This is a genomic window from Vreelandella nigrificans (assembly GCF_002374315.1).
Lineage (GTDB): Bacteria > Pseudomonadota > Gammaproteobacteria > Pseudomonadales > Halomonadaceae > Vreelandella > Vreelandella nigrificans.
On sequence record NZ_NWUX01000002.1, the window covers coordinates 301,730 to 487,344 of the forward strand.

Below are 185,615 nucleotides of genomic sequence, written 5' to 3' on the forward strand. Positions count from 1 at the left end.
TCGGCCTCCGTATTGCCCTGGCGCATTTGAGCTAGCCACTGTTTGACGAGCGACACTACAACACGATCGGGGAGGTGCTGGCGCTGCAGAGTGGCGTACTGCATAAGTACGCTCACACGCATCTCCCAGGTGGTCTCAGGAAGGCGCTCCCCAGTGCGCTGCCAGTGACGAATGCGTGGCGCAAGCCAAGGGTCTGCCAAGGCGCTACGTCCCAGCATGACATCACGGCAGCCAGATAGAGTACGGGCTTTCCAGTAATCCTCAAGCGTCCAGATATCGCCATTTGCCACCACGGGTATAGAGATGTGGTGGCGCACTTTTCCAATCCACTCCCAATGCGCTGGTGGGCGATAGCCTTCATCTCGAGTGCGTCCATGCACCACTAAGCGCGCAGCGCCACCAGCTTCGCAGGCTTGGGCACACGCTACCGCCAAGCGGCGATTGGCAAAACCCAGGCGAATCTTCGCTGTTACGGGTATTTCACCGTCTAGCGCTTCGGCAACCGCTCTAACGGCACGATAAACGCGTTCAGGCTGGCGTAACAGAGACGCACCACCATCATGGCGGTTTACCAGTTTCGCAGGACAGCCAAAATTCAAATCAATGCTGAGCGCCCCGAGTGCAAGTGCTTGGCGGGCATTCTCCGCCAGTGCTATCGGGTCTGAGCCTAGCAGTTGCAGGTGTACAGGCACGCCGCTAGGCGTGGCGACGGGACGTTTGGTGAGTTCCGGGCAGTGCTTATAAAACACGCGCGGGGGGAGGCGTGTATCAACTACCCGTACAAATTCAGTCACCGTCCAGTCAAATCCGACCTGTTGGGTAAGTAAATCTCGGGTAAGGGCGTCGATCACGCCCTCCATCGGCGCAAGGCCGATTTCACCGTTTTGTAGTAAATTAACAACCATGACTTCCACTATGGCGCCATTGCAATCTATTCTGGATGTGGCAGGTTAGTGCATTGCCCTCACTGCGCCAAGCGCCTTTATAGGCTGTTGAGGCACCGATAAGCATTTGAAATAAGGAGAATGCGGTATGCAGGATACAGAGCTGCTCCATGAGGGGCTTGCCCTTATGGGGCTTGGTATGGGGTTTGTCTTTGTTTTTCTTACAGTTTTGGTGATTAGTGTAACGCTAATGTCAAAATTGATTGGCCGCTTCCAGCCCGCGCCCGTTGCGTCACCCGCTCGTGGGAAAAGCGTAAAATCCTCTGCTTCAAAAGAGGCTGATGATGAAGTGTTGGCGGTGATTAGTGCGGCAGTGCACCGTTACCGCTCTTCGCGCCGTCGCTAGGTCGTCCTTTTTGTAGCTGCATTACCCCACTTTTGATAATTTTTTTGTTATTTTTACTACAAATTCATAACATATAGACTTGTGAGCCACGACCATGAAAGAAATAACTCGTCCTCTGGGAATCACTGATGTTGTCCTCCGCGATGCCCACCAGTCGCTATTTGCCACTCGGCTTCGTCTTGAAGATATGCTGCCGATTGCCGAAAAGCTAGATAAAGTCGGCTACTGGTCACTGGAAACCTGGGGAGGCGCTACCTTTGATGCGTGCATTCGTTATCTGGGTGAAGACCCCTGGGAGCGCATTCGTGCGCTGAAAGAGGCCATGCCTAACACGCCTCAGGCGATGCTGCTGCGCGGCCAGAACCTGCTGGGTTACCGCCACTACGCCGATGATGTAGTCGATAAATTTGTTGAGCGTGCCAAAACTAACGGTGTCGATGTATTCCGTGTCTTCGATGCTATGAACGACCCGCGAAATCTAGAGCGCGCCATTAAGGCTGTGCGCCAAGTAGGTGGCCATGCCCAGGGTACTATTTCCTACACGGTGAGTCCGGTACATACCCTGGATAGCTGGGTAGATCTGGCCAAAACCATTGCAGCAATGGGGGCGGATTCTCTGGCTATCAAGGATATGGCGGGGCTACTAACGCCATACGTAGCATATGATCTAGTGACGCGGTTGAAAAAAGAGCTGTCTATTCCCGTTCATTTGCACTGTCACGCCACAACCGGCCTATCAACCTCGACGATTCTTAAGGCAGTCGAGGCGGGCATCGACAATGTCGACACCGCCATTTCCTCTATGTCGATGACTTATGGTCACAGCCCCACTGAGTCTGTCGTCGCGATGCTCAAAGATACCGGTCGCGATACCGGTCTGGACTTGGAGCTGCTAGAAGATATTGCCAGCTACTTCCGCGAGGTGCGTAAAAAGTATGCCGCTTTTGAGGGTTCGCTCAAAGGTATCGACTCGCGCATTCTGATTGCTCAGGTGCCTGGCGGTATGCTGACCAATATGGAAGGCCAGCTAAAAGAACAGGGCGCTGGTGACAAGTTGGATGACGTGCTTAATGAAATCCCCCGAGTGCGTGAAGACCTAGGTTTTATCCCGCTGGTGACGCCTACTTCACAAATTGTCGGCACTCAAGCCGTGATGAACGTGATGATGGGAGAGCGTTACAAATCAATTTCTAAAGAAGTCCAGGCGCTGCTTAAGGGGGAGTATGGGTATGCTCCAGCGCCGTTTAACGCCGAACTGCAAAAGCGCGTGCTGGAAGGTGGTGAGCCGATTACCTGTCGTCCAGCAGATAACCTTGCCCCAGAAATGGACAGACTTGCCGCTGAGCTGAAGCAGAAAGCCGGTGCAGAGAGTATTCGTCTTGCTGATGGCGAACGGCTGGTGGATGACGTGCTTACCTACGCACTGTTTCCGCAAATTGGCCTGAAGTTCTTGAAAAATCGTGATAACCCAGCAGCTTTTGAGCCAGTACCCCAGGCGCCTCAAGCTGCGGCCAAAATGCCTGTAAAAGCTGAGGCGAAGGCTCCAGTGGTTGCTAGCGGCCCAGAAACCTACACCGTCAAGCTCAACGGTAAAGCGTTTGTAGTGGAAGTTTCAGAGGGTGGTGAGATTAGTGAGGTGCAAGAGCAAGCGGCCTCCCAGTCACAACCAGCAGCTGAGCCGGTGTCTAGTGGTGAGAGTATTGATGCGCCGCTGGCAGGTAATATCTTCAAGGTGAATGTACGCCCTGGAGATCAAGTGGCAGCAGGTGATGTCGTGATTATTTTGGAAGCCATGAAAATGGAAACTGAAGTTCGCGCCAGTAGTTCTGGCACGGTTTCTAAAGTCAACGTCAGCGAAGGCGACAGCGTAGCCGTAGGCGATGCGCTGATCGAGCTTTAAGGGCTTCGGTAATGGAAAAATTAATCACCCTATGGGAAGGCTCGGGGCTGTATAACCTCGAGCTTGGCCAAGCGGTCATGATCCTTGTGGGGCTAGGGTTACTCTACTTAGCCATTTACAAGAAGTTTGAGCCTCTGTTGCTGGTACCTATCGGTTTTGGCGGAATTTTAGCCAACATACCTGAGGCTGGTTTGGCAATTTCAGCGTTGGATCAAGCCATTCATGTGGCTAATCCTGCCGTGTTGCAACAGATGGCATCCACATTGGGTGCCACGCTTGATCCGTTGGCCAGTGTTGAAGCATGGCGCGAAACGCTGGTGTATCTAGTCAACGACGGCGCAAGCCCTGACCAACTGCGTGCTGCGCGAGATGTTGCAACTAACGTTGGCTACAGTGATGGCTTGCTCTACGTATTTTATAGCCTTGCGATTACTACCGGAATTGCCCCGCTGATTATCTTTATGGGTGTGGGGGCGATGACGGATTTTGGTCCGCTGTTGGCGAATCCCCGGACGCTATTTCTAGGTGCGGCGGCGCAGTTTGGTATTTTTGCAACGGTCTTTGGGGCGGTGGGCATGTCCGCCATGGGCTGGATGGACTTCTCCATCAATCAGGCAGCGGCGATTGGTATTATCGGCGGTGCAGATGGCCCCACGTCTATCTACGTTTCCAGTATGTTGGCGCCGGAACTGTTGGGTGCTATCGCCGTGGCAGCTTATGCCTATATGGCGCTGGTACCGCTTATACAGCCACCGATTATGCGGCTGCTAACCACTAAGAAAGAGCGTGAAATCGCAATGACGCAGTTGCGTCCGGTGTCTAAGCTCGAAAAAATCGTCTTTCCACTGCTTCTATTGGTATTGGTGGCGCTGTTTTTACCCGATGCCGCGCCACTGTTGGGGATGTTCTGCTTTGGCAACCTGATGCGTGAGTGTGGTGTGGTTGAGCGGTTAACCGACACAGCACAAAATGCCCTTATCAATATCGTTACTATTGTGCTTGGCCTTGCTGTTGGTTCTAAGCTAATGGCGGAGAGCTTTCTGGCTCTTGAAACACTAGGCATTATGGGGCTAGGTATCGTTGCTTTTGGTATCGGTACTTCTGCAGGTGTATTGATGGCGAAGCTGATGAATCTGGTGAGCCGCATGCCGATTAACCCGTTGATTGGGGCAGCAGGGGTGTCGGCAGTACCCATGGCTGCTCGGGTTGCCAATAAGGTAGGGCTTGAGTCAAACCCCCACAACTTCCTGCTAATGCATGCCATGGGCCCCAACGTAGCGGGCGTGATTGGTTCTGCAGTCGCAGCGGGTGTGATGATCAAGTATCTGGGCTAGGGCGCCAGGAAAGTTAGCGAGCGCAGCCTGCCAAGCAATTGCTTGTGTAGGCTGCGCTTTTTACTGGTGACTTGTTTATTGGCTTAGGTATTTATTGGCTTAGGTATTTATTGGCTTAGGCATTTATTGGCTCAAGTATTTATAGACCTAGGTAACAAGAAAACTAAGATGCTTTATGGATACTAAGCGGCATTTTTAGGCGGTTTTCTAGTGTTTCAAGGGCGAGGGGGGTGTCCCGTGGCCAACCAATAGTTAGGCGTACGCCGTCACTATCATAGTCTGCTTGCTGAACCGGAATCTGCTGCTCATCGCACCAAGTGCGTACTATGGCTTCATGGGCAAAGCTGACATTTAGTTGGTAGTACTCCCGCTCAATCACTTCTCGTGTAGGCAGTGCTTCAAGGCCTGCGTTTACGGCTTGTGCATACGCGCGTGCTAAGCCGCCAGTGCCTAGCTTTGTGCCGCCAAAATAGCGGATAACAACACAGCCTACTTCGCCTAACCCGCTACCGTGTAAAGCTTGATACATAGGTCTTCCGGCTGTTCCGCCAGGTTCCCCATCATCTGAAAAACCAATATGCGTTTGTTCCCCAGGAGGTCCCGCTATAAAGGCAGTGCAGTGGTGGCTTGCATTGGGGTGAGCTGCTTTTGCTGCATCGAGCAGTGTATCAAAAGCAACTTTATCCGGTGCATGGCACACCCAAGTGAGGAACTGGCTTTTTTCAACTTCTATTACCGCAGTGTGCCATTGAACAGGAGCTAAATGAGGTACTCGATAGCGCAATATAGAGTGCTCCTTAGGTGGTGCGGGAGGTCGTGGTTAGGTCTAATGGTGTTGTGATGCTGAGTTATGCTGCTCAACACCCATTACCATACCTAATACCTGAATATCACAATTATGCAGAAATAGAGCAGGTGTTGCTGAATCTTCAGGCAATAAATGAACGCCTAGTCGGCTAATTGAAAGGCGTTTTAAAGCAACTTCACGTTGATTGATAGTGACAATTGCTGTTTCTTGCTGCGTGTCATGTTGATAACGACGAATAATTATAACATCACCATCAAAAAGATTGCTGTCTCGCATGCGGTCGCCGCGCACTTTAAGCGCGTAGGTATTACGCCGCGTAACATGCATCGCAGAGCGCTGCCGAGTTACGGGGGCCGTGCCCATGGAAGGAGCAGCATGTATTGCATTGCTATGGTGGTGCTTTGGTGCAGGCATTGACATCGTCATTGTGGTTTCTCCAATGCAGCGCCCGCTCCCTAGGCGTGAGTTTGAGTGCAGTGCTGTGTTTATGTTCTGTGGTGTTTTTACATACAGTGTTTGTAGTATAAGCCTGTTTTTGCATACAGTGCTAGTGGCGAGTGTACAGTTGTTTCGTGGACTCATGTTTAAGCAAATTTTGAGATGTCGCATGCTGCGACCCCAGGCCGCATAGCCTGACTGGCGACAAAGGGCCTTTCCGTGTAGAGTTCGACCCGAAATCAATGTGGCTGGAGAGAACTTTGAGCCTGTGCCTACAAGCCCGACAACTGGCATGTGAACGTGATGACCGCTGGTTATTTGAAGGGCTCGATCTTGATATTCAGAGCGGTGAGATCGTGCGCATAGAAGGCCCCAATGGCAGTGGCAAAACAACGTTACTAAAAATACTCTCGGGCCAGCTAAGCGATTATCATGGCGAGCTTTATTGGAACGGTTCGTTAATGCATGAAGTTCGTGAACATTTTCTCGCCAATTTACTCTATTTAGGCCACGCCCCTGGTGTTAAAGCAGGGCTTTCTCCGTTGGAAAACCTTGCTTGGTATCAAGCGCTAAGTGGTGAGCAGGGCACTGAGACCCAGCGGGAAGACGCGCTGAGCAGAGTAGGGCTGCGAGGGTTTGAGGATGTCCCGGCGGGTCAGCTTTCTGCTGGCCAACAACGACGTATAGCGCTGGCAAGGTTAACGCTTACTCCTCGAGCACTTTGGGTACTGGATGAGCCTTTTACAGCGATTGATCGTCACGGTGTTGCGGCGCTTGAAGCGCAGCTTGTCGCACATGCCAGTGCAGGCGGATGTGTACTGGTTACTACACACCACGAGCTAACTGCGTCACCGGTACTTAGAAGAGTACAGCTGGGGTAGAAGGAGACAGCGTTGTCTAGCACAAATGCCACCATCAGTTCCCCGGTAATGCCTGTGCATGATCCTAAGGGGGGGCTGTTAATTGCCCTTAATGCCACGTTAAAACGTGACATGATGCTGATGCTTCGTCGCCGCGGTGAGGTATTAAACCCGCTGGTGTTTTTTGCGCTGGTAATTACCCTGTTTCCGATTGGTATTTCACCAGACCCTGAGCTGCTGGCGGTTATTGCGCCGGGCCTCTTATGGGTAGCGGCGCTGCTGGCGGCATTGCTCTCTTTGGATAGCCTATTTCGCAGTGATTATGAGGATGGCAGCTTAGAACAACTACTCTTAGCGCCGCAGCCTTTAGCAGCACTAGGGTTGGCAAAGGTGGCTGTTCACTGGTTGCTGACCGGCCTACCACTAGCGCTTATGGCACCGCTGCTGGGTATTATGTTGGCCCTACCCACGGGTAGTTACGCTGTATTAGCGCTTTCACTGGCGCTTGGCACGGCCAGCCTGAGTTTAATTGGTGCGATTGGCGCAGCGCTAACTGTTGGGTTAGCACGTGGTGGCGTACTGCTCTCTTTGCTGGTACTGCCTCTTTATATTCCGGTGCTTATTTTTGGTGCAGGCGCCGTACAGGCGGCCATCATGGGGGATGGGGTAACAGCGCACTTGGCAATTCTAGGCGCGTTGTTGGCTGTGGCTTTAATGCTAGCGCCCTGGGCTATCGCCGCTTCACTACGTATCAGCATCAACGGTTAAAGGACGGGAACCATGTGGGCCTTTATTAATAAACTGAGATCACCCAAGTGGTTTTATGGGATTAGTGCCAAGCTACAGCCTTGGTTTTGGGCATTAGCGGCACTTCTTTTGCTAACGGGCACACTTTGGGGGCTAGCATTTGCACCTGCGGACTACCAGCAGGGCAATAGCTTCAGAATTATTTATGTCCATGTGCCGGCTGCCTTTTTGGCGCAGTCGATTTTCGTTTCCATGGCCATTGCTGGGCTAGTGTTTATGGTGTGGAAAATTAAAATCGCTGATATGGCTGCCACCGTCATGGCCCCGCTAGGCGCAGCAATGACATTTGTTGCGCTATTTTCTGGCGCTGTATGGGGCGTGCCCACGTGGGGCACATGGTGGATGTGGGATGCCCGCCTTACCTCCATGCTGATTTTACTGTTTTTGTACTTGGGGGTTATCGCTCTGCGCGGGGCATTTAATAGTCGTGATAGTGGCTCCCGAGCGGCCTCAGTACTTACAATGGTAGGCGTCATTAATATTCCGATTATTAAGTACTCTGTTGACTGGTGGTACACACTCCACCAGCCCGCCACTTTCACCATTACCGGCCGTGCAGCCATGCCCATGGAGATGTGGGCACCGTTGTTAATCATGGTGCTGGGGTTTTATAGCTTTTTTGTTGGGTTAACCCTGATGCGTACTCGAAGCGAAATTTTACGCCGCGAAGCTAATAAGCGCTGGGTACGTGATCTAATAGAGGAGTTACGTTAATGGCCTTCTCCTCACTTAATGAATTTCTCGCTATGGGTGGCCATGGGCCGTACGTGTGGTCTGCCTGGGGCGTTACTGCGTTGTTATTTATGGTAATTGTGTGGCATGCGCGGTTAGAGCACCGCCAGTTGCTTCGGGGCTTGAAGCGTCGTGCGCGACGTGAAAGTCAGTCTGGAAGCTATCCACACGGGTCAGCGCAGGCACCGGTTAAACCTGCTCAAGGGGACGTTCACCATGACGCCTAAACGTAAACAAAAGCTGTTTGTTATTTTGGGGTTAGTATCGCTAACGGCGATTGCCGTTGGGCTAACGCTCTATGCGCTGCGCGCTAATATCAATTTATTTTTTAGTCCGGTTCAAATCGCTCAAGGCAATGCACCTATCGAGCGTCAGATTCGGGCGGGTGGGATGGTGAAAGAGGGGTCGGTTTATCGCGACCGGGAAAGCCTCGATGTTGAGTTTACGGTAACCGACTACGTCGATGACCTTAATGTTTACTACAGCGGTATTTTGCCGGACCTGTTTCGTGAAGGGCAGGGTGTCGTCGTGGTTGGTGAGTTGCAGGCTGACGGGCGCTTCCGTGCTGACAAGGTGTTAGCACGCCACGACGAAAATTACATGCCTCCTGAAGTTGCCCAAGCGTTGGAGGAGGCTGGCTATTCTCCTGCCGACTTTCAAGCGAAAGCAGCTAAGGTCGGTGAGCGATTGGAGCAGCAAGGCGTTCCACACGCTAGCGAATACTAACGCTCAGGCTGTTCTGCTGCTAAGCAGGCTGTTATTGCCCAGTGCTATCTCGGAGCGCTCATGTTCATTAAAATGATTCCAGAAATTGGTCACTTTGCCCTGGTTATTGCCCTGCTAATGGCGATAGTGCAGGCGATTATGCCCCTGGTTGGGGCGGCTACGCGTCGGCCGTTATGGATGGCCTATGGTCGACCAATGGCGACAGGTCAGTTTTTCTTTGTCGCGATTGCCTATATCTGCCTAACGACAAGCTATATGTTAGATGACTTTAGCGTTGCTAACGTTGCCAATAACTCTAACTCACTACTGCCCTGGTACTATAAATTTAGTGCGGTGTGGGGTAACCATGAAGGCTCGGTGCTGCTTTGGAGCTTGATGCTAGCGGGGTGGGGGTATGCGGCATCAGTCTTCTCCGGTGACCTGCCACGAGACATGGTCGCACGTGTCCAAGGCGTTATGGGGATGGTGTGCGTTGGCTTCCTGCTGTTTATTTTAATGACCTCAAATCCCTTCGAGCGCCTGCTACCAAACATGCCGCAGGATGGTGCTGATCTTAACCCGCTACTTCAGGACTTTGGCCTGATCGTACACCCGCCGATGCTCTATATGGGCTATGTGGGCTTCTCTGTCGTCTTTGCTTTTGCTATTGCTGCGCTTTTGGGTGGTCGTTTGGACGCTGCATGGACCCGCTGGGCACGCCCTTGGACGAATCTTGCTTGGGCATTTCTTACCGTGGGTATCGCCTTGGGTAGTTGGTGGGCTTACTACGAGCTTGGCTGGGGCGGCTGGTGGTTCTGGGACCCGGTCGAAAACGCATCGCTGCTGCCTTGGCTTACGGGTACTGCGCTAATGCACTCTTTGGCAGTAACAGAAAAGCGCGGCTCATTTAAAAGCTGGTCGGTACTGTTGGCGATTTCGACCTTCTCGCTGTCACTGCTGGGCACTTTCTTGGTACGTTCCGGTGTTCTGACATCGGTACACGCTTTTGCCAACGACCCATCCCGTGGTTTCTTTATACTGATGCTGCTGACGATTACGGTGACCCTCTCACTGCTGGTATTTGCACTGCGTGCGCCACGGGTAAGTCACAAAGTTGGTTTTAACTGGCTTTCCCGCGACTCTCTGCTGCTAATCAACAATATTCTGCTGGTCATTATGACGGTCACTGTATTGTTGGGAACGGTGTATCCGTTAATCCTCGATTCCATGGGGTTGGGTAAAATCAGCGTTGGGCCTCCTTACTTTAACGCACTATTTGTACCACTAACGGTCGTGATGTGTATCTTCATGGGTCTTGGCCCCATGGCCCGTTGGAAAGGAATGGCTGCTGGTGAGCTAGTCCGCAAGCTATGGCTTGCGGGAGCGGCATCATTGGTTCTAGGCGCTGCAGCACCGCTGCTGTATAGCGGAGAGTGGGACCTTTGGGTGGCTTTAGGGATTATTTCGGCGCTTTGGATTGTTCTGCCCATGGCACGTGATCTATTTGATAAGACCCGCCATGCAAGCTCGTTTGTGGCTGGCCTTCGCAAGCTCTCACTTGCCTATTGGGGCATGGTGTTAGGGCATGTTGGTATTGCGGTCACCATCGTGGGAGTGGCCATTGTTTCCAACTACAATATCGAGCGCAACGTCCGCATGTCGCCAGGAACCATGGTAGAAGTCGCTGGCTACCAGTTCACCATGACCGAGCTTACTAGCCGTCGTGGGCCTAATTTCTTGGCAGACACTTCGATTATCCAGGTGCAGCGTGGCGAATCGGGGCGTAGCTTTGTGATGCGCCCAGAGAAACGCCTTTATCTGGCTACCGGTATGCCAATGACCCAGGTAGCCCTGCGACCAGGCTTGTTCCGTGACCTCTATGTTGCCATGGGAGAGGACCTGGAAGACGGTAGCTACGCCATGCGCATTCAATATAAACCGTTTGTGCGCTGGCTATGGTTGGGTGGTTTGCTAATGGCATTTGGCGGCATCCTGGCCGTTATCGATAAGCGCTATCGTCGTGTAACTGCGCGCAGTACAGCGCCCGCAACTGCTGGCCAAGTGTCGTCGAAGGAGGCTACAGCATGACCCGGCGGTTGCTGCTCCTACTGCTACCAATAGGCTTTATTGGTATTGCGCTGTTTCTTTATCAAGGATTGGGGATTAATCCCTCCGACCGGGATTCGGCGCTCATGGCGCGTGAATTTCCTGCTTTTGAAGCCAGCACACTGCGCGATGAGCATCGTCGGGTAGATCAAACGTTGCTGACAGGCGAGGTTACCCTGGTCAATGTCTGGGGCGAATGGTGCCCTGCCTGTAAGCAAGAAATGCCTCAACTGTTGGAGTTGGCAGACAATAATATTCGTATGGTAGGTATCAACTATCGCGATACCCGTGAAAAAGGGTTGGAGTTCTTAAGCGAGTTTGGTGACCCCTTTGAGGTCAATATTTTTGACCCCGATGGCAGCCTTGGCTTTGACCTTGGTGTCTATGGTGCGCCGGAGACCTTTTTAGTCGATGCCGACGGTGTTATTCGCTATCACCATAAAGGCTATGTATCGCCTGAAGATGTTCGCGAACGCATTTTGCCGGAGGTGGAAAAATGGCGTTAATTCGTACGTTCTCAGCAGCTTTTATGTTGCTTTTTGCAGTAAGCGCGATTGCCGGTGGCATTGAGGTTAGAGAGTTTGATGACCCAGTGATGGAGAAGCGCTACCGTGACTTAACCGCTTCTATGCGTTGCCCGCTATGTGAAAATCAAGCAATCGATGATTCTGATGCGCCCATTTCAGGTGATATGCGTGAACGGGTTTACCTGCTGCTCCAAGATGGTCAATCAGACATAGAAATTATCGACCATATGGTACAGCGTTTTGGCGATTATATTCTGTACAACCCTCGGTTGGAAAATCGCACCTATTTGCTATGGGGGCTTCCTATAGGGCTGATATTTGTCGGGGTCCTGGTGGTCATATTAATGGTTCGTGCCCGCCGCAATGCCTCTGCAAAAGCTCTCAGCGCTGAAGAGCGCGCCCGTCTGGATGCCCTGATTAACCGCGAGAGGTCTTCATGACACCGCTTTGGATTGCAATTGCTCTACTATTACTGCCCGCCTTGTGGCTACTGATAGCGCCAATGCGCAGTGCTCGTACGCTGAGTGACCAGCTACACCACTTTGAAGCCAACGACACCTCCGCCGAACAGAACGTGGCGATCTTTAAACGCCGCTTGGCCTCCTTGGAAGCCGCCTATGAACGAGGCGATATCGATGAAGCTCGCTTTGCAGAAGACCGCCTAGAACTTGAGCGCAGTCTGCTGGAAGATACGGTTATCCAAACCAAGCGGCCATTAAAAGCTGCCACTTCCGGTAAGCTGGTAGTCCCCCTTGTAATGGTAAGTGTTGTTGTCGCGAGTGTGTTTTGGTATCAGCAGCACGGTGCTGAGGGCGACCTCACGCTTTATGCTATTCAGCAGGAAGTGAGAAACGACCCGGATGGCTCCTTAGCGATGTACCTTGAGCGTATGGAGGCCGAAACCGAGCGGCAGCCCAATAACCCCAACGTATGGAGCTTACTCTTTCCGCTATACCGCGATTCAGGCCAGCCAGAGAAAGCTGCCGCTGCATTAGAGCGGTTAATGGAAATCGATGGCCGTACTCCACCGCTACTTGCCCAGTTAACCCAATTGCGTTTCTTTATGGCTGAGCGCGAGCTAACTCCAGAGGTTCAGGCGCTGGTAGATGAAACGTTAGAGCAAGATCCACGCCAGCCCACGGTGCTTGGTGTGTTGGGTATTTATGCTTTTGACAATGGTGACTATGAAGTAGCTATTGATCGCTGGCGCCGTGCCTCAGCTAATATTGAAGACTCGAATACTGCTGCTTCACTGCGTGATGGCATTCGTGTTGCCCAGCAGCGTTTAGGCATTGAGCCAGAAACAGCCGATGTGGCGGCGGCACAAAGTCCAGGGGTTCGGGTTAAAGTGTCTCTGGATGACGCCTTAGTTGGCAGCGTCGATGATGATGCGACAGTGTTTATTACTGCGCGAGATAGAGAGGGTGAGTTGCCACCGTTAGCGGTCGTGCGCGCTCAGGTATCGGAGCTACCTATCACCGTGGTGCTAGATGACGCTGCCGCTATGTCGCCCCAGGCACAAATCTCCCAGGTGCGCGACGTGCGTCTGATGGTGCGTGTTTCACCTTCTGGTCAGGCAACGCCTCAACCAGGAGATTTATTTGGCGACTTAGAAAACGTCAGCGTAGGTCCTATTAGTGAAGATGAAGCGGCAAATGTTGTTATTGACCGCATTTTTGAATAACCACTGCGGTAGTAACCACTACTGTAGTAACCGCTACAAAGGGCCGCAATGCGCTTAACCTCTATTCGTCTAGTTGGGTTTAAGTCCTTTGTTGACCCCGTTACGGTGCCCTTCGATGGCAATATGACCGCTATCGTTGGGCCAAACGGCTGTGGCAAATCCAATATCATCGATGCCGTGCGTTGGGTAATGGGAGAGTCCTCCGCGAAAACCCTGCGTGGCGAGTCCATGGCAGACGTTATCTTTAATGGCTCGACGGGGCGTAAGCCCATTGGTCAAGCCTCCATTGAGCTTAAATTTGATAACCGCGATGGTGGCATGGGCGGCGTGTATGCCCAGTATGCAGAAATTGCTGTTAAACGCTTAGTAACCCGCGATGGTCAATCTAACTACTTCTTTAATGGTCAGAAGTGTCGCCGACGGGATATTGCGGATCTTTTTATGGGCACCGGGCTTGGCCCGCGCTCCTACGCCATTATTGGTCAGGGGATGATTTCGCGGCTTATTGAAGCCCGCCCCGATGATTTACGCGCCACGCTGGAGGAAGCCGCTGGCATCTCCAAGTATAAAGAGCGTCGTCGTGAAACCGAAAACCGCATGCGGCGTACTCAGGAGAACTTAGAGCGGTTAGACGATATTCGTGAAGAGCTCGACAAGCAGTTGGAGCGCCTTAAACGTCAAGCCGAAGCGGCAAAACGCTACCAGGATTTAAAGCAGCAGGAATATCGCTTAAAGGGCGAGCTGGCTTTGCTACGTGGTCGTACGTTGCGTGTTGAACAGTCTCATCAGGAGAGTCGAGTTCGCGAGCTGGAAATCGCTGTCGAGAAAGATGTATTCGGCGTCCGTCAATGTGAAACTCGACTGGAGCAGGCTCGGGAACAGCACGATGAGCTAGCTGAGGTGCTGGATCGCCACCAGCAGCAGTTTTATGAAACTACCACTCGCATTGCCCGTCTAGAACAGGATCAAGCCCACCGCCGTAGTCGTGAAGCACAGCTAGCAAACGATATTGCCACGGCCCGCCGTGACCTTGATGATCAGCGTCAGGTAAGCGAAGGCGATCAGGAGCGGCTTGCGACGATAGATGAGCGGCTTGAGGAGCTGCTTCCCGAACACGCAGCACTTGAAGAGCAGTTAGAAGCACTTGAGCAAGCCCTTGCCGATGCCAGCCCAGCTCTGGAAGCTGCTGAACAGCAGTGGTCCGATGCTGAGAATCACTGGCGGGATGCCAGTCGTGCAGCGGATCGTAGCCAGGATCAATTGCGTGATTTAGAGCAGCGCATTGCACGCTTGCAGACCGAGAAGCAGCGTCGTCGCCAACAGCGAGGCGAGCTTGCTGATGTCGCGGCACTGCGTAATGAATATCTTGAATGCCAAGCACAACGGCAAGAAGCCGACCAACGGGCTAACGAATTTAAAGTCGAACGCGAGCAGTGGCAGCAGCGTTATAGTGACGCCAAAGCCGCCTATCAACAGGCTGTTCAGTCCCGCGATCAGCAGCGTGCTGAGCTTAGCCAGTATCAAGGCGAGCTGGCATCACTGCAGGCTTTAATAGATGCCGCCTTAGCTGACCATGATCCCCATCTTAGCGAAACATTAGCCGCCCATGGCCTCGCTGATGCACCACAGTTAGGTGAAGCCATTAGTGTGGTGCCAGGTTGGGAGCGAGTGATTTCCTCGCTGCTTGCCCCATGGTTAAACGCTCGACTAGTCGATGCAGAGCAATTAAAGGCCTTACCTGAAGCGCTTGCCACTGAGTGGGTCTTAATCGACCAAGCAACACACTCTACCCCTTCTCATGATCGCCTCGATGCATTAGTTACTGGTGCCGGAGCATTGGGAGAGTGGTTGGCGAGTATTTATTACGTAGATACCAATGAAGAGGCCAGTGCACTACTGCCTGCTTTGGCTCCAGGGGAAAGTGTTGTTAGCCGTGAGGGCGTATGGCGTGGGCGCGGTTGGCTGCACCAGCAGGCCAATGGCGAAGGCGTTGATGCGCTTCTCATCACTCGTCGCCGGTTTGACGAACTTGCCGCCCAGCGCGAGCAGGTAGAAGAGGCCCTGGCGCTGTTAGACGAACAGTGCAATGCTGCAAGCGAAGCCATTGAAACCTTAGAGCTTACGCGTGAGCAACAGGTCGAGCAGGAGCGAGCCCATGCTGCAACCCTCCAACAGTTTGCAGTAAAAGAGCAGCGCCTCGCCCAGCACCTGGAGCATTTAGAGGGTCGTGCGACGGAGCTGGATGACGAGCTTGCCCAGTTGCAAGAGAGTGAGGCAGAACTAACACTTACCTTAGAAGAGCAGCGTGCCCGTTGGCATGGTGCTATGGAGCAGTTGGAAGTAGCTGCTGAATCCCGCGAAACCAGCGCTGCACAGCGTAGCCATAAGCGTGAACAGCGCGAACAGCTAAACTTACAGCATTCGCCGCTTAAAGCGCGCCAGCAAGCATTAGCGCTTGAGCGTGAGCGACTGAACGCCGAGCGTGAAAGTTTACGTGCCCAGCAAGCCCGTAGTAGTGATAGCGAAGAGCGAATATTGTTACGTATTGCCGAGTTAGAAGAGTCTCGGGAGATGCTAATAGAGCCGGATGAACTGGCCGGTGAAGAGCTGGAAGAATTACTGCATCAGCGTGAACAGCAGGAGCGCCGTTTAAACGACACCCGCCAGCAGGCTCAAGCACTTGCTGAGCAGTTGCGTAATGACGAGTTGGCTCGCCAGCAGCATGAGCGTAACTTAGAGCAGAGCCGTGAACAGCTTCAACAGCGACGAATGGATGTGCAGGCGCTGGCATTGAAGGCTGCTACCCAAGATGAGCAGTTGGCAGAACTAGGTCACGATGCAGAAGCACTTGCTGAACACTTGCCTAATGACGCTAGTGAAACAGCTTGGCAGGAGCGTTTAGAGAATACATCGGATAAAATTCGTCGCCTGGGCGCTATTAACCTTGCGGCGATTGAAGAGTATGACCAGCAGGCTGAGCGGCGGAACTACCTGGAAGCCCAGCACGCCGAGCTAACCGAAGCGCTGGAAACCTTAGAGCGGGCAATTAAACGCATTGACCAGGAAACCCGTATACGCTTTCGGGAGACCTTCGAGCAGGTTAATACAGGGCTGCAAACATTGTTTCCTCGCGTGTTTGGCGGCGGTGCTGCCTGGTTAACGCTAACGGGGGATGATCTGCTGGAAACTGGCGTGGCGATTATGGCCCGCCCACCTGGTAAGAAAAACAGCACGATTCATCTATTATCAGGCGGCGAAAAGGCGTTAACCGCACTTTCTTTAGTGTTTGCCATTTTCCAGCTGAATCCTGCGCCTTTTTGTATGCTGGATGAAGTCGATGCGCCTTTAGATGATGCCAACGTAGGTCGTTATGCAAAGTTGGTAAAAGAAATGTCCGAAAGCGTGCAGTTTATCTACATTACTCACAATAAAATTGCCATGGAGGCCGCTGAGCGTCTGATGGGGGTTACCATGCAGGAGCCTGGCGTATCGCGCCTAGTATCGGTAGGTATTGATGAAGCTGCAGCGTTAGTGGATGAGTAATGTTGTAAATAATTATCGTGAAAATGGCACTTTTAAGTCGTTCCATAGTCAGAAAAACGGCGTTTAGTATCGCTTAATGTGGCTTTAATGCGTGAAAATTGGTAAAAATTGGCACTTTTCGTAGTATCCGCGCTATGCTTGGTGATAAATGCTTATTCATAAGAAGGTTCTATATTCGGGTATGGCATTTAAGTGCTGTGCTCAAGCAACCGGTTAAACGACCCATGGAATGCTCGACATGGAATTAAGAGAGTGGTTAATCATTCTAGGACTGGCGCTGGTATCGCTTATCGTAGTTGATGGCGTACGCAGACTTCAACGCCAGCGTCGCGTGCCTCGCTTAGACCAAGCAGTCAAAGACCTGCCGGCCGCTAAACCGGAAGAGTTTGATGACGCAGCAAAAGAGGCGGAAATCAACTGGGAGTTGCCCAATGGTGGCGCCAGGGTTGTTAAGCCTGCTGACTATAGCGGTCTTGGCCGAAAACCTAAATTAGAGCGCCAAGAGCACCCAGGGCCTTCTAAAGTGCTTGCCGATTTTAGGCGCTCTTTTTCGAGGGCAATGCCTAAACACAAATCTGTGGCCAAGCAAAAATCTGCAGTAAGGCAGGATGCCTCAATTGCTCCTCTAGCTCAAGCTTCAGTAATGTACTCCGATGCGGATATGTTGGCTACGACTCCAGCTGCGCAATCCGAGCAGAACTCGCCTAAGGCTTTTGAGCAAGAGCGCCAAGATCCAAGTGTATCAGTCGCCAGTGTATCAACATCCGATACTCCGACAGCCACCAGCAACTCTAATGATATTGCTAACGATGAGGTGGCTAGCACAGAGCCCAAGCAGGAAGCTCTACAACAGGAAGCTCTACAGCAGGAGAAGGTTAGCACACCCATCGCTGAGCAAGTTACCGCTGTGGAAGAACCGATCGCTGCGGAACAGCCGATAGCGGCTGAATCATCTGCTCCTGAAACTGCGCAAAGTCCTGTTGGTAAACCTACCCCCACAGTTAGCGACCATCAGGAGGACGAACGAGCAGAGGAAGAATCAGCTTCAGCGGCGGCTGCTTCGCAGCAGAAGAAGGCGCTTGATGAAACCCAAACCGAATCTGCATCAACTCCGCTCTCTGCAGTAGATGAAACGTCTTTAGATGTACCCACAACTCAGCAGAGCGCGGCTGACCAAGACGAACCTGTGTTGCGCGCAGAGCCAGAAGATGCCGCTTTTGCCAAGCACTCTTCTGATGCTCCCAAGCGTCGCCAACTACGTCTAGGTACTGCGGGCGAGTACAGTGAGTTAGGTGATGATGAAATCGATGAGTACCGCTTAGTTGATTTTGAAGGCATTGCTCGCTCCTTCAAGCGCCGCTTGATTGAGCGCCGTAAACAGAAAGCCATCAAAAAAGCTGAAAAAGCCAAACGGGCTGAAGCCTTGGCTAAACAGAAAGCAGAGCGCAAAGCACTTGAGGCTGAGCAGCGCCGCGAAGCGAAAGAAGCTGCTGCAGCGGAGAAAGCGCGTCTTGCCCAGGAGCGTGCAGAGGCTCGTGAAGCAGCCGCTAAAGCAGCGGAGGCACAGCGTATTGCTCAGGAAGAGGCTCGGGCAGCAGCTGCAGCTGAGGCTATGTCTCAAAGTGCTATGTCTCAAAGTGCTATGTCTCAAAGTGACCGATCTCACAGTGTCATGGCTACTGATGGCTACAAGGAGCCTTCGCTTGGGGCTGCAGGCTACGCTGACGACTACTCTCAGGGCTATGACAGTCAGGGCTATGACAGCGTTGACGAATATGATGAGTACGTAACGGAAGCTTACGCCTCTCAAGACAGTGTGGTGCGTAATCATCCAACGCTAGAAAAAGCTTTACGCCACGATGTGAACGGAGAACATGCCAAAGAAACGCTAACTAACGCCGATGAAATGGTAGTTATTAGTGTGCTTTCCCGCGATCCTGAGGGCTTTGACGGAGGCAAGCTTCTTGAGCTGATGATGGTTTGTGGCCTGCGTTATAGCCGTACCATGGGTATTTTTCATCGCTTCGAAACGGAAAGCTCTGATAGCGAGTTGCAGTTCTCAATGGTCAACGTGCTTAAACCCGGCACCTTCCCCATTGAAGAGATGGACGACTTCGTCACGCCAGGTATCACACTGCTGATGCCGCTACCTGGTGCTGCAGATAGTTCGGCCGCCTTTGAAGCCATGGTAGAAACTGCCATGGTATTGGTGCGCCATATGGGAGGCGAGCTGAAAGATGAAAACCACAGCGTGATGACTGCACAAACCATCGAATTTTCCCGTCAACGGGTTCATGAATTCGAGCGTCGTAACCGCTTGCATCGCCATATGCAGGCACGCTAGACGCCACGTTGCCTAAGCACCCGCCTTCCTAAAGAAGGCGGGTGTTTTTGTTACTAACTAGCTGTTTTTTGTACCCGGAATTTTTTAATGAGTCAGCCTGAGTCAACACTGCTGGAAGAGATTAGCCAACTGCGCGCTGATCTGGATGATGCTAACTACCGCTACTATGTATTAGATGAACCAACGCTGACTGACGCGGATTATGATCGCAAACTGCGGCGCTTACAGCAGTTGGAGGCCGAATACCCCTCCCAGATATCGCCAGATTCACCGACCCAAAGAGTAGGGGCTGCACCGGCGGAAGGTTTTCCGGAAGTTGCCCATGCGATCCCGATGCTTTCGCTGGATAACGCCTTTAGTCGCGAAGAGATTCTAGCGTTTGCTGAGCGAGTAGCCGAGCGCTTGGAGTGCCAGGCAGCAGAGATAGAGTTTAGCTGCGAGCCGAAGCTCGACGGTGCGGCGGTATCGTTGGTATATGAGCAGGGCGTACTGGTCAGCGGCGCTACCCGTGGCGATGGCCGTACAGGGGAAGGCATTACCTCAAACTTGCGCACCCTACGTTCGGTGCCGCTAAAGTTAGTAGGCAAGAATGCTCCTGGCCTATTGGAAGTCCGTGGTGAAGTGATTATGCGCCACTCAGGCTTTGAAGCACTTAACGAGCGTGCCAGGAGTGAAGGCAGCAAGGTATTTGCTAACCCACGTAATGCTGCCGCTGGCAGCTTGCGCCAGCTCGACCCACGTATTACTGCTACCCGCCCACTGGAGTTCCATGCCTACCAAGCCGCGCGGCTTGAGCCTGACTTAGGTGATGTAACTCATAGTGCGCTAATGGCACGGTTATCCACACTGGGGTTTCGAACCAGCGCTGAGCTTTGTACTGTGCGTGGTCCTGAGGCTGTAGCGGACTTCTGCGAGCAGTTAGGCGAAAAGCGTGATCAGTTAGGCTACGACATCGATGGCGTGGTGATTAAGGTGAACGATCTTCGCCACCAACGTGAGCTGGGCTTCGTGGCCCGAGCGCCGCGCTGGGCTGTGGCGTTTAAGTTTCCCGCCCAGGAAGAGGTCACCACGCTTAACGATGTGGAGTTCCAGGTGGGGCGTACGGGGGCTATTACGCCAGTCGCGCGGCTAGAGCCGGTGACCGTGGCAGGTGTGACGGTGTCCAATGCGACGCTACATAACGCCGATGAGATTACCCGGCTAGGCGTTATGATTGGCGATACGGTAGCCATTCGCCGCGCTGGCGATGTCATACCTCAAGTAGTGCGAGTGGATACCGATAAACGCCCAGCAGATGCACGAGCTATTAATTTCCCCGATCACTGCCCTGTATGCGGTTCGGACATTGAGCGTCTGGAAGGTGAAGCTGTAGCTCGCTGTTCTGGTGGGCTTTACTGCGCTGCGCAGCGTAAAGAGGCACTAAAGCACTTTGCCAGCCGTAAGGCACTTGATATTGACGGACTGGGTGAAAAGTTAATTGAACAGTTGGTGGATCAAGACTGGGTAAAAACGCCAGCGGATCTCTTTCACCTAAGTGTTGAGCAACTGCAAAGCCTGCCGCGAATGGGCGTGAAGTCAGCCACTAATCTAGTCAATGCATTGGAAAAAGCCAAACAAACGACTCTGGCGCGGTTTATTTATGCACTGGGTATTCGTGAGGTAGGTGAGGCTACGGCAGCTAATGTCGCCAGCCACTTTGGTACTTTGCAAGCGTTACAAAGCGCTGAGCAAGTGGCGTTAGAAGCGGTGAACGATGTGGGGCCTATTGTCGCGACACATATCCATACCTTTTTCCGTCAGCCCCATAACCTCGAAACTCTGCAAGCACTGCTGGAAGTTGGCATTACTTGGCAAGAGAGTGAGGTCACCCAGGGACCGACACCCCTTGAAGGGCAAACATGGGTGCTAACAGGCTCGCTGGACACCATGACCCGCGATGAAGGCAAAGCGAGACTACAGGCGTTAGGGGCCAAAGTGGCGGGCAGCGTTTCAAAGAAGACAACCTGCTTGGTGGCTGGGGAGGCCGCGGGAAGCAAGTTAGCCAAAGCAGAGCAGTTGGGTGTGGAAGTTATCGACGAAGTGACTTTTATTGAGCGTTTAGCTGCCTGGGAGCAGAGTTAATGGCAGAGTTAAGGGGCCGTTTTATCGAAGTACCGGCGCGTATGTTGCCGCCGGAAACACTAAATGCCCTGCTGGAAGCGTTTGTTACCCGCCAGGGGTACGACACCACTGATACGGGTGCGGGTATGAGCGGCTGGGTAGCCGAGCTTAAGCAGCAGCTTGAGCGCCACGAGCTGATTATTGCCCATGATCTTGAGCTTGAAATGACCGAGGTGATGACTCTCGCCCAATGGCGTGCCTTTGGACGAGATCTGGCGGACGACGAGGAGGAGGGGGACTACTGATCGCGCACCAATGTACTGATAATACGTCGTCCAGGGTGTAGGTGATCCACCAGCGGTTGCTCCAGGGGGAGTGGCTCATCGCAGATTCTAGACGCAATTACCTCGGCGCATAGCGGGGCGCTGGCAAGCCCCCGCGAGCCGTGGGCAGTAGTGATCCATAGTCCTGAATAGTGCTCGCCCTGGGTACTTGGTACCTTGGATGCATCCTTACGTAGTACCGCGTAAACGTGCTGCCAGATATCGGCTTTCGGCACTGGCCCTGCGTAAGGGCTTTTATCCGGGCTTGCTGCCCGTACGGCGGCACGGCCTTTCAGGTCCTCAGCACTCAGCGCCAGGCCGGAAGCTTCTAACTGCGCAACCCAATCTGGTAGCGCTTGGCGCAGTTCATCAATGTTGCGCTGGTGGTCGTCAGCGGTCACATTGCTGGTGGTGTTATTGGGGATAAAACTGGCACCAAAGGTTAGTATGCCTTCCACTGGGGGCGATACATAGCCACCGGCGCATACTACTCGCTGTGGGGCTTGTAACCCCTCTGGGAGTGCCATCTCGCTGACTTGGCCACGTACCTGCTGCAACGGCAGCTCAGCGGTTTGCGCAAATTGATTGGCAAGCGTTGCGTTAGCCACTACTACTTGGTCTGCGTTGATAGACTCTCCACTGACCAGCTCAATCTGCCATGCGTTGCCTTGCTGGTGTAGTGCGGTTACTTCCCCTTGATACAGAGTGATATTAGGGTGCTTAACCAACTGTTCACATAGCAACTTAGGCCGCACCCAGCCAGCCTGGGGATAAAACAGCCCATGGTTAGCATTAATCGGAACGCCCACAAGCTTACTAAGGCCTTCCGATTGAGCCGTAACCACCGTCTCTGGCAGCGAGTGGCGGTCCATAAAGCGCTGTTGACGGGTAATTTCTTTGTCGCTTAAGGCAAGTTGTACCACGCCACTGGGTTGCCATAGCGGTGTATTCAGCGGCACATCGGTAGCCAACTGGTTAAGCCAGCGTTGGCTGTAGAGCATACCCGCAAAATAGAACCGGCTTTGGTGATTGGTCTCCGCTGCCAGCTTCACGTACAACGCTCCCTGGCGGTTACCGGAGCCTCCTGCACCGGGGGCATCCCGTTCTACCACTGTCACGCGTAAGCCACGTTTTGCTAGCGCGGCCGCGACGCTGCAGCCCGCTATGCCTGCTCCTATGACCACCACATGATTCGCGGTATGCGCGGTAGGCGGGGTAAACCAAGGGGTTGCTTGGCGGCGCATGTCGGCGGGAGGAGTATCAATATGGCCCGCGAGCATTTCCCGCTTACGCCCAAACCCCGGTACTTTTTGCCAGCTAAATCCCGCTGCTTTTAGACCACGTTTCACAATACCTGCGCAGGTAAAAGTGGCAAAGGTGGCACCTGGGCGGGAGCGGGCAGCCATGGCCTCAAACAGCTCAGGTTGCCACATTTCAGCGTTTTTAGACGGTGCAAAACCGTCCAAAAACCAAGCGTCCACTTGGCCATCTAATAAGCTCAACCGCTCGGTGGTATCACCAAAATGCAGGTCAAGAGTTACTCGCTCGCTAAGATGTAAACGGTGGATACCACTAACAGCCTCGGGCCACAGGGCGCACAGTTTTTGTGAATAACCCGCGAGTGAAGGCCAAGCGCTTAATGCACGTATCAGAGAGTTCTGATCAAGGGGAAACTTTTCTGTGGATAACAGGTGTAGCCGTGCGCTTGCTGGCGCGTGTTGTTCAAAGCAGGCCCAGGCGCACAGCATATTTAGCCCGGTGCCAAAGCCCGTTTCACCAATCACAAAAGCGCGGGCATGCTGCCACGCCGCAAAACGCTCGGGAAGGTGGTTAGCTCCCAAGAAAACGTGTTCTGTTTCGGCGCGCCCATCGCCACGGGTGAAATAGACGTCATCGAAGGCTGTTGAGTGGGGGGCCCCCTCGTTCCAAGTAAGCGCTGGTATGGTTAACGCCGCGAGTGGAGGTAAAGCGTTTGGACGTTGGGTCACGCGGGTATCCCCGTACTAATAAAGTGAGCGATAAGAGTTGGTTAAAAAATGATCAATTTGCTAATCGGGGCGTTATCACTGGCCTGTAGAAAAGCGTCCGCTGGGTTTGCACAGAGTTTTCCACAGGCTCTGTGAAAAACCAGGCGGACCCTCCATATTCGCCCAAAAGGGTCAAGGCAAAACTTTTTTGAACGGCTTAACAATTACCTTGGCATAGACCCCTGCAATGATGTATGGGTCTGCGTCTGCCCATGCTTGTGCGGCTTCTAGGCTGTCGAATTCCGCTACGACTAAGCTGCCGCTGAAGCCCGCTTCGCCCGGGTTGTCAGCATCAATGGCGGGGTGTGGGCCAGCTAGCACCAGGCGGCCTTCATCGCGCAGGGCCTCTAGGCGAGCCAAGTGATCTGGGCGTGCCGATAACCGACGCTCCAAGCTGTTAGCTACATCTTCACTGATAATGGCGTAATGCATGGAAATAACTCCTTGAATGCAGGGGGCGATTGTCCAGAGTAACATTGACCGCACCCGCGTAAGCGCGCACCATGGCGAGCGCCTGTGAACCATTAAAGGGAAACAGGAAGCCTGTTCGTGTCTGACACGCCTATTCTGACAAACTCGCCACACGGCGTCATGCTTATGCCCCTACTTCCTGCAAACTCTCTCCCCCATGCCTTTGATGCCGACCAGCGATACCCGGTGGATTTACACATGCATTCCACGGCATCCGACGGTGCGCTGACGCCCAGCGAACTGGTTACGCTCTGTGCTGAGCGTGGGCTTCGCTATATGGCGCTGACCGATCACGACACCATGGATGGCATAGCCGAGGCAGCCGAAGCTGCTCAGCATGCTGGGCTTTGCTTAGTGCCAGGCTGTGAGTTATCCACGCGTTGGCAGGGGATTAATATTCATGTGGTAGCGCTAATGCCAGGCGGGCTGCAAGGCCCTATGGTGGAGGGGCTTGAGCAGCAGCGGATAGCACGGATACAGCGAGCAGAGCTCATTGCTGAGCGGCTAGAGAAGGCTGGGCTTTCCAACGCGCTGGAAAAGGCCCGGCTACAGGCTGGCAGCGAGCGTCCGCTGGGGCGTCCGGATTTTGCCCGTGCCTTGGTAGCCGATGGCATGGTGGCTGATTGGGCTAGCGCGTTTAAGCGTTACCTGGGCAGTGGTAAAAAAGGTGATGTAAAAGCCCTCTGGCCAGAAATTAGTGAAGCAGTGAAGTGGGTAGTGGCTTCAGGTGGTGTGGCGGTGCTGGCACACCCACTGCGACATGGGTTAACCAGGCGCAAGCGTGGCCTGCTAATGGATACCTTCCAGGCTGCAGGCGGGCAAGGCGTTGAGCTGGTTAGTGGCCAGCAAAACCCTGACAGCACCCGTGATTTAGCTCGTCAGCTGGTTGAGCGTGATTTATACGCCTCTATGGGCAGTGATTTTCACTTTCCTGGTAGCCATGCTGCCCCAGGAAGCATGAGCTTGATACCACGCACCGCTGCGCTGCCGATTTGGCAGCACCCACGCCTTGCTCACCTGAGGGATGCCCCTAGTGGCATGCTAGCACTAGGGTGTTAAGCCAGCGAATCAGCTAAGCTGATACTGGTATAGTTAAAGATACCGATACAGTTAAAGATACCGATACAGTTAAAAAGTACCGAGCGAACATATGCCTACAGGCAGGAGTAAGCGATGAGCCAATATTTTCAGATTCATCCGGAAAACCCGCAAAAGCGCTTAATTGATCAAGCTATCGAGATTATTCGTAAAGGCGGGGTGGTGGCGTACCCAACTGATTCTGGTTATGCATTGGGTTGCCATTTGGGCGAGAAAAAGGCCATTGAGAAAATCAAATGGCTGCGCTCGCTGGATGATAAGCACAACTTTACTTTGGTGTGTTCCGATCTCTCTGAAATTGGCACCTACGCTAAAGTAGATAATGATGTGTTTCGGCTGCTGAAAGCCCACACCCCTGGGCCTTATACCTATATTTTGGATGCAACGTCTGAGGTGCCACGCCTTTTACTGCACCCCAAGCGCCGCTCAATAGGCGTGCGTGTACCAGATCACCGGATTACGCATGCGCTATTGGCAGCCCTGGGTGAGCCGTTAATGAGCGTGACGCTGATCCCTGTAGGCGATGATCTACCCATGAACGACCCGGAGGAGATTCGCGAACGCTTTGGTGCTCATTTAGATGCCATTATTGATGGTGGTGCCTGCCATTTAGACCCCACCAGCGTTATTGATTTGCGTGACTTGCCGCCGAAAATCATTCGTGAAGGGCGGGGGGATATTACGCCGTTCAGTAGCTAGTTTTCAGGTGTGGCCTAAATTTTCCTAGCTCTGGCTTTTATCTTTTTTGTGCTGGCGCGGGTCCTCACTCTCTTCATCCAGCCAAGTGCCGCAGCGCAGGCAGTAGCGGGCACGTTTTTCGTGGCGGTCATGACCACAGCCTGGGCATGCTTCTTCAGAGTAGCGATCCTCACGAATCGAGCGGATCACCTGGGCGGAAAATACCCCAGTAGGCACCGCAATAATGGAGTAACCCAGCAGCATTAGCACCATGGTGATAGCCTTACCGAGCGAGGTGGCGGGTACAATATCGCCATAGCCCACTGTCGTCATGCTCACAATCGCCCAGTACATCGACATAGGAATGCTGGTAAAGCCTGACTCTGGTGATTCAATGGTGTACATCAGCGCCGCAAACAGCATTACTACCATTAAGACGCTACTGAAAAATAATAAGATTTGGCGGAGGCTGCGCTTAAGTGCGTCGAGCAGTAGGCGCCCTTCACCAATGAACTCCATTAACCTTAGAATACGAAAGATGCGTAGCACGCGAAGAATGCGAACCATCACTAGCCCGTGAGCCCCTGGTACTAGCAGCACTAGCCAAGTCGGAATAATCGCGATCAAATCGACAATGCCGTAGAAGCTTTTAAGGTAAATGGTGGGGCGCTCTAAGCAATAAATACGCACCGCTAGCTCAACGCTGAACAGCAGCGTAAATGCCCACTCGACATAGAAGAAATACTGCCCGTAACGTTCGGAGTAAGCTTCCACACTATCTAGCAAAATCACCGCTACGCTCATCAGAATGGCGATAATCAAAGCGATATCAAACGCCTTGGCACCTGGGGTGTCAGATTCAAAAATAATATGAAATAGTCGTGTGCGAATTCCTTCCGCACCTGGCGCTAAATGAAAGCTCATCGTGTCATCCTGGGTGGGCTTAACGCTTATTAGCGTAGCGGGGTTTGAGCAGCCAAGCGATTCGCTAGCGTTAACGCAGTATGACCGTAGGCGGTACTTGGCTGCCCATCAGCATTAAGCGCTTTGTTCAACTGCTGCGCCAAGCTGTTGAGGCCAACGTCAAGGCTGGGATGGGTTGCTAGGTTGTTCAAGGCATGCTGAGCCGCTCGCAAGTGCTCGTTTTGACCGCTGTCGTGATGGGCATCTAGTGCCACGGTAGCCCGGTGTAGCCATTGGGCGGGTGTGCTGGCCTCGGGAAGTGCCCACTGTTTTATGGCTAAAGCATTACCGCGGGCTGCTTTGCTGCTGTCAGAAGGGCGTAGCGGAACACTTTCTGCCAGTGTTAACGCCAGTGCCCATAGCGCTTCTGGCTCGCCTGCTTTTAGCTCAAGCTCTATTTCACAAATTGGTGCTCGGGCGCTGCCGCTGGTTATTTCTCCTTCGTCCAGTACTAGCTCAATGTGGCTCCCTTGCCACGTAAGCTGCCAGCTATGCCGAGTAAAATCAGTACGCAGGGTAGGGGCGAGCTGGCCCAGATAGACTGCTAGCTTGCCTTGGAAGGGGGGAAGCTGTTGAAGGGCTTTTTGATCCAGCTGTTGGCTGGTAAGTTGCCACTCCCACTCCTGTCGGCTGGATAAACCACCCCCGCCATGGCCTGCAGTTTTAACGGTCTGAAGTATCCGGTCATCAATTTGACGCAGGCGGACGGCGATCTTTGATTTAGCCAAATCGCCGGAGGGTGTGTCGAAGTAGGTATTGACTAAATACTGCTTCAGCGGCGCAGTGCCTGCTAGCATTGGGTGGGTAAGTAGTGTTTTGGTGTGTGCGGAAGGTAGCGCTAGCTTAAGCTCAACCTCGTTGACTGCTAAATTAATGTTTGAGTTTTTCATGACATTAGCCACCTTGGTAGTGTGACGTTTTAGTGAATTTTTGATGACATTGTGAACTTTTCATGACGGCGGCGGGCGCACTCTTTATACTGGCGCCGCCATTTCCAGGCTCCCCGAAAACAGGCTAAAGGCTATATGGTTACCTCCAACCCTTTTTCCGCGATGTTTGGCCGCTCGCCATTCCAGCCGCTGCTGGCCCACATCGTCAAGGCCAATGAATGTGCCGATCAACTGTTGCCGTTCTTTGAAGCAACGCTTGTTGGTGATTGGGACACCGCCGCTACGATACGCGAGAACGTGACGCGGTTAGAGCACGACGCCGACATGCTTAAAACTGAGCTGCGGCTAAACTTGCCCAATACGATGTTCCTACCTGTATCGCGCTCTGACCTGCTCGATTTGATCAGTGTGCAGGATAAGATCGCTAATAAGGTGCGTGACATTACCGGTATTATGCTGGGCCGTAAAATGTGTGTGCCTGATGAGCTAGCAGTGCCAATGCGTGAGTACATGGTCACTAGCGTGGCCTGTGTGGCTCAAGCACGCCAAGCACTCGAAGAGCTTAAAGATCTACTTGAGTCAGGGTTTGGGCGCAATGTTTCTGATGTGATGCAGAATATGATTCGTGAGTTGCACACTCTTGAGCACCAAGCGGATGATCAGCAAATCGCTATTCGGCGTCGGCTGTTTGAGCTGGAAAGTCAGTTACCGCCGGTGGATGTGATCTTTCTCTACAAGATCATTGACTGGGTTGGCGAGTTGTCCGATCGCGCCGAACGTGTGGGCAGCCGCCTACAGATTTTGACCGCACGCTAAGGGGATCTCATGCTGATTATTGCCCAGCACGGTGAAATTTTTATCATCCTGGCCTGCTTGTTTGGCTTCTTTATGGCTTGGGGCGTGGGTGCCAACGATGTAGCCAACGCCATGGGGACTTCGGTGGGGTCGAAAGCGATCACCATCAAACAGGCCATCATTATTGCGGTTATTTTTGAGTTTTTAGGTGCCTGGTTAGCAGGTGGGGAAGTAACCGCCACTATTCGTGGCGGCATGCTCGACCCAGTCCTGCTTGAAGCAAATCCACAGCTACTGGTTTACGGCATGCTCTCTGCGTTGCTGGCAGCAGCTATCTGGCTGATGATTGCTTCTGCTCGCGGTTGGCCGGTGTCTACCACACACTCTATTGTGGGCGCTATTGTGGGCTTTGGCGCGGTAGGGTTAGGTGTTGAGGCGGTGGCTTGGAGCCGAGTGGGTACGATTGCTTCCAGTTGGGTTATTTCGCCTCTGTTGGCCGGTACCATCGGTTTTGTGTTGTTTAAGTCGGTACACCACCTTATTTTTGAAAACAAGGACCCATTCGCAGCGGCTAAGCGTTACGTGCCTGGCTATATATTCCTGGTCGGGTTTATCGTTTCCATGGTCACGCTAACCAAAGGTTTGACTCACGTCGGGCTAGATCTCACCTTCGGCCAAAGCTTCTTACTGTCGATTTTGCTGGGTGCCGCCATTATGGGGCTGGGCCTTATACTGCAACGTCGTATTAAGTATGAGAAAAACACCAGCGATCACTTTGGCTACGCCAACGTAGAGCGTGTATTTGGCGTGCTGATGATCTTTACTGCCTGTGCAATGGCGTTTGCTCATGGTTCCAACGATGTCGCTAATGCCGTCGGTCCGTTGGCAGCGGTTATCAGCGTGGTGCGTAGCGATGGTGTCATTGATAGTGCTGCCTTAGTACCCTGGTGGGTACTAGTGCTAGGTGGTGCTGGCATCGTAGTGGGGCTTGTTACTTACGGCCATAAGGTGATTGCAACGGTGGGTACTGGCATTACCGAATTAACCCCCAGCCGTGGCTTTGCGGCAACGTTAGCAGCGGCTACCACTGTTGTACTGGCTTCCGGTACCGGCTTGCCTATTTCCACCACCCATACGCTAGTAGGCGCCATTCTCGGAGTAGGGCTGGCGCGTGGCATGGCAGCACTTAACCTGCGTGTTATCGGCACCATTGTAATGTCGTGGTTGATTACGCTACCTGCTGGTGCGGGCTTGGCCATCCTGTTTTTCTTTATGTTCAAAGGCATGTTTGGCTAACAAGCTGGGCTAATCCCACGGCTACACGTCTTGGTGTTATGCCATTGCTGGCTATGAACGCAGCGGCACCTTCTGTGTATAAGATCTTTGCATACATTCTGTGCTCAAGATCTTTGCAATAGAAGGTGCCGCTGTTTTTTGTGCTCTGTTAATATAAATATGGTTATTTTCTTTCACCTGCTGCCGGAGAGCGGCCCTTGGACACACGTTTCCCCTTTGTTGATTGGTTTCGCAATGCCTCCCCCTATATTAATGCGCACCGGGGGCGAACCTTTGTCATCTTAATTGAAGGCGAAGCCATGGCGTCTGGGCGAGGGGAGCAACTGATTCAGGATCTTGCGCTACTGCATACTTTGGGTGTGCGGCTGGTGGTGGTGTTTGGTATTCGCCCCCAAGTGCACGCAGCACTTACTGCAGCTGGTGTCGAGCCAACACGAGTAGATGGCCGCTGGGTGGCCGACCGTGCGGTGATGGCCCATGTAGAGCAGGTGGCAGCTCACCAGCGGCTCTGGCTGGAAGCACGGCTCTCTTTGGGTTTGCCCAGTACACCGCTACATGGCGTAGAGCTAAGTGTTATTTCTGGCAATTTGGTGACCGCCAAGCCGTTAGGTGTGCGCGAAGGGGTCGATTTTGACCATAGTGGCGAGGTGCGCAGGGTACGAGCCAGCGCTATTGAAGGGTTGCTGGAAAAAGGCTCGTTAGTGCTGTTGCCGCCACTGGGCTTTTCCAGTACCGGCGAGGTGTTCGATTTGGACGCTTCAGAGGTTGCTCAGCATGCTGCTGTAGCGCTGAAAGCCGATAAGCTGATTCTACTGGGTGAGTCTGAAGGTCTCGAAGATGAGCAGGGGCTGCTGCGCCAGCTTTCGCCTGCTGAGGCCGAACCACGCTTGCAGCATGCGGTGCCGGGTAGTGAGCTGGCTCGCCACTTAAATGCCGCTTGTACCGCTGCCCGGGAAGGCGTAGCACGCACGCACCTGCTCTCCTGGCGTAATCACGATGCGCTACTGGGCGAGCTGTTTACCCGGGACGGCGTGGGTACCATGATCACCCAGCACCGCTATGAGCAACTTCGTCCTGCTACGCTTAATGACGTAGCGGGCCTGCTGGAGTTGCTGGAGCCGTTAGAGCGTCGCGGTATGCTGGTGGCTCGCTCCAGGGAGCGGCTTGAACATGAAATTGATGATTATATGGTGATTGAGCGTGACGGTATGGTGATCGGCTGTGCCGCGCTGCATGTTTTCCCTAGTACCACCGTGGGCGAGCTGGCCTGTGTGGCGGTACATGATAACTACCGGGGCGGTGAACGGGGAGAGCGCTTAGTCGAGGCATTAGAGCGCCGTGCCCGCCAGCGTGGCTTAGCGGAAATGTTTGTTCTTACTACTCATACCGCCCACTGGTTTGTGGAGCGGGGCTTTCGCACTGCGAGCCTGGACGATCTGCCGCCGTTAAAACGCGAGGCCTATAACCATGCCCGTAAATCTAAAGTGCTGGTGAAATTGTTAAACGGTTAACACTGACCAAGACGAAGAGGGTGAAAAACTGGATAATGGGCGGCAATTCGCCGATGGCCTGTCTGTTTAAACAGCTCGATTGTTAAAAGACCAAGCATTTCAACAGACCAGGATTTGTAAAAGCCAAGGCAAACTCATTGCTCCGGATGCCCTCTTATGGAAATTAAAGTTAACTATCTCGACAATCTCCGTTTGGAGGCTAAGTTCGATGATTTCACGGTTATCTCCGATCAGCCTATTCGCTACAAAGGCGATGGCTCAGCGCCTGGCCCGTTTGACTACTTTTTGGCCTCGTCGGCCATGTGTGCCGCTTACTTTGTGAAGGTGTACTGTAACGCACGGGATATTCCTACCGATAATATTCGCCTTTCCCAAAACAACATTGTTGACCCGGAAAACCGCTACAAGCAGATTTTCAAAATTCAGGTAGAGTTGCCGGAAGATATCTCCGCGAAAGATCGCGAAGGTATTCTGCGCTCCATTGACCGCTGTACGGTGAAGAAGGTCGTACAAACCGGCCCCGAGTTCCAGATAGAGACAGTCGAGAACATCGATGAAGACGCTCAGGCACTGTTAATGGGCGCGCCAGAAGGCAGTACAACCTATATCCCGGGTAAAGACCTGCCGCTGGAGCAGACCATTGCGAATATGAGTGCAATGCTTGCTGACCTGGGCATGAAAATTGAGATCGCTTCCTGGCGGAATATCGTCCCCCATGTGTGGTCATTGCATATTCGCGACGCTGCCTCACCCATGTGCTTTACCAACGGCAAAGGCGCGACCAAAGAGAGCGCGCTATGTTCTGCGCTGGGCGAGTTTATCGAGCGCTTAAGCTGTAACTTCTTCTATAACGACCAGTTCTTTGGCGAAGAGATTGCGGCGAGCGACTTTGTCCACTACCCCAATGAAAAGTGGTTCCAGCCAGGACCGGGCGATGAGCTACCAGAGGAAATTCTCGACGAGCACTGTCTGGCGATCTACAACCCTGAAGGCGAGCTGTGTGGTTCGCATCTGATTGACACTAACTCCGGCCGCGAAGATAGGGGGATTGTGTCGCTGCCGTTTGTGCGCCAATCCGATGGCGAAACGGTCTACTTCCCATCGAATCTGATCGAAAATCTATTCCTGAGTAACGGCATGAGCGCCGGTAATACCCTGGTAGAAGCTCAGGTGCAGTGCCTTTCGGAAATTTTCGAGCGGGCGGTGAAGCGTGAGATCCTCGAGCAGGAGCTAACCTTGCCAGATGTCCCGCAGGAGGTGTTGGCAAAATACCCGAATATTCTCGAAGGTATTAACGCCTTGGAAGCTCAGGGCTTTCCGGTACTGGTGAAAGATGCCTCCATGGGGGGGCAGTTCCCGGTAATGTGCGTCACGCTGATGAACCCGCGGACAGGCGGTGTGTTTGCCTCTTTTGGCGCCCACCCAAGCTTTGAAATAGCCCTGGAGCGCAGTCTCACCGAACTGCTGCAAGGCCGTAGTTTCGAGGGCTTGAACGACCTGCCACTGCCAACCTTTAACTCGCAAACCGTGTCCGAGCCCAACAACTTTGTTGAGCACTTTATCGACTCCTTTGGTGTGGTGTCCTGGCGATTCTTTAGCGCGAAACCCGATTTTGAGTTCTGCGAATGGGACTTCTCGGGCTCTAATCAGGAAGAGGCTGACACGCTGTTTGGTATTTTCGAAGAGCTGGGAGCTGAAGTGTATATGGCGGTACACGAGGACCTGGGCGCACCCGTCTGCCGTATTTTGGTGCCGGGTTACTCCGAGGTGTATCCGATTGAAGATTTGATCTGGGATAACACCAATAAAGCATTGGATTACCGCGAAGATATACTCAATCTGCATCGTCTTGATGACGCTCAGCTAACTGACTTAGTGGAGCGGTTGGAAGAGAGTCAGATGGACGACCACGCCGATATCATCACGCTGATTGGTATCGAGTTTGATGAGAATACCGTGTGGGGCCAGTTGACTATTCTGGAGCTAAAGCTGCTGGTTTATCTTGCCCTGCAACGCCACGAGGAAGCGTTGGACTGTGTGCAGATGTTCCTGCAGTACAACGACAATACGGTTGAACGTGGCTTGTTCTATCAAGCGGTGAACGCAGTACTGGAAATCGCGCTGGACGACGAATTGGAGCTGGACGATTACCTCCCTAACTTCCAGCGGATGTTCGGCATAGACACCATGACCGCCGTAGTAGGTTCGGTAAAAGGCGAGGTGCGCTTTCACGGCCTAACACCCACCAGTATGCAGCTGGAAGGTCTAGACCGTCACCTACGCCTTATTGATAGCTATAAAAAGCTCCACGCTGCTCGGGCAGCCAAGACGGGCTAATTAAGTGGGTTAACAAAGAATTAGCCAGCCGCTAAACAAAGGGTGCGTAACCTTAGCAAGTACGCACCCTTTTTTATGGAGTGTGCTTACATCATTTTGTTAAGCGGAGGTTAGTGCTGTTTTACCTTCCAAATCCGCCAAGTCAGGACGGCGATAATAAGTGCACCCAGCGGTGCTATTACGGTTGCGGCAACGCTAGGCTCGATATCGAAGCCAAGCGCTTTTAAGCTTTCCAGACCTAGCTTCATCAGGCTGAAAATGTAGTAGCTGATGACAATGATCGAGAGTCCTTCAACGGCCTTCTGAATTTTTAGCTGACTACTGGCTCGGGCGTCTAGACTCTGTAGGATTTTGTAGTTTTGGCCCTCGATTTCGACTTGGGTGCGGGTGCGTAACAAGTCGTTTAACCTTGTGGCGCTGGTGGCCAGGGTTTCCACCCGGCGGTTCATCGCATCGCAGTAACGCACTGCAGGCTCAAAACGACGCAAAATAAACATACCAAGCCGAGGGTAATTACCTAATCGCTCTTCGCGTAGCTCATTAATACGCGCTAATACAATGTTGGCATAGGCGTCGGTAGCGCTAAAGCGTTGACGGGTCTGCACACCACAACGCTCAAGCTTTGCAGACAGCAGTGTCAGGGCGCTGAGCATGGGTTCGGCCGGGGCAGTATGCTGCTCGGCGTGCTGGTGGGAGAGAGCGGACAGTTCGGCTTCATAGTGTTGCAGTTCGCTGCTCAATGCTTTTGCTTCAGGCAGCGCCAGCATAGCCATCATACGATAGGTTTCAATATCGAATAAGCGTCTGACCATCCTACCTAGGCGATAGCTGTCCAAATGCTCATTGACCAGTAACAAGCGGTTTATGTGCTGTTCATCCAGGTTGAAGTCGCTCCATACGGTGGCATCCCCACCACCAACTTTCGAACCTGCAGGCTGGTCTAAGCCGTAGGCCTCAACACTGCCAGCCCAGCGGTTGGCGGTTTCAACGCGTAACACGCTGGCGTTGACTATATGTTCAGCGTAGTCGGCTAATACGGTGTTTAAAAAAGCGGGAGGCGCTGGCCATACTTGCGGGCTTTCACTATTTGCTTGCTTAATCGTCAGCGTAAAAAACTCGGTGTGCCGTTCCCATTTAACAGAACAGTCTTGGCAGCTGACGATCTGTTGTACTTGATCAAGGGTAGCGGTGGTTCCTGTCGCATCGGCGAGACGGATAAGCAGGGCATCAATGTCATCGCCGTTAACCATAAATGCGTAGTGATGAAGACAGGCCGGGCCTTCAAAATAGATAGGGGGTCTTGCATGAAGCTCGTTATGAAGCGCTGCATGTTGGTGATGCATCAGTAGTTACCCAGTATATTGTTATAAAAAAATTTGCTCCGCGACTGATTCGGCCGTTAAAACACTCAGCCAAAAAACCAGTAGCACACCGCTATGGCGGTAATGATACCTGTGGCATCGGCAACCAGGGCGCAGCCCAGGCCGTGGCGAAGTCGGCGAATACCAACCGCACCGAAGTAGACGGCGATAACGTAAAAAGTGGTTTCAGTACTGCCTTGTAAAGTAGCAGCCAGTAGCCCAGCGAAGCTGTCTACCCCGAAGGTATTCATGGTTTCGATCATCATGGCCCGTGCGCCGCTACCGGAAAGCGGTTTTACAAAGGCGGTAGGTAAAGCATCTACAAAGCGGGTATCCCAACCGATGCTTTCTACTAGCCAGCGCACGCCGCTTAAGCCTGCATCCAGCACACCGCTGGCGCGCAGCACCCCAACTGCCACCAGCATTGCAACTAAGTAAGGCAGTAGAGTGACCGTAAAGCTAACACCCTCTTTTGCACCTTCGATAAAGGCGTCATAGACCCTGACGCCGCGCAGCGCACCAACAACTAAAAACATAATCACGATGCTAAAAAGCGTCAGATTGCCCACGAGTGTTGAAGCAGCTGCCAACGCTTGGGCTGACATGCCCGCCAGGGTAGTGATGAGCAGCCCTAAGACCAACGCAGCCGCGACTAAATAGGCGAGTACTACGGGTTGCCAAAGCTTTAAGCGTTGCATTATTGCCACGGCGAGAAGCCCTGCCAAACTGGATGCGCTGGTGGCCAGCAAAATCGGTAAAAACACTAGCGTAGGCTCTACAGCGCCTTGCTGAGCGCGATACATGAAGATCGTGACGGGTAGCAGAGTAAGCGATGAGGTGTTCAGCACCAAAAATAGAATTTGCGCGTTACTGGCAGTTTCCTGGCTGGGGTTCAGGCTTTGCAGTGAGTGCATGGCTTTGATGCCAATGGGCGTGGCCGCGTTATCCAATCCCAGGATATTGGCTGCAAAGTTCATGCTGATCAGGCCCATGGCCGGATGGCCACGGGGCACCTCAGGCATGAGGCGGCAGAATAGCGGGTCAAGTACGCGGCCAAGCAAGCGAATTAGGCCAGCCTTTTCGGCAATGGAAAGAAAGCCTAGCCATAGCGTCATGGTCCCTAATAGCACCAGAATGATATCGACGCTTACCCGCGCCATATCAAACAGCGACTGCACCAGACGAGCAAAAACCTCGCTATCACCACCGACTAACCACTGCCACAGGGACGCCGCAAACGCAGCAATGAAAAAGCTTAACCAAATTCCGTTGAGCATAAAGGGTGAGTATCCTGGGCGGTGAAGCGAGCGATGACGCTAATCCTACCGAATTCAGGACGCTACGACACTAGTCTGGTTAATAAGCAGCCTCGGTGGTACCGTCGCGAATAGCCGTAAAGTAGCTTTCACTGCCGATCTGCCCGCCTTTTAAGGCGACTTCCAAGCCATTAAATGCCGTCTGCTATGGGCGAAGCAGAGCGTGCACGTCTGCTCTATTGCCTGAACGGCTAGCCCGACAGCGAAAGAAAAAACAGAATCAGCGGCGGGGAGAGCAGCGAAAGAATAAACCCACTAACCACGGCGATGGGGACGCAGGCTACGCCGCCATGCTGTTGAATAACGGGCAGGGTGAAGTCCATGGACGTGGCGCCGCCGTAGCCAATCGCAAGTGCGGTGTGGCGATGGATAACTAGCGGTATCAGAACAAACGCCAAAAGCTCGCGGGTTAGGTCATTAAAAAATGCCACGCCGCCCATCAGTGGGCCTAACTGGTCGCCAATCAGAATTGCCGAAAGCGAGTACCAGCCAAAGCCTGAGGCCATGGCTAGGCCTTCGTTCCAGCTAAGTGAGAGCAGCGGGGCGGCCACTAATCCTGCCAATAACGAACTGACGGCTAGGGTTATGGCAATTGCTAACCCCATGCGATTGAGTAAGATCTGCTTTAATGGCATGCCGGAGTTACGCAGTTGGCAGCCAATCAACACTAGCAGTAGATAGAGCACCCACTCTGCTAGCCAGTCAGCCGTGGCGAAGAGGGGTTCCCCCAACGCTGGGCCTAATAGCAAACCGACAATAACGCCGCCTGCCACTACCGCAACGAGCAGTAATGAGCCTTGCATAGCCGCTAGCTTGCTGGTGGGCGCATCTTTTACGATCGGCGAATTACCTGCTTTTAACGGCAAGCGTTGAGACAGCCACCACAGCGCTGCCAAATTAAACAGTGTGGTAATGCTAAACAGCAGCAGGGCGTTGCCGCCCAAGCGTGAAAGTTGGCTGGAAAGGTTTTCAAGCCCCGCCAAGCTAATGCCCATAAACAGTAGGATCAAATAAACCGAGCCGCTAACGGCTCGGTTTATCAGCTGTTGTATCTGTTTGGAGCGTACCGGAACCAAGTAGCCGAGTACTAGCGGTAATAAAACAATTAATAAGCCAGAAAGCATTTAGGGCGTCGTGCCCCCGTCTGGGTTGAAGCTGGTCAATGTCAGCTGTGTTTCACGGCGGCCTTCTTTTTGATATTCCGCAGAAAGGATTAGCCCAGGCCAGTCTGGGTGGAAGTTAATCTGTAAATGGCGATCAGGTTTTTCGGTATCAATTAGCGTCACTCGGTGCGCCTCAAACTGACCTGCAGGTACTCTTATGGTGCCTGGCTCGGTCATATAATATTGAAAATGCTCATCTCGGCCCTTGTGATCGACAAATTCAATCTCACAAGGAGCGCTTGCTGTACAGTTTTCATGCCCTGCCCGGCGTGATAGGTCAAACAGTGCGGTTTGCCGATCAGGCGAACTAAGGTCGGCTTCACTTAGATGATAACTATCACCTATCCCAAACAGCGAGTAGCTGCTGTTGTAAAATAGCGGACGAGTTTCGTTATCATCTAATATAAAGCGGCTGCGCTCCTGGCCTCGTGCCACAGCAACGGAGAAACGCATATCACTTCGCCAATGAAAACCTTCGTTACTGAGTGTATGGGTAATGGTCGCGCTGGGCCAGCCACGAATTTCCAGCCGATATTGAGCTTCGAAAGGCTGAGGAGTTGGCAGGGGGAGGGAAGCGGCCCTGGGCTCGCTATCGGCGGCGACTGAACCGTAAAAGGCCAAGCCGCAAACTATCAAGGCGGTAGTGCCTGTTAGCTTACTTTTGACTGAACGTGACGAAACGTTATGCAAAGGCCCAGCCTCCGTTATCTGTGTTGCCTTAAGAGCCCATGGTGGGCACTTTGTTCCCAATAATTATTAGCATATTGAAGGTGGTGGTAAGCATCAATAGCCAGCGTCTGGGTTTACGGTAGCAAGCTGCTCACCCGTTTCGAAGGCGTGAAGATACGCAATCACTTGGTCAATAGCATCGTTTAATGGCGTAGGGGCCGCCATGTGGGGAGTGATAATCACCCGGGGATGTTGCCACAGAGGATTGTTGCCAGGTAGTGGCTCTTCACTAAATACGTCTAACAATGCACCGCGTAGATGCCCCTGTTGGTCGCCATGGCCCAGTGCATTAAGTAGTGCCTGCTCATCGATGAGACTGCCACGGCCTGGGTTGATCACGCTGGCGCCTTTTGGCAGTTGAGCCAGCCGCTCAGCGTTGAGAATATGTTTAGTCGCAGCTGTGTCAGGGAGAATAGTGACCAGGCTCTGTGTTTGACTGAGTAGCTCGTTAAGTCCGTCATCGCCATGAAAGCAGTGCACGCCGCTAATCTGTTTAGGAGAACGGCTCCAGCCCAGTACCGGGAAGCCAGCCTGCTGCAGTGCGCTGGCCACAAAGCGACCAATTGCCCCCAGACCTAGCACGCCTACCGGCCACTGAGATTTCTCCGGTACTGCATGAGGTTGCCAATGAGCGCTTGGCTGTTGCTCGGCGTAATGATCCATACTGCGGTAGAAGTGCATCACACCATAGAGGGCATAGTCGGCCATTAGCTCGCCCATACCCGCGTCACGCAGCTTTACGATGGGTACATCACGGGGCAGACCGGGTGTTTTCAGCAGGTAATCCACGCCTGCACCCAGGTTAATAATGCCCTTTAGTTGAGTTTGCTCCTGAATCAGGTGCGCGGGGGCTTTCCAGATGGCGAGATAGTCAGCCTCTTTACGCTCATCCGCAGGAGCCTCGCTTGTAACGACCGTGGCTGTTGGTAGTGCTTCAGAAAGAGCTTCCTGCCACTGTGCGGCCTCGTCAATATGCACAACAATTTTCATCGCGTTACCCTCTGGATAAAAGTGTTATCACTGTAGGCCATGATGGTGAGCACTAAAGGTCGTTGCAAGCTTGCTTAGTGCAAATAACGATGCCGTATGTACTTTTTGTCATAAAGCCTTTGACCACCAACCAAGGGTGAGTGCTAGTATCGGCCTAAGACGACATTGGCGGGCCTACTGCGGGGGTGGCCAGGTCGATCCTGCGGCCCAGTGTCTAGCTTACAATAAGCTGCGGTGCTGGTTCTTAGTGATCTTTGATGGCGAGTTGCCCGATGACTGAGGTTTCCCTGCCCTTTACGCGCGAAGAGTATGCTACCCGCCTGTGGAAGGTGCGTGCAGAAATGGCTGGCCGCGGCATTGATGTGCTGATCGTCAGCGACCCTTCCAATATGGCGTGGCTGACCGGCTATGATGGCTGGTCGTTTTATGTTCATCAGTGTGTGCTCGTAGGCCTTGAAGGCGAGCCAGTGTGGTTTGGCCGCCGAATGGATGCCAACGGCGCACTGCGTACCTGTTGGATTCATCCTGATAACATCACTTACTATCCGGATTACTACGTCCAAAACCCTGATATGCATCCCATGGAGTATCTAGCTCAGTCGATTATGCCTGATCGTGGCTGGCATACCGGCGTGGTAGGGATGGAGATGGATAACTACTACTTTTCCGCCAAGGCATATCAAAGCTTGCTACGTGAACTGCCCCACGCGCGTTTTATGGATGCTAATGCCTTGGTGAACTGGTGTCGGGCGATTAAGTCTCCCCAGGAAATCGCCTATATGCGCATTGCTGCCAAAATAGTCGAAGGCATGCATACACGCATTCTGGAAGTGATTGAGCCGGGCTTACCAAAGAGTAAACTGGTATCCGAGATTTATCGTGTCGGGATTGAAGGCTTTGTGGATGAAAACGGCAAAGTATTTGGTGGTGATTACCCCGCCATCGTACCGATGTTGCCGACTGGTAAAGATGCCGCAGCACCGCACCTGACCTGGGACGATACGCCGTTTCGTAAAGGCGAAGGTACCTTTTTTGAAATTGCCGGGGTGTTTAAGCGTTATCACGCGCCGATGTCGCGTACTGTCTTTCTAGGAACGCCGCCGACTGACTTTATTCGTGCTGAGTCGGCCCTGCTGGAAGGCATCGAAAATGGGCTGGCGGTGGCAAAACCTGGTAACCGCACAGCGGATATTGCCATGGCGCTAGGGGCGGCTATGGATAAATACGGCTTTGACCGAGGCGGTGCCCGCTGCGGCTACCCTATTGGTATTTCCTACCCACCCGATTGGGGCGAGCGCACGATGAGCCTTCGCCCCTCGGATGAGACCATCCTAAAGCCCGGTATGACATTCCACTTTATGCCGGGCCTATGGGTAGAGGATTGGGGGCTGGAAATCACCGAAAGTATTCTAATTACTGAAGATGGCTGCGAAACTCTGGCTAATTTTCCGCGTCAGCTGTTTGTTAAGTAGTTGCTTGAAAAACATACAAGGAATACGCAATGACCTCTCACGCGAACCAACTGCGGCCCAGCCCAATCTCTGCCACCGTTGATTTCGATGCTGACGGTGTACAGCACGGCTTCTTAAAGCTGCCAATCTCAACCGATGAGTCGGCCTGGGGAGCGGTGATGATCCCCGTCACTGTGGTCAAAAATGGTGAAGGCCCCACGGCGCTGCTTACCGGCGGTAACCATGGCGATGAGTACGAAGGGATTACCTCACTGCTGAAGCTCTCTTCGATGTTGAAGGCAGAAGAGGTTACCGGGCGTGTGATTATCGTGCCGTGCATGAACACCCCAGCAGTGATGGCGGGTAAGCGCACCTCGCCAATGGATAAAGGCAACCTGAACCGCAGCTTTCCAGGCGATCCCAATGGCAGCGTTACGCCGCAAATTGCCGACTACTTCACCCGCGTGCTGGTACCGATGAGCGATGTAGTACTCGACCTGCACTCTGGTGGTCGAACGTTGGATATCCTGCCCTTTGGCGCGTCCCATATCCTGGATGATAAAAACCAACAGCAAGCCGCTCTGGAAGGAGCCAAAGCATTCGGTGCTCCCTATGCCATGGTGATGTTTGAGCTGGATGCGGAAAAACTGTTTGATACCGCCTGCGAGCGCCAGGGCAAAGTGTTTGTAGCCACCGAGCTTGGTGGCGGCGGTACCTCTACCCCTCAAAGCATTGCTATTGCCGAGCGCGGCGTGCGCAACTTCTTAATCCACTATGGCTTGATAAAAGGTGAAGTGGAAATGCCTGAAGGCGGGCAGATGTATCTCGATATGCCTGATGCCAGTTGCTACGTGCAAAGCCAACATTCAGGCGTGCTTGAACTGCTGGTGGCGCTGGGTGACGAAGTTAAAAAAGGCCAAACCATCGCTTATGTATATGACATGACCCGCAGCGGTACGTCACCAGTGGCTTATACCGCGGAGCGTGATGGAATTTTAATGGCTCGTCGGGCACCATCGCTGATCAATATGGGGGATACCCTTGCGGTGATTGCCGATGTTGTTGAACGCCTGGAGGCGTGACGCCTGGGATGATGAAACTTGATCGCTATGATTTAAAAATCCTCGACATCCTTTCCCGTGATGGGCGAATTACCAAGTCAAAGCTGGCCGAAGCTATTAACCTTTCGGTCAGCCCCTGTTGGGAGCGGGTAAAACGGCTGGAAAAGGCGGGGGTTATCGAAGGGTACACTGCGAGCATCAACGCCGACGTGCTAGTTCCGCGGAACCCTGTATGGGTACAAATCGAACTCAAGCAGCACAATGCCGAAAGCTTTGCCCGCTTTGAATCACTGGTAATGCAAACCCCTGAAGTTACTGAGTGCGTGGCGGTTGGGGGCGGAGTGGATTATCTGGTGAAGTTTGAGGCCCGCACCATTGATAGTTATCAGCGCCTGATGGATAAGTGGCTGGTATCTGACGCTGGTATTGAGCGCTACTTCACCTATATTGTGACGAAAATCGTTAAGCGTGTGCCAATCGGCATTGATACTGACGACGTTCTTTAATGAAATACTTACCTGTTGTTGCAAGCCCACTAAAAGCGATTGTAAGTTCCGCAAAAAAAAAGCACTGCTAAACGCCCTCTGACAAAAAAAGTCGTGTGTTAAGACCCAGTTTTCAAAAACACTTCGTGGCGACTCTCCCTTACCCTAGATGCATCGAATCAGCTCGGCTTTAGGCCGAGCTATTCACTCTTTTTTTATGCAACGGTTTGTTGCCTACGTTTGGCAGCAACCAGGGGAGGTGCCCATGACCACACTATCGACCACGCTCGCGAAACGCTTAACAGATCCGCGCTTGTTTCGGCAGTATGCTTATGTAAATGGCAAGTGGACTCACGGCGAAGGCGGTCGCGAAGAAGCGGTGTACGACCCCGCCACCAATGAAGCCATTGGGCATATCCCGTTGCTGGAAGCCAAACAAATTACCGCTGCCGTGGATGCTGCTGAAGCGGCTTTTGTTCACTGGCGTGCCCTACGTGCTGACGAGCGCTGCGAGCGCTTGTTGGCTTGGTATGACTTAATTCAAGCTAACCGTGAAGACCTCGCCACTATTATGACGCTTGAACAGGGCAAGCCACTGCCTGATGCTCGTGGTGAGGTAGAGTACGGTGCAAGTTTTGTACGCTGGTTCGCGGAAGAGGGTAAACGCACTTACGGAGAGACTATTCCTAGCCATATTCCTAACGCTTCGCTCGGTACCATTAAAGAACCCGTGGGTATTGCGACGATGATTACGCCCTGGAACTTTCCACTGGCAATGATTACCCGCAAAGCAGCGGCCGCGCTTGCTGCGGGCTGCCCAGTAATTGTAAAACCTGCTAATGAGACACCGTTTTCTGCGCTGGCGCTGGCTGAGTTAGCGGAACGCGCAGGTATTCCGGCGGGCATTTTCAATGTGGTGCTGGGTGACCCCGCAGAAGTCTCAAAAATCCTTTGCGGCGAGCCACGTATTCGGGCGCTCTCGTTCACCGGTTCCACCCGGGTGGGGCGCTTGTTAATCGAGCAAAGCGCTAACACCGTTAAACGGCTTTCCTTGGAACTAGGCGGCAACGCGCCGTTTATTGTGGGACCAGATATGGATCCCAAGCAAGCTGCCTACGCGGCAATCGACGCTAAGTTCCAAACCGCAGGGCAGGACTGCTTGGCAGCGAATCGAATACTGGTACATGAGTCTATTCACGATGCGTTCGTTGAGCATTTCAGTGAACGTATGCTGGCTCTTACTGTGGGCAATGGCTTACAGGGCGAGATTGACCTTGGTCCGCTGATTCATCGCCAAGCGGTGGAGAAAGCTGCGGCGATTGTTGACGATGCCATCTCAAAAGGAGCCACTGTGATCGGCGGGGACCAAAGCCAGGCGCCTGGCGAGAACTTCTTTATGCCAGTAATGCTGACAGGCGTAACGCCGCGCATGAAAGTCTGGCGGGAAGAGAACTTTGCACCTGTAGCCGGAATTACCGCTTATAGTAGCGATGACGAGGTCATTGAGATGGCCAACGATACCGAGTACGGCCTGGCTGCGTATATCTACACCCACGATATTCGCCGAATCTGGAAGCTGATGCGCGCGCTGGAGTATGGCATGGTCAGCGTCAATTCGGTAAAGATGACCGGTCCGCCAGTACCTTTTGGTGGCGTTAAGCAGTCTGGCCTTGGCCGTGAAGGCGGCGCCACTGGTATCGATGAGTATCTCGAAACCAAGTATTACTGCCTTGGAGCCTTGGGCTCAGTCTCGGGCAGCTAGCTAGCAGCCGAAAAAATAATTTAAAACACCCTCCTCGCTAGGCGGGGAGGTTTATTGTAAAGAGAGAACGCTATGAGCTTGCATCAGGATTTGATCGAACGCGACCGTAAAGTCACCTTTCACGCCTCTACCCACCTGCGTGATTTCGCCCACGGCGATGCGCCGGGCCGTGTGATTACCGGCGGTAAAGGAATCAATATTGTCGATAAAGATGGCCGTGAATTTATCGACGGTTTCGCAGGGCTTTACTGTGTCAATATTGGTTATGGTCGCACCGAAGTTGCTGAGGCGATCTACAAGCAAGCGCTGGAGCTCTCTTACTACCACACCTACGTAGGCCACTCTAACGAGCCGCAGATTGAGCTCTCCGAGCGTATTCTGAAAATCGCTGGCATGAATATGTCCAAGGTGTACTACGGTATGTCCGGCTCGGATGCCAACGAAACCCAGCTCAAGATCGTACGCTACTACAACAATGTTCTGGGCCGCCCGCAGAAGAAAAAAGTCATCTCGCGCATGCGCGGCTACCACGGTTCTGGTATCGCCTCAGGCTCGCTAACGGGTCTGAAAGCGTTCCATGACCACTTCGATCTACCGATTGACACTATTCGCCATACCGAAGCACCGCACTACTACCTGCGCGCCGCCGAACAGCACGGTATGACCGAGCTTGAGTTCTCCGCTTACTGCGCCGATAAGCTGGAAGCAATGATTCTGGAAGAGGGGCCAGATACTGTGGCCGCCTTTATCGGCGAGCCAGTGTTAGGTACGGGTGGTATTGTGCCGCCGCCAGAAGGTTACTGGGACGCTATTCAAGCGGTATTGGAAAAGTACGATGTACTGCTAATTGCCGATGAAGTGGTATGTGGCTTTGGCCGTACCGGCTCTGATTTTGGTAGCCACCACTACAATATGAAACCTGACTTGGTCACCATTGCTAAAGGTTTAACCAGCGCTTACCAGCCGCTTTCCGGCGTGATTGTCGGTGAAAAAGTCTGGCAAGTGCTTGAGCAGGGCACCGGTGAGTTTGGTCCCATCGGCCACGGTTGGACCTACTCTGGCCACGCCCTTGGGTGTGCCGCAGGCCTGGCTAACCTGGATATCATTGAGCGCGAAAACCTGGTAAGTAACGCTGCTGAGACCGGCGGCTACTTCCAGCAACAGCTAAAAGCTACCTTTGAAGGCCATCCGCTACTGGGTGATGTACGTGGTGTTGGTTTGATGGCGGCGCTGGAGTTCTCACCAGATGCCAAGCAGCGCCTACACTTCGAGCCTGCACTCAAAGTTGGCCCCCGTGTGGCGGCAGCTGCTCTGGAAGAGAATCTGATTGCCCGCGCCATGCCGCAGGGAGATATCCTCGGCTTTGCACCACCACTGACCATTAATCGCGATGAAGTGGACGAGATGATTGGCCGCGCCAAGCGTGCGATAGACCGTATCACCGATGAGTTAGTGCGCTCTGGCGATTTGCAAACTGGCCAGCAAGAAGCTGCTTTTACGGTTTAAATGCGTTGATGTAACCCAGGCGCCGCTGCGTAGTTTCGCAGTGGCGTTTTTTTGAAGAAGACGCTGTTTTGAAGAGGGCGTTGTTTTAAAGAGGGCAGTAATGCTGCATGCAGAAGATCGCTTTCATCACTACTTTCTTCTTCGTCAGTGTAGGAGCTATCAATAACGGTGCCTGATTTCGAAACGCTGGCTGAATGGGTGCTGCGTTAGGTTGTGAACCCGATTGCTGAAGCCGCATAATAGCGTACGCTCAATATTTAAGGATTCGCTCGTGTCGGAAAAAATCTATTGCATCGCAAGCTTCAAACCCAAAGCCGGTAAAGAGGAAGAGGTGTTTAAAGCACTGCAAAGCCTAGAGCCAAACACCCATCGTGAAGATGCTTGCATTCACTACACCGTAACTCGGCAAATTGATAACCCATTTGCCACAGGCACCAGTTACCCAATTGTGTTTCATGAAATTTGGGCGAGCCGCGAAGAGTTCGAGGCACACTGCCAGCGCAAAGAAATTCAGGACTTCTTCGCCAAGCACGTCGAGTCTCCTGATGGTGATATCGAAGATGCCAACGTGTGCGTTTACACCGATGAGCCGTGGAACTACGACGCACCCAAGGTGTAAAAAATGGCAAGCGTGTAGAATACGTGCACGACACACGATGAAGGCGGAGCCAACATGACCGAAAAGAAAATGAACGTCGAAAGCTTTAATTTGGACCATACCAAGGTAAAAGCACCGTATGTGCGTTTGGCCGATATTAAAGAAGGCCAAAATGGCGACCGTATCCATAAGTACGATCTGCGCATTTGCCAGCCGAATAAAGAGCACATGGAGATGCCATCGCTGCACTCTCTTGAGCACTTAATGGCTGAGCTTTCCCGCAACCATACCGATAAAGTGGTCGATATCAGCCCTATGGGTTGTCAAACCGGCTTTTACATTGCGCTGATCAACCACGATGACTACAACGGCGTGCTAAGCATTATTGAGCAAACGCTCAATGATGTGCTTACCGCTACCGAAGTGCCTGCTTGTAACGAAATGCAATGTGGTTGGGCCGCTAGCCATAGCCTGGAAGGTGCTCAGGAGCTTGCCCGCAATTTGTTAGCTAAGCGTAGTGAATGGACGGAAGTGTTCGCGTAAGCGGTTAATGCAAGTGTGAACGATCTACTAAACGCCTCCTCTTGGAGGCGTTTTTGGAAGAGCAGAGTAGGCTATAACATCAAACTCACCTGTAAAATCAGATTCGTAGTTACAGTAAATACCAAGGATTCTGGCTTCTCTCGCTAGCTTTGGAGCTATATAGCCAGCCATAACGATGTCAGAGTCCTGCTATGTTTATAAAGGTAAGTTAGTAGCCCGTTTGCTGAGGGCATAGCAATGCCAGCGTGTTACTCAACCAGGATCAATTGTCAGCAGCAGGCGTTTTTGTCCTTGCTCCAGAGAGGGGCTTCGATGTACCAAACCACGCTCTTCGCAACCTTCCCAGCCACTGCCTTTTATTAACGCGATGTCTCCAGCCTGCAGACGTTGAATGGCATTTGGGTCACGTACGATCTCTGGGCGGTCAGGCGTTGGCGCACCTAGCCCGGTGCGGTCGATGGCATATTCTGGTAACCACTCGCTGCCTGGCCCTGTATAGGTAGTTACTAAACGCACCGGTAAGTTATCGCAGTGAAAACGCGGGCACATAGCGGCTGTTAATAAGCGCAGCCTAACCCCCACGGTGTCGGTATCGAATAGGTAGGCAATGGCTTCTGCAATAGTGACAACATCATCAATCAGAGCTTCACCAGCGGAAGGCTCTGGCAATTTGCGATATAAATCTTCTTTTAGCGCGTCTGTAGGGCTGCCAAGCCAAGCGTACTGCCAATCTCGGGTTGTGCGACATTGAGCATTAGCGCTCATCGCAATTTCTGCGGGCAGTGCACGGTGGAAAATAGCGATATTGACGGAGTCTTCAAAAATCCGCGGTAGTACGCTGATGTCAGTATCAAAGGCGGCGTGTTGAGGTGCCTCAAGCGGCGTCTCTTGGAGTGAAAGAGGTGTTGGCATTTAGGTCTCCTGTTTCCTGGGCTAAGCTGCGCCTATATGAGGGGGGATTAAGAGAGATAGGTCGCAGGGCTTTATTTGTTATGTTATAACGTTTTTACCAAGAGGAGGCTAGACATTGCAACCTGATACCACTCAGCAAACCAGCAACGCAGCAGTCACCACTGCTAAATCCGTAGCCAAGCAAAAAGCTGAGGAGGTCGCGCTATTGGCCTCGTCAGATGACGAGTATATGAATGCCGCCCAGCTGGCTTTTTTTCGTGAGCGACTGCTAAACGAGCGCAAGGAGCTTGAAGAGCATTTAAAAGAGGTTAAGGCTGCTATTTCATCCCATGAACGAGATAGTGACGAAGCGGATCAAGCCTCATTTGAAGAGGAGCTTAGCTTGGCACTGCGTCAAGCTGACCGCGAAAGCCGTTTAATCAATAATATCGATGCAGCGCTAAAACGCATTGAAAACGGTGAATATGGTTACTGTGAAGAGACCGGGGACCCCATCGGTATTGCGCGGCTACTCTTTCGGCCCACAGCGAAACTTTGTATAGAGGCGAAAGAGCGTCAAGAGCAAAAAGAGCATCATTACCGCAAAACGCGGGGGGAGTAATGCAGTTCACTACGCTAACGCCTGTTAACGTACTCACTGGCTTTTTAGGTAGTGGTAAAACGACCTTACTGAATCGCTGGGTGCGTCAGGCGTCCATGCGCAACACCTTAGTAGTGATTAACGAGTTTGGGGATATTGGTCTTGACCATCAGCTTATTACCCACAGCGATGAGCAAGCAGTAGTAGAGATGAGTAGCGGCTGTTTATGCTGCACCTTGCGGGGCGACTTAAGCCGCACACTACAGCAGGCAATTAATGAACTGCTAGCTAAAGGCAAGCCCGCGCCTGCCCGTGTGGTGATTGAAACCACGGGGCTTGCAGACCCTGCGCCTATTCTACAACTGTTGATGACGGACCATTGGCTGGCCCATCGTTTTCAGCTTGATAGTGTGGTGTGCTGTGTGGATGCCGCAAACGGGGAAGCAACGCTTCAGGCACACCGGGAATCCCAGCGCCAAGTGGCAGTGGCTGATCGGCTTCTGATTACTAAAACTGACTTGGTTAATCAGGAGTGTTTAACACCGCTGGCCAACCAGCTCGCGTCACTCAATCCGGCCGCAGAACAGTGGCAGGTGGTGAATGGCAACCTTTCCCCCGATTTATTAGTGGGGGCAGGGCTTTATCGAGGTGCATCCCAAGGGTATCAAGTTGAGCAGTGGTTAAAATCATCAAGCTATCAGCTTCATCATGCCACGGATCATGGGCGCGATGAGATACAGCAACCAGGTGTTGCCTCTACGCTTGAGCCGCCAAGCAGTCAGCCATCCCTCACTCGCCATGGAGAGAATATTAATGCGTTTTGCTTTTGCATTGAGGAGCCGATTACCCCTGACGCCCTGGAGAATTGGTTAGATTTATTAATGTCTTTTATGGGGGAAAAAATGCTGCGCATTAAAGCGGTGGTACATCTGACTGACCGTGAAGAGCCATTAGCGCTGCACGGCGTTCAGCATATTTTTCACCCACCGGCGCCACTGCCTATTAATAGCGTCACTGACCGTATCTCACGTTTTGTTTTTATCACCCAAAACGTCGCACCTGACACCGTGGCCCAGCTTTATAGCTTTTTTGCACCAGCTGGCTCATCAACGACCACATCCACATCCACGAACGAGGCCAACCCATGACGGCGCTTACCTTACCCGATATTGCTCAACAGCCCACTTGTTTACCGGGTACGCTTTCCTGGGTAGGGATGGAAGGTATTGCATTACCTGTGGCGTTGGCAGGCAGCTTGGTAAATGCCAAGGTCTCAGCTGGGGTAAGCCTGGAGGCCGCTGAGGTCCGTGGCATTCATATGTCGCGGCTTTATATGGCGCTCGAGTCTTTAGAGCATCAATCACTGACACAAACTTCGATTCAGCGCGTTCTTGGGGCTTTTTTGGATAGCCATCAAGGGTTGTCTGAACATGCTTACCTGACCTTCAGTGGTGAGGTCCTACTTAAGCGAGACGCGCTGATTAGCCCTCTATCTGGGTGGAAAAGTTACCCCTTTACGCTGCGTGGTCAGCTTACACCATCCGGATTTCAGCTTGAGCTAGACGTCTCTGTGGGGTACTCCTCCACGTGCCCCTGCTCCGCTGCGTTGGCTAGACAGTTAATTCAGCAAGCCTTTGCGGAGGATTTTGACGATATACCGCTAACCAAACAGTCAGTGCTTGCTTGGTTAGGCAGCGAAGAGGGCATTCTCGCCACTCCCCACAGCCAGCGCAGTTACGCCCATTGCTCTGTACGGCTAAAGGAGAGTGACGATATACCGCTAGCAGCGTTGATTGAACGTATTGAGAAAGCCTTAGGGACCGCACTGCAAACAGCGGTTAAGCGCATCGATGAACAGGCCTTTGCGCTGGCTAATGGTCAGAACCTGATGTTTTGCGAAGATGCGGCAAAACGTTTGGAGCGCATGCTTAGAAGTATGGACGCTATCTCAGGGTTTCAGCTTAAAGTCGTTCATGCGGAAAGCTTGCATGCCCACGATGCGGTTGCGCGCTGTGAGTGGCAGTGGTGAATGGTTTGGGCTATTCAGACAGGCCAAAATTAATCACTTTGCACGGATGCTGAGCGGGTGTTGTCTTAGCACAAAACGTTCTATAGTGAAGGCGTTGCAAGTCATATAAGGTATTAAGGTCACTTGACCCTAATGAGGAGGAACGATGTCATTACGTATCAATGCGGTAGTGCCAGATTTCGAAGCAGAAACTAGCCAAGGCCCGATTCGTTTTCATGACTGGATTGGCGATAGTTGGGCGATCCTGTTTTCTCACCCGAAAGATTTTACTCCTGTCTGCACCACTGAGTTCGGCGCAGTAGCGACGTTAAGCGCTGAGTGGGAAAAGCGCGACACCAAAGTGATTGGTGTTTCTGTTGATGGTGTTGAAGACCATAAACGCTGGGCAGGGGATATTGAAAAGTTCAGCGGTAGTAGAGTGGGTTTTCCGATTATTGCCGATGAAGGGCTACACGTTTCTAAACTTTTCGACATGTTGCCGGAAGATGCCTATTTACCCGATGGTCGCACCCCTGCTGATAGTGCCACCGTGCGCTCGGTGTTTATCATTGGCCCAGATAAGCAGCTAAAGCTTTCCATGACTTATCCAATGACCGTAGGGCGTAATTTCGCCGAAATATTGCGTGCTTTGGATGCGCTGCAAACCACGGTTAAACATGGTATTGCCACACCTGCTGATTGGACGTTAGGTCAAGACGTTATCATCCCCCCGAGCGTATCCGATGAGGAAGCCAAGCAGAAATTTGGCGAGTTCAATGCTGTACTGCCTTACCTGCGTAAAACGAAACTGAGCTAGTTGGTTTGTTTGAGCAGTATGGTTATATCACCGCCCGCCAGCCCCCTATACTGGCGGGTTTATTTTGTTAAGCAGTATCTAAAGTTTGATGCCCAATTGAGTGAAAGACCTGCTGCGCGACTTTCAGGATCTCAGTCACAATTGCCTCAATCTCTTTAACGCTGATAGCCATCATCGCGGCTGTTGTGTGCCGCGATGATGTGAGAACAGAACAGAACAGGGGAGACGCTCCCTGTTATGGGGTATGCAGAAAGGTGACTGCCCCCTCCCGCGAGAGGGGGTACGCGCCCTTTTGCTAAGTGGTTACCTGCTCCACTAGTGCTTGAGCAAAGGTATCTGTGGTGCCGGTGCCGCCCATATCGGGAGTGACCATATCGCGGCGATTTTCCAGTACTGCGCGAATACCGTGGCGAATAGCGTCGCCTTTTTCATTCATGCCCAAGTGATCAAGCATCTGTGCTGCTGCCAGCAGTAGCGCACAAGGGTTGGCTATTTTTTGCCCTGCAATATCCGGTGCCGAGCCGTGCACCGCTTCAAAAATAGCTGCCTTTTCACCAATGTTAGCGCCGGGGGCTAAGCCCAAACCGCCCACTAACCCTGCACACAAGTCAGAGAGGATATCGCCAAACAGGTTAGTAGTAACGACCACATCGAACTGATGCGGGTTCATTACCAACTGCATGCAAGCGTTATCCACGATCATTTCCTGAAACTCGATCTCTGGATACTCTTTAGCAATTTCCCGAGCTACGTCCAAAAATAGCCCTGAGCTGGTTTTGATAATGTTGGCCTTATGAACAGCAGTGACTTTTTTGCGGCCATTGTTTTTAGCTAGCTCAAACGCGTAACGGACGATGCGCTCGGAACCATGGCGGGTTACTTTTATTACCGAGATCCCGGTGTTGCCATCGTCAATCATCTCCTGACCATCGGAGAGGTAGGCGCCTTCGGTATTTTCCCGTACGGTAATCATGTCGATATCTTCGTAGCGAGAGCGTGTGCCAGGGAAGCTGATGGCTGGGCGCACGTTCGCATACAGGTCGAAATGACGGCGCAATTGAACATTGATAGAGGAGAAGCCTTTACCAATAGGGGTGGTCAGCGGGCCCTTTAGAGCGATGCCGTATTTCTCAATCGCATCAAGCGATTCTTGAGGAATTAGCGTGCCGTGCTTTTCCAGAGCTGCGAGTCCTGCATCAACAAAATCGTAATGTAGACCACACTCCAAAGCATCCAGTACACGCAGGGTAGCATCCATGATTTCGGGGCCAATACCGTCGCCCTTAATTACTGCAATTGATTGACTCATGTGCTGCTCCTTTGAAGTGAACGTTGTTAGCCAAGTGAATATTATGCAAGAAAAATGGCTCCAATGGGGCTTATGGTAAGCCAATGCAAGGTAAGAGGTCATCCCGAAGTCGTCGTCTAAACGTCTAGGATGTAAGATGCATGATGGCAATTTTATTGGTAGAATCTTGCGCCTTGTTGCATTGCAGCTTTCCGAAAGCTGGTTTAGATGGCCGCTTTATCGATTTTTCGTAAAAATTTAATAAGGCAATATTGAAATGAAACGCCTACTGGTAGCCTCTTTGCTGCCCACCTCAGGGCTGATGACTCCACCCTAGGTAATCCCCCTCCTAAAACGCTATGGCGCTTATTGCGTTACAACAGCGTTCGGCTTGTCTTGGCCAATTTTTGCTACTGGCGCGAAAAATGTCGCTGTAACGTAGCGTACTCCATACCTATTGATAATTAGCCCGCACGATATTGCTGCTTTAAACGCGGCGTTGGTGCGTTGTGATTCATCCTCAACCATGGACTCCCTGAATGACACTTTTCAGTAAGCAAGAGTGGTTCTCTAATATTAAGGGCGACACGCTCTCAGGTATTGTCGTCGCGCTGGCGCTAATTCCTGAGGCGATTGCGTTCTCAATTATTGCGGGCGTTGACCCTAAAGTAGGACTTTATGCCTCGTTTTGTATCGCGGTAATTATTGCCTTTACGGGTGGCCGTCCAGGTATGATTTCTGCGGCTACCGGCGCCATGGCGCTGCTGATGGTTACTCTGGTGCGTGAGCACGGCCTTGAATACCTGCTGGCCGCAACGCTGTTGACGGGGGTATTACAGATTATTGCGGGTTACCTGAAGCTTGCTGAATTGATGAGATTTGTATCTCGTTCGGTAGTTACCGGTTTTGTGAATGCGCTGGCGATATTGATATTTATGGCGCAACTGCCTGAGCTAACCAATGTGACGTGGCACGTATACGTGATGACCATGGCGGGTTTAGGCATTATTTATCTTTTCCCATACCTTCCGGTGATCGGTAAATCGATCCCCTCTCCTCTGGTGTGTATCGTGGTGCTTACCGTGGTGTATATGGTGAGCGGTATGGATATTCGTAGCGTTGGTGATATGGGGGAGTTGCCCGATACACTACCCGTGTTCTTGTGGCCTAACGTACCGCTGAACCTGGAAACACTGATGATTATTTTCCCAACAGCGCTAATGTTGACTGTGGTAGGCCTTCTGGAATCGATGATGACTGCCACCATTGTGGATGATCTGACCGATACGCCCAGTGATAAAAATCGTGAGTGTAAAGGCCAAGGTATTGCCAATATTGGTGCCGGCCTAATGGGAGGGATGGCAGGTTGCGCGATGATTGGTCAGTCGGTGATTAACATTAAATCAGGTGGTCGCACGCGGCTCTCAGCATTAATTGCCGGTGTAGTACTGCTGATGATGGTGGTATTTCTTTCTGATTGGGTATCTCAGATCCCCATGGCAGCACTGGTTGCCGTGATGATTATGGTCTCGATTGGCACCTTTAGCTGGGAGTCGATCCGTGATTTGAAAAAGCACCCAATGAGCACCAACGTTGTAATGGCTGCTACAGTTATTGTAACCGTTGTGACGCATAACTTAGCGATTGGTGTCTTTGTGGGCGTGCTGTTGGCAGCCATGTTCTTTGCTAACAAAGTTGGCAACATCCTGTACATCGGTTCTAAAGACGTGGCTGCCGGCAAAGAGCGTGAGTATCAGGTGGTTGGCCAAGTGTTTTTTGCCTCCTCTGAGCGCTTTATTGCTGCCTTTGATTTCAAAGAGAGCATTGATAAGGTCACTATCAACTTATCAAAAGCCCACTTTTGGGATATTACCGCTGTTCAGGCGCTTGACCGCGTGGTGATTAAATTCCGCCGTGAAGGTACCGAGGTAGAGCTGGTGGGTTTGAGCGAAGCCAGTGCGACAGTGGTAGATCGTTATGCGGTTCATAATGATCCAGCCGCAGTTGAAAAGCTGATGGGTGGCCACTAATTACCGCAAGGAGAGCGAGATGACTGAACACGTATTAGCTGCAATTGACGGTTCCCGGTTTTCAGAAGGTGTATGCGACTACGCCGCGTGGGCAAGTTTGGCACTCAGTGCACCACTAAGCTTTGTGCATGTGGTGGATAATCACTCCCAAGTGCCTGATGAGCACAACTTGTCGGGCAACCTGCGCTTTGGTGCTCGCGAGCGCCTGATGAAAGAGCTTTCTGAGCTTGATGAACAGCGCGCCAAGGTGAATCGCGAGCAGGGCAAGTTGATGCTGGAAGCCGCCAAAGCACGAGCCGTGGAAGGAGGGGTTAACGACCCTGTTACCCGTCAGCTTAACGGCACGCTGGTTGAAACCCTGGTAGAGCTAGAAAAAGATATACGCCTGCTGGTGGTTGGTAAGCGTGGCGAAACTGCACACCAAGCCAGTGGCCACTTAGGCTCTAACCTTGAACGTGCGGTGCGTGAAATGCATCGCCCGATACTCATGGTGCCGAAAACCTTTAAGCAGCCTGAAAAGGTACTTATCGCGTTTGACGGTAGCAAAACCGCTCGCAAAGGCGTGGAAATGCTGGCCCGTTCACCACTGTTTGCGGGTGCAGAGTGCCATGTGCTGATTGTGGGTGCCGACACCGTTGAGCCACGCTTACAGCTGGGGTGGGCGCTAAGCACGTTGCACGATGCTGGACACAAGGCAGAGGGCGCTATTCGCGCTGGCGATGTGGACGACGCCCTGCAAACCTATGAAGGCGAGCATGGGATCGATTTATTGGTAATGGGGGCTTACGGTCATTCGCGTATTCGCCATTTGCTAGTAGGTAGCACCACCACTGCCATGCTACGCAGTAGTCGGATACCGGTGCTGATTTTGCGCTAACTCCCTGCTCGTAAACACTTACCGATTAGCTCGCTTTTGCGTACTCTTCCGCAGCCGGCCCTCATTTTCTTGAGTGAGCCGGCTTTTTAGTGGCTAATCAGGCAGTAGTTTACTGGGGAGCCAACGTAAATACGCCACCATGCCAAATAGTTCTACTAGGGACTGAAATACAATCACTACCACCACAGTCTGCCAACCGTTGGGCAGGGCAAGCGCGATGGGGAGCATAACGAAAGAGTTGCGCGTACCAAAGCTAAAGGCGAGGGTTCGGGCACTTCTTGCAGGAAGTCTAAATAGCCTTCCAAGCATTTTTCCCAGTATCGCTGCCACCACCAAGTAACCCGTAAAAATAAATACCACCTGCACGAATACATGGGAAAGTGCCTGCGCGCTATTGACCTGTGTTGCTGCAATTACCAACACCACCAAAGCAAGCAGTGGTACCGGTAGGTAGCCAAGATGCCCGATGGCGAGTCTCATGGTGTGATAACGCTGGGCGGCAAATTCCGTCAGCCATGCCAATCCTAAGGGCAGCAAAATTAGCCCAGTGAATGCACTGAGCAGATGTGTAGAAAAGATTAGCTGGAACCATTCGCCGCCTAAGAATAGCCATAGATAGACTGGCAACATGACCATTTGTACCAGTAGCAGTAGTGGTGTGGCTGCAATGGCGAGGGCGGCATCGCCTTTGCCTAAGTGCGTAAAGGTAATAAACCAATCGGTGCAAGGCACTAGAAGCACTAGCAGCATCCCGGCGATTACCGGAGGGGAAAGCGGTAGCCATAGCACTAAAAGCCCTAATAAAGCTGGAATAACAATAAAATTGCCTGTTAGCAGCGCCGCCATAAAGCGGATATCGGTAAGGCTTTGCCTGATATGTAACAGCGGAATTTGCGTGAAGGTGGCGTACAGCAGTACGCCCAATAGAGGCCATAGAAAATGTTCAAACGATGACGTCAGCGTAGGAGCCAATATGCCGACGCTCAACCCTAAACAGATAAACCCCAAGTAAAGCCAGGACTGCTGCTGTTCTAACTGTTCGCGCATAGAAATACCCGAGAGTCACTGGGTGAGGGCTTCTTCCTGGAACCGAATGGCGGGCTATTGAGTAGTGGGTCGAGAAAGTGCCATGCGTTCTCCTAACCAGGCAGCCAGTAACCATAACGGTAGGCTGATCATTACATAAAGTAGTGCTAATGCTGGATGTCCTTGCTGAATCAGATACAGAGTCTCCAGGCTAAATAGCGAGAACGTGGTAAAACCACCGCAGAAACCAGCCACGAGTAGCGGTTGCCAGCGTGCGAGGCTGGTATGAGGAAAGCGTGAGGCAGTTGCAGCTAGCCAGCCAATTAACCCTGAGCCTAGTACGTTAACTAGCAGAGTGCCCCAGGGAAAGTAACCTCCAAGAGCTGCAAAAGATGCAAGTGACACAGCATAGCGCAGTACGCTGCCAATACCACTGCCAACGCCGACGGCTAAATAGGCTTTCCAGCTCATCGTACCCCCATACCCAGCAGCCAGCCCAACGTGCCCATTGCAAGACCTAATATGAGCGTCGCGGCAATGTTAATGGCAGCGCGCAGCGAATGACCACTTTGCCAAAGCTCAAGGGTTTGTAAGCTAAACGATGAAACAGTGGTGTAGCCACCCAGTAGCCCTGCTACGGCGAATAACCATAGCGGCTGCGCGGCTGGCATCCCGTAGTAACCCAGCAGCCAGCCTGCTATCAAGGCTCCGCTGGCATTCACGATGAGAGTGCCCCAAGGAAAAGCTTTACCCAGTAGATGGGCTATGAGATTAGAAACTGCGAAGCGCCCCATGCCGCCCAGCGCTCCACCCAGCGCCACTAACAGTAAGCTTGCGAAGCCATGCCCCATGCTTACTCCTTTTTTGCTGGCTGCATGATGAGTCGCTAATTGTATCACCTGAGTAGAGAGCTAAAAGTATATGTAGTAAAAACGTGTAAAAGTGTCGTTGAGCAATAAGTTCGTGTAAAAAAGGGTGAGAATAACAACAGCGTTTATGCACCCGCTCCAGGAGAAGCCTTCATGTCTGATCGCGTGCTAGCAGCAATTGATGGGTCTCAGTATTCAGAGAGCGTCTGTGACTATGCAGCCTGGGCCGCTAAAGCCCTGGGTGCACCATTAAGCTTTATTCATGTCTTGGACAACCATCCCCAGGTGGCAGAGCCTGATCTAACCGGAAATTTAGGCCTAGGCACCCGAGAACATCTACTGGAAAAATTATCGGATATCGAAGAACAGCGTGCAAAAGTTGCTCGTGAACGGGGGCGGTTAATACTTGATGAGGCAAAAGTTCGTGCAAAGGAAGCCGGTATACCTGATCCACTGTGCCTTCAGCGCAACGGACCGCTGGTGGAAACGCTGGTTGAGAACGAAAAAGAGGTGCGTTTGCTGGTGTTAGGCAAGCGCGGTGAAACGGCGCTCCAAGCCAGCGGGCATATAGGTTCCAACCTGGAGCGCGTGGTGCGCGAAATGCATCGCCCGGTGTTGATGGTTTCCAAGCAATTCACCCCGCCCAGCAATGTGATGATGGCGTTTGATGGAAGTAAAACAGCTCGCAAAGGTGTTGAGATGCTAGCCAAAAGCCCGCTATTTGCAGGGGCGACTTGTCATGTGGTCATTGTGGGTGCTGAAACTGCCGAAAATCGTTCACAGCTACATTGGGCACTCGAAATATTACAGGTTGCTGGCCATGAGGCTAAGGGGGCAATCCGCGCGGGTGAAGTTGAGGAAACACTACGAGCCTATAAGCAGGAACAGGGGATCAATTTGCTAGTGATGGGGGCGTATGGCCACTCACGCATTCGCCACCTGCTATTGGGTAGTACGACCACCGCCATGTTGCGCAATGCCCACTTGCCGGTGCTGATTCTGCGCTGAAGCCGCTATCTGTACTTAATCACTCTCTGTACTTAATCACTCTCTGTACTTAATCACTCTCTGTACTTAATTACTCTCTGTACTTAATCACTCTCTGTACTTAAGCCACTATCTGCTCTAGAGCCACTAGCTGTTTTGGAGCTATATAGGAGACGCAGATGAATCACCCTGAGGTAGACATTGCTGCGTTACGCCAAAAGCTACTGGCACTGGATGTTTCAGTGAGAGAAGAAAGCCTTGAAAGTGCGTCTTCCCGAGAGACGGTGGTGCTTGACCAGACTTCAGTGGGGCGGCTGTCACGCATGGATGCGCTGCAGGGTCAGGCAATGGCAAAGGCAGAAGAGCAGCGCCGCCAAATGACGCTTAAGCGTATTAGCGGCGCGTTACAGCGCATCGATCAAGAGCGCTTCGGAGAGTGTATTGAGTGTGGCGAATGGATAGGGGCCAAACGCCTCACCTGGGACCCGTTAGTACTGAAATGTATTGAGTGTGCTGAATAATCGTTGCAGTTATGCCTCCAACGCAGTGCCTTCAAGCTGGCGCTGGGCGGTTGCCTGGGCAACGTTGATGCCTGACAACACTGCCTTCAATGACGCGCTAACGGTATCGCTATCTTCCGCGACGGCACAGATGCGTTGCCCATCAATATTGAGCTGCACAAAGGCAATCGCATTCGCCTCGCTGCTGCCGCCAAGGGAATGTTCGCTGTAGTCAATAATAGCCACATGGCTGCCTGAGTGTTTTTTCCACGCATCGGTAAATGACGACATTGCGCCATTGCCCGTGCCTGCAAGCCGCAGTGTTTCTTTACCTTGCCACAAGGTAACGTCGATACCCTCATACTGTCCTTTGGACAGCTGGTAGTCAGCTAGTGAAAGGGGCGCATCGTAAGCAAAGTTATCGAACATTACTTGGCGAATGATTTCACTAGAAAGCTCGCTGTTGCGACGCTCACTCTCCTGTTGAACGCAAGGGGCAAGTGCCAGCATCATCCAGCGAGGCAGGTTAATACCGTAGTCCCGCTCCAGCAGAAAGGCCATGCCGCCCTTGCCCGACTGACTGTTCACCCGAATAACGGCTTGGTAGTCGCGGCCAATATCGTGGGGATCAATAGGTAAGTAAGCCACTTGCCACGGCTCGTCGGGCTTTTGATGCTTGAGTGATTTGCGAATAGCATCCTGGTGACTGCCAGAAAACGCGGTGTAGACCATCTCACCAACCCACGGGTGGCGAGGGTGTACGGTGATGCCAGTACACTCATGCACCACCTGGACAATTTCATCAGGGTTAGAGAGATCAAGCTCAGGATCGATGCCTTGGCTGTAGAGGTTCATCGCCAAGGTAACAATATCCATATTGCCTGTGCGTTCGCCGTTACCCAGCAAAGTGCCTTCGACACGGTCAGCGCCCGCTAATAATGCCAGCTCTGCTGAGGCTACTGCGCCGCCTCGGTCATTATGTGTGTGCACAGAAATAATCACACTGTCTCGGCGGCTGATATGCTGGCAGAAATATTCGATCTGATCTGCGTGATGGTGTGGTCCTGCGACTTCCACAGTGGTGGGTAGATTAAGAATGCACTTGTTTTCAGGTGTGGGTTGCCACACATCCATAACGGCTTCACAAATCGCCAGGGAGAAGTCGATCTCGGTACTTGAAAAGCTCTCTGGTGAGTATTGGAAGCACCAGTTAACACCGGGGTGCTGAGCTGCATAGGTTTTCACCCAGGTTGCGCCCTGCACGGCAATGTCGGTAATGCCATCGCGGTCCATTTCGAATACCCGTTCGCGCTGAATAGTCGAGGTGGAGTTATAGAGGTGGATAATGGCGCGTTTAACGCCTACCAGTGACTCAAAGGTTTTTTCGATCAGGTGTTCACGACACTGCACCAGCACCGCAATTGTCACGTCTTCTGGAATCTGATCCTCTTCAATTAACCAGCGCACAAAATCGTAGTCGGGCTGGCTGGCCGAGGGGAAGCCTACCATCACCTCTTTAATGCCGACTTTGATGATCTGCTGCCAAAAACGTTGCTTTTGCGCAACGGTCATCGGCTCAAGTAGCGCTTGATTGCCATCGCGTAGGTCTTCACTGACCCAAATCGGCGCCTTGGTAAGGTCGCGGTCGGGCCATTGGCGATTAAACGCGGGGACGCGTGGAGCTGGGCGATACTTGCGATGATCAAAAGCAGACATGGCGAACTTCCTGATAATTAAGCATTGTAGAGTGCGGCCGCTTGTGGCGTAAGCCGCTTAGCGGAGGTTGCTGGATAAGGCTCCAAATGGGCTGCTTGTGGCAGTCAATACAGTTTAATTGAATCGTTACGAAAAGTTATTGCTAAAATGTGGCTTTCTGGGTTTTATTTGGCAGATAATGCTGGGTATATTATTTTTTTTGGCAGGAGTTGTCTGTTATGCCAGTAACCCCCCTTGAGCTTGATCGCTTTGATCGCCGTATACTGGATGTGCTTCAGCAGGAGGGGCGTATCAGCAATCAGGAGCTTGCTGAGCGTATTGGCCTATCACCATCGCCATGCCTACGCCGGGTGCGGGCGCTGGAAGAGAATGGGCTAATTACTCAGTATCGGGCTGAGATTGATGCGCGGCAGCTGGGTTATCAGCTAATGGCACTGCTGCACATTTCCATGGATAAGCACACTCCAGAGCGTTTTGATAATTTCGAGCGCCATATTCGAGACATCCCCAATGTGATCGAGTGCTTGATTATTACCGGCCAGGACGCTGATTTTCAGCTTAAAATTTTGGTGCGGGATATGGACGATTATCAGCACTTACTGCTACATGTAATTAACCGCATTGAGGGTGTCACCGGCGCCCATACCAGTTTTGTATTACGTCGCGTATTTGAGCACCGGCCGGTGCCCACCGCGTGTCCCTAAGTACGCAACTGTAGGCAGCAAAGTGCAGGCGGTTTACACTGCTTTTTTTGGCATTACCCAGGAGTTTTACCTATGACAATTCAACGCCATGATACAAAAGCCCGTATGAGCCGTGCTGTTATCCATCAAGGTGTGGCCTACCTATGCGGTCAGGTATCAGGCCCTGAAGCCCGTCACGAAGGCATCAAAGAGCAAACTGAAAGCATGCTGGCGCGGGTTGATGAGCTACTAAAAGAGATTGGCTCAAGCCGTGAGCAGCTCTTAAGCGCCACTATCTATCTTAAAGAGGGGGGCGACTTTGCCGCCATGAACGAAGTATGGGATGCGTGGGTACCGGAAGGCTATGCACCGGCGCGTACCTGTGTATGCGCGCCGCTGCCGGCCGATGAGCTAAAAGTAGAAATTACTGTAACCGCCGCTGTTAGCAACTAATTGTGGCTAGCTGTTCGTTACTAACTGTTCGTTACTAACTGGTCGTTACTAGCATTGTTACTAGCAGGCTGTTGTTAACTGACGGTTGTTAACTAACTATTATTAACTAATGGCCATTAACAATAGTGCGGCCACTGATCCTGGGCAGCTTGCCGATTACTTGCCGGTTTTCTCCACTGGGAATCGGGTATCGCGCAAGCTGTCCTTGATTTTCTTCAGGTGCGGCAGAAAGTCTTCGCCGCGTCGTAGCGTAACTCCGGTTGCCAGCGTATCAATCAGGGTTAGCTGAATGACCCGTGAGGTCATCGGCATATAGTGGTCGGTGTCTTCCGGTGTGGAGACTTCGAGTGTAGCGGTACACTCTTGAGAAAGCGGAGAGTCCGGGGCGGTAATGCCAAGCACCACGGCGCCAGCTTCTCGTGCTACACGAGCGATATCGACTAATTCCCTCGTGCGACCTGTATAAGAAATAATCACGACCACATCCCCGGTATGGCAAGCTGCGGCTACCATGCGCTGCATAAGCACATCCACATAGGCCATGACGGGTAAGTTAAAGCGGAAAAACTTGTGTTGGGCGTCTTGAGCAACAGCGCCGGATGCCCCAAGCCCGAAAAAGTGCACCTGTTTCGCCTGAGTAAGATAGTCGACCATACGCTCTACAGCCGCCATATCGACTTCACGCTGGGCTTCATCTAAGGCGGCGATAGTGGCACCAAAGATTTTATGGGTATATTGGGTAGCGGAGTCGCCAGGCTCAACCGCTCGAGTAACGTAGGGGGTTCCCCCTGCGAGGCTTTGAGCAAGCTTGATCTTAAAATCCGGGAAGCCTTTGGCGCCAAAGTTACGGCAGAAGCGATTGACCGTAGGCTCGCTGACGCTGGCCGCTTGGGCAAGGCTTGCGATGCTCAGGCTAGTTGCAGCCGCCGGGTCTTCAAGAATAACGTTGGCGACTTTGCGTTCTGAGCGATTTAGCTCTTCCAAGCGTTCGCGTAAGCGGTCAAGCAGGTCATGCGCCATTAAATAGACTCCATGTCAGTGGTCAGGGGTTGGTTGGGTGCCCACTCTTCGCACCACGTAAAGAACTCAGATGATTCTTCTGTGCTATCTTTTTGATTCATCATAAATTTCTAGTTCATTACAACTTTCTGGTTCATTACAAAGGTACGGCCAATTTAATGTTTTAAAAGACAATGCTTTGACATGGGCAAGGGACGGATAGGCGGTCCCAACATCATCAATCGTGACGGTAATCTTAACGTTAGCAAATTGCACGTGTGTTGTGCATGCCACTCATTATGCCCGACTCAGTGGTCTCTAGGGCAAAAAACGAAGCCTTGGCTCTGGTTTTACGCGCTTCTAACGCATTATGAGGCACTGAACCACAGTGGCGCTTTGCCAATACCTGGCATTTGGCGGTTAGCTTTAATCATTATCGTTAACCAAGCCCAAGTAGCTTCAATAACCAACGGCGGTAAGGAGGCCTGAGTAAGCGGCTAGTTGGTTTTTTGGCTTGATAGAAGATACCGCGCAGATGGCTGAAACGCTCAAATCCATGGCGCCCGTGGTAGGTACCCATGCCACTTTCCCCAACGCCGCCAAAAGGGAGTGATGGCACTGCGTGATGAAGCAGTGTTTCATTAAAGACGAGTGCTCCTGAGCGGGTCCGTTGGAGTAATGTAGATTGAAGTGTTTTGTCATTCGTGAATGCATAAAGCGCGAGTGGATGCGCGCGAGCATTTACATAGCCAATGGCATCGTCGAAGCTTTTAACGGCTATTACCGGTAGGCAGCGGCCAAAAATTTCTTCGCGCATGACCGCTAGGTCTTGAGTAGGGTCAATAATTAAGACAGGAGCGTGGGGGCCTGCGTCAATGATGCGGCAGCCATGATCACGCGCTTCATTGAGTAGGCTATCGATACGCTGTTGATGACGCTCGCTAATAGCTGACGTTGCTTCTTTATCGTTAGGTCGCTGATGGGCTATGGCCTGGGTTAGTGCCTTTATCATCGCTTCTAAAGAGCGGCTTTCCACCAATACATAATCGGGTGCGATACAAGTTTGCCCAGCATTCATTCCTTTGCCAAATACAATGGCCGCGGCGGCGTGCTCTAAATCAGCATCTGCAGCCACAATAGCAGGTGATTTGCCACCCAGCTCTAGGGTGACAGGCGTTAAATTAGCTGCCGCTGCCAGTGCAACTTTGCGGCCCACCTGGGTTGAACCCGTAAACAGCAGATGATCAAAAGGCAGGGCGCTAAATACTTCAGCCACATCTACGCCACCCTCTATAACGCTAAACTCCTCTTCAGTGAAGTATTGCGGAATGAGTTTGGCGAGCAGTGCGCTGGTGTGAGAGGCATACTCACTGGGTTTGAGCATCACCACATTACCGGCTGCAAAGGCATCTATCACAGGCATTAATGCTAGGCTCCAGGGGTAGTTCCAAGGAGCCATTACACCGACAACGCCAAGTGGCTGAGGCGCAATACGCGCTTTGGCAGGTAACAAGCGCCAGGGCATGCCTGCTCGTTGAGGGCGCATCCAGTGCCATAAGCGGCGCCGGGTATAAGTAATGGCTTGCAGCACAGCGCTAATTTCAGCCAGCCGTATCTCTGTTTCACTACGCTGGCCAAAGTCTGTTTGAATAGCTCGCACTATGTCGTGTTGATGGCGTTTGGTCATGCGGGCTAAGCGGCCTAGTCGCTCGCGTCGGATCGTCAGTGAGGGAAAAGGTGCCTGGGTAAAGGCATCCTGTTGAGCGTGAAAAATGCCGGTTAGATCGCGTTGCATGGTTTCTCCTTGATAAACGCATGATGAATGGTACGCCGCGAGAAATACCTAACTAATAGCGTAGTTACCATCGTTGAGCGTTAGTGGTAATGGTAGAGTGGTGCGCTATTAATTACCGGTTGTTTTAGCTGACGCCCTTGAGAGACGCCATGCCTTCACGCTCGCTATCACACGCTATTCTACCTGCCATTGAGGCAGTCGCGGCAAGCCAATGGGACGCGTTGGTAAGTAAAGAGCATCCATTTTTGCGTCACGCCTTTTTACAGGCGCTGGAGAGCAGCGGCTCAGTGAGTAGCAAGAGCGGCTGGGAACCATGTCACCTGAGCGTTTGGCAGGCAGGGCGATTAGTGGGGGCGCTGCCCATGTACCGCAAACACCACTCTTACGGTGAATATGTGTTTGACTGGGGCTGGGCAGAGGCATTGGAGCGTGTAGGTGGGGACTATTACCCCAAGGCGCTAAGTGCAATCCCATTCACACCGGTTCCTGGGCCGCGTAGTCTGATAGCCGCGGATGTAGATGCTGACGAGGTGCGCGCGCAACTTGCTTCAGCTTGGCAAGTGCAGTGTGCTGAGCGCTCGCTATCCAGCTGGCATCTGCTATTTGCTGAAGAGCAGGAAGTAGCTGCATGGCGGCACCAGTTTCCTGGCCTGATTGCCCGAGAGGGGGTGCAGTTCCAGTGGCGTGATCGTGGTTTTAAAGACTTTGATGGTTTCTTGGCAAGCCTTACCTCTAAGCGCCGCAAAATGATCAAACGGGAGCGCCGCTTGGTTGCTGAGCAAGGGATCATCATGCGTCTTTTAGAGGGTGGCGAGATAACACAAGCGGCAATGGCGCATTTTTATCGCTGCTATACCATTACCTATCATGAGCGAGGCAGGTCCCCGTACCTAAACCGAGAATTTTTTGAGCGCTTGCGCCAGACCATGCCTGAAGCACTGGTATTGGTGCAGGCCCTCCTGGATGATCAGCCAGTAGCGGCAGCGCTCTACTTTCGGAGTGAGACCGCGCTCTATGGCCGTTATTGGGGCAGTGAGGTGGTGGCTGATTGCCTGCATTTTGAGGCCTGTTACTACCAAGGTATTGAGTACTGCTTAGCCCGGGGATTAACGCTGTTTGACCCTGGTACACAGGGGGAACATAAACTGGTTCGTGGGTTTGCACCTCAGCGCGTGTGCTCGTTGCATTACGTAGCCCACCCAGGTTTGGCGGCAGCTGTTACACAATTCTGTGAGCAAGAAGCGGTACACGTCAATGCGTACCGCCTGGGGGCCAAAAAGGCGTTGCCCTTTAAGTAATTTACGTGGCGATGAATGCAGGTTTAAGGTTACTTATCTGTTATTAAAGTTAAAGTAGCGGAGTGGCTCGCTGGGCATGCCTCCTTAATGGCATAATGCGCGCCGTTTACGCTGTCAACAAGGAACTCGGTGATGCATAAATGGCTAGTGGTTGCGCTGCTTGCCGTGTTGGGGCTTCTTCAGTACCAACTATGGTTAGGCAATGGTGGGTGGCAGGATCTTCAATTGGTAGAAGAGCGTGTTGCCGTGCAAGAGGCTGCCAATGTGCCACTGCGTGATCGAAATGCACGCCTAGCGGCAGAAGTCACCGATCTTAAAACCGGCCTAGATGCTATCGAAGAGCGCGCCCGCAGTGATATGGGTATGGTGCGTAGCGATGAGCAATTTTTCTGGGTGCCAGGTGTTGCAATTGAAACAGAACTCATTGGTCTTAATGCGGGGTTAGTGGTGCAGTCAGGCCGAACTAATGAAAGGGCGGAACAATGAGCGACTCACTGTGGCTGATTGTTCCGGCTGCGGGCCAAGGTAAACGCATGGGGGCTGATAAACCCAAGCAGTACCTCGAAATTGCTGAGCAATCGATTCTTACGCATACTCTCCAGCGCCTATACGCGGCTTTTCCACAAGCACAGCTAGTCCTCTGCCTAGACAACGACGACCAGTGGTTTAATCCAGCCTGGGTGCCTTTCCCCCACTGGCAGCGCGTTACCGGGGGCGTCGAGCGTATGGGTAGTGTATTAAATGCCTTGCAGGCAATGCCAGCGCAAGCCGCAGATGTCGTGATGGTGCACGACGTGGCGAGGCCTTGTGTTACCCCAGAAGATTTACGAGCCCTTTATCAGGCGGCCAGTGAGCATCCTGATGGCGCGCTACTGGCCATGCCGGTGGCTGATACCATGAAACGCGCTTCCGTCGACCAGCTGAGTGTGGCAACCGTGCCTCGGGATGGCTTATGGCACGCTTTAACGCCTCAGGGATTTCGTTATGCACTTTTGCGCGAAGCCCTCGAATACGCTGTTGATAATGGCTGTATCGTCACCGATGAGGCGTCCGCTGTTGAAGCATTGGGTAGAACCCCGCTCTTAGTGAGTGGGCGTAGAGATAATGTAAAAGTCACCCACCCCGGCGATCTCGCCCTTGCCAGCGCGATTATGGCATCACAAGTGGCCTGTGTATCTGAAAGGATATGTACCTGAAAGGAGTTGCTAATGCGAATAGGGCATGGATTTGATGTACACCGTTTTGGGCCTGGTGACCATTTAATGATTGGCGGTGTAAAGCTGCCGTTTGAGCACGGTTTTGTGGCCCACTCCGATGGTGATGTGTTGTTGCATACAGTCAGTGATGCACTGCTCGGCGCCTGTGCGCTAGGCGATATTGGACACCACTTTCCTGATACTGATGCTGCATGGAAAGGCGCTGATAGTCGGGACCTGCTACGTCGCGTGGTAAAGCTTGTGCGTGATGCAGGCTATGGGGTGGTTAACCTGGATGCCACTATTATGGCCCAGGCGCCTAAAATGGCGCCACATACTGACGCTATGCGAGCGGTGATTGCCGAAGACATGGGCGTAAGCATTGGGCAGGTGAATGTGAAAGCCACCACTACCGAGCGGCTTGGGTTTACCGGGCGTGGTGAGGGGATTGCTGCTGAAGCTGTCGTACTAGTTGATCGGCTAGAGGTTTTGAATGCTTAATTTACCATCGTGGCAGCGCTTGCTGGATGGTCAGCTAGGGGCACCTAAACCTGGCAGCTACCGCGCTCAGCCAGAAGATTTCATTGTTGACGAACAGTTGGATTTTACCCCTGAAGCCCATGGGGAGCACTTATGGCTACGGCTTGAAAAGCGAGATCAAACCACGTTAGATGTGGTGAAAAGCGTAAGCCGGATATGTGGCGTGACACCTAGGGATATTGGCTATTCAGGAATGAAAGATCGCGTAGCGGTTACTCGTCAATGGCTAAGCGTTCACCTACCGGGGCGTGATGCGCCAGCAGAGTTAGCGGCCTCGTTAGCGATCCTTGGTATCACCGTTTTAGAGCAGGCCCGCCATCCTAGGAAGCTGAAAAGAGGTGTGCATCGTACTAACCACTTCACGTTAAAGTTGAGCGGCGAAGCCGTGCAATCCGATGACTTTGAGCAGCGTTGGCAAGCGCTGTGTAGCTCTGGTGTGGCAAACTACTTTGGTCCCCAGCGGTTTGGCCCTGGTGGGCGCAACTTGCAGCGTGCGGAAGCGCTGCTCGCTAAGGGATGGCGCAAGCGTGATGATCGTCAGGGGATGATGTTATCGACCGCGCGAAGCTTCTTGTTTAACGAATTATTGAGTGCTCGTCTTAAGGATGGCACATGGTGCCAGCCCTTGGCGGGTGACACATTAATGCTCGACGGCACCCAAAGTGTGTTTAGCATTGATGAGGTTGATGATAACTTAGTTACCCGTGCTGGTGAGTTAGACCTTCACCCCACGGGCGTGCTTTGGGGCGTTGGCCACAGAGCAGAAAAGCAAATAGCCGTTTATGAATCACAGCTGCAGCAACAACACCCCAATCTTTGTGAAGGGTTAGAAAAGAGCGGTGTTAAGCGTGCTCAGCGGGCGCTGAGGGTCAAGCTGGTGGCTCCCCAGCTTATTAGAGAGCAAAATGCCGTGCAGCTCTCATTCGCGCTACCGCGGGGGAGTTTTGCCACGGCCGTGGTAAGTGAGCTGATTGATCATCCCGATTTTGTTTAACGAGTGCCAGCAGGGCATATCTAAATACGGTTTATCTCAAGGAGACGCTAATGCGGCGATTGCTGCTTTCCAACGATGATGGAGTCCATGCGCCGGGCCTACGGGCATTGCATGATGCGTTGGCGGCTCATGCAAACCTGCGTGTAGTGGCCCCTGACCGTGACCGCAGCGGCGCTAGTAATTCGCTTACACTTTCGCGGCCACTCTCACTAACCGCCTTGGATAATGGCTTTTACAGCGTTGATGGCACGCCTGCTGACTGCGTCTACCTAGGTGTTAACGGTGTTTGGAACGAGCGTCCTGATCTGGTTATTTCGGGTATTAACCACGGTAGCAACCTTGGTGATGATGTGCTCTATTCCGGCACAGTGGCAGCGGCGATGGAAGGGCGTAATTTAGGCATGACCGCTATTGCCATGTCGTTGTGCGGTGAGCGCTATTTTGCTACTGCGGCTAAAGTGGCGGCCAGCTTGATTGGCGCTGCCGAACAGCTGTCGCTGCCGCCGCGCACGCTATTAAATGTAAATGTTCCAGATGTGCCGTGGGAAGAAATTAAAGGCGTTAAAGTGACTCGTTTGGGCTATCGTGGGCCAGCAGAGAAACCGGTGCCAGTGAAGGATCCGCGTGGGCGCACCCGTTACTGGATAGCGCCAGTGGCTGCGAACGCTGACGATGGTGAAGACACCGACTTTGCAGCCATTGAAGCAGGGTACGTATCAATTACGCCATTACAGACTGACCTAACGCGCCACCCGGCACGCAGCGATGTACAGGATTGGTTGGATGCTTTTGCCTGAGCTATCACCGGTTGAGCTTCGCGGGCGAGGGATGACCTCTCAGCGTACTCGAGACCGTATGGTTGAGCGGCTTGTTCAGCAGGGTATCCGTGATACCCGGGTGTTGGAGGTGATGGCCAGTGAGCCAAGGCACCTGTTTGTTGATGAGGCGCTGGCCCACCACGCCTATGAAGATACCGCGCTGCCGATAGGTTTTGGTCAGACGCTATCGCAACCGCTTACGGTTGCGCGAATGACGGAGCTAGTGCTGCGTTCACAGCCACGCCATGTGCTCGAGGTAGGCACCGGCTCTGGCTATCAAACGCTTATTTTATCGCGCTTAGTTGCCTCGCTATACTCCATAGAGCGTATTTATGCCCTACACGAGCGTGCTGCTGAACGGTTATGGAGGCTTGATGCAGCGGCAACTCTGACGGTAGCGGACGGTGGTGATGGTTGGCCAGAGGTTGCTCCCTTTGACGTTATTTTACTGACAGCCTGTGCGCAAACACTGCCAGAAGCCTTGCTTGAGCAGCTCAGTCGTGACGGCGTGTTGATAGCCCCCTTAGAAGAGCCTGATGGCAGCCAGTGGCTTACCCAGATAAAGCGCGTGGGTGGTGCTTTCGAAAAGCGGCGGCTCGAACCCGTGCGTTTTGTACCCCTTTTGCAAGGAGTGGTGGATTGAAGCGTCGATCTTTAGGTCTGTTTTTAAAAGGCGCCGGTATGGGGGCTGCTGATGCGGTACCGGGCGTTTCAGGCGGCACCATCGCCTTCATTACGGGTATCTATGAAGAGCTTATCAATACCATTAAGCAGTTTGGCCCTAGCGTGCTTGTGGCTTGGCAAAACAAAGGTGTGGCTGGTGTTAGCCAGCACTTAAATTTAGCATTTTTGATTCCGCTTCTTTTAGGAGTGGCGGTAAGTCTGGTCAGTGTGGCCCATTTGGCACTCTGGCTTATGGAAGTGTACCCCCTGCTGCTGGATGGTTTCTTTTTTGGCTTAGTAGCGGCCTCAGCATTAGTGGTGGGCAAGGCTGGGCATGGCTGGAAAATCTGGTACCTGTTTCCTCTAGCGGTTGGTTTGCTTTTAGCGCAAGCCTTACCGGGCATGATGCCGCTGGTTTTGTTAGTCGGAAACGAGGCGTTGGTTGTCATGTTGGCAGGTGCTATTGCGATTAGCGCCATGCTTCTGCCAGGTGTTTCTGGTAGCTTTTTATTGCTCACGATGGGACTCTACGGCACCATCATGGGCGCTATCCGCAGCTTCGATATCGGTATTATTGTTTTGTTTGGCATGGGATGTGTGATTGGCTTGGCACTTTTTTCCCGCTTGCTATCGTGGTTACTGCGTCGTCATCACGACTCCACGTTACAGTTGCTGCTGGGCTTTATTGTTGGCTCGTTACCGGTTCTCTGGCCCTGGAGAGAGCTGTTACGCTACCAAATCGGGCCTGAAGGGCAAATGATACCGTTAGCCTATCGTTATCTATTACCAAATGATTACGCCGTACTAACTGGGGCATCGGCACAAGTAGCGGGTGTGGTTGCACTTATGGCTGGTGGTGTGCTGCTGGTGGTGTTACTTAACCGTCACGCAGCGAGCACCGTTTAGCAGATCACATGCGCGGCGTTGAAAAGGAGCAGGGTTTGTATGCGTAAGGTTTTCATGATGTCTGTGTTAGCGTTGGCGATTAGCGGTTGCGCCAATCAGCAACAAAGTACCCCCCAAGTACGTGATTTAAGCGAGGCGCGTCGTGCGGTAGACGGTTCGCCGCAGTACACGGTGAAGGCGGGTGATACGCTGTACGGTATCGCATGGCAACACAACCTCGATTATCGCCAGCTAGCAGCACTTAACAATATTAGTGCTCCCTATCAAATTTACCCGGGACAAACCATCGCGTTACGTGAAGGAGCGGGTGGGGGAAGTGCTCAGCCAGCAAGCGAGGCCTCAAGCCGTCCGGCGTCGGGTGTTGTAGCGACGGGATTAAAGCCGCCAGCCACTGCTGTAGCAAGCAACGACCAAGAGTTAGATTGGCTATTACCTGATGAGAGTGCCATTGAGCGGAACCAGCGTTTGACGGCAGAGCGCTCAGCACTGGAGGCCGCTCAGCAGGTGGCCGAGAGTACATCAACTGAAACCAGTTCTCGCTCTGGCACCAGTGATGAAGTGACGACTGCACAAGCGTCCGAGCAAGCCTCTTCTTCTGCCCGTGAGCCAGAGCCTGTTCGTGAACCAGAGCCGGCTGCTGAGCCAGAACCAGCCCGTGAACCAGAGCCGGTTCGTGAGCCAGAGCCTGCTGCTCGAGAGCCCGCTCCTGCCGCTGCCCAGCCTAGCCGAAGCGCGCAAGCTGATCGCTCCTCTCGTACCTTTACCCCAGTAGATGAGGTTAACTGGCGGTGGCCGACCGATGGCAAAGTCACCGGCGAATTTGGCCAGGGTGGCTCAATCACCGCTGGGATTGATATCGCTGGACAAAAGGGGCAACCTGTTAGAGCTGCTGGGCCTGGTATTATTGTTTATGCAGGCAGTGGCGTTCGAGGGTATGGCAACTTGATACTACTTAAGCACAATGACCAATATCTCAGTGCTTATGCTCATAATGATAGTTTAAATGTTAAAGAGAATGATGTCGTTGAGGCTGGCGAGGTAATTGCCACCATGGGTGATAGCGATGCAGATAGCGTCAAGCTGCACTTTGAGGTTCGCCGTGATGGGCAACCCCAAAACCCGCTGAATTACCTGCCGTCTCGTTAACCATTAGATGGCTTCGTAGGTACTGATCAGGAACGGTAAGCAACCGCGCTTACCGGTAACACCCGAATAGCTGAGTAAAGGGCGTCATATAACAATAACGGTGAACGCGTACATGGAGTGCGAGCACTTTCACTTTTCAAGATGGCGGGTAGGCGAAATAACGGGGGTAAGATTATGAGTATGCTGGAGAAGGATCTGCAGGAGATTGACCTGGACGCTGTAGAGGAGGCTGTAGATGATGCAGATGATGATGTCACTGCAGAAGAGGAAGCCTTCGAGAAAGCGTTGGGGCGCGAAGACCGTCAATCGACTCAAAGCTTGGATGCAACGCAAATTTACCTCAACGAAATTGGCTTTTCGCCGCTGCTAACTCCAGAGGAAGAGGTATATTACGGCCGTTTAGCCCGCAAAGGTGACCCATTGGGTCGCTCACGCATGATTGAATCCAATTTGCGTTTGGTGGTTAAAATAGCAAGACGTTACCTTAATCGCGGTTTAACGCTATTGGATCTGATCGAAGAGGGCAATCTGGGGCTTATTCGTGCGGTGGAGAAGTTTGACCCGGAACGCGGTTTTCGTTTTTCAACCTATGCGACCTGGTGGATCCGTCAAACCATAGAGCGTGCGCTAATGAACCAGACGCGTACCATCCGTTTGCCGATTCATGTGGTGAAAGAGCTTAATATCTACTTGCGGGCGGCTCGTGAACTGACCCAAAAACTGGATCATGAAGCCACTGCAGAAGAGATTGCCGACCATCTCGACAAGCCAGTTGAAACTGTTAAGAAAATGCTGGGGCTTAATGAGCGCGTCTCATCAGTAGATTACCCGATGGGTGGTGAAAGTGATAAGCCGCTGATCGACACGCTGACTGATGATGACGTGCAAGGCCCTGAGGCATGTTTAGTTGATGGTGATGTGCGTGAGCACGTCGACCTCTGGCTCGACGAGTTGAGCGAAAAGCAACGTGAAGTGGTTGTACGACGCTTTGGTCTGCGCGGTCACGAAGCTGCAACGCTGGAAGAAGTGGGAGCGGAGATAGGGCTTACCCGTGAACGGGTTCGTCAAATTCAGGTTGAAGCATTAAAGAAGCTACGCCGTTCGCTTGAAAAACAGGGCTTATCCCTGGAGGCTATTTTCGAGAGCTAGTGTGCTACTGATAAGTTTCGCAGTCTTAAGAGCCACTTGCTACCGCTGAGCATATTAGAGCAGAGCAAAACCAGCGCACCGAGTTGATTACTCGGTGCGCTGGTTTTAGGTAAGGCTTTTTCATTAACGTTGAACTATTTATGGTAAGCGAGAAAAATGATGCGCCCGCTAGCGGCTCATATTGACTTAGACGCGTTGCGTCATAATTATCAGTTGGCGTGTAGTTGCGCGCCTCAAAGCCGTTCGGTAGCAGTGATTAAAGCCGATGCCTATGGCCATGGTGCCCTTGCGTGCGCGCAGGCCCTGGAAGCCGATGTGCCCGCTTTTGCCGTGGCTTGCATCGAAGAAGCCCTTGCTCTTCGTGCCGGGGGCATAAAAAAGCCGATTATCCTCCTAGAGGGTATTTTTAGTGCCGAAGAGCTGGCGCTTGTCGACCAGCATGAGTTCTGGATCAGTGTTCATAGCGAGTGGCAAGTCGCTGCATTATTGGCATTTTCACCCCGCCAGCCTATTCCTGTATGGCTCAAGGTTGATTCGGGGATGCATCGTTTAGGTTTCTCCCCGGAAGAAGCGCCGTCGGTTTGGCAGCGTTTGGCCAATGCGCCGCAAGTGACGGCATTGCATTTAATGAGCCACTTTGCTACAGCGGATGCACGCGAAGGCAGCTATTTTAACCAGCAGATGGTCGTATTGAAGAGGTTAGCCGAGCAGTTGAATGCTCCCCTCTGCTTGGCCAACTCGCCTGCTACCCTGGCTTGGCCAACCGCCCATGGGGATTGGAATCGTCCTGGCGTTATGCTCTACGGTAGCGACCCGCTGGAAGTGGCAAATGAAGTAACCCAGCAGCTGCGCCCAGTAATGAGTTTACGCTCGGAAATTATCGCGCTGCGCGAACTGGGCATCGGCGAGCAAGTTGGATATGGCGGCCGTTGGCGCGCAGAGCGACGCTCTAGGATCGCGGTGGTGGCTGCAGGCTATGGTGATGGTTATGACCGTCATGCGGTCGATGGGACCCCTGTGCTAGTCAATGGCAAGCGATGTGCGATTGCCGGTAAGGTCTCTATGGATATGTTGACGGTTGATGTAACCGATATCCCTGAGGCTACTATCGGTAGTGAAGTAGTGTTATGGGGGGCTTCGAGTGATGGCACAGTGCTACCGATTGACGAGGTGGCCCGTTATTGCGACACGATTAGCTATACCCTGTTAACAGGGGTATTGCCTAGAGTTCCCAGGCACTATCATGGTGCCCGGATTTAAACGGTTATTAGTATGTCCAAAAAGTCGTATCCCCGTTCGTTTGCCCATCCACGCTACTGGTCGACGTGGTTGGCAATTGCTGCGATGTATGTTGCTGCTTGGTTGCCTTGGCGGTTGAAAATTTGGGTCGGAAAGACGATCGGCCTGCTGGCCTGGCGCTTTGTTAAGCGGCGTCGGAAGATTACCGCAACCAATATTGCTCTCTGCTTCCCTGAAAAAAGTGCCGAGCAGCAGCGCAAGTTGGTTAAAGAAACCTTTATCGCTAATGGAATAGGCCTAGTTGAAACAGCCACTGGCTGGTGCCGTGATGCTGAAGGTTTACGCCATCGTGTGGCGTATCATGGGCAAGAACACCTTGCCCGTGCGAAGGCCCAGGGAAAGGGCGTGCTGGTAGTGGGTATTCACTTCTCAACGCTAGACCTGGGTGGGGCGCTGCACTCATTGTTCTTCCCAGCTGATGTAGTGTATCGCCCGCACAATAATCCGTTGTTTGAGAAGTTTATGACCCGTGCGCGCTCACGTATTTTTGGTCAGGCAATCGACCGTCACGACTTGCGTGGAGTGGTTCGGCGGATCAAGGCAGGCCATATTGTCTGGTATTCGCCGGATCAGGACTTTGGCCATGAGGTGAGTATATTTGCATCGCTCTTTGGTCAGCAGGCAGCGACTATTCGTTTAACTGGCAAGATCGCCCGCATGACTGGGGCTCCTGTGGTGCCGCTAATGTTCCACCGCAATCCGGATAATCGAACCTATACGATTGAGTGCCTGCCTGCGTTTGACAACTTTCCCAGTGGGGATGAGGTGGCAGACGCTACCCGTGTGAATGAGTTCATTGAGCGGGCGATCCTTAAGCATCCTGAGCAGTATTTATGGCTCCATCGACGCTTCAAAACGCGCCCTGAAGGCGAGCCAAGCCTTTACCAGTAGCTGGTGCCGAGTGTTCCTATCAAAAAAAGCCGTCCCGCGATGAATCGTGGGACGGCTTTTCGGTATTTAAGCGTTTCAGACAGTGCTGTGTGGCTTGGGGAAAACGCTTAATCGAGATTGCGCGAGTAAAAAATCTCAAGCATCTCTTTACGCAGGCGGCTTTCGATATCCCGCGCTTCTTCAAAAGTAATGTCACGGCGTGACGTGCCGAACAGGTAATTATCCAACACGAAGTCTTTAAGCAACATCTTGGTGTGGAACATGTTTTCTTGGTACACGTTCACATCGATCATCTGGTAAGCCTGCTTGGTATCTTCTGCCAAGTAGTCTTGGATCGAGGTAATGTCGTGATCAATAAACAGTTTTTTTCCATCTACGTCGCGGGTAAAGCCGCGTACGCGGTAATCCATGGTGACAATGTCGGAATCAAAGCTGTGGATCAGGTAGTTCAGCGCCTTTAGGGGGCTGATATGACCACAGGTAGATACATCGATATCCAGGCGGAAAGTGCTGATACCGTTGTCTGGGTGGGACTCGGGATAGCTATGCACAGTCACGTGGCTTTTATCCAGGTGGGCTACTACCGTTTCGGGCAGCGGGCCGGGGCCTGGTTCGGTATGCTCAAGGTTCGGTTCATCCAGCTCGTGTTCAGCGATCAGGATGGTGACGCTTGCCCCGTGCGGTTCATAATCTTGACGCGAAATATTCAGCACGTGCGCGCCGATGATATTTGTTACGTCTTTAAGGATCTGCGTCAAACGTTCGGCGTTGTAAAGCTCATCGATATAATCAATATAAGCCGCACGCTGCTCTTCGGTTTTGGCATAACAGATGTCGTAAATGTTAAAGCTCAACGAGCTAGTCAGGTTGTTGAACCCGTGGAGTCGGAGATTATCTGACACGTCCGAACCTCCCTATGGCAGATGAAGACACCCCGACGAGCCAGCGCCGGAACCGAGAAGTATTTGTCACCACACGGGTTGCAGAATGCTCACAAGCACGTGCTACGCAGTAGGGATAAATACAAGCGGGCGTATTATGCCCGCCCATCGCGTGGTATGCATCCGGCCAGGCAATTTTTTTTACGCCTAGCATGTCTGGCAGGTGCCCTTGCAGACGCATGCTAAAAACTATTCTTAGCGTTTTGCTTAAAACCTTTCTTAGAGCCGTTCTTGGGACGGTTCTAAGAACGATTGTTTGGTTCATGCTGTGTGGACTACCCCCAGGGCGGTTCAAGCCTCAATAATCTCGAACGAGTGGGTAATATCAACACCGCCTTTCACGAGCATGATTGAAGCGCTGCAGTATTTTTCTGCAGACAGCTCGACGGCGCGCTGTACTTGCTTCTCTTTGAGGTTACGTCCAGTCACCACGAAGTGGACATGAATTTTTGTGAACACAGAGGGCACTTCGTCAGCACGTTCAGCATCAAGTTTTGCCACACAGTCGGTGACATCGGCCCGGGCTTTGTCGAGGATGTTCAGGACATCAAATGCCGTACAGCTTCCCATCCCCATTAGTAGCATTTCCATGGGGCGTGGCCCCGTGTTCCGACCACCATGATCGGGTGGGCCGTCGATTACAACGCTGTGCCCGCTGCCTGATTCCGCTACAAACTGGCGGCCATCCGTCCATTTTACCCGTGCTTTCACGTTAAACTCTCCTCATCTTGGCGACGAAAGGTAAGTCGCGCAGCATAACATTTCTATTGGGTAGCGCACTGTCTCATCACTCGCTAATCTGCACCAGGTGGTGCTCAAGGGCTGTTAACCGTTCTGGGGTGCCTACATCGACCCAGTGGCCTGAAAAATGTTCACCACTCACCTGGTTAGTCTCCATCGCCTGCTTAAGGAGTGGCGCAAGAGCGAAGGCTCCCGGTGGCTCGCTAGCCACCAGTCCCGGGCGTAGTAGGCTAATGCCTGCAAAGGTTAGGCGCTGTTCGCTCGCTAGGGAGACTCGCCCATGCTGAAGAGCGAAATCTCCTGCTGGGTGGTGGGCTGGGTTATCTACCAATACTAAATGGGCAACATCGTTGGGGGATAGTGCGGATTCGTTAGGAAGGTAATCGCACCATACGTCGCCATTGATGAGTAAAAACGGTGCGTCGCCAAGCAGAGGCAGTGCGTTTTGGATGCCTCCGCCAGTCTCCAGGGGAGCGGGCTCATGGCTCCAGTGGATACGCAACTGATATGCAGCACCGTCGCCTAACGCTGTCATTACCTGTTCAGCACGGTAGCTGACGTTAATCACAACGTCTTCAATGCCCGCGTTCCGTAGCCGTTCAAGGTGGTGAACAATCAACGGTTTTCCAGCCACAGGCAGCAGAGGTTTTGGGCAGTGGTCGGTTAGCGGGCGCATTCGTTTACCAAGCCCAGCGGCTAGAATCATTGCTTTCATATGAGGGTGTCCGCTAATCGCTGGGTAATGGCTGGGCGAAGCGTTGCGCTAACCCACTGGCTGAATTCATCATGTTGGGGCAAAGAATTTAAGCTATCTTCTAAATGCTCTAAAAAGTGTGGCAAACGGGCTAGGTAACCCTGTTTTTGGTCACGCAACGTAAGCCGACAGAAAATTCCCAGTACTTTGAGTGAGCGTTGGGCGGCCATTGAGTGGCATTGGCTAAGAAAGTTAGCGCTGCTGACGTGGCGGGAGAGTCGCCCATCCAGACGCGCCTGGTCATAAAAGTGCTGGACCAGTTGACTGAACTGTTCGTTTGAAAAGCGACAATAGCGTCCCCGCAATAGGGAGATAACATCATAGCTAAGCGGCCCGGCGACAGCGTCTTGAAAATCGATCATATAAAGATGCTGGTTCAGCACCATAATATTCATTGCATCAAAGTCGCGATGTACGCTAACCACGGGTTGCTCAAGGGCCTGTTCAATTAACTGTGCGTGCAGTGCTGCCCAGCTATCGGGAATAGAAAGCCCGAGCCACTTATCCAGGCACCAATCGGGGAATAGGTCGAGTTCACGGCCTAATAGCGCTGCATCGTAGGCGGGAAGCGCTTTCGGGTTGGCGCGGTTTTGCAGCTGGCCAATTAAATCCAGAGCTTGCTGATGGCTTCTCTGGGTGCTCTGTTCATTGGTAAAAAAGGCTTGCAGTGGCGTATCGCCTAAGTCGTCCAACAGCAAAAAGCCGCTGTCTAAATCTGCTGCGTGAATGTTAGGTACGGGTAGCCCCGCTGCGTACCAGCGTCGGCCAATCGCTACAAAAGGCGCAGAATTTTCTTGGGCAGGTGGGGCATCCATGACTATTTGGGTACTGCCGTCAGGCAGAGTGAGGCGAAAATAGCTCCGAAAACTGGCGTCGCCACCTGCTGGGGCAATGGTAATGTTGGCAACATCAAGGCCGTTTTGTTTAGCCGCCCATCGGGTGAGGGCGTCGATCCTGGAAGAGGACATGCAAGCTCCTTGCTGGTCGGGCATCGTGCGGCCTGTATAATACCGATTCTGGATGCCAAGGATAACGAACATGGGCAAGCGATTTTCGCGCACCGCGCCGGCTGTGCAAACGCTATTGGGCAGTTTGCTCGCGGGCGCCTCCTTTTCAGTGGTGGCTCAAAGCCAGTCGCTGCCTGCTGAGGCGCTTGACTGGCAGCCCTTTGGGCAAGATGAAGCGCCACATCAACTGTGTCGTGGGCGCTATGTAATGCCTGGCTACCGCTTGCCAGCGGAACAGAACCCCGAAACGCTGTCGGTTGAAACCCTGGAGGTGGATTACGCCGCAGATGGTGAAGCACTGCTGCGAGGGGATGTCGTACTACGGCGAGGCAATACGGAGCTTGAGGCTGAACAAGTCTTTTTACCTGCCAACCGCCAGCAGGTCGACGTGGAAGGTAACCTTGCCTTGCGCGACGGCCAAGCGTTGTTGCGGGGCGATCAAGCCACTCTGATGCTTAACGAGGACCGTGCCTCGTTAAGCAATAGTCATTATGTCCTTTACGAGCAGCACATGCGTGGTCAGGCCAGCCAGCTTGAGCAAACCGGTGAAAATCAGTACCGCTTGCGTGATGCTACCTTCACTTCCTGTGACCCCGGCGTTAATAGTTGGCAGCTGGTGGGTAGCGATATCAAACTTGATCAGGCTAAAGGTTTCGGTACGGCACGCCATGCCCGCTTAGAAGTGAAAGACGTACCGATATTTTACTGGCCGTGGCTACGCTTTCCTATCGATGACCGGCGTCATACCGGGCTGCTGTCGCCTTCTATCGGTTTCTCGAGTAAAGTCTTTGATTACGCGCAGCCTTTTTACTGGAACATCGCTCCTAATCACGATGCCACTATCACCCCGCGTTGGATGTCGGATCATGGCTTACTGCTCAACGGTGAATACCGTTATTTATTTGCAGAAAGCCGAGGCACCGTTGAAGGCGGCTTTTTAAATAGTGACGGGGGGAGCGAAACGGGCAGTAATCGTTTTGAAGGTGATAAGCGCTGGTATATCGATGCTGATCACACTGGCCGGGTTAATGAGCGCAGCGACTATAATTTACGCTACGGTGCAGCTAGTGATGGCCGTTACTTTGATGACTTTGGTGGCGAGTTTGGTAATAGCGACCGGGTAAGTATGGAACGGCTGGCTCAGGTCGATTATCGCGGTGACCTCTGGCAACTGGATGCCCGAGCACAGGGGTTTCAGCGCTTAGAAGATCCGTTGAGCGATAGCGATAAGCCCTTTTACCGATTACCCAGCTTAACGGCTAACGCAGATTGGCAATTCGGCAGCGGGTTCTATAGTCAGTGGCGCTCCAATGCTACCTACTTCTGGCGCGATGTGGATGAGCGCCAAGTGCCCGAGCGTGAAGCTGCTATTGGTACGCGTCTGCACCTAACGCCTGCTTTTGGCTGGCGCGTAGAGCAGCCCTGGGGCTATATCGAGCCACGAACCGAATTGTGGCAAACCGCTTATGAACTCGACTACGGTGAGCGCGTTACTGACCGCGATACCTCACCTACCCGCAGTATCGCGATTACCTCAATTGACAGCGGGTTAGTATTTGACCGTGAGCTCGAGTTGGGCGGGCGCGATTACCGCCAAACCCTGGAGCCACGTCTCAATTACGCCTATGTACCGCGCACGAACCAAACTCAGTTGCCCGATTTTGATAGTCGCGAGCGAGCATTTTCGTGGGATCAATTGTGGTCGCCGCAGCGTTTTTCAGGTGCTGATCGAGTAGGTGACCTTAACCGAGTTTCTGTTGGTGTGCAGTCGCGCCTGATTGAAGACGACGCTGGTCGTGACCGATTGACCTTTGGTGTAGGCCAGAGTATCTATTTTTCCGAGCGTCGGATTGATAGTGATGGAGACCCTGATACGCTGCCAGCGAGGCCTGAGGACGATCCTAACGTCAATCCTCACAGCCGCTACCAAGCCACTCGAGACCGCTCTCCACTGGTAACCCGACTAGATTGGCAGATTAATGATCGCTGGAGCACTGGCTATGAGTGGCTCTACGATGACCACCGTGAGCAGACCGAACGCTCAAGCGTTGACCTGCGTTATCGGCATCCAGATGGGCATGTAGTGAACCTTGGCTACCGTTGGGAGATCGAAGGGTTCGATCCGGGCGTTGTGCCAGGGGACGATGGCTTCCGTAATTATAATCGTGAAGAGTGGGACCTCTCATTTGCCTGGAAAGCCAGCCCTCGAATTGATTTGATTGGTCGTTACCTTCACGATCAAACTAATGACCGTTCACTGGAGCAGTTAGCGGGTCTGCAGTGGAACGACTGCTGCTATGGTGTGCAGTTAGTATGGCGCGAGTGGGTAGATGATAACGATACCGCCCGAGTGAACGATGACTTCAACGATCGTGGGCTGTTTTTACGCTTTGTGTTCCGCGGCCTGGGTGGCGTTGGGCAGGACGCCGACAGCTATTTTGAGCGGGCGATTCCTGGTTATCGCCCGACACCCCTTTAATGAATCCTTAAATGGCGACTGAAAGAGACTTTATATGACGATCAGAAAGACCCTGCTAACCCTTGTCGCAAAAAAACGGGCAAAACTCCTCTCTACGGGTAGCATGATGGCATTGTGCCTGGGGGCCAGCGTAGCGCTTGCCCCGCTCACTCTGCACGCGCAGACCTTTGAGTCCACTCAGCGCCAAATGCTGGATAATGTCGTTGCCGTGGTTAACGATGGCGTCATTATGCGCAGTGAGCTAAACGACCGCATTGCTCAGGTTGAGCAGCAAGCCGCGGCCCAGGGGGGCAACTTGCCGCCACGCTCTCAGTTGGCTGAGCAAGTGCTCGAACGCATGGTGATGGAGGAAATTCAACTGCAGATGGCGAGTCAAGCTAGCTTGAGCGTTGACGATACCGAGCTGAACCGCCAACTGAGAACGATTGCTGAGTCAAACGGCATGACGTTGGATGAGTTTGCCGACGCGGTGGAAGCCGACGGGATGAGCTTGGCCAATGTGCGCGAAGATATTCGCCGTGAAATGCTGATGCGCCAGGTGCAGCAGCGTCGTGTTAGCCAGCGTGTTGCTGTAAGTGAGCGCGATGTTGAGCGCTTTCTAAGCCAGCAGGGCACGCAGCAGGGGCAGGCCTTTATCGAAGAAACGCGTGCACGCCATGTGCTGGTCGAGCTGACCCCCACGCGTAATGAGAACCAAGCGCGCGCCAGAGCTGAGCAAGCGCTCCAGCGCCTGCAGCAAGGTGATGATTTTGCAGCGGTAGCCCGTCAGTTTAGTGATGACCATGGCAGTGCAATGAATGGCGGTGAGCTTGGTTGGGTGCGCCCAGGGCAAACAGTACCTGCCTTTGAGGAGGCGATGGGCTCGCTCGCGACTAATCAAATCTCTCAGCCTGTGCGTTCACAGTTTGGTTACCATGTCATTGAAGTGCTGGAGCGTCGTCGCCAGGATGTCACCGAAGAGAGTCGTCGCGAGCAAGTGCGTCAAGCGATTTTCCAGCGTCGGGCGAATGAAGAGCTCCAGGTCTGGCAGAATGAGATTCGTGAGCAAGCCTTTGTGGATATTCGTCTTTAATGCCTAGCCATCCACGCTCGCCGCTGTTGATCACCACCGGCGAGCCAGCGGGCATTGGCCCTGAGTTAGTGCTGATGCTGGCGGCTCAGGGCAGGCTGCCTGATCGTACTCTTGCAGTGGGTGATCCTGACATGCTGCGCCAGCGGGCCGCTCTGCTGGCGCTAGATGTAGAGGTTGTAGAAGCTGCACCAGAGGAGGGTGTAGCTTCTTCCAAGGGGCGCTTGGTGGTGTCTCCAGTATGGCTGGAAGCACCTGTGAGCCCTGGTGTGTTAAACCCTGCCAATGCACGCTATGTACTGAATACGTTGCAGGTTGCCGTTGATGCCTGCCTGCAAGGCCGTGCCGCCGCGATGGTCACTGCTCCGCTGCATAAAGGGGTGATTATTGAAGGTGGCTTTGCCAACTTCACTGGCCACACTGAGTGGCTGCGGGATGCCTGTGGCGTGGATGAGGTCGTTATGGTGTTGGCCACCGACAAAGCGTTGCACGCCCAAGCCAGAAGTTGGAACGGCAGCGGCGACCTGAGGGTTGCTCTGGTCACCACGCATTTGCCGCTGCGCGATGTGGCGGATGCGATTACCTATGAGCGGGTTCAACGCGTCAGTCGTTTGCTGGTGGAAGACCTAAAGCGCCAGTTCGGGATTGCTGAGCCGCGCATTGCGGTATGTGGCTTAAATCCCCATGCTGGAGAAGATGGCCATCTGGGCCGGGAAGAACTGGAAATAATCACTCCGGCGCTCAATGCGCTGCGCGCTGAGGGTTTGGCCATACAAGGTCCTCTACCCGCCGATACGCTATTCACGCCACGGCATTTGGCAGGCGTTGATGCGGTATTGGCGATGTATCATGACCAAGGGCTTGCAGTGCTAAAATACGCAGGTTTTGGGCAGGCAGCCAATATTACCCTTGGTTTGCCTCTGGTGCGTACTTCGGTTGATCATGGCACTGCGCTTGACCTTGCCGGGCGTGGTGTTGCCGACCCCAGTAGCCTCGCCGTTGCGCTGAACTTAGCGTGCCGCCTGGCTGATCAGCGGGCACAGTCTGTTCATTCAGGCAATTAGTTAATACAGTCAACGCATATCTGAACTCATGCGTTCAGCTCATTTACAGTAAACTTCATGAATTATTCTCCCAAGGATCACTGTTAGATGTCTCAAGTGCCCCAGCAGCACCGCGCTCGTAAACGTTTCGGCCAGAACTTTTTGCGCGACCTCGGTATTATCTCGCGTATTGTCCGCTCTATCGGGCCGCGCGATGGTGATCGTCTTGTCGAAATTGGCCCTGGTCAAGGAGCGCTTACTGCCCCACTGTTGGAGGCCACAGGTAAGCTGGAGGTAATTGAGTTAGACCGTGACCTGATTCCCGGCCTGCGTGTACAGTTTTTCAACTACCCCGAGTTTGTGATCCATGAAGGCGACGCGCTGAAGTTTGATTTCGCCGCGCTGAAAGGTGATGGCCCGGCACTGCGTGTGGTTGGTAATCTGCCCTACAACATCTCCACGCCATTAATTGTGCATTTGCTGACGATGGGCAATGCCATTGCGGATATGCACTTTATGCTGCAAAAAGAGGTGGTGGAGCGGTTGGCCGCCGAGCCTGGCAGTACCGACTGGGGTCGCCTGTCGGTGATGGCTCAGTACTACTGCCATGTGGATCAGCTGTTTATTGTGCCTCCGGAAGCGTTTGTGCCGCGGCCGAAAGTTGATTCTGCCATCGTTAGGCTGACACCTCACGACAGTTTGCCCCATACCGCTGATGACCCAGCGTTACTGTTTGAATTGGTCAAACTAGCCTTTGGTCAGCGGCGAAAAACGCTGCGTAATAACCTTAAAGGCCGGGTGAGCGTAGAGACCCTGGAAGCACTAGGGATTGACCCTGTTCGTCGTCCGCAAACATTAAGTGTTGAGGAGTACGTGACTATTGCTAATCGAGTCGCTGCCGACGAAGCCCAAGCTGGCACGGGGAGCGATAAGGGGTGAGTGGGCTAGCTATCGAGGTCAGTGTAATGCCAGAGTACTGCGCCTCCGAATCAAATGATGCTGAGTCGCGCTATGTCTTTAGCTATACCGTCACGGTACATAATCAGAGCCCACATAGTGTGCAGCTAATGGCGCGTTACTGGAAAATCACCCAAGGTGGTGGCGATAGTCAGGAAGTGCGTGGCAAAGGGGTAGTAGGGCAGCAGCCGCTGATTGGCCCAGGACAGTACTTTCGTTACACCAGTCGGGCTATCTTACAGACGCCTGTTGGAGTGATGGAAGGTGCTTACACGCTGCTTAACACTTATACCCAACGCGTCTTCGATGTGCCTATTGTACCTTTTCGACTAGCAGTGCCACGCCAGCTTCATTGATGACTTTTTCCTAAGGGTGTAGCCCATGAGCACTTACGTCATTGGCGACCTGCACGGTTGTCATGCCGAGTTCGTCAGCCTGCTTGAACAGCTTAACTTTAATCCCATCAACGATACGCTTTGGTTGGTAGGAGATTTGATTAACCGTGGGCCTGGTTCGTTGGCCTGCTTACGAGAAGTTAAGGCGTTGGGCAGTGCGGTACGCTGCGTGTTGGGCAACCATGATTTCCACCTGCTAGTGGTGGCCCGCGGGGGTGGGAAGCTTAAAAAGCATGATACTCTTAGTGATATTCTCTCTGCGCCAGATCGCGAAGCGCTGCTGGACTGGTTGCAAAGCCAGCCCCTGGCGGTTAATGAAGGCAACACGTTGATGACTCATGCTGGTGTGCTGCCAACCTGGAGCGTCCAGCAAACGCTATCGCTTAGCCAAGAGGTTCAGGAGGTACTAATGGGCGAATGCTCGGGAGCCTTCTTAACCCAGCTATTTGGCAACCAGCCAGACCGGTTCGATAATCAATTAGAAGGTGTCGACCGACTACGCTGCATTGTTAATGTACTAACGCGGATGCGCTTTATTGATGATCAGGGGCGGTTAGATTTTGCCGCTAAAGAGGGGCTAGAGAGTGCTCCGGAAGGTTTTTATCCCTGGTTTCAGTACCCACGAAGCGACGCAGCGCAGCTACTATTTGGGCACTGGGCAGCGCTGGAAGGCCAAACGTTTGGGGCAAAGGTGAACGTTAGCGCTATTGACACTGGCTGCGTTTGGGGCGGCTCGCTGACGGCGCTTAATCTAGATACGGGTGAACGCATTAGCGTACCTAGTCAGCAAGTTAGAGGTTATTGACGTGTTCAAGGAAGACCCTCGCATAAAAGGGCTTGAGGTTTATCGCGTGGGAGGGGCTGTGCGCGATGAGTTGCTGGGTTGGCCTGTTTACGATAACGATTGGGTGGTGGTTGGTGCGACACCTGAGGCGATGCGCAAACGGGGCTTTAAGCCTGTGGGTCGCGACTTTCCAGTATTTCTGCATCCTGAAACAGCCGAAGAGTATGCGCTAGCCCGTACTGAGCGAAAATCGGGCCATGGTTATGGCGGTTTCGAGGTGCATGCTAGCCCAGATGTCACCTTAGAAGAGGATTTGCTACGGCGGGATTTAACCATTAATGCTATTGCTCAGCGCGCCGATGGGCTGCTAACTGACCCATTCAATGGTCAGCAAGATCTCCAAAATCGTCTGTTACGCCATGTTTCTCCGGCGTTTAGTGAGGATCCCTTGCGGGTGTTGCGTACCGCACGCTTTTTGGCCCGTTATGCCAACTTAGGGTTCTCCATCGCTGCTGAAACCCTTGATCTCATGCAGCAGGTGAGTAACAGCGGAGAACTTGAGCACTTGGCAGCAGAGCGTGTGTGGGTCGAAACCGAAAAAGCACTGGCTGAGCCAAACCCTGAAATCTACTTCACCACGCTGCAACACTGTGGAGCATTGAGCGTTTGGTGGCCAGAGCTAAACGAGCATTTATCCGCAGGTTTAACACGACTGAAGCAGGTGCCAGAGCAGTCAAACTTGCCCTTGGCTCACTGGCGCTATGCGTTGCTGGTATCCGTGCTGGATAGCACGCAGCGCGATGCGCTTACCAGACGGCTGCGGTTACCTAATGCAGTCGCCCAACTTGCCTGTCATGTAGCGCTTAGCCTGAGCCTGGTAGCTGCCCCGCTGACCGACGAGCGTGTGTTGCATTGGTTGGAGCGTTTAGATGGTTGGCGAAAGCCCAAGCAAGTTGAGGCTCAGCTAAAGCTGATTCGCCAAATAAATAGTGCCGACGAGGCGCTGCTGCTGAGTGCTTGGCAGGCAGCTAGGGCGGTTGACCCTCAGGCGCTTGTAAGTGAGGGGCTACGTGGCGGTGCACTTGGTGAGGCGCTACGCGCACGGCGCCAACTAGCGGTCGCCCATGCGCTAATCTAATCGTTTAATCTGCATGCTACCTTGCTTGAGCAATCCGTGGCTGCAGGTCTGCTTGGGAGATCCAGCGCTCCCGCCAGTAGAAATCCACCGCCCATAAGCGCTGGTCTCCTAAGTGAAAGTGCTGCCATAGGGTGGCATATGGGGTTAGGCAATAGGGGTGGCGCTCGTTTGGCAGCAGCTCTGCTAGTGGCTGTAGTACAAAGGCGTTGCGGGTGATTTCGGCGCGTGGAAGCGTGACGCCATCAATGGTGCCACAGGCGTTGCCGACGGTCAGTAAGTCAATATCCAGTGCGCGTGGGCTGCACTTAACCATCTCAGGGGTACGGCCATGGGCAATTTCAAGCTGTTTTGACCACGCCTGTAGCTCACCTGCCGACCAGTTGCTATGAAATGCCACCACTAGGTTGTAGAAATTGCGACTGTCTTTAAAGCCAACCGGCTCGCTTTCAAAGATGCGTGATATTTGTAGGTTACCAAACGTATCTTCCAGCGCATCCAGACACAAGCGAATATGGGTGTCGGGATCGATATTGCTGCCTAAACTGACAGTCACCAAGTTCATGAATACATTGCCTCGATGGCCTCCGGGGGCGTGCCACGGGTAATTTCAAGCCCAACACTTGCCGCTTGAGGAACGGCACCTGGTTTACGTACGGTAAGTCGCAACCAGCTAATCGAAAATTCATGGCGCAAACATTCGGCGAGTCGTTCGGCAAATGTTTCTACTAGGGCAAACTGGTGCTCATCAGCGAATCGCTGGATTCGCTGGCAAATAGCGGCATAATCAAGCGTTAGGCGTAAATTATCGGCCGCCGCTGCAGGGCGTATATCCGTTGCAAGTGACAAGTCCAAACGCAGCGATTGAACAATAGTGCGCTCCCAATCGTACACCCCGATCACGGTGTCTACTGCTAATGCTTCGATCAAAATGCGATCCATGAGCCTTCCTCTAGCGGCAACAAGCGGGCGATTGTACTGGAGGATGACGCTAAACGACAGTAAGGCGATGGATTGGGTGATGGCTATTTCATTAAAGCTATTTCATCGGAGCTATTTCAGAGCTAACTCTAACAGGGTGAGTAATGCCAAAGTTAGCGCCACCAGCAATAAAGTGAGCAGGCCATGATGTTGATAGTGCTGGGTTACCTGAGTGGGAGTTGGCTAGCGGCGCTAAGTGTGTGTCGCTTGGCGGGGGTAGCAGACCCGAGGTATCACGGCTCATGTAACCCGGGGTTTTCGAACGTACTGCGCCTTTACGGGCCGCGTTTAGCAGCGGCGACTCTGCTGTTAGATGCACTCAAAGCAGTGCCAGTAGTGCTGGCGGCTAAGCTGCTGGCGTTGCCTATTTGGTTGCAGGGGGCGGTGGGTTTGGCGGTACTGCTAGGCCACAGTTACCCGTTATGGCATGGATTTCGCGGGGGGAAAGCCGTCGCTAGCGCTTTTGGGGTGCTGCTAGTGTTGGTACCCAGTGTGGCCCTGCTAAGCGCGGTTTGTTGGGCGCTGTTGGCGTGGCGGTTGCGCACGGCGGCTGCCGCATCGCTGGTCAGTGCGTTAATTGCGCCTTTGGTGTGCTTTTGGCTGGCACCCGCTTATGTTGGTGTAGTTGGCGGGCTTAGCGTACTGGTGCTGGCCCGCCACTGGTTAAATATTCGCCGTTTACGTCGGGGTGAGGAGCCTAACCTTTGAGGCTAGCGGGCAGAAGGCGGTAATAAAGTGTCTAGTGGCCAGCGGGGTGTTGCCTTCATGATACCGTCTTCATCTCGCTCGCCTGCGGCTAGGCGTTGAGCGCCAACATAGGCAATCATGGCGCCATTATCGGTACAAAAACGACCGCGGGGATAGTAGGCGCGGGCGTTGCGTTTTTCGGTTTCGAGCGCTAACCGTTCACGCAGCCGTGTGTTAGCGCTAACACCACCCGCCATTACAATGCGCTTCAATCCCGTTTGGTCCAGTGCTCGGCGGCACTTGATAACCAGTGTGTCTACCACGGCTTCTTCAAATGCCCGGGCTATATCGGCGCGTGCCTGACTATCCAGCTCGCCTGCTGCCTCTAGCTGACGAATAGCGGTGAGTGTGTGGGTCTTTAAGCCGGAAAAGCTGAAGTCCAGGCCGGGACGATCTGTCATGGGGCGCGGAAAGCGAAATCGCTTGGGGTCGCCTTGCTCGGCAAGTTTGGCAATGAGCGGACCGCCAGGGTAGGCCAAGCCCAACATTTTAGCAGCCTTATCGAACGCTTCGCCGGCGGCGTCGTCGACTGATTCGCCAAGTAGTTGGTAGTGGCCCAGGCCTTTAACCTCCACAAGTTGCGTGTGCCCGCCGGAGACTAACAGTGCTACAAACGGAAATTCTGGTGCGTCATCCTCAAGCATTGGGGCCAGTAGGTGGCCTTCCATATGGTGAACGCCAAGCACGGGAATGTTTAAAGCCCGTGCCATCCCATGGGCAGTACTGGCACCTACCATCAGGGCACCCACTAGGCCTGGACCCGCAGTATAAGCAATACCATCTAGGTCGCGCCGGGTGAGCTGGGCCTCGTGCAGCACTTGGTCAATTAACGGTAGCAGCTTGCGGGTGTGGTCCCTTGATGCAAGTTCGGGCACCACTCCGCCGTATTCCGCATGCATGGCAATTTGGCTGTAGAGTGCATCAGCCAACAGGCCGCTGCCGCCAGTTTGCGTGGCGTCATAGATCGCGACGCCAGTTTCGTCGCAAGACGTTTCAATGCCCAATACGCGCATAACAATAGAACCCGTTGGAAATAGTCGGAGTGGAAAATAGTCAGAAAGGCGTCAGTAATCGTTAAGCGGCTTAGTCTAGCATTTGCAAAGATCGTCAACCACGACTAGACTACTGTGCGCTGTAAAACTGGGTCGTACATTGTGTCTGCAGTTCCTGCATGTACAGTGTGCGTACTATCCGAACTCAAGACTCCTTAAGGTAGGTGAGTGCTTAATGCCTTCTGTAAAAGTACGTGATAACGAGCCGTTTGACGTCGCCCTGCGTCGCTTCAAGCGTTCTTGCGAAAAAGCTGGCGTTCTCTCTGAAGTACGTCGTCGCGAGCACTACGAGAAGCCGACTGCTGAGCGTAAGCGCAAAGCGGCAGCTGCCGTAAAACGTCATGCTAAGAAGTTGCAGCGTGAGCGTAAGCGTTTCGAACGGCTCTATTGATCCGTACCTGGGGGTAGCCAGCGTTGTTAGCTGGTTATCTCAAGAGGGATGCCAAGCGGCCGCCACTAGGTGGCCGTTTGTTTTTCGTTTTATGTGTTAAGTTGTTGCATTGTTTTTGCTGCATTGTTTTGTTGAATTGTTTTTGTTGCGTTGTTTAAGGTGATCAGGCACGCCGCCTAATGACATTAAACACGCCTGCAAGCGCTTCGCGCGAGGATGCCCGCAGTCCATGGCAGGCCAAATTCCACAGCGTTTTATTGACGACTTGCTGAGCCGCGTTGACGTGGTTGAGCTGGTTGGCGAGCGCGTGCAGCTTAAAAAAGCAGGCCGCAACTACTCTGGCCTGTGCCCCTTCCACCAAGAAAAAACTCCGTCGTTTACCGTTAGCGCTGACAAGCAGTTCTACCACTGCTTTGGGTGTGGTGCCCACGGCAACGCACTGCGCTTTTTGATGGAGTATGACAAGCTGCCGTTTCCTGAAGCGGTTGAGCAGTTGGCTGGGCGTTTAGGTCTAGAAGTGCCAAGAGAAGGGGCGGATGACCCGCGTGCTCAAGAGCGTGAAAAAAAGCGTAAAGAGGGCGTTAACCTGCTAGAAGTGGCCGCCAGCTTTTATCGCGAGCGGTTGAAGATGCAGGAGGGGCAGAACGCCCAGCGCTACCTAGTGGATCGTGGGCTCTCGTCCGAAGTGGTAAGTACCTATGGTATTGGCTATGCGCCTGGGGGGTGGGAAGCCCTAAAGCAGCACTTGAGCGCTAAGGGTATCGGTGAGCCTGTGCAGGTAGAGTACGGCCTGCTGATTCATCGTGAGGATACTGGGCGCACTTATGATCGCTTTCGCGATCGCGTCATGTTCCCTATCCGTGACTTGCGTGGTCGGACCATCGCTTTTGGCGGACGGGTGATGGGTGATGAGCAGCCAAAATACCTCAATTCGCCAGAAACCCCTGTGTTTCATAAGGGGCGCGAGCTATATGGCTTGTATGAAGCGCGCCAAGCCTCTAGCAAGTTAGAGCAGTTGGTGATCGTTGAGGGCTATATGGATGTGGTGGCCCTGGCGCAATATGGTATCCACAATGCTGTGGCGACGCTGGGTACAGCGACCACTGAAGATCACCTTGGCCGCCTGTTTAGGTTAGTGAGCCGTGTGGTGTTCTGTTTTGATGGAGATCGGGCGGGGCGTCAAGCCGCAAGTCGCGCTCTTGAAACTGCACTACCGCTAATGATCGATGGTCGCGAAGCGCGCTTTTTGTTTCTACCTGAAGGTGATGACCCAGATACGTTGGTGCGTCGTGAGGGAAGTGAGGCGTTTCAAGATCGTGTCACCTGCGCAATGCCGCTCTCGGAGTTTCTATTCGAGCAGGCTTCCCAGGGGCGTGATCTCAATACAGTGGAAGGGCGTGAGCGATTTGCCAGCCAAGTGCTTGAGGCGTTGAACAAAATGCCCGAAGGCATGCTCAAATCACTACTGCTGGAGGCGTTGGCGAAGCGCAGCGGTTTAGCTCAGGAGCAATTAAAAGGGTTGCTTGAAAAGCGGGCTGTTAGTGCTGCGAGAAAAGACTCAGTGCATTGGGAGCCGGTAGAGGCGTCGCTCGATGAGCCAATATATGAGACGCCGGCTTCCACTGAGCGCGCTGCTATTAGGCGCTCCGGTGATCGACCTCGTCGCCAAGGTGCTACCCAGGTGCTCTCTACGGTGGAGCGTATTGTGCAGTTGCTACTGCACGAGCCAAAGCTAGTGTCTGTATTACCGGACACGTTGGATTGGCTGCCTGATAGTGAAGAGACGCCGCTATGTCGAGATCTGATTGCATTACTGCGTGCTGGTCGCTATCGCAGTCCGCAGGTGGTGTTAGCGCACTTTCAGGGAAGTCACGAAGGGCAGGTGCTAGCAACACTCGCAAAGCGTGAATTGCCATTGCCAAAAAGTGCAAGGGAAGGAGAGCTCGTTAGTTTAGTGGATTACCTGCAAAACAAGCGGGCACAGCTCACGCCGCAAAAGGAGCTGGAAACATTGATGCAACAGTTTTCAGCATTGGTCAAAAAGCAGGAGTCAGGTGAGAAACTGTCTGTCGAAGAGAGGCAAAAATTCATGCAATTGCTTGCGATGACCAAATGATAGTAACGCAGGCATTTGTTGTAGGGGTTGAATTCTCCTACTCTGACACCAGATAAAGGTCAGTCGCCAAACGCTGGCCTAACCGAATAACCTAACACACCTGGCTGACCGCGCAAATACGTTCTGCTGGAAAAAAACCAGCTATTTACGCTATACTGTTCGGCTTGTTGAGTTTATACGATTCAGCGCCCCCCAGGTGTTTCATTCTTCTTCGTCGAGATAGGGTTTCTATGGCTGGAAATGCGCAGCAGCAGTCGCGTCTGAAGGAGTTGATCGCGCGCGGCAAGGAACAGGGTTACCTGACCTATGCCGAGGTCAACGACCATCTACCCGAGGATATCGCCGACCCGGATCAAGTGGAAGACATCATTGGCATGATCAACGACATGGGTATTAGTGTCGTTGAAGAAGCGCCAGATGAAGACACTTTGATGATGTCGGATCACTCCACGGACGAGTCCGCTGCGGAAGAGGCCGTAGCGGCACTCGCCGCCGTGGAAAGCGACGTCGGTCGCACCACTGACCCCGTACGCATGTACATGCGTGAGATGGGGACGGTCGAGCTTTTGACCCGTGAAGGCGAAATTGAAATCGCCAAACGGATCGAAGAGGGTACCCGTGAAGTAATGTCGGCGCTGGCATATTTGCCAGGCGCGGTTACTTCCATCCTCGAAGCCTACGACGCCACTCAGGATGAAGAAGCCCCAGGCCGCTTGTCTGACCTGTTCTCGGGCTTTATCGATCCTGATGAAGGGATTCCTGGCGTTGCAGAGGCTGAAGTGCCAGAGCCTGAAGTCGATGCCGAGCTGAGCGATGATCACGATATCGACAGCGATGATGACGACGAAGATGACGACTCTACGGCAAGTGAAGGCGGCCCGGATCCTGAAGAGGCGAAAGCCCGCTTCGAGCAGATTCGTGAGCAGAATGCTGCAGTAGAGGCGGCGCTGGCGAAGCATGGCCGCGGTAGCGCTGCGCTGAAAACCGAGCAAGCGCGTCTTGCCGAGCTTTTTTCGCCGATCAAGCTAGTGCCGAAGCATTTCGAGCGCTTGGTTGGTCAGGTACGTATCAGTGTTGAGCAGGTGCGGGCCCAGGAAAAAGCGGTAATGCAGCTGTGCGTTAAGAAAGCCAAGGTACCGCGTAAGACATTTATCAAGTCTTTCCCTGGTAACGAGTCTGACCAGAAATGGCTAGATGCTTTCCAGGAAGCGCAGCCCAAGTATGCTGACCGCCTAGAGCCATTACGTGCCGATATTGCTCGCTCCCAGCGTAAGATCGCTTTTGAGGAAGACATGGTGCAGCTCACCGTGGCTGACCTTAAAGAGGTTAACCGCAAGCTTTCTATTGGTGAGGCGAAGGCTCGTCGCGCCAAGAAAGAGATGGTTGAGGCAAACTTGCGCTTGGTTATTTCTATAGCTAAGAAGTATACCAACCGTGGTCTGCAGTTCTTGGATTTAATCCAGGAAGGCAACATTGGTCTGATGAAAGCGGTAGACAAGTTTGAATACCGCCGCGGTTATAAGTTCTCGACTTACGCCACTTGGTGGATTCGTCAGGCGATTACCCGCTCCATTGCAGACCAGGCGCGTACTATCCGTATTCCGGTGCACATGATTGAGACCATCAACAAACTCAATCGCGTGTCGCGCCAGATGCTGCAGGAAATGGGTCGTGAGCCGACTCCGGAAGAGTTGGGCGAACGCCTGGAAATGCCAGAAGACAAAGTGCGCAAGGTGCTCAAAATTGCCAAAGAGCCGATCTCCATGGAGACGCCTATTGGTGATGATGATGACTCACACCTGGGTGACTTTATCGAAGATGGCACTATGTTGCTGCCGATTGATATGGCCACTGGCGAAGGTTTGATCGAAGCCACCCGCAACGTACTTGGCGGCTTAACCGCCCGCGAAGCGAAGGTGCTGCGCATGCGTTTTGGTATTGATATGAATACCGACCATACGCTGGAGGAAGTAGGTAAGCAGTTCGACGTTACCCGCGAGCGGATCCGCCAGATCGAAGCGAAGGCATTGCGCAAGCTACGCCATCCAAGCCGCTCTGAGCCGCTGCGCTCGTTCCTCGACGAGTAAGTATTAGTCAGAAGAAGCTAGCAGGGGGCGGTATAGCTACCGTTACCCTAGTTACTTAAAAAGCCCGCCGTTCTCAGAACGGCGGGCTTTTTGTGCTGTGTACTTTTTGTGCTACGTACTTTTCATGCTACGTAGTGGATATTTACAGCGTGTAGTGGGTGGCGGATCCTGGGCCAACCGGTAAGCCGAAAACAAATACCCAGATAAAGAACAGTAACGTCCAGCCAACCAGCATAAACAGCGTATAGGGCAGCATAATGGCTACCAGGGTACCAATGCCCATATCCTTCCGGTAGCGTGTCGCCACGGCAAGAATCAAACCGAAATAGCTCATCATCGGTGTGATGAGGTTGGTGACTGAGTCGCCGATTCGGTATGCCGCTTGGATAACTTCCGGGGCATAGCCCATCAGCATAAGCATGGGCACAAAGATTGGTGCCGTCACAGCCCACTGAGCGGAAGCGCTGCCTAGCGATAAGTTAACGAAGGCACACATAATGATAAACAGCGCAAACAGACCTGGGCCACGTAACCCCAATGACTGTAACAAGTCTGCTCCGGCAACGGCGGTTACCGTACCAAAGTTGCTCCAGTTGAACAGGGCTACAAACTGGGCGGCAAAAAATACCAGTACGATATACAAGCCCAAACTGCTCATGCTTTTCGCCATGGCATCGACCACATCTCGGTCATTTCGCATGGTGCCTGCCAAGCGCCCGTAGGTGAAACCTAAAATGCTAAAGGAGACCGCTACGATTACTACAATGCCGCGTAGAAATGGCGAGCCACTCACTAAGCCAGTCTCAGGATTGCGTAAAATTCCGCCCTCGGGCACTACCATAATTGCCACGAGTGCAATCAAAATCAGTGTGGCTAACCCCGTGCCTTTTAGAGCACGTTTTTCATCGTTGGTAAGGCCTTCCATACGCTGCTGGTCGATATCACTATCGGCGTAGGCAGAGTCAAATTTGCCTAGCTTAGGCTCCACGATGCGTTCGGTAACAAAGCCGCCAATCAAGGTGACGAAAAACGTGCTGGCAAACATAAAGAACCAATTGGCTTCCGCACCTACTATATAAGCAGGGTCTAGCAGTCTTGCTGCTTCCTGGGTAATACCCGAGAGCAGTGGGTCGACGGTGCCGATCAGTAAGTTAGCGCTGTACCCCCCGGATACCCCGCAGAATGCAGCGGCAAGGCCTGCCAGCGGGTGACGCCCAAGCGAATGAAAGATCATCGCGGCCAAGGGGATAAGTACCACATAGCCAAGTTCAGCCGCCATGTTGGACATAATGCCCGCAAATACTATGGCGTAAGTCACAATGCGTGGTGAGCGGTTAAGCACTAAGGCACGCATGCTGGCAGATAGCAGCCCTGAGTGTTCGGCAATGCCAACGCCCAGCATAGCAACAAGTACCGTGCCTAGGGGGGCAAAGCCGGTGAAGTTCGTTACCATTTCGGTGACTAGGCGGCGAAGCCCTTCAGCGTTTAACAGTGAGTTAACCGCAATCCACTCGCCTTCATTGGCAGGGCGTGGGTCTGCAACAGAGACGCCGAGTGCACCAGCAATTCCGCTGGCCACTACAACGAGTATACAGAGAATGGCAAACAGAGTGACGGGGTGAGGGAGTAGGTTGCCGAGCCACTCAACGCTATCGAGGAAGCGTGTGAATGCCCCTCGTTTTAGGGTTTCTTCGCGATTTTGTGGTTTTGTCATAGGGTTTATGTCGTCAGTGTGGGTTTTTTTAGCAAAAGTGCCCATTTAGGCCTGGCTGGCGACACTACGTTGAAGCGTGGGGTGGCGCAAATGGCTTTACGCATAGCGCGATCTAAAAAATGAAATGCCGCCTAACCGTATCGTTGAGCGGCGTAGAGTAAATGATGTATTTACTGCGAGTTTTAGCGTGCTTGAGCTATTCGGCGGGCAAGTAAAAGAAGCTCAATCATAGCGAATAAAATTAAGCTGTAACCGAGTAGCTCAATGGATTCCTCGGCAATATTTTTGAAATCACGTATGTAATTCTCTTGTAGTACCGCACGCCAGAAATCTTGACGACCATACAGGCGTGAAAAAATGTAGGTAACAAGAGTGCCCGCGGCGAACAGCCCAAAGGCAAATGTATTGCTATAGTATTTAAACTCTTCCAGAAAGCGACGTCGCTGGACAATGACCCAGACGAGGGCTGGTACTACGATAAGAGTAACCAATATTTTCCAGGTATGCCTGGCAACGTAATGGTCGAGGAAAAAATCCTGCTCGCGAACTAGTGATGCAGCGACAAAGGCAAGCAACAATAAGGTGACGGTAGGCCAGACACGAAGTACCTGGCGTATGTAGATGAGTAGTATGCAACAGCTGGCTAATACCAGTGTTTGGGTGAACTCTGTAAAGCCTAATTCGCTATAGCGCACATTGGGAAAATAGAGAGCTTCGAAGTAGCCTCCCTGGGCGATGCCCGCGATAAAAAGTACATACAGCGTTGCACGCAACAAAGCGTAGCCAAAGCTTATTGGCCACTGGGGTGGTGATGGAGGCATACCAGCATCCTTATCGGGGTCGTGAGTAATCTATGTAGAGGGATACATGCATGGGTGAATGTTCATTATATCGTCACTTAACTATGTAAGCACGCTGATCTTTTTTGGAGTGGAGACAGGCCGTGGGCCGTGAATGACTCGACGATGAGCAAGTAACACTGCAAAGTAGTAGTGGTAAGTCATAGCAACCGCTGAGGGGCGGAAAATACCATGGCAATTAGTGTGTTTGATCTTTTTAGAATTGGCGTCGGGCCTTCTAGCTCTCATACCGTTGGGCCGATGCGCGCCGCCAGTGCTTTTGCACAATCGCTGGGAAAGCTGCCATGTAGCCGTCTTGTCGTGCGGCTACATGGTTCTCTAGCATCCACGGGGGTAGGCCATGGGACAGACAGAGCGGTGATCATGGGGCTAATGGGCGAGGCGCCGGAGACGATTGATCCCGATAGCATTGAGCCAAGACTGGAAGCCTTGGACCAGGGGGGTGCTTTAACGCTGCCAGGTGGGCAAACACTAACGTTTGATCGTAAGCACGATATTGAGTGGGACGATAGCTGCTTACCGTTTCACCCCAATGCGATGGTGTTAACGGCTTACCAGGATGAAAACGTAGTCGCCACCAACACTTATTACTCCTTAGGAGGTGGTTTCTATATTGATCAGGCGTGCGCGGAGCAAGGCGGCGTTGAAGAGGATGTCACAACGCTACCTTATCCTTTTGATACCGGTAGCGAGTTGCTTGCACTATGCCAAACGCATCAGCTCCGTATCAGCCAGCTTATGCTAGAAAATGAAAAAGCGTGGCGTAGTGAAGAGGCCATCCGCCAAGAGCTGCTGACCATTTGGCACGCCATGCAAACGAGTATCGAAAACGGCCTAAAGGCTTCAGGATGCTTACCTGGTGGGCTTAATGTCAGGCGGCGTGCTCAGTCGTTGCATCAACAGCTACTTTCACCACCGGATAACCAGCGGTTAATAGTCTCTAGCTTTACCGTTATGGACTGGGTCAATCTCTTTGCCCTTGCTGTCAATGAAGAGAATGCCGCTGGACGTCGCATGGTCACCGCGCCTACTAACGGTGCGGCGGGTATTGTGCCTGCCGTTTTGGCTTATTACCTCAAGTTTGAGCCCGATGCTTGTGATGCGGATGTCGTGGACTTCCTTCTTGCTGCAGGAGCTGTCGGTATTTTGTGCAAGAAAAACGCTTCTATTTCTGGCGCTGAGGTTGGCTGTCAAGGGGAGGTGGGGTCTGCCTGCGCCATGGCGGCAGCGGGGCTAGCCGAAGTGCTGGGTGGTTCCGCGAAACAGGTGGAGAACGCTGCTGAAATTGGCCTTGAACATAATTTAGGGCTTACCTGTGACCCAGTTGCTGGATTGGTGCAAGTGCCATGTATTGAGCGTAATGCGATTGCCTCGGTTAAGGCGATTAACGCAGCGCGCATGGCGCTTCACGGTGACGGTGAGCATTTTATCTCGCTAGATAAGGTCATTCGCACAATGCGCGACACAGGTCGTGATATGCAGGATAAGTATAAAGAGACCTCCAAGGGTGGGTTGGCCGTTAATGCGATTGAGTGCTAGCAGGTGGTGGGCTTGGTAAGACGCTGTCAATATTAGCGACAAGATAATCGACCAGCTGACGAATTTTCGGTGATAAGTGGCGGTGGCGAGGATAGACCGCCCACACAGCAGTATCATGGTGCTGGAATGGTTCCAGCACCGCTATTAGCTCGCCGCTGGCAAGGTAGGGCGCTACGTAGTAATCCGGTAGCTGAGCCAGGCCCAACCCTTTTAGTGCAGCGTCTAATAAGGCGGGCCCAGAATTACCGCTCCAACAGCTCTCTACTTTGACTTCGCGACGCTGCCCATTGACCTCAAACAGCCAGTTAGGGCGCGAGCCAATTAGGCAGCGATGTTGGCTCAGTTCTGAAAGTGTATGTGGCCTGGGTGCTTGGCGGAAATAGGCCCAAGACCCCACTATATACTCCCTCCGTTCGCATAGCCGTTTGGCAATGAGGGTTGAGTCCTTGAGTACCCCCATACGAATGGCAATGTCGAAACCCTCTTCAATTAGCTCCACGCGGCGGTTGGTAAAATGCATATGCACCTCTAGTTGGGGGTGTAGGCATTGGAAATTATTTACCAGTGGGGCGATATAGCGTTCGCCAAAGGTAGTGGCAGAGGTCAGTTTAAGTAGCCCACGGGGTTTGGACTGCAATTCGCTAATGGCTTGTTCTGCATCGCGCAGGCCGTCGAATAAATGGCGGCAGTGTTCAACATAAATAGCACCTGCATCGGTTAGGCGAATTTGCCGCGTAGTGCGATAAAGAAGCTGCACACCCAACTGGTTTTCAAGCTGGCTTACCAGGCGGCTAATATGCGATGTCGATACTTTTAGATGGCGGGCGGCAGCCGAAAAGGTGCCTAGCCGCACTACTTCAACAAACGCTTCAATACGGTCCCAGCGCTGCATAGGCGCTCCTTGATGAATTGGTAATTGTTGCTCAATGGCAATAATCTTGTGAGTGTATCCCCTCTTATCCAAGCCGACTAGCTAGCCTAAACTTCATCCACTGCGGTCTTATGGTCAAACCGGTAATCGGTCGTCTATTGATACCGCCGCCTACTGATACTGCTTAGGAGATAAAGCGATGAAGTCACGTGCAGCTGTTGCATTAGAGGCGGGCAAACCGCTAGAACTCGTCGAGATTGATGTTGAAGGACCGAAGGCAGGTGAAGTGTTAGTAAGAATGGCTGCCACCAGCGTGTGTCATACGGATGCCTATACACTTTCTGGTGCTGACCCCGAAGGTAACTTCCCTGCGGTGCTGGGCCATGAAGGGGCTGGTGTCGTTCAGGAAGTGGGTGAAGGTGTTACCAGTGTTAAGCCAGGCGACCATGTGATCCCGCTGTACACTGCTGAGTGCGGTAAGTGTAAATTCTGTTTGTCAGGCAAAACCAATCTATGTGGTAGCGTGCGTGCTACCCAGGGCAAGGGCGTAATGCCTGATGGCACCTCGCGCTTCTCGCTAGATGGTAAAATGCTCCACCACTATATGGGCACTTCCACCTTTAGTGAGTACACCGTGCTACCCGAGGTTTCCCTTGCAGTTGTCTCTAAAGAAGCGCCGATGGACAAAATTTGTCTATTAGGCTGCGGCGTCACTACCGGTATCGGTGCGGTGCTCAACACTGCTAAGGTCGAACCTGGTTCCACAGTTGCCGTTTTTGGCTTGGGGGCTATTGGTTTGGCAGTCATCCAGGGAGCAGTGATGGCAAAAGCCGCGCGAATTATTGCTATCGATGTGAATGCCGACAAATTTGAGTTGGCCAAGCAGTTCGGAGCTACCGACTTCGTTAACCCGAAAGAGTATAGCGACCCCATTCAGCAGGTCATCGTCGATATGACTGACGGTGGCGTTGACTACTCTTTTGAGTGTATTGGTAACGTAAATGTCATGCGTTCGGCCCTTGAGTGCTGCCATAAAGGTTGGGGCGAGTCGATCGTGATTGGCGTAGCAGGCGCTGGTGAAGAGATCTCCACCCGGCCGTTCCAACTGGTTACCGGGCGTGTTTGGAAAGGCTCTGCTTTTGGCGGCGTAAAAGGGCGCAGCGAGCTGCCTGGCTACGTTGAGCGCTATATGAACGGCGAAATCAACATTGACGACTTTATTACTCATGATATGCCGTTTGAGAAGATCAACGAGGCATTCGATCTACTACATCAAGGTAAGAGCATTCGTACCGTCTTGCATTACTGAGTATTATGGATAAAGGGTAACAGAGCGCGGCAGGGGTCCTCTGCCGCGTTTTCATCTTCTCAAGGAGCCTGGCCATGAGCATGAGTGAAACTTTAGAACTGGTGTCGGCCAACCGCAGTTGTGGCGGCTGGCACAAGCGCTACCGCCACTACTCCCGGGCGCTAGACTGTGACATGGTGTTTGCTGTGTATTTGCCGCCCCAGGCAGAAAACGAGCGGGTACCGCTGCTGTGGTGGTTGTCAGGTCTTACCTGTAACGACGAAAACTTTATGCAAAAGGCGGGCGCCCACCGTATTGCCGCAGAACTTGGTGTGGCGATTGTATGTCCTGATACCAGCCCACGTGGCACCGACCTGCCCGGTGAGCACGACAGCTATGATCTTGGCTCTGGCGCTGGCTTCTATGTCAATGCTACCCAGACGCCGTGGAAATCCAACTACCGCATGTATGACTATGTGGTGGAAGAGCTTCCTTCTGTTGTACGGCAGCACTTTCCGGTTAATGGGCGTGAGTCGATCAGCGGCCACTCTATGGGAGGGCATGGCGCGTTAATTCTCGCCCTTCGTCACCCCGGCCGGTTCCGCTCGGTGTCCGCATTTGCCCCTATTGTTAACCCAATGAACTGCCCTTGGGGGAAAAATGCTTTCACTAGTTATCTGGGTGATGACCCGTCTCGCTGGCGTCAATACGATGCCTGTGAGCTGGTGGCAAATGGAGCTTCTCGCCAACGTCTGTTTATTGACCAGGGGGACGCTGACCAATTCTTGGAAGAGCAGCTGATGCCAGAACGTTTAGAGGCCGTTTGTGAAGAGCATGATCATCCACTCACACTGCGTCGTCAGCCAGGGTATGATCACAGCTACTTCTTTATCGCCTCGTTCATTGAGGACCACTTGCGCTATCATGCCGAACATCTTATGAAGCGTTAAGGATACCGAAATGCTCAATCGCGCACTGCGCCGTTTTCTTCGCCTTTTATGGCGTCTTGTTTGGCGTGGTGCGCTGCTTTTTGTGGTGCTCTCAGTTGCTTTAGTCCTGCTCTTTCGCTTTGTACCGCCCCCAGGCTCCATGGTGATGGTAGAGCGTAAAATACAAAGTTGGATAAATAGCGAACCGATTGAAATAAAACGCCAATGGCGTAGCTGGGATAATTTATCCAGTAACGCCAAGTTAGCGGTGATTGCCGCTGAAGATCAGCGCTTTCCTGTCCATCGGGGATTCGATTTAGTCGAAATGCAGCGTGCATGGCAAGCCAGCCGTGATGGTGCGCGTCTACGCGGGGCCAGTACGCTAAGTCAGCAGACCGCTAAAAACGTTTTTTTATGGAGTGGTCGCAGCTGGGCGCGTAAAGGTCTGGAAGCGTGGTTTACGTTGTTGATTGAAACGTTCTGGAGCAAGCAGCGTATTCTAGAGGTTTACTTGAATGTCGCTGAGTGGGACACCGGTGTGTTTGGTCTGGAAGCGGCTGCCGATCACTATTTTGGTGCTTCAGGCAGTGCGTTAACCGAGCGTCAAGCAAGCTTGCTAGCAGCTATTCTGCCTAGCCCCCGTACCCGTAGCGCATCTCGGCCAGATGCCCAAGTTGAGAGGCGTAGCCAGTGGATTCGTCAGCAAATGCGCAACTTAGGCGGTGTTAGTTATTTGCAGCGTTTGTAGTGTTTTAATAGGCCGCTTTACGGGGGCGCTTTACCACCATAATGACACCCATAATGGCAACGACCATCCCCGCTAACCCGAGCAGTGGCAGGCGCTCGTCAAAGAGCCACCATGCCTGTAGCGCAGTGACCGGCGGCACAAGGTAAAAGAGGCTGGCCACTCTTGAAGCTTCGCCTTTTTTTATCAAGGCCATCAGTAACAAAATAGCCGCAATCGAAAGAATCAGTACAAGCCAGCCTAATGTGAGTATAAACGTTGTGCTCCATTGCACTTCCCGCGTCTCAAACAAGAGTGCACCAACACCTAACAACGCGCCTGCGGCGATATATTGAATCACCGCCCCAGAAAGTAGGGGCATACTGGTGCAGTAACGTTTTTGATAAAGAGTTCCGAGCGAAATGCCGAGCAACGCTGCAATAACGCTTAATAGTGCGCCAACGCCAAACCCTTCGAATAGCGAATTGCCCATATCAAGCTTGCTGCCAAGCACTAGACTGATCCCTATGAGTCCGAGCAAAAGCCCTAGCCATTGTCGAGAGCTTAAACGTTCGCCTAGCAATGGACCTGCACATGCAGCAGTTAACAACGGCTGTAAGCCAACCAGGAGTGCTGCTAGCCCTGCTGGCATACCTAGGTAAATGGCATAGAAGACACCACCAAGGTAAGTGCCGTGTACTAATAAACCAGATATACCGATATGACCCCATAGCCTGAGTGAAGAAGGCCAAGCGATACGCATTAATCCTACCAGGGGGATTAGCGCGAGTAGGGTCAGGACGAACCGTATGAATAAAAAAGTGAAAGGTTCAGCATAGGGAAGACCAAACTTTGCACCAATGAAACCGGTACTCCAGAGCAGAACAAATACCCCAGGCATCGCCGTTAGCCCTAAAGAAGAAAGTTTTTTATCTGATGCCAGATGGGAGCGCATTGATATAAAGCCTCTGTTTTTACTCTAAAAAATCTGCTTGCTGTTACTTTTTGTTCTTTCGGTTGCTGAAAATTACATAAAAAGTTGAACCTGTTCCTGAACAACGCGTCACACTTGGCACATTCATAACGCGCCAATGAGGTTTCTTAATTATGCAACGTATGACTGCTCTGTTTTCTGCTGCTCTTCTCGCTACTGGTCTGTTAGCAGGTACTGCCCACGCGCAGCAAGCTCAAGACCCGGCACAAGACCCGATGGCTACTCAGCAAGCCCCGGCTCAAGATTTTTCTGATCAGCAGCTTCAGCAGTTCGCCGATGCCTCTCAAGAAATCGCCGTGATCTCGCAAGAGTACACACAGCGTCTGCAGGAAGCAGAGGGTGAAGCTGACCAACAGGAAGTTCGGGCTGAAGCTAATGACCGTATGATTGAAATCGTCGAAGATAGCGGCCTAGATGTCGATACCTTTAATGCTATCGGCCAGTCCATCCAGCAAGATCCGGAAATGATGCAACGCGTTCAAGAAATGGCTAACCAGTCATAACAATTATTGAACGAACAGTCTTGCGGATAGTGACAGATTTTTCTTAACCTGCGAAGTAATCTGTTGAACCGCTTGTTACAAAAGCCCAGCGTTAACGCGCTGGGCTTTTTCATGGGCCGTATTTATACCCTTATGCTTATAGCCCCCTTATGCTTATAGCCCCATATAGCTCGCCCTTCGGCTCTTTTACTACCTTGAGGGTTTACGCCATCTACCCGCCACGTCAAACTTAGTAGTAGCTTGTTCAAGAAGACATCCACCTGATGATACTAGGCGCCCAGCAGGAGAACGTATGGATATTGAGTTGTTAGAAATACGTCAACACATGGGGCAGTATCCCCCGTTTGATGGGCTATCAGATGAGCTTCTAGATGCCATTGCCGAACAGACGGAGGTACGTTATTTCAAAGCGGGTAGCGATATTCTGACGCTTAATCAAACGCTTGACGAACTGTGTTTTATTCGTAGTGGCGCCGTGGAAGTCTATCGCCGTCAAGGAGAGCTTTATAATCGTTTAGGTGAGGGCGATATTTTTGGGCACTTCAGCCTATTACGAAACCATAAAGTACGCTTTCCTGCCAAGGCTATTGAAGACACTCTGATTTACTATATTTCAGGCGCAGTCTTTCAGCGGCTATGTGAGGAGGATGATGATTTTGCTGATTTTGTTGAGTTGGAGCGGCCTCGCTTAGAAACCGTTGCTGAGCAACAGAAAAAATCCAACGATATGATGGTCACGCGAATACGGAAATTGGTGACGCGCTACCCAGTGATGGTCGAGGCAACCACCAGCGTGCAGGAAGCGGCTAAGCAGGTAACCGAAGCCCAGGCCTCTGCTGTATTAGTGATCAATGAAGGAAGCGATAATCCTCGTTACAGCTTCCAGGATAGTGAAGGTAAGACTTGGCAAATGTGCGGTATTCTTACCGATAGTGACTTTCGTACTCGCATCGTCGCTGAGGGGCTATCGCCGCAAACGGCGATTGGCGATGTGATCTCTGAGCGCCTAATTACTGTTCAGGCGGACGCCTCAATATACGAAGCAATGCTGACGATGCTGCGCAGTAATGTGCATCATTTACCGGTGCTTTACCGCCAGCGCCCCGTTGGTGTCGTGCACCTCTCCGATATCATTCGTTACGAGACCCATAGCGGCCTCTATTTAGTGAGCAATATTTTTAATCAGTCGAATGCTCAAGGGTTAGCCAAGCTGGCGCCTGACGTACGTGCAGCCTTTGTGCGTATGGTTCAGGAAGGCGCTAATTCGCAGATGGTGGGTAGTGCACTTTCGACCATAGGCCGCAGCTTTACAAGACGGCTGTTGGAAATGGCCGAAGCGGAACTGGGTCCACCGCCCGTGCCTTACTGCTTCATGGTGAACGGCTCCATGGCGCGTAATGAACAGAGTATTGTGACCGACCAGGATAATGCACTGATTCTGTCTGATGATTTTAACCCTGAGCAGCACGACGACTACTTTTATGCGTTGGCGAAAATTGTCAGCGATGGATTAGATGCCTGCGGGTACACCTACTGTAAGGGTGATGTGATGGCGACCAATCGCCAATGGAGGCAGCCGCTGAAGGTTTGGAAGCACTATTTCGATGATTGGATGGCTAACCCAACACCAGAAAAATTATTACATAGCTCGATTTTCTTCGATTTAGACAGTATCTATGGAGAGGATCACTTTGTTGAAACGTTGCAGGATCTAATCGCCGAGACGGCACCAAAATCGCCGCTATTTTTAGCGGCTATGGCCCGCAATGCACTGAATCGCACTCCGCCGCTTGGCTTTTTCCGCACCTTTGTGATGGAAAAGGATGGTAAGCACAATAACTCCATTAATTTAAAGCGGCGCGGTACTGCACCTATGGTGGATCTGATTCGCGTGCATGCTCTGGCCTGTGGCTCAAAAGCGCAGAACTCCTTTCAACGCCTGAACGCCATTAGTAATACTCAACTGTTAGCTACCGGTGTCAGCGATAAGCTTAGCTACGCGTTTGAGTTTTTGTGTATGTCACGGATTCGTCACCAAATGATCGACCTTCAAGAGGAGCGCGAACCAGATAATAATATCGAGCCAGAAAATGTTGCTGACAGTGAGCGCCATACCCTTAAAGATGCATTCCAGGTATTAAGCAATGCACAAAAGTTTTTGAAATTCCGCTATCCGGTGCCTGTCCAGCGCCCAGGAGCGAGGCGTTAGTATGAAGGGAATACGACCACGGCAGCGTATTACCCAGGCGAATTGGTCTGATTACCTGAAAGCCAGGGCACAGCACGCTCAAGATGATGCGCTCAAACAGTTCTTTGAGGCATCATTGCCTAGTCCTGAGACGCCAATATCCCAGGTGCCAATGGTGGCTCTGGATATGGAAACCACTGGGCTTGATGAACGACGCCACAGTATTGTCAGTGTGGGTGTGGTGCCATTCTCACTAGATCGCATCAAGCTAGCCGAGCGCCGTTATTGGGTGGTTAAGCCCTCTAGGTCACTTGATGAAGAATCCATCGCTTATCACCATATCACCCATTCAGAAATTGCCACTGCACCAGATTTAGACGCTGTGCTGGATGAACTGTTAAAGGCAATAGCAGGGCGTGTGGTGGTGGTACATTTTCGTAATATTGAGCGCCCATTTTTTGATGCAGCAGTGAAAGCTAGGCGTGGCGAGGGAGTGATGTTTCCAATGATAGACACGATGTCGTTAGAGGCGAGGATGCATCGGCAAACGCTTTGGGCACGCTTTCGTCGCTGGCTGGGAAGGCCACCTGTTTCTATCCGTTTAAATGCTAGCCGCGCAAGATATGGGCTACCTACTTATCAAGGTCACCATGCCTTGGTTGATGCACTTGCCACTGCCGAACTGCTGCAAGCCCAAATTTCCTATCACTATGCGCCGGAAACGCCGCTGAAAGACGTCTGGTGCTGAACCACTGATTAATTTGGCATTGGGAAATGCAAACGGGCAGCCACAAGGCTGCCCGTTTGGCTTATTACTACTGTGTTTATGCGGGTTTGGGTTCGCTCATCAGGCCTTTGATAATGGCATAGCATGCCACCAACAAAATAATGGTGAACGGGAAACCAGTGGAGACCGCCATAGTTTGTAGTGCAGTTAAGCCACCGCCAAGTAGCAACGCAATCGCGATAGCTCCTTCAATAATCGCCCAAAACACCCGCTGCGGTTTCGGCGCATCTACCTTACCGCCAGCAGTGATTGAATCGATAACCAATGAGCCTGAATCCGACGAGGTGACAAAGAATATCACCACTAGCAGAATCGCTACGAACGACGTGATTTGCGACAGTGGTAGCTGCTCAAGCATGATAAACAGCTGTAAATCAACGCCCGCATCACGCACCGCCTCAATACCTTGGCTAACGTACTGGTCAATGGCGGTACCACCAAACGTCGTCATCCATAGTACCGATACAAGGGAAGGCACCAGCAATACAGAGATCAGAAATTCCCGAACGGTGCGCCCACGTGAAACCCGGGCAATGAACATACCGACATACGGAGACCAGGAAATCCACCATGCCCAGTAGAAGGCGGTCCAACCCTGGCTGAAGTTAGCATCTTCACGGCCGAAGGGGTTAGACAGGGCAGGCAAGTGCACGGCATAGTTGATCAAGTTTTCAAAGAAGCCAGTAGCAATTAGCAGTGTTGGGCCAACGGCAATAACGAAAAACAGCAGTAGTGCTGCCATCGCAATATTGATCTTTGATAGCAGCTGAACGCCTTTATCCACCCCAGCCATGATCGAACCAATAGCAATGATGGTGATGCCAATGATCAGTAGGATCATCGTGATATCGGTTTCTGGTGCGCCGAACAAGTAGCTTAAACCTGCTGCTGCTTGCGTTGCACCCAGGCCCAGAGATGTCGCCAGACCAAACAGTGTGGCAAAGACAGCCAATATATCAATCACGTGGCCTGGCCATCCCCAGACGCGTTCACCCAATATCGGGTAGAACACCGAACGCATTGAAAGGGGGAGGCCTTTGTTAAAGGAGAACAGGGCTAGTGAGAGTGCGACTACCGCATAAATTGCCCAGGGGTGTAGGCCCCAGTGGAAGATCGTTGCAGCCATGCCCAACGCAGCGGCGGCCGCTGTATCACCTTCAGCACCCGCCAGCGGAGCCCAGCTTCCGCCATCGAATGACGTGCCAAAGTGAGTCAGGGGTTCGTTGACGCCAAAAAACATCAAACCAATGCCCATGCCCGCGGCGAACAGCATTGAAAACCAGCCAACATAGGTAAAATCAGGCTTGGCATCGGCGCCGCCTATGCGGATCTTGCCCAGCGGCGAGACAATCAGCCCAAGGCACAGGACAACGAAAATATTGGCGGCTAGAATAAAGAACCACGACAAATTACCGGTTAAAAAGCCAAAGATAGCGCTATAAACCGGAGCGATAGTGTCCTGTAAGGCAAGCGTAAGAATGACAAACAGCAGCACTACGATTGACGAGATGGTAAATACCTTACCGTGTAGGTCAAGGTTTACCCCCATAGTGCTGGTAGTAATGTTGTCTTGACCGATCACATAGTCGGTATCGATAAGATTCGCTGCGCCCTCAGGGGCCGGTATGCCCTCTGATACTGGCTCTTCAGGGGAGCGTTTAGAATCAGGATTATCCACGAAAGCTTCTCCATTTTTTTAAACTTAGTGCATCCAGTTAAGAGGATGCTGTCGCCTGTGCCTGAGGAGCGCGGCACCGGCTTGCGTCACACTGCTAACAATTACAAAGGTAATCATAACAAACAGTGTTTAATCTTGGTTCAACGGGGTGCCTATCAGCATGTGAAAACATGCTAAAACGCAGCGCTAGCAGGTTCTATCACCAGCAGCTTGGCATTGCAAATGACCCGCTGCCATCGTTAATACACGTTGTGCTTTATTGGCCTAGTGTGCCATATCGGCTCGGTGAGTGGGCTGTCAAATGCCACATGTGTCATTTTTAACCCGTGATAATATTGATGAAATACTAGGCGATAGACTTTTTTGTTTTTATAGGTTGTTGATTTTTATTTGTTTTATTATTATTTTTCTATTGTGGCATGTTGTGTGAATTGTTTTCTATATGTACACAGTTAATGGTGAAACGCCAGCCAGTAAAGTGAAGAAAGCGAGGGGAAAGGCCAGCTTTCATATATTATGTATAAGCGCTTTTTTATTTCGTGATATAAGCTGATCAAATGCTGTAAGTTGATCGGATAGAGCGAAAATGATAAAGAGTGGCCCAAAAAGAGTGGCTGAGCGACATAAACCAGTTTCAACGGAGGTAAGTCTCATGGATAAGCAATTTTTTAAACGCCCGCGTGTATTAACGTTATGCATGCTAGCGGCTACCGTTAGTACATTGGCACTAGCGGGCTGTGGCAACGGTGAAGAAGAACTACCACCTACTCAGCAACCTGAGACTATGGAGCAGGATGCGACTACGCAACCAGGTCAAGCGCCTGGGATGGAGAATGATCCTGCTATGCCAGACGAGCCTGCTTCGATGGACGATCCAGGCCTAAGTGACCCAGCTATGGACGACCCGGCCGCTAGCCAAGAGCCGATGCCCGGTGAAGAGTCCGATTTGGATGATACAGATCTCGATGATCCAGGTTTTGGAGAAGGTACAGATCCTATGCCTGGTGCAGATGAAACTGAAGATGACGATGAGTTAACCAACACCCAGTAAGGTTTTACCGCTCCCTACGATGGTAAGCCGAACCAGCTGTCTGTTCCCTGCGGCTGCTCCACGCGGTTTATCATCCTTTTCCCTCGCGCCCGCGAGGGTTTTTTTTGTCCTGAATTTACCCTTGATCGATGTTTATTATTGGCTGATGTTTAACACTGATCGCTGTTTGTTATGGATGAGTGGTGTGTCAAACCAGAGAAGGTTAGTTTGGCAAGTGAAGATTGAAACCGCTATGTTGAATAGGCGGTTAGGTTGAATGGGCAGTTAGCGGAACGAGCTCATAAACCCTGAATTCAGAAGCTAAGGAAGGAGTATGACATGATGTCCACAAAGCAGAGCCGTCGCTTAAGTACGCTGCTATTTAGTACGACGTTAGCCTGTGCAATGTTGGTGCTGTCTGGGTGTGGTGATAGTTCACCGCCGAATGAAGATGCCGAGCCTGAGCCAGAGCAGCCGATGAGCCAAGGGCCTATGTCAAATGACGACGCTGGTGATGCACCCAGCGATGAGTTATAGCGGGCAAGATTTTGCGTTTACTAACGTGGTCGTATCGATCAACTCTAAAAGGCTAGGGCGGGCCTAGCCTTTTAGGTAGAACGTCTGCTTAGGTAGCTCTTCGTTTTACTGCTTCAGGAAATAGCTGAGAGGAGTTGCTAAGTAGTGTTTTTAAGTTTGTTCACTGTCATCTTCTAACCGACGGTACAAAGTGCGGCGCGCGATACCTAATACTTCGGCTGTGCGGCGCTTATTGCCTCCGGTCGCTTCCAGCACTTTGCGTATGTAGCGTTTTTCCACCTCTTCAAGACTTGGCCAGCGAGTAGGTGCAGGGGCGGGTACTTGAGAGGTGCTAGGCAGTACTTCTCCGCTGAGCGTTGGTGTTATTTCACTGCTTGAGTCTTGGTTAGACTGCTCTCGCAGTCGTTCCGGTAGATCTTGGTGCTGTAAAAGGCCTTCTTCACTTAGTGTCACTGCACGCATGATGGCATTTTCAAGCTCGCGCACGTTGCCTGGGTAGGTGTAATTTAACAGGCTGTTAAGCGCCTCAGGCTCAATTTGCTCTATTTGTTTACCTTGTGCTTCCGCAAGTTTGTCGATCAGCGTAAACACCAATAGTTCGATGTCACTACCGCGCTCCCGTAATGGGGGGATACGTAGTGAAAAGGTTTCCAGGCGATAGAATAAATCGCTGCGGAAATTCTCCTGTTCAATTTCTTTTTCCAGGTTGCGGTGGGTTGCTGCAATAATGCGGACATCAACTGGTTCTTCACGCTCGCTGCCCACTGCTCGTACGGTTTTCTCTTGTAGTGCGCGTAGTAGTTTGGCTTGTAGGTTTATCGGCATTTCGCCAATTTCATCTAAAAATAGGCTGCCACCTTGTGCACTGTGAAAAAGCCCTTTGCGTGCCTCGTTAGCGCCGGTAAAGGCACCTTTAACATGGCCAAAAAATTCACTTTCCATTAAGTCGGCAGGAATGCTGGCGCAGTTAACAGGCACAAAAGGGGCGTCATGGCGCGGGCTTTCTTTGTGGATAGCGCGAGCTAATAGCTCCTTACCGGTACCACTTTCTCCCAAAATGAGAATGGGGGCATCACTTTTCGCCAGCCGCGATGCGTCATGAAATAGTGACTGCATGACGTTACTTTTGCCTGCTATGCCGTGAAAGTGACTTAGCTCGGTATCATCTTGGGTAAGTGATAAACGCTGGCGTTCTAGTACGCGAAATACTGCTTCGCGAATAGCGTCTAAATCGAGTGGTTTAGTGAGAAAGTCATCTGCGCCAAGTTTGAGAGCCTCTACTGCCTGGTCAATAGTGCCAAACGCAGTAATCACGATAATGCCTAGCTCGCTACCGCTTTGGCGCAGCTGTTGCAGGAGTTGAATGCCGGTCATACCTGGTAAGCGGACATCGGTAATCATCATCGCGACGGAGGTATGGCTAAGCAGCGCAATGGCCTCCTCTGCACTGGGGACGCCTAATGTGTCATAGCCCGCGTCATTGAGCTCTTCTTCCAAGAGCTCACGTATAGCGGCGTCATCTTCCACCACCAATAAAGGTAAAAGGTGTTCCTGATGGGTCACAAACGTTGTCCTCAAGCGGATACGGTTTCACTAAGGGTAAGGGGTAGCGTAATTTCAAATCCAGCGCCGCCAAGGCCGCTGTTAAATACGCCAATTGTCCCGCCGTGGTCGTTAATAATACGGTGCACCATAGATAACCCAAGCCCACTGCCTTGCCCTACTGGCTTTGTAGTGAAGAAAGGGTCAAACACTTGATGGTGATGTGATGTTGGAATGCCAGGCCCGTTATCTTCCACCCATAGTGTTAGCTCTTCGTCGTGCCGCTGTGCACGTACGTGTATGAGACTAACATTAGGTGCCTGTGCGGCATTGCGTAATAAATTGGTCAGTACTTGCACAATTTGTTGTCCGTTCACCAGTAAATGGGGTGTCGGTGTAGGAAGATCAATATCCAAGTGAATATTTCGTGGTTCCAGCTCCTCTTCCACCAGTTCACTGGCGCTAATGACAAGTTGGTCGAGGGGTTGATGGTCTTTCTCTACATTATGTTGCCGGCCTAATTCCATTAATTGGCGGACAATTTCAACGATACGCTCTACCTCGCCACGTATTCGGCCAAGTTTCGCCCGCTCGTCATCACCAATAACCTCTCGGCGCGCCAGACGTTGGGCCTGGCCGTTAATGACGGTAAGCGGCGCGCCGATTTCGTGAGCAACACCCGCTGCAAGCACCCCGAGTTCAGCCAGTTTTTTTGATTTACGTAGCCGCTTCTCCAACTCAATCTCGCGGCGTTGGCGGGCATCAATATCGCGGTCTTTTTCTGCCATTGCATCCAGCATGCCGTTAAGCCCTGATGCTAAACGACGATACTCGGTGGGACCATCCTCCGTCGCTCGCTGGCTACGGTCGCCATCTTCAACAAGTAGCATAACGCGTAGTAGGCGGTTCAATGGCCGCTCAATATAGTGGCGAAACCCCCACCAGATGCTGAACACGATACCAGCTGCGCCAATTACAAAGACCAGCACCGCGACAATACTGATAAACCCCGTGTAATTCTCGATCCCGGTGTTGAGCCGGTTTACCTGTAATACTCCTTGAACCATGCCATCTTGTGTGCGTAGCGGTATCAAGGCTGAGTAGTAAGTCCAACCTTCGTGCTGGCGATAATTACTGTAGAGATCATCCCGTTCTATGACTTGTTTGATCTCTTCAGGGGTAAACAGATTTTTGCCTAAGCCAAGGCCATACACTTCTCGCCCCTGGGTATCAAACACATAGGCCCCGTATATTCGATGGAATGAGAAGGCTGACTGCAGTGCTTCTTCCAAAGGCGTTGCACTATCACGTGTCACCGCGTAACTCAACGAGCTGCTTAGTGCTCGAGTAATGATTTCGACTTCTGTCTGTAGCTTGGAGCGGACGTTATCCTCCAATGATTTAATGGCAACGAGGCTAAATACCACCAGTACGACAAAGAGCGGCACAATCACCGTTAAGATAATTAAATTACGTAGTCGCATCGGGGATCCGTGATAGTCATTAGCCGTTCGTCAGCGAAGAGCCTGTATGAGTGAATTTTTAAACTGAGTGATAGTGTTTAAATGGATCAGTGAGCCACTTTTAAGCGGTAGAGGCTACCTTGAGCGCTATCGGTTAGCACGTAAATGGCATCGTCCGGTCCTTGGCGCACATCGCGGATTCTACCTAGCTGGCCCTTTAAAATAATCTCTTCATCAACCACTTGGTCATTGTCTAGCACGACCCGTAGCAGTGTTTCACTGGCTAATCCACCCGCTAATAAATTACCGTGCCAGCCAGTGAAGGCATCACTAGTCACCTCTGTTAAACCCGAGGGAGCAAAACGGCCTTCAAATAGATAAACTGGATCGGCCATGCCGGGTAGAGACGCTACCCCTATAGGTTGGTTTGTGGCGTAGTCATTGCCTTGGCTAACCTCTGGCCAACCATAGTTCTTGCTTGGCTCTAGATGGTTGAGCTCATCACCGGTGCGGGGGCCGTGTTCGGAGGCCCAGGCTTGCCCACTGTTCAATACCGTCATGCCTTGGATATTGCGATTACCAAGGGTGTAAATCTCATCCAGAGTGTTGTCGTCATCGACAAAAGGGTTATCGTCGGGTACACCACCTGTTGCGGTGAGGCGCAGTGTAGAGCCTGCATGGTCACCAGTGGCCTGAGCGCGTGATGGATCAACCCCGCGATCGCCAATGCTCATTAGCAGAGTGCCGTCGGCCAACCACGCTAAGCGTGAGCCATAGTGCCGGCCTGGGGAAGAGGCGCGGTCTTGCTCAAAAAGATGCTCTATCTCGCCCAAGCTATCTTCGTGCCACTTTGCTCGAGATAACGCTGAGCGACTGTTGCTGCCTTCAGGCTTGCTCCAGGTAAAGTAAACCCAGTCGTTGTCTCCATCGCCAAACGAGGGATGAAGAACAACGTCAAGCAATCCACCCTGGCCGTGATGGTTAACGGAGGGAAGTCCATCAAGTGCCTTTGACTGGCCGCTCTCAGGATCCACAAGGTTGAGAGTGCCCCTACGCTCACTAACTAAGTAACGGCCATCAGGTAGGAAAGCGACTGCCCATGGGTTTTGAAAGCCTGTCGCGACACTCTCTATGGAGAGTGTCAGGTGTTCAGTCTCGACTATTTGTGGCGCGGCATCCGCGTGCACTGTGCCCATGACGCCTATGAGTAACAGTCCGCCCAAAGCCTGTTTATAACAGTAAGTTCGAGGAAATGTTTTCTTTGAGACGTGCATGGCGTGTTCTCCTAATGTAGTCATAGCCGACATAACGAATATTATTAGTCTAGCAGTGACTGCCTTAAGAGAGAGGGGTTCCGTTGATTGCTACATGAGAAAGGCTAACAGCACCGGGAGATAGAGCAGAGCCAGCAGTGTGGAGCAGAAAACGAGGCTGGCGACATACTCAGGTTCACGCTGTGCACGTTGCGCGAATAAGTAATTAAATACTGCCACTGGCATGCACATTTGCAGCACTAAAATGCTTTGTGCCAGAGGGGGTAGCCCCACCCAACCGGCGATTAACCACGCGGCTGCAGCAGCAAGGGGGATGCGTACCAAGCTAAAGCCTATTCCAGAGCGTAAGCTTTTTACCTGAATGCTGGCCAAGGAAACACCTAAAGTGATTAGCATAAGAGGAACTGTAAAGCCTGACATCAGATCCACGGTATTGGCTAACCATGGAGGTAGGGATGTGTCAGTAAGCAGCAGTGCCATAGAGGTGAGGATGGCATAAACCGTAGGCGTTTTTAGTAACGATTTGATGGGATTTCCATCGCTATTGAGCACGGCACCCAGCGTGAACTGAAATAGTGATACCGTCACCATAATGGTAATGCCGTAAGCAAACCCTGCGCTTCCGAAAGCATAAAGCACGACAGGTAGCCCCATGTTGCCGGTATTGGGGTACATCATTGGGGCGAGTAGGACTCGCCAGTCACGACGCAGCAGCTTGGCGATGGCAAAAGTAGCTGCCCCCATGGTGAGTATTACCATAGAGGTGGCTAGCATCGTACGGCCAAAGGTGCTGGCATCAATCTCGGCACCTGCAAGGGAAGCCAGCACTAGCGCGGGCGTACCAATGTTAAATACTAAGCGGGTAATGAAGTCGACAGGGTAGGGGTGTCCCAGGCGGATCCACCAAAAGCCCAGCCCAGCGCCGGCAAGAACAGGGGCCATTACGGCAAACAGTTCGGCGAGCATTAACGTTCCTTGACGATGATTAGCGGCCTATTGTCGTTAATTAGGCCGCTAACTGGCAAGGCGGTGACATCAATCGGCATTAGCCAATGCTTGATTAGTTTGCCAAACAGCGGGGGTTTGCTTACGTATAAAATCCAAAAGCGCGTTGACGCGACGCGAGTGGTGGCCGTAAGCATAAAGCATTGTTATCGGCAGGGGGGCGGGCTCCCAGCCGGGCAGGCAGTTTATGAGCTCGCCGGGGTGGTGCTGTTCACGCCGCTCAACCAACCAGTGGGGTAAAAGCCCAATCCCTTGACCACAGGCAATCGCATCTAGGTGCAGCGCGATTAAGTCGACCTTTAGCCGAGAGCGAGGAGGGTTGAACATATATGTATCGCAATTACTATGGCGTAACAGTAAACCATTGGAGGCGCTATCCATTAAATCAACCCAGGCATGAGACTCCAACTGGCTAGGGTGTTCAGGATAGCCCGTGCTAGCAAGGTAGGTTGGGCTGGCGTAAAGGCCTCGGGATAAGCTTCCTAACCGTTCTTGATTCAACCCACATTCATGGGTGGCACCCAGCCATATATGCACACTGTTGCTGTGCATTTTAGTAGGCGGTGCTTCACGGGTATGTAGTGTTAGCTCTAGCTTGGGGTGACGTTTTAAAAATGCATCGACCAGGTTAGCGATCCATCGCGCAAGCGCCCCGTGTACTTCAAGGGTGATTTTGCCACTGATCTCCTCACGGAGTTCAGACAATGCCTCGCGGCTGTGCGCCGCCATTGCTAACAGCTCATTACAGTAGGTGTGAAATAACTGCCCCGCTTCGGTAGGGATTAAGCGGTTTGCTTGGCGCCTTAGTAGCGGCTGGTTCAGTCTTGCTTCTAACTGACTAATACGGCGACTGAGTGTCGATTTAGCCAGCCCTAATTTCTGTGCACTGCGCGTTAGACTGCCAGTTTCCATCACATCTGCAAAGGCAGCAAGTTCATCAAAGTCATACATGGCTAGGCCCGTTGGGCAAACGTAATCTGCATATTGTGCCAGTAATTTGTGTGAATGAAAATAATAAACATTTGTGTTCCGTTTGCTTGAACGTAGCGTCTCACCTCTTTGCGCAAAGGGTGTGTAAAAATATAAATGTTAATGTTTCGCATTTGTCTTTGCGGTTTTGTCGCTACTCCCAAGGAACACGTTTATGTCTTTATGTTTTCGTCGCAAGCTGTTGGCCAGCGTCGTTTCTACGCTGGCCAGTGGTGGAGTGTGGGCGCAAGAAACGCCCCGCTTAGACGATATGGTGGTTACTGCCTCAGGCTTTGAGCAGCAAGTTGCTAATGCTCCTGCGTCTATTAGTGTTGCCACACGTGAGCAGCTTGAAAAAGGTTATTACCGTGACGTTACCGATGCACTGCGCGATATGCCGGGTGTTATCGTGACGGGCGGTGGAGGCGGTGATAATGGGTATGATATCTCGCTACGCGGTATGCCAGCACAGTACACGTTGATTCTTGTGGATGGTCGCCCCCGGAGCTCTAGGGATTCTCGCCCTAATGGCAGTGCCGGGTTCGAGCAAGATTGGCTGCCACCGCTTCAAGCTATTGACCGTATCGAAGTTGTACGTGGCCCGATGGCAACGCTATATGGCTCCGATGCCATTGGCGGCGTTATTAACATCATTACGCGCCGAGTTGCTGATGAGTGGAGCGGGAATTTACAGTTGGATACTGTGATCCAGGAAAGCAGCAGTTCCGGCGATAGCCGAGATGCGAACTTCTATCTTAGTGGCCCACTGGTAAGTGACCAGCTGGGGCTGCAGCTTTACGGCCGGACCTCTCAACGTGACGAAGATGATATTGTCAGTGGTTATAATGACAAGTCATTACAAAGTCTGACCGGTCGCTTAACTTGGACACCAAGTCAGCAGCATGATATCTCCCTAGAAGCGGGATATACCGATCAAGAGCGCAGTTCTACACCGGGACGATCAGTAGAAGTTACCGATGCTGAAAGCAACAGTAAGCACAATAGTCGGCATCTGGCGCTAACACATAGCGGCAGGTTTGATATCGGTACGACAGAAACTTTTGTACAGCGTGAAAGCACTGAAAACGTGGCCCGGGATATTACCATCACCAATACCACCGCTAAAACCAGCCTGGTAATGCCGCTGGGTGTGCACATGGTAACGATAGGTGCCAGCTACGAAGATGAGTCATTGGAAGATACGACAACCAATAGTATCTCTGCTGATGTCACTAACCTCGACAATTCCAGTTGGGCAGTTTTCTTAGAAGACGAGTGGTACTTAACCGATACTTGGTCTCTGACCGGTGGTGTGCGGGTTGATGAGTCTGAGGATTACGGCAGCCATGTTAGCCCTCGTTTATATAGCGTATGGAATTTCTCGCCTGCTTGGACCATAAAGGGAGGTGTTTCAACAGGCTATCGTGCTCCAACGCTGCGCGAAACGTCTCCTGACTGGGGAGCTGTTAGTCGTGGCGGTAATATTTACGGAAATCCAGACCTTAAACCGGAAACCTCGCTGAACAAAGAGCTCGGTGTTCTATATGACAGCGGCCAGAGGATCAGTGGTAGTTTTACGGTCTTCCATAATGATTTTGAAGACAAGATTACGCGTGTTTCCTGCCCAATCGACATCTGTAGTGCTGGGCCTAACCAGTTTGGTAGTGATCCGACCACTTATCGCAATGTGGACGAAGCGGTTACTCAAGGTGTAGAAATGAGCTTGGCCGCAGAGTTAATGGATAATGTTTCTTTGAGAAGTAGTTATACATACACGGATTCCGAGCAGAAAAGCGGCGAATATGCAGGGCAGCCCCTCACCAAGTTGCCTCGTCATCAGCTATCTACCACGTTGGACTGGCAAGTGACACCTGAGCTTACTCAGTGGACCAGAGTTTCATATCGTGGCAAAGAGAGCCAGCCCACCGGGGGACGTTCCTCAAGCACTATTGTGGCACCATCCTATACGTTCGTGGATGCGGGGATTGGCTATCGTTTAACACCTAGCGCTACGATTAATGCCGGTATTTATAATCTGTTTGATGAAGAGATCACTTACGATGAGTATGGCTATATAGAAGATGGTCGACGTGTCTGGTTGGGGTTAAACGTTTCCTTCTAATCAGAATAGAAGCATCAGAACAGAAGGGCAGCGGCTATCCATTGATAGCCGTTTTTTTGCATCTGGCACGGGAGCACAAAAAAAGCCCCGGTGCGTGACCGGGGCAGAAGGTTCGGATTGAAACAGTAGCGAGCTAGAACCAACTAGAAATCGTAGGTTGCAGAGATCCAGAAACTGCGACCATCCAAAGCGACACCACTTGTTGACTGCGCAGTCTGTGTATAGCGATAGGCGCGCAGCGTTTCGCCGTTATGCTCGAAGGTGTCTGAGCCAGTGAAGTCTTTATCAAACAGGTTGTAGATAGTACCCGTCAAGCGCACGTTGTCACTGAAGCGGTAAGAGTTGCGTAGGCTAAACAGTGCGTAACCATCCAGCTTGTTACCGAGCTGATTAACCAAAGAGGCGGACTCACCGCTGGGGGTGCCAGTGATACGCTCACGGGAGGAGTAGTATTCACCTTCCAGGGTGGTGCTCCAGCGGTCGGTGACTGCCCAAGTGAGGTCAGCAGTTAGCTTATGCTTCGGTGTGTTAGTCAGTAACTGGCCTTCATTAACACCGGTAGTAACTTCTGAGTCGGTGAAGGTGTAGCCGCCGCTGATATGCCACGCTGGTGCGATTTGATAGCTTGCGTTTAGCTCTACGCCACGGGTCTCGGCTTTATCAATATTGATTTGTTGGCTGAAGTTTTCCTGAGCAGTAAAGTTGCCGATGTTGATGCAGTTGCCAAGCCCCGCATTGGGCGTATTACCGTTGCTGTCGATAAACTGACAATTGGGTATAGCAGTGCCGCTGGCAATACGATCAGTAAAGCTGTTGTAGAACACGGTGGCACCCGCAGCAAAACCGTCTTGATTATCGTAAATAGCACCGATTTCATAGTTGGTGCTCTTTTCTGGTTCAAGATTCGGCGAGCCAATGGTGACTGTGCGACCTTGTGAAGTGAATCCGGTTACGCCGTCATGTAGGTCGTTAAGCGAAGGTGTCTTATAACCACGGCTCACACCACCTTTCAGCGTCCAGTTGGGGGTAGTGTTCCAGACTAAATAGCCGCGCGGGCTGAAATGACCACCAAATGCGTCATGATGTTCATAGCGTCCGCCAAAGGTGAACGCTAAGTCATCGCGCAGCAACCATTCATCTTCTGCAAACACAGCCCAGCTGTTCTGTTCAAAAGCCTGGTTACCAGCTGCACCATCCTCTAATTTGGAATCAATGTATTGGCCACCAACAGTGACCATGTGATCACCCAGGGGAGCAACAAATTTGCTATCAACGACGATATCGCGGTTCTCAAGCAGTCGCGCTTCGCCACCCTGTGCATCATAGCCGTACTCAGGAGCGCTTCCTGCGGGTAGGGTGCGCCCTAGGGTTTCAGTAGTATTGTGAGTAACGCTGCTTTCCCAGGTGCCTGCGGCATAGCGGCCAGTGTGTCCTACAGCGATCTGGTCGCGGTTAAAGCGGAGTTCATCTACTTCATAGCCCCAAGCACTACCTGGTGATTCTTCTGAGCAGTCTCGTGTCCGTCCGTCCAGGCTACCCAGGCGGCAGTCGTCATTGTTATAGACTTGGCGTGAACGCTCGGCATCCAGCCAGAATTCATTGGTGTCGTCCGGCGTTACGTTTAAGCGTCCGCCGATAGAGTAAATACGCCCATCAGAAGGGCGGGGGTCGCGGCCAGAGCCATTCTCAATCATGCGCTCAGAGCCGTCGCGGTCAAACAGGCGGCCGCGTAGCTGCAGGCCGACTCTGTCTTCTACTAAAGGTCCGGAAGTGTATAAGTTGATCGTCGAGCTGTTACCCGCGTCGCGATCTTGCTGGAATTTGTTTTCAACAGAAACAGAGCCTACCCAATCTTCGCCCACGCGACGAGTAATGATGTTAATAACACCACCCATAGCGTCAGAGCCGTAAAGTGTCGACATCGGCCCACGGATAACCTCAATCCGCTCAATGGCGGAAAGTGGTGGCATAAAGCCGGTAGAGGTTTCGCCAAAACCATTGGGGGTTACGCTTCCGGAGGTATTCTGACGGCGACCGTCGATCAAAATAAGTGTATAGGCGCTTGGCATACCGCGAATTGATATGTTCAGGCCACCGGTTTTGCCGGTACCAGAGCGCACATCAACACCGGGAACATTGGCAATGGCTTCGGCAATGTTAGAAAACTGCTTCTGCTCAAGCTCTTCACGCGTCACCACTGAGATGCTGGCTGGAGCATTGTTCAGCGTTTGCTCATAGCCAGCAGCGGTAACAACCATGTTGTTGAGCGTAGTGCTGTTCGGTTGCGTCGCTTCTTGGGCGTTGACCGTGGTGGCGGCAACGCCAAGAGCAATAGCGCTGGCTAAGGCGGTGCGAGTAAAGCGTGGCATAGCGATCCCCTGCTGATATTCATTGCTAATGATATTGATTATCAAATAAGGCGAGGATTCTAAGAAGAAAAGTTCCCATGCGCGAGCTAATATCAGGGAACAATGCGTTCCGTGATTGGCAACTCTGGCTGGCAACAGAAAGTCACCTGCAAGACAAGTGGATAAGACGACTGACTAAGTAGGGGGCGAAGTGGGGGAGGTGTTGCAAAAAGTGGAACAAGAAATTCGCTGCAATGTTAATGCAAGTGATGTTGAGAATCGTTATTATCGTAACGACAGATAAACAGGAGAGTCACTTATGCGTTACACGTCACTTCGCAATGGGTTGGTGGGGATCGTGGTAAGCGGTTTGCTAGCTGGCGCGGCTCAAGCACGCACTCTGGATACCGCCTATGGTGAAATTGACGTAAACGATGCCCCTGAGCGCGTCGTAACGCTATATGAAGGGGCACTAGATGCTGCCCTAGCCGCTGGCGTGGTCCCTGTGGGCGCTGTCACCACTCGCGGTGGAGATAATGTCGCTGAATATATAGAGGCTTATCTGGATGATGAGCGTCCAGCAATTGTAGGCGTTGTGCGTGAAATCAATATCGAAGCTGTACTCTCCCAGCAGCCGGACTTAATTTTGGCCGCTGCCCAGCTTCCCGAAGAGCAGTATCAGTTGCTTTCCCGTATTGCACCCACTGTGGTGCCCCATGCCCAGCCATTGGCAGCGGATAACTGGGAAGCCGAAGCGCGTCTTTACGGCCAAGCACTTAACCGTGAAGAGGCCATTGAAGAGGCGATCGCTGCGGTAGACCAGCGCACCACTGAACTTGCCAAAGCTATTTCTGAAGCGAATGTAGGGGGGAGTGCCTTCTTAGCACGCTGGATGCCTTCTGGTCCTATGGTGATGTCAAAAGAACTCATCGCGACCGGTTTGATGGCTAAAGTGGGGCTTGATGTACAGGATGCGGGTCTGATTAAAGAAGACAGCGCCCACAGTGACGTACTTAGTTTGGAAAACCTTTCTCAGGTAGACGGTGACTGGTTGTTCCTGGCAACCCTAAATGCTGACGGCCAGGCGGCACTGGATGCCGCTAAGCAAAGCGCCGCTTTTACCCGACTTAATGTGGTGCAAAGCGAGCGGGTAGTGCCGGTGAATGGTCAACTGTGGAGCAGTGCCAACGGCCCGCTTGCTGCCCAAGCCATTCTGGATGACATCGAGAACGCGTTATTGCCGTGACATCACTTGCCAATGTTGTGGGTAGTGCCACCCGGCGTTACCCACCCCGTATATGGATGCTTATTCTGCTCACCGCCCTTGTGGCGGTGAGTGTCGTTAGCCTACTTATTGGCGCAGGAGAGGTAGGGCCACAGCGGGTACTGGGGCTGTTGCAAGGTAGCCAAGACAGTGACGCACACTTTGTCGTGTGGGAGCTACGCGCCCCGCGTACCCTAATCGGCATTGTGGTTGGTATTGCACTTGGGGTGGCGGGGGCGCTTTTACAAGCGGTTTCCCGTAACCCACTCGCTGAGCCTGGCCTGCTAGGCGTGAGTGCTGGGGCCGCTTTTGCGGTGGCGCTGGCGTTAGTGCTTGGGGCCAGTGCTGCGACACTGCGTATCTCTGTTGCTCAGTTGGGGGCACTGATGGGGTGTGTCTGCGTACTCAGCGTGGCGCGTTTTCGTGGTGTGGGCAATGACCCGGTGCGCTTGGTGTTGGCAGGGGCAGCGTTTTCTGGGCTATTAGGTTCACTTAGTTCCTTAATACTGCTGTATGACCAGCGTGCTGCCGATGAAATTCGCTTCTGGGTGATTGGCAGCCTTGCCGGGCGGCGGTTGGATGATTTGCTAGCTGTGCTACCCAGCCTGTTAGTGGCCGGGATTGTTATTGTAGTAATGGCACGCCCATTAGCAGCGCTTGCGCTGGGGGAACGAGCGGCAAGCGGCTTGGGGCACCGGCCCGGATTGATCCGCTGGATGGCGGTGGGCTGTGTAGCATTATTGGTAGGTGCGGCCACGGCTATCGCTGGGCCAATTGCGTTTGTGGGGCTGGTAGTGCCATTTGTAGCCCGAGCCTTCGCCGGACCAGACATTCGCCGCACGTTGTGGTTTTGCCTGCCTATCGGGCCGCTGATTGTGCTCACGGCAGATATTATTTCCCGCGTAGTGGTGGCGCCTTCCGAGCTGCCGCTAGGCGTACTAACCGCGCTGTGTGGTGCACCGGTGCTGATTGCTGTTGTGCGTGCCAAGCGCTTGCCCATGTTATGAGCTCTCGTATGAACTCTCGTATGAACTTTCATATGACCTCTCGTTTGCTAAATACCACGGCGCCAACGCGGTGTGGCTATATTTTGGTTGTCTGTTGATATGAAAATAATGGCGAATAATCCGTCTTTAGGCGGTGTTGCTACCCCGTTAAATGAGGCTGCGCAGGAGGATGGAGTACCGCCCCCCAATGGATACTGGCTCGTAGCCTGGCCGCTAGGTGGTTACAGTGTGTTGCTAGAAAAACGCGCTGTGGTGGTCAATGCAGGCTTGTTAATTGCGCTGTTGGTGGCTTGCTTGCTCTATTTAAGTTTAGGCAGCGTGCCACTGGCTCCCAGTGCGGTGATTGCTGCAGTCATCGGGAAAGGCGATATGATGACTGCCTTTATGGTTCAGGAGCTGCGCTTACCACGCCTGGTTGCCGCCTGTTTTACTGGGGCAGCATTCGCGCTTGCTGGGGTGCTGATGCAAACCTTGGCCCGTAACCGCTTAGCGACGCCTGGTATTATCGGGATTGATAACGGCGCAACCGCTTTTGCGGTGGCCTCGATTGTGGGTATGGGGGTTTCTATTGCGCCACCTGCTATGGCGCTGGCAGGTGCAACCACCGCCGCCGTGCTTACCTTTGGCCTTGCCGCTGGTAGCGGCACTCAGGGCTATCGGTTTATTGTGGCAGGGATTGGTGTTGGAGCAGTATTTGGTGCTATTACCCAGTTGTTACTGGCGCGGGTAGCGATTGATACCGCCAATGCGGCCTACCCCTGGACCGTTGGCTCGTTGAATGCCCGTCCCGGTGGGGCGGTGCAACTGCTGGGCATTGGTTTGGCGTTGGGGTTAATTGCGGCGCTGGCACTGGCGCGTTCGCTTACCTTACTGCGCTTTAAAGATGCCACTGCCAGTGGTCTAGGGGTCAGCGTAAAGGCGCGAAGGCTACAGGTTTTGATGCTTTCCGTGATACTAACCGCCTTTGCGGTAGCGGTAGCTGGTCCGGTGGGCATGGTTGCGCTCATTGGCCCTGAAATCGCCCGCTCGCTTTCTAGCGCCCGCCATGTACCTATTGTTGCCTCTCTCCTGTCGGGTGCCTTAGTGATGCTATTGGCTGATCTTGCTGGGCGCACACTGTTTGCACCTATCGAAATTCCGGTGGGGATTGTCACCGCCGTGGTGGGCGGCCCCTGGTTGCTCTGGATACTCATGCGCCCACAACGGAGCCACTCATGAACAACCCATCTACACCACCCACGCTTGCTACTGATGCGTTAAGCCTGAGTTACGGCCAGCGTCGGGTGATTGAAGGGCTGGGCGTTAGCCTGCCTAGTGGCCAAGTCACTGCCATTGTGGGCCCCAACGGCTGTGGTAAATCTACCTTGCTGTCCGGCCTTGCCCGATTGCACAAACCCGATAGTGGGGCGGTGCTATTGGATGGCGGCGATATACAACGCCTGCCCGCACGCCAGTTGGCCACCCAGCTAGCGCTACTGCCCCAAGAAGCGGTGGCGCCGGAAGGTCTAACTGTTACAGAGCTGATCCGTTTTGGCCGCCAGCCCCATCAAGGCTGGCTGCGCCAGTGGTCAGCAGAAGATCAGCAAGTGGTACTTTACGCGCTCGCCGCTGCAGGGTTGGAAAAGCTGGCCGACAGACCGCTAGAGGCACTTTCCGGTGGGCAGCGCCAGCGCGCCTGGATCGCCATGACCATTGCCCAGCAAACCCCACTACTATTATTGGATGAACCCACCTCCGCGCTGGACTTAGGGCACCAAATTGAAGTATTTGAGTTAGTGCGCCATCTTGCCTGCCATGGCCGCACCGTGGTGATGGTACTGCATGATCTAGCCAGCGCCTGCCGCTACGCGGATAATCTGATTGCCATGCGTGGCGGCCAGATTATTGCCCAGGGCCCGCCAACCGAGGTAGTCACACCAGAGCTGGTACGCGAGCTATACCAGGTAGAGTGCACGCTGCTGATAGACCCTGCCACCGGTAGCCCGCTGCTGGCCAACGTTCGCCGCACGGCGCAGCCTGCCTAACCCCGTGTGGGGCACCAACATAGTAACTGAAAAGGAACCGATGTGGCTTCTTCAAAGCCTAGCTCCCAAGCGACGCCCTCAAATCAAAGCTTTCATGCGTTAGTACGGCTATTACGCTATGCCAAAGGTTATCGGCGGCGTATAGCCGCTGCCACTACCTGCTCTATCATCAACAAACTATTTGATATAGCCCCTGAGATTCTCATCGGTGTGGCGCTTGATGTTGTTGTAAACCAAGAAAACAGCTTTGTTGCACGGCTTGGGTTTGAAACTCCCCAGGAGCAAATCGCCATCTTGGCGGTGCTGACCTTTGTTATTTGGGCGGGTGAGTCGCTGTTCGAATACCTCTACCAAATTTTGTGGCGTAATTTAGCCCAGCGGTTGCAGGCTGACATGCGCCAGGACACCTACGAGCATGCCCAGCGGCTCGATATGGAGTTTTTTGAGTCAAAAAGCTCCGGCCAGCTTGTGGCTACCATGAACGACGATGTGAATCAGTTGGAGCGCTTCTTGGATGGTGGCGCCAATTCGCTAATACAGGTAGCTGTGACCGTGGTGGCAGTGGGGGCGGTGTTCTTCGTGCTCTCACCGCTGATTGCACTGCTCGCCTTCACACCTATTCCGCTGATTATTTGGGGAGCGTTTTTTTTCCAACGCAAAGCGGGCCCGTTATACAGCGATGTACGTGAAAAGGTTGGTGACCTAGCTAGCCGTCTTTCTAATAACCTAAGCGGCATTGCCACCATCAAAAGCTTTACCAGTGAAGCGAGGGAAGCCGAGCGGCTGCGCGATGCCAGTGAGGCTTACGTAGAAGCCAACCGCCGAGCGATTAGGGTTAGCTCCGCCTTTATTCCAGTGATCCGGATGGCAATTCTGGCAGGCTTTTTGGCGACCTTTACCGTCGGCGGCATGATGGCGCTCAATGGCACCTTAAACGTTGGCGCTTATGGCATTCTGGTGTTTTTGACCCAACGGCTGCTGTGGCCGCTGACTGGCCTTGCCCAGGTGATCGATTTGTTCGAACGGGCTATGGCTAGCACCCGACGGATTCTGGACCTGTTGGAAGTGCCGATTGTCGTTAAAGACGACAGCACCAAGCCCCTGGGCGCACCGGTGAAAGGCGACGTGCGTTTCGAAGAGGTAAGCTTCCTGTACGCCTCAAGCCAAGTAGGTGTGAGCAGTGTGGACCTACACGTGCCAGCAGGTAACACCCTAGCGCTGGTGGGAGCCACCGGCTCTGGTAAATCGACCCTGATCAAATTGTTGTTGCGCTTTTATGACCCTGAAAGTGGTCGCGTACTGGTAGATGGCCAGCCGATTACCGACGTTAGCATGCACTCGCTGCGCCAAGCGGTTGGCCTGGTTAGCCAGGATGTGTACTTATTTGAAGGCAGCATTCGCGACAATATTGCCTATGGCAAGCCTGAGGCTGGTGAGGCGGAAATTATCGATGCCGCTAAAACTGCAGAGGCGTGGGGTTTTATTGAAACGCTACCACAAGGGTTGGATACCCCGGTAGGTGAGCGGGGTGTGCGACTTTCCGGTGGTCAACGTCAACGGCTTTCGCTGGCACGAGCGCTACTTAAAGATCCTCCTATTCTAGTGTTGGATGAAGCCACCAGCGCGGTGGACAACGAAACCGAAGCGGCCATTCAGCGGTCACTAAAGCGTATTGCCCACGGCCGCACTGTGATTATGATTGCCCACCGGCTTTCCACTATCGTTCACGCTGATGAAATCGTAGTGATTGAAAAAGGCCAAGTGGCCGAGCGTGGCAGTCATTCAAGCTTGCTAGCCGCCAATGGTCACTACGCCGCTCAGTGGCGGGTACAAACCGGTGCAGCATTGGCGGGGGATGTAGAAGCACTGAATGCTTAAGAAGCCGTTAACGGTTAACCAGTAGCGCATTTAGCGTAACGGGCACATGATCGTCGATCTCCTGATAGCCCAGCAACGACAGCACGGTACGCACCGTGCTGTTTGCCATCAGCGCTTTGCCATCCATCGCCATGGGCTCAGCATGGGTCACGCGTATCTCATTCAACCCTTCGCGGGTAAAGCGCAGCGGAATAGACTCCTGTTGGTTCACCATATCTGACTGAATACGAAACGCCAGCGTCTCAACCAATGATTCCCCAATATCCAAATCATCTAAGCGCTCTGGTGGCATTTGCGCCACTAGCGTTACTAATGTGGTATTCGCCAGCAAACCTATCCAGGGCGGTAACTGGCCAAAGCGCTCAAGTACATCGGTTTGGCTAAGCTTTAACGGCAAGCGCAGGGTGCCATCACTGGAGATATCACCCTGCAGATTGCGCACTTGATGGTGGTGCGTTTGGGGTGCATCGCCGTTTAACTGGGTAATAGACGCCTGAACACGCGATTGGCCAGGGTCTAGCTGCCAATCCGCATGAACTGGCATCGCTAATAACAGCGGGATAAGAGCAATCAAAGCTTTCACAGCGCGTCTCCGCATAAGGAACTCTTTACCAGACCTCGCGCTTTTAAATAAGTGCCCCTAAAAAAATTGCCGTTATCACCATAAGATAGCGTTGCTAGGGGTAGCCTCGCCCGAACACATTCGTTATTATATGCACGCTTTGCGGGCCTATAGCTCAGTTGGTTAGAGCAGGGGACTCATAATCCCTTGGTCGTAGGTTCAAGTCCTACTGGGCCCACCATTAAAATCAGTAGTTTAGCAGTTTTCTCTGGTGAGTCCCCTACTCCAAGGGTACAGTTTCGGTACAGTGCCGATCTTTCAGACCTTGGAGATTTTTGTGGCCACTATCGTCAAGACCCCCTCTGCAACCTGGAAAGCCGTCATCCGCAAGTCGGGTTGGCCAACCACTGCAAAGACCTTCCGTACCAAACGTGACGCCCAGGATTGGGCGCGCCGCACTGAAGACGAAATGGTGCGCGGCGTTTATATTCAGCGTAGTGCCTCAGAACGAATGACGCTTGAAGCAGCGTTAAAGCGCTACTTGGCCGATATTACTCCTACCAAAAAGCCCAGCACCCAAAAGAGCGAACGCCACAAGGCCAACACCCTTATTGAGCACTTGGGCAAGTACTCCCTCGCAGCGCTGACGCCGGAGCTAGTCGCTAACTACCGTGATAAGCGTTTAAACACTTTGGGACGCCGAGGGGAGTTAATCAGCCCCAGTACTGTGCGCCTAGAGCTTGCTTTACTTGGACACCTCTACACCGTGGCCATCCAGGAGTGGGGCCTCGGCCTGACCTATAACCCCGTCCAGAACATCCGCAAACCCAGCCCTGGAGAAGGCCGCGATAGGCGCCTGAGCCCCGACGAGGAGAAGCGCCTGTTCGACGTGCTACGGCAGCACAGCAACCCCATGCTGGCCTGGATTGCCAGAATCGCCTTGGAGACGGGCATGCGCTCATCCGAGATCCTAACCCTCTCTCGTTCACAGGTCGACGTGAAACGCCGCGTGGTGCGTCTCACCGACACCAAGAACAACGAAGCTCGCTTGGTGCCGCTGACTCAGGCCGCCACCGAAGTATTCAAGCAGGCGTTGCACAACCCGGTACGGCCGCTCGACTGTGACTTGGTGTTCTTCGGTGAGCCTGGCAAGGGCGGTAAGCGTGGGCCATATGCATACACCAAGCTTTGGAATCAAGCGAAGAAGAAGGCAGGGCTCGATGACTTCCGTTTCCATGACTTAAGACATGAGGCCGTCAGTCGACTGGTTGAGGTAGGGCTATCCGATCAGGAGGTCGCCGCGATCAGTGGCCACAAGTCAATGCAGATGCTGAGGCGGTATACGCATTTGAGGGCTGAGGATTTAGTGAAGAAGCTGGATGGTCTGCGTGACAGTTTTATTTAACTGTTCGACTTGTTCGAGAGGATGGCAAGAAGGTCATGAGTGAAGCCTGAGTAAACATGCGAGTTCCAGATGATGAGCACACTATCACTCATGTGCAACATATTCTAATTTTAAATAAGGTGGATTTATGGATAAAGAGAGATTGGAGAAATATTTCTATGAAAATGTTGCTAGTGTATTTTGGTCATCTATTCTTCTTATAGGTGGTGTGATTTTTGTAATTTATTATGCTCTTATAGGGTATATGCCGGATTTTGATTTAAAGTCTTCAGTAACTATAACTGCAGCTGCTTCTATCACGTCAATTGTAATCATCTTTATGACGCTAGTTATGATGGTGTTTGCGGGGTCTTTTTGGGGAGGAGTTTGGAATTTTTTAGGAGATAGTTCAGAGCTTAAGAGATATTGGTTGGAAGGTGATGCTAGTGCTGGTTTTCGTAATCTATTAGTCTGGTTTTCAATTCCGCTATTTTCTGTTTATCTCAGTTTGGGATTAAGTCTTTATGCAGAGAGCTGGCATTGGATGATCGTTCTGGTTCTTGTTTTATTAACATATTTATCTTATCTCTGTTCTTGTCACGGCTTTGGGCTAGTGAAGGGGGGTAAAGAGTTCTTTTTCTTAGTAGTTGCCACTTTTTTTTCGTCCTTTTTTATATTTTTCCCATTATATCTTATTTTTAGGTTGTCAGTTTTGGAGTTCGAGAATATTAGTGGTATGTCATGGTTTTTGGGGCTTGTATCAGCGATATTTATAGTTTTTATAAACACATTATCCGCTTCTTCACAAGGCTCTTCCACTCCGTATGTGAAAGAGTTTGTCTTGGGGCTTATGGCCATTTCTATGATATTTATATCCTTTGGTAAGTTTGACAGAATTCCGTTTGGCGTTATGGGAATCTATAAATTTGGAAACATAGAGGCTTCTGAGTTGGTTCTTAAAAAGGAAGGGTGTCAGTTGTTTCAGTCACTTGGTATCAGTGTGTTAGACAAAGGGTATGATGTTTGTATTGTGAAAAATGTGCTCATTCTATCTCGATTAGGGCGCGAAGCTTACTTGGAAATCGATCAAAGTGGTTCAAAATCATTGAGGTTGACACTACCGTCGACATCTATTGCATCTTGGACACTTCGGAAAAGTAAAAACGATAAAGGTTGATACCTATAATCGTTAATGGCTTTTAAGCTAAGAGGGTTGGCTTTCTTTGGTTTTTATGTAGTATGTAGTATGTTGTAGTAGCATACAACATACTACATTGGTTGAAAGGTGTTCATCCCCTTGGCAACAAGTAGGAAAAATTTAGCGGCTAAAGTTTCTTCTGCTTCTCTGATGTTTACTCAGTGGTATGAATACTCGTTACCACCTTCTACTTCATAGCAGTTCTCATGCTGGTCACACTTTTTTTAAGTGCTCATTCGCTTGCGGTATTGTGGTCATAAATAGCGCCCCTCAAGTGTCAATGAAATTGAAGTGACTAAGTCTCGTGTTTAGTAGGTCTCTCTCAAACCGTTTTTTATTGTTTTGTGAAACTGATTTTGTTTTTTTTAAATGAGCTTTTATTTCTTTTTTAAAACTCTTTGATAAAGTATAGGTAAACTTTTGGCTTGGTGTTTAGCTATACTTTTAAGAATAATAATAAAGTGTTGAAAGTTTTTTGAAGATAACGTAAATATTCAAAACGAAGCCTTTAATTGCGTTATCTGGAGATGGTTATGACAACCGAAGAGCAGTTGCTTGAACGCTATGGACCATTGCTTTCTTTAGCTGAATTATCAGAGTTGTTAAAACGCAGCCCCGATGGACTACGGATATCGTTACAAAGTCAGTCAGAGTTTGCCGTGAAGTGGAATGCCGCCAAGAGGAAGGTTGGAAGGCGTGTCTATTTCCGTGCAACTGACGTTGCCGGACTGATTGACGAGTCCTGAGGGGGAGCTGTGAACGATACCGCCATCATCCGTCGCCGGGTGCGCTCAAATTTCACAACTCTCAACAATGAGTTGATTCGAGATCGACGAATTTCCTGGAAAGCCTTGGGCATTCTGGTGTTCGTGCTTTCTCTGCCCGATAACTGGCAGCTCAGGCTATCCCACCTTTCAAAAGAGAAGGAGGTTGGCTCTGGTCGAGATGCTACGAGAGCGGGGCTGAAGGAACTTCAACAGGCGGGGTACCTGTGTATTCAACGTGAGCGTGGTGAATGTGGAAAGTTCGTGCGCACCGCATGGTTAGTCACTGACCGACCAGGTGACTTTGAGCTTGATCCACCACGTTCGGATTTTCCGAATGCGGTTAATCCAACTCCGGATAGTCCGTAGGCGGAAAATCCAATACTACTAAGTAAATAGGATAGAAAGTACTAATCCTAGTAAGTATTTAGGTAGTAAGTATATGAACGGCATTCGCCGTGTTTCGCACGCCAAGGAAGAAGATGCCAATCACATCAAATGACACTCAGTAAGCCAATGATATGGAAGAAAAGGGCTGCGTGACAGTGTTGTTGACACTTGAGGGGCAGCGCTTCTGATTCATTGACATTTGAGGGGCAGTGCGGAAGCCGCGTGGAAAGCTGTGTATTTGAATGTGGAAAGCGCAAGGACACCGCTATGTGTAAATCGCTGTTAGATCGCTTCTTTATCGCTGTAAGTGTCGGCGTCATAAGGTTTTGTGGCGGTATGTCACGGATGCACAGGAAAAAAGCAGACCCGTGCAACGAAATGCAGAGAAATAGCGATGCTTTGCACATGGCGTACCTACAAGAATCAACGCTGAAGTGCGGGCAGGATGTGTGAAGTAGTCCCACCCCGCAAGCGTGGTGTTCCTCTTCACTGGTCCTTATTCGCACCTGCGGTGCTCAACGGACATCCTGCTCTGCGAGGCATGGCATCTGAGATAGGAGCTGGCATGCGTGAGAAGCAAAGAGTGACACGGAAGAACAGCACTCCGCTCAAAGTGTACTGCCTTCCGGAAGAGAGAGAACTGATCGAATCCAACGCCAGGCAGGCAGGGCTAAGTGTCGCCTGTTATCTGCGGGAAGTGGGGCAGGGCTATCAGGTTAATGGCGTTATGGACTACGAGTATGTCCGCGAGCTGGTTCGTGTAAATGGAGACTTGGGACGTTTAGGGGGCTTGCTCAATCTCTGGCTGACAGATGACGTGAGAACGGCTCACTTCGGGGCGGCTACCATCCTTAGCCTGCTTGGAAGGATCGAAGCCACTCAGGAGGAAATGAGTCAGGTGTTGAAATCCGTGGTGCAGCCAAGGGCCAGATCGTGAATTTTTTAGCCGCTAAAATGCGAGACTGGAACTGATGATCGCCAAACACGTTCCCATGCGCTCCCTGGGAAAGTCAGACTTTGCTGGTCTGGTGAACTACATCACCGACGAGCAAAGCAAGGAGCACCGTCTTGGCGCGGTACGGCTGACCAACTGCGAGGCGTATTCGGTCCAGGATGCCGTCAGCGAGGTACTAGCGACCCAGTTCGGTAATACCCGAGCGAAGAGCGACAAGACCTATCACTTGATTGTCAGCTTCCGGGCTGGAGAACAGGTTGAGGCCAATACCCTGGTGACCATCGAGGACCGTATTTGCCAGGGGCTGGGCTTTGGAGAGCATCAGCGCATCAGTGCCGTTCACAACGATACCGACAACCTGCACATCCATATCGCCGTCAACAAAATCCACCCGACGCGCAACATCATCCACGAACCCTACTACCCACACCAGATGCTGGCCGAGTTATGCGAGGTCATGGAACGTGACTATGGGTTGCAGCAGGACAATCACATGCCGCGCCGACGCGGGGCCGAATCGCGAGCCGCCGACATGGAGCGTCATGCCGGTATTGAAAGCCTGATCGGTTGGATCCAGCGCGAGTGCCTGGACGACATCAAAACCGCGCAGTCCTGGTCTGAGCTACATCAGGTCATGCGTGACAATGGCCTGGAACTCCGGGCGCGGGGGAATGGGCTGGTTGTCGTGGCCGGTGATGACGCGGCGGTCAAGGCGAGCACCCTGGGGCGGGATTTCTCCAAGCCGAAGCTAGAGGCCCGTTTCGGCCCGTTCGAACCTGACCAGGCGCAACAGGCCAAACCCCGCCGCCAGTACTGCAAAGACCCGGTACGGCTGCGCGTGAACACCACCGAGCTTTACGCCCGGTTCAAATCAGAACAGCAGAGCGCGGCAGCCAAAAAGACGGCGGCCCTGGACAAAGCCCAGCGGCAGAAAGACCGCCGGATTGAGAGCGCCAAGAAGAAAGGCAAGGCCCGGCGGGCGGCCATTAAGCTCACCAGCGGCAGGCTGACCAAAAAGGTGCTGTATGCGCAGGCTAGCAGCGCCCTGAAAGCCGACATTGACGCGATCCAGAAGCAGTACCGGGAGGAACGCCAGGCGATCCATGAGGCCCACGGACGCCGCTCCTGGGCCGACTGGCTCAAACGGGAAGCCTTGCAGGGCGATACCGGGGCACTGGCCGCGTTGCGAGCCAGAGAGGCCGCCCACGGCCTCAAGGGCAACACCTTGAAGGGTGAGGGACAGGCGAAACCCGGACATGCGCCGGTGATCGACAACATCACCAAGAAGGGCACCATCATCTACCGGGCCGGAGCCAGCGCCGTGCGCGACGATGGCGACCGGCTACAGGTGTCCAAGGAGTCCGACCAGGCAGGCATCCAGAACGCGCTAAGGATGGCGATGGAACGCTACGGCGAGCGCATCACCGTGATCGGTTCGCCGGAGTTCAAAGCGCGTGTGATCAAGGCGGCAGCGGATGGGCAGTTGCCTATACGGTTTGCGGACGCCGGGCTGGAACGTCGCCGACAAGCCTTGGCGAACGGCGAGAACACCGCCCCGGCCAAGACCCGAAGCAAACGGGCGGGAGTGCCGCCCATCGGTCAGCCGCCACCCCCGGTGCGCCGGAACCGGCTGCAATCGCTGTCCCAGGCCGATGTGCTTCACCTTGAGGGACAAGCGGGCAAGACTCCGACACCGCCCCCACGGGGGCCGAGCGAGCAAGAGCGCCGCAAAGCCAAGTTACGGGCAGAGATGGACGCCAAGAGGGCAAAAAGACAGCAAAAGGGACGCTCACTATAGTGCTTCCCCTTTGGAAGGCGGCAACAAACAGTAGATGCGATTAACCCTTGGGAAGCCTAACCGTTCCCCAGGACAATGACACCGATGTTCAACAACCATTGGCCGCGCGTTCTGACGGTGTCGCGCAGGTCGGACGCCGGGATAGTAAGTGACGAGCTATCCCTGTAGAGGTCCACACTTCACCGCTGGGTTCTCCGGCAGGGGTAGTGGCTCGCAATCTTCATGAGCGAGCCGCTACAGGTTGGTGAGTGCAACTTAGTCACGATGAAGCTAAGAGCACTCAATCATGAGAAGAGAAAGAATTTTAGCGGCTAAAATTCCTGTCGCGGTCATGTCCTTGGCGTTAACCGCTTCCATGCCTGCCCAAGCGGGCATCCCTGTCGTCGACGGTACCAACCTGCAGCAAAATGTTATGACGGCGATGGAGTCCGTCTCTCAGACTCTCAAGCAGATCGAGCAGTACCAGACGCAGTTGCAGCAGTATGAAAACCAGTTGCAAAACACCATGGCTCCAGCGGCCTATATCTGGGACAGGGCACAATCCACGATTAATGATCTGATCCAAGCCACCAATACGCTTCAGCATTACCAGAACCAGCTCGGCAGCCTCGATGCCTACCTGGGCAAGTTCCAGGACGTAGCGTATTACCGGAGTTCCCCCTGCTTTAATGGCGGCGGTTGCACGGATGCCGAACGTGCAGCGATGGATGAAAACCGTCGCCTGGCGTCTGAATCGCAAAAAGCGGCCAACGATGCGCTCTTCCGAGGGCTGGATCAGCAACAGGATAACCTGGCGTCTGATGCTCGACAGCTTGAGCGTTTGCAATACGCCGCCCAGGGCGCGGATGGCCAGCTTGCCGCCATTGGTTACGCCAACCAGCTCGCCAGTAACCAAGCCAATCAACTCCTGCAAATCCGCAGCTTGCTGATTGCTCAGCAGAACGCTGAAGCCGCCCGTCTCGTTGCCGAACTGGATGCTAACGCCAGAGGGGAAGCGCGGGAAAGGCAGATGCGTACCTGGAATTACCAACCTAGCGCAGCAGATCGCTATTAAGGAGACTGCGATGAAGAAGATCATCCCACTTGTGGCAGCTGTTGCCTTGGTAGGTTGTGAGCAGGAAACGGTACCAGAGGCGAGCGCGATCACGTGCGCGCCAGTTTCGTTTCAGCAGACCATCAGCGAGCTAAGTCGGGAATCGAACCGAAAAGCCTTTACCGAAGCCTGCCGGTCGTTCGAAAAGGCCCAACGCATGCGGGAATGGGAGTTCGAACCCAGCTCTCCCGACAGATATTGAGGGAGGGCGTCGCATGAAACGATTCGTTTTTGGTGGTTTGGGCGTGATGGCCGTCGTCATGCTGTCCGATACCGCAATGGCTCAGGAGCTATCCAGCAGCAACATCATGGATGATGTGTTGGACCGCTTTCATTCCGCGGCATCAACGTGGGGGCCTGCCATAGAAGCGGCCGCCAGTCGGTTGTTCTGGACCCTGGTAGTGATCTCGATGGTCTGGACGTTCGGCATGATGGCGCTGCGCAAGGCCGACATTGGTGAGTTCTTTGCCGAGCTTGTTCGTTTCACCATCTTTACAGGCTTTTTCTGGTGGTTGCTGACGAACGCGACTCAGGGCATGAACATCGCGGGAACCATAGTACAGTCATTGCAAACCCTTGGGGCACAAGCCGGTGGCCTCTCCAACGCCAACTTGGGGCCGTCCAGCATCCTTGATATCGGTTTTGAACTGTACGACCAGACGGTGAAGGCTACGTCAGAGTTGAGCTGGAAACAGTTTGCCACTGCGTTGGTGATGGAAGGTATGGCCTTGGCTGTATTGCTGGTGTTGGCGATTATCTCCGTCAACCTGCTCCTGCTGCTAGCCGCGAGTTGGATACTGCTCTATGCGGGAGTATTTTTCCTGGGGTTTGGTGGCTCCCGCTGGACATCAGACATGGCAATCAACTATTACAAGGCTATTCTCGGCATAGCGGCTCAGTTGATGGCAATGGTGCTCCTGGTCGCCATCGGTAGGGAGTTCATTACTCACTACTACTCGCAGATGAGCGAGAACATGGCGTCCCAGGAGTTGGTCGTGATGCTGGTCGTTTCGGTGATCCTGCTATTTCTGGTTAATAAGATTCCACCGATGATTTCCGGCCTCGTGTCGAGTGGCAGTGTGGGAGCAATGGGCATCGGGTCATTCGGTGCCGGTGCTGCGGTAGGAGCAGCCATGACAGCGGCAGGTATGGCCCTCACGGCGGGCAAGATGGCTGGGAACGCGATGTTGGGCGGTGCGGCGAATGCAGTAGGTGGCGGGTCAGCCATCAAGGCTGCTTTCGAGAAGGCCCAGTCCAATATGTCGGGGTCTGGAGCTGACATGCCGAGCTTTGGCACTGGAGGTGACAGCAGCGGTGGTGGGAGTGGCAGCAGCTTCACCGGAGATGAAGCTGGCACCGGTGACACCCCATTTGCGCAGGCGGCTGGTTTCGCTGGTTCTGGCTCCCGATCTGGTGGCGGTAGCGGATTCAAGCGAGCAGCATCCTTGGGAGCTGGAACGGCTGGCGAGCTAGCTAAAGGGGTTGGGTCGAAGGTGGCTGGGAAGTTCCAGGGCAAGGTTGATCAAACCGCTGGTGGTCGCATGGCGTCATCCATCCGCGCGAGCATGAAGCCGGAAGGGGATAGTAAGGTCGCAGAAGCGGATGATTCTGTTCCCTCGTTCGATAGCGACAGCTTGGGTGGTAGTGAACGTCAGCAGGATCGTAATGACGAGATAGCTAGCTTTGTGAACCGTGGCCAGCAGGACATCTAAGTTGAGCGCACGATGAAACAACGTCATTTTATGGTAGCCCTGGATATGCTCGATGAAGGGAGGGAGGCCTACACAGAAGCCGCTTTCCTACCTGCTGTCGAGCTATCGGTCGAGGGAGAGAGGAACCTTGGGGCAGAGATTGCCGCTTTCGTGAACCGTCCGGTCCACTCGGGCCGAGAGGATATACGGCGCAGTACGCACACTAGCAACGATGTAGGAGCTGGAACCGGAAGAACCCCGTTTTCAGAGGCGGCGGGATTTTCCGATACTGGCTTCTGACATCATGGGAGCCATTGACCAGCGATAGCTCAGGCGGCCAATGGCCGCCTTTCCGCCAGGAGGAGGGCATGGATGAACAATCACGTCGACAACGGCGTAAAGTGCTGGAAGATAAGACCGTCGAGCAGGTCGGTGAGGCGCACCCAGAAAGCAGGGAGCCGGCGGTTCGGTGGCTGACTCCCGAAGAGCTGAACGAACTGCGGCGAGATATGAAAGAAGCATCTGCTTGGGCGCGGGCTGAGCTGAAGCGGCGAAAAGCAAATAGATAGGCTGGTTACCTAAGCCAGTACGCATGGATCCCCGCTTCCTCCAAGCCGTTCACCCTAAGTGTGGCTGAAAAGCTTGATCCGAAATGGTAGTGAAAATGCCAGCGCAAACAGTACGTTGGCATTTTTTATGCGAAGATGATCTGACTTTAATCCATCATCGCCGACCCTCTAGCTATTCTCCCATCCTGAAACACTTCTTCGATGGGAGCCTCAGCTTAAAGATCTACACTACTGCTCGTTCGGATCTGAGGCACAAAAGTCACGATAGATAGCATGCAACCAGCTTGGTACCTTAGAAGCTTAGGCAACGGTAGTCGTGATGGAGTTCGGCTCTATCACTGCCTTGAGTGCGCGTTCTACAGGTGAGCCAGCTGAGAGCGCGCTGTTACGCATGGAAAGAAAGGGAAATAACGAGAGTGGATACCAAACAGTACCTTGAAGCAGTGAACCAGCACTATAAATCTGGATATGCTTCCGAGCATACATACCGTGGCGACCTTGCTTCCCTTTTACAGGCACTGGCACCTGACATCAATGTCACTAACGAACCGTCAAATGCTACGGACTGCGGCAATCCGGACTATGTCCTGACGAGGAAAAAAATACCTATCGGTTTTATCGAAGCCAAAGACATTGGAAAAAATCTTGACTCCAAACATTATTATAATCAGTTCAAGAGGTACAGGGACGCTCTCGATAATCTAATTATCACGGATTACCTTAATTTTAGGTTTTATATTAGAGGTGAGCTTGTTAGGGAAATACGAATAGGTGAGGCCAAAGGAAAAGTTATTCGCGCATGCTCAGAAAATTTTTCAGAGTTCGAGAACTCCATCAAAGAGTTCTGTACCTATGTAACCCAAACCATAAAATCACCAAGAACTTTAGCAAAAATGATGGCAGCTAAAGCTAGGCTGCTTGAGAACATCCTAGAAAATGCGATCACATCAGATGAAGACAATGAGGAGAATACGGCACTCAAAAGCCAGTATGAAGTCTTCAAAAAAATATTGATCCATGACCTCACGCCAAAAGGTTTTGCAGATATATACTCTCAAACTCTTGCTTACGGCATGTTTGCTGCTCGTCTGCACGACACTACGCTTGAATCATTTAGCCGTCAGGAAGCAGCTGAGCTGATACCCAAAAGTAACCCTTTTTTGCGTAAATTATTTTCGCATATTGCTGGTGTTGATATAGATGATCGTATCATCACAACAGTCGACAACCTTGCAAGTGTTTTTCGGGCAACTAACGTAGAACAGCTGCTTAAAAACTTCGGTAGCAGAACTCAAACCAATGACCCAATTATACATTTCTATGAAACTTTCCTCGCTGAGTATGACCCAAATCTAAGAAAGGTTAGAGGCGTATGGTACACGCCAGCACCGGCTGTTAGCTTTATTGTTAAGGGTGTTGACCATTTTCTTAAAACAAGATTTGGGTTGGGAGAGGGCCTGTCTGATACCGAAAAAACAACAGTAAAATTAAGGACAGATAAGCCTGATCGACGCACAAAGAGCGGCTATGTTGAGCTTGAAAAAGAGATTCATAAGGTTCAGATTCTCGATCCTGCAACTGGAACAGGAACCTTCTTAGCAGAGGTTGTTAAACACATATACAACAAAAAGTTTAAGTCTATTCAAGGGGCCTGGAACGGCTATGTAGAGAATGAGTTAATCCCCAGAATGAATGGCTTTGAGCTTCTAATGGCATCTTATGCCATGGCACACCTCAAGCTTGATTTGTTGCTTTCAGAAACTGGGTATGTGCCATCAGGGAACAAGCGGTTCAATATATTTTTAACGAATTCTCTTGAAGAGTATCACCCTGACACTGGCACGCTTTTCTCGAGCTGGCTAAGCGCTGAAGCTAACGAGGCTAATAATATCAAGCGCGATACACCCGTTATGGTCGTTATAGGAAATCCACCGTATAGTGGTATTTCCCAAAATAATGGAAAGTGGATATCAAACTTGATAGAAAACTATAAATACGTAGATGGGAAGCACTTTGGCGAAAGGAAGCACTGGCTTAACGATGATTACGTAAAATTTATTCGGCTAGGTCAGTATCTTATAAATAAGAATGAAGAAGGTATACTTGCCTATATTAATAATCACAGTTTTATCGACAACCCAACATTCAGAGGGATGCGTCAGTCCCTACTGAATGATTTTGATGAAATCTGGATTGTTGACCTTAATGGTGACACAAAGAAGGCCAAGCTCATCGCTGATGGAATTGATACAGACGAGAACGTCTTTGATATACAGCAAGGCGTGTCAATAAACTTTTTTATCAAGACATCGAAAAGTAAATCAAAACACCAAGCGAAAGTCTACTACAGCTCTTACTGGGGCACCAGAGAAGAAAAATATAATCTGCTAGAAAATAATGCTATTAAAGATATTAATTTTGAGGAGGTTTATCCTAAGTCACCAAACTATTTCTTCTCCCCGAGAGACCACAAAGAAGAAAGTCAGTATGAAAATTTTCTATCCGTGAAAGAACTGTTTTCTACCTGTACAATGGGCTTTGCATCAGCGCAAGACAGGCTTACTGTAGCATTTGACAAGAATGAACTATGGGATACAGTGCAGAGCTTTCATGACTTAGGTGAGGAAGATATAAAATCTAAGTACAAAATCAAAAAGGAGTCGCGCGACTGGAAAGTTGCAACAGCCAAAAAAGATATCATAGAACACTATGGTAAAGAATACATTCAGAAGGTTTCTTATCGTCCTTTTGATACAAGGTTTACATACTACACGGGTACCTCTAGAGGCTTTTTCGCTAGTCCTCAGAGAAAGGTAATGTATCACTTGGGGCGAGATGACAATTTAGCTTTCTGCACATGTAGAATGAACAGAGACCATAGTGCAACCTATTGGGTGGCTGGTGACATTATTAGCAAGAGTATCATTTCGTCACTTGATAATGGTTATGTCTTCCCACTTTACCTATATCCAGACGAAGGGGGCGATATTGATGAAAAAAGAGTTCCAAATTTTAATAAAGAAGAAGTTAAAAAGATAACTGAAAAAATTGGGTTGCCCTTTTCTCCCGAAAACAATAAGGGGAATGATCAGTGGTGTCCGTTCGACCTTCTTGATTACATTTATGCGGTATTGCACTCTCGGAAATATCTCGAGACATACAAAGAATTTTTGAAGACAGACTTCCCGAGAGTTCCTTACCCAACGAGCAAAGATAAATTCTGGGAGGTTGCAGAGCTTGGTAAGGCATTGAGAGAGTGTCACCTAATGGTTAACAGCGGAGCGTGGGAGGTGTTTATAACTTTCCCTAAAAGTGGTAGTAATATGGTGATAAATAAGATTACTAAGAAAGACTTTGAGGTAATAAATGAAGATAGTGAGTTAGGAAGAGTCTGGATTAATGATAGTCAGTGTTTTGATAATATTCCTATTCATCTATGGAATATGAGTGTCGGCGGCTACCAGCCAGCTCAAAAGTGGCTTAAGGATAGGTCGGGGAGAAAGTTAGGTTTCTCTGACATCATGCATTATCAAAAGATTCTTTCTGGTCTAGAAATCACTCAAGGGTTAACTGATAAAATCGATCTAATCATAAATAAATAACGTTCTGGCCCAGCGGGAGCCCGCTGGGAATAATATTTTACTATGATCAAGGAGGCGGGGATTAGCATACCCTGCCTGGAGGGGGCACATTCAAAGAATGCGGAGAAATATCCCGCCGACCAAGTCAAGGGAAGTGCGAAAAAGTACATACACTATCAGGATTGACTTGATTTGTGGCCGCTTCATCCTCTGCAGCGGCCTTCCCAGTCTGGCGTTGTCCCTTAAGTTACCACCCGCTACAGCTTCGCGCCGGTCTCTTGGGGGAACGCGGTGCATCGATGCTGGCCAGCTGATTCCTGCAACCGCTGTGGTGCGCTATCCCCTGGCTCGATCAGGGCTGGAGACTCAGCTTTTAGTTTAAACTCTGTTCTAAAAACGGCCTTGAATGTCGATTATGGGCTTGAAGATAAACCAGTGTGGTTTATTCTTCACACTGAAGACGGAATTTAAGGCCGCTTTTTGACGTGAAAATAAACCAATTGCTGCACAAGATCCCCTATGGTGCCGTCGTGACGACCGCCTGGCTGGCGTCACACGGCATCACCTCGGATCAGGCGCGTAAGCTGGCCAGCAGTGGCTGGCTGCAGCGCGTGGGGCACGGCGCCTACTGCCAAGCAGGGGAGCCTCTTACGTGGGAGAGCGCTGTCTTCGCCCTGCAGACGAGCGACCACACGGGTTTACCACCGCTTTGGCCCGGTGGACAAACGGCCCTGGCACTGCATGGCTTTGTCCACTATCTGCCCATGGGAGAGAGCACGACGCACCTGTATGGCAGGGAGGCCGCTCGGCTGCCCCGGTGGTTGAATGATGCCGAGTGGGTAGGGCGGATGGTGCTCCACTCTGAAAAGGGCCTACCAGCGCAGCTTCCCGGCAGCTTTACGGACTACGCGCCGGGTGGCAGGGCCTTCAGCTTGCAGGTATCGACCCCAGAGCGAGCCGTCCTGGAATGGATCGCTGTTACGTCGAATGAGTTGCTGTTCAGCAGTGAGCTGGTCGACACCTTCGGCGGACTCAATACGCTGCGTCCGCGTCGGCTGCAGACCTTGCTGGAGGGGTGCCGTTCGGTGAGAACCAAGAGGGCCTTCCTGATACTGGCTCGCCACGCCGGGCATGCCTGGTACGGTCGCCTGGAACCACGTCGACTGGATCTCGGCAAAGGCAAGCGGCAGCTCTGTCAAGGCGGCAAGCTGGACAGGGAATATCAAGTGACGGTGCCGGAGGCGTTCCTGCATGCCGATTGAAGCTCGCTACCACGAACAGGTCAGGCTGCTGGTCTCGCTGCTGCCATTCCTCAATGACGAGCCGTGCTTCGCCCTCAAGGGTGGCACGGCCATCAACCTCTTCGTGCAGCCATTACCCCGTCTATCGGTCGACATCGACCTGGCCTACTTGCCGCTGGAGCCCCGTGACGAGGCCCTGCGACACTGTCGAGAGGCGCTGCAGCGACTGGAAGAGACCTTCAGCGCCCGACTGCCAGGTGTGCGGGCCGAGCTTCAGGATAATCGCCGAGACGAGCTGAGGATCCTGGTGCGCCGAGGTCGCAGCCAGGTGAAGGTAGAGGTATCGCCGGTGCTGCGTGGCACTCTACATCCGCCTCAAGAGCGCGATGTCGTTGAAGTCGTGGAAGACAATTACGGCTTTGCGGCGGTGCAGGTGGTGTCACTGCCGGACCTGTATGGCGGCAAGATCTGCGCCGCGCTGGATCGCCAGCACCCCCGGGACCTTTTCGATGTGAAGCTGCTGCTGAACCAGGGCAGCCTGGATCGAAGCGTATTCGAAGGCTTTCTGGTCTATCTGCTGGGGCACCCCAGGCCCTTGAACGAAGTGATCAACCCACGGCTGAAACCGTTGGACGACGTCTACCGACAGGAGTTTGTCGGGATGGCCAGGGTTGACCTTCCATTGCAGGAACTGGAGGACGTCCGGCACGAACTTCTGACGCGGCTAGGCGAGCTGATGACGGACGAAGATGTTCGATTCCTTCTGTCTTTCAAGCAGGGGGCGCCTGACTGGGTATTGTTTCCGTTGTCGGGTGTAGATCGGCTTCCAGCCGTGCGCTGGAAGCTCGCCAACATCCAGAAGATGAAGTCCGACAAGCACCGTCAGTCTCTGGAGCTGTTGGAACAGGTTTTGGGCCGGCTGCAAATAGGCGCTTAGCGACGAGCACCAACGTCTGCTTCGATAGCCTCAATGTGTTAGAAGACAAATTCAAGGTAAAACTGCTTTCGGTAACAATGCCTTATGAAATCCAGAATTAGCCCAAACGGGGTGCATCTTTTCGATCGACATTCAGGTCTGAATATCCTGCTAGACGAGTTGTGCCCGGAAGAGGCGGTTTGGTCGATGTCCCCCCGCCAGGTATCCATTGCACTCACCAATGTTTGCGACCTTCACTGCGCGTACTGCTACGCGCCGAAGCACAAAGCGTCGCTGCATACTGACCAAGTGCTCGGCTGGTTGAAAGAACTGGATGCTGAGGGGTGCCTAGGCATCGGATTTGGTGGCGGCGAACCCACGCTGCATCCTGACTTCGTCGACATATGCAAACGAGCTGCTGGAGAGACTCAGCTCGCGGTCACATTCACGACTCATGGTCATCGCCTGACGCCACGGTTGGTCGAGCGCCTCAAAGGCTCGATCCATTTCACACGTATTAGCGTTGACGGGTTAGGTCGCACCTATGAAGAACAGCGCGGGAAGCAGTTTGCCAGCCTGCTCCGAGGCATTGAATCGATTGCGACCTTGTCGCCCTTTGGGATCAACGTTGTGGTAAACAAGCGCACAGTTTCTGAACTTGACGCGATAAGCGAGCTCGCGCAAAAGGTTGGAGCTAGTGAATTGCTGTTGCTTCCTCAGCAAGCAACCACCACGGTAGCAAGCATGGATGGAGTGGTCGGCCGAGCTCTTCAGGATTGGGTCTCTAGCTACAGAGGCAAGGTTCGCCTTGCGGTCAGTGAGGTGGGAGCGTCAGGACTGCCTACGTGCGATCCACTTCCCGATGAGCGAGGCCTTCAGTCCTATGCGCATATAGACGCGTCCGGAGTGCTTCGCGAGAGTTCATTCTCGCCCGACGGCGCGAAGATTGGAGATGTCGGCGTTCTGTGGGCGCTTAAGCAACTCAGAAATACCGTCTAGATCAAACGAGAGGTTCAATCATGAAGATTTGGAACGGATATGGCTCTGAGCACTCGATGAATCTGGTTCTCATCGGGAGGTTCAAGCGAGCGCAAGACGCAGAGAATATTGAAAAGAATATCGACAGGCTTAGCGGTCAGGCCTCCAAAGATGACAGCCACTCCATCCCATTTGCTGAGCCAGAGGATCACAGGTTTTCAGATGACATGCTCTCGTTACTTCGAGACCTGAAACTCTACACCTTAGGGCCTGCAGACCTTGGACAGCTAGTATCTGACTATCGCCTCGAGCGTGAAGACAGTCTAATTACTGTAACGACTGACGAGGCTGACGTATCCGCGTTCGTGAAGCTCTTCATTGAGGCAGGGGCGAAGGTCGAAGTTTTCTCGGCGCACGACTACCCTTCCGACTCAGACGACGCCAGTTGACAGGGGAAAACGCCGATGCCTGAAGCAAACTGGGACGTATTCAGAGAGTTACCCGGAGCAGCGGATGAGAACTTTGAGAAGCTTTGCCGCTCATTGGTGCGCCGACATTATGGGCGCTTCGGTCGCTTCAAGCAACTCGCAAACCAGCCTGGTGTGGAGTTTCACCTTGAGCTGACCGAGTCTTGTGATCTCGGAGCGCCGCCACGCTGGATTGGCTGGCAATGCAAATGGTATGAGCTGGCGAACGGAGAAAAGCTGGGGGCCACTCGCCGTAGCAAGATCATTGAGGGCATGGAGAAGACTCGCAGGCACGTCTCAGGTGTGACCGATTGGAAGCTGTGGACACACCACACGCTGACAAAGGGGGATCAAGACTGGTTCTTCGAGCTTGAAAAAAGCGATTTCCCCGAGTTGAAGCTGGAGCTGCTGACAGCAACCGACATCGAAGACCTCTTGGTTGGGCCAGGAGCGCTACTTCGAGAAACCTACTTCGGTGAGCTGGTTCTAACGCCTGCACTGCTTGCTGAGCAGCACAGGCTCGCTGCGGCTCCATTCAACCGCCGATACCAGCCGGAAGTTCATGTGGTCGTTGGGGCAGAGGAGAAGATTCTCAGGCATCTGGGTGGCCAAAGCGCATGGGGCTCACTGGAGAAGCTCTCAAGTGACCTCAAGACAAATTGCACGGCCATTGCTTCGCTCACGGGGCAACTCAAAACTGAACTCAAGGCCGAAGTCGACTCGCTCCTGGCTCGAGCTACCGGATTGGCTGATCTGCTCGATAGCCTGCATGCTGCGCTCGGCACGGGCGACTTCGACGCTATACAGCAAATACTGGCAGCGAATCTGTTGCAGCCGGCGCGCTACGACAGGCTGCTCTCGAAGCTGCGTGGGGCGCGTTCAGGCGGAGCACCGTTAACCGCGAATCTGGTCGCGGACATCCACGCAGTTTCGTCGGCGCTGCGCAGGCTGGAGCGGTCGGTCGGCGTTCGAACCGTGGCTGTGCTGGCAGCTGCAGGCGAAGGAAAATCCGAGCTTGCCGTCAAGGTGACACAACCGGACGGGGACCTCCCCGGTGGTGTCTTGCTGCTGGGAAAAAATCTTCATGCAGGCCAAGGGCTTGACGATCTTGTGTCTGCTTTCAAGATTTCTGGTAGGTCGGCGGAGAGCTTCAACCGGCTGGTTGAGGCTGTAGATGCGGCGGGGCAGCGCGCGGGCAAGCGCCTCCCTATTGTTATTGACGGCCTGAATGAGGCAGAAGACCCGAGAAACTGGAAGGATGAGCTCGCGCGAGCGGAAGAGCTACTGAAGGACTTTCCGTACGTCTTGCTGGTTGTCACTCTACGCAATAAGTTCGCGCAAATGTGCCTGCCGGGGGAATTTCCTCAACTTGAGCACAACGGGTTCCAGGAAGACCCACAGACGGCCATCGACAAGTACCTAGAGTACTACAAGATCGACGCCACCGACGCGGATCTGCCAATCGAGTTCTTGCAACACCCATTGACGCTGAGAATCTTCTGCGAGGTGGCGAACCCTCGTCGCCAGAACCTTGTCGGGGTAGAGGCACTGCCCAGTTCTCTTGCAAGCCTGTTCGAAGAGCACTTTAACAGGGTTGCCGCACGAGTCGCTGAGCTTTCATCGACGGCGCATCGCATTTATCAGGATGAAGTGCAAGATGCTCTGCTGACGATCGCGAGACTCCTCTGGGAGAGCAACGCGAGAAGCGTGGAGTTCAACGCTGCTCGGAGGGCAGTCCGAGACATGGGCTGGGATGCCAGTGTCATTCGTGCGCTGGAATCCGAAGGTGTTCTCGTTCGAACAACTTCTGAAGAAGGCGGCCAAGGAATAGCGTTTTCATACGATCTGATGGCCGGTCATATGATGGCGAGCCATCTGCTTGATAAGCCGGCCTTGGCGCAGTGGCTGCAAAGCGATGAAGGACGCGCACAGTTCCAATTCCGTGAGCCTGGATCGCATACCTTCGCATTTGACGTGTTCCGGGCTTTGGTTGGCCTGTATCCGCAACGCCTTGGCAGGCATCAGCTTTGGCAAGACTTGTCGGACGAGAATCTCGTCATGAACGCTCTATTGTTGACAGCGCAATCAGATCCAAGGCACATCGGGAGGGATACGGTAGAACGGTTCGCGCACGCAATGCAAAAGTCGAAACGGTTCGCACAGATTGCCTTCACGAGACTTCGCGCCACCAGGGCAGCGCGGGCGCACCCGTTTGACATGGACTTCTTACACGGTGTGCTCTTGTCTATGCCCAATACGCAACGCGATCTATTCTGGACTGAGTGGGTTCGCGAGAGGTCTGAGGAAGTCGAAGACGATTTCAAATTCCTGGCGTCCAGATGGAAATCGGGTGATCTAGACGAGCGAGAGATTCGGCGGGCACGCTGGGTGATGTGGACGCTGACATCAACGTCCAGAAGTCTGCGCGACGTGGCTACCAAGACTCTGTACGAATTCGCCTCCAAGAGACCCTCGGAGTTTTTCCGGCTGGCAGTAGAGGCTATTGCCGTTTCAGACCCATACGTCCCCGAACGAATGTTCGCGGCGGCTTACGGTGCAGTGCTGACCACCTGGTCAGATGTCAATGCTGTGGAGATGCGTGAGGCATTGCCTAGATTTGCTCGTGAGATTTATCAAGCGATGTTCGCGCCAGGCGCGACGTATCCTACTTGGCATGCCCTGTATCAGCAGTATTGTCTGGGGATCATTGTCATCGCGAGGATGGTTGATCGGGCTTGCTTGTCTGAGGACGACGCAGCTTACCTCCTTCCACCGTTTAGCCATATGCCCAGTCCGTTTGAGAACATGCCGCAGTATGACCCGGCGGTAATCGAACGTGCGAAGAGTGCGGCGATTCGGATGGACTTCGGCAATTATACGATAGGAAGACTGATTCCAGGTCGGCGGAATTACGACAACAGTAACCCAGACTACCAGCGGGTGCTTCCGACAATCGTTTCGCGAATGCTGGTGCTTGGTTATGACCCCGAGAAGTTCGAAGCTGTTGATCGGCAAATGAACTCCGGGCCTCGTATAGGAGGTGATAAGCACAAGGTCGACCGATACGGGAAGAAGTACAGCTGGATCGCCTTCTTCGAGATGTGGAGTGTCCAGTACGCTCAGGGCCTCCTTGCCGAGGAACGCAGCGCTCGCCCCTCAGATGCGGACATCGACCCGACCTTCCCACGTGGGGCCGCGCGTATCGACCTGCCGCTCCCAGACTTATTCAACAGTCAGCCTACGGGTACTGGTGACTGGGTGGTGAAAGGCCCGCAACCAGACTACCGCGGAATTCTCGAGATCGCAGAGATTGACGGCCTGCCGGGGCCGTGGGTCTTACTTGACGGGTTCCTCGAACAGAACGCTCCCATTGACGACCGGCAGGTCTTTACCTTCCTCCGAGGTGTACTCGTGGACAGCGGAGAAGTCGAACGCCTGTGCACGTTGTTCACTGGTCTCGAATACCCCGGCAATCACGCCATTCCAGAGGTACCAGGTTACTACTACACCTATGCAGGGGAGATGCCTTTCTCCTCGATTCCGGGACTGCCTGTTGCTGATGAGGAAGAGGACGACCTTGCCGAATACATGGTGTCCGCTGATTGGTGGTCAAATAATGGCGTCGCGGTCGACATCCCAGTGCAGAAGTACAACTGGGAGATCTACCACAGTGTGGTGAATCAGGACAGCGATGCGTGCCTGCCCTCTAAGCGGCTCTGTGAGGCTTTGAGTCTCAGGTACTGCGCCAATAAATGGGACTTGCATGATGCTTCCGGCGTGGCGTCCCTGTACCGCGAAATCGGTGAGTATGGTTCGCAGATCAGTGGTTCTTTCAGTTATCTACGTCGTGACCTTCTTGACAGTTACTTGACGCAGTCCGGCAAGGCGCTAGTGTGGCTCATGTGGGGAGAGCGTGGTTTTCATCACCGGTCAGCCGAGGCGCACAACCTGAACGAGTACTATGAGAACCACCAGCATATTCACAAGCGTACTCACGTCTATCAGCCCGCTTCGAGCACTCTATCGTAGGCTAAATCAGGGAGGGGGCGTCGCCATTCTTGGGCGCAGTAGGCGTTTATGCAGTGCGTGGAACTGGCAGCGGATTCAATATTCGGTATGGATGCTCGGCTCGACGACCTGACTAGGTCGAGGCACGTTAAAATCAGCGCCTAGAATGTCAGCTATCCGGCTAACCATTTGCTGGTACGACCTGAGAATACAGTAAGTTAATATCGCCGGTGCCAGCTCTCTAACCACATCGGTCTTGAGTGTGTCGTACAAGCGGTCAGCATGCCTTTGAGAGAAGCAGTCTTACGCCCTCTCAGAGGCATGCTATTCGAAAGTGGGGAGGGAGCTCCCAAACGGTACACCTCTGGTACACACACCAGCTTCGTGTGCTATCCTCAATCTTCGCTAAGTTACTGATTCCAATAAACTGTACCTTTCGCTCGATTACGGTCGCTTTTCCTTGTGTGTCAGTAACTTATTGTTTTAAAAGCGAACTCATAATCCCTTGGTCGTAGGTTCAAGTCCTACTGGGCCACCATTTTTTATTTCCCCTCCACATAGACTCTCCAAAAAAACCGTAGGCCTTAACTGCCTGACGGTTACATTCGTGTGCCTTCCTTTCTGAGATTCTAAATCCTTACTGATAGTAAGCATTAACACTACCGCTTTATCCGTTCGCCTTGGCTGTGTAGCTATTGTGGATGGTAATAAAAATCCATATCATTCGCTTTCTTGTGATGGCTTTCTTCTCATACCCGCTGAGACCTCCCCAATGCTCCGTACACCCTTACTTTTTCCCGTTGCGCCGTTGGCTGCGGCTGTTCGTCGTTCGCTGATAGCGTCGCTAGGTGGGGTGCTCAGCGTTGCACCATTAATGGCGCTTGCTCAAGAAGAGGTGGTCTCTAACGATACCGTGGTGGTTACCGCTACGGCCTTGAAAGTGGATGCTCCGCTGGTGGAAACGCCACGTCCAGTCTCAATTGTTGATCGTGAAGAGTTGGAAACCCGTAACGTTCAGCAGTTGGATGAAACCTTCCGCTACCGTGCAGGCGTTTTATCGGGGCATTTCGGCAGCGATAACAACACCGATTGGTTTAAGGTGCGCGGTTTTGATCAGTCCACTTATCAAGATGGCTTGCGTATTTATCGCGAAGGATTCTACCAGTGGCTGCCAGAGCCGTTTGGCCTGGAACGGGTAGAGGTATTTAAAGGCCCATCATCTATTCTCTACGGTGAAGCGCCTCCTGGGGGCTTGATTAATGCGGTGAGCAAACGTCCCACGGAAACGCCACAAGGTGAGGTGAACGTACAGCTTGGCAACCGCAATCATCGCCAGGTAGGTATTGATACCAGTGGTCCAGTAGGGGAGAGGGATAATGTTCGCTACCGTTTAGTCGGCCTTTATAAAGAGCGTGATGGCGATTTAAATGCCACGGATAACGAACGTTACTACTTTGCTCCCAGCTTAGCGGTGGACCTGAGCGAAGATACGACGGTGACCTTTTTGGCCAGCGTACAAAAAGATGATGGCGTTCCGGTGAATGGATTCAAGCTGCCTTATGGTACGGTGCAAGACACGCCATTTGGCCGTGTCGACCCGCAAACTAACCTTAGCGAGCCGGGGTACGATAGAGATAAACGCACCCAGTGGGCATTAGGCTATGAGCTACGTCATAACCTTAACGATACTTGGCGCTTTGAGCAGGATTTGCGCTATAGCGAGCTGGACTTAGAACTACGCAGCACCTACGCCTTTTTTATGGCGGATGAGCGGCAAGCCGCTCGAGGACATGTGTACCGCGATGGTTCGATCGATAGCTGGACCGTTGATAACCGTATGGTTGGAACTTGGTATACGGACCGCACAGAGAATACTTTACTGCTGGGGGCCGATTATCAAAACCTGGGAGTTAGTGGCCAAGAAGCCGACCCGTTCCCGTTCGGTGACCCTATTGATATCTTTAATCCTACCTACGGCAACTATACGCCGGTGGGAGCGGACGATCTGCTCACGCGCGAGATCGATAAAAAGCAAACTGGCCTGTATGCCCAAAACCAACTGCGCATTGACGACCGCTGGGTGCTGTTGGGCGGGGTGCGCTACGATCAGGCAGAAACCGATAATCGTAACCTAACGGCGGGGACAAGCCAGCGCTCAGACGACGACCAGGTATCTTGGTCAGGTGGCGCGATGTATCTGGGGGAGAACGGCGTTAACCCCTACATCAGTTATACCGAATCCTTTGACCCGGTAGGGCGAGTGGATAGCGATGGCGAGCTCTACGAGCCTCGGGAAGGTCGCCAGTGGGAAGCCGGCGTCAAAGTGACTCCTTTTGGCTGGGATGGCTATATCACTGCCGCCGTGTTTGACCTGCAAGAGAGCAATACGTTAGTGAACTCACCGAGTGGCTTCCAGGTGCAGGAAGGCAAGCGCACATCACAAGGTTTCGAGTTGGAAGGTGTTGGTTACCTGACGGATAACTTAAAAGTGACGGCGGCTTACACCTATACCGACTCGCGCCTTGAGAACGACCAGCGTGCGCCGTTAATTCCGCGTCATCAGGCCTCTACATGGTTGGATTACGCTTTCACCAACGGTACGCTAAATGGTGTCACCTTGGGTGGCGGTGTGCGTTATGTCGGCAGCACGGTAGATACCAGCGTAGCGGACAATACCACAGTGGATAGCTATGCGCTGGTGGATGCGATGATTGGTTACGAGTTTGCCGATGGCTGGCAAGCTCAGGTTAACGTTAACAACTTGACCGATAAAGAGTACGTAGCTAGCTGTGAGTACTGGTGCTACTACGGTGAGTCGCGCAGCATTATTGGCAGCTTGAAATATAGCTGGTAGCTTGAAATATAGCTGGTAGCTTTTAGCAGATTCATCGCCAGTGAGTATTAAGTCAGCGCTAAAGCAGGCGAGCTAGATAGCGTAAAAATCAATCGCTAATACTTAGCTTTATAAGTCCTTATACTTATATAAGGGCTTACAGCAATATCCTGTTATACAGCGCACAATCTTCGGCATAACACCCACAGGCTGCTTCGATTAGCCCTGGCCGGTCCACCACGGTGATTTCGCCACGGTGATAGCGAATCAGACCGCGTGTTTGAAGGGCAATCGCCGCTAGTGTAATTCCAGAACGCCGGACGCCTAGCATCATGGCTAGGAACTCATGAGTAAGCTGTAAACTATCTGAGTTGGCACGATCTTGGGTCATTAGTAACCAGCGGGCAAGGCGCTCCTCTATACGGTGAAAATGATTACAGGCGACGGAGCTGGCCAGTTGACTCATCACGACGTAGATATAGCGCTTCAGCCGTTGGTGTAATACGGGGCTGTCTGGCAGGAGCCGTCGTAAGTTAGCTGCTTTGATGCGAAATGCTGACCCCGCACCTTGCACCAGTGCTAGCATCGGTGCCTCTTCGACACCAAGTATTAGTGAGATACCCAGCATTCCCTCACGTCCGGCCATTGCAACTTCGAGCCGGTTGTCTGCATTGAGAATGGCAATCTGTGAAATGAAACTGTCGATAGGGAAGTAGGCATGGGTGACTGTTTCTGTGGGCTGGAACAGTGTCTCACCAAATGTAAGCGGTACGGTTTCGCAGGTGGCCATAAACGCATCCCGCTCTGCTACTGGCAGATTGGCAAGAAGGTGGTTGGCATCGGCAGCGTGAAAAATAGATGTCATGTGCCTCTCCGGTTAAACGAACCTGGCAAGCGGCACAATGAGGGTATCGATCATTTTGATGTCGGCTGCAGATGTGCCGTCATCAAGCAGTCTGACAGCACTGCGGCATACTAACATTGGGGAAATCAATCGTCGGCGCGCTAGCGTACACAACGCGCTCACGTTTGCTACATCAGGCTCTCTACTTCTGCTTAATTATTCACATAACGTCATGATGATTTAACAGACGGTCATACTCGCGCTTAACCACGGAGTAGCACTCGCAGACCCGTGCTTCTAGTCCCGGCCGGTCGAGGACGGTGATATGGCCTCGATTATAGGAAATCAGACCCGCTTTCTGAAGTTTACCCGCTGACTCAGTCACACCTTCACGACGAACGCCTAACATATTGGCAATTAATTCCTGGGTCATCACCAATTCATTACCTGGCAATCGATCAAGGCTAAGTAACAGCCAGCGGCATAGTTGCTGATCAACACTGTGATGGCGATTGCATACCGCTGTTTGTGCCATCTGGGTTATCAAGGCTTGGGTATAGCGCAACAGCAGTCGTTGCATCGCACCAGCGCGATAGAATTCGTTTTTAAGTAGTTGGCCCTTGAGACGGTAAGCGTCCCCCGCACTCTGAACGATTGCTCGGCTGGGTGTGGTTTCTCCCCCCATAAACAGTGAGACACCAACGACCCCCTCATAGCCCACTACGGCAATTTCCGTCGAGGCACCATTCTCCATCACACACAGTAGTGAGACGATAGAATCCAAAGGAAAATAGACATGGCTCATTTGCCGACCGGATTCACTGAGTGATTGACCCAGTGTCAATGTAACTCGTTCAAGGTGAGGCCACAGGTGTACTAAATCTTCTTTGGGTAGCAAGCCAAGTAATGCATTTTGCTTAAAATCATGCGGTTCAAGCATTGAATACCCCACTATCCCTAGCTTCCACACAGTTTCTGGCTGCTGTCGGTAAGGTAGCAATTATGAATTTTCTATCAAAAGCCGATAGACAGACTGCTTTCAAGTATAGAGCGCCTTGAGGCAATCTCTGTACGCTATCGCACATAGGCCGTTTGAGCTGGCTTGAAAACTGCGATTATTGGCAGATAGACAGACATGGTACGGGTATTTCACTTTGTGTGTTTGCCTGCGCACAGTTAAGCGCTGAGTTACTGTCACATCAAAGAGATAGGGTGTAGTAACGATAAAAAAAACCGGGCATCTATTGGCCCGGCTTAAGCGTTCTATGGACTAGCTTCTAAAAAACTAACTACCGCTTGAAGCACCGCCTACAATACCGCTGCGGAAGCCACCATCGCTTGTGTTAGTGCGGTTTTTAAGGTGGTTAGCGACAGTATCCTCTGGAGAGCCCGCCATTTCACGGAACATGCCCATAGAGCCAAGTAATGCTGAGGATTCGTAAGGCACAAACACGCGTTCGCCGTTTTTCGCCATGTTGGGTAGGCCTTTAATGTAGCTTTGCCCCAGCAAATAGCCGACCACTACGCGTTTGTTCTCTTCGCTATCACCGATGGCGTTGAGTACTAATTTAATCGACTCCTGCTCACCCTGGGCGCGCAGAATAGCTGACTCTTTATCGCCCTGGGCGTTAAGAATAGAGGATTCACGCTGGCCTTGGGCCATTGCAATCGCTGCGGATTTTTCACCTTCAGCTTCGGTTACTGTCGCGCGGCGCTTACGCTCGGCGGCCATTTGTAGGCGCATGGCAGACTCAACCTCTTCGGGCATGGCGATATCCTGTACCTCCACCCGGGAGATTTTAACGCCCCATTTTGAAGCGGGTTCTTCCATTGCCGCTTGGATCTCATTATTTACCTCTGCGCGAGATTCAAACAGCTTATCCAGCTCCATCTTGCCGACGACCGAACGTAGTGTTGTTTTTGCCAAAACCTCAACCGCCTGGCTCATGTTCTCTACTTCATACACGGCCCGTTTAGGGTCAATGATCTGATAGTAGAGAGCACCGTTGATCCTCACGGTCACGTTATCCGTGGTGACTACCGGCTGGCCAGGGAAGTCCATGACCGTTTCACGACGGTCAATACGGAACTCATCATTCATGATTGGATGGTAATCTTCGCCTATTTTCTTATAGCGGATCATGGTGATAGCGCGGGGCTGTTCAATAAACGGAATGATGATGTTAATACCGCTTTCCAGTACGCGGTGAAACGAGCCGAGTCGCTCAACTACCATTACCTCAGATTGGCGGATAATCACTAGACCTTTAGAAATAATAACGACAGCGATTACGACAATAATCAGGCTAATCAGTAAACCTGGGCTAATAGGTAAATCCATGAAGTTATTCATGCTTATGGCTCCTTGCGTTGGGAAGTATCATCCTGACGAGTAAGGTCTGCTGGCTGTGGCAGCATGACCAAGGCTGTGGTGCCTTCAAAGCGTTTGAACACCACAAGAGTAGCGGGAGGAAGCTCTGTTTCTCCGCTCTCTAAAACACGCAAGCGGTAGAAGTCACCGTTAATTTTGATACCGGTGGCGTTGTCAAAGTCGCGTATTAGTGTTCTGTAGAGATTACCTCTCTCAACCCCTGTGCCGGTGGTGCCATAGGCCACGCCCTTGGGCGAAAAACGTGGACGTATTACCATCACGCCTAGCGGCACCAGCACACCTGCAAAAATCCCCATGCTGATCAACTGCCAAGGTAGTGTTAACCCGAGTGCCGCAACGGCTGCAGTAAAGGCCGCCGCTATACCTAGTGCGAGCAGCACCATTGCCCCAGAGCTGAGTTCGGCCAAACTCAGCAGTAGGGCAATGACTAGCCAGCTATAAGCGGGGTTCCAGTCCATGCATGCTCCTCTGTAGTGTAATGAATCATTGCTACCCATAGGGTAACTCACTCAGCGTGTCTTGACCTGTAGGCAGCCCGTAGGTTTTAAACTTTTATTTTGCTGGTCAGCTATTTCTTTTAAGTTTTACCTATCGTCAGTTGGAGAGTTGTGATGCGTTTACAAAACTGTTGGAAAATACCTAAAAGTGCATGTGTGGTATCGATAATCTTGGTAGCACCTGCCAGCTATGCCCATCACCATGATGCTAATAATAGCCACGAAGGCCATGGTCAGCACGGCAGTATTGATCATAGCCTCAGTGACAACCCGGCCGTGGTCGCGTATCAAACTGCCAATGACCGTATGCATGCAGACATGGCGGTATCGTTTACTGGTGATCCGGATGTGGATTTCGCTAAAGGTATGATTCCTCACCATGAAGGCGCCATCGCCATGTCGGAAATTGTTCTGGAGTACGGTGAGGACGAAGAGATCCGACAGTTAGCTGAAGAAATTATTGCTGCCCAAGAGAGTGAAATCGCCTTCTTGCGTGAATGGTTGGAGAAGCACGGCCATTAAAAGTGATTTTTATGAACAGCCTTTAAGAACCGTCTTTAAGAACGATTTTTAAGAACCGTTTTTAACAGCGCTTTTTACATTACTTCTGCTATGTCCATACACATATACGTTCAAGAGAGTGCTATTCTGCCGGCTTAATGAAGGTGGTCGAAGGAGAGCCGGGTGTCGGGCATCATTTACTGGTTGGATATGGCAGGTGTGATTGTGTTTGCCCTCTCTGGGGTGATTTTGGCGTGCCGTTCGCGGATGGACCCGTTCGGGATGCTGGTGTTGGCCTCGGTAACTGGTATTGGTGGTGGTACGTTGCGGGACTTGGTGCTGGGCGTACGGCCAGTGTTCTGGGTAACAGACCCAACTTATCTATGGGTTATTTTAGCGACAGTGGGAGTGTCGCTTATTGGGTTTCACTATATCCACCGCCTGTCGCGCGGCTTTTTACCGGTGGCCGATGCGTTTGGCTTAGCGCTCTTTACCGTGATTGGTACCCATAAAGCGCTACTCTTGGGCTCGCCAGGCGTTGTGGCCGTACTGATGGGCATGATGACCGGTGTTGCGGGTGGCATGATTCGTGATGTGTTGGCTCAGCGGGTGCCGATGGTGCTACGCGAAGAAATTTATGCCACCGCTGCGATGGCGGGTGGGATTGTGTATGTAGTACTGCATACGCTTGAAGCACCGCTCACCGTCGCCATTGTTGCGGCATTGGTTGCTACCCTAGGACTGCGTTTAGCTGCTATCCATTGGCACTTGGCGCTGCCGGTATTTGCCTGGGTGACGCTCCCGCCGAAAACCACAGATGCAGCGGCACCGCTCTCTACTCCTGAAAAGGCCAAAGAGCGTGTGCGCATTATCCGCCGGGAGCGCAAGCGCCGCTAGGTTTTAATGACGCTAGGTTTTAGTGCCCCCAGATTTTAATGGCCCCCAGGTGTTTGATAAGCCTAAGTTTTGATAAGCCTAAGTTTTGATAAGCCTGGATTGTAATAAGCCCAGACACGGACACATTAGGTCTTGGGGAGATACTTGGGTAAATGTTAGGGCCTGGGAAAGCGCTGCGCTGTTCGCCAGCGGTCAAACCAGCGGCGCGGCTGTAGTACCCGCAGTGAAGGCTCGCTGTTGATTAGCTCAACGCCTATGCCAACAGAGCCCAGTCGTGCGTATAAAGCGCCATTAGCGCTCTTGTCCGCCAGTACCACATCAGAAAGCAGCAGCAGCGGACCACCGGTGAGCGTTAGATCATGTAGGCTAATCTGCTCACCGTTGATTGCTAGCTGTGCGGTGCCCTCAATATGGCGCACGCTTAATAACCTACCAAGCCAATCACTTTCTCGAGCGCGGGCTAAAAATAGCCTAGCCAGTAGGCCTGAATCGCGCATGCTAAGGCGTAGTTGGCTGGTTAAACGAATCGGATCATCCCACTCAAGCTGCGCTTGGTCCATGGATAGTTGTACCCACCAGCCAGCATCCTGCGCGCCTTCCTCACTCTGACGGAACACGTTTTCCAAGCGCAGATATGATTCATTGGCAGTGAAACGCCGTGTTTCAAGGTCGCCCTCGGTGAGTTGTAATCGCAGCTCTATGTCGCCTCTTAGGCGTTGATCAAGCAGCGCTAATTCAGCCCTAAATGCGCGCAAATTAATTTCCCCTTTGGCATTTAAGCCATCTAGTAGCCATTCGCTGGCGAGGCTGGCCTGGCCCCCTAGCAGGCTGATGCCCGCATCCTCAGGCAGGTAATGGTTATAGCGTGTAAAGTCGGGAACTTCGGTAATAGGCAGGGCAATGCGGGTGATGAAGTAGCTGGGATCGGGGGATTCCAGCACATCACTAAAGCGCTCTGTTTGAGTGGTTAGTGCAAAATGCCGACCCTCTAAGTGGGGGCGATCATCGCCTTGGCGGCTAAGTGCAAAGCGGGGAATGCCTAGCGAAAGCTGTGCCTGTTCGGCAGTATCGAGCTGGGCGGTTAGCTCGCCACGCCCGGTGGCGAGGTAGTCTAAAAACGCCACTTCAAGCTGGTTAGCATTCACCCTTAACCGGGAAGGAGGCAGCAGGCGGTTAGCACGAAAAGCCCCTTGGGCGAATAGTTGACCGTCACCGGACAGGGCAAGGCCGTGGGCATCAGGAAGGAAAGCATTTAAAAAACCTAACCGTTGTACGCTACCTTCCAAAACAAACTGACCGTTGAGGGTATCGCGTTTTTGGAAATTCCCTTCACGTAATACGAGTATGCTTTCCAAGCGCTCGCTGGGTGCTTGGGCATCGGCTATTTGCCAGCTTAGGCGTGACCCGCTGATATCAAGCGCTGTACCGTCTATGGCTGCCCGGCGGATTGCCAGGCTAAGTTGGGCGTCGCTTTCCAGCGTACCGGAGCGTTCATCGTGCTGCCATCGGGTGGTTAACTGCTCGCCTGATAGATAAACCTCTCCGCTTAGTTCGGTGGTGGATAACGCGAGCTGGCCATGGCTGACAGCTTGGCCGTTAAGGAGCTTAAGTGGGGCGGGGCTAGGCAGCACCGCGCCCAGATAGCTTTGTAGCACGCTGATGTCGGGCAAGCGTGCGTTCTGCCAATGTAAGTTGCCTGTGGCTGCTTCCTGTGCGTATTCAGGAGCAAGTGGACTGCGTGCTGTCAGGGTGATATCGGCGTCCGCCAGTAGTGTTTGTTGGCGGTGAGTCAGAGTGGCATCGCTAAGTGCAAGGGTGGCATTGATTATTTCGTCGGGTGAGAGCTGGGCAGTCAAAGAACCACTGCCTTGAGCAGAAAAATTAAGCAGCTCGGCGGCAAGTGCTGGCGCTTGAACGTTAAGCGATGCTTGGTAAGGGCGAGCATCGCGCAGGGTGGCGCTGGCTTCGATGTTACCACTGCCAGAGAGCTGTATACCTTGGCCGTCAAAGGTGCGCGCTAGGTAACGGTCCAGCATGTCTAAGCGAGTGACCTCACCTTTCACTTCAATGATGGCGCCTGTGGGAAGGTCCAACTGATCGAGACGCTGGTTGGGCATGCTGGTTGCTAAACGTAGCTGAGTATCGATGGCATAAGGTGTTGTGTCGGCTAGCACAACATCGTTGAGTAGGGTTGAGAAGTGGAGCTGATCAGTATCTACGGATAAGCTTACCCGTCCTTCGCCACTGGCCGTGTGGCGGGGTGGCGGTGAGTCGGCAATTAGCCAGCGTCGGTTATCCTCTTCCTGGGGGTGTAGGCGTTGCTCGTCCAGGCTTAAACGCAGTACCGGGGCATCTAGAGTAAGGCTGCTGCCAGGCTGGAATTCACCATTTTCAAGAGTAAGCTCGCCTGCCAGGGCGCCGCGTCCAGTCAGGCTTAGCCAAGGCAGCGCCTCTAAATAGGGCATAAATACGTCCCAGGCATCTGCTTGAGCATTAATTGCAAGTTGCGCGGAAAGAGCGCTTAGCAGCGCTGTAGTAAGCTCATCTCGTGATTGCTCCGCAGTGGTTACCGGCTCAAGCGAGGCGGTGGCACGAAGATTAATATCGCGCACCAACGTTGATTGGTCGCTGAGACGCAGCAAACGCCCATGGGTGATGTCTAATGATGCGCTGGGCACCGCAAGGGACTCACGGCTGAACAGAGTATTACTCACTTGCAGCTGGCCTTCAGCCTCTAGGGCAATATCTCCCACGGTAAGGCGGCGGATACCTTGTGCATCAAGTGATTGCACGTGTAGTTCGCCGCGTAGCAGTGCCAACAGTGAGAGAGAAAGGGTTGCTCGCTGTGCCTCAACTGCAATGGGGAACGCACGATCTTCTCGAGCGAGATAGAGATTTTCTACCTCCCAGCGTCCGGGGTGGAGGCTAGTGGCTTCTGTCCAGCGAATATCTACACCGTCGATCTGTGAAATACGCTGGGGTAGCCACTGGCTATTAAGCAGCCATGCACTGCCCAGTAGCCAAGTTAAAGCGATCAGTAGGGCGCTGAATAGGGCGATAAGTAGAATGCGTAGTAGCCGGTGCGGCATGTATTGTTGATTTGTCATACGGGCTTCCTAGCAGATGACTCCTGTTGGCGCATGTTTTATGGCATTATGCGCGTCGTGGAGTAGTAATGGGTTTTCGATTTCAACGCTAGGCAGGCAGCAAAGCCATGTTCAAGGATTTTTACGCGCAGCGCGGAGAGTATGTGGTGATCTCCGCAGAGCAGGCCAGCCGTTTCGCCAAAGGCGTGGCCGGCGATTACAACCCGATTCATAACCCAGATGCACGGCGCTTTTGTGTACCTGGCGACCTGTTATTTACGTTAGTACTGGTCAAGTTTGGGTTGTCGCGACAAATGGAATTTCGCTTTACTAATATGGTGGGTGCAGATACATCACTCAAGTTTAGTGAAGTAGAAAATGGCGATATTCATGTATTAGATGATAGTGGTAAATGCTATCTGCAGGTAGTGCGTCGTGGTGATGTTACCCACGATGAAGCAGCGGTTGAAGCGTTTGCTCGTTGCTACGTAGCATTTTCAGGTAAAAATTTCCCTCATTACCTGAAGCCATTAATGGAACAGCATGGGGTTATGTTTAATCCTAAGCGTCCACTGGTTATTTACGACAGCATGGGATTTTGCTTAGAACGGTTAGATGGGCTTGCGCCAGACTTGGCCTTAACCCGCTCTTCTTTAGATGTTCAGGGCAAACGTGCGGAAGCGCTACTGGAGTTCTCTATCAAGTCAGCCGGTGAGTCGTTGGGCGTTGGCTCCAAGAAGCTGGTTGTGAGCGGGTTGTGTGACTACGATGCGGTTGAAATGGCCGCCATTGTGGATGAGTTCTATCGCTTAAAGGCAGCCTACGAAGCGGCCTGAACTGCACGTCTACGTTAGTGAAAAGCCTAGCTGTTTACTGTCGTTGCTGGTGTAGTAGCCGTCATTAACCACTATGCTTACCAACCGTTGAGCTATTAAGTTATAGCGCTATTCACGATAGCGCTATCTGCCGTTCAGCTTGACGGTTCTGCGGTATCAGTCGTCAGCGGTATGACATCGACCTCGACCTCAAGCTGGTGTTCTCCGCCTCCATTCATGACACCTTTTAGCGGCGCAACATCCGCATAGTCTCTCCCCCAGGCCAGTACCGGGTGCTGTTCGCCTGCCACAGTGCCGTTGGTAGGGTCAAGCGCTAGCCAACCCCATTCAGGAATCCAGGTGGCTAGCCAGGCGTGGGAGGCATCCGCACCAATTAAGCGTGGTTGGCCGGGAGGTGGTTGGGTTTCCAGGTAGCCGCTAATGTAGCGTGCTGGTAAGCCTAGCGAGCGTAGCGCGCCAATGGCTACATGGGCAAAGTCCTGGCAAACACCGCGGCGGTTAGTCAGTACGTCGCTTAGTGGAGTGGCTAGCGTCGTGAAGCTGGGGTCGTACTCAAAGGTCTCGTAGATCAATTGGTTAAGGGCTAGTGCTGACTCTAGTAGCGGCCGGCCGGGAGTGAAGCAACTGCGGGCAAAGGTGGCGAGCTCCTCATTACGGCGAATAAACGGCGAATCCAAGCGGTAGAGCTGCATGTCGAAACGGTTATCGGCACGCAGCTGTTCCGCGATCTGTTCCCAGGCCGCAGAGATGGCCGGTAGGGGCCCCACAGGCTGGGTATTGATTGGTGTCACTACGGTGACATCCAGGGTTTGGTGAACCTCTTCCATGGCGAAGTAGAGCACCCGATTGCCGAACACATCACGCCTTTCCGCCTGCATCTGGGGTATTGGGCTAATGGTTAGTTCCGATGCGCCGCACCGCTGATGTAGCGTTTTACGTGGCAACACTCGCGCTTCACTATGGCACAGGGTAACCGGCGCACTGTAGTGGTAGCGTGTTGTGTGCCGCAGGCTGTAGTTCATTCATCTGGTTCCATGCTGACTAATTGACGCGGCCGCTCTATGTGGCTGAAATGGCTATGGCTGATAGCATCCGACAGTGCATTAAGTGGCGTAATCAAATCATCTAATAGCTGTTCCAGCGCTTCCTGTGCCTCTGGGGTGTCGGCAAGGTGGCTTATGCGGTCGATATCCGCTAAGTGCAGCGCTGCGTTGGCCTGAATCAGCAGCCGCCGCTCAGCGTTGCGGTATGGCGAGGAACTGCCGGGTAGCTTGTCCATTTGCCGTTCAAGGCGCTTAAGCATGTAGCCCACCGAGCGTGGGTTGGTTTCATCGAACAGCAGTAGGTCAAGAATCGCTTCTGGATGAAGCTCACTGCGGTAGCGCCTGCGGTAAGCGGTAAAGTTGTCGGTGGTGGCGAGCACTACTTCCCACAGCGCCAGCCCAGGGGAGTGTGGCGCATTCAGGGTGAGTTTTAGCAGCGATAAAAGCCCCAATACGCGGTCTAAAAAGCGGCCGATATCCATAAATCGCCAGCCATAGTGGTGGGGCATCGTTTCATTACACAGGCCAAAAAACGCTGCCAGTTGGGCAGAAAGACCCTCGCAGGCGCGCCGGGCAGCGCTAGCGCTGACACTTGGGTTAAGCATATCCACACGTTGGCGTAGCTGGTGAACCACACGCCAGGAATCATCGCCCAAATGGTCGCGTACGCTACGGGCGTTGCGCAGTAGTTGGGCAAATAGTGGTTGTAGCGCCTGTGGTTCGCTTTTACCAAACTGGGCTAGCAGGGCAGTGCGTTTTTGTGCAAAGCCAACTAGCAGCGGCCTGGTATTTTCACCAGCGTTGTTTAGCGTGGTGATATCCAACGCCAGCAACAGCTCATCGAGTAACTGGTCGGCAATATCATCCTGGTCGTACTCCATTAGCCGCATGAGCGCCTCCCGCAGCAAGCGCGCTCTGGAATCCAGTCGTTCACCGTAGCGGCCTAACCAGAACAGGCTTTCAGCCACGCGGCTGGGTAAGTCGGTGCCATCTCGTGTTGCGACTACCGGGCCACGGGCTTGGCGTAGTTGGCTAACGTGAGGTTGGGGCGTATTAGCAGTTACCCATACGTCTTTTACCACTGGGCTACTTAGCGAAGACGAACCAGGTGCACCTACCCAGGCTAGGCCGCCGGGCATCACGTGGTAGTCATTGGGTTGCTGCCCTAGCGTATTAACACTTCCTGGTGTGCGAGAAACAAAGCAACGCAAGTTCAGAGTACTGGGGGTTAGGCGCTGCATTTTGTGGTCGAACACCGGTGCGGTCGAAGGCCGTGTATTACCGTCGGCGTTAGCCAGTAGCAGTGGCTCGCCTAACAGATGTTCACACAAAGCCGGCAGGTAGTCCGCAAGCTCAGGTAGCTCCAGGACGCCTACACCAAGGGCATTGGACATGGCTACGCCACTGGAGCGAGCGGCTTGTAACAGCCCTGGTACGCCCAGTTGAGAGTCACCGCGTAACTCTAGTGGGTCGCAGTAGGCGTCGTCGCAGTGTCGCAGTACGACATCAACCGGCTGTAAGCCACCTAAGGTTCGCAGCCATAGTTGACCATCGCGTACTACCATATCCTGACCTTCAGCAAGGTCGATATTAAGGTAGTTAGCCAGATAGGCGTGCTCAAAGTAGCGTGGACTACCTGGCCCAGGGGTAAGCAGCACGACATTGGGATTGTCGCGGTGCTGGTAGGCCAGTGCGGTAAGTGTCCGGTGGTAATTATCTAAAAAGCCTGCGAGCCGCTTTAGCGGCGCGTTACGGTACATCTCTGGTAGGGCCCGAGCCATCAGAATACGATTTTCCAGCGCAAAGCCGGTCCCGGAAGGTGCCTGTAGGCGGTCACCAAATACCCGCCATTGGCCTGCCGCATCTTGAATTACATCCACACCATGGAAGTTAATTGCGGGACGATCGGTTGGCTGAGAACTGTGGCAGGGCAATAAAAAGTGGGACGATGCCAGAATAGCTTGGGTAGGCAAAAGGCCTGCATCAAATAGCGTACGGGCGCCGTAAATGTCGTTGTACAGAGCGTTGAGTAGGCGGCTTCGCTGGGCCAAACCCATTTCGAGCGTTTGCCACTGCGCCTGATCAATCACCCAGGGTAAAGGGTCAAGTCGCCATGCGCGTCCATGGGTATCATCGTGCATGTTGAAGATAACGCCATTTTCCGCCAGCAGCCGCTGAATCTCTTCATGCTGCTGAAAGCGTCCATTCGACCCTAGTGCTTCAAGGGCTCCAAGCAGGCTCTGCCAGCCAAGGCGCAGTTGGCCCTGGCGGTCAAGCAGCGCGTCGAAGGTGCCGGGCTGTCCCTTGCCAAGCTGATTCAGGTAATCCTCAACAAGCCCGGCAGTGCCGAGCTCAATAAGTGAGGGTGAGACAGGGGCCGTCATGATCCTTGTTGTCCTAAGCAGGTAAGGGGCGGATTATCCTGCAGCTGGCGCCGATAAGAAAGTATTAAGCGCTAGTATAAGACACAGGATTAACGTGGACTCCAACGAAGGTCTAGCGTGCACGGTAGCTCTTGGTTGAGCATTTCAGCTTTAGGTGCTTGATAGCCATGGCGATGTCCGCTGTCGCTAAATCTACCTAGGCGCCGCGCTTCCGCTTCAAAGGCGTTCACAGGAAATGTGTCAAAACCGCGGCCGGTTGGGTGAACCACATGGTAAGTGCAGCCCGCCACCGAACGTTGGTTCCAGGTGTCAATAATGTCAAACACTAATGGAGCATGAATGGGGATTTGCGGGTGCAGCGCGGAAGGTGGTTGCCAAGCACGGTAGCGCACGCCTGCTACTGCTTCCCCGTTACGTCCAGTAGCAGCTAATGGAACTTGACGACCATTACAGGTCACCATATAGCGGTCGCCGCTCATACCGTTAACTTTGACCTCTAGGCGCTCAACCGATGAGTCCACATAGCGCGCGGTTCCTCCAGCGGTGGCCTCCTCACCCAGTACATGCCATGGCTCAATGGCTTGGCGAAGCTCAATATTGAGCATTGGGGTATGTAGCCGTCCATGCACCGGGAAGCGGAAATCTAAAAAGGGTGCGAACCACGCAAGCTCAAAATTGAAGCCGTGATTGCGTAGATCGCTGAGTACATCGCTTAAGTCTTCCCACAGGTAGTGGGGTAGCATCCAACGGTCTTGAAGTGCACTGCCCCAGCGTACTGGCTTTGCTCGGTAGGGTGTCTTCCAGCAGCGGGCAACCAGGGCACGAATCAGAAGCATCTGCATTAGACCCATGCGTGCATGGGGCGGCATTTCAAAGCCCCGCAGCTCTAAAAGCCCAAGGCGTCCACTATCGCTATCTGGCGAGTAGAGCTTATCGATACAGAATTCAGCACGGTGGGTGTTGCCGGTCAAGTCGGTGAGCAGGTGGCGCAGTAGGCGGTCTACCAGCCAAGGCTGAACAACCTCACCTTCAGGCATCTGTTGCAGAGCGATTTCTAACTCGTAAAGCGCTTCGTGGCGGGCCTCATCCACCCTGGGAGCTTGGCTGGTGGGGCCAATAAAGAGGCCTGCAAACAGGTAGGAGAGACTAGGGTGGTGCTGCCAATACGTGACTAGGCTGGCCAGCAGGTCCGGCCGGCGCAGAAACGGCGAGTCATCTGGTGTAATGCCTCCAAGGGTTACATGGTTACCGCCGCCGGTACCGGTATGGCGGCCATCTAACATGAACTTTTCGGTGCCCAGGCGTGCCAAGCGGGCCTCATCGTACAACCGCTCGGTTTGGGCGACTAAGGTTTTCCAGCTGGCCGCGGGCATGATGTTAACTTCAATGACGCCGGGGTCAGGGGTGATCTGGAAGCTTTCCAGACGCGGATCGCGAGGCGGTGGGTAGCCCTCTATCATCACCGGGCAGCGCAACGAGCGAGCACACTCTTCAATGCTGCTGATAAGGTCTAGGTAGTGCTCCAGTTGGGTAAGTGGCGGCAGGAAAATATGTAAACGCCCATCGCGCGGCTCAATACACAGGCTGGTGTGGATGACTTTGTGTTCGCGGTCACCCTCGGCGTTGGGTTGCTGCTGGACCGCCTCTCCTTCAGGGTGGCTGTGGCTGGGGTGAAGGCTTTGGCCCTGGCGTTCGGCAGTGCTAAAGCGGTGTTGTTCGGCGTTACGTCTAGCCACTTCACCGTGAATATCGCCAATATCTGGGCGGGGTGCAAAGAGCGATTGGGGTTGTGGCTGATCCTTCGGGGCGGCCCATGGCAGCGCAGAAAGCGGTAGCCGCAGACCCATGGGCGAATCTCCAGGCACTAGAAATAAGTGGTCGCGCTTGAGTGGCCAGCGTCCGCTCTCCCAGCGGTGTGACTGAGCAATAGAGTGTCGCAGCGGCAGGGCGTAGCCCACTGGTGCGCCTAAATCCTGTTCCAACAAGCGGGCAAGGCGCTGACGTTCAGCATCATCTTTTAAGTTCGCTTTGCGTGGATCAACGCTTACGGGCAATGTTTGTTCTTTCCACAGGTAGTAGTAGGCGTCTTCAAATGCGGGTATCCAGTGGCGTGGCGCTAAGCCTAGTTGCTCACTTAGGGCATGAGTAAAGCGCTGAGCCATAGCATCATCAACAGTGACCTGAGGCGCACCTTCCATGCAGGCCAACCACTTGGGGGCGCGCCATAGTGGCACGCCATCTTTACGCCAGTAGCAGGCGAGCGCCCAGCGGGGCAGAGGCTCGCCGGGGTACCATTTGCCTTGCTGCTGTTGAATGACACTGCCTTCGGCGTAGGCAGCCTGCAGGCGGGTTAGCAGCGCTTCTGCACGCTCGCGTTTGTGGTCGCCCAGTGCATCAGTATTCCACTGAGGGCTTTCCATGTCATCGACGGAAACAAACGTTGGCTCGCCACCCATAGTGAGGCGAACATCTTGCTGGTTGAGCTCGCTATCTACCTGATCGCCCAACTGCAGAATTTGTTGCCACTGTTGATCGCTATATGGCTTGGTGACCCGTGAGTCTTCATGGATGCGCTCAATGCTCATCTCAACGTTAAACTCAACCTCACATTTATCGGAAAAGCCGGTAATAGCGGCGGCACTGCCAGTAGTAGGCGTTGCCGCTAAGGGGATATGGCCCTCGCCGGCAAATAAGCCGGAGGTGGGATCAAGCCCTACCCAGCCAGCCCCTGGTAAAAACACCTCTGTCCAGGCGTGTAGGTCAGTAAAGTCGACCTCGGTGCCGCTAGGGCCATCCAGGGCTTTGACATCGGGAGTGAGCTGAATCAAATAGCCAGATACAAAGCGTGCAGCGAGGCCTAGGTGTCGCAGTATCTGTACTAACAGCCAAGCACTGTCTCGGCAGGAACCGCTGCCCAGAGTTAAGGTCTCTTCGCAGCTCTGTACCCCTGGCTCCATACGCACCAGGTAGCTGATGTCATGCTGCAGGCGTTGGTTAAGAGCCACGAGAAAATCAACACTTGTCGTGGGCTCTCTGGAAACACCCTTTAACCACTCCAGCAGATAAGGTCCCGCTTCGGTTACTTCAAGATAAGGGCCTAACTCGTTGTGTAGCTCTTCGGTGTAGGAAAAAGGAATTTTTTGGGCGATATCATCTAGGAAGAAATCGAACGGATTAATTACCGTCATTGGTGCGATAAGCTCGACGGCAATGGTTAGTTCTTTACGTGGCTCAGGAAAAACAAGGCGTGCATTAAAGTTACCGAATGGGTCCTGCTGCCAGTTTAAATAGTGGTCGTTACCAGAAATATTGAGCGAATACGCCTCAATATGTGTGCGGCAGTGGGGCGCTGGACGCAAGCGAACAACATGTGGAGATAATTTAACCGGTCGGTCAAAGTGATACGTTGTACGGTGATGCAAAGCAACGCGTATGGTCATGTGACAGCCTCAGAGGTAAGCCATTATCAACCGATATAACGCTTAGTTAACATCGGTTAAAAAAGTTATGTACCTGAAGTATCGTTCCAGTTGCTTTTTTTTGCAGCTGCAATATTGGTAAAGGCGTTTAAGAAGTGTGGAAAATTAATAATGAGCTAAAGCAGTGTTTTGCTTGCACCTAAAAAGTGCTTTGTTGGCAGTCTTTTTTTGAGAATCACCAAGATGGTGCGTTTATCTGCTATTGAAAACAAAGCTCTTACTTAGCGATGCATAAAAGCGTTGAAATAACGCGAAATATGGTACGTATTTTGCCTAATTACATGTGTAGTTAACTGTAAGTGTTGCTCGTACGTTTAGTTGGTTGAGTAGTTTAAGCGCGGCAGGCCTACCCTACGTTTAAGGAAGCTGTCACTTCCACCCCGGAGCCAGGAGAGCGCCCATGAGCCAAGTGAATTGGAATAACTATGCGTGCCGTGACTTTTATGACGAGCTGCTAGCGGCGCCAGGGCAGCCACGTGCATCGGCAGATGAGCTTTGCAATATGCTGGCACGGTTTAGTGCCGAGGAGTTAGCCGAACGTAAAACGGCGGCTGAAATTGCTATTCGTACCATGGGGATAACATTTACCGTCTATTCAGAAGGGGCAATGATTGATCGCGCTTGGCCTTTCGATATTGTGCCAAGAATTATATCAGCCAGTGAATGGCGCAAAACCGAGGCAGGTTTAAAGCAGCGCGTACAAGCACTTAATTTATTTATTGATGATCTTTATCACGACCAAAAGGTGATTAAAGACAAGGTATTACCTGCTGAAGTTCTAGCTCAGTCAGTTAACTTTCGTCCACAATGCGTAGGTATAAATCCACCCCACGGAGTATGGGCACACATTTGTGGCTCAGATTTAGTGCGCGGTGGTGATGGCACGTTGTATGTTTTAGAAGATAACTTGCGTATTCCCTCAGGTGTTTCCTACATGCTGGAAAACCGCAACGTGACCAAGCGTGTATTACCTGAACTGTTTGCTTCGGGAAAAATCCTGCCCGTTGATGATTATGTTGCCCATCTATATGACATGTTGGCGGCGATGTCGCCACGCCCCGGAGACGACCCTCAAGTTGTGGTACTAACCCCCGGTATATACAACTCTGCTTATTTTGAGCACGCTTACCTTGCCCAGCAAATGGGGGTTGAATTGGTTCAGGGCAGTGATCTACTGGTGGATGATGAAGATGTGGTTTATATGCGCACCGTTGAGGGAATGCGCCGTGTCGACGTTATTTACCGCAGGATAGATGACGAGTTCCTTGATCCTGAAGCATTCAATTCAGACTCTATGCTCGGCGTGGCTGGCTTAATGCGTTCCTGGCGGGCGGGTAAGGTTGCATTGGCAAATGCTCCTGGGGCGGGGGTTGCTGATGACAAAGTCGTTTATGCCTTTGTACCTGAAATAATTAAGTATTATCTGGATCAGGAGCCGCTGCTACCCAATGTGCCGAGCTACCTGTGTATGTTCGAAGATGACCGTAAATACGTGTTAGAGCATTTGGATGAGTTGGTGGTAAAACCCGCAAATGAGTCTGGAGGGTACGGTATGTTGATCGGGCCTCGCTCCACTAAAGAGACGCGTAATGAGTTTGCCCGGTTAATTAAAGCCAACCCGCGTAACTATATGGCCCAGCCTACGTTAGCGCTTTCGACAACGCCGACGCTTGCCAATGGCTTACCGCAGCCCCGCCATGTTGACCTTCGTCCGTTTATTCTGTCTGGACCGGAAACCCATGTAACCACTGGAGGATTAACCCGGGTAGCGCTAGTGGAAGGTTCGTTGGTAGTGAACTCTTCCCAGGGAGGTGGCAGCAAAGATACCTGGATAGTGGAAACCGATGAGAATGCGGCGCCTGCCGCTGAACAGACAGGAGTCTAGCGCCATGCTGTCACGTGTAGCTGAAAACCTTTACTGGATGGCGCGCTACATTGAGCGGGCCGAAGATACCGCTCGACTACTGAGCGTGAATAGCCACTTGATGCTGGATTTGCCGCGCCACTTACCTCTTGGTTGGGCGCCATTAATTGAAATGACCGGCACGTTAGAAGCATTTAACGCTCGCCATACCAGCTTTGATGAGCGCAGCGTGGTGTACTTTTTATGCGCTGATGCACAAAACAGCAGCTCAATTCTCTCGGCGTTGGCCAGTGCCCGGGAAAATCTGCGCACCACCCGAGATGTAGTGCCTCGCGAGATTTGGGAAGAGGTCAACCAGCTCTATCTAAACGTTGCAGACCATGCTGAAAATAGCGTTAGCCCACGGCGCAGGGATGCGTTTTTGAAAAACGTTATTCGTGGTTGCCAGACCCTAACTGGATTAATAGAAGGGACACTAAGCCATGGCCCGGCGCGCACTTTTATTGAGTTGGGTCGTCAGCTTGAACGGGCGGATATGACGACGCGTATCGTTGATGTTCGTTCAGCAAGTTTGTTGCCTCAGAACCCAGAGGAGCTGCTGCCTTTTGAGAACCTGCAGTGGATGAGCGTGTTGAAATCGCTAACGGCTTATCAAATGTATCGTCAGCAAGTGCGGTTACGGGTACGCGGGCCAGATGTGCTGCGCTTTTTACTTCAGGATCCGAACCTACCGCGTTCGATTGCTTGCAGTTTGGAAACTCTGGGCCATGAGTTGCAGCTGCTGCCACGCCAAGATCGGGTGGTGGCGACAGTGTCACTGGTGCGCGCCGACGTGGTTGACGCCGATATTCAGGCACTCGCCCACTCGCCGAGTAAACTGCACGCTTTCGTAGATGAACTGCAGATTGGTTTTGCCGCTATTCACGATACGTTAAGTGCTACCTATTTCGTGAATAGCGAAGGGGTGCCTCGGGTGACTCAGCGCCAATCCCAGAGCCACACAGGGGACCATGACAACGATTAAGTTCGCATTATTTATAGGCGATAAAGACACGGTTTAGGCGTTAAAGCTGGTGTTTGCACGCTTTACTAATGTGTGCACATACGCCAGCTTATCGCACACTGTAGGAGCAATCACCCCGGGCGCTAAGTCCAGTAGGCCCATATCCCGGTTTAACTCATTCACAGCCAACCCTACTTGGTGAAAGGCTAGCAGCATACTATTCAGCGTGCCGTCATACTCCGCACGGGAAAGCCCCATATGAAGCGCAGTATCCAACACTGCCACCATATCCAGATAAAACGCGAAGGTTTCTGCGAAGTCCTCCCAAGGGTGCATGGATGCGTAAGCGGATATGAAGCGAGTTGGCCAATCGGCAGGTGCACCTTGCTGATAGTACTGCTCTAGCGCATCTGCATAAGTCGGGCAGCTATGATCACCAAATACTTGTCGGCAAACATCTTCCTCAAGACCTTTTATTAGTAAATCCCAATAGTAGTGTCCAATTTCATGGCGAAAATGACCAATTAATGTGCGGTGGGATTCGTTCATATCAACGCGTAAGCGTTCGCGTTCAACGTCATCGGCTTCTTTAACGTTGATGGTGATATGACCGTTAGCGTGTCCGGTATACACCTTCTCTTGACTGGCTGTTGAGCGCCAAAGCCCTTGGTCGGGTAAGGCGTCCGCCATAAATGAAAAGCTTAACGGCACACGAATATTTTCTCCTTCTATGCCATGGGGCAGTTTCAATAAATCCAACGTGTGGAATAGCCGTCGCTTAGCTGCTTCCAGGGCCGCCCAGCGCTCGCGGTTACCGATAATATCAAGGTCCGGAATGACATCGTTATAGCGGCAACAGTCACATAGTGTATCCGCGTGGCCTTCTGCCATGACGACCATACGATTACATACATTCTCTACTGCGTAGTTATGGCACTTCATCAGAGCCACGCCACAGTTTTTATTGGTGCAGCGGTAGCCACCACCCGTCAGCGGTTCTAGCGCCACAATATTGGTACATGCAGGGCACCAGCCAACTTCAGACTCGCAGGCCAGGCAGTGAGTGTTTTCAAAAAACAGCGCATTGCCGCAGCGGCAGCTAAATGTCTGCATGGGTGCCTCCTTGTATGATGGCCGAGCCTGTCCTGTAGGGATCGCTCAGCGTCGCTAACACTTGGCTGTACTGTCAGCATAGCGATGGGGTAAGCGCGATGGAAAGACTAATTACCGGCGCGAGTAAGATATTCCTTGTACCAAGTGGTAGGTTGACGTTTACGTCAACTTGCTGATATACCCTAGAGGCTCTCAATTAGATTCCATAACAAACACAACCTTGAGGAATAGCGCTATGTCTGTTCGCGAAATACCGATGTATATCGATGGTCAGCCAGTCATGTCCCAAAGCCAGGATTGGCGGGATGTGGTGAATCCGGCAACACAGGAAGTCGTTGCCAGAGTACCTTTCTGTACCGCAGAAGAAGTTGAACGTGCCATCGCGAGTGCTAAAGCAGCCTTCAAACAGTGGCGTAAAGTACCGCTTGGTAAGCGTATGCGAATCATGCTGAAGCTCCAGGCGCTAATCCGTGAGAATACTGCTGAATTGGCCGCACTGATCACTGAAGAGCATGGTAAAACATTGCCTGATGCAGAAGGTGAAGTAGGGCGCGGCCTTGAAGTGGTCGAGCACGCATGCTCGATTACCTCGCTACAGCTAGGGGAGCTGGCTGAAAACGCCGCCAATGAAGTCGATGTTTACACCATGCACCAGCCGCTTGGTGTTGGTGCAGGTATTACCGCGTTTAACTTCCCCATTATGTTGCCCTGCTTTATGTTCCCTCTGGCAATTGCCACTGGTAATACCTTTGTTTTGAAGCCATCTGAGCAGGACCCAAGCTCCACCATGCGATTGGTAGAGCTTGCCCACGAGGCGGGCATCCCTGCGGGTGTATTAAATGTTGTGCATGGCGGTCCAGATGTTGCCAATCAAATTGCCGATCACCAGGATATCAAAGCACTCTCATTTATCGGCTCTAGCCATGTTGGCTCTTTGCTCTATAACCGTGCTGCCGCTGCGGGCAAACGCATGCAAGCCATGATGGGGGCGAAAAACCACTGCGTAGTGATGCCCGATGCAAATCGCAGCCAGGCAATTGATAGTCTACTTGGGTCGGCATTTGGAGCAGCGGGCCAGCGCTGTATGGCCAACTCTGTCGTCGTGTTGGTAGGTGAAGCACGTGAGTGGTTGAAAGATATCGAAGAGGGGGCGCGTAGCATGAAAGTAGGGCCGGGTACCCAACGTGATGCGGACCTAGGCCCAGTGGTATCACCACAGGCAAAAGAGCGCGTAGAGCGACTTATTACTGCTGGTGAAAAGGAGGGCGCTACACTGCTAGTCGATGGTCGTGGCTATACGGTAGAGGGCTACCCTGAAGGAAACTTTGTTGGACCAACGCTATTCGCTGATGTAACGGCAGATATGACCATTTATCGGGAGGAGATCTTCGGTCCCGTTCTGTGTGTGGTAAGTGTGGAAACCCTGGATGAGGCAATCGACTTTATTAACGCCAATCCCAATGGCAACGGTACCTCGATTTTTACTAACTCCGGTTGGATAGCACGACGGTTTGAAACTGATATTGATGTCGGCCAGATAGGGATTAACGTACCCATTCCTGTGCCGGTGGCCTACTTCAGCTTTACTGGTTCGCGGGCATCTAAGCTTGGCGATCTGGGGCCAAATGGCAAACAGGCAATTGCTTTCTGGACGCAGACTAAAACGGTTACTGCCCGCTGGTTTGAGCCGGAAAATGTCTCTAGCGGTATCAATAGCACTATTTCACTTTAAATTGCCGATAGAAGTAGCGTTAACCTAGTCGAGCATGAGGCAAGACCCCCGCAGAGTGCGATAAAGAGCGCAGGCGGGGTTTCTTGCTATGCTTTGTGTCTGCCAGCTGTTAACTACCAGCTGTTAACTGCTAACTAAAATTAAGCTAAAAGCAGTGGTGTTAAAAATCATCAAACAGCGGCAGGCTTTTTTCAAATAACTGTTCGATGGGGCCAAGTTGGCTTTCATGCATGACTAATAGAGAGGGTGTGTCTTTCACATGCTCGCGCAAGGGAACAAGCAAAGCGAACTCACCCTCTTCAAGATGGAACTCGTGGATTTCACGCAGGCCGTGAGGTGTTTCGCACTGAGAACAGCGATACGTGTCGTCTTCACCGTAGACTAAGCGGTGATACATTTTAAACAGCGTATAGAGGGCTAACCCGCCTTCAAAATCAGGCCAGTGTGCTGGGGTTTCGCGGATATCTGGTGTGAGGGTTTTACCCCCGGCTTCAGCGTCAGCAATCGCATCGGCCAGCGGTGCTGCAAGAATTGCCGTAGTGCTGGCAGGCAGTGGTGAGTTTTGGCGAGCCGCGTGCTCAAAATCGCTAACGACAGCGCGGAAATCATTCAGGGTCCGTAGTGCGTAGTCTATATGCTGTAGGTCATCGGGTTCGAAGCTGCCGTTCTCCCACCCATGGATAACGCGGAGTGTTACTTGGCCTCGGCTCATTGGGCGAACAAGCAGCAGGTGTAGCGCGGTACGGATGTGCATTTGCCGCTCGTCTGCGTCGTTTTCGAATGCACGGTAAGGCTCGGCAAATAGTTCGTGTAGTCGCCCTTGTGTATGCTCTTTTGCTTCGGCGTTCTGCATAGCATTTTCCCTCTGGTTTCCCTTTTTACCGAGCTGTTTTAAACATGCTGTGCACGGCTTTAATGTGATTATTAGTCTTGAAGTATGGCGAGCGAGTCCAATGATTGATAGTCGCTTTGTATAGTATTTTGTGGCAGAACCATTTGGTCGCTTGCCCCATTGGTGTGGATCCTAAACTAACCTCACAGTAAAATAACTAAGGTGAATACATGTCTGCTTCAATAAGTCGTTTTGCCATACCTGAAACATTGGACGACCTGCCTGATGACATTCGAGGATCAATAGTCAGCGTGCAGGAAAAAGCAGGGTTTGTGCCCAACGTGTTCTTAATGTTAGCCCATCGACCAGACGAATTTCGCGCTTTCTTCGCTTATCACGATGCGCTGATGGAGCGCGACTCAGATACGCTCACAAAAGCTGAAAAAGAGATGATAGTGGTCGCCACTAGCGCTCGTAACCGCTGTTTATATTGTGTAGTTGCCCACGGTGCTTTAGTACGAATTTATAGCAAAGACCCATTGTTAGCAGATAACGTGGCTATAAATCACACTGTGGCTGGGCTAAGCGAGCGCCACCGTGTGATGCTCGACTTTGCCTTGCACTGTTCAATTGAGGTAGGTGAGTTTTCACTGGCTTGGCAGGAGCGCTTAGCAGGAGTAGGTTTTACGTTAGATGACTGCTGGGACATAGGTGCAATCGCCGCTTTCTTTGGTATGTCGAACCGGTTAGTCACCTTGGCGGGTACACCGCCTAATCCTGAGTTTTATGGAATGGGTCGGGAACCCCGCGCCTAACGAGTAATCAAGGTGTTAATCAGTAAGTGCTATTTCACGTTATGCTGTAGTAAAGCCTTTCACCCGTTCTGGTCCCGCAACGATGAGTTTTCCAATACCGTTCGATGAAGATGCCCGTTTAGCAGCGTTGAATGAGTTGGCACTGCTAGATACGGCTAATGAGCCGGTGTTTGACCGTATTACACGGTTAGTGAGTCTATTGCTAAACGTGCCTATGGCTGCGGTCTCCTTGGTGGATGCCAATCGGCAGTGGTTTAAGTCTAAAGTAGGTATGGATGTTATCGAAACACCACGGGACGAAGCTTTCTGCGCGTATACCGTGGTTCAAGCCGCTCCGTTGATTGTGAATGACGCTCTGCTTGATGAACGGTTTGCCGACAACCCATATGTAACGATGCCAGGAGGCGTACGTTTCTATGCGGGCTTACCTCTCAAAAACTCTCAGGGCTATGTATTAGGCTCACTGTGCGCGATGGACATTAAACCTCGCATCTTAAATATTGCAGAACAAGCAGCAATGGAGGATCTCGCTGATATTGTTGTGGGTGAAATACAGCTCCGTGAACGACTTATTGATGAGCAAAAAAGTAAAGCTGCTTCGCAGCGAGCGCTTAACGCACTCCACCTGAGCCTTGAGCAGCAAATTGAACAGCGGATTCGAGAGCTTAATCTAGTAATTGAGACTGCTTACGATGCCTATATCAGTATTGATGAAAACGGGCGTGTACTGGATTGGAATCGTGCTGCTGAGACAATGTTTGGCTGGTCCCGTAAAGAGGCTTTAACACGCTCTATTACCACCCTTATGCTCCCCAAGGGGTTACCTTCGGATGTTTCACTACCAGCCATGGGTGAAGCAAAGCGGCGGGATGGTGTAAGGCTACCGGTGGAGATTCGTTTAAAAAGCTACGAGGTTAATGGGCGTACACGGCGTAGCATGTTTATCCACGATATTACCGAGCGGAAACAGCTAGAGCGACTACGCGACCAGGAGGCCAGAGAAGATGTATTAACTCGCCTGCCCAACCGACGTGCACTGGATGAGAGGCTTCCAGAAGCGATGGCGCGTGTGCGCCGCACCCATAAACCGCTGGCCGTCTTGTTTTTAGATTTAGATGGTTTTAAAGATATAAATGACCAACATGGCCACGCAATGGGCGATGAGTTGTTGCGCGATATTGCACAGCGCCTGCAAATGGCAGTGCGCGAGACCGATTTCGTTGCGCGCTGGGCGGGTGATGAATTTGTAGTGTTATTAGAAGGCATTGCCTGCGATGCTATAGGGCCTCTTGCTGATAAGCTGATACATACCGTTGAACAGCCTATTGTCTTGAGCGGTGCTGTGCTTAACGTTAATACCAGCATTGGCGTGGCACTATGTATGCCTGAGGCTGCGGAAACACCACAAGAATTGCTAAAGCGTGCGGATGTCGCTATGTATGAAGCAAAACGCACGGGGAAAGGACAGGTAAGATTAGCGCCTCCAGTTGACTCCTGATTAGATATCTAGTCAGCCAAGACATCAGGGAAGATCCATGATCCGCAGCATGCTAACCACACCCGAGGGTCTGCTTCACGAAGGCGATGAAGGGCTTGTCGACGTGTGGCACACGTCACCAGGTAGTCATATTTGGATAGATATGCAGGGTGAGCCTGCAGAGAATGAACGGGTACTGCTTGAACGTTTAAGCTGCCATCCTATGGCTATCCAGGATGCTCATAAAGAGCGGCATCCGCCTAAAATCGAAGAGTTTGAGAACCACACGCTGATTATCTACCGAGGTATTTCTTCGTTTGATGCGACGCTAAATTTTGTACCTCAGCAGATCTGTTTTTTCATCGGTGAGCGCTTCTTGATCACCCTACACCCGGGAGATGCATTTAGTATTGAGCAGTTGTTCAGTGAACAAGGAGGGATTCTGTTGGGGCAGTCACCCGAGCGTGTGGCGCTAAGAGTGATTTATACCTCTGCTGGTTTTTATATCGATAGTCTGCTTGAGTTTGAAAGCGAATTGAGCGATTTAGAGGATGAGTTGCTGGAGAATGGTAACGATGTTTTGATGCGTAAGCTTACAATCTATCGCTCCCGTTTGGTGAAGTTGCGTCGTGTCTTTAGCTATCACAAAGGCATTACCCAAGAATTAACCGCTTACGATTATGCGCATTTGCCACGGGGTGAAAATGAAACCCTATACGCTATTAATGATGTGGCCGAGCGTTTTGAGCGCTTGTATACCTTAACGCAGATGTATTACGACATTTGCGGTGACTTAGTAAATGGCTATATTTCGATTTCGTCACATCAGCTCAATATCACCATGCGCGTTCTAACGGTGATTACCGCCATTTTTGTCCCTCTGACGTTTATTGCCGGAATTTACGGTATGAACTTTGAGTACATGCCAGAGCTAAGTTTTCAGTATGGTTACTTTTTTGTGTTGGGCGCCATGCTGGGTATTGGTGGAAGTTTATGTTGGCTTTTCAAGCGTAATAACTGGTTTTAAGCAGCAACAGCGGCTGATAAGCGGCGAAGCCGTAAGGCTAATAAGGCCAACCCCACTGCAATAAGCAACCACAAACCTGCTAGTAAAACTGGAAATGCCTCGGCACCGGCGATATCCAGCAGCGGGCCGGTTAACGATGGAATTAGCAGAGCACCACTACCTGCGGCGGTAAAGATAGCCCCAGTGGTGCGCCCGCGCATCATCATTGACTGATTGCAAAGTGCGAATAGGGTGGGGAAGAAGGCCGATGCAGAAAGCCCGAATAGCAGTGCGCCCACATTAAGCGTCAGCCAGCCTAGGTGCAGGCCACTCGCGGTGCTAATCCCTAGTGCTAAACAGCCCAGTAGTACGTGCCAAGGCGTACAAATGCGTAGTAGAGGAATGGCTAGTAAGCGTCCCGCCGAGAGTGCCAGCCAGAACAACGTGGCCAGTAACGCCGCTTGTTCGGTAGGCAGTCCCACTAAGGTTCCGTAGGCAGTCACCCAGCCAGCGAAAGTAATCTCTATCCCCACATAAAGAGAAAACAGCAGCATAAACAGCCCGAGCAATAGAGGGTCATTGTGCTTGGCTGAGCTAGGACTTCTACTGTTCTGTTCAGCTGTAGGCATGGTCGGGCTGGTAAAGCGTGAAAGTGGCCACAGCATGGCGGCAATCCCTAAAGCCACCACCCAAAACGTCCAGTGAAACTGGCCGGTAAGCGATATCGCTGCAACCATAATCAATGGGGTCAACATATTGCCGAAGCTAAAGCAGAAGTGCAGCGCACTTACATTAGGGCCAGCTGCATCGCGGTGTAACCACAACAGCAGCGTATTGCCTCCGGCATTAAGTGATGCTTCGGCAAACCCCAGTAGCATAAATAGCAGCGTTAACAGCAGTAGCATTGGGCTAAGCGGCGCCAGTGCTAGCCCCACCACGGCGATGATGCCCATCGCCATCAACACTCGGTGGCCGTTGAAGCGGTCCATTAACAGCCCAGTCACAATGGCACCGCTCATATTGCCCACCGCCCGGGCGGTAAACAAAACGGCAATTTGACTCATTGAAGAGCCGCTCATGTTGGCTAAGTGAGGTAGGGCTGGGCCCAGTAGCCCACCGCTCATGCCGATGGCAACAAAAAGCCCGAAATAGGTCCAGGTGAGACGGCGGTGATACGCTGACGTAAAGAGGAGCATACCTTTCCTTGGCAGTAATGAAGATCAGTGGTGTGAAATCGGTCTTAAGAACCAAGCACTAATCAGGTGGGCAAGCGAAAAGTTGACGCATTGCCATGTGGTTTCGGCACATCTATGGCATTCTCTGCGGCGACCGATGACCTGTATACACCTGGGAGTTAATACCATGACCATTATGATAATTGGCCTGCTGATATTTCTTGGCAGTCACTCAATACGTATTTTTGCTGAAAACTGGCGCCAACAAAAGGTAGCCCAGTTGGGGCTGCCTACCTGGAAGTTAGCGTATTCTGCAGTATCGGTAGTGGGGCTTGCCATCGCTATCTATGGTTTTGGCCAAATGCGCTTGGAACCTATCTACATTTGGTTTCCACCCATGGGGTTACGCCATGCGGTAGCACTGCTTATGTTGCCAGCGTTTATCCTGCTCGTCGCTGCCTATATACCTCGCAATGCCATTAAGGCAAAGCTTGGCCATCCGATGCTGCTGGCGGTGAAAGTTTGGGCTCTGTCCCACTTGCTGGTTAATGGCAGGTTTGGCGATATCATCTTTTTTGCCGCCTTCCTTGTGTGGGGAATCCTGGCATTTAAAGCGGCTAAGAAGCGTGACCGCGCTAATCCGCCAGCAGTGACAGCCACCTCAATACCAGCGACCATTGCTACTGTCGTAATTGGCGTTGTTGCTTACGCACTGTTTGCTTTCCATTTACATAGCCTGCTGATCGGTGTTTCTGTGTTTGGCTAAGTGAGGGAATTGGCTAACCGCTATTAAGCCATTCTCAAAGACGGCAGCGCATCGAGCGCTGCCGTCTTCGTTTATATTGCTTGAGACTCGGCTAAAGTTTGCTACTTTGTCAGGCACACATACTATTATTCACCCGGAGCCAGCCCATGGATGAAGTAGACAGCGCCGTGCCTGAAGTGATGTCCGCCATGCTGTTAATCGGCCACGGCGGGGTTGATCAATTACGCTACCAACAAGATGTGCCAACACCTAAACCAGGGCCAGGCCAAGTACTAGTTCAGGTAACGGCCACGGCAAAAAATAACACCGACCGTAAGGCCCGCGAGGGGCTCTACCCAACCAAGGGCAAAGAGGAGGTGACGTCGTTTGCCATGGGTGGTTCGCCGACACTTAGCTTTCCGCGTATTCAGGGGGCAGACGTTGTTGGGCGTATTGTTGCGGTTGGTGAAGGTGTGGATAGCTCACGCATTGGCGAGCGAGGGTTGTTAGATTTTAATATCTACGCCGACGAGCGGCGTACAATTAACCTGACGCCCGACTACTATGGGCACGGGGCTGATGGTGGCTATGCTGAGTACATAGCGGTACCGGCGGATCAGTTTCACCATGTAGCCAATACTGAGCTACATGATGCCGAGCTTGCCTCGATGGGCATGTGCTCCTATCAAACGGCTTACCACATGATGACCTCTGCCAACATCAGTGCGGGTGAGCGTGTGTTGGTCAGTGGTGCCAGTGGTGGTGTTGGCACTGCCTTAATTCAGCTATGCAGGATTGTTGGGGCGATTCCTTACGCCGTTAGCCAGCTCGATAAAGCTGATGCGCTATTAACATTAGGCGCTGAAGCGGTGGTTGACCGAGACGATCTTCCCTCTTTTGTCGACCGCGTGTTGGCCGCCACCCACGGGCAACCTATCGATGCAGTGATGGACTTAGTCGGTGGTGAGATGACCGATCTGTTTATCGACACCATGATTGTTGATATGCAGCACCGTAGTAGCTATCCGAGGCTCTCTATTGCAGGGGCCAGTGGTGGTAATATCAGTGAAATCATGTGGACACGAATTTACCTCTATCAAGTGCAGATATTGGGTGTCTCCCATGGCACCCGTGAAGAGGCGGAGCAGCTTGTTGAATGGATTCGTCGCGGAGAGTTAAAGCCGGTGCTGCATGCCGCTTTTAGGCTCTCTGAGCTACATGCTGCTGAACATTACTTTGTGAATCGCGGTAGTAACTATCTTGGCAAAATTGTGATTGTGCCTGATGCTCAGTGGGATACCCACGGGGCGCCGTTCGCCTTAGCCACCGCCTAGGAGCTGTTCTTGTGAATAATCTCCATACCCTTCAGTTGTTAGATACTCACGCAGGCGGTGACGTTAGCCGTATTGTAACCGGCGGGATTGACCAGTTGCCTGGTGCCACAGTTCGTGAGCAGATGGAGTACTTGCGTGATGATGCCGATGGGCTGCGGCGGTTATTACTAGAAGAACCCTATGGTATTCCTGAAATGTCGGTGGATCTGCTGGTGCCTGCAACTAATCCTGAAGCGGTAGCGGGGTATATTATTATGGAAGTGATGGGTTACCCCATCTATTCAGGCTCCAACACTCTGTGTACAGCGACGGCCGTATTAGAAACAGGCATTGTGCCTAAGCAAGAGGGTATTCAGCGCTTTAAGTTAGAGGCGCCCGCAGGCTTGGTGCAAATTGAAGCTAGCGTGCGGAACGGGGTCGTGGAGTCGGTGACCTGTGAAGGTCTACCCAGCTATATCGATACTCATCGCGATACCATTGAGGTGCCAGGCATTGGGCCCGTTACCTACTCGATTGCCTATAGCGGTGGTTTTTACGCTCTGGTTGATGCTGAAGAATTGGGGTTCAAGCTGGTACGCGAGGAAGAGCTGGCGCTGGCAGCATGTGCCCATAAGATTGTTGAGGCTATCCAGGCGCAGCGGGGATTTTCCCACTATACCTTGGGTGATGTTGGCCCATTACCATTTTTGCACTTTATGGGGCCAGAAGAGCAGGTTGCGAATGGCTATGTACGTTCGCGCTCGACCACTTATGTGCACCCTGGGGTTATTTGTAGAAGTACTACGGGGACTGGCACCTCGGCACGATTAGCGCTTATGCACTATGAAGGGCGCCTGAAGGTAGGTGATAAACTGGAAACCGTTTCGCTGCGTAATACTGGATTTATAGGTACCTTTACGGGGACTCATAAGGAGGGGGCGTACCAAGTCGCTGAGAACACCATTACGGGTCGCAGCTATGTACTGGCGGAATCAAAAATAGTGATTAACTGTGACGACCCTATGGTAGCTTGCGGCGAGCTACACCGTCTATTGAGCGACCGGCACGCGAAAATATAAGTAAACGTCAACAGGTCCTAAGTTGGCGCGCTACTCACGTACCCTTCACGCTCAAGCCTATCCCAGACCGGGGCTTTCTCGGCTTCGGTCATGCTCCCCCAGCAGGCAATTTCATCAAGTGTTCGCCCGCACCCTTTGCATACACGTCTTTGGCATGCACGCCTTTGATCTCGAGACGTAACTGGTTCGATCTGACATATCTGAATACACGGTGAAAGAGGGCGGGCTGGCGTGGACATGGTGGGCGCTCAGTGACGTAACAGTAGGGGTATTGATAGTAGAGATATTGATAAAAGTGAGTGAGCTTGCACTGCTTGCTAAACCGGCACTTTACCACGCAGCGATTTCGTTTTTCCCTTACGCGTTTTATGATCTACGCGGCGTCGCTGTGAGCCTTTGGTAGGTTTTGTGGGGCGGCGTACTTTTTGCTGCTTTACTGCGTTTTGAATCAGCGTTTGTAGGCGGGTCAGTGCATCCTCTTTATTTAATTCGAGCGTACGGTAGCTCTGGGCCTTGATAATAATCACGCCCTCTTTGCTGATCCGTTGATCGGTATGCGCCATCAAGCGCTCTTTGTATACAGTGGGTAGGGTAGAGCGCTGAATATCGAAACGTAAGTGCACAGCAGATGCGACTTTGTTAACGTTCTGGCCGCCCGCGCCCTGGGCACGAATCTGGCTTATATCAATTTCCCAGTCGGCTAGCGTGACGCTACCTGAAATAGTGAGCATTAAGTTCCTCTGTGCCACATGTAAGTAATAAGGCTAGCATACTTGGCACAGAGGTGGGGAGCAGTCACCTGGCTAGATTGGTGACTGGCTGGCCGGTTTCCTCGCTGAGCTATGACGAAGCATCACTAATATGACTCGCTCGTTACTCTAAGCGCTCGCGCAGTGCATTAAGGAAGGTTTCGATCCGGAGTGCATTGGTGCCTATATCGCTGGCGCCTAGTCGAGAGGCAGAGCGCATATCGACGCGAACACTATTTGGCTGCTCGGTAAGGCGTATCACCACGTCATCCTCAAAGCCGAACCAGAGGGTAGTTGCAGTCGCTTCGATGGTATTCTCAGTAATGGCTGAAATCCGCCAACCAGAAGCCTCCACTTCTGCTTGGGCTGCTGAAAGGACGGTCTCTATTGGCACTGCTACTGTTAAAGGCTGAACGTTAGGATAAGCAGCCTGCTGCTGGCGAGCCGTTGCCTCGCCGGGGTAATCAACGGCATTGGGTGCAGCTTCGCGTGCGCCTCTTAAGGCCTCGAATGTGGGTGGTGTTTGCATATCGGTAGTAATGTCGTGGATAGCGGGCACCTGCTGGGCGCGTTGCCACTGCTGCCAAGGTGAATAAAGCAGTGCCACAGTGGCTAGCATTACGACAATGGCCACCAAACCAGTGCCCCAACGGCGCTGTATCATACTGGCTAGTAGCAGCAGCACGCTTAGCACTACCGCTGCTGTCGCGGCATAAACGCCGGTGCGCAGCAGGTTAAATGCGCTACTTAGTTCAATAAACTCCCAGCGGTAGGCCGGGCCGGCGGCACCCATCAATAACATGGCGCCTAACAGTGCAAGAGCGCATAGCCATGCCAAAACCGCCAGCCACGATCCGCCTTTAGATTGCGTAGAGTTTAATCGTTTAGCCATGTCTTTCTCCTAGCGCTTAAAGCGTTAACATACTCACAGTATGCCTTCAGCATAACCAGCTATTCCGTGGTGTGCTTACCTAACTAGCAAGAGAGTGCACAACAGCGATGAGTCAACCCGATACCAGCTCTGCTTTAACAATGCAGGTGCGCGCACTGCTAACAAGTACGCCTAATGCTGCATTGCCCATGACATATCAACAAGTAGCGAATGCCTTAGGGCTTAAGCCTCCGGGTACTATTCAGCGTGTTGCCCAAGCGCTTGAAAGGCTCATGGCCGAAGATGTTGCTGCCGGACAGCCTATGATTGCTGCACTGGTCATTAGTCGTAGAGGTGATGACCTGCCCGCTGCGGGTTTTTTTGAGCAGGCCGTGTCTCTGGGTCGCTTTCCTGCTGACCCTAACCAATACAGAGCGCTATATATCGCTGAGCGTGAACGGGCGCTTAGCTATAGGCATTAGCGGTATATCACATTATTTATTGCGCAGTGGCTCAAGCAGGTCACTTAGGCCGTTATGGTCAATCTCATGCATCAGCTGGAGGAGTTGGCCAATTTCCCCTTTAGGGAATCCTTCTCGCGCAAACCAGTTTAGATAAGGGCCTGGTAAGTCGGCAATAAGCCAGCCTTGGTGCTTTCCAAACGGCATAGTGCGGGTGACGAGTTTCTCAAGGTCTTTAGGTTGCATGGTGATAGTGCCTACGTACTGATTGAGTCAATTAAGATAGCTGGCGGATTATTGGTCAATGGTACCAATTAACTGGGCCAATGCCCGTGCGGGTTCGCTTAAATGCCCATTAGTGCGATGAATGAGGCCTATATCGCGATGTATAGTACGTTCGCCTAAATCAATCGCACGTACGTCTTTAGGCCAGCGTTTGAGCGCCTTGGGCTGAGGTACAAGCGCTACACCCACGCCATCGGCAACCAGCTGCACAATGGCGTCCAGCTCATCTACTTCACATATGTCATGCACTTGGCAGTGGTTGTCCCTTAAAAAACGTTCGACCTGACGGCCCCCAAATGATGTTCGGTCGTAGCGTACAAAAGGGTTATTAGCTAATAGGACTCGCCAATCCTCGCTTGGTAACTGGCGTGGCACAATTAAGCGAAACGGCTCGTGAGCCAGAGGTGTCCAGCGTAAATCACTGTGTAGCGAAAATGGAGGTCGAATAATCACTGCCATATCCAGCTCACCAGCATCTACCTGATTCATTAGGTCCAGAGAAAGCCCAGGCACCAATCGCGTATGGCACTCAGGATAGCGACGGTGAAAGCGAGCCAAAACTGCGGGGAGCAGGGAGCGCTGAATAGATGCAATTGCCCCAATGGTAAGTCGCATGCCAAGCCCTTGGCTGGAAGGCGAGTTGCCTAACGTCGCGTACAGACCAAGTAAGGTTTGCGCTTGCAGCAGGGTTTCTTGCCCCCGTGGGGTGAGGACGGCTGCCCGTCCGCTGCGCTCAAACAGGGGAATGCCAAGGGCCTCTTCTAAACGCTTCATTTGCGCGCTGACTGCCGCTTGGGTTAACCCAACATGCTGGCCTGCCGCGGCAAAGGTGCCATGCTGGGCAACGGCAACTAGGGTTTTCAGTTCTCGTATCATTCGCCGCTTCTTTCATCAGTAATATTTGTGAATCAATCAAAAAACAATTGATTTTATTTTTGCATGGCACAGCCTAGGATAATCGCATAGTGGCCGCTCGGCGCGCCATTCGATCCCCAAAAAAAGCATTAAAGCAGGAGATGACCATGACGCTTTCCCCTTTCCATTTAGCTATTCCTGTCTACGATGTAGCGCTTGCCCGTGCATTTTATAATGATGTATTTGGCCTTGAAGAGGGGCGTTCTAGCGATCACTGGGTCGACTTTAACTTCTTTGGTCATCAATTAGTCATCCACGAACACCCGAAAACCGCCGGCCAAGAGAGCGCCCATACTAATCCGGTTGATGGCCATAACGTGCCAGTGCCGCACTTTGGCGTCATTTTGGAGTGGGATGAATGGGAAGCCCTAGCCGAGCGCTTAAAAGAGAGAGGCACCGCGTTTGTGATTGAGCCTTATATTCGTTTTAAAGGCGAGACAGGCGAGCAGGCGACGATGTTCCTACTTGACCCCTGTGGTAACGCCCTGGAATTCAAAGCGTTTAAAGATAAGGGTCAAATCTTTGCTAAATAAGCTCTACTACTAGGCAAGCCCCATTACCCAATAACCCTGGGCAGGTCGCCTGTGCCTGGCGCTTATTAAGAGAGTCCACCGCTTGCTAGGCGGTGGTTTTATCAAGGCTAGCGGTAGGGCTATGCAAAGTGAGTCACATTAAACATGTGCGGATACGCGAAGCCTGACATAGTCAGCGGTCCAGTGGCCTTGACCATCGCTCAAACTGTGAGCGAGAAGGCTTATGGTGTTATCGAGGATTGCTTCTTGTAGGTCCTCTTCTAGCCCATGTAGGAAGGGGTTGGCGAACGTTCTAAGCCAGCCTGCTATGCCAGTTGGTAGAGGCGTAGGGCGAGGAATTAGCTCGATAGAGTCAACGTGAAAACCAACGGTTTGAAGTAAGTGTGCATACTCTTGTGTGGTTGGAAAGTACCATGGATGGCGTCCGTGTGAACTGATTCCACGAAACTGTAGCGACGCAATAAGTGCCGTACAAATGGCAGCCACATTACCGTGTCCACCGAACTCTGCAACGAATCGCCCCCCAGGCTTTAGCGCTCGCTTCACACCCGCTAACACCTTTTGTGGGTCTAACATCCAGTGCAAAGCCGCGTTGCTAAATACCGCATCAAACTCATGATCAAAGGGTAGCTGATGACCATCGACCACACGAGCTGTTACCCCGCGCTGTCGTGTTGTAGCCACCATATCCTCTGATGCATCGACACCCAAAACATCAGCTCCGAGTTGTGCAATACGTTCAGTGAGTGTGCCATTGCCGCAGCCCAGATCTAAGATGCGCTGCCCTGGCTGAGGCGCTAATAGCTTCAACACCTCGTTGCCTAGTGTTGGAACAAAGTCGGCGTGTTCCGCATATTGGCTGGCATTCCATTGCTGCCCTGGCGGTGTATGAGAGGCGTGAGACATGTTGGCTTCCTGGCATCGTTATAGGTCGTAGGGCTTACCCAAGGGCTTGATTTAGTATAGCTTGCTAGCAATATCATATGCGTAACTATGAACTGGTCTAATTGGAGCGGACACCCCGGTAAGCCTCATACTGGAGGCATTGGAGGTGTTCATGACCAAGAAAAC

General features: G+C 52.4%; 165 protein-coding genes and 1 tRNA gene. 110 read left to right on the plus strand and 56 right to left on the minus strand.

Annotated features, from left to right (window positions below; translation table 11 throughout):
- Positions 1-860: tRNA dihydrouridine synthase (locus tag CPA45_RS04585; protein WP_096650599.1), on the minus strand; the 860-nt coding region annotated here is incomplete at its 3' end.
- 172 nt (positions 861-1,032) lie between these two features.
- Here CPA45_RS04585 and CPA45_RS04590 point away from each other — a divergent pair.
- The 3 genes from CPA45_RS04590 (at position 1,033) to CPA45_RS04600 (ending at position 4,524) form a co-directional block, all read left to right on the plus strand.
- Positions 1,033-1,290 (plus strand): OadG family protein, encoded by a 258-nt coding sequence (locus tag CPA45_RS04590; protein WP_096650440.1) that lies wholly within the window; start codon positions 1,033-1,035, stop codon positions 1,288-1,290.
- Between the two features lie 94 nt (positions 1,291-1,384).
- Complete coding sequence (gene oadA, locus CPA45_RS04595) at positions 1,385-3,190, plus strand: sodium-extruding oxaloacetate decarboxylase subunit alpha (RefSeq protein WP_096650441.1); 1,806 nt, start codon at positions 1,385-1,387, stop codon at positions 3,188-3,190.
- 11 nt (positions 3,191-3,201) lie between these two features.
- Positions 3,202-4,524 (plus strand): sodium ion-translocating decarboxylase subunit beta, encoded by a 1,323-nt coding sequence (locus tag CPA45_RS04600; protein ID WP_078088547.1) that lies wholly within the window; start codon positions 3,202-3,204, stop codon positions 4,522-4,524.
- Between the two features lie 163 nt (positions 4,525-4,687).
- Here CPA45_RS04600 and CPA45_RS04605 read toward each other — a convergent pair whose 3' ends face one another.
- Both CPA45_RS04605 and CPA45_RS04610 read right to left on the minus strand, forming a co-directional pair.
- Positions 4,688-5,308 (minus strand): IMPACT family protein, encoded by a 621-nt coding sequence (locus tag CPA45_RS04605; RefSeq protein ID WP_096650442.1) that lies wholly within the window; start codon positions 5,306-5,308, stop codon positions 4,688-4,690.
- Between the two features lie 42 nt (positions 5,309-5,350).
- Positions 5,351-5,758 carry a LexA family protein gene (locus CPA45_RS04610; RefSeq protein ID WP_096650443.1) on the minus strand — a complete coding sequence of 136 codons (408 nt, stop codon included), beginning with the start codon at positions 5,756-5,758 and terminating at the stop codon, positions 5,351-5,353.
- Between the two features lie 272 nt (positions 5,759-6,030).
- Between CPA45_RS04610 and ccmA the strand changes: the two genes are divergently transcribed.
- The 13 genes from ccmA (at position 6,031) to CPA45_RS04675 (ending at position 21,483) form a co-directional block, all read left to right on the plus strand.
- Positions 6,031-6,651 (plus strand): cytochrome c biogenesis heme-transporting ATPase CcmA, encoded by a 621-nt coding sequence (gene ccmA, locus CPA45_RS04615; protein WP_096650444.1) that lies wholly within the window; start codon positions 6,031-6,033, stop codon positions 6,649-6,651.
- A gap of 48 nt (positions 6,652-6,699) precedes the next feature.
- The gene (gene ccmB / locus CPA45_RS04620) at positions 6,700-7,398 is read left to right on the plus strand and encodes a heme exporter protein CcmB (protein WP_208858456.1); all 699 of its coding nucleotides are present in this window, start codon (positions 6,700-6,702) and stop codon (positions 7,396-7,398) included.
- A gap of 12 nt (positions 7,399-7,410) precedes the next feature.
- Entirely contained in the window at positions 7,411-8,151 is a 741-nt protein-coding gene (locus CPA45_RS04625) for a heme ABC transporter permease (protein WP_096650446.1), read from the plus strand.
- Positions 8,151-8,396, plus strand: coding sequence for a heme exporter protein CcmD (gene ccmD, locus CPA45_RS04630; RefSeq protein WP_096650447.1), 246 nt, complete (start codon positions 8,151-8,153; stop codon positions 8,394-8,396). The genes CPA45_RS04625 and ccmD overlap by 1 nt, the downstream gene beginning before the upstream one ends.
- Positions 8,386-8,895 carry a cytochrome c maturation protein CcmE gene (gene ccmE / locus CPA45_RS04635; protein WP_078088540.1) on the plus strand — a complete coding sequence of 170 codons (510 nt, stop codon included), beginning with the start codon at positions 8,386-8,388 and terminating at the stop codon, positions 8,893-8,895. Before ccmD ends, ccmE begins: the two co-directional genes overlap by 11 nt.
- 60 nt (positions 8,896-8,955) lie before the next feature.
- Positions 8,956-10,962, plus strand: coding sequence for a heme lyase CcmF/NrfE family subunit (locus tag CPA45_RS04640; RefSeq protein ID WP_096650448.1), 2,007 nt, complete (start codon positions 8,956-8,958; stop codon positions 10,960-10,962).
- Positions 10,959-11,486, plus strand: coding sequence for a DsbE family thiol:disulfide interchange protein (locus CPA45_RS04645; RefSeq protein WP_096650449.1), 528 nt, complete (start codon positions 10,959-10,961; stop codon positions 11,484-11,486). The genes CPA45_RS04640 and CPA45_RS04645 overlap by 4 nt, the downstream gene beginning before the upstream one ends.
- Positions 11,477-11,947 carry a cytochrome c-type biogenesis protein gene (locus tag CPA45_RS04650; protein WP_096650450.1) on the plus strand — a complete coding sequence of 157 codons (471 nt, stop codon included), beginning with the start codon at positions 11,477-11,479 and terminating at the stop codon, positions 11,945-11,947. The genes CPA45_RS04645 and CPA45_RS04650 overlap by 10 nt, the downstream gene beginning before the upstream one ends.
- The gene (ccmI, locus tag CPA45_RS04655) at positions 11,944-13,191 is read left to right on the plus strand and encodes a c-type cytochrome biogenesis protein CcmI (RefSeq protein WP_096650451.1); all 1,248 of its coding nucleotides are present in this window, start codon (positions 11,944-11,946) and stop codon (positions 13,189-13,191) included. Before CPA45_RS04650 ends, ccmI begins: the two co-directional genes overlap by 4 nt.
- Before the next feature lie 48 nt (positions 13,192-13,239).
- A complete protein-coding gene (smc, locus tag CPA45_RS04660; RefSeq protein WP_096650452.1) occupies positions 13,240-16,734 on the plus strand; it encodes a chromosome segregation protein SMC in 3,495 nt (1,164 codons plus the stop codon).
- A 238-nt stretch (positions 16,735-16,972) separates the two neighbouring features.
- The gene (locus tag CPA45_RS04665) at positions 16,973-19,078 is read left to right on the plus strand and encodes a cell division protein ZipA (RefSeq protein ID WP_096650453.1); all 2,106 of its coding nucleotides are present in this window, start codon (positions 16,973-16,975) and stop codon (positions 19,076-19,078) included.
- An 87-nt stretch (positions 19,079-19,165) separates the two neighbouring features.
- On the plus strand, positions 19,166-21,199 hold the full coding sequence (ligA, locus tag CPA45_RS04670) for an NAD-dependent DNA ligase LigA (RefSeq protein ID WP_096650454.1): 2,034 nt from the start codon (positions 19,166-19,168) through the stop codon (positions 21,197-21,199).
- Positions 21,199-21,483, plus strand: coding sequence for a YheU family protein (locus tag CPA45_RS04675; RefSeq protein ID WP_096650455.1), 285 nt, complete (start codon positions 21,199-21,201; stop codon positions 21,481-21,483). The genes ligA and CPA45_RS04675 overlap by 1 nt, the downstream gene beginning before the upstream one ends.
- Here the strand turns inward: CPA45_RS04675 and mnmC are convergent.
- Positions 21,477-23,489 (minus strand): bifunctional tRNA (5-methylaminomethyl-2-thiouridine)(34)-methyltransferase MnmC2/FAD-dependent 5-carboxymethylaminomethyl-2-thiouridine(34) oxidoreductase MnmC1, encoded by a 2,013-nt coding sequence (gene mnmC, locus CPA45_RS04680; protein WP_096650456.1) that lies wholly within the window; start codon positions 23,487-23,489, stop codon positions 21,477-21,479. The genes CPA45_RS04675 and mnmC overlap by 7 nt on opposite strands.
- Positions 23,490-23,660: 171 nt before the next feature.
- On the minus strand, positions 23,661-23,960 hold the full coding sequence (locus CPA45_RS04685) for a YciI family protein (protein WP_078088530.1): 300 nt from the start codon (positions 23,958-23,960) through the stop codon (positions 23,661-23,663).
- A gap of 159 nt (positions 23,961-24,119) precedes the next feature.
- Between CPA45_RS04685 and CPA45_RS04690 the strand changes: the two genes are divergently transcribed.
- Together CPA45_RS04690 and CPA45_RS04695 are read left to right on the plus strand one after the other, a co-directional pair.
- Positions 24,120-25,058, plus strand: a complete 939-nt coding sequence (locus tag CPA45_RS04690; protein WP_422822007.1) for a PHP domain-containing protein — start codon at positions 24,120-24,122, stop codon at positions 25,056-25,058.
- Between the two features lie 114 nt (positions 25,059-25,172).
- Positions 25,173-25,796, plus strand: a complete 624-nt coding sequence (locus CPA45_RS04695; protein WP_096650457.1) for an L-threonylcarbamoyladenylate synthase — start codon at positions 25,173-25,175, stop codon at positions 25,794-25,796.
- A 24-nt stretch (positions 25,797-25,820) separates the two neighbouring features.
- Here CPA45_RS04695 and CPA45_RS04700 read toward each other — a convergent pair whose 3' ends face one another.
- Together CPA45_RS04700 and CPA45_RS04705 are read right to left on the minus strand one after the other, a co-directional pair.
- On the minus strand, positions 25,821-26,699 hold the full coding sequence (locus CPA45_RS04700; protein WP_096650458.1) for an ion transporter: 879 nt from the start codon (positions 26,697-26,699) through the stop codon (positions 25,821-25,823).
- A gap of 29 nt (positions 26,700-26,728) precedes the next feature.
- On the minus strand, positions 26,729-27,628 hold the full coding sequence (locus CPA45_RS04705; protein WP_096650459.1) for a CYTH domain-containing protein: 900 nt from the start codon (positions 27,626-27,628) through the stop codon (positions 26,729-26,731).
- Positions 27,629-27,763: 135 nt separating this feature from the next.
- Here CPA45_RS04705 and CPA45_RS04710 point away from each other — a divergent pair, with 135 nt between their 5' ends.
- The 4 genes from CPA45_RS04710 to CPA45_RS04725 all read left to right on the plus strand — a co-directional run bounded on the left by CPA45_RS04710 (position 27,764) and on the right by CPA45_RS04725 (position 33,567).
- A complete protein-coding gene (locus tag CPA45_RS04710; RefSeq protein WP_078088526.1) occupies positions 27,764-28,444 on the plus strand; it encodes a TIGR00153 family protein in 681 nt (226 codons plus the stop codon).
- 9 nt (positions 28,445-28,453) lie between these two features.
- Positions 28,454-29,719: an inorganic phosphate transporter gene (locus tag CPA45_RS04715; protein ID WP_096650460.1), complete on the plus strand. Its 1,266-nt coding sequence runs from the start codon at positions 28,454-28,456 to the stop codon at positions 29,717-29,719.
- Positions 29,720-29,916: 197 nt separating this feature from the next.
- Entirely contained in the window at positions 29,917-31,230 is a 1,314-nt protein-coding gene (argA, locus tag CPA45_RS04720; RefSeq protein WP_096650461.1) for an amino-acid N-acetyltransferase, read from the plus strand.
- A 156-nt stretch (positions 31,231-31,386) separates the two neighbouring features.
- Entirely contained in the window at positions 31,387-33,567 is a 2,181-nt protein-coding gene (locus tag CPA45_RS04725; protein WP_096650462.1) for an OsmC domain/YcaO domain-containing protein, read from the plus strand.
- 110 nt (positions 33,568-33,677) lie between these two features.
- On the opposite strand, the gene CPA45_RS04730 is transcribed toward CPA45_RS04725, so the two are convergent.
- From CPA45_RS04730 to CPA45_RS04750, 5 genes are all read right to left on the minus strand, one after another.
- Positions 33,678-34,910 carry a DUF3422 domain-containing protein gene (locus tag CPA45_RS04730; protein WP_096650463.1) on the minus strand — a complete coding sequence of 411 codons (1,233 nt, stop codon included), beginning with the start codon at positions 34,908-34,910 and terminating at the stop codon, positions 33,678-33,680.
- A 65-nt stretch (positions 34,911-34,975) separates the two neighbouring features.
- Positions 34,976-36,205, minus strand: a complete 1,230-nt coding sequence (locus CPA45_RS04735) for a nucleoside recognition domain-containing protein (protein ID WP_096650464.1) — start codon at positions 36,203-36,205, stop codon at positions 34,976-34,978.
- A gap of 230 nt (positions 36,206-36,435) precedes the next feature.
- Entirely contained in the window at positions 36,436-37,368 is a 933-nt protein-coding gene (locus CPA45_RS04740) for a LysO family transporter (RefSeq protein WP_096650465.1), read from the minus strand.
- Positions 37,369-38,097: a hypothetical protein gene (locus CPA45_RS04745; RefSeq protein WP_244287526.1), complete on the minus strand. Its 729-nt coding sequence runs from the start codon at positions 38,095-38,097 to the stop codon at positions 37,369-37,371.
- Positions 38,098-38,190: 93 nt separating this feature from the next.
- Positions 38,191-39,126 carry a 2-hydroxyacid dehydrogenase gene (locus CPA45_RS04750; RefSeq protein WP_096650466.1) on the minus strand — a complete coding sequence of 312 codons (936 nt, stop codon included), beginning with the start codon at positions 39,124-39,126 and terminating at the stop codon, positions 38,191-38,193.
- Between the two features lie 272 nt (positions 39,127-39,398).
- Here CPA45_RS04750 and doeA point away from each other — a divergent pair, with 272 nt between their 5' ends.
- From doeA to CPA45_RS04785, 7 genes are all read left to right on the plus strand, one after another.
- Complete coding sequence (gene doeA / locus CPA45_RS04755) at positions 39,399-40,598, plus strand: ectoine hydrolase DoeA (protein ID WP_096650467.1); 1,200 nt, start codon at positions 39,399-39,401, stop codon at positions 40,596-40,598.
- Between the two features lie 29 nt (positions 40,599-40,627).
- On the plus strand, positions 40,628-41,659 hold the full coding sequence (gene doeB, locus CPA45_RS04760) for a N(2)-acetyl-L-2,4-diaminobutanoate deacetylase DoeB (RefSeq protein ID WP_096650468.1): 1,032 nt from the start codon (positions 40,628-40,630) through the stop codon (positions 41,657-41,659).
- A gap of 8 nt (positions 41,660-41,667) precedes the next feature.
- On the plus strand, positions 41,668-42,144 hold the full coding sequence (locus CPA45_RS04765; RefSeq protein WP_096650469.1) for an Lrp/AsnC family transcriptional regulator: 477 nt from the start codon (positions 41,668-41,670) through the stop codon (positions 42,142-42,144).
- 244 nt (positions 42,145-42,388) lie between these two features.
- A complete protein-coding gene (locus CPA45_RS04770) occupies positions 42,389-43,885 on the plus strand; it encodes an NAD-dependent succinate-semialdehyde dehydrogenase (protein ID WP_096650470.1) in 1,497 nt (498 codons plus the stop codon).
- A 72-nt stretch (positions 43,886-43,957) separates the two neighbouring features.
- Positions 43,958-45,391, plus strand: coding sequence for an aspartate aminotransferase family protein (locus CPA45_RS04775; RefSeq protein ID WP_096650471.1), 1,434 nt, complete (start codon positions 43,958-43,960; stop codon positions 45,389-45,391).
- Between the two features lie 271 nt (positions 45,392-45,662).
- Positions 45,663-46,010: a putative quinol monooxygenase gene (locus CPA45_RS04780; RefSeq protein WP_078088511.1), complete on the plus strand. Its 348-nt coding sequence runs from the start codon at positions 45,663-45,665 to the stop codon at positions 46,008-46,010.
- Between the two features lie 54 nt (positions 46,011-46,064).
- Positions 46,065-46,532 carry an S-ribosylhomocysteine lyase gene (locus CPA45_RS04785; protein ID WP_078088510.1) on the plus strand — a complete coding sequence of 156 codons (468 nt, stop codon included), beginning with the start codon at positions 46,065-46,067 and terminating at the stop codon, positions 46,530-46,532.
- Between the two features lie 252 nt (positions 46,533-46,784).
- On the opposite strand, the gene CPA45_RS04790 is transcribed toward CPA45_RS04785, so the two are convergent.
- Positions 46,785-47,444 (minus strand): DUF1826 domain-containing protein, encoded by a 660-nt coding sequence (locus CPA45_RS04790; protein WP_096650472.1) that lies wholly within the window; start codon positions 47,442-47,444, stop codon positions 46,785-46,787.
- Positions 47,445-47,559: 115 nt separating this feature from the next.
- Between CPA45_RS04790 and dksA the strand changes: the two genes are divergently transcribed.
- From dksA to CPA45_RS04810, 4 genes are all read left to right on the plus strand, one after another.
- A complete protein-coding gene (gene dksA / locus CPA45_RS04795) occupies positions 47,560-48,045 on the plus strand; it encodes an RNA polymerase-binding protein DksA (protein WP_422822004.1) in 486 nt (161 codons plus the stop codon).
- A complete protein-coding gene (locus CPA45_RS04800; protein ID WP_096650473.1) occupies positions 48,045-49,172 on the plus strand; it encodes a CobW family GTP-binding protein in 1,128 nt (375 codons plus the stop codon). Before dksA ends, CPA45_RS04800 begins: the two co-directional genes overlap by 1 nt.
- Positions 49,169-50,053, plus strand: a complete 885-nt coding sequence (folE2, locus tag CPA45_RS04805) for a GTP cyclohydrolase FolE2 (protein ID WP_096650474.1) — start codon at positions 49,169-49,171, stop codon at positions 50,051-50,053. Before CPA45_RS04800 ends, folE2 begins: the two co-directional genes overlap by 4 nt.
- 145 nt (positions 50,054-50,198) lie before the next feature.
- On the plus strand, positions 50,199-50,849 hold the full coding sequence (locus CPA45_RS04810; protein ID WP_096650475.1) for a peroxiredoxin: 651 nt from the start codon (positions 50,199-50,201) through the stop codon (positions 50,847-50,849).
- Positions 50,850-51,144: 295 nt separating this feature from the next.
- Here CPA45_RS04810 and CPA45_RS04815 read toward each other — a convergent pair whose 3' ends face one another.
- A complete protein-coding gene (locus CPA45_RS04815; protein WP_096650476.1) occupies positions 51,145-52,158 on the minus strand; it encodes an isocitrate dehydrogenase in 1,014 nt (337 codons plus the stop codon).
- A gap of 518 nt (positions 52,159-52,676) precedes the next feature.
- Between CPA45_RS04815 and CPA45_RS04820 the strand changes: the two genes are divergently transcribed.
- Entirely contained in the window at positions 52,677-54,167 is a 1,491-nt protein-coding gene (locus tag CPA45_RS04820; protein ID WP_096650477.1) for a SulP family inorganic anion transporter, read from the plus strand.
- 19 nt (positions 54,168-54,186) lie between these two features.
- The gene (locus tag CPA45_RS04825) at positions 54,187-55,044 is read left to right on the plus strand and encodes a universal stress protein (protein WP_096650478.1); all 858 of its coding nucleotides are present in this window, start codon (positions 54,187-54,189) and stop codon (positions 55,042-55,044) included.
- 93 nt (positions 55,045-55,137) lie between these two features.
- Here CPA45_RS04825 and CPA45_RS04830 read toward each other — a convergent pair whose 3' ends face one another.
- The 3 genes from CPA45_RS04830 to CPA45_RS04840 are packed head-to-tail and all read right to left on the minus strand — an operon-like array spanning position 55,138 to position 56,921.
- Positions 55,138-56,091, minus strand: a complete 954-nt coding sequence (locus CPA45_RS04830) for an arsenic resistance protein (RefSeq protein WP_096650479.1) — start codon at positions 56,089-56,091, stop codon at positions 55,138-55,140.
- A 54-nt stretch (positions 56,092-56,145) separates the two neighbouring features.
- On the minus strand, positions 56,146-56,541 hold the full coding sequence (gene crcB, locus CPA45_RS04835) for a fluoride efflux transporter CrcB (RefSeq protein ID WP_096650480.1): 396 nt from the start codon (positions 56,539-56,541) through the stop codon (positions 56,146-56,148).
- Positions 56,538-56,921 carry a fluoride efflux transporter FluC gene (locus CPA45_RS04840; RefSeq protein ID WP_096650481.1) on the minus strand — a complete coding sequence of 128 codons (384 nt, stop codon included), beginning with the start codon at positions 56,919-56,921 and terminating at the stop codon, positions 56,538-56,540. The genes crcB and CPA45_RS04840 overlap by 4 nt, the downstream gene beginning before the upstream one ends.
- Positions 56,922-57,092: 171 nt before the next feature.
- Here CPA45_RS04840 and CPA45_RS04845 point away from each other — a divergent pair, with 171 nt between their 5' ends.
- Positions 57,093-57,947, plus strand: coding sequence for a universal stress protein (locus tag CPA45_RS04845; protein WP_096650482.1), 855 nt, complete (start codon positions 57,093-57,095; stop codon positions 57,945-57,947).
- 158 nt (positions 57,948-58,105) lie between these two features.
- A complete protein-coding gene (locus tag CPA45_RS04850; protein ID WP_096650483.1) occupies positions 58,106-58,447 on the plus strand; it encodes a TraR/DksA family transcriptional regulator in 342 nt (113 codons plus the stop codon).
- Between the two features lie 9 nt (positions 58,448-58,456).
- Here the strand turns inward: CPA45_RS04850 and CPA45_RS04855 are convergent, their stop codons facing one another.
- Positions 58,457-60,142: a 2-isopropylmalate synthase gene (locus tag CPA45_RS04855; RefSeq protein ID WP_096650484.1), complete on the minus strand. Its 1,686-nt coding sequence runs from the start codon at positions 60,140-60,142 to the stop codon at positions 58,457-58,459.
- A 218-nt stretch (positions 60,143-60,360) separates the two neighbouring features.
- Here CPA45_RS04855 and CPA45_RS04860 point away from each other — a divergent pair, with 218 nt between their 5' ends.
- The gene (locus CPA45_RS04860; protein WP_096650485.1) at positions 60,361-60,846 is read left to right on the plus strand and encodes an Lrp/AsnC family transcriptional regulator; all 486 of its coding nucleotides are present in this window, start codon (positions 60,361-60,363) and stop codon (positions 60,844-60,846) included.
- A gap of 72 nt (positions 60,847-60,918) precedes the next feature.
- Positions 60,919-61,278, plus strand: coding sequence for a RidA family protein (locus tag CPA45_RS04865; protein ID WP_096650486.1), 360 nt, complete (start codon positions 60,919-60,921; stop codon positions 61,276-61,278).
- A gap of 156 nt (positions 61,279-61,434) precedes the next feature.
- Here CPA45_RS04865 and CPA45_RS04870 read toward each other — a convergent pair whose 3' ends face one another.
- Positions 61,435-62,298: a MurR/RpiR family transcriptional regulator gene (locus CPA45_RS04870; protein ID WP_096650487.1), complete on the minus strand. Its 864-nt coding sequence runs from the start codon at positions 62,296-62,298 to the stop codon at positions 61,435-61,437.
- Between the two features lie 418 nt (positions 62,299-62,716).
- Positions 62,717-64,072: a coniferyl aldehyde dehydrogenase gene (locus tag CPA45_RS04875; RefSeq protein ID WP_096650488.1), complete on the minus strand. Its 1,356-nt coding sequence runs from the start codon at positions 64,070-64,072 to the stop codon at positions 62,717-62,719.
- A 149-nt stretch (positions 64,073-64,221) separates the two neighbouring features.
- Here CPA45_RS04875 and CPA45_RS04880 point away from each other — a divergent pair, with 149 nt between their 5' ends.
- From CPA45_RS04880 to lpxL, 12 genes are all read left to right on the plus strand, one after another.
- A complete protein-coding gene (locus CPA45_RS04880) occupies positions 64,222-65,370 on the plus strand; it encodes a GNAT family N-acetyltransferase (protein ID WP_096650489.1) in 1,149 nt (382 codons plus the stop codon).
- A gap of 132 nt (positions 65,371-65,502) precedes the next feature.
- A complete protein-coding gene (gene ftsB / locus CPA45_RS04885; RefSeq protein WP_096650490.1) occupies positions 65,503-65,856 on the plus strand; it encodes a cell division protein FtsB in 354 nt (117 codons plus the stop codon).
- A complete protein-coding gene (gene ispD, locus CPA45_RS04890) occupies positions 65,853-66,566 on the plus strand; it encodes a 2-C-methyl-D-erythritol 4-phosphate cytidylyltransferase (RefSeq protein ID WP_096650491.1) in 714 nt (237 codons plus the stop codon). The genes ftsB and ispD overlap by 4 nt, the downstream gene beginning before the upstream one ends.
- Positions 66,567-66,578: 12 nt before the next feature.
- Complete coding sequence (gene ispF / locus CPA45_RS04895; RefSeq protein WP_096650492.1) at positions 66,579-67,067, plus strand: 2-C-methyl-D-erythritol 2,4-cyclodiphosphate synthase; 489 nt, start codon at positions 66,579-66,581, stop codon at positions 67,065-67,067.
- The gene (gene truD / locus CPA45_RS04900) at positions 67,060-68,100 is read left to right on the plus strand and encodes a tRNA pseudouridine(13) synthase TruD (protein ID WP_096650493.1); all 1,041 of its coding nucleotides are present in this window, start codon (positions 67,060-67,062) and stop codon (positions 68,098-68,100) included. Before ispF ends, truD begins: the two co-directional genes overlap by 8 nt.
- Before the next feature lie 50 nt (positions 68,101-68,150).
- Positions 68,151-68,897: a 5'/3'-nucleotidase SurE gene (gene surE / locus CPA45_RS04905; RefSeq protein WP_096650494.1), complete on the plus strand. Its 747-nt coding sequence runs from the start codon at positions 68,151-68,153 to the stop codon at positions 68,895-68,897.
- Positions 68,884-69,561 carry a protein-L-isoaspartate(D-aspartate) O-methyltransferase gene (locus CPA45_RS04910; protein ID WP_096650495.1) on the plus strand — a complete coding sequence of 226 codons (678 nt, stop codon included), beginning with the start codon at positions 68,884-68,886 and terminating at the stop codon, positions 69,559-69,561. The genes surE and CPA45_RS04910 overlap by 14 nt, the downstream gene beginning before the upstream one ends.
- Entirely contained in the window at positions 69,558-70,487 is a 930-nt protein-coding gene (locus tag CPA45_RS04915; protein ID WP_096650496.1) for a DUF368 domain-containing protein, read from the plus strand. Before CPA45_RS04910 ends, CPA45_RS04915 begins: the two co-directional genes overlap by 4 nt.
- A gap of 39 nt (positions 70,488-70,526) precedes the next feature.
- On the plus strand, positions 70,527-71,633 hold the full coding sequence (locus tag CPA45_RS04920; RefSeq protein ID WP_096650497.1) for a peptidoglycan DD-metalloendopeptidase family protein: 1,107 nt from the start codon (positions 70,527-70,529) through the stop codon (positions 71,631-71,633).
- Between the two features lie 174 nt (positions 71,634-71,807).
- Positions 71,808-72,782, plus strand: a complete 975-nt coding sequence (gene rpoS / locus CPA45_RS04925) for an RNA polymerase sigma factor RpoS (protein WP_096650498.1) — start codon at positions 71,808-71,810, stop codon at positions 72,780-72,782.
- A 159-nt stretch (positions 72,783-72,941) separates the two neighbouring features.
- Positions 72,942-74,042 (plus strand): alanine racemase, encoded by a 1,101-nt coding sequence (gene alr, locus CPA45_RS04930; protein WP_096650603.1) that lies wholly within the window; start codon positions 72,942-72,944, stop codon positions 74,040-74,042.
- 12 nt (positions 74,043-74,054) lie between these two features.
- Positions 74,055-74,972 carry an LpxL/LpxP family Kdo(2)-lipid IV(A) lauroyl/palmitoleoyl acyltransferase gene (gene lpxL, locus CPA45_RS04935; protein ID WP_096650499.1) on the plus strand — a complete coding sequence of 306 codons (918 nt, stop codon included), beginning with the start codon at positions 74,055-74,057 and terminating at the stop codon, positions 74,970-74,972.
- Positions 74,973-75,079: 107 nt separating this feature from the next.
- Here the strand turns inward: lpxL and speD are convergent, their stop codons facing one another.
- The 4 genes from speD to CPA45_RS04955 all read right to left on the minus strand — a co-directional run bounded on the left by speD (position 75,080) and on the right by CPA45_RS04955 (position 78,376).
- Positions 75,080-75,874 carry an adenosylmethionine decarboxylase gene (gene speD, locus CPA45_RS04940; RefSeq protein ID WP_078088480.1) on the minus strand — a complete coding sequence of 265 codons (795 nt, stop codon included), beginning with the start codon at positions 75,872-75,874 and terminating at the stop codon, positions 75,080-75,082.
- A gap of 330 nt (positions 75,875-76,204) precedes the next feature.
- A complete protein-coding gene (locus tag CPA45_RS04945) occupies positions 76,205-76,624 on the minus strand; it encodes an OsmC family protein (RefSeq protein ID WP_096650500.1) in 420 nt (139 codons plus the stop codon).
- 76 nt (positions 76,625-76,700) lie between these two features.
- Positions 76,701-77,369 (minus strand): N-acetylmuramate alpha-1-phosphate uridylyltransferase MurU, encoded by a 669-nt coding sequence (gene murU / locus CPA45_RS04950; protein ID WP_096650501.1) that lies wholly within the window; start codon positions 77,367-77,369, stop codon positions 76,701-76,703.
- Positions 77,366-78,376 (minus strand): aminoglycoside phosphotransferase family protein, encoded by a 1,011-nt coding sequence (locus tag CPA45_RS04955; RefSeq protein ID WP_096650502.1) that lies wholly within the window; start codon positions 78,374-78,376, stop codon positions 77,366-77,368. The genes murU and CPA45_RS04955 overlap by 4 nt, the downstream gene beginning before the upstream one ends.
- 70 nt (positions 78,377-78,446) lie before the next feature.
- Between CPA45_RS04955 and CPA45_RS04960 the strand changes: the two genes are divergently transcribed.
- From CPA45_RS04960 to CPA45_RS04990, 7 genes are all read left to right on the plus strand, one after another.
- On the plus strand, positions 78,447-80,894 hold the full coding sequence (locus CPA45_RS04960) for an LPS-assembly protein LptD (protein ID WP_096650503.1): 2,448 nt from the start codon (positions 78,447-78,449) through the stop codon (positions 80,892-80,894).
- A gap of 34 nt (positions 80,895-80,928) precedes the next feature.
- On the plus strand, positions 80,929-81,966 hold the full coding sequence (locus CPA45_RS04965) for a peptidylprolyl isomerase (protein ID WP_096650504.1): 1,038 nt from the start codon (positions 80,929-80,931) through the stop codon (positions 81,964-81,966).
- Positions 81,966-83,027 (plus strand): 4-hydroxythreonine-4-phosphate dehydrogenase PdxA, encoded by a 1,062-nt coding sequence (pdxA, locus tag CPA45_RS04970; RefSeq protein WP_096650505.1) that lies wholly within the window; start codon positions 81,966-81,968, stop codon positions 83,025-83,027. Before CPA45_RS04965 ends, pdxA begins: the two co-directional genes overlap by 1 nt.
- A gap of 87 nt (positions 83,028-83,114) precedes the next feature.
- Complete coding sequence (gene rsmA / locus CPA45_RS04975) at positions 83,115-83,945, plus strand: 16S rRNA (adenine(1518)-N(6)/adenine(1519)-N(6))-dimethyltransferase RsmA (protein ID WP_096650506.1); 831 nt, start codon at positions 83,115-83,117, stop codon at positions 83,943-83,945.
- Positions 83,942-84,319: a Co2+/Mg2+ efflux protein ApaG gene (apaG, locus tag CPA45_RS04980; RefSeq protein ID WP_096650507.1), complete on the plus strand. Its 378-nt coding sequence runs from the start codon at positions 83,942-83,944 to the stop codon at positions 84,317-84,319. Before rsmA ends, apaG begins: the two co-directional genes overlap by 4 nt.
- Positions 84,320-84,344: 25 nt before the next feature.
- On the plus strand, positions 84,345-85,163 hold the full coding sequence (locus CPA45_RS04985) for a symmetrical bis(5'-nucleosyl)-tetraphosphatase (RefSeq protein WP_096650508.1): 819 nt from the start codon (positions 84,345-84,347) through the stop codon (positions 85,161-85,163).
- 1 nt (position 85,164) lies between these two features.
- Positions 85,165-86,280, plus strand: a complete 1,116-nt coding sequence (locus tag CPA45_RS04990) for a tRNA nucleotidyltransferase/poly(A) polymerase-related protein (protein WP_096650509.1) — start codon at positions 85,165-85,167, stop codon at positions 86,278-86,280.
- A gap of 16 nt (positions 86,281-86,296) precedes the next feature.
- Here CPA45_RS04990 and folK read toward each other — a convergent pair whose 3' ends face one another.
- Together folK and folB are read right to left on the minus strand one after the other, a co-directional pair.
- On the minus strand, positions 86,297-86,842 hold the full coding sequence (gene folK / locus CPA45_RS04995) for a 2-amino-4-hydroxy-6-hydroxymethyldihydropteridine diphosphokinase (RefSeq protein ID WP_096650510.1): 546 nt from the start codon (positions 86,840-86,842) through the stop codon (positions 86,297-86,299).
- Positions 86,839-87,219: a dihydroneopterin aldolase gene (gene folB, locus CPA45_RS05000; protein ID WP_096650511.1), complete on the minus strand. Its 381-nt coding sequence runs from the start codon at positions 87,217-87,219 to the stop codon at positions 86,839-86,841. Before folB ends, folK begins: the two co-directional genes overlap by 4 nt.
- A 183-nt stretch (positions 87,220-87,402) precedes the next feature.
- Between folB and plsY the strand changes: the two genes are divergently transcribed.
- Positions 87,403-87,966 carry a glycerol-3-phosphate 1-O-acyltransferase PlsY gene (gene plsY, locus CPA45_RS05005; protein WP_096650512.1) on the plus strand — a complete coding sequence of 188 codons (564 nt, stop codon included), beginning with the start codon at positions 87,403-87,405 and terminating at the stop codon, positions 87,964-87,966.
- A 2-nt stretch (positions 87,967-87,968) separates the two neighbouring features.
- Here plsY and tsaD read toward each other — a convergent pair whose 3' ends face one another.
- Positions 87,969-89,018 carry a tRNA (adenosine(37)-N6)-threonylcarbamoyltransferase complex transferase subunit TsaD gene (gene tsaD, locus CPA45_RS05010; RefSeq protein WP_096650513.1) on the minus strand — a complete coding sequence of 350 codons (1,050 nt, stop codon included), beginning with the start codon at positions 89,016-89,018 and terminating at the stop codon, positions 87,969-87,971.
- A 214-nt stretch (positions 89,019-89,232) separates the two neighbouring features.
- Between tsaD and rpsU the strand changes: the two genes are divergently transcribed.
- The 3 genes from rpsU to rpoD all read left to right on the plus strand — a co-directional run bounded on the left by rpsU (position 89,233) and on the right by rpoD (position 93,651).
- Positions 89,233-89,448, plus strand: a complete 216-nt coding sequence (gene rpsU / locus CPA45_RS05015; RefSeq protein WP_016416934.1) for a 30S ribosomal protein S21 — start codon at positions 89,233-89,235, stop codon at positions 89,446-89,448.
- 229 nt (positions 89,449-89,677) lie between these two features.
- A complete protein-coding gene (gene dnaG, locus CPA45_RS05020; protein WP_096650514.1) occupies positions 89,678-91,564 on the plus strand; it encodes a DNA primase in 1,887 nt (628 codons plus the stop codon).
- 230 nt (positions 91,565-91,794) lie between these two features.
- On the plus strand, positions 91,795-93,651 hold the full coding sequence (rpoD, locus tag CPA45_RS05025; RefSeq protein ID WP_096650515.1) for an RNA polymerase sigma factor RpoD: 1,857 nt from the start codon (positions 91,795-91,797) through the stop codon (positions 93,649-93,651).
- A gap of 142 nt (positions 93,652-93,793) precedes the next feature.
- Here the strand turns inward: rpoD and CPA45_RS05030 are convergent, their stop codons facing one another.
- A complete protein-coding gene (locus tag CPA45_RS05030; protein ID WP_078090320.1) occupies positions 93,794-95,365 on the minus strand; it encodes an AbgT family transporter in 1,572 nt (523 codons plus the stop codon).
- A 182-nt stretch (positions 95,366-95,547) separates the two neighbouring features.
- On the minus strand, positions 95,548-96,186 hold the full coding sequence (locus CPA45_RS05035) for a hypothetical protein (protein WP_078088463.1): 639 nt from the start codon (positions 96,184-96,186) through the stop codon (positions 95,548-95,550).
- Between the two features lie 210 nt (positions 96,187-96,396).
- On the opposite strand from CPA45_RS05035, the gene CPA45_RS05040 reads away from it, so the two are divergent.
- Entirely contained in the window at positions 96,397-97,764 is a 1,368-nt protein-coding gene (locus tag CPA45_RS05040) for an L-serine ammonia-lyase (protein WP_096650516.1), read from the plus strand.
- On the opposite strand, the gene CPA45_RS05045 is transcribed toward CPA45_RS05040, so the two are convergent.
- Positions 97,745-98,656, minus strand: coding sequence for a LysR family transcriptional regulator (locus tag CPA45_RS05045; protein ID WP_078088461.1), 912 nt, complete (start codon positions 98,654-98,656; stop codon positions 97,745-97,747). The genes CPA45_RS05040 and CPA45_RS05045 overlap by 20 nt on opposite strands.
- 178 nt (positions 98,657-98,834) lie before the next feature.
- On the opposite strand from CPA45_RS05045, the gene CPA45_RS05050 reads away from it, so the two are divergent.
- The 3 genes from CPA45_RS05050 (at position 98,835) to mtgA (ending at position 101,600) form a co-directional block, all read left to right on the plus strand.
- Positions 98,835-99,944: an S-(hydroxymethyl)glutathione dehydrogenase/class III alcohol dehydrogenase gene (locus CPA45_RS05050; RefSeq protein ID WP_096650517.1), complete on the plus strand. Its 1,110-nt coding sequence runs from the start codon at positions 98,835-98,837 to the stop codon at positions 99,942-99,944.
- A 74-nt stretch (positions 99,945-100,018) separates the two neighbouring features.
- Positions 100,019-100,873: an S-formylglutathione hydrolase gene (gene fghA / locus CPA45_RS05055; protein ID WP_096650518.1), complete on the plus strand. Its 855-nt coding sequence runs from the start codon at positions 100,019-100,021 to the stop codon at positions 100,871-100,873.
- 10 nt (positions 100,874-100,883) lie between these two features.
- Positions 100,884-101,600: a monofunctional biosynthetic peptidoglycan transglycosylase gene (mtgA, locus tag CPA45_RS05060; protein ID WP_096650519.1), complete on the plus strand. Its 717-nt coding sequence runs from the start codon at positions 100,884-100,886 to the stop codon at positions 101,598-101,600.
- A 4-nt stretch (positions 101,601-101,604) separates the two neighbouring features.
- On the opposite strand, the gene CPA45_RS05065 is transcribed toward mtgA, so the two are convergent.
- Positions 101,605-102,531 (minus strand): DMT family transporter, encoded by a 927-nt coding sequence (locus CPA45_RS05065; RefSeq protein WP_096650520.1) that lies wholly within the window; start codon positions 102,529-102,531, stop codon positions 101,605-101,607.
- A gap of 152 nt (positions 102,532-102,683) precedes the next feature.
- Between CPA45_RS05065 and CPA45_RS05070 the strand changes: the two genes are divergently transcribed.
- The 3 genes from CPA45_RS05070 to CPA45_RS05080 all read left to right on the plus strand — a co-directional run bounded on the left by CPA45_RS05070 (position 102,684) and on the right by CPA45_RS05080 (position 106,009).
- Entirely contained in the window at positions 102,684-103,073 is a 390-nt protein-coding gene (locus CPA45_RS05070; protein ID WP_078088456.1) for a DUF4168 domain-containing protein, read from the plus strand.
- A 292-nt stretch (positions 103,074-103,365) separates the two neighbouring features.
- Positions 103,366-105,282, plus strand: a complete 1,917-nt coding sequence (locus CPA45_RS05075) for a DUF294 nucleotidyltransferase-like domain-containing protein (protein WP_096650521.1) — start codon at positions 103,366-103,368, stop codon at positions 105,280-105,282.
- 1 nt (position 105,283) lies between these two features.
- Positions 105,284-106,009 (plus strand): 3'-5' exonuclease, encoded by a 726-nt coding sequence (locus CPA45_RS05080; RefSeq protein ID WP_096650522.1) that lies wholly within the window; start codon positions 105,284-105,286, stop codon positions 106,007-106,009.
- Between the two features lie 76 nt (positions 106,010-106,085).
- Here the strand turns inward: CPA45_RS05080 and CPA45_RS05085 are convergent, their stop codons facing one another.
- Positions 106,086-107,726, minus strand: a complete 1,641-nt coding sequence (locus CPA45_RS05085; protein ID WP_096650523.1) for a BCCT family transporter — start codon at positions 107,724-107,726, stop codon at positions 106,086-106,088.
- Between the two features lie 652 nt (positions 107,727-108,378).
- Between CPA45_RS05085 and CPA45_RS05090 the strand changes: the two genes are divergently transcribed.
- Positions 108,379-108,777: a hypothetical protein gene (locus CPA45_RS05090; protein WP_096650524.1), complete on the plus strand. Its 399-nt coding sequence runs from the start codon at positions 108,379-108,381 to the stop codon at positions 108,775-108,777.
- A 318-nt stretch (positions 108,778-109,095) separates the two neighbouring features.
- Positions 109,096-109,293 carry a hypothetical protein gene (locus CPA45_RS05095; protein ID WP_096650525.1) on the plus strand — a complete coding sequence of 66 codons (198 nt, stop codon included), beginning with the start codon at positions 109,096-109,098 and terminating at the stop codon, positions 109,291-109,293.
- 150 nt (positions 109,294-109,443) lie between these two features.
- On the opposite strand, the gene CPA45_RS05100 is transcribed toward CPA45_RS05095, so the two are convergent.
- The 5 genes from CPA45_RS05100 to CPA45_RS05120 all read right to left on the minus strand — a co-directional run bounded on the left by CPA45_RS05100 (position 109,444) and on the right by CPA45_RS05120 (position 115,528).
- Positions 109,444-110,856 carry a sigma-54-dependent transcriptional regulator gene (locus CPA45_RS05100; protein WP_096650526.1) on the minus strand — a complete coding sequence of 471 codons (1,413 nt, stop codon included), beginning with the start codon at positions 110,854-110,856 and terminating at the stop codon, positions 109,444-109,446.
- 11 nt (positions 110,857-110,867) lie between these two features.
- The gene (locus tag CPA45_RS05105; RefSeq protein WP_096650527.1) at positions 110,868-112,319 is read right to left on the minus strand and encodes a sensor histidine kinase; all 1,452 of its coding nucleotides are present in this window, start codon (positions 112,317-112,319) and stop codon (positions 110,868-110,870) included.
- An 86-nt stretch (positions 112,320-112,405) separates the two neighbouring features.
- Positions 112,406-113,494 (minus strand): PQQ-dependent sugar dehydrogenase, encoded by a 1,089-nt coding sequence (locus tag CPA45_RS05110; protein ID WP_244287527.1) that lies wholly within the window; start codon positions 113,492-113,494, stop codon positions 112,406-112,408.
- Positions 113,495-113,662: 168 nt separating this feature from the next.
- A complete protein-coding gene (locus tag CPA45_RS05115) occupies positions 113,663-114,538 on the minus strand; it encodes an AEC family transporter (protein WP_096650529.1) in 876 nt (291 codons plus the stop codon).
- Positions 114,539-114,607: 69 nt separating this feature from the next.
- Positions 114,608-115,528, minus strand: a complete 921-nt coding sequence (locus CPA45_RS05120) for a LysR family transcriptional regulator (RefSeq protein ID WP_096650530.1) — start codon at positions 115,526-115,528, stop codon at positions 114,608-114,610.
- A gap of 193 nt (positions 115,529-115,721) precedes the next feature.
- Between CPA45_RS05120 and CPA45_RS05125 the strand changes: the two genes are divergently transcribed.
- Positions 115,722-117,668, plus strand: a complete 1,947-nt coding sequence (locus CPA45_RS05125; RefSeq protein ID WP_096650531.1) for a ligand-gated channel protein — start codon at positions 115,722-115,724, stop codon at positions 117,666-117,668.
- Positions 117,669-117,811: 143 nt separating this feature from the next.
- Here the strand turns inward: CPA45_RS05125 and CPA45_RS05130 are convergent, their stop codons facing one another.
- A complete protein-coding gene (locus tag CPA45_RS05130) occupies positions 117,812-120,037 on the minus strand; it encodes a TonB-dependent receptor domain-containing protein (protein WP_096650532.1) in 2,226 nt (741 codons plus the stop codon).
- A gap of 298 nt (positions 120,038-120,335) precedes the next feature.
- On the opposite strand from CPA45_RS05130, the gene CPA45_RS05135 reads away from it, so the two are divergent.
- The 5 genes from CPA45_RS05135 to CPA45_RS05155 all read left to right on the plus strand — a co-directional run bounded on the left by CPA45_RS05135 (position 120,336) and on the right by CPA45_RS05155 (position 126,189).
- Entirely contained in the window at positions 120,336-121,262 is a 927-nt protein-coding gene (locus CPA45_RS05135) for an ABC transporter substrate-binding protein (RefSeq protein ID WP_096650533.1), read from the plus strand.
- 56 nt (positions 121,263-121,318) lie between these two features.
- The gene (locus tag CPA45_RS05140) at positions 121,319-122,287 is read left to right on the plus strand and encodes a FecCD family ABC transporter permease (RefSeq protein WP_096650604.1); all 969 of its coding nucleotides are present in this window, start codon (positions 121,319-121,321) and stop codon (positions 122,285-122,287) included.
- Between the two features lie 108 nt (positions 122,288-122,395).
- Positions 122,396-123,505: a FecCD family ABC transporter permease gene (locus CPA45_RS05145; protein ID WP_244287528.1), complete on the plus strand. Its 1,110-nt coding sequence runs from the start codon at positions 122,396-122,398 to the stop codon at positions 123,503-123,505.
- The gene (locus tag CPA45_RS05150) at positions 123,502-124,311 is read left to right on the plus strand and encodes an ABC transporter ATP-binding protein (RefSeq protein ID WP_096650535.1); all 810 of its coding nucleotides are present in this window, start codon (positions 123,502-123,504) and stop codon (positions 124,309-124,311) included. Before CPA45_RS05145 ends, CPA45_RS05150 begins: the two co-directional genes overlap by 4 nt.
- A 42-nt stretch (positions 124,312-124,353) precedes the next feature.
- Positions 124,354-126,189 (plus strand): ABC transporter ATP-binding protein, encoded by a 1,836-nt coding sequence (locus CPA45_RS05155; protein ID WP_096650536.1) that lies wholly within the window; start codon positions 124,354-124,356, stop codon positions 126,187-126,189.
- 7 nt (positions 126,190-126,196) lie between these two features.
- On the opposite strand, the gene CPA45_RS05160 is transcribed toward CPA45_RS05155, so the two are convergent.
- Entirely contained in the window at positions 126,197-126,787 is a 591-nt protein-coding gene (locus tag CPA45_RS05160) for a hypothetical protein (RefSeq protein WP_096650537.1), read from the minus strand.
- A 128-nt stretch (positions 126,788-126,915) separates the two neighbouring features.
- Here CPA45_RS05160 and CPA45_RS05165 point away from each other — a divergent pair.
- The 19 genes from CPA45_RS05165 to CPA45_RS05255 all read left to right on the plus strand — a co-directional run bounded on the left by CPA45_RS05165 (position 126,916) and on the right by CPA45_RS05255 (position 150,638).
- Positions 126,916-126,992, plus strand: a tRNA-Ile gene (locus tag CPA45_RS05165).
- Between the two features lie 96 nt (positions 126,993-127,088).
- Positions 127,089-128,156, plus strand: coding sequence for a site-specific integrase (locus tag CPA45_RS05170; RefSeq protein ID WP_096650538.1), 1,068 nt, complete (start codon positions 127,089-127,091; stop codon positions 128,154-128,156).
- A 127-nt stretch (positions 128,157-128,283) separates the two neighbouring features.
- Positions 128,284-129,312 carry a hypothetical protein gene (locus CPA45_RS05175; protein ID WP_096650539.1) on the plus strand — a complete coding sequence of 343 codons (1,029 nt, stop codon included), beginning with the start codon at positions 128,284-128,286 and terminating at the stop codon, positions 129,310-129,312.
- Positions 129,313-129,866: 554 nt separating this feature from the next.
- Positions 129,867-130,079 (plus strand): plasmid-related protein, encoded by a 213-nt coding sequence (locus CPA45_RS05180; protein ID WP_096650540.1) that lies wholly within the window; start codon positions 129,867-129,869, stop codon positions 130,077-130,079.
- Between the two features lie 9 nt (positions 130,080-130,088).
- Positions 130,089-130,466, plus strand: a complete 378-nt coding sequence (locus tag CPA45_RS22690) for a hypothetical protein (protein WP_133066774.1) — start codon at positions 130,089-130,091, stop codon at positions 130,464-130,466.
- 586 nt (positions 130,467-131,052) lie between these two features.
- Positions 131,053-131,424, plus strand: coding sequence for a conjugal transfer transcriptional regulator TraJ (traJ, locus tag CPA45_RS05190; protein ID WP_096650542.1), 372 nt, complete (start codon positions 131,053-131,055; stop codon positions 131,422-131,424).
- Positions 131,425-131,458: 34 nt separating this feature from the next.
- The gene (gene traI / locus CPA45_RS05195; protein WP_096650543.1) at positions 131,459-133,240 is read left to right on the plus strand and encodes a TraI/MobA(P) family conjugative relaxase; all 1,782 of its coding nucleotides are present in this window, start codon (positions 131,459-131,461) and stop codon (positions 133,238-133,240) included.
- A gap of 286 nt (positions 133,241-133,526) precedes the next feature.
- A complete protein-coding gene (gene trbJ / locus CPA45_RS05200; RefSeq protein ID WP_096650544.1) occupies positions 133,527-134,294 on the plus strand; it encodes a P-type conjugative transfer protein TrbJ in 768 nt (255 codons plus the stop codon).
- A 10-nt stretch (positions 134,295-134,304) separates the two neighbouring features.
- Entirely contained in the window at positions 134,305-134,535 is a 231-nt protein-coding gene (gene trbK, locus CPA45_RS05205) for an entry exclusion lipoprotein TrbK (RefSeq protein ID WP_096650545.1), read from the plus strand.
- Positions 134,536-134,548: 13 nt separating this feature from the next.
- Complete coding sequence (trbL, locus tag CPA45_RS05210; protein WP_096650546.1) at positions 134,549-136,045, plus strand: P-type conjugative transfer protein TrbL; 1,497 nt, start codon at positions 134,549-134,551, stop codon at positions 136,043-136,045.
- A 12-nt stretch (positions 136,046-136,057) separates the two neighbouring features.
- Positions 136,058-136,324, plus strand: coding sequence for a hypothetical protein (locus tag CPA45_RS05215; RefSeq protein WP_096650547.1), 267 nt, complete (start codon positions 136,058-136,060; stop codon positions 136,322-136,324).
- A gap of 68 nt (positions 136,325-136,392) precedes the next feature.
- On the plus strand, positions 136,393-136,593 hold the full coding sequence (locus CPA45_RS05220; RefSeq protein ID WP_096650548.1) for a hypothetical protein: 201 nt from the start codon (positions 136,393-136,395) through the stop codon (positions 136,591-136,593).
- Positions 136,594-137,009: 416 nt separating this feature from the next.
- Positions 137,010-140,195, plus strand: a complete 3,186-nt coding sequence (locus tag CPA45_RS05225) for a type ISP restriction/modification enzyme (RefSeq protein ID WP_096650549.1) — start codon at positions 137,010-137,012, stop codon at positions 140,193-140,195.
- Positions 140,196-140,659: 464 nt separating this feature from the next.
- Entirely contained in the window at positions 140,660-141,436 is a 777-nt protein-coding gene (locus CPA45_RS05230; RefSeq protein ID WP_096650550.1) for a type IV toxin-antitoxin system AbiEi family antitoxin domain-containing protein, read from the plus strand.
- Positions 141,426-142,352: a nucleotidyl transferase AbiEii/AbiGii toxin family protein gene (locus CPA45_RS05235; protein ID WP_096650551.1), complete on the plus strand. Its 927-nt coding sequence runs from the start codon at positions 141,426-141,428 to the stop codon at positions 142,350-142,352. Before CPA45_RS05230 ends, CPA45_RS05235 begins: the two co-directional genes overlap by 11 nt.
- Positions 142,353-142,538: 186 nt before the next feature.
- Positions 142,539-143,330, plus strand: a complete 792-nt coding sequence (locus tag CPA45_RS05240) for a radical SAM protein (RefSeq protein WP_208858455.1) — start codon at positions 142,539-142,541, stop codon at positions 143,328-143,330.
- A gap of 20 nt (positions 143,331-143,350) precedes the next feature.
- Entirely contained in the window at positions 143,351-143,758 is a 408-nt protein-coding gene (locus CPA45_RS05245; RefSeq protein WP_096650553.1) for a DUF6375 family protein, read from the plus strand.
- 15 nt (positions 143,759-143,773) lie between these two features.
- Positions 143,774-147,805 (plus strand): NACHT domain-containing protein, encoded by a 4,032-nt coding sequence (locus CPA45_RS05250; protein ID WP_096650554.1) that lies wholly within the window; start codon positions 143,774-143,776, stop codon positions 147,803-147,805.
- An 853-nt stretch (positions 147,806-148,658) separates the two neighbouring features.
- Positions 148,659-150,638 carry a TonB-dependent siderophore receptor gene (locus tag CPA45_RS05255; RefSeq protein ID WP_422822008.1) on the plus strand — a complete coding sequence of 660 codons (1,980 nt, stop codon included), beginning with the start codon at positions 148,659-148,661 and terminating at the stop codon, positions 150,636-150,638.
- Positions 150,639-150,774: 136 nt separating this feature from the next.
- On the opposite strand, the gene CPA45_RS05260 is transcribed toward CPA45_RS05255, so the two are convergent.
- The 4 genes from CPA45_RS05260 to CPA45_RS05275 all read right to left on the minus strand — a co-directional run bounded on the left by CPA45_RS05260 (position 150,775) and on the right by CPA45_RS05275 (position 154,311).
- Positions 150,775-151,482, minus strand: coding sequence for a Crp/Fnr family transcriptional regulator (locus CPA45_RS05260; protein ID WP_096650556.1), 708 nt, complete (start codon positions 151,480-151,482; stop codon positions 150,775-150,777).
- A gap of 199 nt (positions 151,483-151,681) precedes the next feature.
- Positions 151,682-152,401, minus strand: coding sequence for a Crp/Fnr family transcriptional regulator (locus tag CPA45_RS05265; RefSeq protein ID WP_096650557.1), 720 nt, complete (start codon positions 152,399-152,401; stop codon positions 151,682-151,684).
- 345 nt (positions 152,402-152,746) lie between these two features.
- Complete coding sequence (locus CPA45_RS05270; RefSeq protein WP_078090316.1) at positions 152,747-153,802, minus strand: SPFH domain-containing protein; 1,056 nt, start codon at positions 153,800-153,802, stop codon at positions 152,747-152,749.
- A gap of 14 nt (positions 153,803-153,816) precedes the next feature.
- Positions 153,817-154,311, minus strand: coding sequence for an NfeD family protein (locus CPA45_RS05275; RefSeq protein WP_096650558.1), 495 nt, complete (start codon positions 154,309-154,311; stop codon positions 153,817-153,819).
- A 195-nt stretch (positions 154,312-154,506) separates the two neighbouring features.
- On the opposite strand from CPA45_RS05275, the gene copM reads away from it, so the two are divergent.
- Both copM and CPA45_RS05285 read left to right on the plus strand, forming a co-directional pair.
- A complete protein-coding gene (gene copM / locus CPA45_RS05280; protein ID WP_244287530.1) occupies positions 154,507-154,872 on the plus strand; it encodes a CopM family metallochaperone in 366 nt (121 codons plus the stop codon).
- A gap of 162 nt (positions 154,873-155,034) precedes the next feature.
- Positions 155,035-155,748 (plus strand): trimeric intracellular cation channel family protein, encoded by a 714-nt coding sequence (locus tag CPA45_RS05285; protein ID WP_096650560.1) that lies wholly within the window; start codon positions 155,035-155,037, stop codon positions 155,746-155,748.
- Between the two features lie 155 nt (positions 155,749-155,903).
- Here the strand turns inward: CPA45_RS05285 and CPA45_RS05290 are convergent, their stop codons facing one another.
- Positions 155,904-158,855: a translocation/assembly module TamB domain-containing protein gene (locus CPA45_RS05290; protein WP_096650561.1), complete on the minus strand. Its 2,952-nt coding sequence runs from the start codon at positions 158,853-158,855 to the stop codon at positions 155,904-155,906.
- Between the two features lie 107 nt (positions 158,856-158,962).
- Here CPA45_RS05290 and CPA45_RS05295 point away from each other — a divergent pair, with 107 nt between their 5' ends.
- The gene (locus CPA45_RS05295) at positions 158,963-159,670 is read left to right on the plus strand and encodes a DUF3581 family protein (RefSeq protein WP_096650562.1); all 708 of its coding nucleotides are present in this window, start codon (positions 158,963-158,965) and stop codon (positions 159,668-159,670) included.
- Between the two features lie 134 nt (positions 159,671-159,804).
- Here the strand turns inward: CPA45_RS05295 and CPA45_RS05300 are convergent, their stop codons facing one another.
- The 3 genes from CPA45_RS05300 to CPA45_RS05310 all read right to left on the minus strand — a co-directional run bounded on the left by CPA45_RS05300 (position 159,805) and on the right by CPA45_RS05310 (position 166,537).
- On the minus strand, positions 159,805-160,692 hold the full coding sequence (locus CPA45_RS05300; RefSeq protein ID WP_096650563.1) for a transglutaminase family protein: 888 nt from the start codon (positions 160,690-160,692) through the stop codon (positions 159,805-159,807).
- A complete protein-coding gene (locus CPA45_RS05305) occupies positions 160,689-163,097 on the minus strand; it encodes a circularly permuted type 2 ATP-grasp protein (RefSeq protein ID WP_096650564.1) in 2,409 nt (802 codons plus the stop codon). The genes CPA45_RS05300 and CPA45_RS05305 overlap by 4 nt, the downstream gene beginning before the upstream one ends.
- 89 nt (positions 163,098-163,186) lie before the next feature.
- Entirely contained in the window at positions 163,187-166,537 is a 3,351-nt protein-coding gene (locus CPA45_RS05310) for a transglutaminase family protein (RefSeq protein WP_096650565.1), read from the minus strand.
- Between the two features lie 439 nt (positions 166,538-166,976).
- Between CPA45_RS05310 and CPA45_RS05315 the strand changes: the two genes are divergently transcribed.
- Entirely contained in the window at positions 166,977-168,461 is a 1,485-nt protein-coding gene (locus CPA45_RS05315) for a circularly permuted type 2 ATP-grasp protein (RefSeq protein ID WP_096650566.1), read from the plus strand.
- 4 nt (positions 168,462-168,465) lie between these two features.
- Positions 168,466-169,464 carry an alpha-E domain-containing protein gene (locus CPA45_RS05320; RefSeq protein WP_096650567.1) on the plus strand — a complete coding sequence of 333 codons (999 nt, stop codon included), beginning with the start codon at positions 168,466-168,468 and terminating at the stop codon, positions 169,462-169,464.
- Between the two features lie 33 nt (positions 169,465-169,497).
- Here the strand turns inward: CPA45_RS05320 and CPA45_RS05325 are convergent, their stop codons facing one another.
- Entirely contained in the window at positions 169,498-170,556 is a 1,059-nt protein-coding gene (locus tag CPA45_RS05325) for a zinc-binding metallopeptidase family protein (protein WP_096650568.1), read from the minus strand.
- A 235-nt stretch (positions 170,557-170,791) separates the two neighbouring features.
- Between CPA45_RS05325 and CPA45_RS05330 the strand changes: the two genes are divergently transcribed.
- Complete coding sequence (locus tag CPA45_RS05330; protein ID WP_096650569.1) at positions 170,792-172,288, plus strand: CoA-acylating methylmalonate-semialdehyde dehydrogenase; 1,497 nt, start codon at positions 170,792-170,794, stop codon at positions 172,286-172,288.
- Between the two features lie 160 nt (positions 172,289-172,448).
- Here CPA45_RS05330 and CPA45_RS05335 read toward each other — a convergent pair whose 3' ends face one another.
- Positions 172,449-173,141 (minus strand): hypothetical protein, encoded by a 693-nt coding sequence (locus CPA45_RS05335; protein WP_096650570.1) that lies wholly within the window; start codon positions 173,139-173,141, stop codon positions 172,449-172,451.
- A 209-nt stretch (positions 173,142-173,350) separates the two neighbouring features.
- Here CPA45_RS05335 and CPA45_RS05340 point away from each other — a divergent pair, with 209 nt between their 5' ends.
- The 3 genes from CPA45_RS05340 to CPA45_RS05350 all read left to right on the plus strand — a co-directional run bounded on the left by CPA45_RS05340 (position 173,351) and on the right by CPA45_RS05350 (position 176,439).
- Positions 173,351-173,935 carry a peroxidase-related enzyme gene (locus tag CPA45_RS05340; RefSeq protein ID WP_096650571.1) on the plus strand — a complete coding sequence of 195 codons (585 nt, stop codon included), beginning with the start codon at positions 173,351-173,353 and terminating at the stop codon, positions 173,933-173,935.
- Positions 173,936-174,017: 82 nt separating this feature from the next.
- Positions 174,018-175,433, plus strand: coding sequence for a diguanylate cyclase (locus tag CPA45_RS05345; RefSeq protein ID WP_096650572.1), 1,416 nt, complete (start codon positions 174,018-174,020; stop codon positions 175,431-175,433).
- 37 nt (positions 175,434-175,470) lie between these two features.
- On the plus strand, positions 175,471-176,439 hold the full coding sequence (locus tag CPA45_RS05350) for a magnesium transporter CorA family protein (RefSeq protein ID WP_096650573.1): 969 nt from the start codon (positions 175,471-175,473) through the stop codon (positions 176,437-176,439).
- Here CPA45_RS05350 and CPA45_RS05355 read toward each other — a convergent pair.
- On the minus strand, positions 176,436-177,614 hold the full coding sequence (locus CPA45_RS05355) for an MFS transporter (RefSeq protein ID WP_096650574.1): 1,179 nt from the start codon (positions 177,612-177,614) through the stop codon (positions 176,436-176,438). The two genes, CPA45_RS05350 and CPA45_RS05355, sit on opposite strands and share 4 nt — an antisense overlap.
- Before the next feature lie 166 nt (positions 177,615-177,780).
- On the opposite strand from CPA45_RS05355, the gene CPA45_RS05360 reads away from it, so the two are divergent.
- The 3 genes from CPA45_RS05360 (at position 177,781) to CPA45_RS05370 (ending at position 180,730) form a co-directional block, all read left to right on the plus strand.
- Positions 177,781-178,359: an NnrU family protein gene (locus CPA45_RS05360; RefSeq protein WP_096650575.1), complete on the plus strand. Its 579-nt coding sequence runs from the start codon at positions 177,781-177,783 to the stop codon at positions 178,357-178,359.
- Between the two features lie 146 nt (positions 178,360-178,505).
- Positions 178,506-179,672 (plus strand): alcohol dehydrogenase catalytic domain-containing protein, encoded by a 1,167-nt coding sequence (locus tag CPA45_RS05365; protein ID WP_096650576.1) that lies wholly within the window; start codon positions 178,506-178,508, stop codon positions 179,670-179,672.
- A gap of 11 nt (positions 179,673-179,683) precedes the next feature.
- Positions 179,684-180,730, plus strand: a complete 1,047-nt coding sequence (locus CPA45_RS05370) for a proline racemase family protein (protein WP_096650577.1) — start codon at positions 179,684-179,686, stop codon at positions 180,728-180,730.
- A gap of 17 nt (positions 180,731-180,747) precedes the next feature.
- Here CPA45_RS05370 and CPA45_RS05375 read toward each other — a convergent pair whose 3' ends face one another.
- From CPA45_RS05375 to CPA45_RS05385, 3 genes are all read right to left on the minus strand, one after another.
- Positions 180,748-180,969 carry a DUF1289 domain-containing protein gene (locus CPA45_RS05375; protein ID WP_096650578.1) on the minus strand — a complete coding sequence of 74 codons (222 nt, stop codon included), beginning with the start codon at positions 180,967-180,969 and terminating at the stop codon, positions 180,748-180,750.
- 78 nt (positions 180,970-181,047) lie between these two features.
- On the minus strand, positions 181,048-181,461 hold the full coding sequence (gene arfB / locus CPA45_RS05380) for an alternative ribosome rescue aminoacyl-tRNA hydrolase ArfB (protein ID WP_096650579.1): 414 nt from the start codon (positions 181,459-181,461) through the stop codon (positions 181,048-181,050).
- A gap of 142 nt (positions 181,462-181,603) precedes the next feature.
- Entirely contained in the window at positions 181,604-182,371 is a 768-nt protein-coding gene (locus tag CPA45_RS05385) for a DUF1499 domain-containing protein (protein WP_096650580.1), read from the minus strand.
- A gap of 107 nt (positions 182,372-182,478) precedes the next feature.
- On the opposite strand from CPA45_RS05385, the gene CPA45_RS05390 reads away from it, so the two are divergent.
- Entirely contained in the window at positions 182,479-182,832 is a 354-nt protein-coding gene (locus CPA45_RS05390) for a hypothetical protein (RefSeq protein ID WP_096650581.1), read from the plus strand.
- Positions 182,833-182,844: 12 nt separating this feature from the next.
- On the opposite strand, the gene CPA45_RS05395 is transcribed toward CPA45_RS05390, so the two are convergent.
- The gene (locus tag CPA45_RS05395) at positions 182,845-183,057 is read right to left on the minus strand and encodes a DUF3820 family protein (protein WP_096650582.1); all 213 of its coding nucleotides are present in this window, start codon (positions 183,055-183,057) and stop codon (positions 182,845-182,847) included.
- Positions 183,058-183,105: 48 nt separating this feature from the next.
- The gene (locus CPA45_RS05400) at positions 183,106-183,972 is read right to left on the minus strand and encodes a LysR family transcriptional regulator (protein ID WP_096650583.1); all 867 of its coding nucleotides are present in this window, start codon (positions 183,970-183,972) and stop codon (positions 183,106-183,108) included.
- A 146-nt stretch (positions 183,973-184,118) separates the two neighbouring features.
- On the opposite strand from CPA45_RS05400, the gene CPA45_RS05405 reads away from it, so the two are divergent.
- Positions 184,119-184,544 carry a VOC family protein gene (locus CPA45_RS05405; RefSeq protein WP_096650584.1) on the plus strand — a complete coding sequence of 142 codons (426 nt, stop codon included), beginning with the start codon at positions 184,119-184,121 and terminating at the stop codon, positions 184,542-184,544.
- A gap of 138 nt (positions 184,545-184,682) precedes the next feature.
- Here the strand turns inward: CPA45_RS05405 and CPA45_RS05410 are convergent, their stop codons facing one another.
- The gene (locus CPA45_RS05410; protein WP_096650585.1) at positions 184,683-185,450 is read right to left on the minus strand and encodes a class I SAM-dependent methyltransferase; all 768 of its coding nucleotides are present in this window, start codon (positions 185,448-185,450) and stop codon (positions 184,683-184,685) included.
- Between the last annotated feature and the right edge of the window lie 165 nt (positions 185,451-185,615).

Coding starts and splice junctions, on each gene's coding strand:
- CPA45_RS04590 (WP_096650440.1), top strand. CDS start 1,033: ATGCAGGATACAGAGCTGCTCCATGAGGGGCTTGCCCTTATGGGGCTT.
- oadA (WP_096650441.1), top strand. CDS start 1,385: ATGAAAGAAATAACTCGTCCTCTGGGAATCACTGATGTTGTCCTCCGC.
- CPA45_RS04600 (WP_078088547.1), top strand. CDS start 3,202: ATGGAAAAATTAATCACCCTATGGGAAGGCTCGGGGCTGTATAACCTC.
- CPA45_RS04610 (WP_096650443.1), bottom strand. CDS start 5,758: ATGACGATGTCAATGCCTGCACCAAAGCACCACCATAGCAATGCAATA.
- ccmB (WP_208858456.1), top strand. CDS start 6,700: ATGCCTGTGCATGATCCTAAGGGGGGGCTGTTAATTGCCCTTAATGCC.
- CPA45_RS04625 (WP_096650446.1), top strand. CDS start 7,411: ATGTGGGCCTTTATTAATAAACTGAGATCACCCAAGTGGTTTTATGGG.
- ccmD (WP_096650447.1), top strand. CDS start 8,151: ATGGCCTTCTCCTCACTTAATGAATTTCTCGCTATGGGTGGCCATGGG.
- ccmE (WP_078088540.1), top strand. CDS start 8,386: ATGACGCCTAAACGTAAACAAAAGCTGTTTGTTATTTTGGGGTTAGTA.
- CPA45_RS04640 (WP_096650448.1), top strand. CDS start 8,956: ATGTTCATTAAAATGATTCCAGAAATTGGTCACTTTGCCCTGGTTATT.
- CPA45_RS04645 (WP_096650449.1), top strand. CDS start 10,959: ATGACCCGGCGGTTGCTGCTCCTACTGCTACCAATAGGCTTTATTGGT.
- CPA45_RS04650 (WP_096650450.1), top strand. CDS start 11,477: ATGGCGTTAATTCGTACGTTCTCAGCAGCTTTTATGTTGCTTTTTGCA.
- ccmI (WP_096650451.1), top strand. CDS start 11,944: ATGACACCGCTTTGGATTGCAATTGCTCTACTATTACTGCCCGCCTTG.
- smc (WP_096650452.1), top strand. CDS start 13,240: ATGCGCTTAACCTCTATTCGTCTAGTTGGGTTTAAGTCCTTTGTTGAC.
- CPA45_RS04665 (WP_096650453.1), top strand. CDS start 16,973: ATGGAATTAAGAGAGTGGTTAATCATTCTAGGACTGGCGCTGGTATCG.
- ligA (WP_096650454.1), top strand. CDS start 19,166: ATGAGTCAGCCTGAGTCAACACTGCTGGAAGAGATTAGCCAACTGCGC.
- CPA45_RS04675 (WP_096650455.1), top strand. CDS start 21,199: ATGGCAGAGTTAAGGGGCCGTTTTATCGAAGTACCGGCGCGTATGTTG.
- CPA45_RS04685 (WP_078088530.1), bottom strand. CDS start 23,960: ATGCATTACGCCATTATCAGTGAAGATGTAGCTAACAGCTTGGAGCGT.
- CPA45_RS04690 (WP_422822007.1), top strand. CDS start 24,120: ATGCTTATGCCCCTACTTCCTGCAAACTCTCTCCCCCATGCCTTTGAT.
- CPA45_RS04695 (WP_096650457.1), top strand. CDS start 25,173: ATGAGCCAATATTTTCAGATTCATCCGGAAAACCCGCAAAAGCGCTTA.
- CPA45_RS04700 (WP_096650458.1), bottom strand. CDS start 26,699: ATGAGCTTTCATTTAGCGCCAGGTGCGGAAGGAATTCGCACACGACTA.
- CPA45_RS04705 (WP_096650459.1), bottom strand. CDS start 27,628: ATGAAAAACTCAAACATTAATTTAGCAGTCAACGAGGTTGAGCTTAAG.
- CPA45_RS04710 (WP_078088526.1), top strand. CDS start 27,764: ATGGTTACCTCCAACCCTTTTTCCGCGATGTTTGGCCGCTCGCCATTC.
- CPA45_RS04715 (WP_096650460.1), top strand. CDS start 28,454: ATGCTGATTATTGCCCAGCACGGTGAAATTTTTATCATCCTGGCCTGC.
- CPA45_RS04725 (WP_096650462.1), top strand. CDS start 31,387: ATGGAAATTAAAGTTAACTATCTCGACAATCTCCGTTTGGAGGCTAAG.
- CPA45_RS04730 (WP_096650463.1), bottom strand. CDS start 34,910: ATGCATCACCAACATGCAGCGCTTCATAACGAGCTTCATGCAAGACCC.
- CPA45_RS04735 (WP_096650464.1), bottom strand. CDS start 36,205: ATGCTCAACGGAATTTGGTTAAGCTTTTTCATTGCTGCGTTTGCGGCG.
- CPA45_RS04740 (WP_096650465.1), bottom strand. CDS start 37,368: ATGCTTTCTGGCTTATTAATTGTTTTATTACCGCTAGTACTCGGCTAC.
- CPA45_RS04750 (WP_096650466.1), bottom strand. CDS start 39,126: ATGAAAATTGTTGTGCATATTGACGAGGCCGCACAGTGGCAGGAAGCT.
- doeA (WP_096650467.1), top strand. CDS start 39,399: ATGACTGAGGTTTCCCTGCCCTTTACGCGCGAAGAGTATGCTACCCGC.
- doeB (WP_096650468.1), top strand. CDS start 40,628: ATGACCTCTCACGCGAACCAACTGCGGCCCAGCCCAATCTCTGCCACC.
- CPA45_RS04765 (WP_096650469.1), top strand. CDS start 41,668: ATGATGAAACTTGATCGCTATGATTTAAAAATCCTCGACATCCTTTCC.
- CPA45_RS04770 (WP_096650470.1), top strand. CDS start 42,389: ATGACCACACTATCGACCACGCTCGCGAAACGCTTAACAGATCCGCGC.
- CPA45_RS04775 (WP_096650471.1), top strand. CDS start 43,958: ATGAGCTTGCATCAGGATTTGATCGAACGCGACCGTAAAGTCACCTTT.
- CPA45_RS04785 (WP_078088510.1), top strand. CDS start 46,065: ATGACCGAAAAGAAAATGAACGTCGAAAGCTTTAATTTGGACCATACC.
- CPA45_RS04790 (WP_096650472.1), bottom strand. CDS start 47,444: ATGCCAACACCTCTTTCACTCCAAGAGACGCCGCTTGAGGCACCTCAA.
- CPA45_RS04800 (WP_096650473.1), top strand. CDS start 48,045: ATGCAGTTCACTACGCTAACGCCTGTTAACGTACTCACTGGCTTTTTA.
- folE2 (WP_096650474.1), top strand. CDS start 49,169: ATGACGGCGCTTACCTTACCCGATATTGCTCAACAGCCCACTTGTTTA.
- CPA45_RS04810 (WP_096650475.1), top strand. CDS start 50,199: ATGTCATTACGTATCAATGCGGTAGTGCCAGATTTCGAAGCAGAAACT.
- CPA45_RS04815 (WP_096650476.1), bottom strand. CDS start 52,158: ATGAGTCAATCAATTGCAGTAATTAAGGGCGACGGTATTGGCCCCGAA.
- CPA45_RS04820 (WP_096650477.1), top strand. CDS start 52,677: ATGACACTTTTCAGTAAGCAAGAGTGGTTCTCTAATATTAAGGGCGAC.
- CPA45_RS04825 (WP_096650478.1), top strand. CDS start 54,187: ATGACTGAACACGTATTAGCTGCAATTGACGGTTCCCGGTTTTCAGAA.
- CPA45_RS04830 (WP_096650479.1), bottom strand. CDS start 56,091: ATGCGCGAACAGTTAGAACAGCAGCAGTCCTGGCTTTACTTGGGGTTT.
- crcB (WP_096650480.1), bottom strand. CDS start 56,541: ATGAGCTGGAAAGCCTATTTAGCCGTCGGCGTTGGCAGTGGTATTGGC.
- CPA45_RS04840 (WP_096650481.1), bottom strand. CDS start 56,921: ATGGGGCATGGCTTCGCAAGCTTACTGTTAGTGGCGCTGGGTGGAGCG.
- CPA45_RS04845 (WP_096650482.1), top strand. CDS start 57,093: ATGTCTGATCGCGTGCTAGCAGCAATTGATGGGTCTCAGTATTCAGAG.
- CPA45_RS04850 (WP_096650483.1), top strand. CDS start 58,106: ATGAATCACCCTGAGGTAGACATTGCTGCGTTACGCCAAAAGCTACTG.
- CPA45_RS04855 (WP_096650484.1), bottom strand. CDS start 60,142: ATGTCTGCTTTTGATCATCGCAAGTATCGCCCAGCTCCACGCGTCCCC.
- CPA45_RS04860 (WP_096650485.1), top strand. CDS start 60,361: ATGCCAGTAACCCCCCTTGAGCTTGATCGCTTTGATCGCCGTATACTG.
- CPA45_RS04865 (WP_096650486.1), top strand. CDS start 60,919: ATGACAATTCAACGCCATGATACAAAAGCCCGTATGAGCCGTGCTGTT.
- CPA45_RS04870 (WP_096650487.1), bottom strand. CDS start 62,298: ATGGCGCATGACCTGCTTGACCGCTTACGCGAACGCTTGGAAGAGCTA.
- CPA45_RS04875 (WP_096650488.1), bottom strand. CDS start 64,072: ATGCAACGCGATCTAACCGGCATTTTTCACGCTCAACAGGATGCCTTT.
- CPA45_RS04880 (WP_096650489.1), top strand. CDS start 64,222: ATGCCTTCACGCTCGCTATCACACGCTATTCTACCTGCCATTGAGGCA.
- ftsB (WP_096650490.1), top strand. CDS start 65,503: ATGCATAAATGGCTAGTGGTTGCGCTGCTTGCCGTGTTGGGGCTTCTT.
- ispD (WP_096650491.1), top strand. CDS start 65,853: ATGAGCGACTCACTGTGGCTGATTGTTCCGGCTGCGGGCCAAGGTAAA.
- ispF (WP_096650492.1), top strand. CDS start 66,579: ATGCGAATAGGGCATGGATTTGATGTACACCGTTTTGGGCCTGGTGAC.
- truD (WP_096650493.1), top strand. CDS start 67,060: ATGCTTAATTTACCATCGTGGCAGCGCTTGCTGGATGGTCAGCTAGGG.
- surE (WP_096650494.1), top strand. CDS start 68,151: ATGCGGCGATTGCTGCTTTCCAACGATGATGGAGTCCATGCGCCGGGC.
- CPA45_RS04910 (WP_096650495.1), top strand. CDS start 68,884: ATGCTTTTGCCTGAGCTATCACCGGTTGAGCTTCGCGGGCGAGGGATG.
- CPA45_RS04920 (WP_096650497.1), top strand. CDS start 70,527: ATGCGTAAGGTTTTCATGATGTCTGTGTTAGCGTTGGCGATTAGCGGT.
- rpoS (WP_096650498.1), top strand. CDS start 71,808: ATGAGTATGCTGGAGAAGGATCTGCAGGAGATTGACCTGGACGCTGTA.
- alr (WP_096650603.1), top strand. CDS start 72,942: ATGCGCCCGCTAGCGGCTCATATTGACTTAGACGCGTTGCGTCATAAT.
- lpxL (WP_096650499.1), top strand. CDS start 74,055: ATGTCCAAAAAGTCGTATCCCCGTTCGTTTGCCCATCCACGCTACTGG.
- murU (WP_096650501.1), bottom strand. CDS start 77,369: ATGAAAGCAATGATTCTAGCCGCTGGGCTTGGTAAACGAATGCGCCCG.
- CPA45_RS04955 (WP_096650502.1), bottom strand. CDS start 78,376: ATGTCCTCTTCCAGGATCGACGCCCTCACCCGATGGGCGGCTAAACAA.
- CPA45_RS04960 (WP_096650503.1), top strand. CDS start 78,447: ATGGGCAAGCGATTTTCGCGCACCGCGCCGGCTGTGCAAACGCTATTG.
- CPA45_RS04965 (WP_096650504.1), top strand. CDS start 80,929: ATGACGATCAGAAAGACCCTGCTAACCCTTGTCGCAAAAAAACGGGCA.
- pdxA (WP_096650505.1), top strand. CDS start 81,966: ATGCCTAGCCATCCACGCTCGCCGCTGTTGATCACCACCGGCGAGCCA.
- rsmA (WP_096650506.1), top strand. CDS start 83,115: ATGTCTCAAGTGCCCCAGCAGCACCGCGCTCGTAAACGTTTCGGCCAG.
- CPA45_RS04985 (WP_096650508.1), top strand. CDS start 84,345: ATGAGCACTTACGTCATTGGCGACCTGCACGGTTGTCATGCCGAGTTC.
- folK (WP_096650510.1), bottom strand. CDS start 86,842: ATGAACTTGGTGACTGTCAGTTTAGGCAGCAATATCGATCCCGACACC.
- folB (WP_096650511.1), bottom strand. CDS start 87,219: ATGGATCGCATTTTGATCGAAGCATTAGCAGTAGACACCGTGATCGGG.
- plsY (WP_096650512.1), top strand. CDS start 87,403: ATGATGTTGATAGTGCTGGGTTACCTGAGTGGGAGTTGGCTAGCGGCG.
- tsaD (WP_096650513.1), bottom strand. CDS start 89,018: ATGCGCGTATTGGGCATTGAAACGTCTTGCGACGAAACTGGCGTCGCG.
- rpsU (WP_016416934.1), top strand. CDS start 89,233: ATGCCTTCTGTAAAAGTACGTGATAACGAGCCGTTTGACGTCGCCCTG.
- dnaG (WP_096650514.1), top strand. CDS start 89,678: ATGGCAGGCCAAATTCCACAGCGTTTTATTGACGACTTGCTGAGCCGC.
- rpoD (WP_096650515.1), top strand. CDS start 91,795: ATGGCTGGAAATGCGCAGCAGCAGTCGCGTCTGAAGGAGTTGATCGCG.
- CPA45_RS05030 (WP_078090320.1), bottom strand. CDS start 95,365: ATGACAAAACCACAAAATCGCGAAGAAACCCTAAAACGAGGGGCATTC.
- CPA45_RS05035 (WP_078088463.1), bottom strand. CDS start 96,186: ATGCCTCCATCACCACCCCAGTGGCCAATAAGCTTTGGCTACGCTTTG.
- CPA45_RS05040 (WP_096650516.1), top strand. CDS start 96,397: ATGGCAATTAGTGTGTTTGATCTTTTTAGAATTGGCGTCGGGCCTTCT.
- CPA45_RS05045 (WP_078088461.1), bottom strand. CDS start 98,656: ATGCAGCGCTGGGACCGTATTGAAGCGTTTGTTGAAGTAGTGCGGCTA.
- CPA45_RS05050 (WP_096650517.1), top strand. CDS start 98,835: ATGAAGTCACGTGCAGCTGTTGCATTAGAGGCGGGCAAACCGCTAGAA.
- fghA (WP_096650518.1), top strand. CDS start 100,019: ATGAGCATGAGTGAAACTTTAGAACTGGTGTCGGCCAACCGCAGTTGT.
- mtgA (WP_096650519.1), top strand. CDS start 100,884: ATGCTCAATCGCGCACTGCGCCGTTTTCTTCGCCTTTTATGGCGTCTT.
- CPA45_RS05065 (WP_096650520.1), bottom strand. CDS start 102,531: ATGCGCTCCCATCTGGCATCAGATAAAAAACTTTCTTCTTTAGGGCTA.
- CPA45_RS05070 (WP_078088456.1), top strand. CDS start 102,684: ATGCAACGTATGACTGCTCTGTTTTCTGCTGCTCTTCTCGCTACTGGT.
- CPA45_RS05075 (WP_096650521.1), top strand. CDS start 103,366: ATGGATATTGAGTTGTTAGAAATACGTCAACACATGGGGCAGTATCCC.
- CPA45_RS05080 (WP_096650522.1), top strand. CDS start 105,284: ATGAAGGGAATACGACCACGGCAGCGTATTACCCAGGCGAATTGGTCT.
- CPA45_RS05090 (WP_096650524.1), top strand. CDS start 108,379: ATGGATAAGCAATTTTTTAAACGCCCGCGTGTATTAACGTTATGCATG.
- CPA45_RS05095 (WP_096650525.1), top strand. CDS start 109,096: ATGATGTCCACAAAGCAGAGCCGTCGCTTAAGTACGCTGCTATTTAGT.
- CPA45_RS05105 (WP_096650527.1), bottom strand. CDS start 112,319: ATGCGACTACGTAATTTAATTATCTTAACGGTGATTGTGCCGCTCTTT.
- CPA45_RS05110 (WP_244287527.1), bottom strand. CDS start 113,494: ATGGGCACAGTGCACGCGGATGCCGCGCCACAAATAGTCGAGACTGAA.
- CPA45_RS05115 (WP_096650529.1), bottom strand. CDS start 114,538: ATGCTCGCCGAACTGTTTGCCGTAATGGCCCCTGTTCTTGCCGGCGCT.
- CPA45_RS05120 (WP_096650530.1), bottom strand. CDS start 115,528: ATGTATGACTTTGATGAACTTGCTGCCTTTGCAGATGTGATGGAAACT.
- CPA45_RS05125 (WP_096650531.1), top strand. CDS start 115,722: ATGTCTTTATGTTTTCGTCGCAAGCTGTTGGCCAGCGTCGTTTCTACG.
- CPA45_RS05130 (WP_096650532.1), bottom strand. CDS start 120,037: ATGCCACGCTTTACTCGCACCGCCTTAGCCAGCGCTATTGCTCTTGGC.
- CPA45_RS05135 (WP_096650533.1), top strand. CDS start 120,336: ATGCGTTACACGTCACTTCGCAATGGGTTGGTGGGGATCGTGGTAAGC.
- CPA45_RS05140 (WP_096650604.1), top strand. CDS start 121,319: ATGCTTATTCTGCTCACCGCCCTTGTGGCGGTGAGTGTCGTTAGCCTA.
- CPA45_RS05145 (WP_244287528.1), top strand. CDS start 122,396: ATGGCGAATAATCCGTCTTTAGGCGGTGTTGCTACCCCGTTAAATGAG.
- CPA45_RS05150 (WP_096650535.1), top strand. CDS start 123,502: ATGAACAACCCATCTACACCACCCACGCTTGCTACTGATGCGTTAAGC.
- CPA45_RS05160 (WP_096650537.1), bottom strand. CDS start 126,787: ATGCGGAGACGCGCTGTGAAAGCTTTGATTGCTCTTATCCCGCTGTTA.
- CPA45_RS05175 (WP_096650539.1), top strand. CDS start 128,284: ATGGATAAAGAGAGATTGGAGAAATATTTCTATGAAAATGTTGCTAGT.
- CPA45_RS05180 (WP_096650540.1), top strand. CDS start 129,867: ATGACAACCGAAGAGCAGTTGCTTGAACGCTATGGACCATTGCTTTCT.
- traJ (WP_096650542.1), top strand. CDS start 131,053: ATGCGTGAGAAGCAAAGAGTGACACGGAAGAACAGCACTCCGCTCAAA.
- traI (WP_096650543.1), top strand. CDS start 131,459: ATGATCGCCAAACACGTTCCCATGCGCTCCCTGGGAAAGTCAGACTTT.
- trbJ (WP_096650544.1), top strand. CDS start 133,527: ATGAGAAGAGAAAGAATTTTAGCGGCTAAAATTCCTGTCGCGGTCATG.
- trbK (WP_096650545.1), top strand. CDS start 134,305: ATGAAGAAGATCATCCCACTTGTGGCAGCTGTTGCCTTGGTAGGTTGT.
- trbL (WP_096650546.1), top strand. CDS start 134,549: ATGAAACGATTCGTTTTTGGTGGTTTGGGCGTGATGGCCGTCGTCATG.
- CPA45_RS05215 (WP_096650547.1), top strand. CDS start 136,058: ATGAAACAACGTCATTTTATGGTAGCCCTGGATATGCTCGATGAAGGG.
- CPA45_RS05220 (WP_096650548.1), top strand. CDS start 136,393: ATGGATGAACAATCACGTCGACAACGGCGTAAAGTGCTGGAAGATAAG.
- CPA45_RS05235 (WP_096650551.1), top strand. CDS start 141,426: ATGCCGATTGAAGCTCGCTACCACGAACAGGTCAGGCTGCTGGTCTCG.
- CPA45_RS05240 (WP_208858455.1), top strand. CDS start 142,539: ATGTCCCCCCGCCAGGTATCCATTGCACTCACCAATGTTTGCGACCTT.
- CPA45_RS05245 (WP_096650553.1), top strand. CDS start 143,351: ATGAAGATTTGGAACGGATATGGCTCTGAGCACTCGATGAATCTGGTT.
- CPA45_RS05250 (WP_096650554.1), top strand. CDS start 143,774: ATGCCTGAAGCAAACTGGGACGTATTCAGAGAGTTACCCGGAGCAGCG.
- CPA45_RS05255 (WP_422822008.1), top strand. CDS start 148,659: ATGGCGCTTGCTCAAGAAGAGGTGGTCTCTAACGATACCGTGGTGGTT.
- CPA45_RS05260 (WP_096650556.1), bottom strand. CDS start 151,482: ATGACATCTATTTTTCACGCTGCCGATGCCAACCACCTTCTTGCCAAT.
- CPA45_RS05265 (WP_096650557.1), bottom strand. CDS start 152,401: ATGCTTGAACCGCATGATTTTAAGCAAAATGCATTACTTGGCTTGCTA.
- CPA45_RS05270 (WP_078090316.1), bottom strand. CDS start 153,802: ATGGATTTACCTATTAGCCCAGGTTTACTGATTAGCCTGATTATTGTC.
- CPA45_RS05275 (WP_096650558.1), bottom strand. CDS start 154,311: ATGGACTGGAACCCCGCTTATAGCTGGCTAGTCATTGCCCTACTGCTG.
- CPA45_RS05290 (WP_096650561.1), bottom strand. CDS start 158,855: ATGACAAATCAACAATACATGCCGCACCGGCTACTACGCATTCTACTT.
- CPA45_RS05295 (WP_096650562.1), top strand. CDS start 158,963: ATGTTCAAGGATTTTTACGCGCAGCGCGGAGAGTATGTGGTGATCTCC.
- CPA45_RS05300 (WP_096650563.1), bottom strand. CDS start 160,692: ATGAACTACAGCCTGCGGCACACAACACGCTACCACTACAGTGCGCCG.
- CPA45_RS05305 (WP_096650564.1), bottom strand. CDS start 163,097: ATGACGGCCCCTGTCTCACCCTCACTTATTGAGCTCGGCACTGCCGGG.
- CPA45_RS05310 (WP_096650565.1), bottom strand. CDS start 166,537: ATGACCATACGCGTTGCTTTGCATCACCGTACAACGTATCACTTTGAC.
- CPA45_RS05315 (WP_096650566.1), top strand. CDS start 166,977: ATGAGCCAAGTGAATTGGAATAACTATGCGTGCCGTGACTTTTATGAC.
- CPA45_RS05320 (WP_096650567.1), top strand. CDS start 168,466: ATGCTGTCACGTGTAGCTGAAAACCTTTACTGGATGGCGCGCTACATT.
- CPA45_RS05325 (WP_096650568.1), bottom strand. CDS start 170,556: ATGCAGACATTTAGCTGCCGCTGCGGCAATGCGCTGTTTTTTGAAAAC.
- CPA45_RS05330 (WP_096650569.1), top strand. CDS start 170,792: ATGTCTGTTCGCGAAATACCGATGTATATCGATGGTCAGCCAGTCATG.
- CPA45_RS05335 (WP_096650570.1), bottom strand. CDS start 173,141: ATGCAGAACGCCGAAGCAAAAGAGCATACACAAGGGCGACTACACGAA.
- CPA45_RS05340 (WP_096650571.1), top strand. CDS start 173,351: ATGTCTGCTTCAATAAGTCGTTTTGCCATACCTGAAACATTGGACGAC.
- CPA45_RS05345 (WP_096650572.1), top strand. CDS start 174,018: ATGAGTTTTCCAATACCGTTCGATGAAGATGCCCGTTTAGCAGCGTTG.
- CPA45_RS05350 (WP_096650573.1), top strand. CDS start 175,471: ATGATCCGCAGCATGCTAACCACACCCGAGGGTCTGCTTCACGAAGGC.
- CPA45_RS05355 (WP_096650574.1), bottom strand. CDS start 177,614: ATGCTCCTCTTTACGTCAGCGTATCACCGCCGTCTCACCTGGACCTAT.
- CPA45_RS05360 (WP_096650575.1), top strand. CDS start 177,781: ATGACCATTATGATAATTGGCCTGCTGATATTTCTTGGCAGTCACTCA.
- CPA45_RS05365 (WP_096650576.1), top strand. CDS start 178,506: ATGGATGAAGTAGACAGCGCCGTGCCTGAAGTGATGTCCGCCATGCTG.
- CPA45_RS05375 (WP_096650578.1), bottom strand. CDS start 180,969: ATGTCCACGCCAGCCCGCCCTCTTTCACCGTGTATTCAGATATGTCAG.
- arfB (WP_096650579.1), bottom strand. CDS start 181,461: ATGCTCACTATTTCAGGTAGCGTCACGCTAGCCGACTGGGAAATTGAT.
- CPA45_RS05385 (WP_096650580.1), bottom strand. CDS start 182,371: ATGGCTAAACGATTAAACTCTACGCAATCTAAAGGCGGATCGTGGCTG.
- CPA45_RS05390 (WP_096650581.1), top strand. CDS start 182,479: ATGAGTCAACCCGATACCAGCTCTGCTTTAACAATGCAGGTGCGCGCA.
- CPA45_RS05395 (WP_096650582.1), bottom strand. CDS start 183,057: ATGCAACCTAAAGACCTTGAGAAACTCGTCACCCGCACTATGCCGTTT.
- CPA45_RS05400 (WP_096650583.1), bottom strand. CDS start 183,972: ATGATACGAGAACTGAAAACCCTAGTTGCCGTTGCCCAGCATGGCACC.
- CPA45_RS05405 (WP_096650584.1), top strand. CDS start 184,119: ATGACGCTTTCCCCTTTCCATTTAGCTATTCCTGTCTACGATGTAGCG.
- CPA45_RS05410 (WP_096650585.1), bottom strand. CDS start 185,450: ATGTCTCACGCCTCTCATACACCGCCAGGGCAGCAATGGAATGCCAGC.